202 protein-coding genes, 1 tRNA gene and 9 pseudogenes (2 of these 212 only partly in view) are annotated in these 230686 nt (G+C 65.4%); 118 read left to right on the forward strand and 94 right to left on the reverse strand.

Annotation, left to right across the window (positions count from 1 at the left end; genetic code table 11):
- From GKE62_RS15815 to GKE62_RS15830, 4 genes are all read left to right on the forward strand, one after another.
- A protein-coding gene (locus GKE62_RS15815) for a LemA family protein (RefSeq protein WP_154693067.1) crosses the window boundary here: on the forward strand, positions 1-241 show its 3' portion. It extends 398 nt beyond the left edge of the window; only the last 241 of its 639 coding nucleotides appear in the window; its start codon lies off the left edge, out of view; the stop codon is at positions 239-241.
- A gap of 16 nt (positions 242-257) precedes the next feature.
- The gene (locus GKE62_RS15820) at positions 258-1664 is read left to right on the forward strand and encodes a M48 family metalloprotease (protein ID WP_154693068.1); all 1407 of its coding nucleotides are present in this window, start codon (positions 258-260) and stop codon (positions 1662-1664) included.
- A 163-nt stretch (positions 1665-1827) separates the two neighbouring features.
- On the forward strand, positions 1828-2412 hold the full coding sequence (locus tag GKE62_RS15825) for a hypothetical protein (protein WP_154693069.1): 585 nt from the start codon (positions 1828-1830) through the stop codon (positions 2410-2412).
- A gap of 377 nt (positions 2413-2789) precedes the next feature.
- Positions 2790-3488, forward strand: a complete 699-nt coding sequence (locus GKE62_RS15830) for a hypothetical protein (RefSeq protein ID WP_230206751.1) — start codon at positions 2790-2792, stop codon at positions 3486-3488.
- A 182-nt stretch (positions 3489-3670) separates the two neighbouring features.
- Here the strand turns inward: GKE62_RS15830 and GKE62_RS15835 are convergent, their stop codons facing one another.
- Complete coding sequence (locus tag GKE62_RS15835) at positions 3671-5083, reverse strand: aldehyde dehydrogenase family protein (RefSeq protein ID WP_230206752.1); 1413 nt, start codon at positions 5081-5083, stop codon at positions 3671-3673.
- Positions 5084-5408: 325 nt separating this feature from the next.
- Between GKE62_RS15835 and GKE62_RS19860 the strand changes: the two are divergent.
- From GKE62_RS19860 to GKE62_RS15855, 7 genes and pseudogenes are all read left to right on the forward strand, one after another.
- Positions 5409-5828: pseudogene (locus GKE62_RS19860) on the forward strand (TonB-dependent receptor plug domain-containing protein); the annotation flags it as partial.
- A gap of 30 nt (positions 5829-5858) precedes the next feature.
- On the forward strand, positions 5859-7559 hold the full coding sequence (locus GKE62_RS15840) for a TonB-dependent receptor (protein ID WP_230206753.1): 1701 nt from the start codon (positions 5859-5861) through the stop codon (positions 7557-7559).
- Between the two features lie 44 nt (positions 7560-7603).
- Entirely contained in the window at positions 7604-8293 is a 690-nt protein-coding gene (locus GKE62_RS15845) for a TetR/AcrR family transcriptional regulator (RefSeq protein ID WP_154693072.1), read from the forward strand.
- A 51-nt stretch (positions 8294-8344) separates the two neighbouring features.
- Entirely contained in the window at positions 8345-8503 is a 159-nt protein-coding gene (locus GKE62_RS19185) for a hypothetical protein (protein ID WP_230206754.1), read from the forward strand.
- Positions 8500-9528, forward strand: a complete 1029-nt coding sequence (locus GKE62_RS19190) for an amidohydrolase family protein (protein ID WP_230206755.1) — start codon at positions 8500-8502, stop codon at positions 9526-9528. The genes GKE62_RS19185 and GKE62_RS19190 overlap by 4 nt, the downstream gene beginning before the upstream one ends.
- The gene (locus GKE62_RS19195) at positions 9506-10099 is read left to right on the forward strand and encodes an amidohydrolase family protein (RefSeq protein WP_230206756.1); all 594 of its coding nucleotides are present in this window, start codon (positions 9506-9508) and stop codon (positions 10097-10099) included. The genes GKE62_RS19190 and GKE62_RS19195 overlap by 23 nt, the downstream gene beginning before the upstream one ends.
- Positions 10099-11295, forward strand: coding sequence for an MFS transporter (locus GKE62_RS15855; protein WP_154693073.1), 1197 nt, complete (start codon positions 10099-10101; stop codon positions 11293-11295). Before GKE62_RS19195 ends, GKE62_RS15855 begins: the two co-directional genes overlap by 1 nt.
- Before the next feature lie 480 nt (positions 11296-11775).
- Here GKE62_RS15855 and GKE62_RS15860 read toward each other — a convergent pair whose 3' ends face one another.
- Both GKE62_RS15860 and GKE62_RS15865 read right to left on the reverse strand, forming a co-directional pair.
- Entirely contained in the window at positions 11776-12642 is an 867-nt protein-coding gene (locus tag GKE62_RS15860; protein WP_154693074.1) for a substrate-binding domain-containing protein, read from the reverse strand.
- 101 nt (positions 12643-12743) lie between these two features.
- A complete protein-coding gene (locus GKE62_RS15865; protein ID WP_154693075.1) occupies positions 12744-13757 on the reverse strand; it encodes an ester cyclase in 1014 nt (337 codons plus the stop codon).
- Between the two features lie 172 nt (positions 13758-13929).
- Between GKE62_RS15865 and GKE62_RS15870 the strand changes: the two genes are divergently transcribed.
- From GKE62_RS15870 to GKE62_RS15895, 6 genes are all read left to right on the forward strand, one after another.
- Positions 13930-15177 (forward strand): ester cyclase, encoded by a 1248-nt coding sequence (locus GKE62_RS15870; RefSeq protein WP_154693076.1) that lies wholly within the window; start codon positions 13930-13932, stop codon positions 15175-15177.
- Positions 15178-15205: 28 nt separating this feature from the next.
- Complete coding sequence (locus tag GKE62_RS15875) at positions 15206-16876, forward strand: TonB-dependent receptor (RefSeq protein ID WP_195908467.1); 1671 nt, start codon at positions 15206-15208, stop codon at positions 16874-16876.
- Positions 16779-17480 (forward strand): TonB-dependent receptor domain-containing protein, encoded by a 702-nt coding sequence (locus tag GKE62_RS19490; RefSeq protein ID WP_195908468.1) that lies wholly within the window; start codon positions 16779-16781, stop codon positions 17478-17480. The genes GKE62_RS15875 and GKE62_RS19490 overlap by 98 nt, the downstream gene beginning before the upstream one ends.
- 19 nt (positions 17481-17499) lie before the next feature.
- Positions 17500-18777: a nitrate/nitrite transporter gene (locus tag GKE62_RS15885; RefSeq protein ID WP_195908469.1), complete on the forward strand. Its 1278-nt coding sequence runs from the start codon at positions 17500-17502 to the stop codon at positions 18775-18777.
- An 89-nt stretch (positions 18778-18866) separates the two neighbouring features.
- Positions 18867-21215: a transketolase gene (locus GKE62_RS15890; protein ID WP_154693080.1), complete on the forward strand. Its 2349-nt coding sequence runs from the start codon at positions 18867-18869 to the stop codon at positions 21213-21215.
- A gap of 2 nt (positions 21216-21217) precedes the next feature.
- Positions 21218-22489, forward strand: a complete 1272-nt coding sequence (locus GKE62_RS15895; protein ID WP_154693774.1) for a threonine ammonia-lyase — start codon at positions 21218-21220, stop codon at positions 22487-22489.
- 162 nt (positions 22490-22651) lie between these two features.
- Here GKE62_RS15895 and GKE62_RS15900 read toward each other — a convergent pair whose 3' ends face one another.
- Complete coding sequence (locus GKE62_RS15900) at positions 22652-23584, reverse strand: cupin domain-containing protein (protein ID WP_154693081.1); 933 nt, start codon at positions 23582-23584, stop codon at positions 22652-22654.
- A gap of 387 nt (positions 23585-23971) precedes the next feature.
- On the opposite strand from GKE62_RS15900, the gene GKE62_RS18590 reads away from it, so the two are divergent.
- A complete protein-coding gene (locus tag GKE62_RS18590; protein ID WP_195908470.1) occupies positions 23972-24118 on the forward strand; it encodes a hypothetical protein in 147 nt (48 codons plus the stop codon).
- A 207-nt stretch (positions 24119-24325) separates the two neighbouring features.
- On the opposite strand, the gene GKE62_RS15905 is transcribed toward GKE62_RS18590, so the two are convergent.
- Entirely contained in the window at positions 24326-25090 is a 765-nt protein-coding gene (locus GKE62_RS15905) for a hypothetical protein (RefSeq protein WP_230206757.1), read from the reverse strand.
- 336 nt (positions 25091-25426) lie between these two features.
- On the opposite strand from GKE62_RS15905, the gene GKE62_RS15910 reads away from it, so the two are divergent.
- The 14 genes from GKE62_RS15910 to GKE62_RS15975 all read left to right on the forward strand — a co-directional run bounded on the left by GKE62_RS15910 (position 25427) and on the right by GKE62_RS15975 (position 39122).
- Complete coding sequence (locus GKE62_RS15910; RefSeq protein ID WP_154693083.1) at positions 25427-26245, forward strand: hypothetical protein; 819 nt, start codon at positions 25427-25429, stop codon at positions 26243-26245.
- Positions 26242-27501: a hypothetical protein gene (locus tag GKE62_RS15915; RefSeq protein WP_154693084.1), complete on the forward strand. Its 1260-nt coding sequence runs from the start codon at positions 26242-26244 to the stop codon at positions 27499-27501. Before GKE62_RS15910 ends, GKE62_RS15915 begins: the two co-directional genes overlap by 4 nt.
- A 4-nt stretch (positions 27502-27505) precedes the next feature.
- On the forward strand, positions 27506-28297 hold the full coding sequence (locus tag GKE62_RS15920) for a polysaccharide deacetylase family protein (RefSeq protein WP_154693085.1): 792 nt from the start codon (positions 27506-27508) through the stop codon (positions 28295-28297).
- A complete protein-coding gene (locus GKE62_RS15925; RefSeq protein ID WP_154693086.1) occupies positions 28294-29199 on the forward strand; it encodes a hypothetical protein in 906 nt (301 codons plus the stop codon). The genes GKE62_RS15920 and GKE62_RS15925 overlap by 4 nt, the downstream gene beginning before the upstream one ends.
- 14 nt (positions 29200-29213) lie before the next feature.
- On the forward strand, positions 29214-29741 hold the full coding sequence (locus tag GKE62_RS15930; protein WP_154693775.1) for a DUF2141 domain-containing protein: 528 nt from the start codon (positions 29214-29216) through the stop codon (positions 29739-29741).
- Positions 29728-30918, forward strand: coding sequence for a glycosyltransferase (locus GKE62_RS15935; RefSeq protein WP_154693087.1), 1191 nt, complete (start codon positions 29728-29730; stop codon positions 30916-30918). Before GKE62_RS15930 ends, GKE62_RS15935 begins: the two co-directional genes overlap by 14 nt.
- A gap of 61 nt (positions 30919-30979) precedes the next feature.
- Positions 30980-31993 (forward strand): endonuclease/exonuclease/phosphatase family protein, encoded by a 1014-nt coding sequence (locus GKE62_RS15940; RefSeq protein WP_154693088.1) that lies wholly within the window; start codon positions 30980-30982, stop codon positions 31991-31993.
- A 40-nt stretch (positions 31994-32033) separates the two neighbouring features.
- Positions 32034-32693: an RNA polymerase sigma factor gene (locus tag GKE62_RS15945; RefSeq protein WP_230206758.1), complete on the forward strand. Its 660-nt coding sequence runs from the start codon at positions 32034-32036 to the stop codon at positions 32691-32693.
- On the forward strand, positions 32683-33642 hold the full coding sequence (locus GKE62_RS15950) for a FecR domain-containing protein (protein WP_230206759.1): 960 nt from the start codon (positions 32683-32685) through the stop codon (positions 33640-33642). Before GKE62_RS15945 ends, GKE62_RS15950 begins: the two co-directional genes overlap by 11 nt.
- Positions 33548-35923 carry a TonB-dependent receptor gene (locus GKE62_RS19495; protein WP_154693089.1) on the forward strand — a complete coding sequence of 792 codons (2376 nt, stop codon included), beginning with the start codon at positions 33548-33550 and terminating at the stop codon, positions 35921-35923. Before GKE62_RS15950 ends, GKE62_RS19495 begins: the two co-directional genes overlap by 95 nt.
- A gap of 214 nt (positions 35924-36137) precedes the next feature.
- The gene (locus GKE62_RS15960) at positions 36138-36929 is read left to right on the forward strand and encodes a universal stress protein (RefSeq protein WP_154693090.1); all 792 of its coding nucleotides are present in this window, start codon (positions 36138-36140) and stop codon (positions 36927-36929) included.
- Between the two features lie 54 nt (positions 36930-36983).
- The gene (locus GKE62_RS15965) at positions 36984-37382 is read left to right on the forward strand and encodes an MgtC/SapB family protein (RefSeq protein WP_154693091.1); all 399 of its coding nucleotides are present in this window, start codon (positions 36984-36986) and stop codon (positions 37380-37382) included.
- Between the two features lie 42 nt (positions 37383-37424).
- Positions 37425-37847, forward strand: coding sequence for an STAS/SEC14 domain-containing protein (locus GKE62_RS15970; protein WP_230206760.1), 423 nt, complete (start codon positions 37425-37427; stop codon positions 37845-37847).
- 300 nt (positions 37848-38147) lie between these two features.
- Entirely contained in the window at positions 38148-39122 is a 975-nt protein-coding gene (locus GKE62_RS15975) for an NAD(P)H-binding protein (RefSeq protein ID WP_154693778.1), read from the forward strand.
- On the opposite strand, the gene GKE62_RS15980 is transcribed toward GKE62_RS15975, so the two are convergent.
- From GKE62_RS15980 to GKE62_RS15995, 4 genes are all read right to left on the reverse strand, one after another.
- A complete protein-coding gene (locus tag GKE62_RS15980; protein WP_154693093.1) occupies positions 39119-39889 on the reverse strand; it encodes an IclR family transcriptional regulator in 771 nt (256 codons plus the stop codon). The two genes, GKE62_RS15975 and GKE62_RS15980, sit on opposite strands and share 4 nt — an antisense overlap.
- A 74-nt stretch (positions 39890-39963) precedes the next feature.
- A complete protein-coding gene (locus GKE62_RS15985) occupies positions 39964-40590 on the reverse strand; it encodes a DUF1330 domain-containing protein (RefSeq protein ID WP_154693094.1) in 627 nt (208 codons plus the stop codon).
- Positions 40590-41408 (reverse strand): alpha/beta fold hydrolase, encoded by an 819-nt coding sequence (locus GKE62_RS15990; RefSeq protein WP_154693095.1) that lies wholly within the window; start codon positions 41406-41408, stop codon positions 40590-40592. Before GKE62_RS15990 ends, GKE62_RS15985 begins: the two co-directional genes overlap by 1 nt.
- The gene (locus tag GKE62_RS15995; RefSeq protein ID WP_195908471.1) at positions 41408-43645 is read right to left on the reverse strand and encodes a TonB-dependent receptor; all 2238 of its coding nucleotides are present in this window, start codon (positions 43643-43645) and stop codon (positions 41408-41410) included. The genes GKE62_RS15990 and GKE62_RS15995 overlap by 1 nt, the downstream gene beginning before the upstream one ends.
- Positions 43646-43789: 144 nt before the next feature.
- On the opposite strand from GKE62_RS15995, the gene GKE62_RS16000 reads away from it, so the two are divergent.
- From GKE62_RS16000 to GKE62_RS16015, 4 genes are all read left to right on the forward strand, one after another.
- Positions 43790-44671: an amidohydrolase family protein gene (locus GKE62_RS16000; RefSeq protein WP_195908472.1), complete on the forward strand. Its 882-nt coding sequence runs from the start codon at positions 43790-43792 to the stop codon at positions 44669-44671.
- 13 nt (positions 44672-44684) lie between these two features.
- A complete protein-coding gene (locus GKE62_RS16005) occupies positions 44685-46175 on the forward strand; it encodes a class I adenylate-forming enzyme family protein (RefSeq protein ID WP_195908473.1) in 1491 nt (496 codons plus the stop codon).
- A 136-nt stretch (positions 46176-46311) separates the two neighbouring features.
- Positions 46312-47325, forward strand: coding sequence for an NADP-dependent oxidoreductase (locus GKE62_RS16010; protein WP_195908474.1), 1014 nt, complete (start codon positions 46312-46314; stop codon positions 47323-47325).
- A 257-nt stretch (positions 47326-47582) separates the two neighbouring features.
- A complete protein-coding gene (locus GKE62_RS16015) occupies positions 47583-49910 on the forward strand; it encodes a TonB-dependent receptor (protein ID WP_154693100.1) in 2328 nt (775 codons plus the stop codon).
- Between the two features lie 39 nt (positions 49911-49949).
- On the opposite strand, the gene GKE62_RS16020 is transcribed toward GKE62_RS16015, so the two are convergent.
- Positions 49950-50414 carry an Lrp/AsnC family transcriptional regulator gene (locus GKE62_RS16020; RefSeq protein ID WP_370516012.1) on the reverse strand — a complete coding sequence of 155 codons (465 nt, stop codon included), beginning with the start codon at positions 50412-50414 and terminating at the stop codon, positions 49950-49952.
- A 119-nt stretch (positions 50415-50533) separates the two neighbouring features.
- On the opposite strand from GKE62_RS16020, the gene GKE62_RS16025 reads away from it, so the two are divergent.
- Positions 50534-50776, forward strand: a complete 243-nt coding sequence (locus GKE62_RS16025) for a DUF6356 family protein (RefSeq protein ID WP_154693102.1) — start codon at positions 50534-50536, stop codon at positions 50774-50776.
- A gap of 263 nt (positions 50777-51039) precedes the next feature.
- On the opposite strand, the gene GKE62_RS16030 is transcribed toward GKE62_RS16025, so the two are convergent.
- The 11 genes from GKE62_RS16030 to GKE62_RS16080 form a co-directional block, all read right to left on the reverse strand.
- Positions 51040-51585, reverse strand: coding sequence for a VOC family protein (locus tag GKE62_RS16030; protein WP_154693103.1), 546 nt, complete (start codon positions 51583-51585; stop codon positions 51040-51042).
- Positions 51585-54161, reverse strand: a complete 2577-nt coding sequence (locus GKE62_RS16035) for a TonB-dependent receptor (RefSeq protein WP_154693104.1) — start codon at positions 54159-54161, stop codon at positions 51585-51587. The genes GKE62_RS16030 and GKE62_RS16035 overlap by 1 nt, the downstream gene beginning before the upstream one ends.
- A gap of 115 nt (positions 54162-54276) precedes the next feature.
- Complete coding sequence (locus GKE62_RS16040; RefSeq protein WP_154693105.1) at positions 54277-55737, reverse strand: aldehyde dehydrogenase family protein; 1461 nt, start codon at positions 55735-55737, stop codon at positions 54277-54279.
- The gene (locus GKE62_RS16045; RefSeq protein ID WP_154693106.1) at positions 55734-56390 is read right to left on the reverse strand and encodes a hypothetical protein; all 657 of its coding nucleotides are present in this window, start codon (positions 56388-56390) and stop codon (positions 55734-55736) included. The genes GKE62_RS16040 and GKE62_RS16045 overlap by 4 nt, the downstream gene beginning before the upstream one ends.
- Positions 56387-57577 carry an NAD(P)/FAD-dependent oxidoreductase gene (locus tag GKE62_RS16050; RefSeq protein ID WP_154693107.1) on the reverse strand — a complete coding sequence of 397 codons (1191 nt, stop codon included), beginning with the start codon at positions 57575-57577 and terminating at the stop codon, positions 56387-56389. The genes GKE62_RS16045 and GKE62_RS16050 overlap by 4 nt, the downstream gene beginning before the upstream one ends.
- Positions 57570-59267 (reverse strand): thiamine pyrophosphate-binding protein, encoded by a 1698-nt coding sequence (locus GKE62_RS16055; RefSeq protein WP_154693108.1) that lies wholly within the window; start codon positions 59265-59267, stop codon positions 57570-57572. The genes GKE62_RS16050 and GKE62_RS16055 overlap by 8 nt, the downstream gene beginning before the upstream one ends.
- Positions 59264-60466 carry an MFS transporter gene (locus GKE62_RS16060; RefSeq protein WP_154693109.1) on the reverse strand — a complete coding sequence of 401 codons (1203 nt, stop codon included), beginning with the start codon at positions 60464-60466 and terminating at the stop codon, positions 59264-59266. Before GKE62_RS16060 ends, GKE62_RS16055 begins: the two co-directional genes overlap by 4 nt.
- Before the next feature lie 13 nt (positions 60467-60479).
- Entirely contained in the window at positions 60480-61178 is a 699-nt protein-coding gene (locus GKE62_RS16065) for a cupin domain-containing protein (protein WP_195908475.1), read from the reverse strand.
- The gene (locus GKE62_RS18595; protein WP_195908476.1) at positions 61178-61870 is read right to left on the reverse strand and encodes a VOC family protein; all 693 of its coding nucleotides are present in this window, start codon (positions 61868-61870) and stop codon (positions 61178-61180) included. The genes GKE62_RS16065 and GKE62_RS18595 overlap by 1 nt, the downstream gene beginning before the upstream one ends.
- Before the next feature lie 113 nt (positions 61871-61983).
- Positions 61984-62832 carry a cupin domain-containing protein gene (locus GKE62_RS16075; RefSeq protein ID WP_195908477.1) on the reverse strand — a complete coding sequence of 283 codons (849 nt, stop codon included), beginning with the start codon at positions 62830-62832 and terminating at the stop codon, positions 61984-61986.
- A 102-nt stretch (positions 62833-62934) separates the two neighbouring features.
- Positions 62935-63573, reverse strand: coding sequence for a GntR family transcriptional regulator (locus tag GKE62_RS16080; protein WP_154693112.1), 639 nt, complete (start codon positions 63571-63573; stop codon positions 62935-62937).
- Positions 63574-63773: 200 nt separating this feature from the next.
- On the opposite strand from GKE62_RS16080, the pseudogene GKE62_RS16085 reads away from it, so the two are divergent.
- A pseudogene (locus GKE62_RS16085) lies at positions 63774-64755 on the forward strand (IS481 family transposase).
- Here the strand turns inward: GKE62_RS16085 and GKE62_RS16090 are convergent.
- The 5 genes from GKE62_RS16090 to GKE62_RS16110 form a co-directional block, all read right to left on the reverse strand.
- Positions 64752-66260, reverse strand: coding sequence for an FAD-binding oxidoreductase (locus GKE62_RS16090; RefSeq protein WP_370516109.1), 1509 nt, complete (start codon positions 66258-66260; stop codon positions 64752-64754). The pseudogene GKE62_RS16085 and the gene GKE62_RS16090 sit on opposite strands and share 4 nt — an antisense overlap.
- 203 nt (positions 66261-66463) lie before the next feature.
- On the reverse strand, positions 66464-67255 hold the full coding sequence (locus tag GKE62_RS16095; RefSeq protein ID WP_230206762.1) for a hypothetical protein: 792 nt from the start codon (positions 67253-67255) through the stop codon (positions 66464-66466).
- Between the two features lie 22 nt (positions 67256-67277).
- Positions 67278-67676 (reverse strand): cytochrome c family protein, encoded by a 399-nt coding sequence (locus GKE62_RS16100; protein ID WP_154693115.1) that lies wholly within the window; start codon positions 67674-67676, stop codon positions 67278-67280.
- 25 nt (positions 67677-67701) lie between these two features.
- Positions 67702-68682: an SUMF1/EgtB/PvdO family nonheme iron enzyme gene (locus GKE62_RS16105; RefSeq protein ID WP_195908478.1), complete on the reverse strand. Its 981-nt coding sequence runs from the start codon at positions 68680-68682 to the stop codon at positions 67702-67704.
- 14 nt (positions 68683-68696) lie between these two features.
- Positions 68697-69641 (reverse strand): formylglycine-generating enzyme family protein, encoded by a 945-nt coding sequence (locus GKE62_RS16110; protein ID WP_154693117.1) that lies wholly within the window; start codon positions 69639-69641, stop codon positions 68697-68699.
- 161 nt (positions 69642-69802) lie between these two features.
- Between GKE62_RS16110 and GKE62_RS16115 the strand changes: the two genes are divergently transcribed.
- From GKE62_RS16115 to GKE62_RS16125, 3 genes are all read left to right on the forward strand, one after another.
- Positions 69803-70726: a formylglycine-generating enzyme family protein gene (locus GKE62_RS16115; RefSeq protein WP_154693118.1), complete on the forward strand. Its 924-nt coding sequence runs from the start codon at positions 69803-69805 to the stop codon at positions 70724-70726.
- A gap of 97 nt (positions 70727-70823) precedes the next feature.
- The gene (locus GKE62_RS16120) at positions 70824-71405 is read left to right on the forward strand and encodes a hypothetical protein (protein ID WP_154693119.1); all 582 of its coding nucleotides are present in this window, start codon (positions 70824-70826) and stop codon (positions 71403-71405) included.
- 13 nt (positions 71406-71418) lie between these two features.
- Positions 71419-72930, forward strand: coding sequence for a tannase/feruloyl esterase family alpha/beta hydrolase (locus GKE62_RS16125; protein ID WP_154693120.1), 1512 nt, complete (start codon positions 71419-71421; stop codon positions 72928-72930).
- Positions 72931-73020: 90 nt separating this feature from the next.
- On the opposite strand, the gene GKE62_RS16130 is transcribed toward GKE62_RS16125, so the two are convergent.
- Entirely contained in the window at positions 73021-75603 is a 2583-nt protein-coding gene (locus tag GKE62_RS16130; protein WP_154693121.1) for a TonB-dependent receptor, read from the reverse strand.
- Positions 75604-75912: 309 nt separating this feature from the next.
- On the opposite strand from GKE62_RS16130, the gene GKE62_RS16135 reads away from it, so the two are divergent.
- Both GKE62_RS16135 and GKE62_RS16140 read left to right on the forward strand, forming a co-directional pair.
- The gene (locus tag GKE62_RS16135; RefSeq protein ID WP_154693122.1) at positions 75913-76890 is read left to right on the forward strand and encodes an aldo/keto reductase; all 978 of its coding nucleotides are present in this window, start codon (positions 75913-75915) and stop codon (positions 76888-76890) included.
- Positions 76891-77026: 136 nt separating this feature from the next.
- Entirely contained in the window at positions 77027-78124 is a 1098-nt protein-coding gene (locus GKE62_RS16140) for an MFS transporter (RefSeq protein WP_255453617.1), read from the forward strand.
- On the opposite strand, the gene GKE62_RS16145 is transcribed toward GKE62_RS16140, so the two are convergent.
- Complete coding sequence (locus GKE62_RS16145) at positions 78098-79399, reverse strand: NtaA/DmoA family FMN-dependent monooxygenase (RefSeq protein ID WP_154693124.1); 1302 nt, start codon at positions 79397-79399, stop codon at positions 78098-78100. The two genes, GKE62_RS16140 and GKE62_RS16145, sit on opposite strands and share 27 nt — an antisense overlap.
- Before the next feature lie 230 nt (positions 79400-79629).
- Here GKE62_RS16145 and GKE62_RS16150 point away from each other — a divergent pair, with 230 nt between their 5' ends.
- Together GKE62_RS16150 and GKE62_RS16155 are read left to right on the forward strand one after the other, a co-directional pair.
- Entirely contained in the window at positions 79630-80283 is a 654-nt protein-coding gene (locus tag GKE62_RS16150) for a hypothetical protein (RefSeq protein ID WP_154693125.1), read from the forward strand.
- Complete coding sequence (locus GKE62_RS16155) at positions 80280-81026, forward strand: aspartate/glutamate racemase family protein (protein WP_154693126.1); 747 nt, start codon at positions 80280-80282, stop codon at positions 81024-81026. The genes GKE62_RS16150 and GKE62_RS16155 overlap by 4 nt, the downstream gene beginning before the upstream one ends.
- Here GKE62_RS16155 and GKE62_RS16160 read toward each other — a convergent pair.
- Positions 81014-81865, reverse strand: a complete 852-nt coding sequence (locus GKE62_RS16160) for a helix-turn-helix domain-containing protein (RefSeq protein ID WP_195908480.1) — start codon at positions 81863-81865, stop codon at positions 81014-81016. The genes GKE62_RS16155 and GKE62_RS16160 overlap by 13 nt on opposite strands.
- A gap of 128 nt (positions 81866-81993) precedes the next feature.
- On the opposite strand from GKE62_RS16160, the gene GKE62_RS16165 reads away from it, so the two are divergent.
- Both GKE62_RS16165 and GKE62_RS16170 read left to right on the forward strand, forming a co-directional pair.
- Positions 81994-83259, forward strand: a complete 1266-nt coding sequence (locus tag GKE62_RS16165; protein WP_154693128.1) for an MFS transporter — start codon at positions 81994-81996, stop codon at positions 83257-83259.
- Between the two features lies 1 nt (position 83260).
- The gene (locus GKE62_RS16170) at positions 83261-84208 is read left to right on the forward strand and encodes an SUMF1/EgtB/PvdO family nonheme iron enzyme (protein ID WP_154693129.1); all 948 of its coding nucleotides are present in this window, start codon (positions 83261-83263) and stop codon (positions 84206-84208) included.
- Here GKE62_RS16170 and GKE62_RS16175 read toward each other — a convergent pair.
- From GKE62_RS16175 to GKE62_RS16230, 12 genes are all read right to left on the reverse strand, one after another.
- Positions 84183-84815: an isochorismatase family protein gene (locus GKE62_RS16175; RefSeq protein WP_154693130.1), complete on the reverse strand. Its 633-nt coding sequence runs from the start codon at positions 84813-84815 to the stop codon at positions 84183-84185. The genes GKE62_RS16170 and GKE62_RS16175 overlap by 26 nt on opposite strands.
- Entirely contained in the window at positions 84812-86716 is a 1905-nt protein-coding gene (locus GKE62_RS16180) for a hydantoinase B/oxoprolinase family protein (protein ID WP_154693131.1), read from the reverse strand. The genes GKE62_RS16175 and GKE62_RS16180 overlap by 4 nt, the downstream gene beginning before the upstream one ends.
- A 10-nt stretch (positions 86717-86726) precedes the next feature.
- Positions 86727-88775, reverse strand: coding sequence for a hydantoinase/oxoprolinase family protein (locus GKE62_RS16185; RefSeq protein WP_154693132.1), 2049 nt, complete (start codon positions 88773-88775; stop codon positions 86727-86729).
- 2 nt (positions 88776-88777) lie between these two features.
- A complete protein-coding gene (locus GKE62_RS16190; protein ID WP_154693133.1) occupies positions 88778-89887 on the reverse strand; it encodes a class I SAM-dependent methyltransferase in 1110 nt (369 codons plus the stop codon).
- A 25-nt stretch (positions 89888-89912) separates the two neighbouring features.
- Positions 89913-90332, reverse strand: a complete 420-nt coding sequence (locus tag GKE62_RS16195; RefSeq protein WP_154693134.1) for a heme-binding protein — start codon at positions 90330-90332, stop codon at positions 89913-89915.
- A complete protein-coding gene (locus tag GKE62_RS16200; RefSeq protein ID WP_154693135.1) occupies positions 90329-90658 on the reverse strand; it encodes a hypothetical protein in 330 nt (109 codons plus the stop codon). Before GKE62_RS16200 ends, GKE62_RS16195 begins: the two co-directional genes overlap by 4 nt.
- A 99-nt stretch (positions 90659-90757) precedes the next feature.
- Positions 90758-91396 (reverse strand): alpha/beta hydrolase, encoded by a 639-nt coding sequence (locus GKE62_RS16205; RefSeq protein ID WP_230206764.1) that lies wholly within the window; start codon positions 91394-91396, stop codon positions 90758-90760.
- Positions 91360-92511, reverse strand: coding sequence for a S9 family peptidase (locus GKE62_RS16210; RefSeq protein ID WP_154693137.1), 1152 nt, complete (start codon positions 92509-92511; stop codon positions 91360-91362). The genes GKE62_RS16205 and GKE62_RS16210 overlap by 37 nt, the downstream gene beginning before the upstream one ends.
- A complete protein-coding gene (locus tag GKE62_RS16215; protein WP_195908481.1) occupies positions 92508-93884 on the reverse strand; it encodes an MFS transporter in 1377 nt (458 codons plus the stop codon). Before GKE62_RS16215 ends, GKE62_RS16210 begins: the two co-directional genes overlap by 4 nt.
- Positions 93884-95575: an alpha/beta fold hydrolase gene (locus tag GKE62_RS16220; RefSeq protein WP_154693139.1), complete on the reverse strand. Its 1692-nt coding sequence runs from the start codon at positions 95573-95575 to the stop codon at positions 93884-93886. The genes GKE62_RS16215 and GKE62_RS16220 overlap by 1 nt, the downstream gene beginning before the upstream one ends.
- The gene (locus GKE62_RS16225; protein WP_154693140.1) at positions 95575-98136 is read right to left on the reverse strand and encodes a TonB-dependent receptor; all 2562 of its coding nucleotides are present in this window, start codon (positions 98134-98136) and stop codon (positions 95575-95577) included. Before GKE62_RS16225 ends, GKE62_RS16220 begins: the two co-directional genes overlap by 1 nt.
- A gap of 50 nt (positions 98137-98186) precedes the next feature.
- Complete coding sequence (locus GKE62_RS16230) at positions 98187-98552, reverse strand: hypothetical protein (protein WP_154693141.1); 366 nt, start codon at positions 98550-98552, stop codon at positions 98187-98189.
- 337 nt (positions 98553-98889) lie between these two features.
- On the opposite strand from GKE62_RS16230, the gene GKE62_RS16235 reads away from it, so the two are divergent.
- Genes GKE62_RS16235 through GKE62_RS16245 form a run of 3 tightly spaced genes read left to right on the forward strand, consistent with a single transcriptional unit; the run spans position 98890 to position 101983 of the window.
- Positions 98890-99816, forward strand: a complete 927-nt coding sequence (locus GKE62_RS16235; RefSeq protein ID WP_230206765.1) for a hypothetical protein — start codon at positions 98890-98892, stop codon at positions 99814-99816.
- Positions 99813-101174: an MmgE/PrpD family protein gene (locus tag GKE62_RS16240; protein ID WP_154693143.1), complete on the forward strand. Its 1362-nt coding sequence runs from the start codon at positions 99813-99815 to the stop codon at positions 101172-101174. Before GKE62_RS16235 ends, GKE62_RS16240 begins: the two co-directional genes overlap by 4 nt.
- Positions 101171-101983 (forward strand): alpha/beta fold hydrolase, encoded by an 813-nt coding sequence (locus tag GKE62_RS16245; RefSeq protein ID WP_154693144.1) that lies wholly within the window; start codon positions 101171-101173, stop codon positions 101981-101983. Before GKE62_RS16240 ends, GKE62_RS16245 begins: the two co-directional genes overlap by 4 nt.
- Here GKE62_RS16245 and GKE62_RS16250 read toward each other — a convergent pair.
- Both GKE62_RS16250 and GKE62_RS19220 read right to left on the reverse strand, forming a co-directional pair.
- Positions 101973-103097, reverse strand: coding sequence for an amidase (locus GKE62_RS16250; protein WP_230207093.1), 1125 nt, complete (start codon positions 103095-103097; stop codon positions 101973-101975). The two genes, GKE62_RS16245 and GKE62_RS16250, sit on opposite strands and share 11 nt — an antisense overlap.
- Entirely contained in the window at positions 102994-103461 is a 468-nt protein-coding gene (locus GKE62_RS19220) for a hypothetical protein (protein WP_230206766.1), read from the reverse strand. The genes GKE62_RS16250 and GKE62_RS19220 overlap by 104 nt, the downstream gene beginning before the upstream one ends.
- Positions 103462-103554: 93 nt before the next feature.
- On the opposite strand from GKE62_RS19220, the gene GKE62_RS16255 reads away from it, so the two are divergent.
- The 4 genes from GKE62_RS16255 to GKE62_RS16270 all read left to right on the forward strand — a co-directional run bounded on the left by GKE62_RS16255 (position 103555) and on the right by GKE62_RS16270 (position 107608).
- Positions 103555-104712 carry an acyl-CoA dehydrogenase family protein gene (locus GKE62_RS16255; protein ID WP_154693146.1) on the forward strand — a complete coding sequence of 386 codons (1158 nt, stop codon included), beginning with the start codon at positions 103555-103557 and terminating at the stop codon, positions 104710-104712.
- Positions 104712-105854, forward strand: coding sequence for a CaiB/BaiF CoA-transferase family protein (locus tag GKE62_RS16260; protein WP_154693147.1), 1143 nt, complete (start codon positions 104712-104714; stop codon positions 105852-105854). Before GKE62_RS16255 ends, GKE62_RS16260 begins: the two co-directional genes overlap by 1 nt.
- A gap of 75 nt (positions 105855-105929) precedes the next feature.
- Positions 105930-106844 carry a LysR family transcriptional regulator gene (locus tag GKE62_RS16265; RefSeq protein ID WP_154693148.1) on the forward strand — a complete coding sequence of 305 codons (915 nt, stop codon included), beginning with the start codon at positions 105930-105932 and terminating at the stop codon, positions 106842-106844.
- Positions 106841-107608 carry a hypothetical protein gene (locus tag GKE62_RS16270; protein ID WP_154693149.1) on the forward strand — a complete coding sequence of 256 codons (768 nt, stop codon included), beginning with the start codon at positions 106841-106843 and terminating at the stop codon, positions 107606-107608. The genes GKE62_RS16265 and GKE62_RS16270 overlap by 4 nt, the downstream gene beginning before the upstream one ends.
- Here the strand turns inward: GKE62_RS16270 and GKE62_RS16275 are convergent.
- The 3 genes from GKE62_RS16275 to GKE62_RS16285 are packed head-to-tail and all read right to left on the reverse strand — an operon-like array spanning position 107577 to position 110372.
- Complete coding sequence (locus GKE62_RS16275; protein ID WP_154693150.1) at positions 107577-108386, reverse strand: alpha/beta fold hydrolase; 810 nt, start codon at positions 108384-108386, stop codon at positions 107577-107579. The two genes, GKE62_RS16270 and GKE62_RS16275, sit on opposite strands and share 32 nt — an antisense overlap.
- Entirely contained in the window at positions 108386-109234 is an 849-nt protein-coding gene (locus GKE62_RS16280; protein WP_154693151.1) for an alpha/beta hydrolase, read from the reverse strand. The genes GKE62_RS16275 and GKE62_RS16280 overlap by 1 nt, the downstream gene beginning before the upstream one ends.
- Before the next feature lies 1 nt (position 109235).
- Positions 109236-110372 carry a zinc-binding dehydrogenase gene (locus GKE62_RS16285; protein ID WP_154693152.1) on the reverse strand — a complete coding sequence of 379 codons (1137 nt, stop codon included), beginning with the start codon at positions 110370-110372 and terminating at the stop codon, positions 109236-109238.
- Positions 110373-110493: 121 nt separating this feature from the next.
- Between GKE62_RS16285 and GKE62_RS16290 the strand changes: the two genes are divergently transcribed.
- From GKE62_RS16290 to GKE62_RS16305, 4 genes are all read left to right on the forward strand, one after another.
- The gene (locus tag GKE62_RS16290) at positions 110494-111276 is read left to right on the forward strand and encodes a helix-turn-helix domain-containing protein (RefSeq protein ID WP_195908483.1); all 783 of its coding nucleotides are present in this window, start codon (positions 110494-110496) and stop codon (positions 111274-111276) included.
- Between the two features lie 84 nt (positions 111277-111360).
- Positions 111361-112872 carry an aldehyde dehydrogenase gene (locus GKE62_RS16295; RefSeq protein WP_195908484.1) on the forward strand — a complete coding sequence of 504 codons (1512 nt, stop codon included), beginning with the start codon at positions 111361-111363 and terminating at the stop codon, positions 112870-112872.
- On the forward strand, positions 112869-114023 hold the full coding sequence (locus tag GKE62_RS16300; protein ID WP_195908485.1) for an FAD-dependent monooxygenase: 1155 nt from the start codon (positions 112869-112871) through the stop codon (positions 114021-114023). Before GKE62_RS16295 ends, GKE62_RS16300 begins: the two co-directional genes overlap by 4 nt.
- A 10-nt stretch (positions 114024-114033) precedes the next feature.
- The gene (locus GKE62_RS16305) at positions 114034-114381 is read left to right on the forward strand and encodes a GFA family protein (protein ID WP_230206767.1); all 348 of its coding nucleotides are present in this window, start codon (positions 114034-114036) and stop codon (positions 114379-114381) included.
- On the opposite strand, the gene GKE62_RS16310 is transcribed toward GKE62_RS16305, so the two are convergent.
- Genes GKE62_RS16310 through leuC form a run of 3 tightly spaced genes read right to left on the reverse strand, consistent with a single transcriptional unit; the run spans position 114382 to position 117195 of the window.
- Complete coding sequence (locus GKE62_RS16310) at positions 114382-115236, reverse strand: oxaloacetate decarboxylase (RefSeq protein ID WP_154693156.1); 855 nt, start codon at positions 115234-115236, stop codon at positions 114382-114384.
- Complete coding sequence (leuD, locus tag GKE62_RS16315; RefSeq protein ID WP_154693157.1) at positions 115229-115837, reverse strand: 3-isopropylmalate dehydratase small subunit; 609 nt, start codon at positions 115835-115837, stop codon at positions 115229-115231. Before leuD ends, GKE62_RS16310 begins: the two co-directional genes overlap by 8 nt.
- A complete protein-coding gene (gene leuC, locus GKE62_RS16320; protein WP_230206768.1) occupies positions 115837-117195 on the reverse strand; it encodes a 3-isopropylmalate dehydratase large subunit in 1359 nt (452 codons plus the stop codon). The genes leuD and leuC overlap by 1 nt, the downstream gene beginning before the upstream one ends.
- Here leuC and GKE62_RS18600 point away from each other — a divergent pair.
- The 8 genes from GKE62_RS18600 to GKE62_RS16355 are packed head-to-tail and all read left to right on the forward strand — an operon-like array spanning position 117188 to position 125516.
- A complete protein-coding gene (locus GKE62_RS18600; protein ID WP_195908723.1) occupies positions 117188-117364 on the forward strand; it encodes a hypothetical protein in 177 nt (58 codons plus the stop codon). The genes leuC and GKE62_RS18600 overlap by 8 nt on opposite strands.
- Positions 117361-118149 (forward strand): enoyl-CoA hydratase/isomerase family protein, encoded by a 789-nt coding sequence (locus tag GKE62_RS16325; protein ID WP_195908486.1) that lies wholly within the window; start codon positions 117361-117363, stop codon positions 118147-118149. Before GKE62_RS18600 ends, GKE62_RS16325 begins: the two co-directional genes overlap by 4 nt.
- Complete coding sequence (locus tag GKE62_RS16330) at positions 118146-119861, forward strand: tannase/feruloyl esterase family alpha/beta hydrolase (RefSeq protein WP_195908487.1); 1716 nt, start codon at positions 118146-118148, stop codon at positions 119859-119861. The genes GKE62_RS16325 and GKE62_RS16330 overlap by 4 nt, the downstream gene beginning before the upstream one ends.
- Positions 119862-119873: 12 nt before the next feature.
- A complete protein-coding gene (locus GKE62_RS16335) occupies positions 119874-120734 on the forward strand; it encodes an amidohydrolase family protein (RefSeq protein WP_154693161.1) in 861 nt (286 codons plus the stop codon).
- Positions 120700-122238 (forward strand): class I adenylate-forming enzyme family protein, encoded by a 1539-nt coding sequence (locus GKE62_RS16340; RefSeq protein WP_154693162.1) that lies wholly within the window; start codon positions 120700-120702, stop codon positions 122236-122238. The genes GKE62_RS16335 and GKE62_RS16340 overlap by 35 nt, the downstream gene beginning before the upstream one ends.
- On the forward strand, positions 122235-123377 hold the full coding sequence (locus GKE62_RS16345) for a nitronate monooxygenase family protein (RefSeq protein ID WP_154693163.1): 1143 nt from the start codon (positions 122235-122237) through the stop codon (positions 123375-123377). Before GKE62_RS16340 ends, GKE62_RS16345 begins: the two co-directional genes overlap by 4 nt.
- Positions 123378-123402: 25 nt before the next feature.
- Positions 123403-124191 carry an enoyl-CoA hydratase/isomerase family protein gene (locus GKE62_RS16350; protein ID WP_195908488.1) on the forward strand — a complete coding sequence of 263 codons (789 nt, stop codon included), beginning with the start codon at positions 123403-123405 and terminating at the stop codon, positions 124189-124191.
- Positions 124188-125516 (forward strand): MFS transporter, encoded by a 1329-nt coding sequence (locus GKE62_RS16355; protein ID WP_154693165.1) that lies wholly within the window; start codon positions 124188-124190, stop codon positions 125514-125516. Before GKE62_RS16350 ends, GKE62_RS16355 begins: the two co-directional genes overlap by 4 nt.
- Here the strand turns inward: GKE62_RS16355 and GKE62_RS16360 are convergent.
- From GKE62_RS16360 to GKE62_RS16380, 5 genes are all read right to left on the reverse strand, one after another.
- Complete coding sequence (locus tag GKE62_RS16360) at positions 125513-126493, reverse strand: IS481 family transposase (protein WP_154691098.1); 981 nt, start codon at positions 126491-126493, stop codon at positions 125513-125515. The genes GKE62_RS16355 and GKE62_RS16360 overlap by 4 nt on opposite strands.
- A gap of 106 nt (positions 126494-126599) precedes the next feature.
- A complete protein-coding gene (locus GKE62_RS16365; protein WP_154693166.1) occupies positions 126600-129107 on the reverse strand; it encodes a TonB-dependent receptor in 2508 nt (835 codons plus the stop codon).
- Between the two features lie 72 nt (positions 129108-129179).
- Entirely contained in the window at positions 129180-129578 is a 399-nt protein-coding gene (locus tag GKE62_RS16370) for a nuclear transport factor 2 family protein (RefSeq protein ID WP_154691271.1), read from the reverse strand.
- Complete coding sequence (locus GKE62_RS16375) at positions 129578-130012, reverse strand: nuclear transport factor 2 family protein (RefSeq protein WP_154693167.1); 435 nt, start codon at positions 130010-130012, stop codon at positions 129578-129580. Before GKE62_RS16375 ends, GKE62_RS16370 begins: the two co-directional genes overlap by 1 nt.
- A complete protein-coding gene (locus tag GKE62_RS16380) occupies positions 130009-130719 on the reverse strand; it encodes an aspartate/glutamate racemase family protein (protein ID WP_154693562.1) in 711 nt (236 codons plus the stop codon). The genes GKE62_RS16375 and GKE62_RS16380 overlap by 4 nt, the downstream gene beginning before the upstream one ends.
- Before the next feature lie 202 nt (positions 130720-130921).
- On the opposite strand from GKE62_RS16380, the pseudogene GKE62_RS19865 reads away from it, so the two are divergent.
- The 8 genes and pseudogenes from GKE62_RS19865 to GKE62_RS16410 all read left to right on the forward strand — a co-directional run.
- Positions 130922-131017: pseudogene (locus GKE62_RS19865) on the forward strand (GntR family transcriptional regulator); the annotation flags it as partial.
- A gap of 205 nt (positions 131018-131222) precedes the next feature.
- A pseudogene (locus GKE62_RS19870) lies at positions 131223-131291 on the forward strand (hypothetical protein); the annotation flags it as partial.
- Between the two features lie 100 nt (positions 131292-131391).
- Positions 131392-131556, forward strand: coding sequence for an FCD domain-containing protein (locus GKE62_RS19875; RefSeq protein ID WP_370516013.1), 165 nt, complete (start codon positions 131392-131394; stop codon positions 131554-131556).
- Complete coding sequence (locus GKE62_RS16390; RefSeq protein ID WP_154693168.1) at positions 131549-132490, forward strand: hydroxymethylglutaryl-CoA lyase; 942 nt, start codon at positions 131549-131551, stop codon at positions 132488-132490. The genes GKE62_RS19875 and GKE62_RS16390 overlap by 8 nt, the downstream gene beginning before the upstream one ends.
- Before the next feature lie 14 nt (positions 132491-132504).
- Positions 132505-133707 carry a CaiB/BaiF CoA-transferase family protein gene (locus GKE62_RS16395; protein ID WP_154693781.1) on the forward strand — a complete coding sequence of 401 codons (1203 nt, stop codon included), beginning with the start codon at positions 132505-132507 and terminating at the stop codon, positions 133705-133707.
- Positions 133708-133783: 76 nt separating this feature from the next.
- On the forward strand, positions 133784-134227 hold the full coding sequence (locus GKE62_RS16400) for a MarR family winged helix-turn-helix transcriptional regulator (protein ID WP_154693169.1): 444 nt from the start codon (positions 133784-133786) through the stop codon (positions 134225-134227).
- The gene (locus tag GKE62_RS16405) at positions 134220-135344 is read left to right on the forward strand and encodes an HlyD family secretion protein (protein WP_154693170.1); all 1125 of its coding nucleotides are present in this window, start codon (positions 134220-134222) and stop codon (positions 135342-135344) included. The genes GKE62_RS16400 and GKE62_RS16405 overlap by 8 nt, the downstream gene beginning before the upstream one ends.
- A 39-nt stretch (positions 135345-135383) precedes the next feature.
- Positions 135384-136949: a DHA2 family efflux MFS transporter permease subunit gene (locus GKE62_RS16410; RefSeq protein ID WP_230206770.1), complete on the forward strand. Its 1566-nt coding sequence runs from the start codon at positions 135384-135386 to the stop codon at positions 136947-136949.
- On the opposite strand, the gene GKE62_RS16415 is transcribed toward GKE62_RS16410, so the two are convergent.
- The 7 genes and pseudogenes from GKE62_RS16415 to hsdR form a co-directional block, all read right to left on the reverse strand.
- Positions 136950-138383, reverse strand: a complete 1434-nt coding sequence (locus GKE62_RS16415; protein ID WP_154693172.1) for an efflux transporter outer membrane subunit — start codon at positions 138381-138383, stop codon at positions 136950-136952.
- Positions 138380-141567: pseudogene (locus tag GKE62_RS16420) on the reverse strand (multidrug efflux RND transporter permease subunit). Before GKE62_RS16420 ends, GKE62_RS16415 begins: the two are co-directional and overlap by 4 nt.
- Before the next feature lie 9 nt (positions 141568-141576).
- Complete coding sequence (locus GKE62_RS16425; protein ID WP_154693173.1) at positions 141577-142782, reverse strand: efflux RND transporter periplasmic adaptor subunit; 1206 nt, start codon at positions 142780-142782, stop codon at positions 141577-141579.
- A gap of 262 nt (positions 142783-143044) precedes the next feature.
- Positions 143045-143761, reverse strand: a complete 717-nt coding sequence (locus tag GKE62_RS16430) for a hypothetical protein (RefSeq protein ID WP_195908489.1) — start codon at positions 143759-143761, stop codon at positions 143045-143047.
- A gap of 72 nt (positions 143762-143833) precedes the next feature.
- Complete coding sequence (locus tag GKE62_RS16435) at positions 143834-144982, reverse strand: restriction endonuclease subunit S (RefSeq protein ID WP_154693174.1); 1149 nt, start codon at positions 144980-144982, stop codon at positions 143834-143836.
- A complete protein-coding gene (locus tag GKE62_RS16440; protein WP_154693175.1) occupies positions 144979-146538 on the reverse strand; it encodes a class I SAM-dependent DNA methyltransferase in 1560 nt (519 codons plus the stop codon). Before GKE62_RS16440 ends, GKE62_RS16435 begins: the two co-directional genes overlap by 4 nt.
- A 19-nt stretch (positions 146539-146557) precedes the next feature.
- Positions 146558-148924 carry an EcoAI/FtnUII family type I restriction enzme subunit R gene (gene hsdR / locus GKE62_RS16445; RefSeq protein WP_154693176.1) on the reverse strand — a complete coding sequence of 789 codons (2367 nt, stop codon included), beginning with the start codon at positions 148922-148924 and terminating at the stop codon, positions 146558-146560.
- Between the two features lie 305 nt (positions 148925-149229).
- On the opposite strand from hsdR, the gene GKE62_RS16450 reads away from it, so the two are divergent.
- The 3 genes from GKE62_RS16450 to GKE62_RS16460 are packed head-to-tail and all read left to right on the forward strand — an operon-like array spanning position 149230 to position 150993.
- Entirely contained in the window at positions 149230-149868 is a 639-nt protein-coding gene (locus GKE62_RS16450) for a hypothetical protein (RefSeq protein ID WP_154693177.1), read from the forward strand.
- A 44-nt stretch (positions 149869-149912) separates the two neighbouring features.
- Positions 149913-150098 (forward strand): hypothetical protein, encoded by a 186-nt coding sequence (locus GKE62_RS16455; protein WP_154693178.1) that lies wholly within the window; start codon positions 149913-149915, stop codon positions 150096-150098.
- Entirely contained in the window at positions 150091-150993 is a 903-nt protein-coding gene (locus GKE62_RS16460; protein WP_154693179.1) for a hypothetical protein, read from the forward strand. The genes GKE62_RS16455 and GKE62_RS16460 overlap by 8 nt, the downstream gene beginning before the upstream one ends.
- Before the next feature lie 149 nt (positions 150994-151142).
- Here GKE62_RS16460 and GKE62_RS19225 read toward each other — a convergent pair whose 3' ends face one another.
- Positions 151143-151397 (reverse strand): zincin-like metallopeptidase domain-containing protein, encoded by a 255-nt coding sequence (locus tag GKE62_RS19225; protein WP_370516110.1) that lies wholly within the window; start codon positions 151395-151397, stop codon positions 151143-151145.
- 321 nt (positions 151398-151718) lie between these two features.
- Here GKE62_RS19225 and GKE62_RS16470 point away from each other — a divergent pair, with 321 nt between their 5' ends.
- Both GKE62_RS16470 and GKE62_RS16475 read left to right on the forward strand, forming a co-directional pair.
- A complete protein-coding gene (locus GKE62_RS16470; RefSeq protein ID WP_154693181.1) occupies positions 151719-152720 on the forward strand; it encodes a DUF1837 domain-containing protein in 1002 nt (333 codons plus the stop codon).
- Entirely contained in the window at positions 152713-155280 is a 2568-nt protein-coding gene (locus GKE62_RS16475; RefSeq protein WP_154693182.1) for a DEAD/DEAH box helicase, read from the forward strand. Before GKE62_RS16470 ends, GKE62_RS16475 begins: the two co-directional genes overlap by 8 nt.
- 6 nt (positions 155281-155286) lie before the next feature.
- Here GKE62_RS16475 and GKE62_RS16480 read toward each other — a convergent pair whose 3' ends face one another.
- Complete coding sequence (locus tag GKE62_RS16480) at positions 155287-156273, reverse strand: nucleotide kinase domain-containing protein (RefSeq protein ID WP_154693183.1); 987 nt, start codon at positions 156271-156273, stop codon at positions 155287-155289.
- 177 nt (positions 156274-156450) lie between these two features.
- Here GKE62_RS16480 and GKE62_RS16485 point away from each other — a divergent pair, with 177 nt between their 5' ends.
- The 4 genes from GKE62_RS16485 to GKE62_RS16500 are packed head-to-tail and all read left to right on the forward strand — an operon-like array spanning position 156451 to position 159576.
- Positions 156451-157245, forward strand: coding sequence for a hypothetical protein (locus GKE62_RS16485; protein ID WP_195908490.1), 795 nt, complete (start codon positions 156451-156453; stop codon positions 157243-157245).
- On the forward strand, positions 157242-157763 hold the full coding sequence (locus GKE62_RS16490) for a hypothetical protein (RefSeq protein ID WP_154693185.1): 522 nt from the start codon (positions 157242-157244) through the stop codon (positions 157761-157763). Before GKE62_RS16485 ends, GKE62_RS16490 begins: the two co-directional genes overlap by 4 nt.
- Entirely contained in the window at positions 157760-158962 is a 1203-nt protein-coding gene (locus GKE62_RS16495) for a nucleoside triphosphate pyrophosphohydrolase family protein (RefSeq protein WP_154693186.1), read from the forward strand. The genes GKE62_RS16490 and GKE62_RS16495 overlap by 4 nt, the downstream gene beginning before the upstream one ends.
- On the forward strand, positions 158959-159576 hold the full coding sequence (locus GKE62_RS16500) for a uracil-DNA glycosylase (RefSeq protein ID WP_154693187.1): 618 nt from the start codon (positions 158959-158961) through the stop codon (positions 159574-159576). Before GKE62_RS16495 ends, GKE62_RS16500 begins: the two co-directional genes overlap by 4 nt.
- 252 nt (positions 159577-159828) lie before the next feature.
- Here GKE62_RS16500 and GKE62_RS16505 read toward each other — a convergent pair whose 3' ends face one another.
- From GKE62_RS16505 to GKE62_RS16530, 6 genes are all read right to left on the reverse strand, one after another.
- Positions 159829-160554: a PP2C family serine/threonine-protein phosphatase gene (locus GKE62_RS16505; RefSeq protein WP_195908491.1), complete on the reverse strand. Its 726-nt coding sequence runs from the start codon at positions 160552-160554 to the stop codon at positions 159829-159831.
- 90 nt (positions 160555-160644) lie between these two features.
- A complete protein-coding gene (locus tag GKE62_RS16510) occupies positions 160645-161007 on the reverse strand; it encodes a DUF2958 domain-containing protein (protein WP_230206771.1) in 363 nt (120 codons plus the stop codon).
- Position 161008: 1 nt separating this feature from the next.
- Complete coding sequence (locus GKE62_RS16515; protein WP_154693189.1) at positions 161009-162085, reverse strand: hypothetical protein; 1077 nt, start codon at positions 162083-162085, stop codon at positions 161009-161011.
- Between the two features lie 101 nt (positions 162086-162186).
- The gene (locus tag GKE62_RS16520) at positions 162187-162438 is read right to left on the reverse strand and encodes a hypothetical protein (protein ID WP_154693190.1); all 252 of its coding nucleotides are present in this window, start codon (positions 162436-162438) and stop codon (positions 162187-162189) included.
- A 247-nt stretch (positions 162439-162685) separates the two neighbouring features.
- On the reverse strand, positions 162686-164410 hold the full coding sequence (locus tag GKE62_RS16525; RefSeq protein ID WP_154693191.1) for a site-specific integrase: 1725 nt from the start codon (positions 164408-164410) through the stop codon (positions 162686-162688).
- Positions 164411-164511: 101 nt separating this feature from the next.
- Positions 164512-164586, reverse strand: a tRNA-Gln gene (locus GKE62_RS16530).
- Between the two features lie 79 nt (positions 164587-164665).
- On the opposite strand from GKE62_RS16530, the gene GKE62_RS16535 reads away from it, so the two are divergent.
- Both GKE62_RS16535 and GKE62_RS16540 read left to right on the forward strand, forming a co-directional pair.
- Positions 164666-165697, forward strand: a complete 1032-nt coding sequence (locus GKE62_RS16535) for a DNA topoisomerase IB (RefSeq protein WP_154693192.1) — start codon at positions 164666-164668, stop codon at positions 165695-165697.
- A gap of 373 nt (positions 165698-166070) precedes the next feature.
- A complete protein-coding gene (locus GKE62_RS16540) occupies positions 166071-167444 on the forward strand; it encodes a transposase (protein ID WP_154693193.1) in 1374 nt (457 codons plus the stop codon).
- A 117-nt stretch (positions 167445-167561) separates the two neighbouring features.
- Here GKE62_RS16540 and GKE62_RS16545 read toward each other — a convergent pair whose 3' ends face one another.
- Entirely contained in the window at positions 167562-168677 is a 1116-nt protein-coding gene (locus GKE62_RS16545) for a branched-chain amino acid aminotransferase (RefSeq protein ID WP_154693194.1), read from the reverse strand.
- Positions 168678-169116: 439 nt separating this feature from the next.
- Entirely contained in the window at positions 169117-169653 is a 537-nt protein-coding gene (locus tag GKE62_RS16550) for a hypothetical protein (RefSeq protein WP_154693195.1), read from the reverse strand.
- A 58-nt stretch (positions 169654-169711) separates the two neighbouring features.
- On the opposite strand from GKE62_RS16550, the gene GKE62_RS16555 reads away from it, so the two are divergent.
- The 8 genes from GKE62_RS16555 to GKE62_RS16590 all read left to right on the forward strand — a co-directional run bounded on the left by GKE62_RS16555 (position 169712) and on the right by GKE62_RS16590 (position 176904).
- Positions 169712-170464 carry a TlyA family RNA methyltransferase gene (locus GKE62_RS16555; RefSeq protein WP_230206773.1) on the forward strand — a complete coding sequence of 251 codons (753 nt, stop codon included), beginning with the start codon at positions 169712-169714 and terminating at the stop codon, positions 170462-170464.
- 62 nt (positions 170465-170526) lie between these two features.
- Positions 170527-171081 (forward strand): TspO/MBR family protein, encoded by a 555-nt coding sequence (locus tag GKE62_RS16560; protein ID WP_154693196.1) that lies wholly within the window; start codon positions 170527-170529, stop codon positions 171079-171081.
- A 62-nt stretch (positions 171082-171143) separates the two neighbouring features.
- The gene (locus GKE62_RS16565) at positions 171144-171410 is read left to right on the forward strand and encodes an accessory factor UbiK family protein (protein WP_154693197.1); all 267 of its coding nucleotides are present in this window, start codon (positions 171144-171146) and stop codon (positions 171408-171410) included.
- Between the two features lie 57 nt (positions 171411-171467).
- Positions 171468-171764: a hypothetical protein gene (locus GKE62_RS19230; protein ID WP_230206774.1), complete on the forward strand. Its 297-nt coding sequence runs from the start codon at positions 171468-171470 to the stop codon at positions 171762-171764.
- 44 nt (positions 171765-171808) lie between these two features.
- The gene (locus tag GKE62_RS16575) at positions 171809-172447 is read left to right on the forward strand and encodes a DNA repair protein RecO (protein WP_154693198.1); all 639 of its coding nucleotides are present in this window, start codon (positions 171809-171811) and stop codon (positions 172445-172447) included.
- Positions 172444-173502 (forward strand): 3-isopropylmalate dehydrogenase, encoded by a 1059-nt coding sequence (gene leuB / locus GKE62_RS16580; RefSeq protein WP_154693199.1) that lies wholly within the window; start codon positions 172444-172446, stop codon positions 173500-173502. The genes GKE62_RS16575 and leuB overlap by 4 nt, the downstream gene beginning before the upstream one ends.
- 50 nt (positions 173503-173552) lie before the next feature.
- Positions 173553-174725 carry a glycosyltransferase family 2 protein gene (locus GKE62_RS16585; RefSeq protein WP_230206775.1) on the forward strand — a complete coding sequence of 391 codons (1173 nt, stop codon included), beginning with the start codon at positions 173553-173555 and terminating at the stop codon, positions 174723-174725.
- A 79-nt stretch (positions 174726-174804) separates the two neighbouring features.
- Positions 174805-176904, forward strand: coding sequence for a prolyl oligopeptidase family protein (locus tag GKE62_RS16590; RefSeq protein ID WP_154693201.1), 2100 nt, complete (start codon positions 174805-174807; stop codon positions 176902-176904).
- On the opposite strand, the gene GKE62_RS16595 is transcribed toward GKE62_RS16590, so the two are convergent.
- Complete coding sequence (locus GKE62_RS16595; protein ID WP_154693202.1) at positions 176882-178108, reverse strand: MFS transporter; 1227 nt, start codon at positions 178106-178108, stop codon at positions 176882-176884. The genes GKE62_RS16590 and GKE62_RS16595 overlap by 23 nt on opposite strands.
- Positions 178105-179415: a phospholipid carrier-dependent glycosyltransferase gene (locus GKE62_RS16600; protein ID WP_154693784.1), complete on the reverse strand. Its 1311-nt coding sequence runs from the start codon at positions 179413-179415 to the stop codon at positions 178105-178107. Before GKE62_RS16600 ends, GKE62_RS16595 begins: the two co-directional genes overlap by 4 nt.
- A gap of 93 nt (positions 179416-179508) precedes the next feature.
- Between GKE62_RS16600 and GKE62_RS16605 the strand changes: the two are divergent.
- Positions 179509-180718 (forward strand): annotated as a pseudogene (locus tag GKE62_RS16605) (PLP-dependent aspartate aminotransferase family protein).
- A gap of 241 nt (positions 180719-180959) precedes the next feature.
- A complete protein-coding gene (locus tag GKE62_RS16610; protein WP_154693203.1) occupies positions 180960-182354 on the forward strand; it encodes a hypothetical protein in 1395 nt (464 codons plus the stop codon).
- Positions 182355-182403: 49 nt separating this feature from the next.
- On the opposite strand, the gene GKE62_RS16615 is transcribed toward GKE62_RS16610, so the two are convergent.
- Complete coding sequence (locus GKE62_RS16615; RefSeq protein ID WP_154693204.1) at positions 182404-185112, reverse strand: adenylate/guanylate cyclase domain-containing protein; 2709 nt, start codon at positions 185110-185112, stop codon at positions 182404-182406.
- Between the two features lie 144 nt (positions 185113-185256).
- On the opposite strand from GKE62_RS16615, the gene apaG reads away from it, so the two are divergent.
- The gene (gene apaG, locus GKE62_RS16620) at positions 185257-185655 is read left to right on the forward strand and encodes a Co2+/Mg2+ efflux protein ApaG (protein ID WP_154693205.1); all 399 of its coding nucleotides are present in this window, start codon (positions 185257-185259) and stop codon (positions 185653-185655) included.
- Positions 185656-185842: 187 nt separating this feature from the next.
- Positions 185843-186640 carry a LysR family transcriptional regulator gene (locus tag GKE62_RS16625; protein WP_154693206.1) on the forward strand — a complete coding sequence of 266 codons (798 nt, stop codon included), beginning with the start codon at positions 185843-185845 and terminating at the stop codon, positions 186638-186640.
- Between the two features lie 22 nt (positions 186641-186662).
- On the opposite strand, the gene GKE62_RS19880 is transcribed toward GKE62_RS16625, so the two are convergent.
- Positions 186663-187226: an aldehyde dehydrogenase family protein gene (locus GKE62_RS19880; protein WP_370516014.1), complete on the reverse strand. Its 564-nt coding sequence runs from the start codon at positions 187224-187226 to the stop codon at positions 186663-186665.
- Entirely contained in the window at positions 187141-189789 is a 2649-nt protein-coding gene (gene putA / locus GKE62_RS16630; protein WP_370516015.1) for a bifunctional proline dehydrogenase/L-glutamate gamma-semialdehyde dehydrogenase PutA, read from the reverse strand. Before putA ends, GKE62_RS19880 begins: the two co-directional genes overlap by 86 nt.
- Before the next feature lie 248 nt (positions 189790-190037).
- On the opposite strand from putA, the gene GKE62_RS16635 reads away from it, so the two are divergent.
- Genes GKE62_RS16635 through GKE62_RS16645 form a run of 3 tightly spaced genes read left to right on the forward strand, consistent with a single transcriptional unit; the run spans position 190038 to position 193463 of the window.
- Positions 190038-190658 carry a 6-phosphogluconolactonase gene (locus tag GKE62_RS16635; RefSeq protein ID WP_154693207.1) on the forward strand — a complete coding sequence of 207 codons (621 nt, stop codon included), beginning with the start codon at positions 190038-190040 and terminating at the stop codon, positions 190656-190658.
- On the forward strand, positions 190658-192490 hold the full coding sequence (gene edd, locus GKE62_RS16640; protein WP_154693208.1) for a phosphogluconate dehydratase: 1833 nt from the start codon (positions 190658-190660) through the stop codon (positions 192488-192490). The genes GKE62_RS16635 and edd overlap by 1 nt, the downstream gene beginning before the upstream one ends.
- Before the next feature lie 4 nt (positions 192491-192494).
- Entirely contained in the window at positions 192495-193463 is a 969-nt protein-coding gene (locus GKE62_RS16645) for an ROK family protein (RefSeq protein WP_154693209.1), read from the forward strand.
- A 36-nt stretch (positions 193464-193499) separates the two neighbouring features.
- Here the strand turns inward: GKE62_RS16645 and ligD are convergent, their stop codons facing one another.
- Both ligD and GKE62_RS16655 read right to left on the reverse strand, forming a co-directional pair.
- Positions 193500-196058, reverse strand: coding sequence for a DNA ligase D (gene ligD / locus GKE62_RS16650; protein ID WP_154693210.1), 2559 nt, complete (start codon positions 196056-196058; stop codon positions 193500-193502).
- A 52-nt stretch (positions 196059-196110) separates the two neighbouring features.
- A complete protein-coding gene (locus GKE62_RS16655) occupies positions 196111-196977 on the reverse strand; it encodes a Ku protein (protein ID WP_154693211.1) in 867 nt (288 codons plus the stop codon).
- A gap of 134 nt (positions 196978-197111) precedes the next feature.
- Here GKE62_RS16655 and GKE62_RS16660 point away from each other — a divergent pair, with 134 nt between their 5' ends.
- The 8 genes from GKE62_RS16660 to nadA all read left to right on the forward strand — a co-directional run bounded on the left by GKE62_RS16660 (position 197112) and on the right by nadA (position 205686).
- Positions 197112-197690, forward strand: coding sequence for a hypothetical protein (locus GKE62_RS16660; protein WP_154693212.1), 579 nt, complete (start codon positions 197112-197114; stop codon positions 197688-197690).
- 85 nt (positions 197691-197775) lie between these two features.
- Complete coding sequence (locus GKE62_RS16665) at positions 197776-199935, forward strand: RNA degradosome polyphosphate kinase (RefSeq protein WP_154693213.1); 2160 nt, start codon at positions 197776-197778, stop codon at positions 199933-199935.
- Positions 199932-201398 (forward strand): Ppx/GppA family phosphatase, encoded by a 1467-nt coding sequence (locus tag GKE62_RS16670; protein ID WP_154693214.1) that lies wholly within the window; start codon positions 199932-199934, stop codon positions 201396-201398. Before GKE62_RS16665 ends, GKE62_RS16670 begins: the two co-directional genes overlap by 4 nt.
- Before the next feature lie 87 nt (positions 201399-201485).
- Positions 201486-202157 carry a glutathione S-transferase family protein gene (locus GKE62_RS16675; RefSeq protein ID WP_154693215.1) on the forward strand — a complete coding sequence of 224 codons (672 nt, stop codon included), beginning with the start codon at positions 201486-201488 and terminating at the stop codon, positions 202155-202157.
- Positions 202158-202267: 110 nt separating this feature from the next.
- Positions 202268-203107 carry an MBL fold metallo-hydrolase gene (locus GKE62_RS16680; RefSeq protein WP_230206776.1) on the forward strand — a complete coding sequence of 280 codons (840 nt, stop codon included), beginning with the start codon at positions 202268-202270 and terminating at the stop codon, positions 203105-203107.
- Positions 203089-203754 carry a DUF4230 domain-containing protein gene (locus GKE62_RS16685; RefSeq protein WP_154693217.1) on the forward strand — a complete coding sequence of 222 codons (666 nt, stop codon included), beginning with the start codon at positions 203089-203091 and terminating at the stop codon, positions 203752-203754. The genes GKE62_RS16680 and GKE62_RS16685 overlap by 19 nt, the downstream gene beginning before the upstream one ends.
- A gap of 125 nt (positions 203755-203879) precedes the next feature.
- Positions 203880-204629: a hypothetical protein gene (locus GKE62_RS16690; RefSeq protein WP_230206777.1), complete on the forward strand. Its 750-nt coding sequence runs from the start codon at positions 203880-203882 to the stop codon at positions 204627-204629.
- A gap of 49 nt (positions 204630-204678) precedes the next feature.
- On the forward strand, positions 204679-205686 hold the full coding sequence (gene nadA, locus GKE62_RS16695) for a quinolinate synthase NadA (protein WP_154693218.1): 1008 nt from the start codon (positions 204679-204681) through the stop codon (positions 205684-205686).
- Positions 205687-205742: 56 nt separating this feature from the next.
- On the opposite strand, the gene GKE62_RS16700 is transcribed toward nadA, so the two are convergent.
- The 3 genes from GKE62_RS16700 to GKE62_RS16710 form a co-directional block, all read right to left on the reverse strand.
- Positions 205743-207287: a M10 family metallopeptidase C-terminal domain-containing protein gene (locus GKE62_RS16700; RefSeq protein ID WP_195908492.1), complete on the reverse strand. Its 1545-nt coding sequence runs from the start codon at positions 207285-207287 to the stop codon at positions 205743-205745.
- Between the two features lie 121 nt (positions 207288-207408).
- On the reverse strand, positions 207409-209211 hold the full coding sequence (locus tag GKE62_RS16705; RefSeq protein WP_154693220.1) for a DUF885 domain-containing protein: 1803 nt from the start codon (positions 209209-209211) through the stop codon (positions 207409-207411).
- Between the two features lie 43 nt (positions 209212-209254).
- Positions 209255-210169, reverse strand: coding sequence for a DMT family transporter (locus GKE62_RS16710; RefSeq protein ID WP_154693221.1), 915 nt, complete (start codon positions 210167-210169; stop codon positions 209255-209257).
- A 135-nt stretch (positions 210170-210304) separates the two neighbouring features.
- Between GKE62_RS16710 and GKE62_RS16715 the strand changes: the two genes are divergently transcribed.
- Positions 210305-211414, forward strand: a complete 1110-nt coding sequence (locus tag GKE62_RS16715; protein ID WP_154693222.1) for an alkene reductase — start codon at positions 210305-210307, stop codon at positions 211412-211414.
- A gap of 74 nt (positions 211415-211488) precedes the next feature.
- Here the strand turns inward: GKE62_RS16715 and GKE62_RS16720 are convergent, their stop codons facing one another.
- Together GKE62_RS16720 and lipB are read right to left on the reverse strand one after the other, a co-directional pair.
- Positions 211489-211809 carry a hypothetical protein gene (locus GKE62_RS16720; RefSeq protein WP_154693223.1) on the reverse strand — a complete coding sequence of 107 codons (321 nt, stop codon included), beginning with the start codon at positions 211807-211809 and terminating at the stop codon, positions 211489-211491.
- Entirely contained in the window at positions 211806-212477 is a 672-nt protein-coding gene (lipB, locus tag GKE62_RS16725) for a lipoyl(octanoyl) transferase LipB (protein WP_154693224.1), read from the reverse strand. Before lipB ends, GKE62_RS16720 begins: the two co-directional genes overlap by 4 nt.
- 65 nt (positions 212478-212542) lie before the next feature.
- Here lipB and GKE62_RS16730 point away from each other — a divergent pair, with 65 nt between their 5' ends.
- A complete protein-coding gene (locus tag GKE62_RS16730) occupies positions 212543-213358 on the forward strand; it encodes a glycerophosphoryl diester phosphodiesterase membrane domain-containing protein (protein WP_154693225.1) in 816 nt (271 codons plus the stop codon).
- A gap of 36 nt (positions 213359-213394) precedes the next feature.
- On the opposite strand, the gene GKE62_RS16735 is transcribed toward GKE62_RS16730, so the two are convergent.
- Positions 213395-214021 (reverse strand): class I SAM-dependent methyltransferase, encoded by a 627-nt coding sequence (locus GKE62_RS16735; RefSeq protein WP_154693226.1) that lies wholly within the window; start codon positions 214019-214021, stop codon positions 213395-213397.
- Positions 214022-214116: 95 nt separating this feature from the next.
- On the opposite strand from GKE62_RS16735, the gene GKE62_RS19235 reads away from it, so the two are divergent.
- On the forward strand, positions 214117-214605 hold the full coding sequence (locus GKE62_RS19235) for a hypothetical protein (RefSeq protein WP_230206778.1): 489 nt from the start codon (positions 214117-214119) through the stop codon (positions 214603-214605).
- The gene (locus GKE62_RS16740) at positions 214488-215525 is read left to right on the forward strand and encodes an MFS transporter (protein WP_230207094.1); all 1038 of its coding nucleotides are present in this window, start codon (positions 214488-214490) and stop codon (positions 215523-215525) included. The genes GKE62_RS19235 and GKE62_RS16740 overlap by 118 nt, the downstream gene beginning before the upstream one ends.
- Here GKE62_RS16740 and GKE62_RS16745 read toward each other — a convergent pair.
- On the reverse strand, positions 215482-215883 hold the full coding sequence (locus tag GKE62_RS16745) for a DUF1761 domain-containing protein (RefSeq protein ID WP_154693227.1): 402 nt from the start codon (positions 215881-215883) through the stop codon (positions 215482-215484). The two genes, GKE62_RS16740 and GKE62_RS16745, sit on opposite strands and share 44 nt — an antisense overlap.
- 128 nt (positions 215884-216011) lie before the next feature.
- On the opposite strand from GKE62_RS16745, the pseudogene rimO reads away from it, so the two are divergent.
- Positions 216012-217378: pseudogene (gene rimO, locus GKE62_RS16750) on the forward strand (30S ribosomal protein S12 methylthiotransferase RimO).
- Here the strand turns inward: rimO and GKE62_RS16755 are convergent.
- Positions 217375-217659, reverse strand: a complete 285-nt coding sequence (locus tag GKE62_RS16755; RefSeq protein ID WP_154693228.1) for a DUF427 domain-containing protein — start codon at positions 217657-217659, stop codon at positions 217375-217377. The pseudogene rimO and the gene GKE62_RS16755 sit on opposite strands and share 4 nt — an antisense overlap.
- A 191-nt stretch (positions 217660-217850) precedes the next feature.
- On the opposite strand from GKE62_RS16755, the gene GKE62_RS16760 reads away from it, so the two are divergent.
- Together GKE62_RS16760 and GKE62_RS16765 are read left to right on the forward strand one after the other, a co-directional pair.
- Positions 217851-218831: a hypothetical protein gene (locus tag GKE62_RS16760; RefSeq protein ID WP_154693229.1), complete on the forward strand. Its 981-nt coding sequence runs from the start codon at positions 217851-217853 to the stop codon at positions 218829-218831.
- A gap of 413 nt (positions 218832-219244) precedes the next feature.
- Positions 219245-220150 carry a LysR family transcriptional regulator gene (locus GKE62_RS16765; protein ID WP_154693230.1) on the forward strand — a complete coding sequence of 302 codons (906 nt, stop codon included), beginning with the start codon at positions 219245-219247 and terminating at the stop codon, positions 220148-220150.
- Between the two features lie 12 nt (positions 220151-220162).
- Here the strand turns inward: GKE62_RS16765 and GKE62_RS16770 are convergent, their stop codons facing one another.
- Together GKE62_RS16770 and GKE62_RS16775 are read right to left on the reverse strand one after the other, a co-directional pair.
- A complete protein-coding gene (locus GKE62_RS16770; protein WP_154693231.1) occupies positions 220163-221581 on the reverse strand; it encodes a S41 family peptidase in 1419 nt (472 codons plus the stop codon).
- Between the two features lie 140 nt (positions 221582-221721).
- Complete coding sequence (locus GKE62_RS16775; protein WP_230206779.1) at positions 221722-222135, reverse strand: DoxX family protein; 414 nt, start codon at positions 222133-222135, stop codon at positions 221722-221724.
- Positions 222136-222343: 208 nt separating this feature from the next.
- Between GKE62_RS16775 and GKE62_RS16780 the strand changes: the two genes are divergently transcribed.
- Positions 222344-223309, forward strand: coding sequence for an adenylate/guanylate cyclase domain-containing protein (locus GKE62_RS16780; protein WP_154693233.1), 966 nt, complete (start codon positions 222344-222346; stop codon positions 223307-223309).
- Positions 223310-223332: 23 nt separating this feature from the next.
- On the opposite strand, the gene GKE62_RS16785 is transcribed toward GKE62_RS16780, so the two are convergent.
- Positions 223333-224631, reverse strand: a complete 1299-nt coding sequence (locus tag GKE62_RS16785) for a cyclopropane-fatty-acyl-phospholipid synthase family protein (protein ID WP_154693234.1) — start codon at positions 224629-224631, stop codon at positions 223333-223335.
- A gap of 80 nt (positions 224632-224711) precedes the next feature.
- Here GKE62_RS16785 and hemF point away from each other — a divergent pair.
- Positions 224712-225568, forward strand: a pseudogene (gene hemF / locus GKE62_RS16790) (oxygen-dependent coproporphyrinogen oxidase).
- On the opposite strand, the gene GKE62_RS16795 reads toward hemF, so the two are convergent.
- On the reverse strand, positions 225478-226473 hold the full coding sequence (locus GKE62_RS16795; RefSeq protein WP_154693235.1) for a phosphatase PAP2 family protein: 996 nt from the start codon (positions 226471-226473) through the stop codon (positions 225478-225480). The pseudogene hemF and the gene GKE62_RS16795 overlap by 91 nt on opposite strands.
- Positions 226474-226652: 179 nt before the next feature.
- On the opposite strand from GKE62_RS16795, the pseudogene GKE62_RS16800 reads away from it, so the two are divergent.
- Positions 226653-228747: pseudogene (locus tag GKE62_RS16800) on the forward strand (bifunctional (p)ppGpp synthetase/guanosine-3',5'-bis(diphosphate) 3'-pyrophosphohydrolase).
- Between the two features lie 23 nt (positions 228748-228770).
- Here GKE62_RS16800 and GKE62_RS16805 read toward each other — a convergent pair.
- From GKE62_RS16805 to GKE62_RS16820, 4 genes are all read right to left on the reverse strand, one after another.
- On the reverse strand, positions 228771-229751 hold the full coding sequence (locus tag GKE62_RS16805) for a peptidylprolyl isomerase (protein ID WP_154693236.1): 981 nt from the start codon (positions 229749-229751) through the stop codon (positions 228771-228773).
- 125 nt (positions 229752-229876) lie between these two features.
- Positions 229877-230278 (reverse strand): metallopeptidase family protein, encoded by a 402-nt coding sequence (locus tag GKE62_RS16810; protein ID WP_154693237.1) that lies wholly within the window; start codon positions 230276-230278, stop codon positions 229877-229879.
- Positions 230279-230314: 36 nt separating this feature from the next.
- Entirely contained in the window at positions 230315-230587 is a 273-nt protein-coding gene (locus GKE62_RS16815) for a glycine zipper domain-containing protein (protein WP_154693238.1), read from the reverse strand.
- 71 nt (positions 230588-230658) lie between these two features.
- A protein-coding gene (locus GKE62_RS16820) for an acetyl-CoA C-acetyltransferase (RefSeq protein ID WP_154693239.1) crosses the window boundary here: on the reverse strand, positions 230659-230686 show its 3' end. 1208 nt of this gene lie beyond the right edge of the window; the window shows 28 of its 1236 coding nt (coding positions 1209-1236); its start codon lies off the right edge, out of view; the stop codon is at positions 230659-230661.

The following is a 230686-nucleotide window of genomic DNA, read 5'->3' on the forward strand; positions in this document are numbered from 1 at the left end:
CTATCCGCAGCTCGCCAGTTCGGGCCATTTCGCTGACCTGCGCCGTGAACTGACCAGGATCGAGGAAAAGGTCACCGCGAGCCGCAAGTTCTACAACCTGACGGTCGAGGAAATGAACTCGGTTCGCCGTGCCTTCCCGGGCAATGTGATCGCGATGTTCACGAAGCTTGGCGAGCATGAGAAGTTCTCGCTCGGTGATAAGCGGGCCACTTACGCTGAACCTGTCAAAGTCACATTCTAAGGTCTGAGACTGCGAGATGTCCGACCCCGGGTTCGTCATGCATGTGCGCGCCGCCAGACGCAACGTCGCCTGGATGGTCGCTGCCTATATTCTAGCCTTCCAGATGGTCGGAGGCCTCGCCGGCCTTCTGTTCATTGGCATATGGGACCCCGAAAACACTATCCTCGCCAACCCTCTTGGATATTTCGCGCGCTACGGGTTTCCCATGGCCTTGATTGCTGCCGCCGTCTTTGCCTCGCTCTACTTTCGTCATGCGGAGACGATCGCCAAGGCGCTGGCCGTCGATTCAGCGTCGGCGTTGAAGGACCGGCGCTTTCTGTCGATCGCCGAGCAACAGTGCGTCGCACAGGGAATTCGCGCACCGCGCTTTGGTGTCCTCGAAGTTCCCCAGCTCAACGCGCTGGCTGTTGGCGAGGGCCCCGAGCGCGGATTGATCGCGGTAACCCGAGGGTTGCTTGACCACTGCGACGACGAAGAGCTGGCCGCAGTCCTCGCACACGAGGCTGCTCATATCCGCAATGGCGACACCCGCATTCTGGCGGCCAACCATGCGCTCATGCGCACCGCGGTCGGCTTGCAAGTCAACAATCCGCTTCGGTTCGAGGACTGGAGAATACTGGCCCTGCCTCTCCTCTTGCCTCCGTTCATGGTCATCATGCTGGCCAGCGGCTTCATCACGATGATTTCCATGCGGATTGCACGTCAGGCGAGGCGCGGGATAAACCTGTCACGGGATTTCGCGGCAGACGCGGCAGCAGTGCGAGCCACGCACTTTCCGGACGCCCTCATCTCCGCACTTCACAAGGTCGGGGGACGTAGCGCGTTCTCGGACGCGGGCAAGTGGGAAGACATCCTGTTCGACGGCAAGAGTGCCGGCGACGGTGGCTGTCATCCCGAGGTCAACGAGCGCATCGCTGCGCTTCACCAGCTGGCCGGCTCGATGCTCGACCCTGCCAGGGTTCGGCGGGACTCGCGCCCAAGTGAACCACCTTCGCGCGCAGCGGCGACATTCGGACGTCGCGGCCTCACCGCCGAGAACGCCTTGGCTATGCGCGCGCGTCACCTGGTTGTCGCCGAGATTGCGCCGCCACCGCCGAAACCCAAGCCTGCCCGCCTCAGCCAGAAACAGCTGAACCGGCTACTCTTCAGTGATTTCAAGGCCTACAAAGCTTACCTCGCCGCGTGGAGCGACTATTCGGAATGGCGCGAGACCGACGATCGCGACTTGTTCGGCCTTCGCCCAGAAATGCGGCTGCCGGTCGCCGCATGCTTTGCGTTTCTGCTGGTGTTCCATTGGCCGAGCGACGGTAATTTCTACAAGTTCGCATACAAGTTCAGCCCTCGAGCGTGGGCGGATGTAGGCGTGGCCATGCAGGGAACACACTGCAGCGGCCCGAGCTATCCGGACGGAAAATGTACGTGAGAACTGCCGGACAATCTGCAGTTTGAGATCAGCGACTGTGGTCAGGCCCGACGTAATCGGGATCGCCATTTGAAAGGGGAATGACGAATGAGGTGGATCGCGACGTTCGCCCTGGGCTTGGCTCTGTCGGCTTGCGGGGGGAGGGCAGGAGGTTTCGCAGCGCGTGGAAAACACGCCCGCGCAAGTCATGGCGCCGCTCCTCGACGCCTCGCCAAGCGATGCCGGCCAATTTGTTTCCGGCCTTAAAGTCGTGATGTCGCGCCCCAGCGATAACGATGTCCTCTATACGATGCCCGGCGACGGAACCGCTGATGCTGCGACGATCCGCTTTCGCCTTAGCCCCCTCGACAACGGGAGCGCGACGCAGGTGCAGGCGTTCGTCGATGTTCCGCCGATCACGGCTGTCGTTGGCGGCAAAAAGCTGATGCTCAGCGAAGCGAAGGTTGCCGCCGAAGTGCGTGACATCCTCGAGGCGCTCGCCAAGAACTCGTCGTCGGCTTCGACCCACACCAGGCTGTCCCAAGTCCTCGCCGCGCTCGCCATCTGCACGGACTCAAAAATCCGCGAGGAGGCTACCAAGCTCGCAAGCGGTTCCTCGTCGCCGATGTCCCGGATGCTCGATGGCGACAGCTACGGCGAGGGCGACGAGGTCAAGGCACCGGACGATCTTGCCCCAGTCGAGGATAACGATCCGACGGAGTTCGACACGCCGATCGATGAGAGCAACCGCTATGCCGAAGACGTGTAGCCGTTGGAACCCATGCGCTCGTGGCAGTCTGGCGACACTCGGCGTCGCGCGCATTTGCCAAACTACGGGTGCGTCGGTGTCCGTGATGAGAAAAGGTGCCGAATCTGGCGGGGTAGATTAGCGGGGCGGTGGCCTCTTTGGAGGAAGCGCGCTTCAGTCGAGACCGGCCCCTTGCAGCTTTGGGCCGATCTTGCCAGACGTCTCCCGTGGGCGCGCGAGCCAGCATAGCGAGGAGTTTTGTGGGTCGTCTCGAAAGGTTGGGTCTGGCAGCTCTCGCAAGTGTGGGCCTCGTGGCGATCCCAGCGATTGCAGCGGGGTATGCCACCCCGGGTTCCAGTTTCGCGATTGTCGGCCAAGTTGTCGCGGGTGACGCTGAGTTGACCGCGAAGAACAATGGTACGCTGACCGAACTGAAGGCGCGGCCCGTCTCCGCGGTGACGCTCGGGGCGGCTATCCCGTCCGCAACCTCCGAGCTGTTCGGCGCCAAGGCCGACGCGCCTTTCGACACGACGCGCACCCTCTACGGGTGGCCCGAGCGCCCAGGGCTCTACTGCGACCTGCTGCGCACTCGTGGGCTCGGCCTTTCGACGGCTTGCCTGCGCGACGTCGACAACGATGGTCGCTTCGATGAAGGACGCCGCTTCGATTTCAACAGCGGTTTCGGTGATCTGTTGGGCATCACCCCGTCGGGCAAGATCATTGGCGTGCGTACCACAGCCAGGCCTTTGCCGGTGCCTCTCCCGCAGCCGGTCCCCTACACCGTCGGCAACGTCCCCAGTGAGGTTACCGGCCGACTGGCGCTCAAGTGGCGCAAGATCAATTTGGCAGACACTGCTGCCGCGCAGCTATGGCTCACAACCCCGGATAATTACACGGGCACAGAGGGACTTTCCGAACAAGTCGTGCAGTTTCCCTTCACGCGCGCCCCCCTCGATGTCGAACTCTACGGCATCAAGCTGCGCGTCCTTGGCTTCGACGAAAAAGGCGCGATGCGCTATCGATTGGTGGAGATCCGAGACGGCACCATGGTGCCGCTAAAATTCCGGGGATACACTTTCCGGATCATGATTATCTAGGACGGGCTGAAATCGCCAATTTCCAAAGTCGGACCGTAAGCTGCCCAGCGGCAATCGCCGGGCTCAGTCCGGAACCGGCCACGCGGCAATCGGCGCAAGTCTGACCATTCAAAGGAGAGTCGTTGAACTGTACTCGACTGCCGCATACGACCTTGATTGCACTAATTGCCGTCAACCCTGTGTTAGCCGCGGGCCAGATAAACGGCCTGCGGAGCCATATATTCCAGGAGGCCGTCCAGACCATTTTCGACGCCCAGGCCGCTGTTCTTGCGGCCTCCGAATGCCGTATCGGGCCGTAGCATTAGGTTCTGATTGATCCAGACGGTTCCGGTCTCGATACTCCGGGCGATCTCAAGTGCCTTGTCGGTATCCTTTGACCATACCGCGCCAGCCAAGCCATACTCACTGTCGTTTACGCGCTCGATCACCTCATCGATCTCAGTAAAACGGAGCATTGGCAGGATCGGGCCGAACGCCTCTTCCTGTACGACGCGCGCATTTTCGGGCGGATTATCTACGATCGTCAGAGGTATGAAGTAGCCTCCGTTGTTTGGAACCTCGCCGCCATGGAGCAGCGTAAGATTGGCGTTCCGCGCATCCTCGAGCAGTTCGCTCACCCGACGGTACTGGCGTTCGTTCTGGATCGGCCCCAGCACGGTCCCCTGTTCTGATCCATCCCCAACCTTGGTTCGCTGCGCGATCGCGACGAGCCGATCGCGCAGGTCATCGTAAATGCTGTCGTGGACATACAGCCGCTTGGTCGCAACGCAGATCTGCGATGTGTTGAAGAAGGCGCCGAAGAAAATCTTTTCCGCCACCTCGTCCAAATCGACGTCGGGCATGACAATCGCCGCGTCATTTCCGCCCAGCTCCAAGGTGACTCGTTTGAGATCCTTGGCAGCCGATTCCATGACACGTTTGCCGGTGGCGCTCGATCCGGTGAACGAAATTTTGTCGAAGCCCGGGTGGGCCGTCATGAGCGGGCCCAGCGCGTCCCCTCCCGAAATGACATTCAATACGCCGGCGGGAAGAATTTCCGCGAAGATCTGGCCGATGCGCAACGTGCAAAGCGGCGTGAACGGCGAGGGTTTGAGGACGATGGTATTGCCAGCCACCAATGCCGGCGCCACTTTCCACATCGCCAAGCTGACCGGGAAGTTCCACGGCGAGATCGCGCAGATCACGCCGAGGGGGACATAGCGAGTTTCCACGAGCTGGGCGGCGGAATCCTCGGACACATGAATCGGTGGAGCCATCTGCGCTACAGCGTGCATCCAAAGGCCTGCCCCCGCGATCTCCTGCTCCGCGGCGCCAACCGGACGCCCCTGTTCCTGAGTAAATAGGCGACTGAGCTCGGGCGCATTCTCGATAAGCCGCGTGCCGGCCTTTCGAACGAGGGCTTGGCGTTCCTCGAGCGGGACTTTGCGCCAGGTCGTGAATGCCTGGCGCGCGGCCGCTACCGCCTGGTCCAGTTGGGCGGCGGAGCAATCGGGCGCCTGCGCGAAAACGCGCCCGGTCGCCGGATTGACGACGCTGATCCAGCTGTCTGCCCGAGCCGGCGCACCGTTTATGGTCATGACGTAATCGTCGGTCACGCAAATCTCCTGTCCATTGGAAGCTCGATCTCCAGCATCGCCGGCAACGCTAACGAGCGAATACCGATTTGCTGCGCGGATCGACCACTGGCTAATTCGCCCAACAGGCCGCAGCTCGGCAGAGATCGCGCACTTATGACCGCTATCGGCCCTCACACCCATTTGCAATCCATCCGCTGCACATTTCATACAGTTGTAGCAAAAATGAGAGTTTTGGAGTAGACGGCCGCGGCCTAATCCGGCGATCAGCAAGTGAATAATCGAACCGTCGTCCACTCGAGGGAGAACGGGTCAAAAACCACGAAACGTAGCTGGGGGATGGAACATGGCCTACGCACAGACTGGTCGCAAAATACGTAAGGCAGGACTGCTGTATGGAGGCGCTGCGCTAGCCGCTTTTGCAACCTCGGTTCAGGAAACCCGAGCCCAGAGCACGGATATCATAGTTACAGCGAGGAAAACCGAAGAACGGCTTCAGGACGTTCCAGTGGCGGTGACTGCGTTCACAGGCGAAACGTTCGAGAACGCCGGTCTCACCCAGTTTGCCGACATCGCCCGGCTTACGCCCAATTTTAACATCCGGCCGAGTGGCGCGACGGGCGATCTGTTCGCAGGGCTAACCATTCGCGGCCAAACCGCCGGATTCATTACGCTGAACGCCGATCAGGCGGTCGGGATCAATATCAACGGCGCGCCAATCACTCGCGGCACCAGCCTGTTCACGCATCTGTTCGATGTCGAGCGGATCGAGGTTCTCAAGGGTCCGCAGGGCACCTTGTTCGGGAAGAATACCACCGGCGGCGTCGTCAATGTGGTAACAAAGGGGCCCGACCTCGACCGTTTTGGCGGCTATGCGAAATTCACCTATGGATCGTTCGAGCGCACCGAAGCGGAACTGGTCGCGAATTTGCCGCTGGTGGAGGACAAGATCGGGGTTCGTGTGGGAACGGCTCTCACGCACCGCGATGGCTTCGGCCGAGGCGGGGCGGGCCTCGCGCTCACTGGCCGGGAACTGGCCGACGACGATGAGATTTTCGTGCGCGGGTCGCTACTGTTCAGGCCAGGCGAAGCACTCTCGGTCCGCGTCAACGCCGACTATCACACGGTCGACGAGTCGACCTCGATCTTTCGCTCACTGCGCTCGGCGCTGGGTGGCTTCATTGCCCTAAAATCGATCAACCCCGACATCTACGTCGGCAACGATTTCCGCGCCGACCGGCCCTTTGTCCGCTCCAACGAATTCAACCTGAACGGAACGATAGAAGTCGATCTGGGAGCTGCCACGCTCTCCTCGATCACCAGCTATCGCACGCAGGATTCGCTCACCTTGGTTCAGAGCGCCCCGAGCACGGCCGTGCTGCTTGGACAGCAATCTGACCTTTATGCGCAGGAACTACGGCTCGCCGGCATCGCTGTGGACGGCCGGCTCAAATGGCAGGTAGGCGCTTTCTATTCAGACGAGTCCGGCGTCGATATCGACGTGCTTAAAGGCTTTTCTCTCGACACCACCACCGCTGCATCGAACAAGGGCTGGTCGGTTTTCACGCAGGACAGCTTCGCGCTGACCGACACGCTCACGCTCACCGGTGGCGTCCGCTACACGCATGAAAAACGTCGTGTGCGGTCGCTCGTTTTCACGCAGGCGAACAAGGCGAGCTTCGACGGGGTATCGTGGCTTGTCGGTCTTGATTTCAAGCCCAACAGCGACACGCTGCTCTATGCCAATGTCTCGCGAGGTTTCAGAAGCGGCGCGATCGATCAGGACAACATTGCGACCATCGTCCAACCCGAGTTCGTCCTGAACTACGAAGTCGGCCTCAAGGCCGAGCTGTTCGACAGGCGTGTGCGGTTCAATTCGGCAGCCTTCTATAGCGATTACACCGATATTCAGCGGACCTCCTTCGATCCCAACAGCCCGGTACCCGTAACCGTCCTGCGCAACGCCGCTCAGGCCACTATCTGGGGGTTCGAAGGCGAGTTGAATGCTGTCCCCGTCGCAGGCCTGACGCTGGGAGCGACGGTCGGATACACCAACGCCAAATTCGACAAGTTCCTCGACGACAACGGCCAGGGCGTCGTAATCGACCGGTCGGACGATCCGATCGGGGGGCCCAGATGGCAGCTTAGCGCAAGTGGTCGATATGAGTTTGACATATCGTCAGTCGCCAAGGCCGGCCTGCAGGCGAACTACTTCTGGATCGGCAAGGCCATCCTCGCGGGACCTTCGGTCGCGGCGGTGCTTGCACCGGGCGAAGCGATCCTCAATTCGTACGGTCTGCTCAATGCCCAGATCGATTTGGACATCGCGGATCTCGGCGGCAATCTGGGCGGACTCAACATCGCCCTGTTCGGGACAAACATCCTCGACAAAGAATATTATGCGGGTGGAATTGCGCTGGCTTTGTTCGGAGGGGTTTCGAATCGGATCGTCGGCGAACCTCGCCAATGGGGTATTCGGATCACAAAGGAGTTTTGACGCGAGCATCTATGAGTCTTGCGCGGTGACCAATCGGAGATGACATGAAGACGGGCCTGGAACTGGACACGCGGTCGAAGCTGCTGAAGGCAGCAGTATCGATCTTCGGAAAATATGGCTTCGCTGGCGCCTCGGTTCGGCAGATTGCCGACGTGGCCGGGGTCAACCATGGTTCGATCAAATACCACTATTCGTCCAAGCGCGACCTGTGGTGCGCCACCGTTTCGTACCTCTACGACCTGATGGAAAACGCCGTGATGGCGAATTCGCACCGGTGGGGTGAGATGACGCCTCGCGAACGAATCATCGATTCAACCAGAAATTATGTTCGCTTCAGCGCGGCGTATCCGGAGCTACAGCGGATAATACTGTTTGAAACGATACTCGAAAGTGAACGGGGAGAATGGCTCAGCGATAATTTCATTCGACCCTTTACCGACCGGGCTATCAACTTTACCGCCCTTGCTCAAGAGCAGGGCGTCTATTCCGATAAAGTCCCGGCCATGAATCTTTACTACATCAGCCAGGCCGCGAGCCGTTCATTGTTCGTCATGGCAGCGGATATTCAACGCAACTTCGGTGTCGATGTTTTCGAGGAATCGGAGATCGAACGCCATATCGATGCCATTGTCGAGTTGCTCGTCCTGCCCGAGCGCGAAGCAGCAGACGCGCCCCGCGCCGGAGGCGGTCGAAACAGGCCCGCAAATCCGCCGCGCAAGCCGCACAAAATTTGAAACGAGGCCCATGGCGCAGGCCGGTCTCGCCGACTTTCCAAGGAACCAACGATGCTGGATGTGGTGATCAAAGGCGGCAACCTCGTCGATGGCCTGGGCGGCAAACCGCAATTGGGTGACGTTGGCATAAAGGATGGAATCATCGTCGAGGTGGGGGGCGGATTACCAGCACGTCCCGTGAAACGCTTGACGCGACCGGCGCCTGCGTGACGCCGGGCTACATCGATGTGCATACCCATTACGATGGTCAGGTGTGCTGGGACGATCAGCTCGACCCCTCCGCGAGCCACGGCGTCACGACGGTTGTGATGGGCAATTGCGGGGTCGGTTTCGCCCCAGTACCCCGCGGCGGAGAGCACGATCTGATAGGGGTGATGGAAGGGGTGGAAGATATCCCCGGGACCGCGCTCTATGAGGGGGTCGATTGGGGTTGTTGGGAAACGTTTCCGGAGTATCTCGACTATCTGGCGAGCCGCCATTACGCACTCGATATTGCGGCACAAATCCCCCACGCGGCATTGCGCAACTACGTGATGGGCGAACGCGGTCGGGCCAATGAGCCGGCCACCCAGTCCGACATGTTGACGATGGCGCGGCTGGTCGAGGAAGCGCTCGCCGCGGGAGCGGCAGGCGTTTCCACATCGCGAACCATCGGGCACCGCGGCACCGACGGGTTCCCCATTCCCGGAACCTTTGCGCAGGAGGAGGAAGTCCTCCTCATAGCCGCCGCAATGAACAAGAGCGGCAAGGGCACATTCGAGTTGATACCCGCCGGCACCGTTGGCGATCTCAAGGTTCTGGGCGGTGAGCAGACTACGCTGCAGGATGAGGTTTCGCTCATGCAGCGCGTCTCGCAAGTGAGCGGGCGTCCGGTCACGTTCACTCTGCTGCAGCTGCACGAATCGCCCAGTTCGTGGCGTGAGGTGCTGGACCGGGTGACCGCGATCAATGGCGCCGGTGGTCGACTGTTTCCCCAGGTGGCGTCGCGCCCGATCGGGCTCGTCACCAGCCTGGCCACTTATCACATGTTCGAGAGGCGCGAGACCTACCTCAAGTTGGCCGACTTGCCCTTCGAACAAAAGCTCGCGGAGATGCGGAGGCCCGATGTGCGGGCGGCCATTCTCGGCGACCGCGACATTCCCAGTGGCGCGTCGGGGATGATGGCCAACGCGCACATGATCTTTCGAGGATCGAGCAAGCGGCTTGTTCGAGTTGAACCAGCCCATCAATTATGAACCGACCCCCGATCAGAGCTTCTTCGAAAAGGCTCGGCGCGCGGGCCTCGACGAGCAGGAATTCATGTACGACTTCCTCACCTCGCAAGGGGGAAGAAGGTTCGCCATCATGCTCGGCAGCAACTTTGTCGAGCACAACTTCGACGTGATCCGCGAAATGCTTGTTCATTCCGAAACGGTAATCGGCCTCAGCGACGCGGGAGCGCATGTCAATTTGATCTTCGACGGCGTGGCGCCTACCTATCAGATGACCCATTGGGCCCGTGATCGATCACGCGGTGAGCGACTTCCTCTTGAATTTCTGGTCGCCAAGCAAACCAAGCGGAATGCCGACCTTTACGCGATGCATGACCGTGGATCGCTGGAAATTGGCAAGCGGGCCGACATCAACGTGATCGATTTTGAAAACCTGCGCCTCGGCAATCTGGAGGTGCGCAACGATTTGCCCGCCGGTGGGCAGCGCATCCTGCAACCGGCGAGCGGGTATTGCGCGACCTTCGTCAACGGCGTGCAGACTAGGCGCAACGACGAGGACACGGGGGCGAGGCCGGGCCGGTTGTGGCGCGCCTGATGCCGGGTCACACCAGACTGGAACTGGGCGGTCTGCTGGGGGTAATGTTGGCCAGCTTCACCGTTCCGTTGACGGTCGCCTACAACGTCGGGGCTATCGTCAGGGAGTTCGGCGCAAGCGTGGCTCAGGCGGGGGTCGTGGCGACCGCGCAGGGGCTGGGCACCGCGGTAGGGGCGCTTGCCGCCTCGCGCCTCGTTTCACGCGTGCGCTCTCGCCGGTTGTTCGTCTTGGGGTTGCTGGCCCTTGTCATCAGCAACGCACTCAGCAGCGTCGCGCCTGGTGTCCAATGGCTGACCGTTTTGCAGGCTACAGGAGGCATCGGAACGGGTGCCGTAGTGGCCGTCGTGATGGCGACGGCCGCGCGCACCGCGCGACCTGAGATGACCTATGGCCTTATCAACGGGAGCCTCGGCGCGCTCATCGTCGTTCTGGGCTTTGTCATGCCGCAAGTGATCGAGCTTGGCGGAGCCAAAGGCGCCTACCTGCTTTATGCCGGGATCGCCGCAGCGGGTCTGCTCGCGGCGATGGTCGCACCCGATATTACTTCAGGCCACGGATACGACTCTGACCATCGCCACCAGGCAGGGTTAGACTTTGAGCAAAAAAATCGCGTTGTGAGAGCAAGTTTTGTCGCGCTGACTGGCTTTGGGATTTTCTTCTTTGCTCAAGCTGGGGTGGGGGCGTTCGTCGAGCGTGTCGGAGCGGCGTCCGGGGTCGCGCTGACCTCGATCGGGCATGTCTTCGCCGTGGGTGGAGTTCTGACGATCGTCGGTCCGTTAATTGCAGGCTGGATAGGCGCTCGCTTTGGGGCAACGCTTCCGCTCATTTTGGTGACAGCATCCCTTTGCGGGGTTCTCTTCGGCCTGATGATCGTCAACTCGCCCCTGAGTTTCTTCATTTCGTCGCCGCTCTTCACGGTTCTGCCCGCAATTCTCATGCCCTCGTTCCTCGGAGCGCTGGCGGTGATCGACAGGACTGGGCAATCATCCGCCATGCAACCGGCGTTTGCCACGTTGGGCGGAGCCTTCGGGCCGCTTGCCGCGGGGATGATCGTGCAATGGGGCGGCTTCGACGCACTCGGTTGGTATTCGATCGCTATCTTTCTCGTTGGCTCGGTCCTGATGGCCACCGCGACCATGGGGGCGGATAAACAACGACCGCGTGACACATCCGACCTAATGGAGAGCCGAATTTAGCATCGCTCGCCCCATTTCGCTCCCGGTCAAATCAGAGGTCCGCTTCGTGCCGAGTTCGTCCAGAAGCTGCCCGTCCGAAGTTGGCCCCCAGCCTCCCGGACCTGGGCCAGGCGGAAAACTCTAGACCAGAGTGGTCCAAGGTTGGGTAGCAGTGCAAAAGCTGCCGGACTCTAATGCGTGCTGGTGGAAACTAGGGGGTCACGTCAGCGGTAGTAATTTTCAGCGCAAAGATGCGAACCGCCCTTGATGACCTTGCGGCCGATCTTGATCTCCGGGTGAAGTGGGTCGACGCTTCGTTTGCTCGTTCCCACTCGCGGATCTCTTCAGCGTGCAGCAGGTGCCGGGCCGGCCACGGCAAATTTCCGCGGTTGCGAGATGGAATGAACGGTGCATGCGCGAAGCCAGAAGCGCCAGCGCCCCGGCCTTCTCGCCCCGCTTCCGGTCGGTGCAAGCGCAGCGACAGGGCTGCGTCTTCCGCCTTTAGGTGGCAGCGTTCGCCTTGCTCTTGCGCACAGGCCGCTCAAGGCGCGCTGTCGTGCCGCGGATAAGCTCGGCAGCGTAAAGCCGCACCTCGGCAGGCCGGTCCACGTCGGCGATCCGCTTCTGCAGGCGCTCGACCGCCATCGCGGCCAAGCGACGAAGCGGCTGGCGCATCGTTGTCAGATCGTAGGACGGCAAGCGGGCCGTTTGCGTACCGTCGATGCCGACGATCGAGAGGTCGCGCGGAATGCGGACCTGAAGCGCGCGCGCACGGTCGAGCGCGCCGATCGCCATTGCGTCGTTGATCGCGATTATCGCTGACGGCCTCGGTTTCATGCGCGCGAACAGCGCGTCGAGAGCAGCGGCGCCGCTTTCGTAGCTGTAGTCGCCGGGCACCACCTCGATCGTCAGTGCTCGGCCCTCGTTGAGCGTCTTCACCGCGCCTGCAGCGCGTTCGACCCCGACCAGGGAGTCGGATGGCGAGGCGATGATCCCGAAACGGCGATGGCCGGCGTCGAGCAGCAGCGAGGCGAGTGCCTGCCCGCTTGCCGCATGGTCGCAGCTGACCGAATCGACGGTTGGGCCGTCGGCATGGCAGTTGTAGAGCAGCAGCGGGACGCCGCGCGCCTGGGCCAGCCGCATGCTGTCCTCACTGGGCCGAGCGGCCGCGATGATCCCGGCAACATCGAGATTGGCGAACGTGAGCATCGCCTGGTCGGCATCGCGCTCGTGCTCAATCACCTCGAGGACGAACCGGAAGTCGGCGCGCTGCAACGCACGGGCAAGCTCGGGCAGCAGCTCGGGGTAGGCGAGCATGGTTGCGCGCGCGATGATCAGCGCGATCAGGTTTTGCGACGACGCAAGCATGACACCGAACGCACGAGCCTCACGAGGAGAAGAGCAACTTTCACCAGTTGGCGGAAGGGACCGGACCCGGTCAAGTTCCACGTGGTCGGCGCTTGTGGCGTTTAGGCGAACACCGCGGGCTGCAGCGCGCGCGCCTCGGCGAAGAGATCGCGCCCAAGCTGATCAAAGAGCTCGGGAAGGTCGATGAAGATCCAGTTTTCCGCCAGGCGGTCATCATTGCGACGCCACCAGTCCATGACGCGCATCGTGATTGCCTGGTTCGATGGCGCCAGGCCAAGGAAGTTGCCACCGGAGTGGGTCGCCTTGATCGAGGGCCATCCGGTCGAGCAGGTATAAGGCCCGTCTCCGAACCGCGCGACATGGTTGCCCCCCTTGAAGTCGGGCCAGGCCTCGTTGAACGGACCTTCGTGGTACCGATAGAAGTTTTCTACACCGCGCGTGGTGCCGATCCCGCCAGGGCCGTACCACATCATGTCCTCGACCCAGAAATCGTGAAAGCGCATGGTCTCGTGATTAACCCCATCGAATGCCCACATGCCTTCGAAGATCATCGCTTCGACGAGCTTTAGGCTGGCCTCGCCTTCGTTGGGGTCGCAATCGTATAGCTGGAGTCCGTCCTGAGCCATCGGCGGTGGACAAAGGCCTTCCACACCCAGCGCTCGCCGCAGCGGATTGATGCCGAGCTGGCGGAAGAAATCGACCCAGTCGAGGATGGCGTAGGCATCGACGATCCGGCCATCGATCAGCTTATAGAACTCGCCGTAGCGCAGGTAGACCCAGGCATTGTTCGGACGGAATCCGAACAGCTCGTGCTGGAGCGTGCCATAGTAGTAGCCAGTTGCCGAAACCCAATCGCCGTCCTGCCAATGACCGCTCATCACGATGTCGTCGCGGCGCTCGAGGTCGGGCATCGCGTGCTTGAGGGGCACAAGGTAGCGATGCGCGATTTCGGCAAGCCCATGCATCTGGTTGACCGGGTGCGCAGAGATATAAGCCGCGTCCTCAGCGAATAGCTCGCCGGCAACGATCGTGATCGCATCGGGCGTAGCCCGAGCAATTCGCCGTAAACCCTCGATGACCCGCCGCTTGGTTGCGCCCGCTGGATGCAGCTTCATCTCCGATCTCCCATGATTCGCCGAAAAGCGTATCCGATTTCGGGAGAAATGCAACGATACCTCCGATGCACGGAAAGCTGTACGTCGACAAAAGTAGCGAAAAAAAGACAGAAAACCTGCTATTCGGAAAAAGCCCTTGCGTTTCACCTCGGTCTATGATGTTTTTCCGTAAATGGGAAAACTAAGCGCGATCGAGAGGAGCGACATGGCCCTGGCCGAACAGGATAGCGAAGGCCGACCCGCCAAGCTGGTAAGCGCGCCGCGCATTGCCTCGGGCGATGAGGAGGCGCGCGAACCCCTCAGCGATGTCCTGCGGGTGCCGCTCTCGGCGATGCCGGGCGACTTCTCGATCTCGCTCAAAGACGCGGTGCGCGGAGGAACCGACCGGCTCCTGCTCAACCCCGGGACCGAGCGGCGCCAGCCGATGAAGGGGTTCGAAGACCAGTACGTCGACATCATCGACTACATCGTTCGGATCACCCACCGCATCTGGGAAGAGAAGGACATCGGCTACATCTACGATACCTACCGGCACAATTGCCGAGTAACGGACGATGCCGGGCTCCAGTACGGCCGCGACAAGATCGTCGCCGACACTGTCCATACGATCAACGCATTCCCCGACATTCGTCTCTATGCCGATGAGGTGATCTGGGCCGGCAACGAGGACACCGGGTTCTTCACCTCTCATCGCACGGTGATCACCGGGACCAACACCGGCTACAGCCGTTTTGGCCCCCCGACCGGCAAACGCATCAGCTTGTGGTGCATCGCCAACTGCCTCGCCGAAGCCAACGAGATCCACGAAGAGTGGGTTATCTACAACCAGTCGGCGATGCTCCAACAGATGGGGCTCGACCTGTTCGAGAAGGCGCGCGAATTCGGCAATGCGCGAGTTCGCGCCGACGGACCGCGTATTCAGCCATCCGAGGGCACCCGTCTTCAGGGACAAGGCAAGCCGCTGTCCTTGCCGTTGCCATCAAATGCCAGCGGCTTTGATATCGAGGGGGAGCTTCGCCGGGCGCATCACTATGCGTGGAACTGGCGCAATCTCGCAGCGCTCGACCGGATCTACGACCCGCGGCTCGTCTTCCATGGGCCAACCGACCGGGAGCTGCGCGGCCTGTCGGCGTACAAGAGCTATGTCCTGAGCCTGATCGCGATGTTTCCCGACATCGCCGCCCAGGTCGACGAGATCTACTGGATGGGCAACGAGTCAGACGGGTTCCTGGTCTCGTTGCGTTGGTCGGCGGTTGGAACCCATCGCGGATTCGGGGTCTACGGCCAGCCGACCGGCCGCCAGTGCCGGATCTGGGGCATCGATCAGTACCGGATCAAGGATGGCCGCGTGCGCGAGCAGTGGCAGATGTTCAATGAGTTCGACCTGCTTCAGCAGATCCTGGCCGACGAGCCGATCTGAGCGACCATCATCCAGGGAGGATATGTCCATGACTAGATCCGTTCACGCACTGCTTTTAACCGTGTCGCTCGCTGCCGTCGCACTCCCGACGTCCGCAAACGCCCAGGCGGCCCCGGCAGGTGAGCAGGCTTCATCCGACACCAACGACAGCGGTATCGGCGACATCGTCGTCACCGCCCAGAAGCGCGAAGAACGGCTGCAGACCGTCCCGATCGCGATCACCGCCATCGACAGCCGCGGGCTCGAACAGGCCGGCATCAAGGACATCACCCGCCTCGAGGTTGTCACCCCCGGGCTGAGCGTGGGCCAGAGCGGTTCGGACACGCGGCCTGCGCTGCGCGGGGTGAACACCGACAACAGCCGCCAGGCTCAGGCCGACGCGACCGTCGCGTTCTTTGTCGATGGCATCTACCAGTCCTCCAACCAACAGGCCCTGGCCGGGTTTCTCGATCTCGCCCGGGTCGAGGTACAGCGCGGCCCGCAAGGCACGCTCTATGGTCGCAACAGCTTCGGCGGCAATATTTCGCTGGTGAGCAATCTTCCTGGTCGCGACTTCGAAGTTATCGGCAAGGGTGAATACAGCCGGTTCAATCACTACAAGCTGACCGGGATCGTCAGCAGTCCGCTCGGAGACACCGCGGGTCTGCGCGTTGCTGCCCAGTACGAGAAATCCGACGGCTATGTCCGCAATCTCACCCCCGGCGGCACACGCGCGGGGGACATCGACGACTTCACGGGCCGTGCCACCCTCCGCTTGGAACCCAGCGATCGGCTTGAACTGATCGCGCGCGGCAATGTCTGGATCGGCAAGGGCGCGGGTGCCGGTGCCTACGAATACAAGGTTGAAGGCATCCAGGTGAACGCGGCGGGCGACCAGGACATCGCCGGCACGACCATCCTTTACGTCAATCCGCGCGCCCGGCAGAGCGATATCGCGACGTTGCCTGCTGCCGGCGTGCCGGTAAACCGCTATCCATGGACGATCGAGCAGGATACACCCTCAACCCGCGATATTCGCGACTACGCCGGCTCGCTCGAGCTGAACTACGATTTCGACTTCGCCCGTCTCAAGTTGCTAGGTAGCTACAACGACTTCGATGCCAACCGCACCAGCGACGGCGACTTCACCGCGTTCCTCGTCCGCACCAACATCCAGCATTCGACCAACCGCACCTGGACCGGTGAGGCGCAGCTGGCGTCGGCTTCGACGAGGCCGTTCCAATGGATTCTCGGGGGCTACTATCTCGACACCAAGGCCTCCGAGTTCTTTCAGCAGCGGCGGGTGACTCTTGGCATCATCACCGACGAGACGCTGTCGCGCTACTCGACCAAGTCCTACGCCTTCTTCGGGCAGGCGAGCTACAATCTGACCGAGCAACTGCGCCTGACCGGCGGGGCGCGCTATACTAACGACGAGAAGATCGCGAGCGGCGTTGACACTGCCAACCTGACCGCCGGACAGCCTACGGTTTATCCGCGGCGGTCACGTCATTTCGACAAGGTCACCTGGCGCGGTGCGCTGGATTACCAGGTCACTCCCGACAAGTTGATCTACGCCAGCGTCAGCAACGGCTTCCCGCTCGGGCGGGTTCAACCCGCTGGTGGTCGATCCGCTGCCGAACGACGGCGTCGACATTACATTCTTCCGTCCGGAAACGGTCACCGCTTACGAGGTCGGCGCCAAGACCCGGTGGCTTGACGACACGCTGCAAGTCAACGTGGCCGCGTTCGTCAACAACTACAGCGCGATCCAGATCAACGGCTTCGATCTGCAGACGTTTCTCACTTACACGCAGAACGTCGGCAAGCGCCGGGCCAAGGGGGTCGAAGCCGAAGTGCTGATCCGCCCGGTGCGCGGGTTCGAGGTCGGGATCGTAGCTTCCTATCTCGACGCATACTACCGCAAGGGCGCCGCAGCCTTCGACCCGATCAGCGGAGCCCTGATCAGCATTGCGGGCAATCAGTCCGGGTTCTCGCCAAAGTACCGGATCGGCACATCTGCGAGCTACGCCATACCGTTGGGTAACGGCGCGACGCTCACCCCGCGTGTCCAGACGAGTTTTGCCTCGCGCTACTACCTGACCGACTTCAACGCCTTCATCGAACGGCAGAAGGCCTATACCAAGACTGACTTCCGTCTGACGTATGCGGCGCCGGACGACCGCTGGACGTTGGAGGGCTACGTGACCAATATCGAGAACACGGCGGTCAAGGCGGGCGGCGAGTTCGGTGGTCGCGGCGCCTATTTCATGGCTTATGCCCCACCGCGCCAGTGGGGCGTGGCGGCTGGCTTCAAGTTCTAGGGCCATGGCGGGAGCGGACATGGCGCGGCCGGTTCCGCTCCCGCAGGCCAGGCGGGCCGACGCGCTTGGCCGACGCGAGCAGACGCTGATTTACGGCATCCTCGCGCTGGCGAGCCTTGCCTATAACTACAACTTCGTCGTCGTCGATTTCATCCGGCCGTTTCTCATCAAGCGCGCCGGGATGACGCTCGCCGAAACCGCCTGGCTCTATACCGCGCAAGGCTCGGGCGTAATCCTCGGGTCGTTCCTCGTTCCTGTCATCGTTGCCCGATTTCACGCCAAGCCGGTACTTGTCACCGGCGCGCTTGCGCTCGCCGCGCTTACCGCGACGAACCTCGCCGCAGAAAGCTTTGCGGCCTGGGCAGCGTCGCGCTTTCTCGTCGGCATCGGGCTGACCGCCACTTATATTGCCTCGATCACGATGCTCGCCAACCTCTTCCCACCCCGGGTGAGAGCGCGGCTGCTGGGCGTGAACATGGCGATGTTTTCCATCGCGCTGATGGGGATCGGCGCGCTCGGCTCGGCCGTCGGCGAAGGCGGCTGGCGCACCTTGCTGTGGGTGGGCGTCGCCGGCCCGTTGGTGGTGGCCGTGCTGGTCGCCGCTTTTCTTCCTAGCGATCGCGGTCTGGTCGTCTATGCCGATGAGGAGGTCGCCAGCGAGGTGTCGGAGCAGCGTGGCAGCTGGCGTGAAATGTTGTCGGGACGCCGGCTTTGGCTGACCCTGGCCTGTCTGGTGCTGGCCGGCCTCAACTTCTCAGCCTATCAGTTCTACTCGGGTTTCATCACTACGTACCTGACTCAGGTCCGGCACTTCAGCGCGGAGCTTACCGGGCTGTTCGTTACGATCGACGGCATCGGCACGCTGCTCGGCACGCTGTTGTGGGGCTGGATCGCCGATCGCTACGGCCGCCGCGTCAACGCGGCCGGGTTCGCGCTGGCGGCGGTCTTCGCCATCGTCTTTCTCGTCGCCCCGGTCTCGATCCCGGTGCTGATGCTGGTCGAGCTTGGCTATGCGATCTGCCTGTCGTGCACCAACGTCTGGGCGGCCTATTTCGCCGAACTGTTCCCGGTGCGGCTTCGCCCGATGGGCACCTCGCTCTTTCACGGGGGTCACGTTATCTCGATCGCCGCGCCTCTGATCGTCGCCGGCGTCGCTGCCCACTTTTCGCTCACAATCGGCATGGCTCTCGCGCCTCTCACCTTTCTGGCCGGCGCGATCCTGTGGGCTGCCTTGCCCGAGACGCTCAAGACGAGCGGGCTCTATCGTGGGTTCTCGGCCGAGCGAGCCGGGAGATGACACCCTACGCACGTTCCCAGGAATGCGCTAACTAGCGAAGCAACTCGCGGCCCGTCCGCCACGTCTGTTGTCTTTCGAGTGAGGTTGTTGTGATCGACGTTTCCGTTCCGGCCGTATCGAGCGCAGTCGACCTGCTCGAGACACTTGACACGCGCCTGCGGTGGTTGGCGTCGTGGACGATCCACAACGCCAATCACCTGCGCGACAGCCGCGACGGGTTGAAGGTGGGCGGGCACCAGGCGAGCTGTGCGTCGATCTCGACGATCATGGCGGCGCTTTATTTCCACGCGCTGGGACCGAACGACAAGGTCGCGGTCAAGCCGCACGCCGGACCGGTGCTGCACGCGATCCACTACCTGCTCGGCAACCAGAGCCTGGATCAACTCAAGCGCTTCCGCGGGCTGGGCGGCGCTCAGAGCTATCCCAGCCGCACCAAGGACCGGATCCCGGTCGACTTCTCGACCGGCTCGGTCGGACTCGGCGTGGCGATCACGTTGTTCGCCAGCCTGGTCCAGGACTATCTGGTCGCGCATGGCCAGTTGGCCGAGAGCCAGGCCGGGCGGACGATCGCGCTGATGGGCGATGCCGAACTCGACGAGGGCAACATCTACGAAGCGCTGATCGAGGGCTACAAGCACGATGTCCGCAACTGCTGGTGGATCGTCGACTACAACCGGCAGAGCCTCGACCACACCACCGCCGACCGCATGTTCCGGCGCTTCGACGATATCTTCGAGACCTGCGGCTGGCGGGTGCTGACGCTCAAGTACGGCAAGCGCCAGCTCGAAGCGTTCAGGAAGCCGGGCGGCAAGACCTTGCAGGACTGGATCGACACTTGCCCGAACGCCGATTTCGCGGCGCTGACCTATCAGGGCGGCGCGGCGTGGCGCGAACGGCTGTTGCGCGACATTCGCGACAAGCCGCAGGTGGCCAAGCTCATCGCGAGCTACGATGACGCCAACCTCGCCGCGCTAATGACCAATCTTGGCGGGCACTGCATCGAGACCTTGGTCGAAGCGTTCGACCAGGCGCAGGACGACCGGCCGACGATGTTCATCGCCTACACGGTCAAGGGCTTCGGCCTGCCGTTCGCGGGCCACAAGGACAACCACGCCGGGCTGATGAACCCGACCCAGATCGAGGGCTTGCGCGACGAGCTGGGGATCGCGCCAGGCGAGGAATGGGAACCGTTCGGCGGCCTTGGCGGGAACGCCGCGACCGTGCTCAAGGATTTCATCGCGGCCTCGCCGCTCGCCGCGAAGGAGGGCGAACCGCAGGCGGCGGCGGTGCCGGTGCCCGATCGCTTGCCCGTCCCCGAAGGCAACGAGCAATCGACCCAGGCGGCGTTCGGCAAGATCCTGTTCGAGCTGGCGAAGTCGGGTCATCCGTTGGCCGACCGGATCGTCACCACCTCGCCCGACGTGACCGTCTCGACCAACCTCGGCGCGTTCGTCAACCAGCGCGGGCTGTTCCGTCGCTCCGAGCTGAAGGACGTGTTTCACGCGGCTCGTATCCCCTCGGCGCAGAAGTGGTCGGGGCACCAGGCGGGGCAGCATATCGAGCTCGGCATCGCCGAGAACAACCTGTTCCTGATGCTCGCCGCGCTGGGCCTCGCCGCGCCGCTGTTCGGAACCCGGCTGCTGCCGGTCGGCACGGTCTACGATCCGTTCATCGCCCGCGGGCTCGATGCGCTCAACTACGGCTGTTATCAGGACGCGCGGTTCCTGCTGGTGGCGACGCCGGCAGGAGTGACGCTGGGCCCGGAGGGCGGCGCGCACCAGTCGATCAACTCGCCGCTGATCGGGATCGGCCAGCCAGGCCTCACCTATTTCGAACCGGCCTTCGCCGACGAGCTGGCGCTGCTGATGCGCTGGTCGTTCGCGCACTTGCAAGCCGAAGACGGCGGCTCGGTCTACTTGCGGCTGACGACACGATCGATCGAACAGGTCGAACGGGCGGACGAGGCGTGGGAGGCCGATGCGCTGAAGGGCGGCTACTGGCTCAGGCGCCCCGCGACCGACGCCGAGGCCGCGCTGGTCTACACGGGGGCCATTGTCCCCGAGGTGCTCGAAGCGTTCGAGCAACTGCAGGACGACGTTCCCGGTCTCGGAGTGCTGGCAGTGACCTCACCCGACCTGCTCCATCGCGGCTGGTCGGCGGCCCGGGCAGCCCGCGGCACCGGCAAGAGCGCCGCGCCGAGCCATGTCGAGACGCTGCTCGGCGCACTCTCCCCCACAGCGGGACTGGTCACGATCATCGACGGCTCGCCTTCGACGCTGTCGTGGCTCGGCGGGGTCCGGGGCATGCGCACCAGCCCGCTCGGCATCGACCGCTTCGGCCAGACCGGCGACCTGCCCGATCTATACCGAACCTATCGCCTCGATGCCGAAGCGATCGTCGATGCCGCCGCCGAACTCTTCCTGGGTTTGCCGGCATGACCATGGGCGCGACAAGCCTCAGTGAACCGGCTGCCGTTCACGCGAGCCTCGTCGGAACTGGCTGGCTCTCATCGGTCGACGTCAGGGCGGCCGCTGCCCGCTTCGCGGGGCGCATTCCACAGACCCCGTTTCTCCCTTCGCAGACCCTTTCGGAGCTTACCCAGGCCGAAGTCTGGCTGAAGTTCGAGAACCTGCAGTTCACAGGCAGCTTCAAGCAGCGCGGCGCGCTCAACACACTGCTACTGCTGTCCGAGGAGGACCGGGCGCGCGGCGTGATTGCGATATCTGCTGGCAATCATGCCCAGGGCGTAGCCTACCACGCGGCGCAACTCGGCGTTCCCGCGACGATCGTCATGCCTCGCGGAACACCCGCGGTTAAGGCCAATCGCACGCGCGCACTTGGCGCCGAAGTGCTCCTCCACGGCGAGGACTTCGCCGAGGCCTCCGCCGCGCTCCCCGGGCTCCTGGAGACACGAGGCCTCACTCTCATTCATCCCTTCGACGATGATCGGGTGATCGCTGGTCAAGGCACCGTCGCCCTCGAAATGCTCGATGATCGGCCCGACCTCGATGTCATAGTGGTACCGGTGGGCGGAGGCGGCCTCATTTCGGGCGTCGCCCTCGCCGCGCACGAACGGGCAGACCGGCCGCGGATCGTTGGCGTGCAAAGCGATATGTTTCCGTCGATGGCGCTGGCCACGGGCCGCTGGCCGGATGCGGTTCGGGGTGGCTCGTCCATTGCCGAGGGTATAGCGGTCGCTGCGGCCGGTTTCCGCACGCGGCAGTATGTCGAAGCACTCGTCGACGACGTGTTGGTGGTCGGCGAAGGCGCGATAGAGACGGCCATCGCGCTGCTCCTCCAGATCGAGAAGACGCTGTGCGAAGGCGCAGGTGCGGCCGGTCTGGCCGCCGTCCTTTCCAATCCGCGCGCGTTTGCCGGCAAGCGCGTGGGTCTTATCCTTTCGGGCGGCAATATCGACAACCGTTTGCTCACCGCGATCCTGCGACGGCAGCAGGTCCGCGAAGGAACCATCGTGCGTTTGGTGGTTCAATTGCCCGACCGCGCAGGATCGCTCGGGCGGCTCTGCGCGGAGATTGGTCGACAAGGCGGCAACATCGGTACCGTCAGTCACGACCGGACATTCCTCGCCGCCGATGCGAAATCGGCGCGAGTCGAAGTCGAGGTCGAATTGGCCGATTCCGAACTGCTCGACCCGCTCCTGCGGTCCCTCGACGCAGAGGGCTTCGTGGTGGAGGCCGCGACTGCGTCGTGAGCGTCACGACCAGTGGTGCGCGGCTGTTCTGCATGGGTCCAGCCGCCCCTTCACGCGTGCAAGGGCCAGGGCCGCGAGGACCGCCCCAGGCTTCTGATCCTTCGGCGGCGTGGAGAGCGGAATGTACAACCGCGGATCCGGCCACTCACTACGTTTGGACCTTCAGACTCCGCGCACGACAAAGACGGTCGTACCCTCGGTTCCACGGCAACGCCATCTGGCGCCAACCGGAATCGTGATCGTGTCCCCCGGACCCAGCGTCGTCACGTCCTCGGCAACCTCAACCGTCGCTTTGCCATGATGAACAAACATGACGGTCGGCGTCTCGCTGAGGTCGCCGGCGTGATGAGCGGAGTCGAGAGCGATCTGGGACAAGGTGAAATGGGAGTTCGGGGCTAACGGCGCGTCCGGCCCGATCAACAGTGTTTCTCCAGGCCCGTGCGTTGAGGGATCCCGGGCAACGAAGGTGCTGGCCTCGTCGGGCGAAATCCTGCGCATCGCGGCAACGGTCTCCGGCGTCGTGCGCGGCATCGGCCGGACACCGTCCGGCACCGCCTCTCCACGGACCGTATCGACCAGCGAGCCATTCTCGAGAAGGACGAGGCCGTGCGCTTTGGCCAAGTCGAAGACCTGTGGAGCCCAGGTCACCCGTCCGGGATCGTCCGCACCGAGGACTGCCCAAAGGAAGCCGGCTTGATCGATATTTTTCCCGATATTGGTAAAACCACGAAATGCGAGCGGCGGGAAGCTTACGACATCCCCTGGTCCGGCTTCGAATGAGGCGTCGCTACCGGTCACGCCGAAATCGAACCTCCACTGGCCGCTGTGAATGACGAACACTTCAGCAGTCTCGTGACTGTGCTGTGAGTTGACGCAGGCCGGCGGCTGACGCGCGCCGCCAATGTTGAAGCCATGCTTTTCGGCGATGTGGACGAATTGCTCCGGGTTCTCGGAAACGCCCGGGCCGATGATCGTGAAGTTCTCCTTGCGATCCGAACCGGGCGTGCGGCTGTCGACAAATGCATTGTAGCAGGGCTTGAGATCAGCATAGCGAACCACCCTGCTGGCGAGCGCCGTCCCGGTAATCTCGGTCATCGACGACATATCCGTTGCCTTTTCTCCAAAACACGGAGAAATAATGATCGACTGGAATCGGCGCTTGGTCAAGCGCGATCTCGCGAGGAGAGTACTATGGCCGACTATCTGACGCGTAGAGCGACGGCGGAAGCGACAGGGGCCAGTTTCAATTAGAGACCGGCGATTCAGCGGTCGCCGGTCCTGCCGCCGGAGTGTCCCGCCGTACGGCGAGCGCAGTGAGCGGAGACCGATAGACCGCGTCGCTGCGCCAATGCCGCCACAGCCGGTTCCATTCAGCCCAGACCGTCATGCGGCGAGAGAGCTAATCGCGGTTGGATAGATCGAGACGATAAAGATCGGCGCATCAACCTTGATCCCCATGAGCAGCTTGGAAAATCTGGACTGTTGCTTGGGCCGCTGTCGGTGGCGCTGTTGACCGACGACATCTTTGCCGATCCCACCAGGATCGGATGGTCGTTTGCTGCCGTGGCGGCGACGGTGCAGCCCATTTCCATCGCCGCTCTGCTACTTGCCGTGAGGCGAAGTGCTTAGATTCCAGTGAGAGAACCCGCGGGGACAGTGAAAATCGAGCCTTCGATGTGCTCTCTTGCAAAATCATTCACGGCCAAGATCGTGGGTCGTGCGTGTTGCGCCCGCGCGTAGCCTTCGTTGTCGTTTCGGCGGATGCGGCAAGCACTTGGTCATCGACCGGGAAGCTCGGCGCGCGAAGAGGGCCGATTGCAGATCTAAGCCATGCGCTCAGAAGGCCAATCGAGTGATCAGGAAAACGCCCTTGTCCCAGCCGTTCCCGGCTGGGAAAAGGGTTCGGTCGGAGCCTGTCAACCGGCCCATGGAAGCCCGGATTCCAAACGTCGCAGCGGCGCGCGAACCGAACGCCACTGGCGCAAGGGTGAGTTGGCTGGAGACCTGGCGTTCGGCTCGCGCCGAGCCATCGGCGAGAGCTGCAAGACGCGCCATCGGCGATTTGGCCTGGGTAGTGGTGCTCTGCATGGCAATATCGAGACGCCATTGTCCCGCGTGGCTCCACCCGATCCCAGCGCCAAGGGTTCGGCTCGATTCGAAGTTGCGATTGCTCGCAACAATCGCATTGGGCCGCTTTTCCAGAGTCGCGTTGGCCAGTGCGCTCAGCCGATCGCGCGCGAGGTCGATACCGAGTTCCGCGTTCGCGGCGATGCCTCGATGCTGGGTCAGCCTGTCCGCAGAGAGCCAGTGGAAAGTCTGCGGGTAAAACCGCTCGGTGTCGAAAGACCAGCGCAGATCCCCCGACTGGCCTACATAACTGTGCCGACTCGTACTCGTGCGTTCACTGGCGATCGGAGCCAAACGAGGCACGATCGCGATCCTCGTGTCGACCTGGCGCGCGCGCGACACGGGAGCTTCTTCTGCTTGCGATTTGAGTGGCTCGGCAGTGGCGGTGAATACGCCGCTATCGGCGGCGTGGTTCGCCTGGGCGGTGGCGGACATCGGCGCGGGTTGCAGGATCAGGGCCGGAATCGAGAGCATGGCGAGCGGCACAGCTGGTTCTCCCGTTGGGCGGCGATCGGCCGCGGCGACTGGAACAGAGACGCCGGGCCGCGGCCCCGTCCGCAGTACAAGACTTTTTCGCGTTGGAACTGCGGATCGATGAGCCCGGCGGCGTCCTAACCCGAACTGCTGCCTCGTTTCGGGATCGCCCTTCTGTCTCTCTCACCTGACAGTCCAGTTTCAGAGCTGCTCGCCCCTTTCAGCGGTGCAAACGTCACTACCGCCTCGACCGATAGCGTCGGCCGGTGGCCGATCGACTGGCAGGCGCGACTCGGACGCTGGCGCAAGCCACTCGGCTGCGCCGTTGCGATCGGAATGATCGTGTGGCTGTCGTGGCGGCTCGAAGCTCTCGGCTGGGCGACGGTGTGGAAAGCCCTTCCGGTGTCAGGCGCGTTCTATGCTGCGGTTCTGGCGGCGTACCTGGTGCTTCCGATTGCCGACGCGCTGATCTACCGGCGGCTGTGGGGTGTCGGGCTGCGCCGCTCGCTAGGCCTATTCTTCCGCAAGCGCGTCTACAACAGCGCACTGGTGGGTTATTCGGGCGAGGTGTCGCTGGCGGTCTGGGCTCGCGGGAGGGTACACCGTTCCGACCCCGAGATCTTTCACGCGATCAAAGACGTCAACCTGCTCTCGGCGGTCGTTTCCGGTTGTGGCGGTGCGCTGCTGGTGGTCTGGCTAGCGACCCGGGTCGCGCTTGAGCGGCTACCTTCGAACGCGATCATCTGGTGGGGCGCGGCTACCGTCGCGCTTGCCGTGGCGCTTCCGGCGGTCTTGCTGGCGCGCCGTGGAACGCTTGCGATGGACCGGGGAGACATCCTGGCGGTGCTGGAAATCCACGGGCTGCGTTTCGCGCTGGGATTGGGGTTTCTGCTCGTCCAATGGTGGCTTGCGCTTCCTGCTGCTTCAGTCAGCGCGCTGCTGGTTTTGCTGGCGATCTATGTTCTCGTGGGCCGGATTCCGTTCATTCCCAATCGCGACATGCTGTTCGTGGGGATCGCGCTTGCAGTGTCGGACCACCTCGCGCTCGCCTCCGCGCCGCTTGCCGGGGTGCTCCTGGCGTCGAGCGCGCTCCAGCAGCTACTCCACCTTGCGGTATTTGCCCTGTCCGCGGTCGCCGGCGGCGTCGAGCAATGATTCGCGTAGTCGTCTGGGCGACGCACCTCCAGACCGACATCCTCGCGCTCGCCGCGCACCTCGACGGCTGCCCCGACGTCGCTTTGCTGATCGTCGCAGGCGACGCCGCCGCATACCAACGCGAACCGATCGCGACCGCGCTCGGACTCGGCGCCCCGGTGCTTGGCCGGGATGACCCGGCGACAATGGCGCGGGTGCGGGCGTTTGCCGCGGATGTCGCCGTCGCTGACAACCACGTGCCTCCCAAGGGTGTGGCGCCGCGGCTGTTCTACATGTGGCATGGCTTGGGATGGAAGGCGCGGAGCAAGCTCGATCTCGCGGTCTTCTATCGCCAGGTCGAGCGATTGACTGGTGCCGACCCGCGCCGCCCCAATCCGAATTTCCTAGCGCAATGTTATGGACCAACCGACCGGGCTTGGCGGGTCCGCGACTGGAAGCTGCCTGCCGAGGCCTGCCCCGAGGTTGGCATGGCTTTCGCCTCGTTGCTGCGTGCGCCGCCGTATGACAAGCGGGCGGCGGCCGGGCGCTATGCGATCGACGTAATGAATCGCAAGACGGTGCTTCTGTCGATCACCTGGCACAGCGGTGGGGTCTTCGACGGCGATACGGCCGATACCGATCTCGTCCGGCGACTGATCGCCGCTACCGCTGCGCGCGAGGCCAACCTGTTGGTTTGCCTGCACGATCGGCATCGCTACTCCGCCTCGTTTCTGGCGGGCCTCGAAACCGCGGTTGCCGATGCGCCGCACGCCGAGTTGCGCTTCAAGAGCGATCATCCGGACAACCTCTCCGATTTGCTGGTCGCCGACGTGATGGTTTCGAACCTCTCGTCGTTTCTTGCCTACCACTATGTCTCGGGGCGACCGGCGATACATTTGGTCCGGCCTCGAGATGGTCCGGTCGAACGCGTTGCCATGGTGCTGTCGAGGTTTCGAGTGCGCCGGAAGATCGCGGCCGACTCTGCCTGGATGATCGATCCGGCGGACACCGGCGGGGTACAGGTGTCCGACATTGAGGGCGCTCTCCAGGCGGTTGGAGCCGCGCTCGATGATTCGCAGTCGGGCGGTCAGGCAGCGGTCGACTGGCTCGCGCGCCATGTCCCGAGGCTCGATGGCAACGCTCCCGAGCGGATCAGACAATGCCTACTCGCGATGAGCACGGCACCCGTCTCGCTGCCGCCTATCGATACCACGCGGTGCGAACAGCATTTTGCCGGCCTGTCAGACTGCGGACCCGCGAAAGCGGCAACGTCTTAGTATCATGCCCGGCCCGCAACCTGCCAAGCGCCTGCTGCTGTCGATCCACGATGTGTCGCCATGCACCGAGCACGCAGTGGTGCGGCTGCGCGACCTGCTTCAAGTGCGGCATGGCGCGCGGAGCGTCGCCTTGCTGGTCGTTCCCAACCTTTGGGGCGAAGCGCCAATCCGGGCCGGAACGCAGTTCGCCGCGCGGTTGCGCGCCGCAGCCGATGCCGGCGACGAGATTTTCCTGCACGGATGGTACCACCGTGCCGACGTGCCCCCGCGAGGGCGACTTGACCGCTTGCGTGCAAGTTGGATGACCGCGGGCGAAGGAGAATTTCTCGGACTGACGCGCAGCCAAGCGGCGCAACGGATCGGTGACGGGCGAAAGTTGCTCGAAGACGTCACCGGTCGCCTATTGGCCGGCTTCATCGCACCCGCCTGGCTCTATGGCATGGGCGCCAAGGAGGCATTGGCCGAACTCGAACTTCCTTTGGTCGAGAGCCATATGCGGGTCTGGCGACCGGCGGACGGCGAGGTGTTGGCGCGCGGTCCCGTTATCACCTGGGCAAGCCGCAGTCCTGGCAGGATCGCATCGTCGCTGGCGTTCGCCAGGATCGCGCCGCGCTTGCTCGCCGCGACGAACACGGTGCGCATCGGGGTTCATCCCGGCGATGTCGGGGTACCTGAACTGCGCCGGAGCATTGCCGAGACGGTGGCCCACTTTGCGAGCCGCCGCCCGATCGGATGCTACGGCGATCTGCTTGCGAAACCGGCGATCGCATACGAATCCGAGGGTGCCGTGGCATGAACGCGCTGGCGTTGCCGACCACATCGGCTGTCGTTTTCTATCCTGCCAACGCCGGGCGCAAGTGGACGAACTGGCTCGGGCCGCTGATCTCGCTTGCGCTGCTCGCGGGCGTGCTGCGCGAATACAGCCGCTTCGAACTGCGCGCCGACAGCCACGTGCTGGAGGCCGGTGCCGGATTCGGAGTCCTGTTCGTGCTCCACTATCTGGTGACGCCGGTGTGCGAGTGGCTGATCTACCGGCGCCTATGGCGACTTCCCAGCGCCGGAATCGCCGCGTTGCTCCGTAAGGAGATCACCAACGATCTGCTCCTCGGCTATCTAGGCGAGATCTATTTCTACGCATGGGCCCGCCAGCGCGCGAAGCTCAGTGCTTCTCCGTTTGGCGCGATCAAGGATGTGGCGATTCTTTCCGCGGTCGTGGGCAACGTTTTGACGCTGGCGCTTCTGCCGCTCGCCGTCGCGTTGGTCGGAAATCTCCCGCCGGGGATCGACCCGCTGGCGCTGAAGCTTTCGGTGGCAGCGTTTCTCCTTTCCTCGTTCGCCCCGTTGGTATTCCGCCGCCGCTTGTTGAGCCTGCCGTCGGGCGAGCTATGGTTCATCGCCCGGATTCAGGTGGTGCGCGTCGCCGTTGGCATCGCGCTCTACGCCGCCTTGTGGCACTTGCTGCTGCCAGGAGTCGTGATCGGCTGGTGGATCGCGCTCGCCGGACTGCGGCAACTCGTGGCGCGCCTCCCTTTCGCGCCAAGCCGCGATGTACTGTTCGCGGCAATCGCCGGGTTCTTCGTCGGGCGCCACAGCGAGATCGCCGCTCTGCTAGCGCTATTCGGAGCGATGACGATGCTGCTCCACCTCGTGCTCGGCGCGGTGCTGAGCACGACCGGAATGCTCGAGAGTCCAGAATGAGAATCGGTGTTGGGATGGCGTGCGCCTTCTTGCTGGCGCTTCCGGCTGCGGCCTTCGCGGGTCCACACCAGGAACTCGGAAAGGCCGAGGGGCGCTGTCGCACGAGCGAGACGGGTCCCGCGCTGATGGTGTCCGTGCTCGGGCTCAAGGATCGTACTGGAAACCTCAAGCTCGAGGTCTATCCGGCCAACGACAACGATTTTCTTCAGGATGACCGCATCCTCGTCGCGCAAGGCAAGACCTTTCGTCGCGTCGAATTGCCCGTGGCTTCAGCGGGAACGCCCGTCCTGTGCGTGCGCCTTCCCGCACCGGGACGCTACGCGGTTAGTCTGCTCCATGACCGTGACGCCAACCACAAGTTCAACCTGTCGGGCGACGGGATCGGTTTCGCCGGCAATCCGAGGCTGGCTTGGTCCAAACCCAAGGCGGCAGCTAGTTCGGTCGTAGCAGGGACCGGGCTTACCCAAGTCCCGATCGTCATCAACTATCGCCGGGGACTGTTGTCCTTTGCCCCGCTGGAGCGCCGCAATGCACGTCGTTGATGTCTGCGCGTTCTACACGCCGCACGGCGGTGGGGTTAAGACCTACGTCGATCGCAAGGTCAAGGCGGCCGCGCGGCATGGGGTAAAGGTCACCGTGCTTGCGCCAGGCAAGCCAGGGCACGACGAGGCGTTCGGTTTGGCGGGTATCCGCTCTGTGCCCGGCCGCCGCTTTCCGCTGGACGGGCGCTATTGCTATTTCCATGACGAGAAAGCGCTGCACGCCGCACTCGACGATCTGTCGCCCGACTTCGTTGAAGCCTCCTCGCCGTGGTCGAGCGCGGCAATGGTCGCGCGCTGGCCGGGCGCGGCACCACGCGCGCTGGTGATGCACGCCGATCCGCTTTCCACATATGCGTATCGCTGGTTCGATGGGGTGTTCAGGCGCGAAACGATCGACCGCCGCCTGTCGCGCTTCTGGGGCCATCTGCGGTGTCTTGATGATTCGTTCGACCTTGTGGTCTGCGCTGGGCGGGAACTAACCCGGCGGTTGCAGCTCGGCGGGCTGCGCCAGGCACGGACGATCCCAATGGGAGTCGAACCGGGCGTATTCTCGCCCGATCTGCGTGACGAGGATTTGCGGCAAGACTTGTTGCGCCAGTGCAGTCTGCCGCCGTCGGCCACGCTGTTGCTCGGGGTCGGTCGCCTCGCCGCCGAGAAGCGTTGGCCGATGGTGGTGGATGCGGTGATGGCGGCCGGAATCGACCATCCGCTCGGATTGGTGTTGATCGGAGACGGGCGCGACCGCGCCGCGGTGCTCGCGCGGATCGGCAACAATCCGCATGTCCGCCTGCTCGGCCCTGTCGTCGACCGTGTGGCGCTGGCTCGGATCATGGCCAGCAGCGATGCGCTGGTCCACGGCTGCGAATCCGAGACCTTCTGTATGGTTGCCAGCGAAGCACGGGCGAGCGGGCTGCCACTGATCGTTCCCGACCGTGGCGGTGGTGCGGAACAGGCGGAAGGCGGCGCCGGTTTCATTTACGCCTCGGGCCGTCCCGACAGCCTTGCCCAAACCATCCGCGCCTGCATGGCCAACGATGCCGGAACACTACGTTTGAAGACGACGACGCTGGCTCCCTCGGTCCGTTCGATGGACGATCATTTCGCGGAACTCTTTCGAACCTACAGCGGGCTTATTGCGCGCAACGCCGGACCTCGCATCGTTCGGCGAAAGGCGTAGCAGTGGACCTGCGGATCGGGAGCCGCGGCGGCGTCTGACGACGACAGATAGAGGGTCGTCGATGGCGCGTCTGAGCAACGGTTTGGTTTGGGCGTTTGCGCTCGGCGTGGCGCTGATCGCGGGCGGAGCCATGCCTGCTACGCCGATTGTCGGATCGCTCCCCGCCTTGCCGTCGGCCTCGGGCGACCTCAGTGTCCTGACTTACAATGTCCACGGGCTTCCCTGGTTCGTGGCCGGCGACCGCTCGGCGGCACTGGCGGCGATCGGCAAACGGCTGCGCGATCTCCACGAAGTCGGTACGGCGCCGCGGGTCGCGGTCGTCCAGGAGGCTTTCACTCCAGATGCCAAGGCCATCGCCGCGACATCGGGCTATCGTTACGCGGCATTCGGGTCCGGCGAGCATGAACGGGAGGCGGCGGCACTTCCCCGCGGCACCGCGGCGCGGTCTCTCGAGGCGGGCGAATCTTGGATGAAAGGCGAAGGTGTCGGGAAATGGGAGGACAGCGGACTGATGATCCTGTCCGACTACCCGATCGTCCGGGTTCGCCGCATGGCTTACTCCGCCGACGCCTGTGCCGGCTTCGATTGCCTGGCGGCCAAGGGCGCGATGATCGCCGAATTGGAAATACCCGGAGGCAACGTCGAGGTGGCAACCACCCACATGAACAGTCGCCACGCTTCTGGGGTGTCCGACGACCGAGCAAATCGCGCTTGGCTCGTTCAGGCCGACGAGCTGCGCGACTTCATCGCGACGCGGCGTAATTCTGCGCTGCCGCTGGTGCTGAGTGGCGATCTGAACGTCGGTCGCGACATTGTTCGTCAGCTTGGCTTGGCTGACCTGGCTGCGGCGCTGGATGGCCACGCCAGTGACGGCCTGCGCGCGCTGCGCGCGGACGGGGCCGTGCTCGATCACGACGCGACTCGCGCGCTCGATCACGCCAAGGATTGGGAGTTGGCCATCGGCGGCAACGGCACGCGACTCGCTCCCAGCGGTGCGTGGGTCCCGTTCGGCTCGGACGGGGGCACGCCTCTATCGGACCATTTCGGCTACGCAATCAGGTATCGGCATGGCTGAGCCGATGCGAAGCGGTTTACAGCCGCAGCCATGCCGGTCCATGCCGCAACGGTGGCCGCTGCCGTGCTCGATCGAGCGCCGCCGCCACACGACGGAGGCGTGGGCGAAACGGGCAATGCGGCTGGCGGAGGGAGATCGGGCTGCGGCAGGCGGACTGGCGGCGGTTTATGCCGCGAGCCGGGCCGAGCTGCTGCGCTTCCTCGCCGCGCGGTGCGGCGACGCGACTGAAGCCGAAGACGTGCTCCAAGAATTGTGGCTCAAGCTCGAGGTTGGCGCACCCGGCCCGGTCGCCAACGCCCGCGCCTATCTGTTTCGCATGGCGAACAACCTCGTGCTCGACCGCCGCCGCAGCCAGCACCGCGCGATGGCGCGCGACCGCGCCTGGGCCGGCGAGGGTGCGGCGATCGACGAGCGGCCCGACCCGGCCCCGCTTGCCGACGAAACGCTCGTTAAGCGCGAAGAGGCCGAAGTGCTGGCCCGGGCCATCGCCGCGCTCCCGCCAGGCGCCCAGCGTGCCTTGCGGCTCTATCGGTTCGACGGCCTGGATCAGGGCGAAGTCGCGCGCACGATGGGGATCAGCCGCAGCGGGGTTGAAAAGCACCTCGCGCTTGCCATGCGGCAGTTGCGCGCCGCGCTTGCTGACTGCGGATTGTTCGGCACGCAGGCGTCTGATGAGGGAGGAGGGCCCGATGGCCCATGACGCGATGATCCCCGCCGACGACGCGATCCACTTGGTGGCCGCCGACTGGCACGCCGCAAGCGAAGGCGATGCCTTCGACTGGGACGCCTTCACCAGCTGGCTGGAGGCGGATCCGCGACATGCCAGTGCTTACAATGAAATCGCGTTGACCGACGCGCTGTTGCGGGATCACGCCCCTGACCTTGCCGCTCGGTTGGGGCCCGAGGCCCCCGATACCGTGGTTGCGTTCGCGCCGCGCCGTCGCTGGCCGCTGTGGGCGGGTGCGGCAGTTGCTGCTGCGACGGTGGCGATAGTGGCTGTCCCGCGCTTTGCTCAGCCTGAGGCCCAAATCTATACGACCGAGGCGGGCGCGCGCACGCTTGCACTGAACGACGGCTCGACCATCGTCCTGGCACCTAGGAGCCGGTTGGAGATCGCTGGGCGAACCCAGGCGGACATGAAGCTCTCCGGAGGCGCGTGGTTCGACATCCGCCACGATCCCGCACGCAATCTGGCGATTGTGGTCGGCGACGAGACAATTCGCGACATCGGCACTGCATTCGACGTGCGGAACACGGCCGATGGTTTGCGCGTAGCGGTGACCGAGGGCGCGCTGAGCGTCGCTTCCGAAACGCTCGACAAGCCGATCCGGCTCCGTGCCGGACGCGCGCTGGCGCTCGATCGCCGGACACACACCGCGCAAGTCAGTGCGCTCGCGCCAGGCTCGGCGGGCGATTGGCGCAAGGGCCGACTGACTTACGAACAGGCCCCCCTGCGGCTGGTTGTGGACGATCTGGCGCGCTATGCCGGGATCACGATAGGGATCGACAAGGCAGTCGCCGACAGGCGCTTTTCAGGGACGTTGATGATCGGCGATGGCAAGCAGGCAGCGCGCGATCTTTCCCAACTCATGGGCCTTGCGCTCGTCGCTCGCCCTGACGGCTATCGTCTGCGCCAGCCCGAACGTTGAGGCCAGGGAGGCCGCAAGGCTCGACATTGCCGCAAGCGATCTGCCGCAGGCCATCGCTGAACTGGCGAGACAGGCGGGCGTCTCGATCGGATCGAATACCTCGCTTCCGGCAATTCGCACCCAGCGAATTCGCGGGACGATCGGCGTAGCCGAAGCGCTGCGTCGCCTGCTCGGCCCCGCGGGCCTAGTCGCTCGCCAGGTCGGGTCGACCGCTTGGCGGATCGAACGAAGCGCGCAAGCCGTCCGACCCAGCCCGACGCCCCCTCCGACGCCAAGCGCGCTTGCGCCCGAAGTGCAGGCGCCGCCGATCGTGGTGACCGCGGCAAAACAGGAACAGTCGCTCGCGAGCGCGCCGTTCGCGGTGGCGGTCGTTGTCCCAGACGAACGATCCGGAGGCCTGGCGCAGGCGGTGCTGGGCAGCACATGGCTTGCCTCGAACGTCGAGGGTTTGGCGCTGACCGGGTTGGGTCCTGGGCGAAACCGCATGTTCGTTCGGGGGGTGGCGGACAGTCCGTTCAATGGGGCCAGCCAATCGACAGTTGCGATCCTGCTCGACGAGGCGCGGTTGACTTACGCTGCGCCCGATCCCGACGTGCGGCTGGTTGATGTCGAGCGGGTCGAATTGCTCAAAGGCCCGCAGGGATCGCTTTATGGCACCGGAGCGCTCGGCGGGATCTACCAGATCCGCACCCGTCGTCCCGACCTCGATTCGGCTTCCTTTGCCGCCGAGACCGGTGCCGAGAACGTCTGGCACGGCGGGCTGGGCGGCTCCGCGAGCGCGGTCGTCAACCTTCCCCTGCGCCGCGACAGGATGGCGCTCCGGGTATTGGGCTACGGAGCGGTCGAGCCTGGCTGGATCGACACCGGCGACCGCCGCGACGCCAACGAGACGCGTTTGTGGGGCGCACGAGCGACGCTGCGCACCGCGCTGGGCGATGCCTGGCTGGCCGACGCGACGGGCTTCGTCCAATTCCTCAATTCGCGCGATACCCAGTATGTCTACGCGCCGACCGAGCGGGCGCGCCCGGCGCAACTGCCCGAACCCCACGATAACGACCTGCGCCATGCCGCGCTCCGCGTTGAACGCCGCGGTGGCCAGATCGGCATCCATCTGACCAGCGCGATGACCTGGCATGACGTAGCCGACAAGCTCGACGCAACCGTCGGCGCGCAAGGCTTCGGACTGCCCGACCCGGGAAGGTTGAACGATGCTCGGTCGTACCGCGTGTGGGACAACGAAGCGCGGCTTGACGGCCAATGGGGAGGCATGCGTTGGCTTGCGGGGGCCGCCTATCTCGATGCGACCCAAAGCCGCGATCTGCTGCTGAACGCGCGCGCAAGCACGGCGACGATTTCGCTTGGCACCGAGAAGCGCAATTCGTCAGACGCGGCGCTGTTCGGACAAATGTCGATGCCCTTGGGGCAGGGTCTCGAAGCAACCGTGGGCGGGCGCCTGTTTCGCAGCAGCACTGAACTCACGCGGGCCGGGCGGGCAAGCGCGGGACTAGACGATCGCCGCCGGACGAACGTAACTCCTAGCGCATCGCTGTCATGGCAACCGCGCGATGGACGCCTCTTCTTCGTGCGCTACGGTTCGGCGTTCCGGCAAGGCGGGCTGGGTGCGGGCAGCGCCCAGCCCATGGTGCTCGAAGGCGACGAACTGCGCACGATCGAGGCCGGCTGGCGCGAGATGTTGGGATCGCGCGGACAATTCGATCTTGGTGGGTATTTTTCCGACTGGGATCACCTGCAATCCGATGCTCTCGGCACGGATGGCCTGGTCGGAACGGTCGACGCGGGGCGCGCGCGCATCGTCGGCGCCGAGGCGTCGGTGGATTTTCGCCCGGTCGTTGGCTGGCGACTTCAAGCCGGAGCGATCTTCCAGAGCGCGCTGCTGATCCGCAACGATCTCGGGATCGAACTCGATGACCGCCGCCTGCCGGTCGTCCCGCGCTATACCGTGCGTGGTTCGCTGAGCCACGATTGGATGCTTGGCCCTATCCCTTTCAGCGCGCAGGCGGACGCGCGCTACCTCGGACCAGCCCGACTGAGCTTCGATCCCGTTCTCGATCGTCGCGCTGGCAACTTGCTGGAAACACGGTTATTCCTCGGTGCACGGCTTGGCCGCTTGGCGTTGGGCGTCGTCACATCCAATCCGCTCGGACTCGAGGCGAATACGTTCGCGTTGGGCAATCCATTGAGAGTGATTGCCTCTCGCCAATACATTCCGCAGAAACCTCGCTCGATTGCGCTTAGCGTGAGGCTGCTGGAGTTTCCCTGACAATCGAGGAAACTCGCAACCCTGGTCACGGTGGCCGGCTTGGACCCTCATCTCGTGCGCTTGGCCAGGGTTTCGACGATCCAGCTAGCTGGCTGTCAAAGGACAAGGAGCGCCGTTCTCAACGGACAGGTCTTGGGGACACCGTAACATTGCGGATGCAGCGCCGGTTCGGCGCCGTTCAAGCTCCCGCACACATGCTCACGGGAGACGAACGATGAAGAACATCATGGTGCTCATGCATTCGGATGACGGGCAGGAATCTAGGCTGCAATGCGCGTTGGACGTCGCGCGGGCGGTCGAGGGTCATCTCAACTGCCTCGATGTGGCTGCAACCCCGATCGTCTACGACGACTACGTGACGAACTACACCCAGGCGATCCTGCTGGAGGATGCCGTGGCCGCCGAGCGGGAAAACCGCCTCAAGCTTGAGCCGCGACTCAAGGTCGAGGGCGTTCCCTACACGTGGCTCGAAACGTCGGGTCCGATCGCCGATTGCATCGTCGATCGCGCCGGACTCAACGACCTTGTGGTTGTCGGTACGCACGCGCCAAAGGGCGAACCCAAGTATGGCGATGTGGCGGCGAATATCGTCCGCAGAGTGCGTCGCCCGATCCTGGCAGTGCCCCGGACAGCGGAACGCATCGACCTGTTTGGCACCGCACTGATTGCCTGGGACGGGTCGAATGCTGCCGACGCCGCGCTGCGAGCAGCGATGCCTTTGTTGCGGCTTGCGGGTAAAGCGGTGATCGTAACCGTCGGCCAGGTCGAGCGAGATCCCGCGGATGCGGCGAGCTATTGCTCTCGCCACGGGGTTCGCGCCGAGGTTCGCTCCGCACCCGGCGGAGAGCCGGTGAGCGATGTCCTGCTCGACCAGGCGAGGAAATTCGGCGCGGGCTTGATCGTCATGGGGGCGTTCGGCCACTCGCCGCTGCGCGAAGCGATCTTCGGCGGCGTCACGCGACGGATGCTGGAACGCTCGGGCGTGCCCTTGCTGATAGCGTCCTAATCCTTCAAACCCCAGCGCGACCGTGTCGAACCGGCGCGGCGAGGCCCCGGCTCGATGACCCTTGACCAACTCCTCGGGCTGGCGCTGGCGCTCGCCATCGGCCTGCTCGTCGGCGCTGAGCGAGGCTGGCAGTCGCGCGACGAGGAACCCGGCGGCCGCGTGGCCGGTATCCGCACCCTTTCGCTCCTTGGCCTGCTCGGCGGGCTGAGCGGCCTCCAGTTCGACCGGGCAGGGTACGCGCTGTTCGTGTTGCTCGCCAGCGGGGCGCTGCTCGCCCTCCTGCTCGGCTATCGGGCGGACATGCGTCGCGACGACAACGTCAGCGCAACCTCGCGTGGCGACGCCGCGCTGGAACGCGTCGACAAGGCCGTTCGCGGAATTCTCACCGGCCATCCACCCGGTACGCCAAAGATCGATGCCGCGTGGGACACCTTACCTCACCCAGCTGGTTAGCTCGGCGCCTCAAACGCTTTATTGCCAAGGTAAACTGCCATGATGAAGTTCGTTCCGGGACCAGACAACGCCATCGCGGTATCGCTGAGCGGGACTGTTACGGGCGATGATCTGAGCCAGATAATGGACCGGCTCGAACTCGCGCTAAACATCTTCAACACTGTCGACGTCTTCATCGAAACGCACGAAATCAAAGGTCTGGAGGTGTCTGCGTTGGCAGCCTACGCGGCAAGGGCGCTCCCGCTCTTTGGCGCTCTCCGCGCGTTCGACCGAGTTGCCGTGGTTGCCGACCAGGCGTGGATCAGGCTGGCCACGCGACTGGAAAGCGCGATCCTACCCCTCATCAGCTACAGGATCTTCAAGCCTGAGCATCGCGCCGAAGCGATGGCATGGGCATTCCACCGCGATGAAACGTCCGCTCGCGATGCGCAGCAGGCAGTCGGCGAAATCGACCGCGCGGCCTAGCGCCCGGACCTGACAAGGCGAGAAGGTCTGTTTGCAGAACGGCGAGCTTAGGTGCGGCGACGGATGTTGCCCTTCCGCTTTGCCTTCTGGTCCGGTCCCCTGAGACCCTAATCCGCGTCGGGCGCATTTTTCACAACGTGCTGCCGCGATCGTCGTCGATGGTTGGCATAGCGAGTCCGCCCGTTCTCGGGCTAAGCCTGGGCTGTGAGCATCTCTGGCCCTTCTCCGCAAAGCGAACAGATCAAGGAGCAGCCGGCTTGCGGCGAAGTCGATGCAGAGACGACCAGTCGCAGGCGTGTATTGGTTCTGGGAGCGACCGGTACGATCGGGAGGGCGACCGTGCGCGCGCTCGTCCAGCGCAATCTGGATGTTGTTTGCCTGATCCGCGCGCGCGCGGGTGGCAACGGAACGATCGGTCCGTCCGGGGGCACCACCTTGCCCGCGGGAGCGATTGTCAGAGTCGGCGATCCGACCAGTTCGGCGTCGCTAGGCCGCGATGGAATTTGCGGCGAACGCTTCGACGCGATTATTTCCTGCCTTGCGTCCCGCACGGGCAGGCCCCGCGACGCTTGGGCAATCGACTATGAAGCGCACATCGGGGCATTGGCGGCCGCCCAGCAAGCTCGCATTCCCCACATGGTCCTGCTCTCGGCCATCTGCGTCCAAAAGCCCCGCCTGGAATTCCAAAGGGCGAAGCTCGCCTTCGAACAGGCGCTCATCGGGTCCGGACTGACCTTCTCGATCGTCAGGCCGACGGCCTTCTTCAAATCGCTGTCCGGGCAGGTCGATCGTGTGCGGCAGGGAAAGCCATTCCTGTTGTTTGGCGATGGAAGGCTGACTGCGTGCAAACCCATCAGCGACAACGATCTTGGCTGCTACCTCGCCGATTGCTTGGACGATGCGACCCGCCACGACCGGATTCTGCCGATCGGCGGACCCGGCAAGGCGATCACGCCGCGCGAACAGGGCGAAGCCTTGTTCTCGCTGCTGGGACTGGAACCCCGCTTTCGCCAGGTGCCGGTCAGAATGCTCGACGTCATTCTGGCAATTCTCGGCCTGCTCGGGCGCGTGGCGTCCAAGTATGCGGACAAGGCGGAACTGGCGCGCATCGGACGCTACTACGCGACCGAGTCGATGCTGGTCCTGGACAGCGTGACCGGAAAGTACGACGCCGATGCCACGCCGTCGACGGGTGCCGAAACCCTGTTCGACTTCTATCGCAGGTTGATAAACGGAGAAGCCGAAGTCGAGCGCGGCGATCACTCGGTGTTTTAGAGGTCCCGCGGGGTCGCGGCTTGGCGGCTGCTTCGCTTGTCGCTGTCGTTGATCGCCTGCATCAGCGCCACGATCTGCTCTTCGCGGTCCCTGATGCGCCGGTTCAGTCCGGCAACCGCCAGAATCATCGGCTCGCCGAACCCGCGGGTCCACAGCGGCATGGCGATGGCGCCCGTATCGGGAATGACGATATCGAACGCGGTCGCGTGGCCCACGGTTCGCGCCTTGTCGACCGCCAGGGCGATCTCGCTCAGAACCTCGCGCTGATCGGCATGGTCTCTGCCCCAGCGCTCGAAAATCGCTTCGACGCGGGCCGGCTCCTGGGTCGCCAGGTACATCGTCCCGATGGCGGTGCCGATCATCGGAAAGCTCACGCCTTCCTCGACCTGGAGCGCGATCGGGTGGGTGCCGATCAGCGCATGGAGGCAACGCATGTGGAGGTCGGCGGCGATCGTCAGCGTTACCGTCTCGCCGGTGGCATCGCGGAGCTGGGACAGCAGCGGAAGCAGCGTTTCCGACCCGAGCAGCGCCCCCGGAACCCACTCGCCGAGCCGGGACAGCTTGAGCGTGGGAAAGTAGGCCTGGTCGACGCCATTGGCGGAAAGGTACCCTTGGCTTACCAAGCTCTTGACTAAGCCGCTCATACTAGACTTCGGATAACCGAGCGCGGTGCCGAGCTGGGTCGCGGTCATCGGTTGGCGACGGGCGGCAAACAGCTCGAGGATTTCGATCGCCCGCGCGGCTGACTTGACGAGATCCTGAGCCATCGCCGCTGGCGTTACTGCGCCGCGCGCATCCTGTCAGGTCTCAATCTCGCCGATGGGCGTGCCATCGAGCCCGCTCATCCGGCTACGCCGTCGACGATCTGGACGTCGAAACGGCCGACCCCGGTGCGGATCGGGATCGCCTCGCCTTGATACCGCTCGCTGAACCAGAAGTCCTCGGCATGTGCGCGCGAGGGCCAGCGCGAGATCGCGAAGATCCCCTCGGCCCACGCGCCCGCCCACACCTCGATCGCGCCACCGAGCTCGAAGACGACGTAGTAGGCGCCGCGCTCGCGCATCATCGGCAGGATGATGTCGCGATAGCGGTCCATTCGCGCCTGGTCGGTCCCGGTGCCCTCGATCACCATGAAGCAGCGTGCGGTGTCCGCGGCCGGCACCTCGACAGTGGCGATGGTCGGGACGAAATTACCTGGCCAGCCCTCCCACGCGATCCCGTTGCTGGCGAGGGCGACCAGCGCCGGATCGGCCGCGATCAGATCGGCGCAGGCGCTCCACAACGCCGACCGGTCCTCAGGGAAGGCAAAGCGCAGGATCGTGAGGCCGGTGTGCCGGCTGCCGGGTTCGAGAACGGTGACTTCGGCGGCGTCCGCCGCCGCGAGCACGGTTCCCCGATGGGCGGCCGCCCGATCGGCCCAGGCGGTCGCATCGCAGCCGCTCTTGAGCGTGAGAAAGCAGGGGTCCATCAGTGCCGCGACGCGAAATCGGCCACCGCGCGGTTGAACCCCGTGGGGTCTTCCCAGAACACGCTGTGCCCGCCACCGTCGAGCTCGACCAGCTCGGCCGCGGGGATCCGCCCGGCCATCCACGCGCCGACACGGCCGGGCATCACCGGGTTGTTGCGCCGGCCATAGACGAGCAGCGTGGGCAGCGCGATCTCGGGCAGGAAGGCGCGGAAGTCGGGCTCGACCATGTCGTCGATGATCGTGGCGACGGTCTCGGTCGGGGTCAGGTACATCTGCGCCTTCATCTCGGCCTTGATCGCAGGATCGAGCGGGTCGGCGAAGGCGGCATCGAGGAACCCGTCGAGCAGCGCGCGATCGGCGCGTACCCCGGCGCCATAGCCGCGCGCGGCCTCCGGGGGAAAGTCACCGAAGGTGGGATGCTCCCAGCCTTCGTCCGACATGACCCGCGGGCTCATCTCGCACAGGCCAAGCGCACGGAGGCGATGCGCGGGGTGGCTACGCAGATATTCGAGCGCGACGATCCCGCCGAATGCGACGCCGAGCAGCATCGCGCCGGTGATGTCCCGGCCATCAAGAAATTCGGCTAGGTCGGCGGCGTTGCGCGCCACCGAGTGATCGCCCGAGGGCTTGCCCGAAAGACCTTGGCCGCGCAGGTCCAGCACGATCACGCGGTTGCCGGCCTCGACCAGCGCGGCGAGGTTCTTCTGCCAAAAGTATCCCGCGGGGAATTGCAGCCCCTGGAGCAGCACCAGCGGACGGCCCGCGCCGTGGTCCTCGTACCACAGCGGAACGCCGTCGCTCAGCCAGTGCCACGCCATCAGAAGCTGACGCCCGCGGTCACCCCATAAGTCCGCGGCGGAGCGACATAAGCCTGCCCCACGAGCTGCGGGTTGAACGCGCCGGATTCGAGCACTTCCGTGAAGTAGTCCTTGTCGAACAGGTTGTTGACGAACGCACCGAATGTGAAACGCTCGTCATCGCTGGTCCAGGTGGCGCGGGCGTTGACCGTGGTATAACCCTTCTGGCTGATCAGTGGACGGTTGAACTGGGTGAAGAACGTGCGCGATTGATAGCGCGCGTCGGCGCGCAGCGCGAGGCTGCCTGCGTTGCCGAGCTCGAAGGTATAGCCGAGGTTGCCCGCCAGCGTCCATTTGGGCGCGCGGGGAAAGCGGTTTCCGGCAAGATCGATCGGGTTGGCCGCGGTGCAGCCCGCGCTGATCGGCGCGGCTGGCTGGGTCGGGTCGCCGGTGCAGAAATTGTCGTAGGTGGCGTCGAGATAGGCGAGCGAGCCGCCCACCTCGAACCCGCCGAGCGGACGATAGGCCAGCTCGATCTCGCCACCCTTGATCGTCGCTGCCGCGGCGTTGGTCAGCACCGATTGCAGGTTGACGATCTGCTGGACCTGAACGTCTTTGTAGTCGGTGTAGAACACGTCGGCGTTGAGCGAACCGCGGCCGCCGGCGAAGGTAGTTTTGATCCCCGCTTCGTACGACCACAGCTTTTCCGGGTCGAAGCCGGGTTGGATCGCCAACAGGTTGAAGCCGCCCGACTTGAACCCGCGCGTTGCCGAGGCGTAGAGGTTGACGTCGTCGCTGGCCTCGTAGTTGACCACAAGGCGCGGGGTGAACGCGTTGAAGGTGTCCTTGAGATCGGGGTTGGCGACGAAGGGTGCGCCGAAGTTGATCTCGTAGCGATAGCGCGCCTTGCGGCGCTCGGAGCTGTAGCGCCCGCCGAGCGTGATCTTGAGCCGGTCGGTTGCGGCGAAGCGCAGCTCCCCGTACCCGGCCAGCGCGCGGGTCTTCGCGCTACCGTCGATGGTGATGTAGAACGGCAGGTTGGCGCCGAACGGGAACGGAAGCGCGATGAAGCTGTCGCCGGTCTCGCGGAAATAGAACGCGCCCAGCAGCCACTCGAACCGCCCGCCGCCCCCGGCGAGCTGCAACTCCTGGCTGTATTGCTTCGACGCATCCTGCTGGAGGTAGTTGACGTAGAAGATGTCCGCTCCGTCGCCGTCGTCGAGGTAGTTGAACTTGGTGTCGCGATACCCGGAAATCGACGACAGCGTGACCGGACCGAAATCGTACGACAGATGAAGCGCGAGGCCGGTCTGAAAGGTCTTGAAGACATCTGCGTTGCTGCCGACGCTGCGGTTGGTCCCAGGGATCGCAAGCTCGATCCCCTGGTTGACGACACGCAGATTGTCCTTGGTGAACGCCGCCGCACCGCCGCCGAAGTCTGACGTGGGCAGCGCGGTGGGACGATTGAGGTACTTGTACGCGGGCAGGTTGCTGTCGTCGTGGTTGTACTCGGCGGTGAGGCGCGCCTCGAACGGGCCGCTGCCGGTGGTGGCGATCTGGCCGCGAACCGCCCACACGTCCTTGCTGTCGAGCCGCCCGAAGCTGCGCGCCTGCGCCGCGGCGTTGGTGTTGCGGGTAAAGCCGTCGCGCCGATTGCGCAGTCCGGCGACGCGCACCGCAAAGGCATCGCCCAACGGCGCATTGACCATTCCGTCGATCCGCAACGCGTCGTAGTTGCCGTAGCTGGCGTTCATTCGCGCGGCGAATTCGGGGCCGGGCCGGTTGGGGATCACGTTGACCACACCCCCGGTCGCGTTGCGGCCATACAGCGTGCCTTGCGGACCGCGCAGCACCTCGACCCGTTCCACGTCGTAGAGGTCGAACAGCCCCGCCGCGGCGCGGGCGACGTAGACCCCGTCCGAATGGACCGCGACGCCCGGGTCGCCCGCGATCGTATAGTTTTCGTTGCCGATGCCGCGGATGCGAATCTGGCCGACGACCGAACGCTGGACGAGCAGACCGGGGGTAAGCGTCGACAGGCTCTCGGTATCGGTGATCCCGGCGCGGGTAAGCGTCTCGCCGGTCAGCGCGGTGATCGAGATCGGCACGTCCTGGACGCTTTCCGCGCGACGTTGCGCGGTGACCACGATTTCCGTGCCGGAGGTGGGCTCGTCGGCCGTTTCCTGAGCGAGCGCCGGGACGCAAGAGGCCAAAGCGGCGATCGAAACCGTACCCCGCCACGCGATCGTCCTCATCATCGCCGCCTCTCCCCTGGTCTTCCGCCTTCTGTCAGACGGCCATAGCAAAGCGATCTGCAGTTCACAAGTGCGAATTACAGGTTCATACTTGTGAACAAGGTGATTTGGGCCTAAGAGCCACTCGCGGCGGGAGAAGGGAACTCTGTGGTCAAGGCCATCGACATCGTCGTCAATCTGTTCGGACCCGAGGAAGTCGCGGCGGGGCTGACCGGGTTCGATGCGGCGTTCATGGATCAGGTGCGCATGCCCGCCGCGATGCGCGGCGGGATCGATTGCGACGCCTATGTGCGCCTGATGGACGAGGCGGGCGTCGAGCATTCGCTGCTGATCGCGGTCCGGGCGGGCGATCGCCGGTGGCGCGGCAGTTTCGAGATTCCCTATGACACCGTCGCTCGCTGGTGCGACCGGCATCCCACACGCTTTTCCGGGCTTGCCGGGGCCGACCCCACTCGCGGCATGGCGCAACTGCGGGATCTGGAGCACGCCGCCGCCTTGGGCTTCGTAGGCGTCCACGCCTATCCGCACTGGTTCTCGCTGCCGCCCGATGCGGCGCAATGGTATCCGATCTACGCCAAGTGCTGCGAACTCGAGCTACCGTTCATGCTCCAGGTCGGCCAAAATCTGATCTATCGCGAAGATGTGCGCCTGCCTTCGGTGGCGCGCCCGATCCTGCTCGATCGGGTCGCGATCGACTTTCCCGAGCTCACCCTGATCGGCATCCATGTCGGCACGCCTTGGGCCGAGGAAATGATCGCGATGGCCTGGAAGCACGCGCGGATGTTCATCGGGATCGACGCCTACGCGCCCAAGCACCTGCCTGCAGCCTTGATCCACTACATGGACACATACGGCAGCGAGAAAGTCCTGTTCGGCACCGACTGGCCGGTGATCGATCCCCGCCGCGCCGTCGCCGAGATGGCCGCGCACCGCTTGCGCCCGGCGTCGCATGCCGCGGTCATGCGCGGCAACGCCTTGCGCGTGTTTCCCAAGATGGCGGCCCGGCTGGCCTCGACCGATGCGCCCTGACGATCAGCAGCCCTTGACCATCGCCCGCGGCATCCGCTGCGCCGCGGCGTGCGCCCCCGACCGGCCGGCGATCGTGATCGGCGCTCACGCGTTGACCTATCGGCAATTGGTGCGACGGATTGCCCAGGTCGCAAATCTGGGGCGCGACCGCTTTGGCTTGCGCCAGGGCGACCGGGTGGTGGTGCTGGCGCCTAACTGTCTCGAATACGTCGAACTCATCGCCGGTCTCGCGGACATCGGGGTGATCGTCGCGACGCTGAGCCCGCGGGTGGCCGCGCCGGAACTCGCCGCGATCCTGGCCGATTGCACCCCCAGCTTGATCGTGGCGCATCCCGAATGCGACGATCTGCTCGAAGCCGTGCAACCCCTGAGCGTTCCCGCGCTGCGCCTGGGACCGGACTATGAAGCGCTTCTGGGCTTCGCTTCGGACCTGACGGCCGGTTCGCCGCCGCCCGAGCACGCGCCGTTCGCGCTTGCCTATACCTCGGGGACGACCGGCCTGCCCAAGGGCGTGCTCCTGTCGCACCGCTCGCGCGTGCTGACCTTCGCCGCCATGGCCGCGCATTACCGCTGCTTTGGGCCAGGCGACAACTTCCTCGCGCTGGCCCCGATGTGCCACGGCGCGGGCTTCGTGTTCGCGTGTGCCGCGCTCCATTTCGGCGGCACGACCACGCTGTTTCCCTCGTCGGACCCTCAGGCGATCCTCGCGCGCATCTGCCGCGGCGACGTCACTGGCGTCTTCATGGTCCCTACGCATTTCGCGCGCTTGCGCGATCTGCCGCCGGACGCGCTGGCGCGCCACCGCGGTCATGGCCTGCGCACGATCATCTCCAATGCGGCGCCGTTGGCGCAATCGCTCAAGGCGTTCGCGGTCGAGCAGTTCGGCGAGGGTCTGCTGCACGAAACGTACGGCTCGACCGAGGCCGGCATCGTTACCGACATCCGCCCCGGCGACATCCTCCGCAAGCCGGGCAGCGTCGGCGTGCCGTTCCCGCACATGGAAATCGAGCTGCGCCGGGACGATGGCACGGTAGCCGGCCCGGGTGAAATCGGAGAATTGTTCTGCCGTGGCCCGACGTCGTTCAACGGCTACTGGAACCGGCCCGAAGCGACCGCCGAGACGATGGTGGAAGGATGGGTCACCGTTGGAGACATGGCCGTTCGCGACGAGGACGGCTTCATCTCGATCATCGACCGCAAGCGGGACATGATCATTACCGGCGGAATGAACGTCTATCCCAGCGAAATCGAGCGGGTCATCGCCCGGCTGCCCGGCGTCTCCGAAGTCGCCGTCGTCGGCGCCCCTGACCCCGAATGGGGCGAGAGCGTTCACGCCTTCGTCGTGGCGCGGAGCGGGGAAAGCGGGGATCGCGTGCTCGGAGCGTGTCGCGAAAGCCTGGCCGGGTACAAGATCCCCCGCTCGGTGACGTTTGTCGACGAGCTTCCCCGCAACGCGGGCGGCAAGATCCTGAAGGGTGAGCTTCGCGCAAGACTGGTCGCCTGAGCAGGGCGGCGCTGGGAAGACTCTCGACGCTGGCCCAGATCGAGGACTGTCAGTTTCGACCGTTGATGGCAAAAACCCCCGCCAATATGGCCCCCGTCAATTCACGCCTGATTGGCCGAAAACAGATGGGAACGCAGTGATCGAGCAGCAAAACCGCCGCGTGTTTATCCAACGGCACGGCGACGGCACGCCCGCCCTTGCGGACTTCGGAATCGGTGAAGAGACGATCGAAGGCGTCGCCGCGGGCGAGGTTCTCGTCAGAGTCGACACACTTTCGGTCGATGCCTGGATTCTGACCACCTTGAGCGCTCCGGGGATGCACGAAACCGGGCGCCTCGGCAGCACCGTGCAGGCCTTCGGGGTCGGGCAAGTGCTGGTCAGCAACAGTCCGCAGTTCGTCGCGGGCGATTGGGTCTACGGCATGCTGGCTGCGCAAACGCATGCGGTGTTGCCCGCATCCCAGCTCACCAAGGTCGTCCCCGAGCCGCAGGTCGATCCCCGCGCGTACATCGGTCCGCTGGGCATCACCACGGGACTGACCGCCTGGGTGGGGCTGGTCGCGGTCGGCGAAGCCCAGGCGGGGGAGGTGGTGCTCGTGTCGGGGGCTGCGGGGGCCGTGGGTTCCTGCGTGGTCCAGCTTGCCAAGGCGCGCGGGGCGCGCGTCATCGGTATCGCGGGCGGGCCCGAGAAATGCGCCTATCTTTCCGAGGTCATCGGAGCCGACGCGACCATCGATTACAAGCAAGATGACGTGGCGAGCCGCATCGCCGAACTGGCGCCCGACGGAATCGATGTCTTCTTCGACAATGTCGGCGGCGAAATTCTCGACAGCGCGCTGGATAACTTGCGCCCGACAGGCGGCGCACGGGTTTTGATTTGCGGCGCGATCTCGCAATATCGCCATCTCGACGACGTGCGCGGTCCCAAACTCTACTTGCGTCTGGCCGAGCGGAACGCCTCGATGCGGGGGTTCGTGGTCAGCCACCATGCCGCCCGGTTTCCCGAGGCTGTCGCCGAAATCTCCGAACTCATCCGTTCGGGCAAGCTGAAATTGCCCGAGCATGTGGTGACACCGATCGACAACTTTCCCGAAGCGTTGCTGATGCTGCTCGACGGCAAGCATACCGGCAATCTGGTCGTGCGCCCCTAAAACGAAGGGCGGGAAAACTACGCGAAACGAAATTCCTTTCGGGGGAAGCCAAACGGCTGCCCGAATGAAAGTCATGGCGCGTGCCATTGCAAAAAACTGGACCGGGCGCACGCCACAGGCCGCCAAAAAAAGATGGGATAACCCGTTAGATTGCCCCCCTATTCAAATGTAGAGGTGCGTCGTCCTCGCAGGTTTAGTTGATTGCCGATCAATGAAATGGCGAAGTCTCGTAGAGGACTCGTTCGGGGAGAGTGACTGTGTCCAAATCAACCAAGATGTTGACGCGCGTGTTGCAGTGCATTTCCGTGGGCAGCGCGGCGTTGCCGGTAGTCGCTGCGGCCCAGACACCGCCGCCCGACGCTTCGGTGGCGGCGCCGCAATCCGAAGAAACGGGAACCAACCCCGACATCATCGTGACCGCGCGCTTCCGCAACGAGCTGCTCCAGGACACGCCGCTGTCGATCAGCGCGTTCAACGCCAAGATGGTGGAAAACTCGGTCCTCACCGACGTCCGCGACGTTCAGAAGTTCCTGCCCAACGTCCAGCTTTCGCGTATCTCGTTCGCGGGCAACGCGCTCGGCGCGTCGATCCGCGGGGTCAGCTTCGCGGACCTGGAGAAGACCTTCGACCCGGCGATCGGGGTGGCGATCGACGGGGTGTTCCTGGGCACCAACACCGGCGCCAACATCGACTTTTCCGACATCGAATCGATCGAGGTGCTGCGCGGTCCCCAGGGCACGCTCTATGGGCGCAACACCATCGGCGGAACGATCAGCGTGCGCCGCACCCGGCCCACCGGCGAATTCGGAGTTAAGGCCCACGCCCGCTACGCCAGCTTCAACGCGACCGATTTCGACGCGGTCGTCAACCTGCCCAAGCTGGGCGACGCGGTCTCGATCAAGCTGTTCGGGCTGGTCCGCAACAGCGATTCGTTCACCCGCAACCGGACCACCGGCAAGCGCGAGAAAGGGCGCGACTACTACAACCTCGGCATCGCCGCGCAGTTCGATCTCGGCGGCGAGACCACCGCGCTCGCCTCGGTCGACTACCAGAAGGACCGCAGCACTTTTCCGAGCAACATCAACCTCACCAAGGCCGCCGGGCGGCCGTTTGGCGCGGGCGGGACGATTTGCGATTTCACCCGTTCGATCGGCTTCGGCGATCTGGGCTGCGATACCCTGGGCGTGGTCCGCCAGCGCGCCGAGAAGTTCAAGATCGCCAACACCAGCATTCCTTTCCTGAGCAGCATCGACGGCTGGAACGCATCGTTCGAGCTCAACTCCAAGCTCGGTGATTTCGCGCTGACCGCGATCACCGGTTATCGCGACACCGACGATTCGATCCTCGAGGAGAATACCGGCGCGCCCGCTTTGCCGTTCGCACCCGGGGTCAACGTGCCGTTGTTCGTGGCCGCGCGCGACCAGAGCTACAAGCAGCTCAGCCAGGAGGTGCGGATCAGCGGCAATCTGAGCGATTCGGTCGATTTGATCGCCGGAGTTTATTATCTGCACACCAGCTACCAGATCCGGCCGCTGCCCTATAACGGCATGACGAGCGGCCAGATCTATGTCCTCAATGGCCCGGCGCAGGGCTTCACGGCGCGCCAGAAGCTCGATTCCTACGCGATCTTCGCAGAATCGATCATCAAGCTGGGCAGCAACGTCCGCCTGACGCTTGGGGGTCGCTACACCACCGAGACCAAGAAGTTCGGGATCGACTTCACGATTCCCGCACCGTTCTCGGCCAGCGCGAAGAAGACCTTCAGCGATCCCACCGGACGCGTGATCCTCGATTGGAAGCCCAATGACGACACGATGCTCTACGCCAGTTGGTCGCGGGGGTTCCGTTCGGGCGGGTTCAATGGGCGCGCAACCACGCCCACCTCGATCGGACCTTATAATCCGGAACGGGTCGACAGCTTCGAGGCCGGCCTCAAAGCCGATCTCCTCGACGGACGGCTGCGCTTCAACCCCACGGTGTTCTGGGTCGAATACAACAACAAGCAGGAAGACATCATTCGCGCCGCCGGGGTCGGCACCGAGACGATCGTCGAGAACGCGGCATCCGCACGGATCCGCGGGGCCGAACTGGAAATCCAGGCCCGGCCGACTCCCGAACTGACCCTGCGCGCGTCGGGCGGCTATCTCGACCCGCAGTACAAGTCGTTCCTGATCCCCGACCTGACCCGACCGGGACAGTTCATCGACGTCTCCAAGCAACGCAACTTCCGCCGCGCGCCGGAGTGGACCTTCAACGCCGGGCTCGACTATCAAATGCGCGTGAGCGACGCCAACAGCGTGGGCTTGACGATCGACTATGCCTATATCGACGACATCACGTCCTCGCCGTTTCCCGACACGACCGGTGCCGGGCGCGACGTGATCAAGGCCTACGGCACGCTCGATGCGTCACTCTCCTTCGTCCATCGCGGCGACGCGCTTAAGGAATTGCGGGTCAGTGCCTTTGCCCGTGATTTCCTGCATAGCGGTGGCCGTCTCGCTAACACGCTCGATGCTGGAGTGTTCTATTTCGGCGTGGTCACGCCGCGCCGCCAGCTTGGCGTGGAGGCCACGGTCAAGTTTTAGGCCGGGAGGATGGCGCGCGGCGCGGCGGCCGTTAGGAAGTCAGCTCGGTCGCGGCAGCGCCGTGGTGAACTTCAGCGCCTCCATCGAAAAGCTCGAACTGACATCGCTCAGGCCGGGCACCGCTGCGATCAGACGCTGATAGATGCGGTCGTAGTGCGCGATGTCGCGGACCGTCAGCTTCAGCAAGTAGTCGACTTCGCCGGCCATGCGGTGACATTCGGTGATTTCGGGGATCGCCGCGATTCCGGCGGCAAAGGTGGCGAGCCATTCGCTGTCGTGGCGCGCGGTGCGGATCGCCACGAACACTGTGGTCGCCAGGCCGACTTTGACCGGGTCGAGCAGGGCCACGCGCCGGGCGACGATGCCCGCCTCCTCCATGCGCCGTATCCGCCTCCAGCATGGATTGGCCGACAGCCCCACCCGTTCGCCGATCGCGTGAAGCGGGGCAGAGGCATCGACTTGAAGGATGTCGAGTATTGCCCAGTCTGTGGAGTCAAGTTGCACTAGAAACTCCATTGATAGAACAAAATTGCAGATAGCGTAGCATGTGATGCAAAATTTGGGAACACTTTGCGCGTGGCTTCGGGTATACTCGCGCTCAGGGCCACGGGGAGTTTGGGCACATGCGCATCGCCAGCTTGTTGCGGGATCACCCCGCCTCGGTCGGAGAGACCTATGGCGAGCATTTTCGCCATGCGACAGGGTTCGGCCTGCGCATGGTCCTGGGCGGCCTGGCGTGTATCGCGCACGGCGTCCTGCCTTTCCTGTTCGTGCGTACCGGCAGCCGCCAGATCACCACCTTGCACGAGCGCATGGTGGTAAGCCGGGTAAAGCCGCTACCCGGCATCCTCGATTTCGTGATCTAGCCGGACCAACCTCCAAGTTCCGCACATGCCGAGCGAAGTCGAGACATCGTGCGCAACGGGCGAGCCCTGCGCGCGATCCCTCGGCACGCTCGACAAGCGATAGCGGTCGCCCCGGCGCAGGCCGGGGCCCAACCAAGCCCTCGCCAAACACCCGGAAGTACGAAGACGCGAAGCCGGTTAGGCCCCGGACTGCGCCGGGACGACGGGTTTGATTTGGAAGCCTTGGTTTCGACAAACTGCTTCTGAAATTCCGACGCCAAGCTCTAACCAGGCCGCTGCTCGACCACGTGGATCCGCGTGCCGTCGGGGTCGCTGGTGACGATTTCGGTTTCGCGCCCACCGTGGCCGATCACCGGGCCCACGAGGATCGGCGCGCCGAACGCCTTGAGCCGTGCGATCACCGCCGCAATGTCGCTGGTCTCGATCGCCAGCATCGCCTGCCCGCTGGCGAAGGCGTTGCCGCGGGGCTGGGCGAGGCGGGGCTTGGTCTGGCCGGGAAACGACAGCAGCCCGATCCCGACCGCCTCGTGCCGCTTGCCCGAGAAGGTCTTCTCGCCGTCGAGCACCACGAATCGCGCGGTCTGGTTGGGCTTCAGCGCGAGCAGCACCCGGCTTTCGGGATTGGCGATGGGCCCGTCGAACTTGACAGCATAGCCGAAAACCTCGCGATAGAAGCGGATCGACCGATCCATGTCGCGGACCACGAATGTTGCGCGGACCACGGCGCTGGCGAGCCCCGGCTCGGGCGCCTGGGCGGCGGCGGGGACGCCCGCCGCCATCAGCGCGAACGCGGCCAGCGCCGCGCGCATCAGAACTTTGCGCCCAGCCGCAGCCCGACCTCGCGCTTGGCCTGCGGCGAGACGTTGATACCCTGATGCGCGGTGAACGTCGCGAAGTTGACCGGGCGGCTGAAGTTCGACCACCGCGCCGCGGCGGCATAGCGGTCCTCGTCGAACAGGTTGTTGACGAACAGCTCGAACCGCAAGTCGCCGGTGTCCATCCCCGCACGCACATTGACCAGCGTATAGGGTTTGGCGAAGGCGAGGTTGCTTTCGTCGGCAAAAGCCTTGCCGAAATAGATCGCGTCGGCGCGGAAGAAGCCGTCGAGCGAGCTAGTCAACCGCCCCTTCCAGCTCGCCGCGAGGTTACCGCTCCATTCTGGAAACCGCGGGATGGCGTTGCCTTTCATCTGGGTGAACCCGGCGATCGCCGCGACGAAGTTGAACTGGTAGTCCTTGTAGCGCGCATGCGCCCAGGCGACGTTGGCGTCGATCGTCCAGGCGTCGGTCAAGGCGAAGCTGCTTTCCAGCTCGCCGCCATAAATCCGCGCGTCGCCGGTCACCAGCACGTTGTTGCCACGCAGCAGCGGCACCAGCGCCCCACCCGCGTCGCGGACCGTCTCCGGCTGGCCGACCGCGGCGGTGGGATTTACCGCCGGATCGCAGCCGAGCACGCCCGCGCCGGCAGTGCGGCAGGTCTGGTTGATGCTGGCGGTGACCCGGCCTTTGATGTTCGACCAGTCATAGTGGTAAGCGGCCAGGGCGAAGCGCAGCCGGTTGTCGAGCGCGCGCTGCTTCCAGCCGATCTCGTAGGCCTTGAGTATTTCCTGCCCGGTTGAGACGTTCAGGTCGGGAAACTGCGTCTGATACTGCGCCCGTTCGCGCGCGTCGCCGCGGATGAAGGCCGCGTTGATGTCGCCCGGGATCGCGCCGACCGCATAGCTTGCATAGAGTGTGGTCGCATCGCTCGGCTCGAACCTTGCGATGATCCGCGGCAGGAACTTCTTGTAGGTCTGCTTTACCGCCGAGGCGCCTACCCCGGTGGCGGTGACCGTGCCGCCCTTGGTCAGGCGGTCGCGCTGCTGGCGGCCTTCGGCGGACAGGGTGATCGTGTCGGTAACGTCCCACTCGACGCTGCCGAACAGGCCCAGTACGCGGGTTTTGTCGCTGTTGCCGAAGTTGGATGCGCTGCGGAACGGGAACTGGCACTTGCTGAAGCTGGTCTGGTCGCTGGTGACCACGCAATACAGCACCACCGCGCCGCCATCGCCCGCGGCGATGAAGTCCTGCGTATAGTAATTGGCCCCGATCATCGCGCGGATCGGCCAGCTTTGCGGGGTGCTGATCCGGCCTTCGATCGACTTGTCGTTGATCCGCTGCGGATCGTTGGAGAATGAGCCGAGCGTATCGGTGACGTCGGCGTCGCGGATCCAGTTGGCGCGCTGACGGTTCATGCCCGCCACCACGTCCACATTCCATCCGCCGGTGTTGTAGTTCACGATCGCCGAGAGCCGCGAAATGTTGCGCCGCAAGCCGACGCGGTTGATGAACGGAATTCCGCCGGGCTGCGGCTGGCTCGCGTAGAAATCGAGCGCGTAGGATGCAGGCACGTTGACCCCGCCCTGGACTACCGGCTGGGCGATGAGCGTGTTCGACGAAAACAGATCCTGACCGGTCAGGGTGACGACGTCGCCGCGGTCGGGCAGCGCGCCGCAGATGTAGCGCTTGGGCGAGGCGGTCTGGCCGGTCGGAGTGGTGATCGTCTTGCCGGTGCAACTGTCGTTGATGTCGCCGTCGATGAATCCGCCGGCCGGCGCGCCATCCGCGTCGCGTGAATAGAACCCTCGGACTCTGGCCGAGAAGTGCGAGGAGGGCGCGAAGTTGAGCACGCCGCTGACCGCGGTGGTCTGCTCGTCGCCCAGGCGGCCGCCGTCGGTCGCGTGATACTCGCCGCGCTTGGAATAGAACCGCCCGCCGATGCTGGCCGACAGCACGTCGCGGACCAGCGGGCCCTCGAACAGCGCCTGTACGTCGTAGCGCCCGCGCGCCGAGACCGTGGTCTCGAACTGGCCGGAGGCCTTGGTCAGCCTGGGGGAGCGGGTCACGAAATTGACCGCGCCGCCGAAGGTGTTCCGCCCGAACTGGGCGGATTGCGGACCCTTGATCACCTCGATCCGCTCGACGTCCATCAGCGAGACCGAGGTTCCGCCGTTGAGCACGTAGACCCCGTCGATGAACAGGGCGCCGGTGGCGAAACTGGGGCTGAACTGGCTGGTGCTCATCCCGCGGAAGCGGAGCTGGGTGTTGTAACGCCCCGGCTCCTGCCCACCCTGGTTGTTGAACTGGAAGCCTGGGGTGTGGAGGCTGACGTCGCGCAGATTGGTCAGCGCCGCCTCGTCGATCGCTTCGGCGGTGAACGCGGTGATCGCCAGCGGCGCGTCCTGGAGCGATTCCTCCTTCTTGCGCGCGGTGACGATGATTTCCGACAGCGCCCCCGGACTCTCCGCAGCCGCCGCGGCTTCCTGTGGCTGGGCCTGGGCGTAAGCATGGGCCGGCAAGCCGGTCAGCGGCAGCGCCGCGGCGAAAAGAACCTTCCCATGCTGCATCGACCCGCTCCCCAATCCCGCGGACGGAGAAATGCGCCAGTTTGGTATACCAAGTCAAGAAAAGATACGCATCAAATGCGCTAAGATGGCAAAAATAGCCGAATCTGGCACACAATCATCCGATACCCAACTTCGCAATCGGGAAGCCGCCCATCGGCAGCGTCAGAACCTTCTCTTCTGTGAACAGCGCCCGGCTGGAGTGTCCCCCGGTGCGGCCCACGCCCGAGTTCTTGAACCCGCCGAACGGCGCCCGCAGGTCTCGAGCGACCGGGGTGTTGACCCACAGGGTACCCGCATCGAGCATGTCCGCCGCCTTCATCACCGTCGGCAGATCGTCGCTCCACAAATAGGCAACGAGGCCGAATTGGCTGTCGTTGGCGATGCTCAGCGCCTCGTCGATGTCGCGGAAGGTCAGGAAGGTGGCGAACGGTCCGAAGATCTCCTCCTGGCACAGCGGCGTCGCATTGTCGCTCGCGCGCGCCACCGTCGGGGCTACGTAGAAGCCTTTATCGAACCCCGCGGCCCGCATCCCGCCGCAGACGATCTCGGCATCGGCAGCGAAGCGCAGCACGCGATCGTACTGGGCGCGGCTGATCACCGGGCCGACTTCGTTCGCCGGGTCCGCCGGGTCACCGACCCGGATCGCCTGGGCGCGCCTGGCGAAATCGGCGATGAATTGCTCGGCGATCGATTCCTCGACCAGAATCCGTGAACCCGCCAGGCATTGCTGGCCGTTGTTGGAAAAGATGCCCAGCAGCGCGGCGTCGAGCGCGCGCTCGCGGTCGCAGTTCGCGGTGACGATGTTGGCCGATTTGCCACCCAGTTCGGCGACGTACTTCTTTAGGTTGCCTCCCGCAGCCCGGGCAATGTGGCGGCCGGTCTCGGTCCCCCCGATGAACGCCACCACGTCGACCCCGGGGTGCGCGACGAGCGCCTGACCCGTCACCGGACCGCGGCCGTTGACCAGCCCGACCACGCCATCCGGTATCCCCGCGTCGCGGCAGATTTCCATGATCGTGACGAATTCGAGCGGGGTCAGCTCGCTCGGCTTGAGGATCGCGCAGTTGCCGAAGGCCAGCGCCCCGGCCAGTTCCATCGTCGCCAGCGCCAATGGTGCATTCCAAGGTGCGACGAGCGCAGCAACGCCCACTGGATCGCGCCGGACGACCGTCAGGAACGGGGTTTCCTGCTCATAGCTCTCGTTCGAGACCTGGCCGATATAGTCGGCAAAGAACGCGAAGTTCATGCTCGCGCGGCGGATGTGGCGTTCCCGGATCTGACGGATCGGAATCCCGGTGTTGAGCAGCTCGCGACGGACCAATTCTTCCTGGCGCTCGTCGATCAGCGCGGCGATGCAGCGCAGCACGCGCTGCCGTTCGCTGACGGGAGCGCGCCGCCAATCTCCCTTGGCGAAGGCGGCGCGCGCGGCGGCAACGGCGCGATCGACTTCGGCGGCGTCGGCTTCGGCCAGTTCGGCCACGATGCTCTCATCGTGGGGATATATCACGGGAAGGCGTTCGGCCCCCGCGCCGTCGGTGAAGCGGCCGGCGACGAAGCTGGTGACGAGTTCGGTCATGAGCGGTCTCCCGAGCGCACGGCGCGGACCAGCGCGTCGGCGAGGCACAAGTTGGAGGACAGGATCGGCGGATTGCCGCCCGGCGCGAGCAGGTCGAGCGTCGGCATTCCTGTGCCGGACAGCAGCACTGCATCGGGTTTCGCCGCCACCGCGTTGCGCACCGCCGCGATCGCCTGGGATGGCACGAGTGCATAGATTGCGCGTGTATCGAGCGAACCGATCTCGACCCGTTCCTCGTGGACGATAGCCAAATCCATTCCGCGCCAATAATTTAGGCCGGCAATGTGCAGCGCTGCCGGATACGGGGAGACGATGGCGATGCGCCGCGCGCCGATTTGGGCCAAGCGATCACGGATGGCGTCGGCGGCCCATATGACAGGGACCGGCAACGCCGCGGCGATGGCATCGAGCCGTGCTGGTTCGATGAGGTAGCTCGAGCCGGTACAGGCGAAGCCGACGACCGAGAGCGGCAGCGTGTCGAACTGGGCGAGTGACTGCGCGACACCTTCGGCATAGGCGACGAGGCGGCGCATCGGATCGGGCTCGGCGCTGACCAGGCGGCCGGCAACCCACGCAAATTCAACGGGTAACAGGCGGCGCAACTCGGCCTCGACCGTGGGATTGGCCATCGGCGTGAGCACGGCGGCGGTCATGCCATCGCCTCGGCCTGGCGCAGTCCGGCGATCATCGAGGTCTTGAGCAGGTGTTCGCGGCAGCGGATCGGATCTTCGGCGATGGCCTGGAGGGCGGCGAGTTCGGCGCGGCGGCGGGTGGGGTCGCGCTCTTGCATGCGGGTGCGGTTGCGGTGCGCCTGGGCCAGGATCTGCTCTTCGGCTATGGCCTTGCGGGTGCGGGAATAGCGCGCGAAAACAACAGCTTCGTCACCCCCATCGAACACCCCGCGGATCGCTTCGGCCGCTGCCCAGGCGTCGTGGATGCCGCCGTTCATGCCCATGCCGCCCGAGGGGGAGTTGAGGTGGGCGGCGTCGCCGGCGAGGAGGACGCGGCCGTGATCGTAGCGTTCGACGATTCGCTGGTGGATGCGATAGGCGCGGATCTCGGCGACCGCGTGGCCACTCTCGCTGGGCACGATGCGCTGGAGTTTTTCAGCGATCGCAGCCGGTTGCAGCGCGTCCTCGATGCTTTCTCCGATATCGGCGTAGAGCGAACAGCGCCACAGCGTGGGCAGCCGCAGCAGGCTGAAGGTGCCTTCGGCGGCCCAGCAGTAGTTCACGTTCGAGAGTCCGGCGAGGTGCTCGTGAAACGGAAACCCGCTGGTCGCCAGGATCGTCGTCTCGGGATAGGTGAAACCTTCGAAACCCGCGCCAACTTCTTGGCGAACCACGCTTCTTGCCCCGTCGGCCGCGATCACGTAGCGCGCCTGGATCCGCTCGCCGTTTCGCAAGAGCAACGTCGGGCGCGCGTCGTCGTCGCGCACCAGCCCGCAGACTTCGTCTCCCAGTCGCACGATTACTGCTGCTTCAGTGCGCGCGACTTCCAGCCCCAATGCGACGAGTGTCGCCTGCTCGCACTGCAGCCGGAACGGATAGGGCGTTTCATCCGCCAGCAACGCCAGGTCGAACAGCGCCCGCTCGCCGGTCTCGTGCATTCGGACCTGCCAGTCGCGGGTGATCAGGCCGCGCTCGATCAGCGGTGTGGCAAGCCCGATCGTGTCGAGCATCTCCAGCGTCGGCGGGTGGAAGGTCGAGGCGCGCAGATCGTGCGCGGGCTCGGGGTTCGCCTCGAGTAGAACGCTGTCGATGCCCCGCGCGGCGAGGAACAGCGCGGCGCAGACCCCGACCGGCCCGGCGCCGACGATGGCGATGGTCGCGTCAGTCATCGCCGGGCCCTTCGAAGGCACTCTGCGCCTGGGCTATGTCGCTGAACAGGATGTTCGAGGCGAGGGGGTTGGTCTTGAGTTCGGCCCCCGCTGCAGGATCGATCCGCACGTCGAGCAGCGCGGGGCCGGATGTCGCCAGCAACGCATTCAGCTGCCCGCCTAGGTCGTCGAACATCTCGCAGGTCAGCCCGGCGCAGCCGAACGCCTCGGCCAATCGCGCGTAGGGCAGCATGCCCAGCTCGGTGTTGAGCGTGCGCCCCAGCGCCACCAGTTGCCCGTGCGCCTCGGTCCCCCAGGCGCCGTCGTTGCCAACCACGACCTTCAGGTTCAGCCCGGCCCGCGCCGCGGCGTGGAGCTCGCCCGGGTGGAAGCCGAGCGAACCGTCGCCGGTCACCAGCACCACCGGCGCGGGATCGCCGATTTCGCGCAGGGCCGCCGCCGCGCCCACCGCCAGCGCGGTGCCACTGCCCATCGCGCCCAGCGGGTAGTGATCCATGAACCCGCCCGCGCGCCGCACCCGCAGCGCCCCGTACATCCAGTTGGCGATGTCCGCGCCGTCGCCGACCAGCACCGCGTCCGCCGGCAGGCGCGACCGGAGCGCGGCCGCCAGCGTCAGCGGATGGATCGCGCCGCCGCCGGGCTTGGCCAGCCGCGCTACCGTCGCCGCGCGCTGCGTCAGCGTCTGTGGCAACCAGGATGGTTTCGCTGCCACCCGCCGCGCGCGCAGCCGCTCGACCACCAGCGCAAGGGTGGCGTCGGGATCGCCGAGCAAGGCGCAGTCGATCGGGCGATTGCGCCCGAACGCCTCGGCCACCGCGTCGATCTGGATGAACCGGGCGGTCCTCGCGAAGCGCGGCACCAGCCCGAACCCGAGCCGCTGGGTCAGCACTTCGCCGACCACCAGCACGCAGTCCGCCTGGTGCGCGGCAATCTGGGCATAAGGCCACGAAAAGCCGAGCGCGTCGTCTTCGGCGACCAGCCCGCGCCCGCTGCCGTTGCCGAGCACCGGCACCGCGAACTCGCTCGCCAAGGCGCGCAAGGCATCCGCCGCGCCGCTGCGGAAGGCGCCGAACCCGGCGATGGCCAAGGGGCGCTGAGAATCCGCCAGCATCCGCGCGGCCTGATCGATCGCATCGCCGTCGGCGGGAGAGGATGGCGCGGCGAGGATGGTCGGTTCGGCTGCCCCGCTCTCGGCCTGGAACAGGTCCTGCGGGATCACCAGCACCGCCGGACCGGGCCGCCCGCTTACCGCCATGCGGATCGCGGTGGCGAGATAGTCGCCCAGCCGGTCCGCGCTGGGCACGGTGCGCGCCCACTTCGCCACCGGGGCGACCAGGGCCAGTGGATCGGAGGTCTCGGCCTCGGCGTGGCCGCGTGGCGGGCTGGCGGCGAGCACCACCACCGGCGAGCCGAGTGCGTGCGCCACCGCCAGTCCGCCGATCGCATTGGCCATGCCCTGCTCGGCGACGATCAGCGCCACCCCCAGCCGCGGCGGGCGGCGATCGGCAAGGGTGCGGGCATAGCCGTCCGCAGCGCCCACCGCGCCGCTTTCGTGACGGCTGGAAACGATCGCGAACTCCGCGCGGTCGAGCGCGTCGAGCAGCCAGGTGTGCGACGCGCCCGCCACCGCGAACACCGTCGCGACGCCCTGCGCGGCCAGTTGCGCCGCGATCCGTTCCGCGCCGGTCATCGCCCCTGCCTCGGCAGCAGCGCGATCAGCGCCGTCGCCAGCGCGAGCAATGCCATCGAGGCGAGGATCGCCGTGCGATAGCCGCCGGTCGCATCGTAGCTCCACCCCGCCAGTGGCGAGGCGGTCGCGGTGAGCGGAACCATGATGAGGTTGGTCAGCCCGAGCGCGCGGCCGAACGAGGCCTGGCCGAACACCTGGGCGACGATCAGCCCCCACAGCGGCAGCATGCCCCCCGTGGCGAGCCCGAGCAGCAGGCAGGCGGCGAGCAGCGAGGGATAGCCGCGCGCCGCGATCAGCCCGGCGAAGGCGAGGATGGTCAGGCCCAGCGCGCCGGCGAACAGCCATTTGAGCGGGCTGCGCTCGGCCAGCCAGCCGAACCCCAGCTTGCCCGCCATCGAGGTGACCGAAAGCACGGAAACCAGGCCCGCGGCGGCGACCTCGCCGACCCCCAGATCGCGACCATAGGCGGCAAGGTTGTTGACCAGGCCGAGATAGGTGGCGAGCTTGATTCCGACGCCGAAGGTAATGATCCAGAACGCCGGCATCGCCAGGATTGCGGAGGCCGACAAGGCTTCGTCCGCGATTTCGAGACCGGTGGGCGCATAGCTGTCCTCGCCCGGCAGCCCGACATCGGCGGGCCGATCGACTATCGCGAGCGCGACGATTGCCGCCACCGCCAGCGCCGCGCCGCAACCGACCAGCGCGGCGGCTGTCCGCCAGCCGAACGCCGCCGTCCCGGCGGCCAGCGCCACCGGAAACACGAACCCGCCGAGCGAGGTGCCCAGCGTGGATATTCCCATCGCCCGCCCGCGCCTGGGGCCGAACCAGCGAGTGATCAGCGCGGCGCTGGAAAGCTGCCCGAGGAGGACGTTGGCGGGGGCAAGCAGCACCGAGTAGATCGTCCATACCTGCCACAGCGCTCCCGCCTTCGAGAGCGCGAGGAATCCGGCGGCGAGCATCGCGCAGGCCAGCAGCATCAGCCGCCGCACCGATCCCCGGTCGATCGCCCGCCCGGCGAGCGGGGCGAGCGCGCTCGAGGCGAGCGAGAGGCAGGTGGTCGTCACCATCACCGCGCCCCGGCTGGTGCCGAACTCACGCTCCAGCGGCAGCGCCAGCGCCGAAAAGCCGTAGATCAGCAGCCCGGCCTGCGCCATCTGGGTGGCGATCGTGCCGCCGGTCACGGCCCAGCCGCGGTACATCAGCGCCAGTCCGTCACGGCTTTGGGCGAACGCCGGTCTGGGTCACGCACAGCAGCCGGGCCACGGTCTTGCCGGTGTTGACCCAACTGTGGTTGTTGCCTGCCTGGATCAGCACGTCGCCCGGCTTCATCGCAACCCGCTTGCCGCCCCCCGGTCCAGTGGCGAGGACCAGATCGATCTGCCCCGTCAGCAGCACGATGTAGTCCATGCTCTCCTGCTTGTGCAGCGGGATGTCCTTGAGGTTCGATCCGGGCGGAATGTCCGCCACGTAGAGGCTGCTGCCGGTGAAGCCGGGGCGATAGGCATTGCCCGCGGTCGCCCCCAGATCGGCGGCAACCGGAACCGCCACGGGCGAGCCTTGCGTCTCCCACAGCCGGGTGATCGTCGAGCCGTTGAGCGTGACTGAGTTGGCGCTGTGCCCGTCGGCCAGCACCACCGCGCGGCCGGCCGCATCCTCGGTCGTGACGATGCGGCGGATCGGCGCCGGGCCGGATTGGGCATGGGAGGCGTGAGCCTGGGCGGGAAGGGCGCTTGCGACAAGCGCCGCGCCGATGAGCAGCCCACCCAACTCGACCCAGGCTCGTTCGCTCCGAGCTGGTTGCAAGCGAAGCTGATCGGAAGGGTCGACGGCCGCACTCGCCTTGCCGCGCAGCGCCTGGCGGGAGGGAAGGGACCGGCATTCGCCAACCTTGGTGTGAACGGAACGGGTCATCATGGCAGGCCTCTCGCGTGAAATCCGGTGCGGCGATCGGCGAACGCCGTGCAGCCGCCGATGGAGAACCCGGCGATGCCGGGAGACAGGCCTTGGCCGAGCAGCGCCGCAGCCTGCTCATCGCCTGCCGCCAGCGCGGGCAGCGCAGGTGCCGCGCCGAACAGCACATCGGCCAGCCGCGTTGCGCCGTTGGGGTGCTCGCGCAGCTCGGCGGCGAAGACGATATCGGGATCGCGATGCTCGACGACCGCGGTAATCGCGCCGGGCACGACCTCGGTCAGCGGGAACCAGACGAACCGCGCTTCGCGTTCGCCTTCGCGAAGTTGGACGCGGCGGGACGAAGCGCGCGGCCGCCCGGCGGCGAGCGCACCCAGGCGCGCGTGATCGGCGGCGGCATCGCTGGTCGCCAGCGCGAGAATGCACACGCCTTCGCCCTGCGCGAGCAGCGGCTCGAGGTGGTTGCCGCTGCCGGGCACGGGCGTGCTGATCTCGACATAGCCGTTGGCGAACACGCAATGCGCGCTGATCTGGCCGAGCGGTCCGTCCGCACCCATCAGGGGCACCCCGTCGTTGACCCGGAACCCGCGCCCGCGCAGCCAGGCGAGCGTGGGGGCGAGGTCGCGGACGACGATTCCGATATGATCGATTGCCAGCCCGTCGAGCGCGGCGGCGTTTGCCCAGGGATCATGCATCGGATGGCGCCGCGCGGCGCGCGGCCCACACTGGCGGCATGGGGGGAACCAGGACGCGAACCCCGAACCACGCCGGGAGGGCCAGGGCGATTCCCACGCCAGCGCGCCGTGCTTCAGGCAAGCGGAGGCTCCTCGTAGGCGCGGGCATAGCGCGCCAGCTCGGGCGGGAGCCGCGGGGTATAGGGCGGATCCCAGCGGAACGGCTTCTTCTCGGTCGCGAAAGTGTTGTCGAGCGGCCCGCCGATCGTACGGACGAACAGCAAGTAGCCGGTGTCTGTGCCTGAAGGTCCGTGCCATTCGCGCTCGCGCCACCAGGCATAGCCGCCCGGACCCATCCGTCCGCAATCGCCCCACACGTAGGTTCCGGCCAGGCAGAACAGCTCCTCGACCATAGCGTGGGTCCACTGCGGCTTGGCCATCCCGGGGGGCACGCGGTGCGGCGGGGACATATAGAGGAACGAGGTTTCCTGCGTGTAGGGATCGGTCCGCAGCGGCTTGATCGCGACCCCCTTCGACAGTTGCGGATCGACCAGCCCCGGGTCCCATTCCATGCCCAGCGGATCGACGTGTTCGACCAGCAGCGCCGGATCGTGCGGGGTCGCCGGTGACCCGGCGACGACTTGTGGGGCGTCGTAGAACATCGTCAGCACCGTCGCCCCCGCCGGGCTTGCGGCGGCCTCGTGAACGTATCCGGCGGGCAGGAAGCCGTATTGCTGGCGGGTGTAGCTGCGCCCGTTGATGATCAGCTCGCCCTCGAGAATCAGGAACTCCTCATGGCAGGTGAGGTGCTCGGGACGGTCGCGCCGCCAGCCCGCGGGATAGCGCACGATGGTGGTCGCGTCGGTTCCCGCTTCGTCGATCGACAGCAGCTTGGATCGCACTTCGGGCCGCGCCCCTGAATACAGCCCGTCGCGCCACGGCAGGGCCGGGGCCTGGATAAACAGGATATGCGGTCGCGCCACGGCGTTGCTCCCCTCGTCGTCGGCCCCAATATCCAAATTTGGTATACCAAGTCAACCATGGCCTGCCCCGCCGACGGGCCCCCGGGCAAGCTCGCGAAGCGATCAGCCGGCGTGGCGGCGGTGTGCGGCCTGGCCGGTGCGGATGTGGCTGCCCATCGCCGACTGCGCCCAGTCCGCATCCCTGCTGGCGATAGCCCCGACGATGGTGCGATGTTGCGCCAGCGATGTCGCGAAATCGCCCGGCTCGTAAGCGCCGAAGATGTTGGCCAGCACCCGGAAGCTCATGGTCTGCTTGAGGATTTGGGCGATCCGCGGGTTGCGCGCCATCGCCGCGATTGTATCGTGGAAGGCCTGGTCGAGCTTGACGTATGCCACTTCCTCTTGCGCGCCGCCCGCTTCGACCAGGCTGGCCATCTCGGCGACGATCGCTTCCAGTCGGCCGATGTCGGCGTCGGTCGCCTTTTCGGCGGCGAGCCTGGCGACGAAGCTTTCGAGGACGATGCCAAGCTCGAAGATCTCGGTCAGTTCGCCAGCATCGAACGAGCTGACGATGATCGAGCGTCCGGGACGGACCTCGGCGAGACCGTCCGCCGACAGGCGCCGCAGCGCCTCGCGAATCGGGGTCCGGCTGACGCTGAGCTCGTCGCACAGATCGCGCTCCTTGAGCGCGGTGCCGGGCTTGAGCCGCCCTTCGAGGATTTGCTCGCGGAGGGCAAGATAGGCCTGGTCGGAAGCATTCATCGCTTGCCTGTGGCACCGGCTTCGACGGCTGGCAATCTGTCGCGGTGGTGGTATACCATACTGCCGATCACCGCTCAGGCGATTTGCGCGCGGGCGTATGGCGGCTTCGCCGGCTAGATGTGAGCTTTCAGGAGGTTGTTCATCCGGTGTGATCCGGTCAGACTGATGTTGCAACACGTCAGCACTGAAGGAATGACCGGATGAACATCCACAAGAATGCCCGAACCACGCCTTTCAGTCGAGCCGAGATCGTGCGGCGCATAATGGTGCTGCGCGAGACCCCCAGGGCGGTTGCAACCGCCCTGGGGGTCTCGGAGCGAACCGTCGCCAAGTGGCTGGCGCGCTACAGGGCTGAAGGCGAGGCCGGTCTAGCCGATCGCAGCTCGCGTCCGCGCCGGTTTCCCGGCGCCACGCCGGCCAATATCATCGACGAGATCATCGCGCAGCGCCGGCTGCGCATCACCGGCAAGCAGATTGCCAGAATGCTTGCGGTCTCGCCTGCTACCGTCAGCCGGGTGTTACGCAAAGTCCGTCTCAGCCGCATGCGCGACCTCGATCCGCCAGTACCGGTACACCGCTATGAGCGGGCCCATCCCGGTGAGCTGATCCACATCGATATCAAGAAGCTCGGCCGCTTCGAGAGCATCGGACACCGTATCACCGGCGACCGGACCCGACAGAGCAACACCCGTGGCTATCGCGCTGGCGAGAGATATGGTGCCGGTTGGGAGTTCGTCCACGTCTGTATCGACGATGCCTCACGCATCGCCTTCAGCCAGATCCACCGCGACGAGAAGAAGCAAAGCGCCGTCGCCTTCCTCTACGCGGCAATCGAATACTATCGCAGCCTCAGGAGTCACCGTCACCCGCGTCATGACCGACAACGGTGGGTGCTACCGAAGTTACGCATTCCGCGATGCCTGCAAGGCACTTGGCCTCAAGCACATCCGAACCAGACCCTACACCCCCAAGACCAATGGCAAGGCCGAACGCTTCATCCAAACCAGCTTGCGCGAATGGGCCTACGCCAGAGCCTATCCTACCTCGGAACACCGAAAACAGGCGCTTGAACCCTGGCTCCACAACTACAACTGGCATCGACCTCACGGTAGTCTACAATCCAACCCGCCCATCAGCCGACTGGGTCAGCCGGTGAACAACCTGTTGAGGCTCCACAGCTAGAGCCCCAGCGATCCAGGGTTGACCAGTCGTGCGGGATCGACCGCCTGCTTGATCTGCCGCAGCAATTCCGTGACGCGCGGCTCGCGGGTGCCGAGCAGGTCATAGGCGCGGCCGATCTGGACGTGGACCGCACCCTGCTGCTGCATGATCGCCTTCAATTCGCCGCGCAGGGCGTGGACATAGGCGGTGGTCTCGGATGGCTCGGGTGTCGCTTCCAGCCGCGCCAGATCGCTGGTCTGGGCGATCCGGTCGTGGGCGAGGTGGTCCTCGTCGTTCCAATAGATCAACGGCTCGATGCACAGCGCCGACTTGCCGACCGCGAAGAATACGGTCCCGACCCTGACCCCGCGCCGCTCCATCTCTTCGGCATGGCGCGCGAACAGCGCCGCGATCGCGGCGTGCGCGGTGGGCGCGCGGCTGTGGGGATAGAGGCTGTTGGTGGGCAGGTTGCGCTCGGCGGTGCGGCGCTCGGGCACGTTGAAGTTGGTGAACGGCATCGCCCGCAACGCCCGCGGCACCGACGGCGCCACTTCCTGCGCGCCGTTGGCCAGCGCGATCGCGCGGACCTGCTTGAGCCGCGCGGCCGCGCCTTCGGCGCTGTGGTCGTCCATCGTCACTTGAAGCAGATGCGTGCTGGGGCGGAACACCGCCTTGCCCGCCAGCGCGATCCGCAGCCCGGCGCGCAGGCCGTCGATCACGCCCGCGCCGTTGCGGATCACCGCGAGGAGGAAGCTCAGGTCCTGGCGCGTGCCGGTGGAGGCTTCGCTCATCACCCGGACGAAATATGGGTCCCAGGCATAGGCTTCTGCGGCCAGCCCGCGCCGGCCGATCTCCGACAGCGCGGCGACCGCCTGCGACCCATCGGCAAACGCGAAGCTGCCATAGGCCTGGTGCGGCGGAAACTTGATCAGCTTGAGCGTCGCCACCGCCTTGAACCCGAGCGCGCCGGTATCGGCCAGGAACAGCCCGGTGAGATCGGGGCCGTAGTTGCGATAGAACGGCGCGGTGTTGGCCGCACTGTCCGATCCGGTGTGGATGATCGAGCCGTCCGCGAGGACCATCTCGATGCTCAGCACCGATTCCATCACCGTGCCGTACTCGGTCGAGCCGAGAAAGAACGAGCCTTGCGACAACGCCCCGCCGACCGTCGCGCTATAGCCCGACATCGGCCCGAAATAGGGGGTGCGCAGACCCTTGGCTTTCAACGCCGTGTAGAGATCGTGCCAGGTGCAGCCCGCGCCCACGCGCACGTACATGTCGGTCTCGTTGATCTCGAAGACCCGGTCGATGCCGCGCAAATCCAGCGTGACGCTTTCCTCGACCGAAGCGGTATAGCCGCCGGTATAGGAGAAGCCGCCGCCGCGCGGGACGATCGCCACCCCGGCATCGCCGCATGCAGCGACCACGCCCGCCAGCTCTTGGGTGAGACTCGACCCGCACCACCGCCAGCGGACGCGCGCCCGACGCGGCGAGGTCGGTCGAGAAGAAGGTCCGGCGCGCAGGATCGTTAGTTACTCGATCGCCGCCCACGATCGCGGCTAGGCGCGCGAGCAGGTCTTCTCGAGCCGCAGCAGCTGGGCGGGCCTTCAAGGCTTTTTCGGGTGCTGTCATCATGCACCTGCCTTGTCCCGCCAACGATGGCGCGAAAGGTGGCGCGGGTCCTTCAACCGAAGTTCGGAGACGCCGGCGGTGCGAAAAGCTTTCTCGGCTAGTGTTTCGCCGTCACCGGCGGCGCCAGCACCTCGACCCACATCGCGTCTTCGGTGGCCTCGATCCCGGCCCGAACGCCATGCGGCACGCTCGCCGCGTCTTCGCTGGCCAAAGTGTCCGAGGCCTTGCCGATGGTCACCGCGACTTTGCCCGAGAGCACGAAGATCAGGCGGTCGCGGGTTGCGTCCTGCAAGGTAACGGCGGTCCCTCTCGCCAGCCTGACCTCGCGCGCGGCGTAGTCGGGCAGCACTGCTGCGCGAACCAGGTAGCCTGCTGCGGAGGTTTCGACGGGATGGTCCCGGGCAAGCGACCAGAACCCCCCCGGATCGTTGTGGACGCCCGCGAACGGCAGCGCGAACTCCAGGTCGATCCCGCCGCCGCGGCGGATTTCCTCGCCCGAATGGAGCACGCCTTTCTGGTGCAGCGCGAAGTCGCCCGGTTCGGCGAGCACTGCCTTGTCATCTACGAACTGCACCCTGTGCGCCTGCCAGCTGTAGAGGATGGTGTCGGTCTGGTTGATGTGGCGGTGGGTGCGGACCCCGTTGGGGAACCGGATCGCGCGGATCTCGCCGCTGGGAAACGGATAGACCTTCACCTCCAACCGGGCCGCATCATAGGGGATTTCGGTGCTGCTGCCCGCCGGGGCGTTGATGAAATTGCCCCACCGCTCCCACGCGAAGACCTTGTAGAGCGGAACCTCGCCGGCGTGGATGAACAGGCGCGGGGCGGCGGCGTCGGGTGGTGCCGCCAGTGTCGCCGCGGACGCGCCCAGCGCGAGCGCCAGCGCCATCCCCCACGACCATCCGCGCATCTTATTTCAGCGTCTTGAGATAGGCGATCACGTTGTCGCGCATCGGTTTGCGGGGAAAGCCGATGAACGCCATCTTGGTCCCGGGGACGGTCTTGGCCGGATCGGTCAGCCAGCGATCGAGCGTCGCCTCGTTCCACACCAGCCCGGACTTCTTGAGCGTGGGCGAATAGGCGTATTTGGCGCGGCGGGTGCCGGCCTTGCTGCCGAAGACGCCGAACAGGTTGGGGCCGACCCCGTCCTTGCCGGCGGCTTCGGCGGTGTGGCAGATCCGGCACTGGCCAAACGTCTTGGCCCCCGCGACGGGATCGCCGGCAACGGGCGGAGCGGCAGCGGCCGGAGCGAGCGCGGCGGTCAGCAGGGCCGATCCGGCCAAGGCGGCGGCAATCAGGGCAGACTTCATCGTACGACCTCTTCGGTTTGCGGGTTCAGTCCAACTCGCGGACCACGCGGATGCCCGATGCGACCGGGCGGTTGACAGGTTCCTGGCCATCGCCGCGAGTCGCCGGGCGGGCCAGCCACACGCGGCTGTGAAAGGCACCGCCCTTGGTCAGGCGGTGTTCGCACTCGCCGCCGTTGGCCGCGGTCTGCGGGCTGCCGTCGGTGGGCAGTTTCGAGTGATCGGGCGCGGCGCAATCGGCGACCCATTCCCACAGGTTGCCCAGCGTATCGTAGATCCCCCACGGGTTCGCCTCATAGCTGGCGACGGGCTTGGTGTAGCTTTCGGGATCGGCGCAGAGCAATTCGCCGGTCCAGCTTTCGCCCTTGCTGATCGCCTCGAAGGTGCCGCTGGTCATGATCCGCGCCTTGTTGCAGATCGGGGTGACGCTGTCGCCCCAGGGCCGCGCCGTCGTCGTCCCGCCGCGCGCCGCGTATTCCCACTCGGCCTCGCTGGCGAGACGATACTTGTGCCCGGTGATCTTGGCCAGCCAGGCGGCATAGTCGGTCGCGTCCTGCCAGCTGATGCACGCGGCAGGATGGTCGTCGGTCTGTTCGAAGCCGGTGTTCTGCCAGTTGACCACTTTGCCCTCGGTGCCGCCCCAGGTGTCCTCGGCGGGGTTGTAGTCGAAGCACTTGACCGGGATCGGACGGTTGGTCGCCTTGACGAACCGCGCCCACTGGCCCCGAGTGGTTTCCGTGGTGGCGAAGGCGAAAGGTCTGGAGATGGTGATCTTGACCTGCGGACCCTCGTGACTGCCGAAGGTATCGGGCACACCTTCGCGCGCGCGCTCTTCGGGGCTGGAGCCCATGGTGAAGCTGCCCGCAGGCACGACCACCATCGTCTGGCATTCGGCGCAGTCCTGAAAGGTCTCGCCTGGTTTCTTGCCCGTCGCGGCATCGGCGGCGAAGGCGGGAGAGGACAGTGCAAGCGCGGCAGCGGCGAGCAGGATCGGGAAGCGAGAAGACATGGCGCAGGAACCTTTCATCCAAGCTTGCCGTCGAGCGACCGCGCGACGCGCAAGCCTACGGCGAACATGTGCAAGTCGGCGGCGATCGGCGCGCCGCGTACCGCCGACCGCGTCAGCCAGAACGGGGTGTGGAAGGCGCCACCCTTGAGATAGTGGCGCGCGCAGTCCCCGGTGGTTCGCGCCGAGCCGTCGGCATGCGCATCGCGGTTGTCCGGACTGTTGCAGTCGGCGGCAAACTCGAAGACGTTGCCCGCCATATCGTACAGCCCCCAAGGGTTCGGTGCGAAGGACGCGACCGGCATCGTGAAGCTGCGCTGGTTGGCACAGACGAAACGGTCGCCGATACTTTTGGGCCAGCCGATGGCGATGGCGGTGCCGGCCGAAAGCAGATTGGCCCGGGCGCAGCCGGGCTCGGGAGCCTCGCCCCAATACCAGGGCGTTTGGGTTCCGGCCCGGGCGGCGTATTCCCATTCAGCGTCGCTGGGCAGGCGGTAGGGCTTGCCGGTCTTCGCGCTCAGCCATTTGGTATAGTCGACAGCGTCGTCGTAGCTGATGCACACCGCGGGATGGTCGTCGGTCTGGGCGAACATCGGCTTGCGCCAGTTGAATCCCGGGCGCGGGTACCAGTTGTCGGTCTTGGCCTCGTGGGTTCCGCACGTCGCCGGATCGGGACGCTTGGTGGCCTCGACGAATTGCCGCCACTGGCCGCGGGTAATCTCGGTCCGGCCCAGCGCAAAGGGCTTGGCGAAGGTCACGCGATAGGTCGGCCCCTCGCGGTCGCCGAACAGCGGGACGATCCCGGCGCTCGCCCGTTCCGCCGCGTCCGATCCCAGGGTCGCCGATCCCGCGGGGATCACCACCATCGGCGGGCAATCGCGGCAATCGGCGAACACGTCCGCGGGGGAGGGCGCCGGGCTGGTCGCGGCGGCAACGGCAAGAAGGATCGAGACGATGGGCAAGCTGGTTGCATCCGTGGACGGGGCGGAACGGATATGTGGCCCGCACCGGTTGCCGCGCCAATTGGCAGCGCGCAATCTCCCGCTATTCGGTGAATTGGATCGGCGTGTGCGATGGGCGCGGCGTGCCGGGCTAGATCGCGAGCGTGAGCTCTGGACCAGTCATGCGCAAAGCCTTGAACGCCTTGGCCATTCTGCTCGCATTGGGCACGCCGGTGGCCGTGGCAATCGGCTCGCCCGGACCCGTTCACACCTTCCGCGACGGCGCGGGATTGCCGGCGATGGTGGTTGTTCCGCCCGGCTCCGTGCTGCTGGGATCAAGCGAGATCGAAACCACCCGCGAGGGCAGGGCGCCGGCGCTGGCGGCGTCCGAACACCCGCAGCGCACGGTCACATTCGAGCGTGGCTTCGCGATGTCGCAAGCCCACGTGACTCAGGCCGAATTCGCCCGCTTCGTCCGCGCCACGCGGCGCGACATGGCGGGGTGCGTTGTCGCGATCGCGGGCAAGTGGAGCGAGGGACGGCTAGCGGACTACGATTTCCGCAATCCCGGCTGGAGGCAGCGCGGCAACGAGCCAGCTGTCTGCGTCGATTGGGACGATGCGACTGCCTATGTCGCATGGCTCTCGGTGCGCACCGGTAAGCACTATCGTCTGCCGCACGAGGACGAGTGGGAATACGCGGCGCGCGGCGGACGGGAAACCGCGCGCTGGTGGAGCGATGGGATCTCCGCCATCTGTGCCCACGCGAACGGCGGCGACCGCGCCTATGCCGCGACCATGCCCGACGACAAGTCGGCCAACCTCGCATGCCGCGATGGGTACGCCCGCACCAATCCGGTAGACCGCTTCCCCGCCAACCCGTTCGGCCTGCATGACATGCTCGGCAACGCTTGGCAGTGGACCGCCGATTGTTTTACCCCAGTCGCCGGAAGGGCCGCGCCCGGCCGGTCGTGCCAGGCGCGCTCGATCCGGGGGGGATCGTGGCACAACGGCGTGGCCATCCTGCGCGCCGCGACCCGGTTCAGCCTGCCGCCGACGATGCGAAGTTCCAGCCTTGGCTTCCGCGTCGTCCGGGACATGCCCTAACCGCATATTGGGGAACCTGGACGCGAGCCGGGCGGCTCAATTGACCGCAATCTGGGTCCGCGTACTTTGGCGTAAACACCGTGAAAGGCCTCCCGCGATGCGTCTGCAATCGATTATTTTCCTCTTGGCGGGCAGCGCGCTGGCCGTTGCCGCCAAGCCTGGCGCTCCGGCCGCCAAGCCAGGCTGTACCGTCCAGACCCGCGCCTGCCTTGAAGCCGTCGCGCGCTCGTACATCGATGGCCTGGTGAGCCATGATGGTTCCAACATTCCACTGGCCGCGAATGTCCGTCGCACCGAGAATGCGCTGACCAATGCTCGCGGCGCGGCCGAAGTGCGCGAAAGCTTCGCCCGCACCATGATGGTCGAGGGTGCCAAGGAGGTGCGCCTCTTCACCGATGTCGCCAAGGGTCAGGTGATCGCGTTCTTCCTGCTCGACGTAGATCTCAAGGCGGACACCGGCGGTGGATCGAGTTCGACCAAGGCGGGCGACAGCGAATACAAGGTGGCGGTGACCAAGCCCGCAGGAACCTACACCGTCCACGAAGCCGAAAGATTCAGGATCGCCGCCGGCAAGATCGTCGAAATCGAGATCATCGCCCACGTCGAGGACGGCAAGGGGCAGGGCGGCGGCTGGCCGGTCGAGCGGGTCGAAGTCGTCGGCAAGGACGCCAAGCAGTGATTGCGCGGTCGCGTTGGGCTGCGGGCGCCGCCGGGCTCGCGCTGATCGTGCAACCGGTTCTGGCCGCCGCGCCCGTACCGCCCGCTCCGACCGCTCCTGGCAACGGAACGCCCCCCGGCGATCCTGCCGTGGCCTGCGCTGCGCTCAAGGACACCGATTTCTCGCTGATCAAGGACGCGCCATCGCTGATCGTCAGTGCCGTTGCCAAGCCCGCCACTGCCGAACTTCCCCCCATTGCCTGGTCAACGGTCGGATCGCGCCGACGATCGGCTATCGAATGTGGCTGCCGCTGGGCACCTGGAACGGCAAATTCGCCCAGACCGGTTGCGGCGGGCGCTGCGGAGACATTCTCGACGACGGATGTCAGATCGTGCTCGCGCGAGGTTATGCCTGCCTCGCCGCCGATCTTGGCCATAAAGGCACGTTTTACGACGACCTTTGGGCGATCGATAATGTCCCGGGCGAAATCGACTTCGGATTCCGCGCGACGCATGTATCGAACATCACCGGGCGAGCGGTGACCGAGGCGTTTTACGGGGCCAAGCCGCGCTATGCCTATTACTTCGGCGCCTCGACCGGAGGCCGCCAGGGGCTGATCGAAGCACAGCGTTTCCCCGCCGACTTCGACGGCATCGTTGCAGGCGAGCCGGCGATGGGCACGCCGGGAACACCCAGCCCCGAGACCGGCCCGGCGCTGCGCGACAGCGTCGCCGCGCTCAATCCCGGCGGCAAGCCGATCGTCACGCCCGACGAGGTCATGGCGATCCACGCCGCCGCGCTCGCGCGCTGCGATCTGGACGACAACGCGCGTGACGGGTTCATTTCCAATCCGCGGGCCTGTGCGTTCAAACCGGTGGACATGGCTTGCAAGGCAGCCAAGCAGCCGACCTGCCTTACCCCGGAACAGGTCGCGGCGGTGACCCGGGTCTACGCCAACGGCGCGATGTCGGGTTCGGAAAAGGGCTGGCTCGGTGCTTATGTCGGAGCAACCGAGGGAGAGCCGGGGCGCTATCTGTGGCGGCTCAAGAACCCCTACAAGTATCCCTATGCCTGGATTTTCAACGACGCCACCAACCCCGATCTGCGCGCGTTCAAGGCGCGGGGTGGAAAGCTGATCCTCTATCAGGGCTGGGCTGACGAGGCGACCTATCCTGGCAACCCACCCGCCTACTACGAGACGGTCGAACGCCTGATGGGCGGCCGCGCGGCGACGCAGGATTTCTTCCGCCTGTTCATGATCCCGGGGCAGAACCACATCCCCCAAGTCGGGGGCGGCGCCGAGACGGTCGACTACCTCAGCTACCTCGAGGCCTGGGTCGAGCGCGGCGAGGTGCCTGAGGTGCTGCTCGCTGGGAAATACCGCGAGCTCGCCCGGTTCGCCGGCCCTGTCACTTATGCGTCCTACCTTCGCCCGGACAATGTCGAATTCAGCCGCCCGGTGTATCCCTATCCGGTGCAAGCGCGGTATTCGGGCAAGGGCGACGTGAGGCAAGCAGGCAACTGGAAGCCTTTCGCACCGCGCTGAGCGGGTGCCGCCGTCCTCGATACGGCAGAACGAAAATGGGCCGCTCCCCACCCGGGAGCGGCCCATTCCGCGTGACTTGGGCAGGTTCGCTCAGAAGTGGACGCTGGCCCGGGCTCCGAACGTCCGGGGCTCTGCGTACGCGCCGAAGAAGCCGCTGTTCGAGGAGCGCACCCCACCAACCTTGTTGATGCCGAAATCGGGCGCAATGTTGCCAGCCGGATAGGTCCGGTTGTCGAAGAGGTTGGTGACGAACGCCTCGATCCGGAAAGTACCAGTCTTGGCGCCGGCGCGCAAATCGACGACGACGCGGCCCGGAATGTACGAGTAGTTGGCGATGTCGGCGTACTGCTTGCCGCGATAGACGGCCGCGATGTTACCGAACGGCGTCCACTCGTCAGAAGTCCGCTGCTCGTATGAGATCACCGCCGATCCGCTGTAAATCGGCGCGAGGTGCAGTTTCTTGCCGCTGAAGTCCGAGATGCCGAACTGGGCGATCGTCGCCGGCGACGGATCGAGGAAGACTTTCCGCTTGGTGTAGTTGTAGGCGCCGGTCACATCGAGCGAAAGGTCGGGCGTGAACCGGTAGTTGCCGGTGAATTCGACGCCGTAGATCTCGGTCTTGCCGGTGTTGGTGATGATGCTCAACGTTGTCGGCGGGGTCAGGGCGGTAATCACCTGGGCCTGGGTAACCTGCTGATTCTTGACGTTGCCGTAGTAGAGATTGAGATCGAAGTAGCCCTTGTTGTTGTCGAGATAGCCCTTGAAGCCGAGTTCGCCGATGGTCAGGCTTTCCTGCTTGAACGACGAATCGGTCACCCCGAACAACGACTGGATCTGAGACACCGTCGCGGCGAAGCAGCCGCACGTCGCGTAGCGCGAGTTGGCGGGATCGAGGAAGCTCAGCAGCGCCGAGTTGAAGCCACCCGGGCGCCCGCCCTTGGCGTACGAGGCATAGACCTTGCGGCCCCCGCCGACGTCGTAGTCGGCCGAAACGCGCGGGTAGAACGCCTTGAAGGTCTTGGCGAAAAGACCGGAGGTCGCGATCGTGGTGAGATCGGCCGGCCTCAGCGTCCGGGCGGTCCGCTTGTCGCTTTGGTACCGGCCCTCGGCGCTCAGCGTCAGCTTGTCGTCGAGCAGCTTGAGATAGCCGCCCGCGAAATAGCCGAACGTCTCGCCACGGTTGAAGCCGACGTTGAATGCGCCCGCAGCGCCGTTGAAGGTTTGCACAGGATTGGGGTTGGCCGCGGTCGGTTGGATGTTGCTGGTCGTGAGGTTGAACGCCTGGCTCAGCACCCGCGCATCGATATAGTTGGCTCCCACCGTCCAACTAAACGCGCGCTCGGGATCCGAGCTGAGCCGGATTTCCTGGCTCAAGTCCTTGAAGCGGCTGGTCAGCCCGAAGAACAAGATGCTGAACTGCGATTGCGGCGTGATGGGCTGTTGCGCGCCGTCGACGGCAACCAGCGTGGTGTTGTTGTGATAGCCGGTGATCGACTGGAACTTCAGGTAGTCGCTGATCTGAAAGTTGGCGACGAGATGGCTGTTGAACCCGTTGCGATGCGATCCGGCCGTCCGCTCGAAGCCCTCCGCCTTGATGAATGGATTCAGGTCGAACAGGACCGCCTGATATTCGGCCGGGATGTCGGTTCGAGAGTAGGCGAGGGCGCGCGAGCGGCCTGGTACCTTGCCGCAAATCGTCGCGCGAGCCAGCGTGGTGACGCCGTTGAGCGTCGCGTCGCGTCCCTTCAGGCAGTTGGTCACGGTGCCGAGGCTGACGAGCGCGCCCTGCAGGTTAGCGTTGCCACCGGCCGCCGCATATTGCGCATCGGGGAAGATGTTGACCGTCGCCGACGGGTTATCGTCGTCTTCGAAGTAGTTGACGTATGCCTTGAATTCCATCGTGTCGACGGGCTTGAAGTCCACGGTGCCCGAGATCGAACGGCGTTCGCGCGCACCCAGCTTCTTGCCGCTCGGCTTGTAGGCGTTGGTGATGTAACCGTCGTTGGTCTCATAGAGCCCGGTGACCCGTGCGCCCAAGGCGTCGCCGACGATGGGGCCCGCGACACTTGCTTCGAATTTGTAGGTTTCGCGCTCGGCCACGGTGGCGTTGGCGTCGACGGTGAACCGGTCCGGAATCGCCTTGGTGCGATACGATATCGCCCCGGTCATCGTGGCGCGGCCGAAATAGACGTTTTGCGGACCGCGCAGCACCTCGACCGCGCCGATGTCGAGGCTGCCCGGGATTTCGTTGCTGATCACCGCCGCACCGTCGAGGAAAAGCGATGCCGCCTGGGTGGTGCTGCCGCCGTTGTTCGCCAGGTTCAGGCCGCGGAAGATGATCGTCCGGTTGGCGCCGCGGTCGTTGCGCGAGTTGCCTTGGGTAAAGTCGCTGAACTCGAGGCTGGGTGTAAAGTTGGCGATGTCGCGCGTACTCTTGAGGTTGAGCCGGTCCATCTTCTCACTGCTGACCACGGTGATCGCCAGCGGCACATCGACGATCGATTCATCGCGGCGGCGTGCGGTGACGGTGATTACGTTCGACGGTTCCTCGGCAGCGGTGCTTTCGTCGGCGGCGGCTTGGGGCGAGGTATCCTGCGCAACCGCAGATTGCGGCAACGCAAATTTGGTGAGCGCGGTGGCGCAAAGAAGCGTCCGTGCTAGCGTCTTGGCCATTGATCGATACCCCTCGTGGTTGCTTCGCGTTTAAACTTCCGTCCCTCGCGACCGGCTCTCTCGGTACCGTTGCCGCGACACAACAGTGCGCCAGCCCGGCATCTGGCGACACAGGCGGAGGAAATTTCGACCAACAATCGGGTAAAAATTGCCCGGATTGTGCAATCCGTCCGCAGCCATGCGCCGTCCGCATGAGGACGCCAAAGTACCTTTCCCGGTCGCAGCCCGCTTGCCGGTTAAGCCGCTTTTTGCTCACCGCTCGACCCCACTTTGGCCTAGCTCCCACAATGGCGCGGCGTGGGAGCGAACATGCAATACAGGCGGCTGGGTAACTCCGAACTGCAGGTCTCGGCGGTCGGGCTGGGGTGCAACAACTTCGGTGGCAATCCCGTCAACGCGGCCAGCGGCACGGTTTACGGTGCGCTCGATTTCGACCGGGCACGCGCGGTGATCGATGCCGCGTTTGACGCCGGGATCACGCTGTTCGACACCGCCGACGTCTATGGCGAGGGTGGGTCGGAGGAGCAACTTGGGCGCGTACTTAAAGGCCGACGACAGCAAGTCGTGCTGGCGACGAAATGGGGCTCGGGGATCGATCCGGCCAGCGGCATCGCCTGGGGATCGCGCGATTATATCCGGCGGGCCTGCGAGGCGAGCCTGAGGCGGCTGGGGACGGATTTCATCGATCTCTATCAAATGCACTGGCCGTGCCCGCGCACCCCGATCGAGGAGACCTTGGCGGCACTCGACGAACTGGCCGACGAAGGCAAGGTCCGCTGCATCGGCCATTCGCACATGGCCGCTTGGCAGCTTGCCGATGCCGACTGGACCGCGCGCGCCAACGGCGTTCGCCGGTTCGTAGCCGCGCAGGATCATTACAGCCTGCTCGCGCGCGAGGCCGAGCGCGAGCTGCTTCCGGCCTGCGCTCGCTTCGGGGTTGGGCTGCTGCCCTATTTTCCGCTCGCCAACGGCTGGCTCACGGGCAAGTACCGCCGCGGCCAGCCGGCGCCCGAGGGCGCGCGGATGGCCGGGCGGGCGATCGATGAGCGGACCTACGACATCATCGAGTCGCTCATCGCCTTTGCCGATGCGCGCGGACTGTCGCTTGCCGATGTCGCGATTGGGGCCCTGCTCTCCCGCCGCGAAGTGGCCTGCGTGATCGCCGGGGCGACCCGCCCCGAACAGGCGCGCGCCAACGCCGCTGCCGCCGACTGGATCGCCAGCACAGCCGACATGACCGAACTCGAGACACTGCTCGCTCCTGGCGCGGTGGGCACCGCGCAGTGAGCGGCGATCGCCGCGCCGAGTTCCGACGCGCCTGGCCGGTGGTGGTCGCCGCTGCTTTCGGCGCGGGTTCCGGCGCGGTGCCGATCGCATTCTACAGCTTCGGTGCGCTGATCGATCCGCTGAGCCGCGCGTTCGGCTGGACCCGCGCCGAAATCACCGCCGCGCCGCTGTTCCTGACCGCGGGGGGCTTGTCGCCGGAGTGGCCGCGGGAGCGCTGGCCGACCGCTATCGCGCCCGCCGGGTGGTCCTCGTCTCGCAGGCGCTGCTGGTCCTGGCCTTCGCCGCGTTCGCGCTGCTGCCGCCGTCGCTGCCGTTGTTTTACATGGCGTATTTCATGCTGGCGGTGCTCGGCGCGGGGACGATGACGATGACCTGGAGCCGGGCGATCACCGGCTGGTTCGTCGCCGGACGGGGCTTGGCCCTTGGGCTTTCGCTGGTCGGCACCGGGCTGATCGGGGCGCTGCTGCCGAGCTACGTCGGCTGGCTGGTTTCGCACTACGGCTGGCAGGGCGCCTACCTTGGCCTGGCGGCGCTGCCGCTGGTGCTGGGTATGCCGCTGACCTTCCTATTCTTTCGCGAGCCGGAAGAGGCGGGGGTGGTCGGCAGTCAGGCGCCCGCGGTCGACGCGATCGGCCACTCGATCGCTCAGGCGCTGCGCACTCGGTGCTTCTGGCAGATGACCATCGCCTTTTCGGTGGTCGCGGTGGCGATCTCGGGGGTCAATGTTCACGCCGTGCCGTTGCTCACCGACCGCGGCGTCACCCCCGCCACCGCCGCCGCGCTGGCGGGATTGATCGGGCTGGCGGTGACCGCGGGGCGGCTGGTCAGCGGCTATCTGCTCGATCGCATCAGGGGTCCGCTGGTGGCGTTCGGCATGTTCGGACTGCCCGCGTTAGCCTGCGTCCTGCTCTCGGTGGCTGGCGCCAACGTCTGGCTGTGCGGGCTGGCGATCGCGGTGGTCGGACTGGCCGCGGGGGCCGAGCACGACATCGCAGCGTTCTTCTGTGCGCGCTATTTCGGACGTCATCACTACGGCAAGATCTATGGCCTGCTGTATACGCTATACGGGGTCGGAGCAGGTCTCGGCCCGCTTTTGGCAGGGTGGGCGGTGGAGCGCGCGGGCGACTATGCGCTCGCCCTCCATGCCGCCTCGGCAATGTTCGCGGTGGCTGCAGCGCTGATCTTGACGCTTCGGCCCCCGCCCCAACTAGAACGCCGCGAGGTGGCCGCGTAGCGTGGTGGTTTCATAAGTCGAACGCACCAGACCGCGTTTCTGCAGCAGCGGCACCAGCCCATCGAGGATTTCGGCGAGATACCGCCTGGTCAGAGGGCGGGCGTGCATCAGGAAGCCGTCGCCGCCGATCTCGGCGATCGCGGCCTCCATCTGGTCGGCGACCATCTCGGGCGTCCCAATCAGCTTGAGCGATGTCGTCTCCTGTTCGCTCAGCGCCTCGCGCAGGGTCTGGCCGCCCTTTGCCTTGGCCTTGATCGAGGCGACAAAGCCCTGAAAGCCCTCGACGCTTGCCGGGTCGATGTCCGGGAACGGCGCGTCGAGGTCGAACTTGGTCCAGTCGAGCCCGGTGTGGAGAGTTAGCCTGCCCAGCCGCTGGGCGAGGATCGTCGGGGTCATCCCGACGATCTCGTCATAGCGGTGCTGCGCCGCCGCGAGCGTATCGCCCAACACCGGCGAGATCAGGAACATCACTTTGGCCTCGTCGGGATCGCGGCCGTGCCTGACCATCCGTTCGCGAATATCGTCGCGAAACTCCTTGAGCGCGGGAACGCTGTTGCGGCCGAAAGTCGAGCACAGGATCACGTCCGAATGCTTGGCCGCGAAGTCGCGCCCGGCTGGAGACGATCCCGCCTGGCAGATTGCGGGACGTCCCTGCGGCGAGCGAGTGACGTTGAGCGGCCCGAGCGAGCGGTGATACTTGCCCTCGAACTCGAACTCGCGGAACTTTGTCGGATCGACATAGCGCCCGGTTTCGGCGCTCATCTCGAACGGGTCTTCCTCCCACGCGTCCCATAACTGCTTGATCAGGTCGAGCATCTCGTCGGCGATGGCATAGCGTTCATCGTGCGGTGGCTGCTTGTCGCGGCCGAACGCGCGCGCGGCCCAGTCCTCGCTCGATGTCACAACATTCCACCCGGCGCGCCCGCGCGAAACGTGGTCTACCGAGGCGATCTGCCGAGCGAGCAGGAACGGGGGATAGAACGAGCTGGAGAAAGTGCCGATCAAGCCGAGCCGTCGGGTCACTTGGCTCAGTACCGACATCACGATCATCGGATCGATCCGCGGTTCAAGGTTCTGCTTGTCGTTGGTCAGGACGACGTGGTCCTCGATCATGATGAAGTCGAAGCAGGCGCTTTCCAGCTGGCGCGCCATGTCCTTGAGGAAATCGAGCGTTTGCCAGCGTTCCGGCAGGATGTCGTTGCCCGCCCAGCGATCCGCACCGTTGGCAGTCCAGCCATGGGCGCGGGGGTTGGTGAACCAGGCGAGGTGGAACATCGTTTGACTCCGAGCGATTAGGCGTCCCGCTGATTTGCCAAACGCCCTTGATCCGGCGCCGTCTAAACATGTCGGTTAGAGCGTTCCAAGCGGAGCGCTGGGCATCCCGCTATGCGGTGAAGTCATGGCAATGACCGTTGCATAAACCGGATAGCGGTCGGAGGCTTGCCGCCGATTGGCAAACCGTTCGGCAATTGCAAAGCTGATGTGCATAGTCCGAGTACCGACCGATGACAGCCAACAGCCAAACCGCCGGACTCACCAGGGGCCTCCGCGCGCTCGAAAAGTTTGGCGCACTCGCCCCCATCCATCCCCTCGCGTTCGCGCAGTCAATCGGGGTTGGGCCGGTCGAGGCGACGGAGTTGCTCGAAACTTTCGAGGCGCACGGCTACGCTCGGCGGGTCCCCGGTGGCGGTTTCTTCGTCCTCACCCGGCCGGCGCTTCGCATCTTGAAGTCTCCGAATCCCGCCGGGTGGCTGGTTAGCCACGCGATCGAGCCGATTGTCGCCGCTGGCAACCGCCTTGGCCAAGTGGTTGCACTCAGCATCCCGCGGGGCCGGGGTCTGATGTGCTGCGCGGTCTCGCGGTGCTGCACCGTCACCGGGATGTCGCCCGGACTCCGGCGCCCCTGGCCGGACCCCGCCAAGCCCGCCGAAGCGCGCGAGATTGCTGTGTCGCTGTTCGTCGACGGGAAGCGGGCCGGGTGCCTTTCCATCCATTTCGCCACGCCGTTCGTGCGCGGCGAGGAAGAGGGATTTCGCCGCGAGCTCGATCGGCTGGCCGAGCAGATCGCTCGCGACATCGCGGAATGCCCGGCCCGCACGATCGAATTCGCCTGGCCTGAAAAGGCGCAAGCGGCAGTTCCCTCGGCGATGCTGCATTGAGCGCGGCGGCCGCGGAAGAACGCCGGTCACCCGGCTGGCGCGGCCGCATCGGGATCGTCCAGCCATCGCCGGGGGTGATGCTCGAATACGAATGGCCGCGCTGGCTGCCTGACGACGTCCTGTTTCCAGTCGCGCGGGTCGCCATGCGCGATGCCACCGCCGTAGGCTACCGTGGCGTGGTGGAGCAAGCTCCCGCGGCGGCGCACGAGCTGGCCAAGGCGGGTGCGGGAGTTGTCGCCTTCGCCTGCACCATCGGGAGCGTGTTCGAAGGCGCCGGGCCAGAGGCCGAGCTGGTCGAGCGCATGACAGCGGCATCGGGCCTGCCCGCGCTAAGCCTGGGTTCGACATCGCTGGCGGCGCTGCACGCGGTCGGTGCCTCGCGAATAGCGGTGCTCACGCCATATTCGGACGCGGTCAACGGCTGGGTCGGAGGGTATCTGACCGAATGCGGGTTCGCGGTCGAAGGCTTTATCTCGACGCCGGTGGATATAGTCACGGTCGGCAATCTGCCCTCGGCGGAGATCGCCGAAATCGCAGTTCAGGGCTTGGCGCGGCTGACCGGCGCCGATGCGCTTTGGATCCCGTGCACCGCCATCCGCACTCTCGATGCGATCGAGGCGATCGAAGGCCGCAGCGGCCTGCCAGCGATCAGCGCGAGTCAGGCGTTGCTGTGGCGCTCACTCGCCTTCCTCGACTTGGCGGGTGCGGGCAGGCCCTGCGGGCGCCTGTTTCAGACCACATGAGGCCCCCGCGAAAATGCCGGAGCGGCGACGAATGGCGGGAAGCCCATTTCGACATCGCAGTCCAGTTCCTCGCGCGCTTCGCTCGCCTTGCCGATGCGGTCAGCCAGAAGGCGAAGATGCGGCACGTATTTCTCGATCACCGTAAAGCTGGTCATCGCCTGGGTCATGTAGATCATCAGCAGGCTGGCAACATAACGGCCACCGCTGAAGATGGGGAACGCGACGCTCTGTTCGGGATGATTGCGCGGCGGCGGCTGGAACGCAAAGCCGTTCTCGATCACAGGTTGGAGCAGCATATCGAGCGCATCGTCGTCGCCGATGCGGTCGCGGTTTTCGGCCTCGGCGGATTGCGCGAGCAGCACGCGCATCGCTGCCTGTTCGGCGGGCAGCGAAAAGGCATAGGCAATCAGGCCGCTCGACGAGCCGAGCAGCGGCGTCTGCGCACCGACCCTACGGCGGCTGAGCCACAGCGAAGTCGCCGGATCGCTGGTGGTGCGCAAGGTCATCATGTCGCCCGAAGGCGTGGCGATCGCGAGTGGCCAGCCGATCTGTTCGGTCAGCCGGAACAACAGCGGCGTGGCGGTCTGGACCACCCGGCAATCTTCCGAAAAACCGCCCGAAAGCGTGCACACCCGCGAACTGAGGCGATACCGCTTGTCGTCGGGAACGCGGTGGACATAGCCTTCGGCCAGCAGCGTGAGAAGGATCCGTTCCGCGGTCGTGCGCGGCAACTTAAGATAGCGCGCAAGCTCGGTGATCGACACGTTCTCCACCTGGTTGAGCAGCGCGAGCACTTTCAGTCCCCGCTTGAGCGACCGCAGTTCCTGATTGGAGTTCATGGTTGTCGTCCTTCGCGATTCGGCGATTGGGTTCCTCCCGCAAGCTATCACCGCATTGCGGTGAGACAACTGATCCGCAATAGAATGCGGGCTAGTATGCGTTTGGCGCATAGCTCGCGAAGCCGGCCATGAGCCGCCGCTGGCTGCTCGTTGGGGCACTGCTGCTCGCCTACGCGGTGTCGTTTCTGGACCGCCAGATCGTCAATCTGCTGGTCGCCGACATAAAGGCCGACCTGGCTCTGAGCGACGCCCAGATCGGCCTGCTTCAGGGACCTGCCTTCGGAGTCTTCTACGCCCTGCTTGGGCTCCCGCTTGGATGGCTGGCGGACAAGGTGCATCGCCTGCGCCTGATCGCGGCCGGGATGGTGTTGTGGACGACCATGACCGTGCTCGGCGGTTTCGCCGAAAGCTTTGCGCTGCTGTTCGTTTCGCGGGTCGGGGTCGGGATCGGCGAAGCCGCGCTGGTGCCCGCGGCGGTCTCGCTGCTCGCCGACAGCTTCGCGCCGCGCGACCGGGCGCTGCCCCTGGCGCTGTTCACCTCGGGCGTCTCGCTTGGCGCGGGGCTGGCGCTGGCAGCGGGGGGCGCGCTGATCGGGTGGGTCGAAACAGGGGGCGCAACCGTTCTGGCGGAGCGTCAGCCGTGGCAGGCGGTGCTGATCCTGGCCGGGATGGCCGGCCTGCCGCTGGCCGGCTTCCTGCCGTTCCTTGGCGAGCCAGAACGGCGCGAGCCTGCCGCCGCCGCGGCCGGCGGGCTAGGCAGGCACCTTCGCGCGCATTCCGGCCTGTTTGCTGCGCTGCTGGCCGGGTCGGCGCCGCTCTATGTGTTCAGCAACGCCTTGGCGGCGTGGCTGCCCTCGCTGTTTCAGCGCGGTTTCGGGTGGACCGCAGGGTTCAGCGGGACGCGCTTGGGGCTGTTGATCCTGGTGAGCGCGCTGGCCGGTAACCTGCTGAGCGGATTGGCCGGGCGCTGGCGCGAGCGGGCGGGCCGCCGCGACGGGGCGTTGCAAGTAATGGCGGTGGGCGCGGTGACTCTGGTTCCACTGGCGGCGCTGACCCCGCTCGCAGCCTCGGCGACGCTGGCGCAGGCCGGAACCGCGCTCAGCTATTTCGCGATCGCGCTGTGTTTCGGCGTGGCAACGACGGCCTTCGCCGCGGTTACCCCGGCGGAGCTGCGAGGACGGATGACCGCGCTGTATCTGATGATCGGCAACCTCGTCGGCCTCGGTCTTGGTCCGCCGGCGGTCGGCCTCATCCTCGATCGCGGGGTGGGCGACCCGACCCCCGTCGGCGTCGCGCTGGCGCTGGTCGGGGCGGCGACGGTGCTGCCGGGCGCGATGCTCTTGTTGTGCGCGCTGCGCTGGCATCGCCAGGTGGCCGAGCTAATCGAGGAATGACATGGGACTGAAAAAGTTCGCAGCCGCTCTGACCGTGGTGGGATCGGCGTTGAGCCTGAGCGCCTGTGCGACACCCCGGGCGAGCGTGTCGAGCGCGGCAGTACCCGCGATGATCCGCGTTCCCGCCGGGCACTTCGTCGCGGGAAGCGAGCCGGCCGAAACCGACGCCGTGCACTATCCGGCCGAAAACGCTCGCCGCGAACAGCCCGCCCGCGCGGTTGCGATCGAGCGAGGCTTCGCGATCGGGCGTACTGAAGTCACGCGCGGCCAATTTGCGCGGTTCGCTGCTGAAACCGGGTGGAAGCCCGACGGCCCGTGCAGCTTCCTGCCCGACGGCATCGGCGGCAGATGGACCGCCGATGCCGCGCACGACTGGCGGCACCCCGGCTTCGCCCAGACGGACGACCACCCGGTGGTCTGCGTCAATCTGGCCGATGCGACCGCCTATGCCGCATGGCTGAGTCGCCGCACAGGGCGGAGTTTCCGGCTCCCTTCCAACACCGAGTGGGAATACGCGGCCCGCGCCGGAATCCGGGCCGCGGCTCCGTGGGAAGCGAGCGCCGCAAATCCGTGCGCCTTCGGGAACTTGTCCGACCGCAGCCGGGCCTTCGCCCACAACCGCGGCGCGATCGACCCGGCGCTGTACTTCGCCTGCGACGCCGGCTTCGTTGGAACCGCGCCGGTGGCCTCGTTTCAGCCCAACGCCTGGGGTCTGCACGACGTGCTCGGCAACGTCTGGGAATGGACGCTCGACTGCCTGAATGCCGATCAGTCCGGCGCGCCGCAAACATCCGCGCCGCGCACTACCGGCGATTGCCGGTCGCACATCGATCGCGGCTCGTCGTGGGTAAATTCGCCGAAGTATGTGCGGTTTGCCGCGCAGCATCCCGATCTGGTCGAGGCGCGGACTTCGGTGCTCGGGTTCAGGCTGGTCGAGGACCTGCCATAAGCTCGCAGGCGCGCTCCTCGCTGATCACTTCGGCATACTTGGCCTGAAGATCGAACAGGTTGGCCTCGTGCGGACCTTCGGCACGGTCGCCGCAGGCGTCGCGAACGACGAACGGTGCGAAACCGTGCTGAAGCGCATCGAGCGCACTGGCGCGGACGCAGCCGCTGGTTGAGAATCCGGTGATCAGCAGGCAGTCGATCCCCATCGCGGTGAGCATCGCGGCAAGCGCGGTGCCGAAGAATGCGGAAGGATACTGCTTGGTGATGACGACTTCGCCGCGTTCTGGCCCGAACCCGGCGGGAAAATCGCCGAGAGGATTGCCGTCGAGATAGGCGGCGAGCGCGGGAACCTTGCGGTAGAAAAGCCCGCCGTCGAGTCCGCCTGCGCTGTAGGCGACGCGGGTGAAGACGGCGGGCACGTTGGCCGCGCGCGCCGCCGCCAGCAGCCGAAGGTTGCTGGCGAGCGCGCTTTCAACCCCGGCGTAGAGCGGCGAGGCGGGATCGAGGTAAGCGTTGCAGACATCGACCATCAGCAGCGCAGGCCGCTTGCCGAAGTCGAGCCGCCCGTCGAACCCCGCGGCGGCGTAGTCCGCTTCGAGTTCGCTCATTCGGCGGCTTCGGCCAGTTCCGGGGCGGGTTGCGGCGCAGCGCGGCCCTTCCACACCGGCGGCTTGGGCGCGGGCAGGCCGGTTTCGGCGAGCGAATTCCTGCGCAAGTCATCGATCGATGGGCCGTAGCTGAACGTGGGCAGATCGCCCTGGCGTCCGGCGCGCAAGTCATCTCTCAGTTGCGCGGTTGCTGCTGCATCGACCGCGCCGTCCTGCAGTACCACGCCATAGGCGCGCGCGCCTTTCACGCTCACCAGTCCCTGGACCACCTCCTTGGCGACCAGCGCCGGATCGCGTTCCAACGGATCGCCCCAGCCGGCGCCGCCCCAGGTGATGAAGTCGAGTTCGTCGCCGGCCGAGACGACGATGTCTTCCTGCTTGTTGCCGACGATCTCTTGGCTGCCATCGGCTTTGCGCAGGATCTTGGTCGCCCGTGCGCCAGGTTCGCCGCCGTTGACCCCCCACGGCGGCACGAACCAGCGGTCGTCGTGGATCGCGATTTCCCCGTCCTCGAGGAACCGGTAGGTCATCAATATGCCGTTGCCACCGCGGTGCAGCCCGGCGCCGCCGCTGTCGGGCACGGTTTCGTAACGCTCGATCCGCAGCGGGAAGTAGCGTTCGAGGAACTCGTTGGGGACGTTGGTGAAGTTGGGCCACAGGCTATGCCCGTCGGGCCCGTCGCCCATCGGGCGGCCCGGGATACCGCCGAAGCCGATCTGGAACAGCTGAAACCATTCGCCGTCCGGCTTGGCGCCCGAATAGAACAAGTGCGGGCTGGAACTGAACCCGGCGGCGCAGAGGAATTCGGGTGTCTTCTGGCCGAGCAGCCCGGCGAGGATGTCGAACAGGCGGCCCAGCGCATGCGTCCGGCCCGAGAGCGCGGCGGGGAACTTCGGCTTGAGCAGCGATCCTTCAGGGATGCGGACGTCGATCAGGTCGTAATAGCCGTCGTTGAACAGGATCTGCGGATCGAACACCATGATCATGTAGATGCCGAAGAACATCCGCATCATGTTCTCGTTGAGCAGGAAGTTGATGCTGCCGCGGCTCTGCGGGTCGGTGCCGGCGAAGTCGAGAACGACACGGCCGTTCTCGCGCCACATCGTGCACTTGATCTTGTAGGGACCGAAGCCGAGCCCGTCGTCGCAGATGTAGTCCTCGAAGCTGACCGGCTCCTCGCCGATCGCCTGTTCGATCAGGCTCTTCATCGCGCGGTGGTTGCGTGCCAGCAGGTTTTCGCAGGCCGAGACAAACACGTCGTCGCCGAACCGCTCGGCCATCTCGATCACCCGGCGCGAGGCGACGCGGCAGGCGGCGATCAGCGCGTTGAGATCGGCGCGGCACCATTCGGGGGTGCGGGTCTGGTGCATGACCAGCGCGATCAGGTCCTCGTTGTAGACGCCCTGCTTCCAGATCTTGACCGGAGGTATGCGGACGCCTTCCTGGAAGATGCTGGTCGCATCGATCGGCATCGAGCCGGCGACCTTGCCGCCGATATCCGACTGGTGCCCGAACATGGACGTGTAGGCGATCAGGCGCCCGTCCTTGAACACTGGCAGCAGCACCAGCCAGTCGTTGGAGTGGCTGATCGCGCCCTGGACCGAGTAGGGATCGGACAGGAAGATCATGTCGCCGTCCTCGACCGTCCCCGCATAGCCGTCGAGGAACGGGCCGATGTAGCTGCCGAACTGGCCGACGATCATCCGTCCCTTGTGGTCGGCGATCAGCGGGAAAGCGTCACCCTGCTCGCGGATGCCGGGCGACATCGCGGTGCGCACCAACGTGGTGTCCATCTCGACGCGCGCGTTGCGCAGCGCGTTCTCGATGATGTCGAGCGTGACCGGGTCGATCGCGACCTGGGCGAAGGGGGTGGTGTTGGCTTGGATGATCGTGGCTGGCATTGCTCTCGCCTCAAACCGGAGTGATCATGATGTTGCCGAACGCATCGACGGTGCCGATGTGGCGGGTCTCGATCAGCGTGGTCGAATCCATCTCGGTAACCACCGCCGGGCCGGGGATCACGTCGCCCTGGCGCAGCAGCGCGCGGTCGTAGACCGCGGCCGCCTGGACCGCCCCGTCCATCCACACCTCGTGGTCGCGCAATTTGGCGGCGGCGGCGCTGCCGTCGCCCTTCGGCAGCTCGTGGCTGGGTAGATCGAGCGCCCGGCCCAGCGCGACCGCGCGCAAGTTCACCAGCTCGTGCTCGGCGTCCATGTTGAAGGTGAACAGGCGGCGGTGCTCCTCGTCGAAGCGGTCGGCGAGGTGCTGCAGGCCGCCGGACTCCAGATCGGCGAGGTCGATCGTCATCGGCACTTCGAACGCCTGCCCGGAATAACGCAAGTCGACCTCGAAGCTGGTCTCGATCTCGCTTGGCGGAATGCCGTCGCCGATCAGCTCGGCGCGGACTTGCGCGTCCATCTCTCGCAGCAGCCCGGCGACCTCGGCGGTGCTGGTGGCCGAGCGGCGCTTCGACAGGGACCGCGCGGTCTCGGTGCGCATCCGGGTGGTCGCATCTCCCAGCGCGCACAGCACCCCGGGCGAAACCGGCGAGACCGCGGGATAACTGCCCATCAGCCGCGCCACCGCGTTGACGTGGAGCGGACCCGCGCCGCCGAAGCCCATCAGCGCGAAATCGCGTGGGTCGTAGCCCTGTTGAACGCTGATCATCCGCAGCGCGCCGAACATGTTCTCGTTGACGATGTCGATGATCCCGCGCGCGGCGGCCATCAGCTCGATCCCTAGCTTGTCGGCGATCGTCTGGACCGCCTTCTTGGCGCCCTCGCGATCGAGCTTGAAGGTTCCGCCCAGCAGGTTCTCGGGCAAGTAACCCAGCACCACGTTGGCGTCGGTCACGGTCGGTTCGGTCCCGCCCTTGCCGTAGGCGACCGGCCCGGGCACCGCGCCCGCTGATTGCGGCCCTACCCGCAAGGCGCCAGTCAGCTCGGGCACGTAGGCGATTGACCCGCCGCCCGCGCCAACGGTCTTGACGTCCAATGACGAGGCGCGGACCGAGAGGTGCCCGACTTCGGTGGTCCGCACCCGCCGCGGCTCGCCATGCTCGATCAGCGCGACGTCGGTCGAAGTGCCTCCGACATCGAGCGTCAGGATGTTCTTGAGCCCGGCGTTCTTGGCCACCCACAGCGCGCCAGTCACGCCCCCTGCGGGACCCGACATCAGCAGCGCGACCGGATGCTCCTCGCTCTTCTGCGAGCTCATCAGCCCGCCATCGGAGCGCAACAGCGACAGCCTCCCATTCATCTCGACCTTCTCGAGCTTGTCGCGGAGCGAGCGGACATAACGCCCGACCACCGGACGCACCGCGGCGTTGGCGACGGTGGTCAAAGTGCGCTCGTATTCCTGCATCTCGGGCAGGACGACGTGGCTGAGCGAGACTGGAATGTTGGGCAGGATCTCGGCGGCCAACTCGGCGACACGCAACTCGTGCGCGCCGTTGAGGTAGGCGTTCATCAGGCTGACCGTCAGCGCCTCGATCCCCTGGCCCTTGAGCCGCACCAGCGCGGCGCGGATGTCGTCGTCGTCGATCGGGCGGACTTCGAGGCCGAACGCGTCCATCCGGCCCTTGATCTCGACCGTGTCCTCCAGCTTGGCCAACGGCTCGGGCTTGGGCCAGACGATCCATCCCGCCAGCCCGCCGGGCACGAAGCTGCGCGCGATCTGCATGATCTGGCGATAGCCTTGCGTGGTCACCAACCCGACCCGCGCGCCCTTGCCCTCGAGCACCGCATTGGTCGCCACGGTGGTGCCGTGAAGGAACACCTCGATCTCGCCCGGAGTGACCCCGGCGATCTTGCAGACTTCTTCTACCCCGTTGAGGATCCCTTCCGAACTGTCATGCGGGGTCGACGGCGTCTTGGTCCGCCAGGAACTGCCGCTGTCGTCGTCGAACAGCAACAAGTCGGTGAACGTTCCGCCGACATCTACCCCCAGCCGATAACCCATGCTCAGTCCTTTACAGCGCCGACCAACGTAATCGGCGGCAGTTGTCCCTTGAGATACACCGGCTCGCGCTCGCCGCGGAAATAGCTTTCCTCGGCGAACCCGGCCTCGACCAGCGCCGCCTTGTAATCGAGCATCCGAAACTGGGCCGAGAACGGCTCATTGGCATTGTTGCCGAACCAACTGGTCATATGGCTTTCGAAGGGGTCGTGCGCAGGGGTGCCACCATCGTGCAACGTTATGCCCCCGCGCGCAAGTAGGCGGTGGGCCTCCTTGAACAGACCCTTGATCACTGGGACCGGGCACTCATGGGTCACCAGCATCGACGTCACCAGATCGAAATGGCCGTCGGGGAAGTCCGTCGCGGTCCCATCCTGCTGACTGAAATGAACCCCGACGCCCAGGCTCTCGGCGCGACCGTGGGCGTAGCGTACTTGCGGGCCGCCCACGTCGATGCCGTGGACTTCGGCATCGGGAAACGCCTGCTTCCACGGCACCGTGGTAAAGCCCGGGCCACAGCCGACGTCGAGAATGCGGTGGGGTTTGAAATCGGGGTAGTTCTCGCGCACCCAGGCCGCCATCGCGACGCCAAGCGCTTCGTTCTGGTCGCCGAGTCCGCCGAACGCGAACACGTGCACCCCGCGGTCGTAGAGTGCCCCCGCGAAGACGTCGTCCTCGCCAAGTTCGGTATGGAAATTGCCCGGCATCACGTGAATGTCGACCGCGTCGATATAGCGCGGGATCGGCAAGTCCGGATTGGACCGCACCGTGCCCAGCGCGCCGGGCTTGGGCTTGGCGCGCTCGACCAGCTCGGGCAACTGACGCTCGACGCTCTCGCCGACGGTATCCCAAACCAGTTCCTGCGCCGCTCGGCCGACGGCGTTCATGCCGCGATAGTAGAAGCTGGATTGCAGCAGTTGCGCAGCTTCCTTGGCGTTCTTGGGCTTGCGGCCGTGCTTGGCTTCGAACGCGGGCAGTAGCGCCTTGCTGTAAAGCGTGCGGGTGCCGGGAAATAGGTCCGTGGTGAACTTCTTACGCAGGCTCGCGCAGAAATCGGCGCGGGCGGCCTCGTCGTGGTTCATCGACGGGAGCATGGCGTGAGGGGTCTGGAACATGGGTTTTGCTCGCTTCGTTCGAAAGTCAGGGCAGGGCAGTAAGGCCGGCAGCTTCGACCGCTTGGCGGATAAGCGTGTCGTCGACTTCGGGCATTCCGCCGGATATCGCCGCGGCACCGACGGTCACGCCATCGTGTTGGATAACCACGCCGCCGCCCAACGGCAAGAACGCGCCGCCGGTCGCGCCGTTCAGCGAGGCGACCCCGCAGGGATCTACGAATGTCTTGCTCAACAGCCACGAACTGCGGTTGAAGCCCAGCGCGGTGCGCGCCTTGCCCAGCGCGGTGTCGACCCCGAAGATGCCCTGCGCATCGCTGCGCATCGCGAGGCGGACATGACCGCCGGGGTCGGTGACGACCACGCTCATCACCATCAACCCCTGCTTCTCACCCTCGGCAAACGCCACGCGGGCGATTTCCTGCGCGGTGCCAAGCTTCACGCTCATGCTTCGTCTCCCGCCGTGGCATCGCGCTCTTCGGTGATTGGGCGGAGCACGCGGGCGAGCATCGCCTGGCGGTTGGATTCGCGAGCCAGATGGCGTTCGGGCGTCAATTCATAGGCTTCGATCGCCGCGCTGGTCGGCTGGCCCCCAAGTTCGACGACGGCTTCGGCGGTGTCGAGCCGGTCGCGCAAGGCCGAAACTTCCGACAGCAGGTTGACCAGCATCAGCATCACCTTGTCGATGTCGTCCGGCTGGAGATAGCGCGGGCGCGCCTGGCCCTTGGCGGTTCGCCGTCGCGGCTGAAAGCGGGTGGTGGTTTCGGCTTGCATGACGCCACTTCTAGAAGGTTGCAGGGTCGCGGAAACGCCGCAATCGGCAAAACCCCGCTATCCGGTTTTGCTCTCGAAGCTCACGGCGCAAAAGTGCTTTCAGGGAAAGGTCTGCGCAAGCCAATGCGCGGTATCGCTAGCCACGCGGTCCTTGTTCTCGCGCAGGCCGTGGGTGCCATCGGCATAGCGCACTTGCGCCAGCGGGCCACGGTAGGCCTTTGCGAAAGCGGCGACGAACGCCTCGTCCATCAGCGGGTCCTTCGCGCCGGTGATCATGAAGCCAGGCAGGACGAACTCGCGCACCCGCTGCGTGTGCATCGTACGCGCACCAGGAGCGTTGTTGTCGATGAAGGCGTGGGTGGTGAGCAGCCCGATCGTGTCCTCCATCCCGCGCCCGGCCTTGACCGACTTTTTGGCGAAGGCGACATCCGCGGCATAGGAGGCCGGCGACTGCTGCCGCGCGGCATACGTCGGGCTGTCGCGGGTGGGAGCGTAGTAGATCGTGCCCACCACGCGCGGGTCGTGGGTCAGCGAGAGGTAGTTCGACAGCCAGACACCGCCATTGGAATGGCCGCCGAGCACCACCCGCTTGAGCCCCATCTTCTCGGCCCAATCCATCCAGTGGCCAAGATCTTCGGCCACTTCGGCGATTGACGAACTCTCGAACCCCGCCGCGCCGCCGATCCGCAGGCTCGGCGCGATCACCGTGTAGCCCTGCTGGGCCAGCCGCCAGCCCATCCAATGGGTCGAGGATTGCAGCGCGTCGGTCGAGCGCCCGAACAGCAGCATGATCGCCGGGCGCCCAGGGATTGCGCCAGCCGCTGGCGTGTAGAGCACCCCCGGCAAGACGCGGCCACCGCCGGTCGGCGTATCGATCGCGCGGGTGATGACCGCGGGCCGGGGGGCGAGATCGTGCCCGGCCAGGAATTGTGCGATCCGCGCTGCGGTCGCGTCGGCACCGTCGCTGCTTCCGTTGGCAGCGGTGAATTCCAGCGGACCCTTGGTCGCGAAGTCGCGCGAGGTCGACGCAACGCTGGGATCGACAAGTGCAAGTGTCGGCAGCGCGATGTTCGCCAGCAGCGCCGCGTTGCGTTCCGCCGCCTTGGGGCCCCAATAATCGAGGAAGGCCTGGGCAGGGGCGACGTAGGGTCCCGCGGCGACCCACGGGTCGGTCGCCGCGCTTCCCCCTGGCCGGGTTCGAGGTTTTCGGGGATCAGCCCGCGGCCGCTGGCGACCGAGGCTTCGGCGCGGGCGACCTTGGCGTCATACCCGCCGCCATCGAGCATCGCGCGGGGATACTTCCGCAAGTTGGTCAGCGGGTTGTAGAGGATCAGCGCGCGGACCCGCTTTTGCCCGCCGTTGTCGAGCAAGGTGTCGGGGTGCGTGGCCAGGTACTGCGCCGCCGCCAGCGCGCCATAGCCCTGTCCGGCGAGCGCGAAGTCCTCGTATCCGGCGTTCTCCAGCCAGGTCAGCGCGGTATCGATCGGCCAGATCGTGTCGGCGAACGGGATCAGCGGGAAGCTGCGCTCCTGATAGCCGTAGAGGCTGAGCACGGTGTAGCCCTGCGCCGCGAGCCGTTCGGCGGCGAAGCGGGTGATCTGATCGTGGCCGAGCGTGTGCTCGCCCGGGCCGCCGTCGAGCATGACGATCGCCGGGCCGTGCGGGTTGCCCCCGCCGGCGGGTGTATAGAGTACGCCCGGCGCCAGAATGCGTCCGCCGCCGGGGGCCTCGCGGACGTGTCCCGGCGGATCACCGGTGAGCTGGATCACCTCCATTCGAATGTCCTGGGCCGAAACCGGCGCCGCGATCAGCACCGCGGCCAGCGCCAGGCAGCGCAGCAGCAAGTTCTTCATGATGTCGCTCCCAGGCCGATGGCCGAGCTGGTCGCCTTGAGCCGCGCTTCGGTCAAATTGTAGAACAGCAGGCCGACGATCCCGAGCGTGCTGATCGTGGCGGGCAGGATGCCCATGATCAGATAGATCGCCTGGATTGCGCTTTCGGGCTGCGCCGTGTCTCCGCCTCGCCCGGCGACATAGCCCGAGGCCGAGAGCATCGCCCCGACGAACGCTACCCCGATCGCCCCGGCGAGCTTCTCGACAGTGGTGTAGATGCCCGAGAAAATGCCCTCGCGGCGCAGCCCGGTGCGGCGATAGTCGTATTCCATCGTATCGGGCAGCAGCGACTGACCCATGAGGATCGCTCCCCCGCCGGAAATGCCGATGATCACCGCCCGCAGGTACATCAGCACTGCCGGATCGCCCGGGGCGGCGGCGAACCAGCTCAGGAAAGCCGGGATGCCGACCGCCAGCGCGATCATGTAAACTTGCTTCTTGTCGCCCGTCCGCCGCAGCAGCCACAGCCACAGCGGCTGCGATGCGATCAGCGCCAGCGAGGAGAACAGGAAATACGTCCCCAGCGCGCTGTCCGAAAGCTTCAGGACATGGGCGAAGAAGAACGCGAACACGGCCTGCACCCCCAGCGACATAAGGGTCAGGAATTTGACCATAATCAGGACCAGGAATGGCCGGTTGGCGGCGACCGAGCGCACCAGGACGGCGAACGGATAGTGGACGTGCGCGGCCGGCTCGGTGAACGGCGCGTCGCGGGTGGCGGCGAAGGCGATCCAGGCCGAGCCCAGAATGATCGGCACGAACACCATCGCCATCCAGAAGTATGCGCCTTCGCCTCCGCCCAGCGTGCCCAGCAGCATCGGCCCGAGTACCGAGGCGACGATCTGCGAAAGCCCGACCGCATAGACTCGCCAGCTCATCAGCCGCGAGCGTTCATGATAGCTGTCGGTCATCTCGGCGGGCATCGACAGGTAGGGGATCGTGAACAGGCTGTAGGCGACCGCATAGAACAGCAGGATCGCGCCGACGTAGATCACCCGCAACTGCACGTCGGCGAAATCGGGCACCGAGAAGATCGCGATCACCGCGACCGAGAGCAGGGCGCTGCCCAGGATAAGATAGGGGCGGCGGCGGCCCCAGCGGCTCTTCGTCCGGTCGCTGAGCGCGCCCAACGCGGGGTCGATGAATGCGTCGAAGACCTTGGAAAAGGCGATCAGCGAGGCGCCGACCGCGGCGGCGATCCCGACGTAGTCGGTGAGGTAGCGCAGCAGGACGACATTGGTCGCGGTCAGCACCGTCACCGGGCCGAGCGTGCCCAGGCCCCAGCCGATGCAGACTTTCGTCGGCAGAGGGGCCGCTTGCCCGGTGATGGCCATCAAACTTCCCCCAGCACGCGCCATTCGGCTTGCGGGAACAGGTCCCGTGCGCGCTGTCCGTAGGCGGTCGCGAGGGGATTGGCAGAGCCATCGACGAAGGTCACCGCTATCCGGAGCGTGGCGAGCCGCGCGGCGCTATCGGCGTCGAGGGCGGCAGCGACCGCCGCGGCCCAGCCATTGGGCTGGCGCAGCGTCTCGCAGGTCCGCCGGTGCAGCGCGTCCGCACCGAACTCGGCGGGCGCCCGACGCAGCGCGGCGCGGGTCGGGGTGAACCACGGCCACCACACGCCCATGTCGCGGATCATCTGCCAGGTGCGGAACCAGTGAGACCCGTCGGGCTCGACAGCGACCGATGGGGCGTAGGACCCGGCCAACGCCTGGCGCTCGTCGGGATCGGGCAGCAGCAGCCCGTCGAGCAGGAGCGAGACCGCCCGCTCCGGCGCGCGCGCCGCCATTTCCACCGCGAGCGAACTGCCGAAGCCGATGCCCGCCAGCGTCACCCGTGACAGGCCGAGCTCGGTCAGGCCGTCCCACAGGCGATCGGCGACATCGCCCAGCGCGGTCCGATCGAGCGGCGTGCTTTCGCCGCAGCCGGGCAGATCGAAGGCCACGACGAACTGGTCGCGGGCAAGCTCGCGCATCCGCCGCTCGGACTGCCCGCCCGCGCCGGGAAGGTCGTGGATCAGCAGCAGCGGCGGCAGCTCACGGTCGCCCAGACTGCGCACCAGCAGTTGCCCGCCACCGACATCGACGAACTGGCGCACGACACGGTCGGAACTCGCCATCGCCGCCCTAAGCACGGGCGCCGCTCCGCTGCCGCGAAATGCGTCCAACGTCTTCGCGGTCAGCGCGCGGCGGGCCGGGACGGAATCGCCGACCAGGACGATCCGCTGGTTCTCGCCCGACGGTTTCACCCGGTCGAGGTGCGGGTAGAGCATGTCGGATTCGATCGCGGTGAGCACGATGGGAACGGTCAGATGGCGCAACGCCTCGGGACCGTCGCGATAGCCGATCGCCGCGCGATAGGCCGGGACGTAGGTGTCCCGGGCGTCGAAGAACATCGTGACCCAGCGGTTGGTCGCAGCGGGCGACGTCAGGTCGCTTTCGTTGACATGCGCGGGGTCGCGGGCGAACCACGGAAACCAGATCGACTGGTCGCGGAACCGCGTCCAGATCGCCGAGAAGTGCCCGCCCAGCGGGTCGAGCGGAAGCTTGGTGAAATACCCCGCCTCGAGCGCGGCGGCCTCCTCCGCGGTGAAGCAACTCAGCGCATCGAGCATCAGCCCGGTGACGCGATCGGGGTGGCGCACACCCAGCTCTAGCGCGATGGCGGCGCCGGTGTGGCAGCCGAACACCGGGCATGGCGGCATGGCGATCGCCGCCAGAGTATCCGCCAGTGCATCCGCAAGATCGGCAACGGTCAGCGTTTCCCCGGGAAGCGGATCGGAGAGCCCGAACCCGGGGGTATCGAAGGCGAAGCAGGTAAAGCGGTCGGCCACCGCGGCCATTTCGGGCAGGACAAACGACGAGTTGGCCGGCGAGGAGTGGAGAAACAACGCGGGCGGACCTGCCCCCATGATCCGCCCGTGGAGGCGCCGCCCGCCGACATCGACGAAGCGGCGCGTTACCGGATAGGCATCCAGCACTGCAGTGGGGTTGCTGGCTTTCACTGCAACGCTGGAACCCGTCATCAGAACTTCGCGGTGGCGGTCACACCATACTGGCGTCCCACGGGCAAGTAGCCGTCGATGTCTCCACCAAAGTCGCTGAGCCGCGCGTTGACCGAGATGATCTCGGGCGTGTGGTCGTCCGTGAGGTTGTTGACATAGGCGGCGATCGAGAAGGTGTCGTTTTCGATCCCGGCCTTCAGGTTGAGGATCGTGCGCGGACCGTACCAACTGATGTTGTTGTTGAAGCCAAAGTACTTGTCTTCCAGACGGATGTTGCCGTTGGCGCTCCAGCGCCAGCCGCTGCTACCCAGATCGCCGTCGAGATCGATGCCACCGGTGATCTGCATCTTCGATTGACGCGGAAGGCTGTTGCCGTCGAGCGAGAGAGCAGCCTTGTCGAAGTTGGTGGTGTTGTATTTCGAGTTTTTCGGCAGAATCACCACGTCCTTCGCACACTGCGGGATGATCGGCGTGATGAGGCCCGTGGTCAGGTTGACGGAAGCGCAAGCGCCGGCAGCGCCGAAATCGAAGGCGTCCTTGCCGAACTTCGGATTGGCATATCCGATTCCCATGTTGACCTTCACACCGCGCGCGACCTTGGCAGCGATCTCGATCTCGAAACCGTCGGTGTGGACGCTGCCGAAATTCTTGGTCACCAGTCCGGGATTGCTCGCCACCGACGATGGACCCGAAATCTGGATGTCCTTGGTATCGATGTGGAACGCGGCGACGTTCACGAACACGCGGTTGCCCAAGAAGCTGTTCTTTATTCCGGCTTCGTAGGTGATGTTGGTTTCGGGATTGAACTGCTTGTCCGGGAACGAGCCGTCGGGCGCCGCGACCGACCGCTGGTTGAAACCGCCCGCCTTGGTGCCGTTGGCGATGCTGGCATAGACATTGGTCGATGGCGTGACCTGGTATTTCAGCGTCCCGCGATAGTTGTCGTAGTCGAACGTTCCCGAAACCGGGTTGGGTCCGTTGGGGAACAGGAAGGGCGTCGCCGCAGCGCCGTTGCAGGTGGCGGTTGGCGCGGCCAGGTTGCCGGGGCAACCCGTATTGCGGATGACCAGGATGTCCTTCTTCTGATGCGTCGTGCGGTATTCCCCCGAGGCGGTCAGCCCTTCGAGCAGGTCGTACTCCAGCCCGACGAAGCCCGAATACTGCTTGTCGTGCTGAAGCGTCTCGCCCTTCAGGATGTCGCTGATCACGCCGTTGACGGTCACCGAGTTGCGCGGGAAACCGGCCAGAAGCTGCTGGCCCGCGGGGATCGGGCTACCGTCGAGCGACAGGATCGTGCGGCTGGAGTTGCGGCCCTTGTAATAGAACCCGCCAAGTTGCCAGCGGAAGCGCTTGTCGCCGGGCGATTGCAGCCGCAACTCCTCGCTGAAGTCACGGGTGTTGGTGTTCGACCCGAAATATTCGAGCAGGTTCACCGTCCCGGGTCCCGGCGTAAGGATATAGGGCGCGCCGTTGCGGCGGCCGATGAAGTCGGTGAAGCGCTGCTGAGTAACCTTGGTGTAGCCGGTCAGCGACGAAAGCGTGGCAAAGCCCAGGTCGTAGCTCGTGTTGAGGCGGCCGAGCTGGACCTTGCGGTCGTTGCCCGCCGCGCCGGTCAGCTTTGAGATCACCGGAACCTCAACCGGGTGGGCGTCGGGCTTGAACTTGCCGCAGAACTGGGTGAACCCGGTGCCGCTGGGGTCCTGGACCGACGCGGGCACGTTGCGGAAGCCGCAGTTGTTATTGTTGTACGCGATCGCCGACGGGCCGAAGGTGTCTTCGCCGTAGTAGTACGACGCGGCGACGCGGAAACGGTCGTCCGGGGTGAACAGCAGCGAAACCTGACCGTCCTTCTTCTCGAACCCGCCCGCGCGCTCTCCGTTGACCTTGTCCTTGTAGCTGCCGCCGAAATGCTCGTAGCCGGCCGCGACCGAGGCGGCGAGCACGCCGGGAACCAACGGATAGCTGAGCATGCCCGACACGCTGTACGACTTGTCGTTGCCGCCGAAGGCGGTGATCCGGCCGTGCGCGTCGTTGAGGTCGGGCTGCTTGGAGACGTAGTTGATCGCGCCGGCAAACGCGTTGCGACCGTAGAGCGCGCTGACCGGGCCCTTGACCACCTCGATCCGCTCGATGTCGATCAGGCCCACGTTGATCGCGGTGTTGTTGACGATGTAGACCCCGTCGATGAACACCGCGACGTTGGGATCGCCCTGGCCGCCGTTGAGGTTGGTCTGGCCGCGGATGATCGGGTTGACCCCGAACTCCGAACCACCGCTGGTGATTACCAGGCCGGGGGTGAGATAGGCGACATCGCGCAAGTTGCGGACGTTGGCGTTGTCCAGCGCCTCGGTGGACAGCGCGGTGATCGAAAGCGGCACGTCCTGCAGCTTCTCCTGGCGGTTGCGCGCGGTGACGACGATCACGTTGGGATCGACTGCGGTATCGTCGGCGGTCTGCGGAGCGGCTTCGGGCGCTGGCGCGACCGCGTCCTGGGCCCAGGCGGGGCCCGCGAGACCGAGCGCCAGCGGCGCGGCAGTGAAGAGGTAGGCCAGCTTTGGCGATGACTTTGGATTCGTTGGCATGATGGGACTCCCTGTCCAAATGTCTGTTTTTTATAATATTATTTTGATTGTCAGGGCTTTTCCGCCTTGTAGGCGAGCGACAGCGCGACGTAGCCGCACGGCCCGGAGCTGCCCGAACGGCCGGGCGTTCCGAGGTCCTCGGACATCAGCATCGATCCCGGGCCGAGCTTGACGACCTGGCCGTTCGCGGCGTGGACCACCGAACTTCCGCTGAGGATGATGAAGGTCTCTTTGTAGGGCACCGGATGGAGGGGGATTTCCATGTTCGGTGCTCCGTAGACGAACGACGCGCCGCTCGGATCGCCGAGGTCGAACACGGTGACGGTGACCTTGCCGCCGTAATAGATCCCTTTTTGCCGGGGATGGCGGTCTTCTCGATGTGGCTGAGCCCGTCCGCGCCCTTGAACGCGCGCCACGCCTCGACGACCTCGACCCCGCGCGCGATATCCACGCTACCCCCGGTGCAGCGCGGCGCCGGCTTGGCGAGCGCAGGCGCGATCGGGGCCTGAAGCACGGCGATGGCGATGGATGCGGCGGTGAGTAAGGCACGGGCCTGAGGCATGCTGAACGTCCTCTCGATGTGACGCGATTTCGACAATCCAACCGGCCAATTCACAAACGAACGGGAACGCGACAACCGACATCCGGGTGTTGCGCAGAATTTTGAGCCGAATCCGCCAGCAACTCGCCCTTTTGCGCATAGTGCGAGCGGCGGCGTTGCATTGCCTGGGCCGCGATTTCATCCTTGGCGCGATGACAAATTCGCAAGAAATGATCGAAAGCGAAAACCGCGCCTGGCTGGGCCGCGTGACCTGCGGCTGGAAGAAGCGCGAGCTCGATCTCGAAGACGTGCTGTGCTATTGGCGGGACGTTCACAGCCCCTCGATCGCGCGTCGCCCGGGGATCTGGGAGTACCGCCACTTCCAGTTCGAGGCGGTGCGCCCCGGCCTGCTCTCGCCCGACGCCGGCATCGAATTCGCCTGCCCGGCCGGCGAGCAACTGATGTGGACTTCGGACGTGCGCTACGCCAGCCAGGCGGCACTCGACGCATTCGGCGCGGCGCCCGATCCGGAAACGCGCGGGCATCTGCTGGGCGACATCGAACTGATCGTCGACCAGAGCACCACGTATCGGGTGCTCGAGGATCTTGGCCGCACGTACGTTGATCGCAGCGGCCAGGCCGCTCCGCAAGGCGCGCCGGCGCGGCCGACGTTTTCGCTGTTCCTGCGCCGCCGTGGCGACGAGGCGGCGTTTCGCGCGCTGCTGGGCGAGGTGGCGGCGCGCTGGGCGGCCGATCCCGACGTGATCCGCCTGCGCCTGAGCCTGTTCGAAGCCCCCGACATGGAGGTCGAGCGGGCCTCGGGCTATCCGATCAAGACCCATCCGCCCGAGCGCCAGTACCAGGGGTGGATCGACCTCATCGTGACGAGCGAGGCAGCGCTCGCGCGGCTCGTGCGCGAGGCCGGGCTGAGCCGCGAGGTGTCCGTTCTCCACGCCTATCCGGTTCGCGCGATCTACACGTCGAATCGCCACGGGCGCCCGACGTTCGTCGGCTTGCGCGGCTTCCCCGCCTATGCGGCGCTGACCGCGCTGGGCGGCTACAACCAGGCGCACCCATCGATCCTGCGCTGGATGTACGGTGAGGTCGCCGAAGGGGTCGAGCTGGAAGCCGCGGCGTGAGCGCAACCGTGGCAGAACGGCTTGCCGCGTTCCTGGCCGATCGCGACCAGGTCACCGACGCCATCCGCCACGAGGGCAAGCGCTTGCTGTTAAACCAGCTCAAGGCGTCGGTCGGCGCGACCGCGCATCCCGCGATCCGCATCCTTCACGACTGGGCGGTTGCCGAGAACGGCGGCAGCGGCGCACACGTCCACTGGCTGGGGACCGAGACCAGCCCGCAGGCCGCGGCGATGGTCAACGGCGCGCTCTACGAAGTGCTCGATTTCCACGACACCTACATCCCGTGCTTCATGCACGCGGTTTCCGCAGTGCTGCCCGCGCTGGTCGCGCTGGCCGAAGTGCGCGGGAGCAGTGGGCGCGATTTCCTCGACGCGCTTGCGCTGGGTGTCGAGGCCGAGCTGGCGGTGGCGACGATCCTGATGCCCACGGCCTATTATCGCGGCGCGGTGCCGGCCGGCCTGACGGGCGGGATCGGCGCCGCGGCGGGGTGCAGCGTGCTCGCCGGGCTCGACCGCTCCACCACCGTCAACTCGCTAGGGGTCGCGATGTGCAGCGCCTTCGGGCTCTACGCCTCGGTCGGCAGCATGACGCTGTCGTACATCACGGGAGCGACCGCGCGGTCGGGGCTGTCGGCGTTCCAGTTGGCAGAGCGCGGCTTCACCGCTCCCGCCACTGCGTTTGAAGGCGACCGCGGCATGTTCCAGGCGCACTGCGACGAGAACCGCGCGAAGATCGACACGGTGCTGGACGGAATAGGCAGCGGCGAATGGCGCCTGTTCGGCCAAACCTACAAAGTCGTGCCGACCGAGACGATCACCCACGGCCCGGTCGAATGCGTGCTGGCGCTGCTGCCGCGCGCGAATGGCCGAACGGTCGAGCGCATGACCTTCCGGGTCAACCCGCTGGTCCGCGACATCGCCGACGAACGCCGCGCACGCTTCGGCGCGCCGAGCAGCGAGAGCGAGGCGACCTTCGACTTGCGCCACTGCGCCGCCGCCGCCTGGCTGCGCGGCCGCTTCACCACCGCCGAGACCACGCCGGACTGCTACACCGACCCCGCGGTGCTCGCCCTGCGCGACCGCATCGACCTGATCGCCGACGAGGCGCGGCCGACCTTCGAAGGCTGCTCGCTGGAGATCGCGTTCAACGACGGCAGCTGCGAGGCGCACAACGTCGACAACTTCCTCGGCACGCCCGGTGCTCGGGTGCCCGACGCGAAGCTTGCTGATTTGCTAAGCCAGTACGCTCAAGGGGTGCTCCCTAATGGCCGCGCCGCGCAGATCGCAGACGCGGTGTGGGCTCTGGATGCTGCGCCGGATCTGTCCGGGCTGATCAGCTTGTTGAGGACCGACGCATGACCACCGTCAAACTGCCCGGCGGCGAAACCATCTGGTACAAGACCACGGGGACCGGTGCGCCGTTCCTTCAGATCCACGGCTCCGCCTTCGGCCACAAGAACTTCGCGGCGATGACTCCGCTGATGGCCGAACACTTCGAAGTGATCGATTTCGATCTGCCGGGTTATGGACAAAGCGTCGGCGCGGATGTCCGCCCTGGTGGAATGGCCGGGCTGGCCGAGCTGGTGTTCGAGTTTCTTGCCGCGGTAGGCTACGAACGGGTCAATCTCCACGGCACCTCGTTTGGCGCGATGATCGGGCTGTCGCTCGCCGCCGCACATCCCGAGGTCATCGACAAGCTGGTGCTCAGTTGCTTCCTCGCGCGCTACGATCTCGCCGCGCGGATGATGCGCAAGACCTGGAAGCGCGCCGCGCTGGACAGCGGGATGGATGCGGTGACCGACCTCACTTCGGTGGCCGGCTTCGCCCGCGGCTATTACGAACGGGCGGAGGCCCAGGCACAATTCGATGAGATGTATCTCGCCTTCGCCGCGACCAAGCCCGAGGCGTTCGTGGCGGGGACGCAGATCATCGAGGGCACCGACCTCGAACCGTTGCTGCCGAACGTGAAGGCGCCGACGCTGCTGCTGGCGGGCAAGGAAGACAACATGACCCCGTTCAACCCCGCGCCCAGCGGCTGCGGTTTCGCCACCATCGCCCAGGTTATCCCCGGCGCGGAGTTGCACGTTCTCGACGATTGCGGGCACTATCTGGTGCTCGAACAACCCGAGGAAGCAACCCGGCTGATCGTCGATTTCGTCAATCGATAGGCGGGCGCAGCGGACCGCCCATCGCCCGCTCCCAGCGCTCCGCCACTTGCAGCAGCGCAGCTTCCTCCCCGCACCGCGCCACCAGTTGCAACGACAGTGGCAGGCCCTCGCTCGATAGCCCGGCCATCATCGCCAAGGCCGGGTGGCCGGTGACGTTGAAGGGCGTGCGCGCCTGGCTGAGGTAAGTCGATCCGATCGCTGCGTCGTCATCGATCCGGCAGGGCGGGGTCATGCTGCTCGCGGTGAGCAGTACGTCGAACTCGGCGAAACGCGCCTCGACCGAGGCGGTCAATGTCGCCTGCAAGCGGCGAGCTGTGAGATAGTCTGTGGACGATACGAACTCGCCGGGCAGTAGTGCATCGCGGGTGCGTCGAGCGAACCTCTCGGGGCGGTTTCGCAGGTCGTGGGCGTGATAGGCGTAGCCTTCGGCCTGGAGGATGACCCGGTTGACCAGCGAGAACTCGCCAAGTGGCGGTAGCTCGGCTTCTCTCGCACTCAGTGCCTGAGCGGCCCGGTCGAGCGCGACGGCGACCTCCGGCTCGGCGGGCAGATCGACGGTGTGGAAATGGCGGACATAGCCGATCCGAAGCTGGGTAGTCGCGCCGAGTGAACCGGGTGCAAGAGCCTCCAGCGCGATCCGCACATCGTCTGCGCTGCGGCCCAGGATGCCGACGTGATCGAGCGACCACGACAGAGGGACCACCCCAACGGTCGACAGCAACCCCCGTGTCGGCTTGAGCCCGACGATCCCGCAGGCGCTCGCCGGGTTGCGCACCGAGCCGGCGGTGTCGGTGCCGATGGCAAGCGGGATCAGCCCGGCGGCGACCGCCGCTCCCGCGCCCGACGATGAGCCGCCGGGATGGTGTGCGGGGTTCCAAGGATTGCGCGCCGGGGGAAAGGGCAGGTCGAACGAGGGGCCACCGATCGCGAACTCGTGCGTCGCGAGCTTGCCGACGATGATCGCCCCGGCTTCGCGTAATGCGGCGACGACGGGCGCGTCTTGCACCGCGTTATGGCCGATCCGCAGCCGCGAATGGCAGGTCGTCGGCATGCCGGCGACGTCGACGACGTCCTTGATCCCGACCGGGACGCCGAACAGAGACCCGCGCGGCAGCCCCGGATCGCGTGCCGCCGCGCGCGCCTTCGGCATCGAGATGGACGAAGGCGTTGAGCTGGGGGTCGAGCCGCGCGATGCGTTCGAGTAGCGCCTCGATCAGCGAAGCGGGGGTCGCCACGCCGCTGCGATAGGCCGCGGCGATCCCGGCCACGCTCCACCACCCAGGCTCGCCGGTGGGCGGCGCAACGATAGTGGGAGATGGTGGCGGTGTCGCACACGCGGCCCGGGTTGAAGCCGACAACGCGGCCGGCGCTTGGCCGCGCGGAACGGCCAGTTCGCGCAGCGCCGCGCTTTGCGTTTGCGCCAGGGTGGCCGCCGCCGCTCGTTCCGCCGTCAGGTCCATCGCCGGGATGTCGAGCATCGCCCGCCGCGCGGCAAGGACTATGCGTCGATTGCAAGCCGCGTTGCCCTAGCGGTACTTTCGCGCAAGGCACTTGCAGGGTAGGCGGGCGACATGAACGATGGCGAGACATATTCCGAAATCCGCGAATCGGTGCGGCGGCTGTGCGCCGACTTCCCAGGGACCTATTGGCAGGCCAAGGACCGCGACCGCGCCTATCCGACCGAATTCGTGCGCACCCTGACTGAGGCCGGGTTTCTCTCGGTGCTGATTCCCGAGGAGTATGGCGGTTCGGGCTTGGGTCTGGGCGCGGCGACCGCGATCCTCGAGGAAATCCATCGCAGCGGATGCAACGGCGGCGCGTGTCACGCCCAGATGTACGTGATGGGCACCGTGCTCAAGCACGGCAGCGACGCACAGAAGGCGCAGTATCTGCCCGCGGTCGCCACGGGCGAGCTGCGACTCCAGGCGTTCGGGGTGACCGAGCCGACCAGCGGCACCGACACCACCCGCATTCGCACTTTCGCGCGCAAGGATGGCGACGACTATGTTGTCTCCGGCCAGAAGATCTGGATCAGCCGCGCCGAGCATTCCGATCTGATGGTCCTGCTGGTGCGCACCACCCCGCGCGAGGACTGCGCGAAATCCTCCGATGGGATGAGCGTGCTGCTGGTGGACATGCGCCAGGCGGTCGGCAACGGGCTAACGATCCGGCCGATTCGCACGATGCTCAACCACGCCACCACTGAGCTGTTCTTTGACGATCTGCGCGTCCCCGCCGCCAACCTGATCGGCGAGGAGGGCAAGGGCTTCCGCTACATCCTGTCAGGCATGAACGCTGAGCGCATCCTTATCGCCAGTGAGTGCATCGGGGACGGGCGGTTCTTCATCGACAAGGCCAGCGCCTATGCCAGCGAGCGCCATGTGTTCGGCCGCCCGATCGGCGAGAACCAGGGCATCCAGTTCCCGATCGCACGCGCTCACGTGCAACTAACCGCAGCCTCGCTCATGGTCGACAAGGCGGCCGCCATGTTCGATGCCGGGGAACCATGCGGGACCGAGGCCAACATGGCCAAGATGCTCGCGTCGGAGGCGAGCTGGTACGCGGCCGACCAATGCATCCAGACCCACGGCGGATTCGGCTTCGCAGAGGAATACGACATCGAGCGCAAGTTCCGCGAGACCCGGCTTTACCAGGTGGCGCCGATCAGCACGAACCTGATCCTCAGCCATGTCGCCACCCACGCGCTGAAGATGCCCAAGTCCTTCTGATGCCAAATACGTCCAACGCGCTGGACGGAGTGCTGGTGATCGCGCTGGAGCAGGCGGTCGCCGCGCCGCTATGCACCGCACGCTTGGCCGAGGGTGGGGCCCGGGTGATCAAGATCGAGCGCGCAGAGGGCGATTTCGCGCGCGGCTACGATCACGTGGTCAATGGCGACAGCGCCTATTTCGTGTGGCTCAACCGCGGCAAGGAGTCGCTGGTCCTCGACATCAAGCAGGCCGCGGACGCGGCGCTGCTGGCCAGGCTGCTCGCGCGCGCCGACGTGTTTGTCCAGAACCTCGCGCCTGGCGCGGCGGCGCGATCGGGCTTCGGCGCCGCCGAGCTGCGCGCGCGGCACCCGCGGCTGATCACTTGCGATATTTCGGGCTACGGCTCGGCCGGTCCGGCGCGCGAGATGAAAGCCTACGACCTGCTGATTCAGTGTGAAAGCGGGCTCGCCTCGGTCACCGGCAGCGCGGATTCGCCGGGGCGGGTCGGAGTCTCCGCCGCCGATATCGCCTGCGGGATGAACGCTCATGCGGCGATTCTCGAAGCGTTGATCGCACGCGAACGCAGCGGCGAGGGCGCGGCGATCGAGGTCTCGCTGTTCGATTCGATCGCCGACTGGATGACGGTTCCGCTGCTCCATCACGACTATGCGGGCACGGCGCCCCGCCGGGTCGGACTCAAGCACCCCTCGATCGCGCCCTATGGCGCATTTGCGTGTAGGGACGGGCGCGAGATCGTGATCGCCGTGCAGAACGAGCGCGAATGGCGGCGGCTATGCGAAACGGTCCTCGGCGACGAATCGATCGCTGGTGATCCGCGGTTCGCCGGGAACGCCGCGCGCGTCGCCAATCGTCCCCAGGTGGATGCGATCGTCGCCGCGGCGTTGGCCGGATTCGGCCACGACGAGGCGGTCGCGCGGCTGCAAGTTGCGGACATCGCTTACGGCTCGGTCAACGGAGTCGGCGATCTGTCCCGCCACAGCCAGTTGCGGCGGATCGAAGTCAAGTCTCCCGGAGGCAGTGTCGCAATGCCCGCTCCTCCGGCGATTTTCGATGCGATCCGGCGTGGGGTAGGCGCCGTCCCGGGGCTCGGCGAGCATAGCGCAGCCCTCCGCAGCGAGTTTGGAGGCGCCATCGAATAGCGCATAGAGTTGACAAAATGTAATAACAATGGCGCTCTGATTGCGGATAACTCTGCACTCGGGAGGCGTCGAACTATGGAAATTCAACAATTGAGGCACCTGATGGCTGCGGTTGAGCATCGCAACCTGCTCAAGGCGGCGGATAAGACCTTCATTTCGCAGTCGGGGCTGAGCCGCAGCATAAAGAGCCTCGAGCATAGGCTCGGGGTGCCCTTGCTGATCCGAGGGCCCAAAGGGGTCGAGCCGACGGTCTATGGCCAAAGCGTGCTGCGCCGCGCGAAGGTGATACTCAACGAAGTCGCCAAGTCGATCCAGGAGGTCCGCGCGATCGAACAGGCGCGGGTTGGCGAAGTGACTTTCGGGATCACGCCGAACTATGCGACTTACTTGGTCCCGCAATTGCTCGCCGCGCTTCACCGCGACCGGCCCGGGCTGCGCGTCACGGTGATCACCGACGGCTTCGTCGAGCTGATCGAGCGGGTGAAGTCCGAATCGATCGATTTCGCGTTTGGCCTGATCGGCCAGGTCCGGCGCAGCGACGGGATCGTCATCGAGACGATCCGCGCCCATCGCGCCCGGGTCATGGCTGCAGCCGACCATCCCCTCGCTCGCGCCGGGGTGTGCACCAGCGAGGACCTAGCGCGCGCCGAATGGGCGATGCTTAACGGCGAGGGCGTCCAGCGTAGCTTCGGGCTGTTCTTTGAGAACCGCGGCCTGCCGGTTCCGGCGCAAGTCATGCGCTCCAACTCGATTTCGCTGGTTCGCCAGATGGTCAAGGATTCCAATGTGCTGTCGATCTTGCCGGAGGAAGTGGTCCATGCCGACATCGAAGCGGGCGAGATCGTCGCGCTGGAGTGCGAGACCCCGGTGGAGCAGACGCGGGTTGGACTGTTTTTCCGCGAGGGCGGGTTGCTAACGCCGCAGGCCGAGCTGGTGATAGACCGCTTCCGCCGCGCGGCTAGCCCGATTGAGGAGGCGGTCGCGGCATGACTTTCGACAGTTTCGACGTCTATCGCCGAACGCTGGCTTCGCGTGACGAAACGACTAGCGCCTGGTGGTATCTCGGGACCACCACCGTCGCGGTCGATGGCCATCCCGAGATCGTCGTCAGCCATGTCGAAACCGTCATGATCTACGGTTCTCAGTCTTTGAGCGACGACAGCTTTCGCGTGCCGTGGTGGGAAATAGGCGTATTCCGCGATGCGATCACCGGCGAGGTGCCGACAGGCTGGGTCAACCCGATCACCGGTGTCGTCATCGAGCCGGCGCAAAAGTTCGAGGAAGGCCCCTCAGGCTTCAGCATCCGCCGCAGCACTGGTGGGGCCATCGAGATGTTCGACGCGGTGCAGGCGTTCGCCTCGCTCGAATCGGGCGAGATCACCGTCGCGGAGATCGGCGAGCGGGTCTGCGTGACTCAGGTCGAGCGCAAGACCCGCTCGTTTCCCGGCAAGGATGGGATTCCCGACCTGTCGGCGGGCGAGGGCTCGCGCAGCAAGACCGTGCTGCAATGGTTTGCCGATGCGGCAGAACTTGCGGGTGACGCACCGTCAGTTCATGCGACTGGGATGTACAGCCTCGAAATCGCGACCCCCGCCTGGCTTGGCTTCGGCGACCTGCCGAGCCGGTTCATGGTCAAGGGTCTGATGGTCAAGGCGCCGCTGGAACCGCCGCTCAATCCGCGGGGATGGGCCGATCTGCAACGGCTCTATCCGCAGTATTTCGCTAACGGACGGATCCAGCCGCGCTGGGGATGAGCGCGGCGAGCGCCACGGCCTCGCATTCGAGCGCCGCGCCGGCGAGTTCGGGCAATTCGATCAGGCGGACGCGGGGGATCAGCCCGGCGGCGATCCGCGATGCTTCGGCAAGATGGCCCGCAGGATTGAGAACTGTCACGCTCTGGGTCAGCCGGGCGAGGCTTTCCTCGAGGTCGTAGGCAAACAGTGCTCTGTGAGCGCGCGCGCCGTCCGGCCAGGCCTTGAGTTCATCGACGAAGTTCTCGAACCCGCGCCGCAGCGAGAGTCCTTGGGGGCGATCGGAAACCAGGTATGCCCAGCGCTCAGCGAACTGATCGAGTGAAGGTTCGAGCAGATGGGCGGTGCACAGTCTTGCCTTCCACTGCTCGAAATTGAGTGCACGAAAATGGGGGATGCCCATGAACGTCAGTTGCCCGACACGGCGTGGCAGGAGCAGCGCCAGTTCGGCGGCGATCGCCACCCCGGTGTGATAACCGAACAGGTCGACCCGCGGGGTCTCGATCGCCTCTCCGATCATCCGCGCATAGCAGGAAATATTGGGCGTGACGGCGGGCGGATCGGAATCGCCATAGCCGGGCAGGTCGATCGCCAGCACGTGGCGATTGTCCCCGAACGCCCGCATCAGCGGATCGAATTGGCGCGACGAGTAGGCGGTGGCGTGGAGGCAGACGAGCGGTGTGCCGCCCGCGTTCCAGCCCGATTCGCGCGCGTGGATCTGGCGCTGTCCGGCAGCGAGATAGCGTTTGCGGATCATGGCCTCGGCCTTGCGCAATGCCATCAGCCGTCGAGGAAGTCGGCGATGATCTTCCACATTCGGTGGCGCGCGTTCTGGAGGTGGCCATAATCACCGCCGTCGGGAACGACGACAAGCGCCTTGTCGCGTGTCGGTAGCTTCTCGAAGAAATCGGCGCGGCCCGATCCGCCCTGCATGTAGTTCTGCATCCCCGCGGCAAAGCCGTAGAGCATCAGCGTGGCATTGGGCACCTTGGCGGGGTCGACCGCGATGCTGCCGTTCTCGTTCTCGACGCGGATCCCGTTGGGACTATGCGGTTCGTCGCGCTCGGCTTGGGTCGCCAGTTCTTCGTGCGCTTCGGGCTCCATGAACTCGAGCTCGAGCCGGTCGCGGAAATAGGCGGCGGCGTTGTGCCACCAATCGTCCTTCTCCGGGAACGGGACCTTGTTGCCGCCGCCGATCGCCGGATCGACCATGATCAGGCGGTCGATCCGCTCGCCGCGCGTCTCGGCATACCGGCCCGCGATCCTGCCGCCCCACGACCAGCCAAGCAAATGCGGCTTGGGGAACCCTTGCGCGACTACCCAGTCGATCACCGCGGCGGTGTCCTCGATCGCCTGTTCGGTCTGGACGCTGTGGGGATGCCCCGCCAGTTCCGAATCGCGATAGCCGCGGATCGAAAAGGTCACCGCGCCGAAGCCACGCGCGACCAACGCCTCCATCATCGAATAATCGTCGCGGCCGGCGAAGGCGAAGTCGTAGCCGAGCTGGCCCGATAGGTTGGCGCCCTGGACCAGGATCACAACCTTGGCCGGCCGCGCCTCCAGCCCCTTGGTGCGGACCGAGAGCTTGCCCGCCGGGCCGGGAATGAACAGATCGGTAGCTTGGACCATCTCAGGTTTCCTCGAGGTGCGGAATGACGACCTGACGCACCGCGTCGCCGCGCGCCAGGATGTCGAACAGGGTGTTGATCTTGGCCAGCGGGCTGACCGACGACAGCAGCCGCTCGACCGGCATCCGCCCCGAACGCCACAAAGCGATATAGCGCGGAATGTCGCGCGCCGGGATCGAGGCGCCGAGGTAGCTGCCGATGATCGTCTTGTTGTCGCCGACCAACCCAGTTGGTGAAATCGCGAACCGTTCCATCGGGTTGGGCAGGCCGACGGTGACCACGCGGCCGCCGCGGCGGGTCAGGGCGTAGGCCTGCTCGAGCACGCTGGCCTTGCCGACGGTCTCGATCACGATGTCGGGCTTGCCGCCGAGCAGCGTTTCGATCTGACTCTCCGCGCCATCGGGAGCGAACGTCCCCGCAGCGCCGAGTTCGAGCCCCAGGGCACGCTTTTGCGGCGAGGGGTCGATTGCCACCACCGGCGTCGCACCGCCCGCCAGCGAGCCGATCAGCGCGGCGAGGCCCACCCCGCCAAGCCCGTAGATCGCGACGCCCTCGCCCGGGCGCAGCGCAGCGCTGTTGAACACCGCGCCCGCGCCGGTGAGTACCGCGCAGCCGAACAGCGCGGCGATCTCGACCGGGATGTCGGCGTCGATCTTCACCGCCGAGCGGCGATCGATCACCGCGTGATCGGCGAAGGCGGAGACTCCCAAGTGGTGGTGCACCGCATCGCCATCGCGATGCAGGCGGCGCCCGCCGCGCAGCAGTTCGCCCGCACCGTTCGCGGCGGCGGCGCGCGCGCAGAGATAAGCTTCGCCCGAGGCGCACGGCACGCATTCGCCGCACGCCGGGAGGAAGGTCAGCACCACCCGATCGCCTACGGCGAACAGCGTGTCCTGCCTATCACCCGTGGAGACCACCGTCGCCACCGCCTCATGCCCCAGCGCCATCGGCATCGGGCGGACGCGGTTTCCGTTGATCACCGAGAGGTCAGAATGGCACAATCCCGCGGCCTCGATCCGCACTAGCAACTCGCCCGGCCCGGGTGGGTCGAGCTCTAGGGTCGTCAGGGTCAGCGGCAAAGTCGTTGCGAAGGGACCGTCGTTGCCCGACCGTTCGAGAACCGCGGCGCGTATCTGCATCGAACTCATTCCTGTCATCTGAACCTTCCGGGCTATGAGAGCCATTCCCGGTTTCGCAACGAAACATGCGTTCGACTCAACGGCTGTCCGATCGGCGACCAGCCGTGATAAGGGGGCGCCGATGGACAGCGATCAGGAACTCAAGTCGCTCAAGCGCGGCCTCAAGGCGGTCACGCTGATCAATCTCAAGGGTTCGCTGACGATTTCCGAGCTGAGCAAGGCGCTCGACGTGCCGCGCACGACCGCCGAACGCGTGCTTGGCACTTTGCTGGCCGAAGGCTTCGTCGATCGCGACCCGCAGACCAAGCGCTTCTTTTTGACTGCGCGGGTGCGCGCGCTGAGCCATGGCTTCGGCGACGAAAGTTGGATCGCGCATGTCGCGGCGCCGATACTGTTCGAGACCACGCGGGCGATCGGCTGGCCGCTGTGCATTGCCACTCCGGTGGGCGAGTGCATGAGTCTGCGGATCACATCCGACCCCGCGACTTCATTGCGCCTCCATCGCCGCCACATCGGATCGGAAATTGCAATGTCGGTGGTCAGCAGCGGGATCGTCCACCTCGCTTTTCTCGAACCCGAGCAGCGACGCATCCTACTGGAGGTTCTCGCCGAATCGACCGATCCCTTGCAAATCTATGCGCGGGAACCCGATCGTGTGTTGTTCGCGATAGAGCAGGCACGGCTCAACGGCTACAGCTTCGGACTCGATCACGGGCGCGAACGCAGCGTATCGGTGCCAATTTTCGCGCGCGGCCACATCACCGCGGTATTGCTTATGGTGTTCATGGCCGCCGGACTCAGCAACGAGCGCGTCGCCGCCGAGTTCGTGCCGCGGCTCAAGGACATGGCGCGCGAGATCGAGCGGCTGGCGTTTGCCGCGGAGCGCGGCACGGCCGCAACATGACAATGGGCGGGGCGAGCACCCGCACTTCGGTCGGCTTCGGAGGCGCGGCTGGCGACTTATTACGGCTTCGGCATGGGATGCGCGATGCCCGGCGATAATCTTCCTATCGAACCTTCGCGTGAAACGCTGGCTTTTCTCGATAGCGAGCATCGCTTGCTGATCGATGGCGAGTGGGTGTGGGGCGAAGGGCGGACGATCGCCGTCGAAAACCCAGCGCGCGAGACTCCCTTGGCCGAAGTGCGCGCGGCCTCGCTCGGCCAGCTCGACGAAGCCGTGGCCGCGGCCCGCCGCGCCTTGCGTGGGCGCTGGAGCCGCACCGGCGGTCGCGAGCGCGGCGAAGTGCTCAACCGCTTCGCGGATGCGATCGAGCGCAAGCTGGAAACGATCGCAGAAGTGATGACGCTGGACAACGGCTCACCGCTGGCGTCGTCGCGGATGGTCACGCGATTCCTCGCAGTTGATACGATCCGCTATTACGCGGGATGGGCGACCAAGATCGCAGGGGAAAGCTTCACGCCCAATCTAGGCCCGCGGCCCGATACCGATTTTCTGGTGGCGACGATGCGTGAGCCGATCGGCGTGGTCGGCTCGATCGTCCCGTGGAACGCTCCACCCGGCATGATCGCGATGAAGCTTGCGCCAGCGCTTGCGGCAGGTTGCACGATGGTGCTCAAGACTGCGGAACTGGCCCCGCTCACCGGGCAATTGTTCGCCGAAGCCTGGGTCGAGGCGGGCGGTCCGCCGGGGGTCTTCGCGATGCTCCACGGTCACGGCGAAGACATTGGCGCGGCGATGGCGGCGCATCCGGGGATCGATAAGATCGCGTTCACCGGATCGACCGAAGTTGGTCGCAAGATCGTGATCGCCGCGACAGGCAACCTCAAGAAGGTCAGCCTGGAACTGGGCGGCAAATCGCCGGTGGTGATCTTTCCCGATGCTGATGTCACCGCCGCCATCCCCGCCGCGTCGATGGCCTGTTATCTCTCGACCGGGCAGCAGTGCATGGCTGGATCGCGGCTGTTCGTCCACGAGGCGGTGCATGACGAAGTCGTCGAAGGCATCGCCGCGCACGCCGCCGCGCTAACCGTCGGCGACGGGATGGCGCCCAGCACAGTGCTTGGCCCGATGATCTCGGCGCGGCAGAAGGCGCGGGTCGAAAGCTACATCGCCATCGCCAAGGGTGATGGCGCCGAGGTTGCTTTGGAGAGCGCCGCGATCGACGGCCCAGGCCACTTCCTCGGCCCGGTGCTGTTCAGCGGGGTCCGCGCGGGAATGCGGATCGAGCAGGAAGAGGTGTTCGGTCCCGTGCTCAGCGTCATCCGCTTCTCCGGAGAGGCCGAACTAACCGCGGCGATCAATGGGACCCGCTACGGTCTGTCTGGATCGGTGTGGACGAGCAACGTCCAGACGGCACTGCGCGTCGCCCGGCAGATAGATTCGGGCCAGGTCGGGATCAACGTCCACGGCGCGATGAGTCCGGAAACGCCCTTTGGCGGCAACCGCCAGTCGGGCTGGGGCCGCGAACTTGGGCGCGAGGGGCTCGACGCCTTTCTCAAGACCAAAGCGGTAAGCATCAATATCGGGCCGCTTCCGTGAAGCTGCTCATCGTCGGCGCAGGATTGGGAGGACTGACCGCGGCTCTTGCGTTGCGTCGCGCGGGCTTCGATGTCGAGGTCCACGAGGCGGCGAACGAACTGGGCGAAGTCGGCGCCGGGTTGACGTTGAGCCGCGGCGCCCAGGCGGTTTTTCGCGATCTCGGCCTCCAGGATCGGATTGCCGCCCACGCCTGCCGCAGTATGGCGCTGCCCTTCGTGCACTACCGGACGGGGCGGATACTTGCCGGCGAGACCGACGGCGCCACCGGCCAACCCGACGATGGGACCGCCGACGTCGCTCGCCAGATTCACCGCGCGGACCTTCACCGCATCTTGGTTGAGGGCTTCGGCGAGATTGGACCGCCGGTTCAAACCGGCCACCGCTTGGTCGGGCTGGAGCAAGGAGTGAGCGCTGTCGAAGTACGCTTCGCCAATGGCGCGCGCGCGCGTGGCGATGCCTTGGTTGCCGCGGACGGCGTGCGGTCGGCGGTTCGCGAACTGCTGCTGGGCGACGACGCCCCGCGCTTCACCGGCCAGGTCGCCTACCGGTTCCTGGTGCCGAGCGAGCGAGCGCGGCCGTTCCTGAACCTGGGTCGAGCCGCGGTGTTCGTCGGGCCGCGCCGGACGTTCAACCGCTATACCCTGCGCGGCGGGGCGGTCCTCAACTGCGTCGGCATCGCGGCGACTGACGAGTGGGTGGGTGAGGGCTGGTCGACCCCGGCGACCACCGCTGAAATGCTCGACGCCTTCGCCGGCTGGCATGGCGACGTGACCGGATTGGTCGAGCGCGCCGAGTCCGCGATCAAGTGGGGCCTGTTCGATCGTGCGCCGCTGGGCCGTTGGGCGCATGGCCGGGTGACGCTGCTGGGCGACGCCGCGCACGCAATGCTGCCGTTCCTGGGGATGGGGGCGGCGATGGCGATCGAGGATGGAATGATTCTCGCCCGCGCATTTGCGACCGAGCGCGAGGTGGGGCCGGCCTTTGCCCGCTACGAAGCCGCCCGCCGTCCGCGCACCGCGCTGCTCCACGCCAAGTCGGTCGAGCAGGGCGTGCTGACCCAGGCACGCGATCCCGACGCCTACGACCACCACGCCGCCCCCGCCGCCGACCCGGAGATCCTAGGCTACGATCCAGTTGCTGCGGCGATATGAGATGGGTGCGATGACCGTCCGGGGCTCGTGCCACTGCGGCGCTGTCCATTTCGAGGTGGCGCGCCTGCCCGATCGTATCGTCGAATGCGGGTGCTCGATCTGCGCCAAACTCGGCGTGCAGTGGGCCTATTATGCGCCTTCGGACGTCCATTTGGGGGGCGCTACCGACACATATGTTTGCAACAATCGGGTGATCGCGTTCCATCGCTGCAGGACGTGCGGTTGCCTCAGCCACTGGGCGACGCTGGGGACCGACTACGGGCGGATGGGGGTCAATGCGCGGCTGTTCGACGGGGTCGATCTTTCGCGGATCGAGGTGCGGGTGATCGCCGGGCCCGGGTCGGAAGCGTTCGAGTGACTAACGCGCCCAGGCCTTCTCGAACTCCCAGACTTCCTGGAAGCCGATCATCCCGCAGAATTCCTTGAAGTTGAACAATGGAATATCGTCGGGTTCGCCATCGCCGTCGTCCTTCAAGCGATGCAGCGCCGTTTCCATGGCAGCTGCCGCGACCAGCCCGGTCAGCGCCGGGTAGATCGCGAAAGCATACCCGATGTCGGCAAGCTGGTCGGCTTTGAGGATCGGAGTCAGCCCACCGTTGGCCATGTTGGCCATCATCGGACGATCGATCGCGTCGCAAGCCTGGCGCATCTCGTCGGTTTCGAGCAAAGCTTCGCAAAAGACTATGTCCGCGCCGGCTTCAGCATAGGCCTTTCCGCGTGCGATCGAGCCTTCCAGTCCCTCGGACTGACGTGCATCGGTGCGAGCAATGATCAGCATGTCCTTGCGCGCAGCGGCGGCAACGCGGATCTTTTCAATCATGTCATCGACCGGGATCAGACGCTTGAACGGTGTATGCCCGCACTTCTTTGGGAATTCCTGATCCTCGATCTGGATCGCGCTGATCCCGGCCTCTTCGTAACCGCGGACGGTGTGGTGAACGTTGAGCAGTCCCCCGAATCCGGTGTCGGCATCGGCGATCACTGCCGCCTTGGTGGTTCGGACCAGCGTCGCCATGCGGTCGAGCATCTGAGTGTAGCTGACGATCCCGGCGTCGGGCAGGCCATAAGCCGAGGCGGTGGTCCAATAGCCGCTGCCGTAGACCACGTCGAACCCGACTTTGTCGGCGATCACCGCGGCGATCATGTCGTGAATGCCGGGGACGACAAAGAATTCGCCCTTGGCGATTTTGGTGCGGAGGCGCGGATCATTCATGCGGAAGGTCCTTTTCCCAAAGCCAGGGTGCCGCGGCGCGCTGGCGGGCTTCGAATTCCGCCGTGGCCGTCCCATAGCGTACCCGGATTCCATCGATCTCGTCCCAGCCGTTGAGCAGCGCGACGCGCTCCTGATCGGACAGCGCAAAGGCGATCGAGGTCTCGTCGTGCAAACCGATTTGCTGTGAAGCAAGGTCGATGGCGACGCAGTCTCCAGCCTTGGCGGCCGCAAGCACCCGGCGCCATTCGCTGTCACCGAGCGTGATCGGCAGCAACCCGTTGCGCAGCGCGTTGGCACGGAAGATCTCGCCGAAGCTGGGCGCGACAATGGCGCGGATGCCAAGATCGGCTAGCGCCCAGGCGGCATGCTCGCGGCTCGATCCACAGCCGAAGTTCGCCCCCGCGACTAGGATTTGCGCGCCCTCGTACTGCGGTTCGTCGAGGACGAAGTTTCCCTCCAAGCGCCATTCGGCGAAAGCGTGGCGGCCCAGTCCTTGCTTCGAAGTGATCGTCAGAAATCGTGCCGGGACGATTATGTCGGTGTCGATGTTGGCTCCCGGCAGGGGCGCGGCGAGGGCCCTGAGGCTGGTGAAAGGCTCCATCAACCGACCCACTCGCGCACGTCGACGATGCGGCCCGCCAGCGCCGCGGCGGTGGCCATCATCGGACTCATCAGGTGCGTGCGCGCGCCGATCCCCTGGCGGCCTTCGAAGTTACGATTGGAGGTCGAGGCGCAGCGCTGGCCGGGAGCCAGCCGATCGTCGTTCATCGCCACGCATAGCGAGCAGCCGGGCTCGCGCCACTCAAACCCCGCGGCGAGAAAGCGGCGGTCAAGTCCTTCGGCTTCGGCCTGACGTTTGACGAGGCCCGACCCCGGAACCACGATCGCTTCAACCCCTGCCGCAACACGATGATTGCCAATCACGCCCGCAGCCGCTCGCAAGTCCTCGATTCGGCCGTTGGTGCAACTGCCCACGAAGACCCGGTCCACCGCCAGTCCCTCCAGCCGCTGGCCGCGTTCGAGCCCCATGTAGGCAAGGGGACGCGCATCGGCGTCGCTCGGGACAGCGCCGGTAACCGGCGCGACTTGGTCCGGGCTGGTGCCCCACGTGACCATCGGCGCGATTAGCGTGGCGTCGAGTGTCACCTCGCGGTCGAACCGCGCATCGTCATCGCTGGCGAGCGCGCGCCACGCGGTGCGCGGCAACGGAACCGGGCTGCGCGGACGGCCATCGAGATAAGTGAACGTCGTCTCGTCGGGAGCGACGAGACCGATCCTGGCCCCCGCCTCGATGGTCATGTTGCACAGGGTCATCCGCGCTTCCATGCTCATCGCCCGGACCGCCGAACCGGCATATTCGATCGCACAGCCGACCGCACCCGACGCGCCGATCTCACCGATCAGCGCCAGTATCGTGTCCTTGGCCGACACCGCAGGCGAGAGCACCCCGTCGATCGTCACCCGCAGAGTCCGCGCCCGTTTCTGGCGCAGGACTTGCGTCGCCAAAACGCACTCGATCTCGCTGGTACCGATGCCGAATGCCAGCGCGCCGAACGCTCCGTGAGTGGCCGAATGGCTGTCGCCGCAGACCAGCGTGGTGCCGGGCAGAGTGAAGCCCTGCTCTGGGCCAATGACGTGGACGATGCCTTGGCGCGGATCGTCGATACCGAGAAATTCGATGCCTGTCGCTGCGCAGTTCGCGGCCAGCAACGCGATTTGCTCGCGCGCCCGTGGATCGGCGATGTTCGCCCGGTTGCGCGTCGGTACAGCGTGGTCCGCGACCGCGAGATGGGTGGCTGGACGATGCGGCCTCAAACCTCGTTCCGCGAGGCCCGCGAACGCCTGCGGGCTGCTAACCTCGTGTATCAGCATCCGATCGATATACAGCAGCGCGACGCCATCTCCCTCGTCGGCGACGACATGCGCCTGCCAAAGTTTGTCGTAGAGCGTCATGGCCATCCGTGAGGCCATCGAAGAGGCCTTGCGGCATGACAACGAGCCCTATGCCTCCTATCCGAAATGCGGTTATCGCAGCGCATTCGAAGAGCACAGGCATACCCGAAATGCGGGTGGCGGCGCATTGTTCGCTGTCGCCTCCGCGGCAATTTCGCGCATGGTGCAGCCATGACCTACACCACCTTGCGCTATGAGAAGACCGACAGGATCGCGCTAGTCACGTTTTCAACCCCCACCAACCTTAACGGGATCACCGAAGCCCGGCTCGACGAACTCGAAGCGGTGCTCGACGATTGCGCCGCGGACGAAGACATCGGCGCATTGATTCTGACCGGCGAGGGCAAGGCGTTCTGCGTCGGGCTCGATCTCGACCTGCTGGACAAGGCGTTTGGCGATCTCGATTATTTCGACGTCGTGGTGGCGCGCGTTAATGGGATCATCACCCGCCTGGAAAACCTCGACATCCCCACGATCGCCGCCAACAACGGCTTCACCCGCGCCGGCGGGTTCGAGATTTCACTGGGGTGCGATTTTATGATCGTGGCGGACGAGGCCAAGATCGGCGACGTCCACACCGATGCCGGAGTGGTCCCCGCTGCGGTAACGCTGCGCCTGCGCCGCCGCGTTGGCGATCAGCGCGCAAAGGAAATCCTGTGGACCGCCAAGTGGTACAAGGGGCAGGAAGCGGTCGATGCCGGGTTGGCGCTCAAGTCCGTGCCGCTGGCGAACCTGGTGGACGAGGCCAAGGCGCTTGCCCGCTCGATGGCCGACAAGCCGCGCCCGACGATCGCTGCGCTCAAGCGCATAATGCGCGACGGATTGAACCTGAGCGTCGCCGACGGCGCGGCGCTCGAACTCAAGACGTTCGCCCACTACAACCGCACCCAGCCCTATGGGCGCGAGGGCTACACCGCGTTCCGCGAGAAGCGCGTCCCATCGTGGAAGGCCAAGGCTTGATCCGCGCGCTGTTCCTTGCAGTGGCGCTGCTCCTCGCGCCCGGCCATGCCTGGGCGCAAGCGGCCCCACCGAGTGCCAAGGAACGGTGCGAGGCGCTGGCCGGCGGTCGCTTCGAGAAGCTGGAAGGCGCGCCGACCTATATTGTCAGTGCCAAATTGCGCCCTGCCGGCGGCGTCCAACCCGAGGCTTGCCTGGTCGAGGGCTACGTCAATCCCACGGTCAATTTTGCGATCCTGCTGCCGTCCACGACCTGGAACGGGCGCTACATGGTGCGCGGCTGCGGGGGAAGTTGCGGCGCGGTGGTGATCGACCTCGCCTGCGCGCGCCATGTTCGCGATGGTTACGCCTGCCTGCACACCGACATGGGTCATCGCTCGACGCTGATCGACAACACCTGGGTGCCGAACAACCTGCAAGGGCTGGTCGATTTCGGCTATCGCGCGACGCATGTGACAACCGTCGCAGGCCGCGCAATCATCAAGGCGTTCTACGCCGCCGACCCGGCCAAATCGTATTTCTTCGCCTGTTCGACAGGCGGGCGGCAGGGGCTGATCGAGGCGCAGCGGTTCCCCGACGATTTCGACGGCATCGTCGCAATGGCCCCGGCGAGCATGGCCCCGTTCGGAAACCGCAAGCCGGCGACCATCTCCGACGTCAACGGTTTCAACACTGGGCAGGACGGGCGCCCGATCTTCCCCAACCGAAAGACGCTGTTGCTTCACGCCGCGGTGATCAAGGCCTGCGACAAGCGCGACGGGCTGGTCGACGGGCTGATTTCCGCGCCGCTTGCCTGTCCGTTCAAGCCCGCTCAGTTGCTGTGCAAGGGCAGCGATACCCGCGATTGCCTGACCGCGCCGCAAGTCGCGGTGGCGGAAAAGATGTACGCCTGGCGCGGCACCGCACCGGGCAGCGAACTGCGCTGGATCGGTACGCTGATCCCCAACGCACCACTGCCGGGCGAGGCCTGGGCGCCGATTCCCGATCTCGGTGCCGACCGCGGCGATCCCACGACAATCGAGACGATGGTCGCGCCCAACAACCCCGATCTGCGCCCGTTTCGCGATCGCGGCGGCAAGCTGATCCTGGTCCAGGGCTGGTCCGACGCGATCGTCGCTCCAGCGCCGACGCTGGACTATTATCAAACAGTGCAGCGGACGATGGGCGGCGCGGCGGAAACCGCCAAATTTGCTCGGCTATTCATGGTCCCGGGCATGGAGCATTGCTCGGGCGGTGATGGCGCGTGGGCCATCGATCACGTCGCGGCGCTGACCGCCTGGGTCGAGCGTGGCGAGGCGCCCGAAGCCTTGCGCGGCGTCCACCCCGATCCCGCCGCCAAGCTCGATTACTTCGCCACCGGTCTGCCCGAGATGGACCCCAAGTATGTGGCGTTCGCGCGCGATCATCGCGCTTGGCCAGGGTCAAGCGTGGCCGTGAAGGGGCTGCCAGTGGTTCCAAGCCGCAACCCGCTGAGGCCGCTTGCCCAAGCGCTGGGCGATGCCGCCGAGGCCGCCGTACGCAGCGGCACCGCCTCGGGCTATGCCCGGCGCAGCACGCTCAATCTCACGCTGACAGAGATGTGGCAGGTGCTCGCCGCGTGCGACGGCCCTGTGGAAGAGCAACGCGCTGCGCTGACGAGCCTCGCCGCCTCAGCACGCGATCCGCTAGTCGCCGAGGCCGCGCGGCGTCTCCAAGCCGAACTTCTTCTCGATTAGGGACATTCCAGCTTGAGCAGCTTCATCGACATCGTCTGCAACATCTACACGCCCGAGGCCGTCGAAAACGGCTGGACCGGGCTCGACGACGATTTCAAACGCCAGGTCCGGATGCCACCGGAAATGTTCGGCGGGGTCTCGACCGATGAATACTTGCGCAAGATGGACCGCGCGGGGATCGAACGCTCGCTGTTGATCGCGGTGCGCGCGGGCGATTTGAACGTCAAGGGCTCGTGGGAAATCCCCTACAAAGTCATCGCCCGCATGTGCCGCGAGCATCCCGATCGCTTCTCGGGCCTGGCCGGGATCGACCAGACTCGCGGCATGCAGGGGCTCCGCGACCTGACCCAGGCGGTCGAGGAATACGGCTTCGTCGGCGCGCACTGGTATCCGCACTGGTTCGGGAGCCCTCCGGACTGCGCCCAGATCTACCCCTACTACGCCAAGTGCTGCGAACTCGATATTCCGATCATGCTGCAGGTCGGCCAGAACCTGGTCTATTCCAAGGAACGGCGGTTGCCCTCGGTCGCCCGACCTATCCTGCTCGACCAGGTGGCGATCGATTTTCCTGAGCTTGCGATCATCGGCATCCACATCGGGGTGCCGTGGACAGACGAGATGATCGCGATGTGCTGGAAGCACGCGAACGTCTACACCGCGGGCGACGCCTACGCTCCCAAGCACTGGCCGCCGCAATACGTCCGCTATGCCGACAGCTATGGCAGCCACAAGGTGCTGTTCGGAACAGACTGGCCCGTGATCGATCCCGAGCGCGCGGTGGCTGAAATCGCCGCGCTGGGGCTGCGGCCCGCCAGCCACGCGAAGATGATGCGCGAGAATGCGCTCAAGGTCTTCACCAAGCTGCCGCGATGACTGGCAGTGCGGCCTGGCAGTCGCTCACGTTCCGCGCGCGCTGCGCGCGGCGGCGGGGCGCGAGCCGGGCAAAGTCGCGATGGTGCAGGGCAAGAAAACCCGCGCCTTCGGCGCGCTGGCGGAGCGGGTCGAGGCGCTGCGCAACGCGGCGATCACCGCGCTCGGGGTGCGCAAGGGCGACAATGTCGGGATCATCGCGCGAAACTGTTTCGAGTTCATCGAGGTCGTCGCCGCGTTGCCCGACGCGGGCGCGGCGGTGGCCATGGTCAACCCGCGCGGTGCTCCGCCTGAAATGGCCGCGACGCTCGAAGACTGCGGCGCGACGCTGGTGTTCGCCGATGCCCAATCGGCCGCATTCGCGCGCACGACCGGGCGGCAAGTGATTGTCTTCGGCGAGGAATACGAGGTGCTGCTCGCCAACGCCGCGGCGCCACCCAACCTCCCGCAAATCGATGAGTGGGACGCGTGGACCATCCCCTATACGTCGGGCACCACGGGCAAGCCCAAGGGCGTGGTTCTGTCGCATCGCTCGCGGATGCTGGTTGCGATGATCTGCGCGTCGGAGTTCGGCGGCTTCGGTCCCGACGACCGCTTTTTGGCGATGAGCCCGATGAACCACGGCGGTGGGCTGGGGTTCCCGGTCTCGATCCTTTCGCTGGGCGGATCGATCGAGATCCTCGACAAGTTTGATCCCGAAGCTACGCTCGAGCGGCTCAAGTTCGGCGGGATCACCGGGCTGTTCATGGTGCCCACGCACTTCCAGATGATCTTCGCCTTGCCGCCTGCAACGCTGGCCAGATACGCGCGGCCGGAAACGCTCAAGTCGATCCTCGCCAACGCCGCGCCGCTGCCGCAGGCGCTCAAGCCGCGCATCCTCGAATACTTCGGCGAGACCGTTCTGAACGAGCTCTACGCCGCGACCGAGACCGGGCTGGTCTGCAACCTGCGGCCCAGGGACCAGTTGCGCAAAGCGAGCTGCGTTGGGACGCCGTTCGCTCACGTTGAAGTCGAAGTCCGCCGCGAGGACGGCTCGATCTGCCATGCGGACGAAGTCGGCGAACTGTGGTCGCGCGGCCCGGTGATGTTCAACGGCTATTGGAACCGGCCTGAAGAAACCGCCCGGGCGATTAACGATGGCTGGGTCTCGGTCGGCGACATGGCCCGGCGCGATGCCGAGGGATTTCTCTACATCGTCGACCGGCTCAAGGATCTGGTCATCTCGGGCGGGGTCAACATCTATCCGCGCGAGATCGAGGAAGTGCTGTTCACTCACCCGGCGATCGCCGACGTGGCGGTGGTCGGCGTGCCCGATGAGACTTGGGGCGAGCGCTTGAAGATCTTCGCGGTGCTGCGCGAGCCACTGACGGCCGAGGACGTCGGCGTGTTCTGCACCGGCAAGATCGCGCCCTACAAAATCCCGAAAGAGTTGGAGGAGATGTCCGAATTGCCCCGCAACGCCAATGGGAAGGTCCTCAAGACCGCACTCAGGGCGAGAGCGGCATGACCGGGCCGCTCGACCGGATCGGCATGACCACACCGATCTTCGGTTTCTCGCACTGCCGCGATGTAGTCGCCGCGGTGAGCAGGGCAGGCGGGGTCGGGGTTTACGGTGCCGGCCTCCATTCTGACGAGCAGATCGCGATCGATCTCAAGTGGATCGAGGAGCAGGTCGGCGATCTTCCCTATGGCATCGATCTGCTGATGCCGAGCAAGTACGTCGGGAGCGACATCGGAGGGCTTTCCGGCGCCCAGGCCAAGGCGGCGATCCCCGCCGAGGTTACGGCCTTCCTCGACGACATGATGGTCCGCTACGACGTTCCCGAAACTACGGACGAGCCCGACGACGAGTTCACCGCGCTCGGTGGACAGCGTTACAGCGCGGCGCAGGCGCAGGGCATCCTCGAGCTTGCGTTCGCTTCGAAGGCGAGGCTGTTGGTCAGCGCTCTCGGCACCCCACCATCCGAGGTCATCGAGCAGGCGCACGCGCGCGGTATGGTCGTCGCCGCGCTGGCAGGCGCGGTCAAGCATGCACTGCGCCATGTCGCGGCGGGCGTGGATATCGTGATCGCCCAATCCTATGAGGCGGGCGGTCACACGGGTGAAATCGGGGGCATGGTTCTGACCCCGCTGATCGTTGACGCGGTTGCGCCCGTGCCGGTGCTCGCCGCGGGCGGGATCGCTGACGGACGCCAGATGGCCGCCGCCCTGGCGCTGGGAGCCAAGGGCGTGTGGTGCGGCTCGGTGTGGCTGACCACCGCGGAATCCGACCTGCTGCCAGTCGTCAAGCGTCGCCTGGTCGGCGCGGCGGCGGAGGATACCAAGCGCACCAGGGCGATGACCGGCAAGCCCTCGCGCCTGCTGCGCACCGCCTGGGTCGAAGAATGGGAGCGCCCCGATACCCCCGACCCGCTGCCCAACCCGCTCCACGCAGTCGCGATCGGGCCTTACGTCGCGCGGATCGAGAAGGCGGCGGCTGCGCCCAACGCGACATCGGAGCACGGCCCTGGCGCGCTGGCGCCGACGGCGGCCGGGCAAGTCGTCGGTTTGATCCGCGAAGAGACCAGCTGCCGCCTGGTGATGATGGAAATGATGACCGACTGCGTCGATGCCGTCGGCGCGGTGCAGGAGATGCTCGAAGCATAGGTTGCAGGATCGAGGGAGCGAAGCGATGGCCGGGACACGACTGGAAGCGAGCCGCAAGGGTCCGCTGCTCTATGGGACATTCGCGCAGGAGCGTGGCGTCCATTCGTTCAGCCTGGACTTGCTCGATGACATCGACCGGTTTCTCGACCTGATCGACGACGAACGGGACATTCGTGCCGCGATCGTCACCGCGCGCGGCAAGGTGTTCAATCTCGGTACCGACAAGACCCAGATCGAGAGCGGTTTGCGCGACTTCGTCCAGTTCCGCCGCTACCTCGACCGTTTCAACGACACGATGGACCGGCTCGAACGCGCGCCGGTGCCGACGATCGCGGCGGTCAACGGTCTCACTCGCGCCGGCGGGATTGAAATCGTCCTCGCCTGCGATGTGACGGTGATCGCCAAGAGCGCGCGGATCGGGGACGTTCATTCGGCGCAGTTCGCGATCCCCGCAGGCGGATCGACCCAGCGCCTACCGCGCCGCATCGGCCTGCCGCGGGCCAAGGACCTGATCTGGAGCGGGCGCTTCCTGGACGCGGCAGAGGCGGTCGAGTGGGGCCTATGCCACGCGCTCGCCGACGACGATGCGCTGCTCCAAACCGCCGAAGCCTTGGCCGCGACCTATATCGACAAGCCCCGCCAGTGCCTGTTCGAATCGAAATCGCTGATCAACCGCAGCGTGACGATGGCTCCGGCCGACGGCATCGAGCTGGAGAAGCAGCAGTTCCTCCACTACGTCCAGAACTACCCCTACGTGCGCGATGCGTTCGAGGCTTTCCAGGCTTCCCGAAAGCCAGCGGAGGCAAGGGCGTGATCGCCGCGGCGACGGCGGTTCCCCTCGAAGGCGAGGTTTCCCCAGGCCAGGTCAATTCGCGCTACGGCGTCTACGTCGTCTCCGTCCTGATCCTCGCCTACACTTTTTCGTACGTCGACCGCACGATCCTGACACTGATGGTCGATCCGATCCGCGCCACTCTCCAGATCAGCGACGTCCAGCTCAGCCTGCTCCACGGCCTCGCCTTTGCGGTATTCTACACGCTGATGGGGGTGCCGATCGGGCAGTTGGTGGATCGCCGCAAGCGGACGGCGATCATCGCCGGCGGGGTCGCGGTGTGGAGCGTGATGACCGCGCTGTGCGGCCTGTCCCGCAGCTTCACCCAGATGTTCCTGGCCCGGATCGGGGTGGGGGTGGGCGAGGCGGCGCTGTCGCCAGGCGCCTATTCGCTGCTTGCCGACTGGTTCGAGGGCAAGTCGCTGGTCCGCGCGCTGAGCTGCTATCAGTGCGCGATCTATGTCGGCGGCGGTCTGGCGACGATGATCGGCGGGACGATGATCGCGCTGGTCCCCCCGGTGACCACCACGCTGACCGGCGCGCTCGAGCCGTGGCAGGTGGTGTTCGTGATCGTCGGGTTGCCGGGGCTGCTCGTTGCGCTGCTGGTGCTCAGCCTGCGCGAACCCGCGCGGCGTGGGGTGATCGCCGGGCAAGCGCATCCCGGCTTCGGCGAAGTGCTGGCCTACATGCGTCAAAATTGGCGGGCCTATGCCGGGCTGATCCTGGGGCTGTGCTTCGCCAGCCTGATGTGGAACGGGGTGGCGGCGTGGATTCCAACGCATTTCATCCGCATCTATGGATGGACCCCGGCCGAGGTCGGTTTGCGCTATGGCTTCGTCCTGCTGGTGTTCGGCACCGCGGGCATCCTTTCCGGAGGGTGGATCGCCGGACGGCTGCGCGAGCGCGGGATGCGCGATGCGAACGTCGTCATCTGCCTGATTTCCGCGGTGACGGCATTGCCGTTGGGCGTGGCGGCTCCTTTGATGCCGGGCGCATGGCCCTCACTGGCGATGTTCGCGCTCTACCTTTTCGCTGGCGCCATGCCCTATGGCGGAGCAGCGGCGGCCTTTCAGGAGATAACCCCCAACCGCATGCGCGGGCAGGTTTCGGCGATCTACCTTTTCTGGCTCAACCTCGCCGGGATCGGGCTTGGCCCCACGTTCGTCGCCTGGATGGCACAGACGTGGTTTGGCGGCGACTTGGGCATCAGCCGTGGGATCGCCGCCAACGTCGCCATCGCCGCGCCGCTCAGCGCGGTGCTGTTCGTATTGACCCGCAGACCGTACCGCCTGGCGATGGTGGCCTAGCTGTGGAGCCTCAACAGGTTGTTCACCGGCTGACCCAGTCGGCTGATGGGCGGGTTGGATTGTAGACTACCGTGAGGTCGATGCCAGTTGTAGTTGTGGAGCCAGGGTTCAAGCGCCTGTTTTCGGTGTTCCGAGGTAGGATAGGCTCTGGCGTAGGCCCATTCGCGCAAGCTGGTTTGGATGAAGCGTTCGGCCTTGCCATTGGTCTTGGGGGTGTAGGGTCTGGTTCGGATGTGCTTGAGGCCAAGTGCCTTGCAGGCATCGCGGAATGCGTAACTTCGGTAGCACCCACCGTTGTCGGTCATGACGCGGGTGACGGTGACTCCGAGGCTGCGATAGTATTCGATTGCCGCGTAGAGGAAGGCGACGGCGCTTTGCTTCTTCTCGTCGCGGTGGATCTGGCTGAAGGCGATGCGTGAGGCATCGTCGATACAGACGTGGACGAACTCCCAACCGGCACCATATCTCTCGCCAGCGCGATAGCCACGGGTGTTGCTCTGTCGGGTCCGGTCGCCGGTGATACGGTGTCCGATGCTCTCGAAGCGGCCGAGCTTCTTGATATCGATGTGGATCAGCTCACCGGGATGGGCCCGCTCATAGCGGTGTACCGGTACTGGCGGATCGAGGTCGCGCATGCGGCTGAGACGGACTTTGCGTAACACCCGGCTGACGGTAGCAGGCGAGACCGCAAGCATTCTGGCAATCTGCTTGCCGGTGATGCGCAGCCGGCGCTGCGCGATGATCTCGTCGATGATATTGGCCGGCGTGGCGCCGGGAAACCGGCGCGGACGCGAGCTGCGATCGGCTAGACCGGCCTCGCCTTCAGCCCTGTAGCGCGCCAGCCACTTGGCGACGGTTCGCTCCGAGACCCCCAGGGCGGTTGCAACCGCCCTGGGGGTCTCGCGCAGCACCATTATGCGCCGCACGATCTCGGCTCGACTGAAAGGCGTGGTTCGGGCATTCTTGTGGATGTTCATCCGGTCATTCCTTCAGTGCTGACGTGTTGCAACATCAGTCTGACCGGATCACACCGGATGAACAACCTCCTGAAAGCTCACACCTAGAGCCTGATGCCGTCAGGCTCTAGAACTTCGCCCCCACCTCGACCCCGACCAGGCGCCGCGCGCCGGGCGAGATGAACGATCCGCCGAACTCGATCGCCGGAATCGCCTCGGCGACGTACCTGCGGTCGAGCATGTTGTTGGCAAACGCGGTGATCGTGAACTGGCCGAAATCCAGTCCCGCGCGAAGATCCAGCACTCCGAACGCGCCGCGCCGGGCGACGTCGAAGCGGCCGTTGCCCACGAACCCCGGCAGCGCCAGCGCCGAGATCGGCAGCAACCCGCTGAACAGGGTCGGCCGTTCCTGGTCCTGGACCGTGTGGAACCATGTCGGGCCGGTGATCCGGTAATCGGCGCGCACGATCAGGTCGATGCTGTCGGTCAGCGGGGCGTTCATCTCGCTGCCCAGGTTGATCGTGTAATCGGCGGTGTAGGGCGACTTGTTGCCCACGGTATAGGGCCGCGAGCGGTTCTTCTTGATCTCGCTGTCGGTCACGTTGACCGCGCCGAACACCTTCCAGCCATCGACGATCTTCGCGCTCATGTTGAGCTCGGCGCCTTTGACCTCCACCTTGTCGATGTTCGAGACCACGCGCAGCAAGCCAAAGCTGCCGACGAAGAATTCGAAGAACTGCATGTCGTGGATGCGGGTGTAATAGCCGGCCAGATCGAAGGTCACCCGGTTATCGAGCAGCGATCCCTTGACCCCCACTTCGAAGGCGCTGGAGCGTTCCTTGCGGTACTGGTCGTTGATCGTGACACCGGCGCCGATGAACTGGTTGAAGTTCTGGTCGATGATCGTCGAGGCGCCCTGGTTGTTGAACCCGCCCGATTTGAAGCCGATCCCCCAGTTGCCATAGATGTTGAGGTCGGGGGTCGGTTCCCAGCTCAGCGTCACTTTGGGCTGGAGCTGCTTGAAGGTCGCGCTCTTGGGCGTGATCGGCCCAAACGCCTGGCCGGGATTGATCGGCCCGCCGGTGAAAGGGTCGGTCGCGGTCGGCACCAGGCTGCGGGTCTTGCGATCCTCGACATCGTAGCGCAGCGCCAGGCCCGCGGTGAACTGCTCGCTGGGTTTGTACTCGGTCGAGGCGAACGCGGCGTAGACCTGGGTCTTGAACTTGTCGGCGAGCAGCAGCGAGGTGGGATTGGCGCTGCTGGGCGGATTGTAGAGCTGCTTGATCGTACCCGCCCCGGTGTCCGCGCCCAGGCTGACCCCGACCTTGCGATCGATGTTGAGATAGTATGCGCCAAGCTGCCACGAGACCGGGCCGTCCCCATCCGAGACCAGCCGCACTTCCGCGCTGAAATCGCGCTGCTTGCGTTCCTGATACTGGGTGCCGTCGCAGGTCGTCGGGCTGTAGGGGCCGAAGGTCGATCCGGTGGCAGGCGCGAAGATGAACGGCACCGGGATCGCGCCGATGAAGCCCGGCTGGTTGACCGGGAACCCGGTCAACGCCGCGGTCGAGGCGAAGCACTTGCTTACGGAACTGGCCACCGCCGGGTTCGCCGCGCTGACATAGCGTGCGAAATCGGCCGAGGTGCCGTCGGCCACGAGGTTCTGGTCGACATCTGAATACAGCGCCCAGGCGATCAGCTTCATCGCATCGAAGCTGTGCTCGAGCTTGATCGAGGCGTCGTAGCTGTCCTGATCGTTGGTGGGGCGGATGTTTGAATAATAGCGGAACCGATGGTCATCGACGTCCTCGTAGAACTTGGGATTGACCGCGGCGAAGTTGGGCAGGTGGAACGCGGCGTTGAAGTTGATCGAGGCGCCGCGGAAGCGGGCATAGCGTGCCTTGGCGTCGATCTGGGTGTCCGGTCCCGCCTGGAACACCAGTCGTCCGTCGAAAGCGAGATCTTCGGCATCGTCGACGGTCTTCTTGCCGGTCAGCAGGTTGCGATAATGGCCGTCAGTGGTGCGATAATAGCCGGACAGGACGAAACCGGCGCCGCTGCCGAGCGGCCCGGCGATGTGGGCGGAGGCCTCGACCGTGTTCTCCTCGGCGTAGGAAACCTTGGCCGCGCCTTCGAACGCGTCGCCGGGCTTGAGCGTGGTCAGGACCAGCGCGCCCGCGGCGGCGTTGCGACCATACAGCGCGCCTTGCGGGCCCTTGAGGATTTCAACCTGGCGCAGCGTGCCCTGAACCTGGTTCAGTTGCGCGGTGTTGGTCTTGAGGATGCCGTCGACCACGAGCGCGACTGAGCTTTCCGCGTCGCGCGCCCCGTTGATCCCGCGGATGTTGACCTGGGTATCACCCGCCTCGGCGGTGCCAGTCACGATCGTGACCCCGGGGGTGAGCTGGGCGAAATCGGCGGCGTTGGTCGCGCCAGTGCGTTCGAGCGTGGTCGCGGTCAGCACAGCGACCGAGGCCGGCACGTCCTGGAGGCGTTCCTCCTGACGCCGCGCGGTGACAATGATCGCGTTATCGTCCTCGGCCGCGGTGGTTTCCGCGCTCTGGGCAAACGCGGGCTGGGCCGCTGCAAGCATGGCGAACAGTGAGACAGCAGATGCCAAACGGATGGTGTTCATCGTCGAAACCCCTCTTTCGTGATGGACGGATCAGCAGGTTTTCCCGCTTGATCCGCTAAAAATCCTCCAAATTCAAACCAGCGGATTCTGCCCGCTCATATAGACGTAGACTTCCTGGAACTTGCCGTCTCGCACGCGCCAGAAGTTGGTGTTGTTGAGCCGGGTGACGGAGCCGTCGTGGCCGGTCAGCACGGCTTCGAAGCTGGCCGCGATGCGCCCGTTCTTGTCATCGACGGTGCAGGTGAAGTCCTTGTGGACGATGGTCTGGTAGCCGGCGAAGAAGTCTTCGAACATGCGGCGGATCTCGGCCTTGCCGCTGTGGCGGGTAAACGCGGTCTGGACGCAGAACAGCGCCTCGTCGTGGAAGCAGGCGAGGGCGGCCTCCATGTCCTTGGCGTCGACGCTGGCGAAGTACTTGCGCGTCGCCAGGTCGATCAGCTCGGCGCGCGAGAGGCCCGGTTCGTACTGCATCAGGCGTCTCCCGGCTGGAGCAGGTTGTCGCCGCTCATGTAGACGTAGACGCGGTGGAACAGGCGGTCCTTCAGGTAGAACCGGTTGCAGTTCTCATAGCGCAGCTCGTCGCCGCCATGCGGGGTGATCAGCACGGTGAACTGCGAGCACACGGTGTTGCTGTCGGGGTCCGCGGTGTGGACGAAGTTGCCGTGCCAGATGTCGGAAAAGTCGGCGAACAGCTTCTCGAACATCCTGGCGATGCCTTCGTCGCGCCCGGTGTGGACGGTGCCCGAGGTGACCTCGGTCAGCACCGCGTCCTCGCTGAAGCAGTTCAGCACCTGGGCCAGGTTCTTGTTGTCGACCCCGTCGAAGTACCGCTTGGTGACGATGTCGATATAGAACGGATAGGCCAGCGCCTTCTGCCCGGCCCCACCTTCGCTCCACTGGCTCATGCCCAGCCCTTCCGGATGTCCGCGTCCTTGCCCACCTCGGGCGAGGGAAACGCCTTCTTCGAATGCGAAAGGCCAAGCCCGATCAGCAGCTCGAGCTGCTTGTAGGCGACCTGTCCGGGGTTCAGCACCGGGACCGGCAGGTTCGCGGCGAGGTATTGCGCCGACTGGTGCATCGTCGTCGAGCCCAGCACGATCACGTCGGCGCCGTCCTGGGCGATCGCCTTCTCGGCCTCGGCCTTGAGCTTGGCGAAGATCACCTCCTCCTTGCCCGCGAGCAGTTCGGTGACGTCGGGCCGGGTGTCGATCGAGCGCAGCGAGGCGCAGCGGCTCCACCAGCCGTACTCGGTCAGGGTCTTCTCGTAGAGCGGGAACCACTGCGGCCACATCGTCAGCACGGTGAACTTCTTGCCCAGCATCATCGCGGTGGCGAACGCGGCCTCGCCAGGCCCCACCACCGGGATGCTCAGGCGCGAGCGCAGCGCGCGCAACCCCGAATCGCTCACCGTGTCGATCAGGACCCCGGCATAGCCCTCGTCCTCGGCATCAATCCCGGCCTGGAACACGGTCCAGTCCATCAGCAGCATATCGTGATAGCTGTCGCCCAGCGCGGCGCCCCACCGAACCGCGGCAAACTCAGGCCGAAACCCGCCAGCGACGAAATCGTCCGGAAGCTGCAGCGCCCGATTGGCAACACCCGCCGAATCCATCGGAATCGGAACAACCACCTTGATGCGTTTGACGCCCGTACGGTGAGTGCCGACAGGTTCGCCCAAAACACATCTCCGCGTGTCGGACAAATTGTCCGGTTGTGTTGCGCCCTGTGTATTGTATACAAAGGAGCGCCGTCAACCCTCGATAGGCCTTATCATGTCGAAAGCTTCCGAACGCGCCTATTGCCAGATCCGGGCGATGATCCTGTCGGGCGCGCTGCCCGCCGGGGCGCAACTTGGCGAAGAGGCTTTGGCAGAACGCTGCGGGGTCTCGCGCACCCCGATCCGCGACGCGCTGCGCCGGCTCGAGAGCGAGCTGCTGGTCAAGCGGAGCGGCACCCAGCGGACTTTCGTCGCGGACTGGTCGCTCGACGACGTAGCGGATGCTTTCGAACTGCGCGCCATGCTGGAAGGTCACGCCGCGCGCCGCGCTGCTGAGCGCATGAGCGAAGCGCTTGCTCACGCGTCTGCGCGAAGCAAACCGCAAGCTCGGCGCGGCAGTGCGGGCCACGACACCCGACGTCGAGCAATTTCTCGAGGGCAACCGCGAGTTCCACGCGATCGTCCTCCAGGCGGCCGCGTCGCCGCGGCTGGCGGCGCTGCTCGGCACATTGATCGAGCAGCCGGTGATTCCAGCGTACCGCGCACCACTATGGCCGAGAGGCGCTGTTGCGCTCATTTGGCGAGCACGACGAATTGCTCGCCGCGTTCGCCCGCCGCGATGGCGCCTGGGCCGAGGCGGTGATGGCCGCGCACATCCGCCGCGCCTATCATGCCTATGCCGACGCCCACACCGGGCTGACCGCGATCGACCGGCAGGTGTCCCATGGCTGAACCAAACAGCTCGTATGATTTGTGTACAAATTCCGTCGAGATGGTCGAAGTCGGCCCGCGTGACGGTCTCCAGAACGAGGCGCTGGCCGTTTCGACCGCGGACAAGCTAGAGCTGATCCGCCGCTCGCTGGCGGCGGGCGTTCGGCGGATTGAGGCGGCCAGCTTCGTCAATCCACGCGCGGTCCCGCAGATGGCGGACGCGGAGGCGGTTTGCGCCGGGCTGCCCGAGCGCGGCGACGTGACCTACATTGGCCTCGTCCTCAACCGCCGCGGTGCCGAGCGCGCCATCGCCACGGGCCGGATCGACCAGCTCGGTGCGGTCGCAGTCGCCACCGATGGCTTCGCGATGGCCAACCAGGGTCAGACCAGCGACGGTTCGGTCGAAGTATCGCAGGAAATCGTCGCGCTCGCCCGCGCGGCGGGTCTGACCGGGCAGGCAACGATCTCCGCCGCGTTCGGTTGCCCGTTCGAGGGCGAGGTCGGCGAAGATCGCGTGCTGGCGATGGCGCTTGCCCTAGCCAAGGCGGACCCGCTCGAGATCGCACTTGCCGACACCATCGGCGTCGGCGATCCGGGCCGGGTCCAGCGCCTGGTCACCAGTGTGCGCGAGGCGATCGCGCCGATCCCGGTGCGGGTCCACTTCCATAACACGCGTGGCACCGGCCTGGCCAACGTCTGGGCGGCGGTGCAGGCCGGAGCGAGGGTCGTCGATGCATCGTTGGGCGGGCTGGGCGGCTGCCCCTTCGCCCCTGGCGCCGCGGGCAACGTCGCGACCGAGGACGTCGTCTACATGCTCGAGCGCGCGGGGATCGCCACAGGTCTCGATCTGGCCGCGCTGGTCGAGACCAACCGCTGGTTCGCCGGGGTTATGGGCAAAGAACTTCCCGCGATGGTTGCCAAGGCGCGCGCGTTTCCGCCCGCCTCCGCGAAGTAAGACGAGGTCGAATGATGATGAACACCGCGACGAATACCGGTGCCCTGTCCGACATCCGCGTGATCGAGATGGGCCAATTGCTGGCCGGACCCTTCTGCGGCCAGTTGCTGGGCGACATGGGCGCGGACGTGGTCAAGCTCGAGCCGCCGGGCGCGGGCGATCCGATGCGGCTTTGGGGGCTCGGCGAGGAAAAGGTCCAGTGGGAGGTCATCGCCCGCAACAAGAAGTCGGTTTCGCTAAACTTGCGCGTGCCCGAAGGCCAGGCGCTGGCGCGGCGGCTGATCGCCACTGCCGATGTGCTGGTCGAGAACTTCAAGCCTGGCACGCTGGAGAAGTGGGGCCTCGCCCCGGCGACGCTGCAAGCGGAAAACCCCGGGCTGATCGTCGCGCGGATGAGCGGCTACGGCCAGACCGGACCCTATTCCGACCGTGCGGGGTTCGGCGGGATCGGCGAGGCGATGGGCGGGTGGCGCTACATTGTTGGCGAGCCTGATCGCCCGCCGAGCCGGATGGGGGTCTCGATCGGCGATACCCTGACCGCGACCTACGGCTGTATGGGCGTGCTGGCCGCGCTCCATGTCCGCGCCCGGACGGGCAAGGGGCAGGTGGTCGATGCCGCGCTTTATGAAAGCGTCCTTCAGGTCATGGAGGGGCTGGTTCCCGAGTTCGACCACGGCGGGGTGATTCGCGAACGCTCCGGCTCGATCCTGCCCGGCATCGCCCCGTCAAACGTCTACACGTGCAGCGACGGCGAATATATGATCGGGGCCAACAAGGACGAGATTTGGCGCCGCCTGGCAGAAGCAATGGGGCGCCCCGAACTGGCCGACGACCCCCGCTATGCCACCCATATCGCGCGCGGGAAGAACCAGGCCGAACTCGATTCGCTAATCGACGCGTGGACACGGACGCTGACGGTCGACGAACTCGACCGGCTGATGATCACCTGCTCGATCCCCGCGGGGCGGGTCTATCGCGCGCCCGAGATGCTCGCCGATCCGCATTTCGCGGCGCGCGGAGCGATCGTCGAGGTGGAGACCGAGCGGTTCGGCCCATTGCGGATGCAAGGCGCGTTTCCGCATTTGTCGCAAACCCCGTCGGGCGTGCGCAGCCCCGCGCCGTCGCGGGTCGGCCAGCACAATCGGGAGGTGTATGGCGATCTCTTGGGGATCGGGGGCGATGAGTTGGCCACGCTGACCGCTGCCGGAGTGATCTGAGGCCCGGAATCAGACGTGCAATCGATCACGATGTGAACCCTTGACAATCATAAGCATCGTTATTAATTGCAGGCCTATGGAAAATCTCGGAGCAATGCTGGCCGACACCTCGCGCCTGCTGCGGCGTTCGTTCGACGTGCGCGCGCGCGGCATCGGAGTGACCCGCTCCCAGTGGCAGGTGCTGACCACGTTGCTGCGTCACGAAGGCGTGAATCAGGGCGGCCTTGCCGAATTGCTCGATGTCGAGCCCATCACAGTCTGCCGGATGGTCGATCGGCTCCAGGACGCAGGACTTGTCGAGCGTCGCGCCGATCCCGCGGATCGGCGGTCGTGGCGTCTGTTCCTGACATCGCGGGCGCATGACCTGCTAGCGGAACTGCGTCCACTTGCGGACGCGCTGATCGAAGAGGCATTGACGGGAATCGACGAGCGCGAGCGCGAGCGGTTGCGCGATATGCTTGACCGGATTCGCGACAACTTGTCGCGCCGGCCACTCGAGGCACTGGTGTCCCATGGCTGACCGCGACCCGCAGATCGACGTCGAGACAGCAACCCCGGTGGAAAGCCCGCTCGCTGCCCAAGCCGCCGAGAGCACCTCACCCGGCGTGGCCGAAGCGGAGCCGGCGAAGGCACCCAACCGCCTGAGCCGGATCGCCCTGATGGGCATTGTGCCGCTGCTGGTTATCGGCGGCGGGCTGTTTTACTGGGAAAGCCTGCAAGGCAAAGTCTCGACCGACAACGCCTATGTCCAGCAGGATAAAGTCGCGGTGAGCGCTGAGGTCGGAGGTCAGATCGTCTCGGTTGCCGTGCGCGAAGGCGGGCAGGTCAAGGCTGGCGACCTTCTGTTCACCGTCGATCCCGAGCCCTACCGGATCCAGATCGCGCAGGCCGATGCGGCGATTGCCAGCGCACAGGCCAATGCCACCGCGCTGGCGAATTCGTCCGAACTGTCGGGAGCGGACGTTGCCGCGGCGCGCGAGGATATCGGCTTCACGCAGGCCTCGTTCGAGCGTCAGCGCGCGCTTTGGCAACGCGGGTTTACCACCAAGGCCGCCTACGATGCGGCTCAGCACCAGGTCGCCCAGGCGCGCGAGGAGTTGCGGCTGGCCGAAGCGAAGAGCGCCGAGGCCCGCGCCAAGCTGTCGACCGGCGCGCAGGTGCCGGGCGTCCTCCCCGCGATCGCCGCAGCGCAGGCGCAGCGTCGCGCCGCCCAACTCAACCTCGCGCGCACCGAAGTGCGCGCGCCGATGAGCGGCCGGATCACCCAGGCCGATCGCCTGCTCAAGGGCCAGCAAATCGTCTCGGGACTTCCCGTGGTCACGATCGTCGCGAACGGACAGAGTTACGTCGAGGCTAATTTCAAGGAGACCGAACTGGCCGATATGCAGATCGGTGAACCCGCGCAGATCACCTTCGACGCCTATCCCGGCGTCAAGCTCAAGGGGCACGTCGCCTCGATCGGCGCCGGTACCGGTAGCGAGTTCTCGGTGCTGCCGGCGCAGAACGCGACCGGCAACTGGGTCAAGGTGACGCAGCGGGTGCCGGTGCGGATCGCCATCGACCAGGCCAGCCCGCGCCAGCTCATCGCCGGCATCTCCAGCCACGTGACCGTGTACACCGACGGCCGCCAGCACTAGCCGACCATGGCCAGCGTGGCTTCATCAGGCTCAGCCCCGGTGCCGGTCGCTGTAAGCCCGCCGCAGCTCGCCGATGTCGCGGCGCTACCGGTACGCAACACGATGTTCGTGGTCGTCGGGATCATGACCGCTTCGCTGCTGCAGATCCTCGACACCACGATTGCAAACGTCGCAATTCCGCACATGCAGGCCGCGCTCGGCGCCACTCCCGACGAGATCAGCTGGGTTCTGACCAGCTATATCGTCGCAAGCGCGGTGGCGATGCCGATGACCGGCTGGCTGGCCGACCGGGTTGGCTCGCGGCGCTTGTTCATTCTTTCTACCGCAGGATTCGTCATCGCCTCGATGTTGTGCGGGATGGCCCAGAACATCACCGAGATGGTCTTGTTCCGGGCGCTGCAGGGCGCTTCGGGGGCGTTCATCTCCCCGCTGAGCCAGGCGGCGATGCTCGACATCAACAAGCCGTCGCGCCAGCCGCAGATGATGGCGGTGTGGGGAATGGGGGTGATGATCGGGCCGATCCTGGGGCCGATCATCGGGGGGACTCTCACCGAGAACTGGAACTGGCGCTGGTGCTTCTATGTCAACGTTCCGCTGGGCGCGCTGGCGTTGTTCATCCTCATCGCGCGGCTGCCATCACGCCCGATCGAGAAAAAGCGGTTCGACATGTTCGGCTTCGCGATGATCGCGATCGCCATCGGCGCGCTGCAGTTGCTGCTCGATCGCGGCAACCAGATCGACTGGTTCGATTCGCTTGAGGCCTGGATATACGTGGCGGCAATCGTCAGTGCGGTGTGGATCGGCGCGATCCACTTCACCACGACCAAGCAGCCGACGCTGTTTAATCCGGCGCTGTTCGCCAACTCCAATTTCCTGGTCGCACTGATGTTCATGATCGCGCTGGGCGTGGTGATGTTCGCGACGATGGCGCTGTTGCCGCCGATGTTGCAGCGCCTGTTCGGCTATTCGGTGATCGATACCGGCTGGGTGCTGATGCCGCGCGGCGTGGGAACGTTGATCAGCATGCAGATTTCCGGGCTCCTCGTCCGCCGCGGGGTGGATGCGCGTGTGCTGGTCGTGACGGGCTTCGTGCTGGCGACGCTGTCGTTCTGGCAAATGTCCGCGTTCTCGCTGGGTACAGACCAGTATCACATCGTCCTTTCAGGGCTGATCCAGGGTTTGGGAATGGGGCTGGTGTTCATCCCGCTCAACACCGTGGCGTTCGCTACGCTCGAGCCGTACCTGCGCACCGAGGGATCGAGCTTGCTCAACCTGTTCCGCTCGCTGGGGGCCTCTGTCGGCATCTCCATCACCACCGCGCTGCTGGCGCGCAATCTCCAGCAAAGCCACTCCGACCTGGCGTCGCACGTGACCGCTTCGGTTACCGACCTGATCGATTTTTCAACGGTCGACCGGTTCCAGCAGTTGGGCACGACCGCCATGAGCATGGTCGATGCCGAGGTGAACCGCCAGGCGGCGATGATCGCCTACATCGACAATTTTCACTTGATGATGTGGCTTAGCGTTATGGCGATGCCGCTTGCGCTGCTCCTGCGCGCCTCACGCGGCGCCCCGAGCGCGAGCCAGGCCGATATTCCGCACTAGCTAGCGCGTAGGCCGGGTGGCGAGCGCGGCATCGGCGCCCACTGCGCGGTAGATGTCGGCGCGGTTGGTGGCGCGCACGAATTGCCCGGCGACCAACGCCCGGCGTGTCGAATAGAGCGCTTGCTGCGCGGTCAGCGATGTCAGGTAGCTGTCAATCCCGCCCCGAAAGCGCAATTCGGCGAGGTGCGCGTTGTCCGCCGCCGCCGTCTGGTTGGCGGCGAGCGCCGCGATTTGCGCGTCGATTGTGCCGCGCCGGGCGAGCGCATCGGCGACATCGCGAAATGCAGTCTGGATCGCCTTGCGGTAGGTCGCAAGCAGCGCATCGCGCTGGGCTTCGCTGAGCGCGACGTTGGCTTTGCCCGCGCCCGCGCGAAAAATCGGATAGGCGAGGTCGGCGGCGCCCGACCAGTTGAAAGCGCCCCCGGTGAACAGCGCACCCAGCGCGTCCGAGGCGAAGCCGAACAGGCCCGTCAACGAAATCCTAGGGAACAGATCGGCCCGCGCCGCGCCGATGTCGCCGTTGGCGGCGCGCAAGTTGTACTCGGCTTCGACCACGTCGGGACGGCGCAACAGGACGGTCGAATCTAGTCCGGCGGGAATGTCTGCGAGGCGGGCGGAGGCGTCGGAAATCGAAGCGGCGAGTAGCGCCGGGTCGATCGGCGCGCCGACCAGCAGTTGCAACGCGTTGACGTCCTGCGCGATCGCGGTGGTCTGGACGGCGACATCGGCCTCGGCGGTGTGGAGCGTGAGTTCGGCCTGGCGCAGATCGGTGCGCGGGGCGATCCCGCCGTCAAGCCGCTTGCGGGTGAGCTCGACCACTTTGCCCTGGGTGGCGACGGTATCCTTCGCTACGCCGAGCAGGCTCTGGTCGGCGGCGTGGTTGAGCCAGGCGTCGGCAACGTCGGCGACCAGCGCGAGGCGCACCGCTTGCGCGGCGGAATCGCTGGCGAGATAGCGATCGCGCGCCGCATCGGTGAGCGAACGGGCGCGACCGAACAGGTCGATCTCGTAGCCGGTGACCGCCAGATCGGCGGTGAAGGAACTCCGCGCGCTTCCTCCACTCGGGTTTCCGGTGCCCGCGTTGCCGGGCGAAGATCCTCCGTCCGACCGCCGCGCGCCCAGGCTGGCGTCGAGCTGGGGCAACCGATCAGCGCGCTGGATCCGGTACCGGGCACGGGCGGCGGCAATGTTGGCGACTGCGTGAGCGACATCTTGGTTGTTGGCCAGCGCTTCCTCGATGAGCGTCAGCAGCCGCGGATCGGCGAAGACCTGGCGGTAGTCGTAGCGCGGCAGCGGGGCGAGGCTTTGCGCGAGGTAGGCGTCGCCCGACGGCCAGCCCAGCGGAACCGGCAGCGCGGTCTGCCGATAGGGCGGGGCGAGCGAGCAGCCCGCAAGCGCTGCGGCCGAGAGCGCCATTCCCAACCCGCGGATCATTCGGCCGGCTCCGGCTGCGGCTCGCTCGCGCCACCCCGGCGGCGCATCAGCTTGCGGAATGTGTCGCGGGTGGTCGTGCGCACCAGCACGAAGAAGAACGGGATGTAGAAGATCGCGAGCAGCGTTGCGGTCAGCATCCCGCCGATCACCGCGGTGCCGATCGCGATTCTGCTGTTGGCGCCGGCGCCGCTCGCCAACGCCAGCGGCATCACCCCGAAGATGAACGCGCAGCTCGTCATCAGGATCGGACGCAGACGGATGCGCGCGGCATCGAGCGCGGCTTCGTAGGGGGATCTTCCCGCCTTCTCGGCCTGCTCCGCGAACTCGATCATCAGGATCGCATTCTTGGCCGCCAGCCCCATCGTCGTCAGCAGCCCGATCTGGAGGAACACGTCGTTCTCCAGCCCGCGCAACGTCACCGCCAGGATCGCGCCGACCAGGCCCAGCGGGATCACCAGCAGCACCGCCAGGGGGATCGACCAACTTTCGTAGAGCGCGGCAAGGCACAGGAAAACCACCAGCAGCGAAATCGCGTAGAGATAGGGCGCCTGACCCGACGACAGCCGTTCCTGATGCGAAGCGCCCGACCACGCCACCGACACCCCGGGGTGCGATTCGATGATCCGCTGGATCGTGTCCATCGCGGTGCCCGAACTGGTGCCAGGAGCTGCTTGACCGCTGAGACTTTCATTGCGGACGCCGCCGAAGCGACTCAGGCTCGGCGGTGCGGCACTCCACCCGTTCTGCGCGATCGCCGAGAATGGCACCATCGCGCCGGTACTGCCGCGGACATACCACTGGGCGATATCCTCGGGGGCCGAGCGGTAGGGCGCGTCGCCCTGGACGTAGACCCGCTTGACCCGGCCGTTGTCGACGAAATCGTTGACGTAGCGTCCCCCCACGCGGTCGAGAGTGTGGTGTTGACGTCGGCCTGGCTGAGGCCGAGCACGGCGAGCCGCTGCGGATCGGTATCGACCTTGAGCGTCGGCTGGTCGGGCAGCGAGCTCAGGCGGACGTTGGCCAGGCTGCCGTCGGCGCGCGCTTCGGCGAGGATCGCGTCGCGGGTCGCCGCGAAATCCTGCTGGCTGAGGCGTCCGCTGTTGAGCAGTTCGGCGCTGAACCCGCTCGACTGGCCGAGGCCGCGCACCGCCGGGGGCACCGTCGCATAGAATTCCACATCGCGCAGCGGACCCATCGCCTGGGTCAACTGGCGGGTGACCGCCTCGGCCGAATGCTCGGAGCCCTTGCGCTCGGACCAGTCCTTGAGCGCGAGGAACCCGCGGCCCGAGTTTTGGCCGCCGCCACCGCCACCGCCACCGCCGCCGCCACCGCCGGCGATGACCATCGCTTGAGCGACGTCGGGCTGCCTGAGTACATACTTCTCGATCTTGAGCGCGGCATCGCGGGTCTGCTCCAACGTCGCACCGGCGGGCAGATTGAACTGCATCGCCGCATACCCCTGGTCCTCGCTGGGGATGAACCCGGTCGGCAGGCGCAGGAACAGGAACGCCAGCAGCGCGGCTACGACCAGATAAATCACAGCAAACCGCTTGCGTCGCGCCAGTACGGTCCGGGCACGGTCGCGGTACCACCCCGAAAGGCGCCCGAAACGATCCTCGAACCAGTGGTGCATCCTGGCGCTCCATCGCGCGACGCGACCAGTCCCGGCTTCCTCGACCTCGCGGCGGCGAAGCAGAGTCGAGGTCAGCGCCGGGCTCAGGATCAGCGCGACGAACACCGACAGGACCATCGCAGAGACGATCGTCAGCGAAAACTGGCGGTAGATCACCCCGGTCGATCCGCCGAAGAACGCCATCGGCAGGAACACCGCCGAGAGCACCATCGCGATCGCGACCAGCGCCACCTGGATTTCCTTCATCGAGGCGATGGTCGCCTCGCGCGGGGACATGCCGGGGTTCTCTTGCATCAGCCGCTCGACGTTCTCGACCACCACGATCGCGTCGTCGACCAGCAGCCCGATCGCGAGGACCATCCCGAACAGCGTCAGAGTGTTGATAGTGAACCCGGCGACCGCAAATACTCCCAGAGTGCCGAGCAACACCACCGGCACCGCGATCGCCGGGATGAGCGTGGCCCGCCAGCTCTGGAGGAAGAAGAAGATCACCAGCACAACGAGGACCACCGCTTCCGCCAGCGTGGTGACGACGTCCTCGACCGACTTCTTGATGAAGATCGTCGAATCGTTGGGGTAGGAATACCTCCAGCCCTCCGGGAAATCCCTGGCCCGTGCGGCGATCTCGGCCTTGACCAGCTCGGCGGTCTTGAGCGCGTCGGCGCCCGGCGCGAGGCTGACCGAAATGCCGACGCCGGGATGGCCGTTGACGCGGATCGCGGTGCCGTAATTCTCCGCCCCCAGTTCGATCCGCGCGACGTCGGCGAGCCTCACGGTCGATGCGTCGGGCCGGGTCTTGACCACGATCTGGGCGAACTGTTCGGGTGTGGTCAGCCGCGATTGCGCGGTGAGCGTGGCGTCGAGCCGCTGGCCCGGCGCGTTGGGGGTGCCGCCGACCTCGCCGCCCGCAACCTCGGCGTTCTGCGCGGTGATCGCGGCGATCACGTCGCCGGGCATCAGCTGATAGCCCGCAAGCCGCGCGGGATCGAGCCACACCCGCATCGCGTGCTGCGATCCGAACACGTTGGTTTCGCCAACGCCGGGAACGCGCCCGATCGGCTCCTGCAGATTGGACACCAGGTAGTCGGCGATGTCGACGCTCTGGGAGCGGTCGGTGGTGTCGCTGATCGCCGCGATCAGTAGGAAGTCGGGGCTCGACTTGGTCACCGTCAGGCCCTGTTGCTGGACCTGCTGGGGTAAGCGGCTGAGCGACTGCTGGACCTTGTTCTGGACCTGGACCTGGGCAATGTCCGGGTCGGTCCCCTTCTCGAACGTGGCGCTTATCGAGACCGCGCCGCGCGACGAGGAGTTCGAGCTGAAATAGAGCAGCCCGTCGATTCCGGTGAGCTGCTGCTCGATCACCTGGGTGACGCTGTTCTCCAGCGTCGCGGCCGAGGCGCCGGGGTAGTTCGCGCGAATGTTGACCTGCGGCGGGGCGATGTCGGGAAACTGCTCGACCGGCAGCGTACGCAATGCGGCGAGCCCTGCGAGCATGACGATGATCGCGATCACCCAGGCGAAGATCGGCCGGTTGATGAAGATCCGCGACATCGCGGCCCGTCAGTTCTTGGTCTGCTTGGCCGGGCGTCTGCCCGGGGTCTGCGGCGCGCTTTCGGGCACCGGCTTGACCGGCTGGCCCTGCTTGACCTTGCCCAGCCCCTGGGTCAGCACCCGCTCGCCCGGCTTGAGCCCCGCGGTGACCACCCAGTTCGCGCCGACGGTCCGCGTCGCGGTGACCGCGCGCTGCATCGCCCTGTTGCCCGCGCCTAGCACATAGACCCGCGCGTTCCCCGACGGATCGCGGCTGAGCGCGGTCTGCGGGACAAGGTAGGCGTCGCTCAGCACCGTCTGGGCGAACTTCGCGCGCACGAACATACCCGGCAGCAGCAAGCCCTGCGGGTTGGGGAACTCGGCGCGCAAGGTGACCGATCCGGTCGCGGGATCGACCGTGATCTCGGAAAAGCGCAGCTTGCCCGCAAATCCGTACTCGCTGCCGTCGTCGAGCAGCAAGCGGACCTCGGCAGTCATCGGCGCGGCGCCGTTGCCGCCCATCCGGCGACGCAGCGCGACGAGATCGGCAGCGCTTTCCTGGATGTCGACATAGACCGGATCGAGCACCGCGATCGTGGCCAGAGGATCGCTTTGCGCCGACGTCACCAGCGCGCCCTCGGTGAACGCCGAGCGCCCGATCCGGCCCGAAATCGGCGCGGGGACGGTGGTGAAGCGCAAGTTGATTCGCGCGGTGTTGAGCGCCGCCCGGTTCTGCGCGACCACCGCGCGGCCGACGCGCGCCGAGGCTGCGACATCGGTGTATTCCTGCTGCGAGACGGCTTGCTCGGACGCTAGTGGAGCGTAGCGCGCGGCCTTGGTCTGCGCCGCGCTCGCGCTGGCCTGGGCACTGGCAAGGTTGGCCTCGGCCTGCGCGGTCGCGGCGCGGTAGAGACTCGGATCGATCTGGAACAGCGGCTGGCCCTGGCGGACGTAGGAGCCCTCCGCGAACAATCGCCGCTGGATCACCCCGGTCACCTGCGGCCGCACCTCGGCGCTGCGCGAGGCGGCGACCCGTCCGGCCAGCTCGGTCTCGAGCGGCACCGCGGCGGGCTGGACCACGCGATAGCCCACCTGCAGCGGGCCTTTGTCGCCACGTTTCCCATCCTGCGCGGGGGCGCTGCACGCGGCGAGCACCGCGAGGGGGAAGATCAACGTCAAGACCCGCTTGGGCGAAGGCCGTCCGTGGCGGGGTAGGGAGGACGTGAGAGCCAGCATTGCTTTTGCCCCTGCCGGGCCGCCCGGATTTTTCAAGTAACCAATTGTCGCGATGCGGCAAACCGGATCGGCGGGATCGGATGGGAGAGGCTGGCTGGGGCGGCAGGAGCCTTAGCCAGAAATCCGCGCCCCAGCAATTCGGCCATTCCTAGCCTTTCAAGCGGCGCCGCTCGAGGTTTCTCTGTAGCAGTCGGCTGGTGCAACCCGTCAATGGTCATTCGTGAGCCGCGTCGCCCTTTCGATGCGGGGTCCACCGTCGCGATCAGAAGAGTGGATTGAGCAGTCTCGGCTCACTGGCTTTCAACCGGTCGAGCATCGTGTTGACGTAGAACATGTCAGGGTTGGCGACCGCGGGTAGAACGACGACGGCGTAGTCGGGCAGTTCGCGGTCGAGAGTGAAGACAACCAGGCCGACCCCGTGGATGCTGCACAGCGACGTCAGCCGATTCATGTCGCCGCTGGTCGTCGTGCGGGGCACGACGATGTAGCTTTTGTGGCTGAACAGGCAATAGGCGACCGCCTGGCCGAAGGCGACCACGGGCTGCGCAGGCGTCGCCTTGATCTCTGCGGTGACGATCTGGGGCTCAAACTTGAAGATGTCCTGCGCGCGCGGGCGTAGTACGCCGATCACGTCGGGTGTGCCCCACTTGCCGCCCAGGCTGCTGCCGCCGAGCGCGCTGGCGACGGTCACTTCGTCATTCTCCTCCAGCCATTCGGCAAAGCTGGCATAGAAATCCTGCTCGGTCAGCATGCCTGCGCTTGGTCTCTCTGCATCGGCAGCCTCACTGGTCACGTCTTCCGCAGCGGTACGAGCCTCGGTGTCTTCGGTGGAGACATCGGCTTCGGCAAAGCGGGCAAGCTGATAGGTACCGCGGGCGATCTTCACGATGCCGTCGCCACGCTGGAATAGGTGGTGCGTTGCACCGCGGATTGGGTTGAGCGGCGTCTCGGGATGCTCGGCGGCTACCGCCTTCAGCACCTCGGCCTAACGCCTCGGGTCGCATCCTCGATCTGCTTGCCGTTCAGTTTCGCCATGGTTGTGCCCCCTTGTTCATCCACCCGCGCCCGTGCCGAAGGAATTGTTCAGCATCGCGGGAAGCAGCGCCTTCACCGCTGCTAGGCTATCACGCCGAGCTTCTAGGACGGTGTTGCGACGATGGAGCAAGGCGCGGATAAATGCTTGATCTTTGGGTGAGGGGATCGGCATTTTTAACTCAAGAAATCGGCTGGGCTGGATGCGACGGCGACGCATGTTCGTGCCCGAACTCGCAGAGCGGAGCATCGGCAACACCCGCGGGTCGCGGAAAAATGTGTCAACTACAGCTGGCTGTACGACATCGGCATCGATCTCGAAGACCGGAAACTCTGGTGACACCACCAATCCGTTGCATTCCGGCGAAACAATGCCGAGCGCACCTTCCCACGCCATCAGCTTCGGATAGATGAAGTCGTCAGTTTTGATGCGCGTTAGGGTGGGATAGCTGAAGGTCGAGCCAGCCTTCACTTCAGAACGGAAGATGCCGCGGCCAAAACTGAAGACGCCAGCGAATGCGTAATCAGTAGCAGGGTCAACGCGCACATCGAGCGGCCGCTGCTGAAGAAAGGACCCGCACGACACCCAGGCGTTTGCATCTTCACCGGCCCGCCAAATGATATTACGCGCAGCCTGAAGCAAATCTTGATGTACTTCGTCGATCAGCTTTTCGGCCCGTGTCACGGCAGTCGCGGCCGTATCTAGCTGCGCCACGATCCGGCGCTGCTCGCAGAGCGGCGGGAGCGGCATAGTATATTGCAACACGCTGCCGGGCCGGATGGCTGCATAATTGGTGGAGCCAACTGCGCGCACCTGATTGAAAAACCGACCGGTACGCGAAAACCAACCCAGATATTCTCGGTCCAGCTCCGCCTCATCGACCTCGAACAGGAAATAGTGGCTACTGACCACAGCGCCTTCAAGCGACGAAGGGACCAACCCATATCCGCCCGCCTTCGCGTCGATCTCGGCCACGAGAAAGTCGCCAGCGCGACAAACCTGCTGCTTCTTGGTCTTGATTTCTCCTCCGGGGACAGCGTCTCGCAAAACGACACCACGGGCGCTGGTCTGCACGCGGCAGCGCTTGTATGTGACGTCATCATCGATGGTGATGAACGATTTGCGCTGGCGGATGACTTCGCCAAGCGGAACCTCTTTCCACGTCATGTCGCGTTCCGCTCCGCAACTAGCGCGTTCAACTCTTCGAGGATTGCGAGCACCTCGCGTTCCTTCTTCAGCGCGACGGCAACGATTTCGGACGGGGAGCGATGATCTTCGGCTGCCTTGGCGTTGGGGTTCTTCTGGTCGAGATTAACAGCGCGAACGATGCCATCGTCGTCACGCTCGATCAGCGCGGGCCCGTTCACCACCCAAGCACGGATGTCCTCGCCACGCGCGTTCCACCATTCAGTGAGGTCGGCAAGGTCGGCAGGCTGGAGAGGCGCGGTCTTGCTGTACTTCTTGCGCCCCTCGGGCACCGGCTGTTCCCAATAGTGAATTTCGCCAGTCGGCCCAGTGGTGTCGAAGAACAGCAAGTTCGAGGCGATGTCGGTGTATGGCGCGAACACGCCTTCGGGCAGGCGAACGATGGTGTGGAGGTTGAACTTTTCCAGCAGGTCCGCCTTGATCCGCGCCGCGACGCCATCGCCGAACAGCACGCCGTGCGGCACAACCACCCCGGCTCGGCCTTTGCCGCCACGCTTAAGCCGACGCATGATGAGTTGCAGAAACAGGAGCGCCGTCTCTGCGGTCCGGCGGTCATTTGGAAAATTGGCCAGGATGCCGGCTTCTTCTTCGCCGCCAAAGGGTGGGTTGGAAAGGATTACCTCGACCCTCTCGCGTTCACCGATGTCTGCCAGCCGGAAGCGCAATGCGTTGCCGGGATCAATGTCGGGTGCTTCCAGGCCGTGAAGCAACAGGTTCATCTGTACCAGCAGGTATGGAAGAGGCTTGGCTTCTACCCCGTGCAGCGAGCCCGACTGTAGTTGCTCGCGTTTTTCGATGGTGTCCGCCTGCCCGGCCATATGTGCGTAGGATTCGGTGAGGAAGCCACCGGTACCGCAAGCGGGATCGAGCACTCTTTCGCCGATCTGGGGATCGACCCGATCGACCATGAAGCGGACGACAGTGCGCGGCGTATAGAATTCGCCGCTATCGCCCGCCACGTCGCGCATCTCGCGCAGCAGGGTCTCGTACAGGCGGCCAAGCGTGTGCATCTCCTCCGAGCTGTCGAAGTGGATGCCGTGGATCAGATTGATTACGTCGCGCAGCAGGTAGCCGCTTTCCATCCGGTTTTGCACGCCGCGGAACACCGTGGCGATCACGTCGCGCCGATCACGTCCGCCATTCGTGCCGCGCAGTGAGCGAAGATAGGCGAACAGACCTGGTCCTCGCGTGCCGTCCGGCCTGGTCGCTTCCTCGGCGTTGATAAACGTGAGGAGATCGGGACCCGTAATTCCGTCCTTGTTGGCTGCCCAATCGCGCCAGCGGTAAGGGGCTTCGATGGCGGCATGAAAGGGTTCACCCGCCAGTTCTGCTTCATCTGAATGGACGCGTTCGAGGTCGTCGAGGAACTTGAGGAACATGACCCACGTGAGGACGGGTAACCGGTCAAGGTCGCCATTGAGGCCCTTGTCCTTGCGCATGATTTTGCGCGCGGATTTGACGATTGAGTCGAGACGTTGAGCGGTTGTCTGTGCAGCAGCAGTCTTGGCGCGGGCCATGGTCTTCCTTCAGATGTTGTCAGGCGGCGTAAAGCGCCTGGTTCAGTTCCGCCACAGCCTCGCGCATGGCCTGTGGTCCACCAAATCGACGGGCGATCTCGCTTGGATTCCCGAAGTCCGACACGGGCTGCACCTTGAGGGCATGCGGGAGTGAAAGTTGGTCAGGGCCACCGCCGGCATAGCGATCGAGCAGTGCGTCGAGGATAGCGCGCGCATCATCTCCATAGCGGTCGAACAGGCCGTTTTCGCGAACGCGCCGTGCGCGCTCCGCGCGGGTGGTCAAAGGCGCGTTCCAGGCAAGGTGACAAATCAGATCGAAGGGATCGTCGTCGGGCTGCCCTGCCTCGGTCATAAGCGCATGGAGGTCGATGCCGCGTTCCGCTAATGCGTCGATCACCGCGCCACGCTTGTCAGCCATCGCCCATTCGGCCCGGAACGCTGCGGGGGTGGGGAAGAGGGTCCGCACCTTTTCACCCGTCCAATCGGTGAGCTTCCGGCAGGTAAGGCGCTTGCCGTCGGCGTCGAGGTCATAGACCAGGTGGGCAACCACCTCGACTTCGCCGCCGTCGACGTAGAATTTACGCGGCAACCCGTCACTATAGTCATCGGGAGGCAGCACGGTCGGCCCAGCGTCTGAGTCCGTTGCCGTTTCTTCCGGCGGCTCGTGCTCCTCGACCTCTGTGGCGATGACTGCGCCCTCCGCGTCGATCTCGGTGGTGACCTCAGCCGCCGGCTCGCCATCAAAGCCTGGATCGGCGAATTTCTCCGTTGCGGTCCCGGTGTAGTCCAGAATTGAAAACCAGAGTTTGCCGTAATCCTCGCGCAATCGCGTGCCGCGGCCGATGATCTGCTTGAATTCCGCCATCGAGCCGACAACGCGCGCCAGCACGACGTTCTTGCAGGTCGGAGCATCGACCCCGGTGGTGAGCAACTGCGAGGTCGTGAGAATGACGGGGGTGTCAGCCTCGACATCCTGGAAGTGGCTGAGCATGCCTTTGCCAATGTCGCCTTCGTCAGATGTGACCCGGGCGACATAATCGGGATGCCGCGCGACCATATCGGTGTTCAATCGAACCAGGGCCGCGCGCATCTCGCTGGCGTGGTCCTGGTCAACGCAGAAGACGATGGTCTTGGCGTAGCGATCGGTGTTCGTGAGGAAATCGGTCAGATGGCGCGCTATCGCTTCGGTGCGCGCGCGCAGGGCCACCGTCCGTTCGAAATCCTTTGTCTGGTATTCGCCGTCTGGCACTTCCCGACCGAAGCGATCGAGCTCGCCAACACTCGGTCGCCAGCCGGCCGCATCAAGATCGGTGACGATTCGGTGGACGCGGTAAGGTGCGAGGAAACCGTCGGCGATCCCTTGGGCAAGGGAGTAGGTGTAAAGCGCCTCGCCGAAATAGCTGTAAGTGTCGCGGCTCTCCTCTCGCAGAGGGGTTGCCGTCATACCGAGCTGATAGGCGGGCTCGAACCAGTCGAGGATTTCCCGCCAGGCGCTGTCGTCACGAGCACTGCCGCGATGGCACTCGTCAACAACGATTAAATCGAAGAAGTCGCGGTCGAACTCGCGGTAAAGGCCGGGTCGCCGTTCATCACGCGCTATCGCTTGATAGGTAGAGAAGTAGATGTCTCGCCCGTGGCTGATGGCGTCTGAACCCAGCTTCCAGCGCGCGTCGCCGAACGGCGTGAACGTTTTGTCCTTCGGGTCGTCTACCAGGATGTTTCGGTCGGCGAGAAACAGGATCTTGGGCCGACGGTGGTCGCCCCGCTTGTTCCAGCCGGCAGTCCACAGGCGCCAGCAAATTTGGAATGCGACTGCCGTCTTGCCTGCGCCGGTACACAAGTTGAGTAGGGCCCGGCGGCCGCCGCCGTGGATGGCCTCCAGTGCTCGATTGACCGCGATTTCCTGATAATAGCGGAGCGGTCGTTCCGGATCGGGGAAGCCGGCGGCCAGAACCTTGTCCCCGGCCTGTTCGCCGAGTGCCAAGTCTTGCCGTTGGCGGCGCCAGAGTTCTTCCGGGGTGGGAAAATCGGAGCGAACAGTCTCAGTGCCGGCGGTCATGTCGATCTCGATGATCTCGTTGCCGTTGCCCGCATACGCGAAGCGAAGCCCTAGCACTTCAGCGTATTCACGAGCCTGTTGCACGCCGTCCTGGGCAGAACGGTAGCCTGCTTTGGCCTCGATAACGGCGATGGGGTAATCCGGGCGATACCGAAGAATGTAATCAGCTCGCTTTCGCTTCCCGCGCCTTGTGTTGCCCGCGACAAACATGACACGGCCATCGGTGAAGGTCCGTTGTTCCTGGATTGCACATGGTGCGTCGTCCCAACCTGCAGCCTGCAGCTTAGGGACGATGAACTTCCGGCAAGTATCTGCTTCTGTGGCCATACTTGCCGGACGTTGTGCCGCGGGTTGCCAATCATGGCAAACGGTTAGAGAGGGGCGGCAACGCCGGCCTGCGTGCTCGGATCTTCGGGCCCTAACGAGGCGCCGCCACGTTCCCAACGCGCGATAGGCCGCGCAAACATTCGGGCTCGCCTTGTCCCGCTGACGGAACGCTTGGCCGCAAATACCCCATCACCTCGTGCTTCAAAATCGGCCGATTTTCTATATTGATCGGCAGAGCGCAGGGGATTTTCTCTTGCGCGCTGCAATCCACCAACGCCCCCGCGGGGGAAACCGGAGATTGCGGCATGGCCGAAGTACCCAAACAAGATGCGGCAGACCAGAAAAGTCAGCCTTTCGCTCCTAACGGTCCGCTGAATTGCCCATCTGGTGTTCTCAGCTCACCGCTTCGCAACGGCACAGCGCTCGATGGGCTTGTCCCCGACCGCCCGCTGATCAACTCGTTGCTGGAGCGTTCCGAGCTGCGCATGGTTGAACCGCCGATCGATCCGTCGATCGACTTTACCCGGTGCCGCGGTTTCGCGCGTCAGCTCAATCGGGCGGCGGTAGCCCTAGGACAATGCGACACATTCGAGATTGAAAGTATCGCGCGCGGTGTGATTGCGCAGCTCCACCAGCCGGGGGTCAAGGAAATTGGCGACCGGAAGCTCGCCTATTACATCTCGAACGATCCGATCGACCCTGTGGTGATCTTCGTAGAAGCTATTCGGCTGGCGCACCGCGCTCTGCACCAAGATGCGTACGGCAACGACGGGCTTGACCTCGACGGTGTCGCCTACATCGTCGAACGTCTGCAGGAAGCGGAAGGCCTGCGGGCGGGCAAGCAGGACATTCGCTTCGACGTGCTGCGGGAGCTGTCGGCCCTGCTGGTGGCTATCCTCGAAAAGGCAGAAGAGGAGTGCTGGGCATGCGTCGAAGCAGGGTGAAAAAGCCAGCCGCCCGGAAGGAAGATCGCCATGGCCTTAGGGACATGTACATCAATCGGCCCGGTGGTGACGCCGGACTGATCATGGCGGGTGTCTGGGGTGATTCCGAAGCCGAATTTGGCGAGATCGCCGCCCTCGAAGCCAAAGATCGTCAGCGCCGTCGCCCGGATCGGTTCACGAACAAGATCAAGCCCAGGACGGGAGCGGGGGCAGCCGCTCATCGTGACTGACCTTTCCAAGGCTGAAGTCTTGAAAGCATTGGCCGCCGCAGAATTTGCGGCGGCCTTTGCGTTGCCACTCGACACGATGGTTACGCTGGACTTCGGACGAATGAATCTGAGCGAACCGAGCGAGGCGCGGGACGAGCTTCAGCGGTTCGTCAAAACTGCCAACGCTTGGCTTTATGACCGGGGGCTTCCGACCGCGTCGATTGCAGTTGTTGAGCGGTCAATGGGCGGAAACATGCATGCACACCTCGCCATGCATGTTCCAGGAATGCGGCGGGACGAAGGTCGGCTTCTGGGTATCCGGCACCGCTCGCACTTCAGGGCATGGGCCAGCGAATACACTGACCGTCGACTTGGCAAGCATGTGCCTAGGGCGGTCAATATTCGCGGCTCGCTTTGTCCGTCCATTCTGCGACATTGGATTAGTGTCAGCTACCTGTTGAAGAGCCATGATCGCGATGCCGTGCTGGTTGGCGCGCGAAATCGCCCTGACCGCGAGACTCTCTGGCTGAGCGACATTCTCGCGTTCGACTACGTCAATCCGGGCGCCGTCGGGCCAGAGCGCCGGCTGTTCATTTCGAGCAATCTCGGGCCTGCGCGGCGCGCGATCGGCACGCCACCCGCAGCGGAGTTTTTGCTCGATCGCCAGCCCCACCTGGCGAATTTGGCGCTCTCGCTTACTGACGCATGCACGGCCCCCGATGCTCCGAGTGGCTTGCCGCGCCCTCGTCCATTTCGCGCTGCCGTGGAAGATGGTGTGTTTGATGTGCGGCGACTATACGGCAGCCAATTCGCGTCCTTTGTAACCGGTCTGGGTCGCCCGGCAAAAGCACCTGACATCCGTGAGTCCTTCCCGAAGCTGTCATTGCTGGAACGGTTAGATTTGTTGGGGGTGTAACCTGCTACTTTCTAAGAGCAGCAGGAAAGCTGTCCGCAAGCTATTGATTACTAACCCTAAAGTAATCGATCGGGTTGCAGGAAGCAGCCTATTCAGCTGGGGATCCTTCCAGTTGAATTGCACTGCCGAAGTCATCAGAGTCGAGAGGATTAAGCCCCTGCTTTCGCAAGGTAATCTGCTGCCACTCGGTCTTGGCAGCGGTGGTGAATATCGGATTCGCCGCGCAGCACCTTCAACCAAGAACCCACGTAGGGACCGTGATCCAGTCGGGGCTCTGTTACTAACCCCAGAATGACGCAGGTGAAGGCGGCTCCCAGCTCGGCGATCAGCTCTTCCATGGCGTAATCCGCAGAGCCAAACCGGGCTGAGTTTGCGATCCACCCGGGTCTTGGCTCCAGTCCAATGGGTCAGTGCGTGTGCGAGGGTATGGGATTCTGCCCCTTGATCCTTGGCTTTCTCGCATCAAACCACCCCCGGCGCCTCGGCCGCAAACTACCGCCCGTTCTCGCCACCGCAGTGCACTCCTACGGGGTGGACGGTGAGTCCCGCACACTAATTAGCTTGCGAGTAGTCCACGATTGGCGAGTGACGTGTCGCTCCTAGCTGTTGATTTGTCTACGATCGCTATTGTCTCTAGTACGCAAAAGGGACTTGATTTCCCACTCTTGCTGGACGGCGATTGAGGAAAGTCAGCGAGGCAGTCAGGAAAAAGACGGGATGCGGCGTTGAGTAGCTCAGATGATGCCGGCCATGAGCCAGCCGTCGATCCGTCGGTCCTGCAGACCGCGATCGAAGCGATATGCGGGGATCACGAGCATTACCCTGCCCACATCAACCGCCTCGAGTTCGACTGGCAACCGAAGTCCCACCTCCTAGACGGCGAGTTCCTGTATCCGCTATTTGGCGCCGGCGGGCCCGATATCGATGCGCTGATCGAGTACATTTACCAATCGCTTGTCCCCTACTGCTTACCTCGCGCGGAGGTGAAACGGGTTACCGATAAGGCGTTCGCTGAAAAAGACATGCACGCTTTAATCGCTCTCGGTGACAAGGCGCGCGAGCTCTTTGTGAGAACGCGCAGCGCGGCGATAACGGGTGGTGAAGCGGGCGAGCTCCTCTTGTTTCTCACGTTGGAAGCCATGGTAAAGGCACCATTGCTCGTTTCCAAGATGAGCCTCAAAACGAATAGCAATATGAACATTCATGGCCGTGATGGCGTGCATGTCCGCTATTGTCCCAAGCTCAAAAGCCTGTTGCTTCATCTGGGCGAGTCCAAGCTCCACAAGGGCGTTGCCGGCGCCATCGACGATGCCATCAAATCCATCACCGAGTATCTTAACGACCTAGCCCTGCGTAAGCGAGAAATCGCAATTATCCATGGCCATATGGATCTGCACGGCATCGATCCAGCCGCGGACCGACATCTGCGTAACCTGTTGAATCCGTATCGCGTGCCGCGTCCACTGAAGCACGAGATCCACACGTGCTTTATCGGTTTCGAATATCCTGCTTACGGCAAGGTAGCTGCCCTCCCGCCGGAGGAGGTGGAGGAGGCGTTCCGGCAGCAATACACCAAACGCGCACTGGAGATCACCGCGCAAATCCAGGATAAAATAGCGGTGGACCTCCCACCCCCAAATAACCTGCAATTCTTCGTCATGCCGTTCCCGGACATCAAGCACTTCCGGAAGACGTTTGCTCAAAAGCTGGGGATGGAAATTGATTGAGGAGCTCGTTGCCGAGATACGGCAGGAAAAGCAGTACGCCGACGACTACAATGGCTTGGTAGTGCGGCGCATGGATCAATCGCTCAGGCACCGCACCGCGCTAGGTCTAACTGAAGACGCGGCCATCGATCGACTTGTGCAGAGTGCGGGAATCTTTAGCCTCAGCGAAAACTCTCGCGCCCGCCGAGAGGCGTTCACCATCGCCACTGCCGCGTACGAGCTTTACGGCGAAGCACTCGGCGGACTAGCTGACGTCCTGCAATTGGTAATGAGCCGCCTGGGCCACTTTCCCTCGCTCGATTTCAGAACCGAGCTGACCGCTCGGCGCAGCAACCTGCCGACACCTGCCCTCCTCGAGACCACAGGGCACCGCGTCGCGAATACGCTCACAACGGAAGCCGGCGAGCTGGCGCTGACCGATTACCAGCGGACCATATGGGACGATCTGCTACTACGGCGATCAATCATCGCGTCCGCGCCGACATCCGCCGGCAAGTCGTTCATGTTTCAGACTTACCTCGCGCAGCAACTAAAGGACGGCGCGATTAAAGCGGCGGCGTTCCTTGTCCCCACACGCGCACTCATCAGCCAGGTAGCGACTTCGCTTACCAAGCAACTCGAAGCGTTTGGCGACGACGCTACCCGAGTCGCAACTGTACCGGTCGTTCAGGATCAGTCGCGACCGACCATCTATGTGATGACCCAGGAGCGGCTTCAGGTACTACTGGCCGACCCTGAGTTCAGCGTCGAAACTATCGTCATCGACGAGGCCCACCAGATCGGTGAGGGTGATCGTGGCGTAATCCTGCAGTCAGTAATCGATGAGTTTCTGGCGCGCGCGCCCTCCACGCAGCTTCTCTTCACTCTTCCCCGCGTATCGAATCCCGAAGCGCTCGCCAGGGTTTTCAGCGTTTCCGAGCCGTCCGTAAGGAAAACCGATGACAGCCCCGTGGGGCAGAACATCATCCTTACGGACGTAAGCGACGCGGTACCCGATGAGGTGCGGACGAAAATCTGGGACGAGCGGGCCATGGCCGAGTTCGTCAAGTTTGACGTCTCTATGCCGTTGGTTCAGGCGGATCAGAAGTTGGTCTACCTGGCCTGGTACTTCGGACGTGGGTCCCAGAGCATCATATACGGCGATACTCGCTCGCGGTGCGAAGGACTTTCATCCCTGCTCTGCGATGTCATCGCCGAAGCTGATCCCGATCGTGTCGTGGACGCTTCAATCCAGGAGAAACGCGCTGAGCTCGCCAAGTTCGCTCAGGAGCATGTCCATCCGGAGTTTCTGCTCGCCAAACACGTCTTGTCAGGTGTGGGTTTTCACTACGGACACATTCCGACCTTGGTCCGGCACGCGATTGAGGCCGCCTTTGAGGATGGCACACTTGACTTCATCGTTTGCACCAGCACGCTGCTTCAAGGAGTCAATCTACCTGCGCGCAACATATTCATGCGCAACCCTGAAAAGGGCGAGAAGCCCATGGATGCGGTCGATTTCTGGAACCTTGCGGGGCGGGCGGGCCGCCTCGGTAAGGAGTTCGAAGGCAATGTCTTTCTCATCGATTACAACGAATGGGAAAGCCAGCCGCTCGCACATGGGCCGGAGGGCGAGGTCAGATCTTCCCTTCAGAAGCAACTTGTAGAGCACACCGATGAGTTCCTCGCTTACATCGGGGATCCTACCATCGCTTCCGGGAAGAACACGCTCCTCGAGAACGTATTCTCGCGGCTATTCCACGACCTGCGGAAGGGAACGCTCGACCAGACGCTGCAGCGCATGCAGGTACCAGCCGAAAAACGAGTAGCGCTCATTGAAGGCCTCGAAGAAGCGGACAACCGGGTAGCAGTGCCGACAGAGACGCTGGCGGCCACCCCCTATATCTCCCCTCATCGGCAACAGAAGCTTTACGCGAAGCTCAAGCGCGACATTCCGAAGAAGGGCGTGGGCCACTACATGCCGCCACATCCTGCGGGTGATTGGAAGACGGTGCAGTCCAAGCTGATCAACGTCTATCGCCGCCTTCAAGTTGAGCTGGACGGGGTGACTAAGGGCGAATCGTACATACGATGGGCTACTCTTTCCTTAAGCTGGATGCGCGGAGACGGTCTGCCAGATCTCATCCAGTTCGAGATCGATCGGGACATCAAGCGAGTTGAGGACGGCCGCGCAAAGGGCGGACAGCAGCGCCGAAGCGGTACCGCCGTCCTCATTCGCAAGATCCTTGAGGACGTCGAGAAGACGCTGCGGTTCAAATTTGTGAAGCAGATGGCCTGCTACAATTCAGTCCTCCGGCAAGTGCTCATTGAACTTGGACACGAGCGCGAAGCCAGCCATATCCCGGCGATCCCGCTGTTCCTGGAAATGGGCGCATCATCCGAAACTATGCTCAGCTTCATCGACCTAGGCCTGTCCCGGATTTCAGCGCGGCTGCTTCAAATGCGCGCGGCGAATTTCGCTATGGACCGGGAAGCCGCCTTGGCTTGGCTCCATCGACAGAACTTTGGTATGGAACTTCCAGATGTCGTGAGACGTGAACTGGCGCCGCTCCTGCGATAGGCCCTTTTAGAGCATTACCGGCGCCTCGACCCGGCCCCCGAGGCCACCTGGCGTCACGACGTGCCACCGCGGCGGGAACTGGGGAGCTGGCAGAGGGCGCCTGTCTTCAGCGAACAGCTGCTTGATACGCGTGCGGCCTGATCTGCCGACAACGTCCGGATGAGCGACGCGCGCGTACTTGGATATCTCGCAGAAGAGGTTCTGGCAGTCGATTGGCTGTAGCCGTCGACCGAAGAGCCCCGGGAAATCGAGGCCACGCTGCGCGAATTCGCGCTCCTGACGTTCGCAAACCCAATGGATCACGTCTTCTGGCGCCGCGCGGCCGACATCTGCGAAGCACTTAGAGATGCCGTCGAGGGCGCCCGGGCCTGCGACCACGAACTCGGATTCCTCGTGCGTCATTAGGGTCGAGTAATTTAGGTCTATCGCGAACTGAAATGCGAGAAACGGCCCTAGGCCAGGCTGATCGAGCAACAGCTTGTAGGCTTCCTGTAGCGAATCCGTCGCTGCCATCTGACCCGGCAGCCCGAGATCCATCATCCTCCACAAGAGCGCTATGTGGTTTCGATGTTTGCGACTGTGGCCGAAATTGGGAGAGGGCATGATGTAGGCCGCCGAATACACTCTGGTGCCTCGGTCGATAGCGCGATCCAACTCCTGACAAATCAGTTCGGGATCGGCGGACTGCCAAGAAATATGGCCCAGCGATCGCTCGAGCATATGCCACGTCGAAACCCGGTTGAAGAGCTTGAACAGCATTGTGCGGAAAAAGACTTCCGCTGGAGCCGGTGACCGGTGCGGCCCGTATTGGACCTCGCTGATAAGGAACTGGCTGACTCGGTCGGCGGCGCGGTAGCAGTTGGTGAAGCGGTGTCGCCGCAGCACCGGATCATCGGTCCATGGCCCCGGCTGTCCGTCGAGGCGGCGCAGGTAGACGGCTTGTCGCTCAGCGGCGAAGCGCCAGTATGTGTCATACACCGCTGTCGTGCGCACGCATTAGCTCCCGGATCGACGGCGCTGCTATGCGATCGCGGCGACCAACGCCAGCGATCGGCTGAAGAATCTGAAATCGCGGCCATAATGCCTGCGATCTGTCCGTTTTCCTTCTCGCGCTGCCTGATATCCGCTAGTTGCGGCGCGTGCGCCGATCAGGGCGGGAGGGATGAGTCAATGGCGACCGCGAAGGCCTTCGGCTTTTGGACATTTGAACGGCTGCTCGAGCGGAGCACAGAGTTCGAGAAGGAACACGGCCGGCCGATCATCGCTCCGTTCTTTCCAGACGAGCAGGGGCGGCGCGAGCGCGCGTCCTATAACATGTCCGTTGGGGAAGAAATCTACATCACCCCCGCCACCCCGGACGACTACAAGTCGAAGGAGTTGCTGGAAGCGAGGGAAAGCCGAGCGATCCCTCCAGGGCAGTTCGCCCTCATGCACAGCGAGGAAGAGGTCTGGATACCGAAGGACGCAATCGCCTTCATCACGCTGAGGTCGAAATCCACGAAGTTCCGCGGACTGGTCAACGTTTCGGGCTTCTATGTGGAGCCGGGTTATCGCGGCAATCTGGTCTTTGCGGTGTTTAATGCAGGGCCCGCGACCATCCATGTAAGTCGCGGCGACAAGTGGTTCGAGATCTTCTTCGCTGATCTGACCGGTCCAGCCGACATCACTGGCAAGAAGAGCACCTTCAAAGGTGTCCCGACCGAACTCATAACTCCACTCTCCGACAGGTTCCACTCGCTTCCAGGTCTCGATCAGAAGATCGACGAGACCCGCGATGAGCTGGACGAGCGGGTGCAGAAGATTGAGCGGGACCATTCCATACTCAGATGGTCCCAAGGCCTGATACTAGGCGCGCTGATTGCGCTGGGTGTAAGGGCGTGCAGCGAGTCAGGGCCGGAGAACGTCGCCGCGCCGCGCGCCGACAGCGAAGCAGCCGCACCCTCGCCGCAGGCCATCGCGACATGACGGCCGATGAAGCTCGGTCAGGGTTGCGCCGTTTTCTGACCGCACTCGGCGCGCTTTTGAAGAAGCTCTGGGCATGGCTGACTCAGGTCTCCGCCTCACATTACGAGATCGCTGGCCGTGTCGCCGTGAAGCTCCTGGCCATTCTGGGCAGCCTTTATGTACTTGATTGGCTGACGGCTCGCCTCGGAGATCGCGCGGACGTTGAGGACTACGCCGTGATCATCGTGGCTGCCAGCATCAGCACCGTGGTGACCGCCACGCTCCTGCTCGCGGAACGACCATCGCCCGACTCTCGCAGGACGGGAGGTCGCGGTCTACGTGACCCGGGTCGTTTTTGGCTGTTTTGCTTCACTCTCGTCGCAGGGACGGTGTTCCTCGCCAGCCTGCTGAGCAGGTTGCCTGACCGTCTCACTCCGCACTGGCTGGCTGACGCGCCGGTTCAAATTCATTGCGAGCTGCGCGATGTGGGGCCGAAGGGTGCGGCTGGCGCCAGAGCTGTTGCGGGCGAGTGTAGATGACGCCGCCTCCCTACGACGCTCCCGCTTTGCGTGAGGGAAACCTGACGCTTGATGTCTACCAGCAATTTGCGGTGGCGACCGATCGCAGCGCGCGCTCGGGTGAGCGTCGCCTGCGCTTCCATCTTCTCGGATTGTTCGGCGAGGTCGGAAGCCTCCTGAGCGAACTGAAGAAGAAGCAACGAGATCACAACTCGTATGCCGCTTACGAACGCTCATCCGTTGAGGAAACCGGGGACGTCCTCTGGTACCTCGCCAACGTCGCCGACGCACTTAACTTGCGACTAAGCGATCTGGCCGCCCGACCAGACAGCGATCCTTCGCTGTTTGGCTGCAGCAGCGCGCCCACGTCGTTTCACGACCTCGAGGGCCAACAGTCGCTCGGCCTTATGTCGCCGGCTTCTGGCGAGTACGTCGAGCGAAGCCTGCTGGACGTCGCCGCTCGCGTCGGGCGCCTGATCCGCCGCGCCAACGAGACAACTGAAGGCGCCGACGCGTTGCGAGAAGACCTCTCGCGCCTGTTCCACAGTCTCGTCACAGCCGCCGCCGATGCGCAGATCAGTCTCGAGAGCTCAGCTCGCTCCAATATCGAAAAGGTCGAGGGTCGCTGGCCAATCGAACGCGTGCACACGCCCTTGTTCGATGAAGATTATGACGACGACGAGCGTCTCCCGCGCCAGTTGGAAGTCGTGTTTCGTGAGAAGGAAGTTCTAGGCGTTAAGTATGTCTTCCAGTCGGTCCACGGCGTGAATCTGGGCGACCGACTTACGGACAATAGCGCCGACCAGGACGACTATCGGTTTCATGACGTCTTCCATCTGGCGTACGCCGCCGTCCTTGGATGGTCGCCTGTGCTGCGAGCGCTGCTTAAGCTCAAGCGCAAGAGCAATCGGGCGGTCGACGAGCAGCAGGACGGCGCGCGAGCCATCATTACAGAGGAAGGCATTTCGAACTGGATCTTCAGTCACGGTCTTCGCCATCAGGCCTTCGCTGATGTGACATCCCTCGACTTCGAGCTTCTGCGCACCATCCATCAGATGGTGCGAGGTTACGAAGTCCAACGATGCCCAATGTGGATGTGGGAGGATGCCATTCTTCAGGGCTTCACAGCGTTTCGGTATCTCCGGGAGCATCGTGCGGGTACGTTCATCGCCGACCTTGAAGCACGGCGGCTAATCATCAAAGAGGGCGTGACGCGATGAACTGGGCCTCCGGAAAGGATCTTATAGACGAGCTGGCAGGCATCTCGCTGGCTAACGTCTTCAACCCGTACCGAGATCGATGTCAGCTGCACGACCTGCCGAACGCCCCGGCGATCCGACGATCCAACATGGAGACCATCATGGACGCCGGTCTCGCTGCTGGCGCGGATGAGTTGTGGGTGGGACTTGAACTTGGGGCTAAAGGCGGCCGGCGAACAGGCTTGCCGCTCACCGATGAGGTTAATCTGCAAACTTGCGGTGAATACTGGAGCTCACCCGCTCTCGCCAGGGCCACCAGTGGAGCGCCAGTAAAGGAAGAAACCGCCAGGTTTGTCTGGAAGGCGATGAACGGGCGCGCCGGTCGAGTATTCTTCTGGAACGCCTTTCCGTTTCATACGCATGGGCCTGACGGCATTAAAAATCGCGGACACACTCCCGCCGAGTTCGCCTGCATGCCCCCCATTTTGCCATGGCTCGTGGACGCGCTCGGTGTAGAGCGCATCGTTGCTCTGGGTCGCCCGGCTGAGCGAGCGCTGAGCCGCATGCGAATGCCGTCGCGCTACGTCAGGCATCCGGGGAGAGGCGGGGGCGAGCTGTTCTTAAAATCGATCTAGCTAAGATAGCGATGCGACGCGGTCTGAGCAGCTGATCTCCGGAGGGACTCTGTTCAGTCAGCTAACGCCCAACTCATGGCGAACGCTAAGCGCGAGCCGCAGCTTGATCGATGTGGGGAGTGACGCGACCGATCACTCACATTGCCGCGCGTAAGCGCCGCTTGACCCTAGCAGGCGTTGACCGCGGGCGGCTCATTTGCATGAGCCGAACGACGGCTTCATCGGTGTTTGATCGGCGAAACAGACAGTCCACTAACGGCCCAAACGGACTTTAAACCCCGGGCGGTTGGGAAACGGCAAGTTGCCAATATGGATCACAACCGCCGATACGTTATCGATACCGCCCGCATTGAGGGCGGCCTGGACGACTCGTTCGGCGGAATGAGAGTCAGATGAATACAGCAAGGCCGCGATTTCCGCGTCCGTGAGCATGTCGGTGAGCCCGTCGGAACAGAGCAGAAGCGCCGCGCCAGGTGCCAGGCCGATCTCTTGGACGTGCGGCCCGAGCTCTGCCGGGGCGTCTAGGCCGCCGGGGCATTGCGTGAGCATGTTGCCGCCGATCACGTCGTCCTGACTGAGCTGGGTCAGTGTGTGTTGATGGTGAAGGTAGACCCTGCTGTCGCCCAAGTTGAAAACCAAAGCTCGATCGCCAAGCAAGATGACACCGGCGATCGTTGTGCCCATGCCCGCGAGCGCCGGATGGCGCTCCATGATGTCGAAGAGAGCCTCGTTCACCGCTTGCAATGCTGCAGTGACCTGCTCCGAGTTGGTGAGCTGGCTCATGACCGGTCTCAGCAACTCGATGGCGAGCTGGCTTGCGGCCTCGCCGGCAACATGCCCGCCCATCCCATCGCCCACCAGCGCCCAGCCATGCCGGAGCGCGAGTTCCCCTTCCCAACAGAAGAGGGGGAACGCGTCCGTGCCGGCCACTGCGATAGAGTCTTCGTTGTTCGCGCGCACGTGACCAACGTCGGTCATGGCCGAACACTGTGCGAAGGTGTTAAGCATCACAATCTTCATTGGTCGCTTTTGACGAAGGCGCCCGCGCGGACGGACATGCGATTTCGGCTAGCAGATAATCCTACCGGACAACCGGGCCTGTTCTGCATAGACAGAGAGTGGCCGATCGGCGCTGAAGTGTTCGTCGCGTTCGACAGCGAGCCCGAATGGTCCGCGCAGGTTTTCGAGGTCGCTGAGGCGGACGTAGCCGAGCTCTGGCGAGGAAAACCCGAGATCGCAAAGGCCGAAGGCACGATCCTCGTCGTCAGGATCGAGCTCCGTCAGGAGCCAGGTGGCATTCGCGTCTGGTGTGAAAAGCTTGATCACCGGGTGCGGGTCGAAGGTCTCCCCGCCAGCGGTGCAGTGACCGTTGGCGAGGAGCTGTGCGAAGGGCGCTTCGTCTATGAAGGCGGGGCGCGCCGTCCGCGACACGTCAGGCGGCCTTGGGTTTCGGGCTGCGAACGACGGCCGGCCTGGCCGGTGGGGCTTGCTCGGTCTGCCACGTCTTGCCCTTGGCCTTCACAGCTGCACGCACGACCTCATCGATTCTGCCCCAGTCCAGGTATCTTTCGGTAAGAGCGAGCGAATGATCGTGGGCTCCTGACCAGCCGAATGCGCCGACCAGCTGCTCCAGCTCCACGTTGACGAAGGGTACCTGTCCATTGGTCGGCTTCGCGAGGAAGCTGGCATAGAGCGACGCGCTGTTCTGCACGAGGTGGTTGAGGCGCGGCGCGACCAGCACGAAGTAAGCCTCGGCGTAGGCGCCGCGCATCACCACAGCCTGGGCCAGCAGATGCTCGCGGAACAGTTGCTGCAGCGGATTGACGCGCAGCGCCGCGTGATCCGGTTCCTTGAACAGTCCCGATGAACGGGCGAGGTCGGTGTAACGCGGATTGAGCTCCGGCGGTGCCGGCTCGGTGCCCGTCTCGCTGTACTTGACCTCGAGCCCCAAGAGGCCGCGCTTTCCGTCGCTCCGCTCGTAGACGAAGGCGACGTCGAAGGCACTGCGGTCGCCTGTCAGGGTCGGATCCTGTCGACCTGGGCTGTGTTCGAAGAGCACGTCGACCACCGCCTTGAGGTCGATACCGGGAATGATCGCACGAAGGACCCGCGCGGCGAGGTCGCGGTCGAGATGCAGCGGCACGCAGGCATTGAAAGCCAAGGGCATGGACGAAAGAAGGTTGGTGAACAGCCGGTTCTGGTCGATCAGCGCATCACGTTCCTGGTAGGCAGCTTCGAGCCGGGCAATCTCGGCGATCGCGGGGGTGAGGAAGTTGCGGCCTTCGGTGCCGGCAGCGGTCGAGATCAGCGAACCGATGGTACGCTTGCTTCCAGAGGTCCTGGTGTAGGTACCAATTGGCAGGTTCTGGCGCTGGCGCCACAACGACTGAAGAAGCCGCGCGCAGGAACGGAAGCGGTTGTCGAACTGCTCATAGACGCGGTGCTTCACGAGCACAGCAGTCGGGACTATCGGCAACTGGGTAATGGGGTTGTCAGCGACAGGGATCATTGAGTTCCTCCTGTGCCGCCTGCGAGATTGCAGGGGCACAGGAAGGATTCACGATGGGGGCAGCGATGTTTGCAGACCGTTCGTGCGATAGGGCGTGAAGCCTAATCTTCAAAGCGAGGTTGGTCGAGCCACGCCCGCAAAGCGGCGATGCCGCGCTGCGCACCAGCCCTCTTGTTGTCCTCGTTGAGCGTCCCACTGTCCGGGTAATAGCTGGTGCGCTTGTCGAGCTTGAGCTGACAGTCGATCGGGCGCTTTGCGACCCGCCTGTATTCTTCGATCAGGTGGATCGCCTGGCGCATATCGGGCGTGTCCCCTGGCTTCACCTTTGCGTCGGGCATCTGGTCGAACTTCACGGGCTTTCTCCTTTTTCTCAATGGTTCTCCCGGGAACGCAGGGAAGAATTTTTAGGAGGTGAAGGTGAAGATGGAGATGGAGATGGAGATGGAGATGGAGATGGAGGTAGAAGAGAAGGTGGAAGTATTAGGGGCAGGGGCAGGGGGGCAGGGGCAGGGGATATAGGATCTGCAGCTGTCGGTCCGACTGGCCGACCAACGGTCAGTCCCCCCATCGTTTCTGGCAGGGCGCTAGGGACCGCCCCAATCAGTCTGTCGAATGGAGTCGCGAAAGGTCGACTCCTATTTCGATCGTATTGATCGCCGCCTTCAGATTGGAAACCGTGAGTCCCTTGTCATATCGCGCTGTCTCACCTGCGGTTGCATGGCCGGTCACGGCGTCGATGACCGTGTGTTGCACGCCCGCGCGTGACATGAAGGTAGTCGCACTATGGCGGAACGAGTGGAAGTCGCGGCCCGGGACGAAAAGGTCGGTCTCGCGTCGATAGCGGCTGAACCACTTCGAGTAGTTGTGGCCCAGGCGATCGTCCGCTCCGCCCGGCTGAAGATTGGGAAAGAGCAAGGTCTTGCCCATGTTCCGCTGCTCTTCGGCATAAATGAGGAGTCCAAGGCGGAGGAGCTCGTCATGGACCGGCACCTGTCGGATAGCATTCGCGTTCTTGAGTTGCTGGCCCGACCGGATGTTGAGATCGAAGATCCAGATGCCATCAACCTGACGAAGGTCCGCGAGGCGAAGCTGGCAGATTTCCTCCTGCCGCATGCCGGTGAATACGGCGATCAGTGGCAGCCAGAACTTCTCATCCCGCAAGATTAGGGTGCCGGGCTTCGATCGGCGATGCGGAGACTGGCAACCTGCCCAAACGGGCGAGGAAAACAGCGCCTGGAGCTCGTCCGTTTCCCACATCTGTCGCTGGTCGCGGGCCCGCTTGCTGGCGGCGAACTTCCATTCGGCAAAGATGTTTGCGTCGGCTCGACCATGCTCGATCACAGATGCCCATAGCGACGCAAGTGCCGCAAAGTGTCGCTGAACGGTGCGGGGAGAAAGCCGCCGTATGTCGAGCGAGCGGGAGCGCTCGATTATCTGATCCCCCCTCAGACCGCGATATTCGGGGGCCTTACCGTAGTTGGCTGGAAGGTCCTCCAGGAGTTCCTTGAACCGTGCTGCATCACGGCGCGTGAAGTGCGCAAGTGGACGGTCGCCAAAATGTTCGGCGAACAGCTCGAACGTCTTCCGCGCCTGCAAGGCGGTTTGCTGCTCCCAGACCTTGCGCCGCAACTGAGCCTGCCGAAACGCTTCCGCCTCCTCGCTGAACGGTGGGCCAGCCGGGACCAGCACTGGTGAGGAAACCGGTTCCGGTTTGGAAGCCGCTCGGGGGATCGCAGCAGGTTCTTCCAGCGTGGCCAGGAGCAGCCTGTCCTTGGGTTCGTAGTTGAAGTCGCCTTCGGCCCGTGCCCTCAAGGTCTCCGCCACCTCCACCCCGGCTCGCAGCATGGCGTGAGACGCGCGTCGCGCGTCGACCTTGTCCAGTGACACCTCCCGACCAAAGCGCCGGGCGAGCATTGTGCTGGTGATTGTCCTCACCGACCCGAAGGCGCTGTTGGCCAGGTCGATGCGGGAACGCTCCGCGAGTTGCCGGTAATGTTCGACATAGTGTGCGCGCCGATCCTCGGGGATAGGGTCGTCACGCATCAGCCGGACCGCTTCGTCCTGCGCGAGGATAGAGCTGTAAAAGTCTTTCACCAGGGCCGTGATGTCGTCGTCGGTCAGCATCGGCCCGGCTTTGACAGCATCGAACAATTCCTCAGTGCAGACGTAAAGAGTCCGCGACAAGCGGCGAGCGAGTGCGACGTCCGCCGTACGCAGACTGCACGTTAACTCGTTCCGAGTGAAGAGTTCTTGAAGCACTGCGGGGACCGCACGGCGGAAGTGAAAGATCCCTCCGCGTCGCACCGTATTTGGGACCGAACCCATGCCCAGATAGCCTTTCTCTGTAGCAGGGTTCTGTAGCAAAACCCCACCGTGCTACAGGCGCCGTCAGAAAAGCTATTCGTGGCAATGAGTTGCGGCGAAACTGGCTGGGGCGGCAGGATTCGAACCTGCGAATGGCGGCATCAAAAGCCGCTGCCTTACCACTTGGCGACGCCCCAGCAGGCGGCGCGCTTATAGCGGGCGAAGGCGCGAAGGGAAGGGGCGGAACTTCGATGCGGCGAGCCCGTTCGCTTTCCCATGACTCAGACCACCTTCCGCGCGGGCAAATCGCGCCTGATCTATTGCGACGACAGCCTCCCGGGGCTGACCCGCCGCAAGGCCGGCAAGGGCTGGGCGTACTTCGACGCGAAGGGCCGGCGCGTGACCGACCGCGACGAGATCGACCGGCTCAACCGCATCGCGCTGCCCCCCGCTTATGTCGACGCGTGGTTCTGCCCGGCGGACAACGGCCACCTGCTCGCCACCGGCATCGACGCCAAGGGGCGCAAGCAATACCGCTATCACCCCGATTTCCGCGCGCTCCAGGAAGGCGAGAAGTTCGATTCGGCCGCGCGGTTCGGGCGCCTGCTGCCGCTGGTGCGCAAGCGGGTCGAGGACGATCTGCGCTCACCCAGGCTGACCCGCGAACGCGCGGTGGCGAGCATCGTCCGCCTGCTCGACACCGGCGGGATCCGCGTCGGCAACGAGACATACGCCAAGGACAACAAGAGCTTCGGCGCGACCACGCTGCGGATGCGCCACGCCGACGTCTCCGGGAGCGTGCTCAAGCTGCGGTTCAAGGCCAAGTCGGGCAAGCTGTGCGAAATGAAGATCAGCGACAAGAGCCTCGCCCGCTTCGTCAAGCGGATGCAGGACCTGCCCGGCCAGCACCTGTTCCAGTATCTCGACGACGACGGCGTGGCGCAGCCGGTCGGCTCGGCCGAGGTCAACGACTACTTGCGCGAGACCATGAGCGAGGATTTCACCGCCAAGAACTTTCGCACGTGGCACGCCAGCGCGATCGGGTTGCAGACGCTGGCCGAGGCGCAAGGCGCACTGTCGGTCAAGGCGCTGGCCGAGGCGGTGTCCGCACGTCTTGGCAACACCCCGGCGATCGCGCGCAAAAGCTATATTCACCCGGCGGTGATCGCGCTGGTCGACCGCCAGGTCAAATGGCGCGCGACCCTTAAGCTGCCGCGCGCGACGCGATGGCTGTCGCCGCACGAACGCGCTTTGATCGATCTGCTCGAGAAGGGCCCCAGCGCGGCAAAACTGATCGCGGCGGCATAAGCGCCGAGCACCTAGCCTGCTCATTTCGCTCGGCCGCGATTCCGTCGAGGATTGGGGGCTTGGACCACTTGGCCACTGTCCAAGGGTAATGAATCGATGGACCTTCGACATGGCGCACCGGTCCCGCGATTCCGCCAAAAACCGTCGCCTCGCGACGCTGCGAAGCGTGAGCTTGCGGTCTTTGCACACGGGTCGGTGGACGGAACGGGCGTCGCAGTGCGCGGTCGATCTCATCACGCAGGATGAGCCAGATTTGGGCGATGTAGGAAAGTATAAACAGGTGTCCGGATGGGGGTGTATTGTGTTGAAAAACTCGCCCATGCAGTGGGGTTAAAGTCCTGATTCACTGGCCCTGTTATCAGGAGACCTGCTGATGATGGGCGAGCGAACGATGATGCAGGAAGCGCTGTTTTACAGCTTCAGCATCGAGGATCACGTTCCAGCAGATCACCTGCTTCGAGCGATCGACCGGTTCGTCGATCTTGGTGTGCTCCGAGAGCACCTGAGGCCCTTTTACAGCGAGACGGGGCGGCCCTCGATCGATCCCGAGTTGATGATCCGGATGCTTATCATCGGCTACTGCATGGGCATTCGCTCGGAGCGGCGGCTGTGCGAGGAGGTGCACCTCAGCCTCGCCTATCGCTGGTTCTGCCGGCTCGGACTCGAAGGCGCGGTGCCCGATCACTCGACCTTCTCAAAGAACCGGCACGGTCGCTTCCGCGACAGCGATCTGCTGCGGCGACTGTTCGAGATGACTGTCGAACGCTGCATGGCCGAGGGGCTGGTGGGCGGCGAAGGCTTCGCGGTCGACGCGAGCCTCATCCGCGCCGATGTCCATCGCCAGCGCTCGGTGCCCGGCGAAGAAGGCCTGCCGACCGAAGTGGTCGGACGCGCTGTGCGCGAGTATCTGGAAGTGCTCGACGATGCCGCGTTCGGCGGCGCGACGCCGGTGACACCCAAGCGGATCAACCTCACCGACCCTGCCTCGCGCTGGGCCGCGGCAACCCGCGAGGCGGCGTTCTACTCCTACAGCACCAACTACCTGATCGACCTCGATCACGCGGTGATCGTCGACGTCGAGGCGACGACCTCGGTCCGCCAGGCGGAAGTAACCGCCCAACGCACGATGATCGAGCGAACGCAGGAGCGCTTCGGTATCTGGCCCGAGCGGCTTGTGGCCGACGCGGCCTACGGATCGGCAGCCAACCTGGCCTGGCTGGTCGAGGACAAGAGCATCGAGCCGCATATCCCGGTGTTCGACAAGTCCGCCCGCAACGATGGCAGCTTCGAGCGCGCCGACTTCGTCTATGACCATGAAGACGACAGCTACCTCTGCCCCGGCGGTAACCGCCTGCGGCGGTCCAATCGCAACTTCAGCAATCCGCGTGCCGGCGTCGATAAGGACGGGTCGATCCGCTACCGCGCGCGTCAGCAGGACTGCCAGGACTGCGCCTTCCGGCAGCAATGCACGCCGAACATGCCCGCTCGCAAGGTCACCCGCTCGATCCACGAAGGCGCGCGCGACCTCGCACGGGATATCGCCACCACTGATGCGTATCTCGTGTCACGCCGCCAACGGAAGAAAGTCGAGATGCTGTTCGCCCACCTCAAGCGCATCCTAAAGCTGGATCGCTTGCGCCTGCGCGGTCCCAAGGGAGCAAGAGACGAGTTCCACCTCGCCGCCGCAGCCCAAAACCTCCGGAAAATGGCGAAGATTACTCCGATGCGGCGGCTCGCACCCGCCTGAACGGGAGCGGGAGCCAGCTCGCTTGCTGTCTGCGTTGCCGCCTGGCCGTCGCAGAGGCCGACTTCTTCAACAGAATAGGGTCGCAAACGGACATCCCGATCTTGCGCCGATCCCGCCTCAAGCCAGCCGCATCACCCAGCCGTGCGGATCCGGCGCCTTGCCGCGCTGGATTGCGACCAAACGCTCGCGCAGGTGCTGGGTCATCTGGCCGGGGCTGCCCGAGCCGATCGTGAATTCCCCGTCGCGCCCGGCGACGCGGCCCACCGCGGTGACCACCGCCGCGGTGCCGCAGGCGAACGTTTCGGTCAGGCGGCCGCTGGCCGAATCCTCGCGCCATTGGTCGAGGCTGTAGCGTTCCTCGCGCACCGCCAGGCCCTCGTCGGCGGCGAGCGACAGCAGACTGTCGCGGGTGATTCCGGGCAGGATCGTGCCGCCCAAGGGCGGCGTGATCAGGCTGCCGTCGGCGAACACGAAGAACAGGTTCATGCCGCCGAGTTCCTCGATCCACTTGCGTTCGGCGGCGTCGAGAAACACCACCTGGTCGTGGCCCAGAGCGATCGCCTCGGCCTGGGGGACAAGGCTGGCGGCGTAGTTGCCGCCGCACTTGGCCGCCCCGGTGCCGCCGGGCGCGGCGCGGGTGTAGTCCTCGCTGACCCAGATCGACACCGCCGGCGCGCCTGACTTGAAATAGTTGCCGGCGGGGCTGGCGATCACCAGGAACTTGTATTCCTTGGCCGGGCGCACGCCGAGGAACGCTTCCGACGCGAACATGAACGGGCGCAGGTAGAGCGATCCGCCCTCGACATCCGGAAACCAATCGCGGTCGGCGAGGACGATCTGGCGGATCGCCTCGATGAAAAGCTCCTCGGGCATCTCGGGCATCGCCAGCCGCTGGGCCGAAGCGTTGAACCGCGCGGCGTTGGCCTGGGGACGGAACAGGGTGATCGAGCCGTCATCGCGGCGATAAGCCTTCAATCCCTCGAAGATCTCCTGGGCATAGTGGAGTACGGCAGCAGCGGGATCGAGCGTGAGCGGGCCGCGCGGACCTAGTGTCGCCGCGTGCCAGCCTTGCCCGGCAGTCCACTCGATCGTGACCATGTGGTCGGAGAAAACCTTGCCGAAGCCGGGGTCGGTGAGCGCCTGGGCCCGGGCGGCTGCTGGAACCGGCGCGGGATGAGGGATGCGGGTGAAGGGGGGCGAGGTCATCACGCGGGCTTCGGCGAGGGTCGCCATGAAATCAATCCTGCTCGGTTGCGGTTGGCGGCGCACTGCCCATAAATTGCGTCAAAGGCAAGGCAGAAGACATATAATTATTAGCGCCCCCACAAATGAGAAGGGCCGCACCGGACAATCCGGGCGGCCCTTCGCATGGTCAGCGGCCGGAAGTGCCGCTCCACGAAACCTCTATCGTCGATGCATCAACGATAGTGCTCCATGGGACACGAAACCGACCTCCCTGCTGAACCATGAGACATCGGATCACCTCCTTTCGCGCTGTTAGAGCCAAAGTCACCACCCTTGTCGGAGTGGCTGGACCGGGCTGCGATGACCGGACCTGAGGCAAATGTGAATCATCGCGGCGCAAACGACAAGTCTTGCGGAAAATTATTTTGTTGTCAGAATTATGCCTTCGCGCCGCCCGCGCCTCGCCTCTCTCGATGACGGTTTTCGCTCAACGGCAGTCCTCGATCACTCGGGCGATTTCCGGCCAGGCCGGCAGATACAGCGTAGGCAGCCCCGCCACCTCGATCACGAACCGCCCGCGGCTGAACGCCATCGCATCGAGCACCGGATCGCGCGGGGCGAACTGCAACGATAGTTGCGGCGTGGCGCCGCTTTCGGGAGACGCGGTGAACGCGCGGGTCAGCGTGCTGGTGACGATCGTCAGCGGCAGCGGGCCGGGCGCGGCCCCGGCGCGGCTGAGCGCGACGCGGCCGCCCGGACGATCGCAGCGCAGACCGGCTAGCGGGGCGGCGGGATCGTTTGCGAAGAGCGCCGCCGATCCGGCGGTGCCGGGCACGTAGCTCCACGCGCCCGCGGTCGCCGGGGCGTCGCGCCAGTCCGCCGGGGGTTGCGCCGGGATTGCCGTCGCGACCGGGCGCGGCGGGGGAGGCGCTGGCAACGGCGCGGGTTCGGGCTTGCGCGGGGCCGCGCAGGCAGACAGGAACGCGATGCCCGCAAGGGTCGTCAACAGCCGGATGGAGATCATCGCGGCCTTATGGATTCATAGGCTTGCCCCCACAACCCGCCATCGGACGACCCGCGCCGTGAAACCGGCCAAGTCCCGCATCGACCAGTTGCTCGTCGCGCGCGGGCTCGCCGAAAGCCGCGCTCGGGCGCAGGCGCTGATCCTGGCGGGGCACGTCTTCAGCGGCGAGACCAAGCTGGCCAAGCCGGGGCAAGTGCTGGGCGATGACGCGCCGCTCGAAGTGCGCGGGCGCGACCATCCGTGGGTCTCTAGAGGCGGGATCAAGCTGGCGCATGCGCTCGAGGCGTTCGGACTTTCGCCCGCCGGTGAGACCGCGATGGACATCGGCAGCTCGACCGGCGGATTTACCGACGTGCTTTTGGCGAACGGCGCCGAACACGTCTTCGCGGTCGATTCGGGCACCAACCAGCTCGCCTGGAAGCTGCGCGATGACCCGCGGGTGACGGTGCTGGAAAAGACCAGCGCGCGCACCCTTACCGCCGCGATGATCGATCGGCCGTGCCGCTGGGTGGTGTGCGACGCCAGCTTCATCGCGCTGGCCAAGGTGCTCGAAGTTCCGCTCGCGCTCGCCGCGCGCCCGACCACGCTGATCGCGCTGATCAAGCCGCAGTTCGAGGTCGGCAAGGGCGAGGTCGGCAAGGGCGGGGTGGTCCGCGATCCGGCGCTGCACCAGCGGGTGTGCGACGAGGTCCGCGGTTGGCTTGAGGGCGCAGGCTGGTCCGAACCTTGGACCGTGCTGGGGATCGAGCGCAGCCCGATCACCGGCCCCGAAGGCAATGTCGAGTTCCTCATTGCGGCACGGCGTGGTTAGCGCGGTTGCCTCACCGGCCCAGCGCCGCCACTATCCGCGACGAATCGAAGGGATTGCGCCGAATGACCGTTATCGCCTCGCGCGGGCAATTGCGTGCGAGCTTCCTGCGCTGGGCATTGCTGATCGTGCCCACGATATCGCTGCTTGGCTTCCTCGCCGGCCGTCTGTCGCAAAGCGGGCCGGGCAACCCGTGGTTCGATGCGCTGGTCAAGCCCAGCCTGTTCCCGCCGCCCGCCACGTTCGGGATCGTGTGGTCGATCCTTTACGTGATGATGGGCCTGGCGCTGACCATGCTGGTGACCGCGCGCGGCGCGTTCGGGCGTGGCGCCGCGCTGGCGGCGTTCGCGGTGCAGTTCGCGCTCAATCTGTGCTGGTCGCCGCTGTTCTTCGGCGCGCATCAAATCACCGGCGCGCTCTACCTGATGGCCGCGCTCGATATCGCGGTGCTGGTCACCGTCGCGCTTGCGTGGCGGGTGCGGCGTCCGGCGGCGCTGTTGTTGCTGCCCTACCTGGCGTGGGTGCTGTTCGCGACCGTGCTCAACTGGCAGTTCCTCGTCGCCAACCCGGACGCCGACGGTCGGGCGGCAGGGCCGGCCACCACGCGGATTCAACTCTGACGCGAATTGCATTTCCGCGCAGCGCGCACCATTTGGGACGCTCCAGCCAGGCGAGACCGTTCATGCAGACCGACAACCCGATCGTTTCCGATTTCGTGAAGCTGCTCAACAGCGCCGCGGGCACGCTCGCCGGGGTGGGGCGCGAAGGGCGCGATGCGGCGCGTGAGCGGGCGCGTGAAATCTTCGGCGGCCTCGATTTCGTCAGCCGCGAGGAGTTCGAAGCGGTCAAGGCGCTCGCCGCCGCGGCGCGCGAACATGCCGACAAGCTCGAGGCGCGATTGGCGGCGCTGGAGGCGGGCGCGCCCGGTCGCGGGCCTGCTGCGGGCTAGGAACCGGATTGAGTTCAGCCGGTTAGGGAATTCGTCCACCCCTGCCGAGTACTGACGATGTTTACCCAGCTCAACCCGCCGCTGCCGCTCCACGTCCTGGGCAAGGGCGATGGACTGGCGATCGGGATGATCGACTACGGACCCGAGCACAATCTGATTTGGGTCACCGCGCTCGACGCCAATGGCGAGCTGTGGTGCGCACCCAATCCGGCGGTCCGCTTCCAGAAGAACTGGACGATGGGCCGCAATGAAAACCCGCTGGTCGCGCGCTCCCGGCGCGCGCTGCGCGAGGGATCTGGCGTGCCCTGCGCCGATTGCGCCGACTCGGTCTCCGAAATCCCCGCGCACGCCTGACCCGCCGGTTTCCCCCGCGCCCGATCCCGTTGTAGGGCGGCGCGATGCACTTGCGCGCACCCGCCATACTCTGCGCATCGCGCGCGCACGGCGAGACTGCGGCGGTGATCCGGATGCTGACCGCCGACCACGGCCTGATCGCCGCCTATTGCGCAGGCGCGCGAGGGCGGCGGCTGCGTCCGGTGGTGATCCCCGGCAACCTGCTCGACGTCGAGATTTCCGGGCGCTCCGCCAGCCAGTTGCCGTTCGCCAAAGTCGAGCTGGTCGAGAGCCGCGGACCATGGCTGGGCGAGCCGCTGGCCAGCGCCGCGATCGCCTGGTCGTGCGCGCTGACCGCCACGGTGCTGCCCGAGGGCCACCCCTATCCCGCGCTGTACCAGGCGTTGGGCGGCCTGCTCGCCGCGATCTGCCACGCCCCTTCGGCGCGGGGCTGGAGCCGGGCGCTGGCCGCCTACGAGGCGCTGCTGCTGCGCGAACTGGGTTATGGCGGCCGGGCGCTGGCGGGCGGCGGCGGCGATCCGGGCGACGACTGGGAGGCAATTCTCGATCGTCTCCAACTCCTCGGCAATTTGCTCGAAACCCGCCTGTTTGAGGAGCGCGGGCTTGCGGGGCGAGGGGGCGATGTTATGGCGGCGCGCTCGATTCTGATCGATCGGCTGAAACGGATTGCGGGGCCTGAGTGAGAATTGCCGTTATGCCGGGCGACGGGATCGGACCCGAAGTCATCGCCGAGACCTTGCGCGTGCTCGATGCGCTGTCCCTGCCGGGACTGGTGCTGATCGAGGCCGAGGCCGGCGGCGTCGCCTACAAGCGCCACGGCCATCCGCTGCCGGACGAGACGCTGGAGGCTGCCCGTTCCGCGGATGCGATCCTGTTTGGCGCGGTCGGTGATCCGACCTGCGACGGGCTGGAGCGCAGCCTGCGCCCCGAACAGGCGATCTTGGGCCTGCGCAGCGCGCTCGGACTGTTCGCGAATCTGCGCCCGGCGAAGCTTTTCAACGGAATGGAGGACGCTTCCACGCTTCGTCCCGAGATCGCCCAGGCGATCGACCTGCTGATCGTGCGCGAACTCAACGGCGACGTCTATTTCGGCGAAAAGGGCACGCGCAGGCTCGCCGATGGCCGTCGCCAGGGCTGGGATTTGATGAGCTATGCCGAGGACGAGGTCCGCCGCATCGCCCACGTCGCGTTCCGCGCCGCCCAGGGCCGCAACGGGCGGCTGACTTCGGTCGACAAGGCCAACGTCCTCGAAACCTCCCAGCTGTGGCGCGAGGTGGTGATCGAAGTTTCGGCCGACTACCCCGACGTGACGCTCGACCACCTCTATGTAGACAACGCCGCGATGCAACTCGTGCGCAATCCCGGCCAGTTCGACACGATCGTCACCGGCAATCTGTTCGGCGACATACTTTCCGACCAGGCGAGCATGTGCGTCGGTTCGATCGGATTGCTGGCCAGCGCCTCGCTAGGCGAACGCACCACCGATCACGGCACGTTCGGGCTCTACGAACCGATCCACGGCAGCGCCCCGGACATCGCCGGGCAAGGCAAAGCCAATCCGCTGGCGGCGATCCTCAGCCTGGCGATGCTGCTGCGCCATTCGTTGGGGCTGGAGCGCGAGGCGTTGCGGGTCGAGGCGGCGGTGGCGGCGGCTTTGGCCGACGGGGTGCGCGGCGGGGACCTGGGCGGTAGCGACGGCACTCGTGCAATCGGTGATGCGGTGGTGGCAAGGCTATGACTGAAACCCGCTCATCCCCGGCGAAGTCGAGGGGTCGTACCGTACCTTCGGTGACAGCGCAGGGTGTCTCGACTTCGCTCGACACGAGCGCGCCTTTGAAGGCGCGCGCGCTCCAACTCGCGATCGTCCTGCCGACGTTCAACGAGCGCACCAATCTGCGCTCGCTGGTCGAGAGGCTCGATGCCGCGCTCGGCGAGATCGGTTGGGAAGCGATCGTGGTCGACGACAACAGCCCCGACGGCACCGCCGACGAAGCCCGCGCGATCAGCCTGAGCGATCCCCGCGTCCGGGTGATCCAACGGATCGGGCGGCGCGGGCTGGCCTCCGCCGCGATCGAGGGGATGTGCGCGACGGCTGCGCCGGTGGTGGCGGTGATGGACGCCGATCACCAGCACGATCCGGCGCTGCTGCCCCAGATGCTGAGCGCGGTGCAATCGGGCGACTACGATCTTTCGTATGCCTCGCGCTTCGCAGAGGGCGCCAGCACCGAGGCGTGGGGACGACCCGACCGGGTCCGGGCCTCGGGCTTCGCCAACAGTCTTGCCCGCCGGGTCACCGGCGTCGAGCTAAGCGATCCGATGAGCGGCTATTTCATGCTCCGCGCCGACATCTTGCGCGCCGACGCCCACCGGCTGTCCGGTGTGGGCTTCAAGATCCTGCTCGACATCCTCGCCACGGTCGACCGGCCGTTGCGGGTCAAGGAGTTCCCGCTCCATTTCGCCGCGCGGGCGGAGGGCGAGAGCAAGCTCGACCGTACCGTGGTGTTCGAATTCCTCGTCGGGCTCTACGACAAGTGGCTCGGCCGGATCATTCCCACCCGCTTCGCACTGTTCGGGACGATCGGCGCTGCGGGCGTGGTCGTGCACATGGCGGTGCTCGCCAGCTTCCTCGGCCTGTTCGGGCGGCCGCTGATGTTCGGCGGTTGGATCACCGCTTTCGACATCGGCCAAACAGTGGCGGCGCTGGTCGCGATGACCTTCAACTTCGCGCTCAACAACACGCTGACGTATGCCGACAAGCGGCTGGTCGGATTTTCGCAACTGGCGCGCGGGTGGGCGCGGTTCGCGCTGACCTGCTCGGTCGGTCTGCTCGCCAATGTCGGAGTGGCGGCGTTGCTCCTGCGCTTCGGTTTCCACCCCTACCCCGCGGCGATCATCGGCATCGCGGTCGGTTCGGTGTGGAATTTCGCGCTATCGTCGCGGTTTGTGTGGGGCCGGTATTGATTCCGTTCATGTCGGCGCTTGCATCGGTCTGCATGGTCGATAGACCTGAATATTCTACGATGCCGAAAGATTGTTGCCCATGCGCCTGCTGGCCTTCGCCGCTCCTCTCCTCGCCGCCTGCTCCATCGGCGCGATTGCCCAGACCGTGAGCGGCGATCCCTACGTCTGGCTCGAGGAAAAGGACTCGGCCCGCTCGCTCGCCTGGGTCGAGGCGCACAATGCGGTGACGGTGAAGCGGCTCGAGGCCGATCCGCGCTATGCCACACTCTATGACGAGGCGCTGGCGCTGGCTTCGGCCAAGGACCGGATCCCGATGCCGCGCTTCGTGGGCGGCGAGATCTACAACTTCTGGCAGGACGCCGATCATCTGCGCGGGATCTGGCGCAAGGCCTCGCTGGCCGACTACCGCACCGCCGCGCCCAAGTGGCAAACGGTGCTCGACATCGACGCGCTGGGCAAGGCCGAAAGCAAGAGCTGGGTGTTCAAGGGCGCGCAGTGCCTGCTCCCCGACGAGACTCGGTGCCTGATCAGCCTGTCCGACGGCGGCGAGGACGCGGTCGAGGTCCGCGAATTCGACCTGACTACGGCCAAGTTCGTCGAAGGCGGGTTCCGCCTGCCCCGAGCCAAGAGCGACGTCACCTGGGAGGATCGCGACCACCTGCTGGTCAGCACCGAATGGACCCCCGGCGATCTGACCGAGTCAGGCTATCCTTATATTGTGAAGCGCCTGACCCGCGGCCAGCAATTGGCGGACGCGGTCGAAATCTATCGCGGCGATAAGAAGGACGTGGCCGCCGCCCCGGCGGTACTCCGCGACGGGGCGGGCAACACGCTGGCGGTAATCCAGCGCGCGCTTGATTTCTTCCATAACGAGACGTTCGTAGTCACTCCTGCCGGCGTGCGCCGGGTGGCGATGTCAGGCAAGGTATCGATCGACGAAATGGTCGCGGGCCGGGTGATCCTCAAGCTCGAGGAGGACTGGCCCGAGGCGGGCGCGCAGTTCAAGGCCGGCAGCGTCGCCGAGGTCGATCGGGCCGCGCTGCTGGCGAACCCCGACAAGCTGAAGCCGCGGCTGGTGTGGTCGCCGGGGCCGCGGATGGCGCTCGAAGGAATGCAATCGACCAAGAACCGCCTGCTCCTCGCTGCGCTGGACAACGTGCGCGGACGCGTGCTGGCTCTGACTCCTGTCAGGGGCGGGAAATGGACGACCTCCACGCTAAAGCTGCCCGACAACCTCGCGCTCGGCATCGGCAGCACCGACACCCGCTCTGATGCGATCTTCCTGACCGCCAGCGGATTTACCACCCCGACCACGCTCTTTCTGGGCGATGCTGCCACCGGCAAGCTGGCGGTGGCCAAGACGCTTCCGGCCAAGTTCGACGCTGGGCCGCTCAAGGTCGAACAGCTCGAGGCGACCAGCAGCGACGGGACGAAGATCCCGTACTTCGTCGTCCACCGCAAGGACATCGCCTACGACGGCAGTACCCCCACCCTGATGAGCGCGTATGGCGGGTTCCAGGTCAGTTCGACGCCGTATTACTCTGCGCTGACCGGTAAGCTGTGGCTTGAGCGCGGCGGCGCGTTCGTGCTCGCCAACATCCGCGGTGGAGGGGAGTTCGGCCCGGCGTGGCACGAGGCCGGGCTGGGCGTGAAACGGCAGGTCATCTACGACGATTTCGCCGCGGTTGGCCGCGACCTTGCGGCGCGCAAGATCACTTCGGCGCGGCGGCTGGGGATCGAAGGCGGCTCCAACGGGGGTCTGCTGATGGGCGTGGCGATGATCCAGCATCCCGAATTGTGGAATGCGATTGCGATCCAGGTGCCGCTGCTCGACATGATCCGCATCGCCAAGATCGCCGCGGGCGCATCGTGGCAGGGCGAATACGGCGACGTCAACGCCGACCCGGCGGTCATGGCGTTCTGGCGCAAGACCTCGCCCTATCAGAACTTGCGCAAGGACGGAAAATACCCCGAGCCGTTCATCTTCACCACCACCAAGGATGATCGCACCGGCCCCCAGCACGCCCGCAAGTTCGCCGCGCGGATGGAGGAATACGGGCTGCCGTTCTATTATTACGAAAACACCGAAGGCGGCCACGGATCGGGCGCGGACATCAAGCAATCGGCGCGCAGCAACGCGCTGCAGATGACCTACTTCATGAAGAAACTGATGGATTGAGCTGCGCGTGAGGCCGCAAGGGCGGCAACGTGTAGAGCAGCGTCGCAGCGAGGAGCATGCAAACCGTCGCCACGCCCAGAGGTGCGGCGTAGGCCCCGGTCCAGTCGTGCAGCAGGTTGAACCCGGCCAGCCCGATCCCGCCGCTCAACAGTGAGAACAGGTAGAGCCGTCCGAACACCTCGCTATAGTTCTCGATCGGGAACAGGCGGCTGACCAGGAATGGCACCAGATCGTATTCGGCGCCGTTGAGCAGCCCCGCAACGAACACCGCGGCCAGCATGAACGGCAGAGCGTCGACGCCCCACTGCATGCCCATGAACCCGGCGGTGGAGGCGAGGCCGAAGGCGGCGGCGATCCGGTTCGCGGCAAACCGGTCGATCAGCGCTCCCATCACGATCCTCCCGGCGATCTGCGATGCGCCGTACGCGGACAGCAGCAGGCCTGCGGCGGGTAGCCCGAATCCCCGCTCGACCCCGATCAGCGCCAGCGAGGTGACCATGCCGACGGTACCGATGTTGATCAGCATCGTGGCCCCGGCGATCCGCCAGAACAGCAGGTTCGTCCACGATGGCGGTTTGCCGCTCCGTTGGCGCCGCGCCGGCCGTACGATCGCCCCGGCTTGGCGGCTCGCATAGAGCCCCGCGGGGATGCCGATCGCAACCGCGAGCACGGCGAGCAGTTCATACCCGGCGCGAAACCCCCAGGTCGCGATGATCCAGCCGAACAGGCCGGGTAGCAGCACCGTGGTCAACGACAGCCCGCTGGTGGCGAACGCCAGCGCCAGCCCGCGATGGCGGTCGAAACGCGTGGCGACGAGGCGGCCGTAGACCAGCGCGCTCATCCCCGGGGCAGACACCGCGAGCAGCGCGACGGCAATCTGAAACTGCCACAGCCCGCCGCTGAGTAGTGACAGCCACAGATGCGTGACGGCGAGGCTGAGCGCGGAGGCGACGATCACAGGGACCGCGCCGATGCGGTCGGCCAGGCGCCCGATAAACGGCGCGGCGAGCGCGCCGAGCAGGCCCAATGCAGCGGATGCGCCGATCGCCCCGCGGCTCGCCCCCGTGACTTCTTGCAGGCCCGGCATGAACAGGCTTGAAAGGTTTTGGTAGAGTCCCGCGCCCACGCCGGCCATCCCCGCCGACCCCAGTACGACCGACCAGCCGCGACGCCATTCGCTCGGTCCGGCGGCGGGATCGCTCATCGCCAACTGTACAGCCAGGTGTAGGTTAGAAACGATGCCGTACCCGGCAGCTTGGCCGAGGACAGGATCGGATAGAACCAGCCGAACAGGCCGAGCGATGCGACGACGGCGATTGCCGCGAGACATCGCCAATACCGCCCACGGTGCCATAGCGCGCCGAGCACGAGCGCGAGGGCAATTGTCAGGAAAGTCCCCGCCAGCAGGTAGTGGTAATAGAACTGGACCGGCTTGGGCGCGACGATCCACAGCGCCAGGCTGGCGGCGTAGAGCGTCGCGGTGGCGAGCATCGCGGCCCCCATGGACGAGACGCGCCGCAGCCAGCCCCAGATCGCGCAGGCGAGGACGGCGGGGAGCCCCAGCCACATCGTCAGCGGGTTGCCGACCATCAGCACGCCGCGCTGCGCGCCATCGACCGGTTCGTAGAGGAACCAGATGGGACGCCAGTTGGCGACCCACTGCCACCAGTGGCTCTGATATGGGTGCGGCTTGACAACACTCTCCTGCAGATCCTTCATCCGCCACTGGAATTCGAGCACGTCGGAGAAGGGCACCGCCCCGGTCGCGAACCAGCCCAGCGGCAGGAAGCTGAGCAGGTAGACCGCCACCGGGATCGCTCCCAGCAAAATCCCAGCTTCGACCAGCGACACGCCGGGGACCGGCCCGGCATCACGCGCGGTGAAGAACTTCGCGCGCCGTCCCTTGAGGTCGACGAGGCGTGCGATGGCGAACGCTAGGCCCGGCAGGATGGCGAGCGGCGCGACGCTCCACTTGGCGGCGAGCGAAAGCCCCAGCGCCAGCCCCGCCAGTCCCAGCGCAATGTGGCCGTGGCGCGGCCGCCGCACGGCGCGGGCGCACAACCACACCGCAGCCATCGCGAAAGCCAGCATCGCCGGATCGAGCATGGCGATCCGCGCGATCACGAACAAAAGGAAATTGCTCGCCAGCAGCGCCCCCGCAATCAGCGTCGCGGGGCGCGAGAGGCTGGCCCACCACGTCGCGCGCAGGCCTGCGAAAAGCGCCAGCGCGCCCGCCAGCGCCGAGGGAAGCCGCCACGCGAACGGGTTGTCGCCCAGCGCCCACATCGACGCCGCGATCAGTTCCTTGCCCAGCCAGGGATGCTCGGGGTTCTTGAGCTCGGTCAGCGCGAGCAGGTTGCGCGCGGCCGGCAGATAGTGGATCTCGTCAAAATACGGCTTCGACGGGATCGCCAGGCGATGCAGCGCCAGTGCCAGGAACGATGCGGTGATCAGCCAGCACCAGCCCAGCGGATCGCGCGACGCGGGAACGGGTTGAGGGCGCGCGATCATCGGTGCGACGCGGATACGGCGCAAGAGCCGCGCCGTGCAATCGCTTTTGTGATCCTTGCGCGCCGCTCCGCTGCTTCGTAAGGGCGCGCAACGATGAAGCGAGATACCGGCCTCAACCGCGCCATCACCCGCAACTGGCGTCCCGCGACCCGCGCGGTGCGGGGTGGCACCTGGCGTTCCGAGCAGGGCGAGACTTCCGAGGCGATTTTCCTCAGCTCGGGCTTCTCCTACGACGACGCGGCGACCCCCGCCGCCCGGTTTGCGGGCGAGGCCGAGGGGGATGACCTATTCGCGTCTCCAGAATCCCACCGTGGCGATGCTCGAAGAGCGCATCGCGCTGATGGAAGGAGCCGAGGCCTGCCGCGCCCAGGCCAGCGGGATGGCGGCGATGACCACCGCGCTGCTCTGCCAGCTATCCGCGGGCGATCACATCGTCGCCGCGCGAGCCGCGTTCGGATCGTGCCGCTGGCTGGTCGACAGCCTGTGCCCGCGCTTCGGAATCGAGGCATCGGTCATCGATTCCCGCAACAACGCCGCCTGGGAAGCCGCGATCCGGCCCAACACCAAAGTGTTCTTCTTCGAGACTCCGGCCAACCCGACGATGGACATCGTCGACCTCGGTTTCGTCTGCGAGCTGGCGCGCGAGCACGGGATCACCACGGTGGTCGACAACGCCTTCGCCACCCCGGTACTCCAGCGTCCGCTCGAATGGGGCGCGGATGTGGTCGCCTATTCGGCGACCAAGATGATGGACGGGCAGGGCAGGGTCCTCGCCGGGGCGGTGTGCGGCAGCCACGAATTCATCAACGAAAAGCTACTCCCCTTCCAGCGCAATACCGGACCCAACCTCTCCCCGTTCAACGCCTGGGTCGTGCTCAAAGGGCTCGAGACGCTCGACTTGCGCATCCGCCGCCAGAGCGAGAGTGCGATCAGGCTGGGCCAGATGATGCAGGGCCGCGTCGCAAGGATGCTCCATCCCGGGCTGCCCAGCCATCCCCAGCACAATCTTGCGCTGCGCCAGATGGAGGCGACCGGGCCGATCTTCAGCTTCGAGGTCGCGGGCGGCCGGCCGCAGGCGCATGCGCTGCTCGACGCGCTCGAATTGATCGACATCTCCAACAACATCGGCGACGCTCGCTCGCTAATGTGCCACCCTGCCTCGACCACGCACCATTCGGTCGGTCCCGAGGCGCGCGAGGCGATGGGCGTTGGAGAGGGCATGCTACGGCTCAACGTCGGCCTGGAAGACGTCGCCGATCTGGCCGAGGACATCGACCGGGCGCTGGTGGCGGTCGGGCTTTAGGGCAGCGAACTGAGAATCTCACCCAACTCAGCTCGTGCTGAACGTGCAGAAGCATCCTAGTATATCTCGTTCCGCCCTGCCGCCCGAAGAAGAAAGCGGCTGTTCGACAAGCTCCGGGCAAAGGGTTTGGAGTGCGGTTGTCGCGGGTTTTCAGCGCCGCGTCAGTCTCGCTTCCCCCGGTAACTTCGGGTCAACCATTCCGCGCTAGGCTGCGTTGACCACGACTGTCGGAGGGCATGCGGTGAAAGTCGTCACCATCGACGGTATGGACGAGCAGGAATTTCGCCACTCGATCGAAGACATGCTGCGGCATGACCAGGTCGACGAAGCCGCCACCCGGCTGCGCGCGTTGCTCGAACCCTGCACCGGCGTGCATGAAACCTTGCCGCCGCGCTTCCTCGAGGTGACTTCACGGGACATCGAAGTCGGCGGCTGGCACCGGCTCGCCGATCGCCTTCTCGATCACGACCGGCCCAATCACAAGATATCCGCGATCGGCGTCACCCTGGCCGATGCCAGGGTGCTGGGCGGGCCAGGGCCGTCGCGCGGCAGGCTGGCTCCGTTCATCAAGACCTTCTATTTCAACGACGATGCCTACCCGTTTTCGGATGCGACCCGCGATGATCTGCTCGATGGCTATTCGCGCGACGGGTTCGAGTGGCAGGGCGACTACCAGGCGACCGACGCGACGCTGTCGATCCGGGGGATCGACGACCTCTATGGCGCGATCGTCGAACTTGAAGACCGCCTCCTTGACAGCGCCGACCCCGATGAAGGGGAGATTCGCGCAGGGAGCATCGGAGCCTGCTATCTGGCCACGCTGATCCACCAGTCCCTGCGCGATACGATCCGCGCGAAGGGACTGCCCCGGCCATTGTGCGTCCTGGCCGCTTGTGACGGGGTCTATCCGTTCTTCGATGCGCCGGTGGCGGGGACCGACGCGTGTGCGGCAACCGAACCTGCCGACGAGACAATTGCAGGTTCGGACGAGGCGACTTCGGCACCCGACGAAGATGAGGGCGCCGAAGTTTCGGCCGGCATGGCCAGTTTGCTAAGCCTGGTTTCACAGACCAGGACCAAAGCGCCTGTCATGGTGCTGTGTGACGAGGATGTGGAGGAAGCGTTCCGCTACACCGAACGCGCGGAAGCCGAGCGGGTAGGCATCGAGGACGGACATGCCCTGAACTTGGCGCTGGCGGAGTCCCAGGCGGCCCTGCTCGCGCAGGCCCGGGCCGAAGCGGCACTCGTGGCGGGCGAACTGGATTGGGACGAGACAGGCCGGTTCGACCAGGACATCTCCTTTCTCGACCGGACCGATGTGGACAACCGGGCACAGTTCCTACCAGTGATCGAGGTTCCCTCGCCGCCGGCAAGAGACGAGGAATATCACTTCGAGACAGTCGATACCGGTCAGCCAGACGACGAATACCTGAACGGTGACGACGACGATGGCTTGATGGGTCCGGACACTTTCTCCGCGCTCGACGAAGAGAGGGCTTTCGAGGAGTTCGTGACGCCGGCCAGCCATAGTCTGCGCGCCCGGATCAACTTGCGGAGCCCCGAAGACGACCACGCGCGACCGGGTCTTTTCGCTGCCCCGCTGGCATGGCTCAAACGGCTGATCTTCAAACGCTAGGAACGACCGATCGAGCAAGGCGGCGAAGGCCGATTCCCGGCAATCGGAGCTATTTGTCGGTCATCGTCCAGACCCCGTCCCAATCTTCCGGCGGGGGCGACTTGGAATACTGGCGCACCCGGTCGCGATAGATCTTGGCCGGACCGTCGGCGGGATCGATCGCCAGTAGTCTGCCGAACGCCGCTTCGGCCTTGCACCAATCGCGCGCGGTGTAGGCGTGGAGACCTTCGTCGTGCAGCTCGAGGATCGCGGCGAGTTGCGCGTAGTTCTCGCCCGCCCGCCAGCCGACCGCCTCGAACACCGCGACCGGGCGGTCCTTGCCCTTGACCCGCAGCAAGTCGATCTCGCGCAGCAGCGCGGGGGCCTTGAGGCTGGCGACGGTGAAATCGGACAGCAGGATGCGCGTGCCGTAAAACTTGTTGGCGCTCTCCAGGCGGCTGGCCAGGTTCACCGCGTCGCCGATCACGGTGTATTCCATGCGCTTGACCGAGCCGATGTTGCCGACGATCACGTTGCCCGTCGACAGTCCGATGCCGATGTCGAGCTCGGTCAGGCCCGCGGCGCTCTGGCGGGCGTTGAACGATTTCAGCGTGCGCAGCATGTCGTTGGCCGCGGCCAGCGCGTTGTCGGGGTCCTCGGGCTTGGGGAAGGGCGCGCCGAACAGCGCCATGATCGCGTCGCCGATATACTTGTCGAGGATGCCGCCGTGCTCGAAGATCACATCGACCATGTCGGTGAAGTAGCTGTTGAGCACCGACACGGTCTCGCGCGCGCCCATCGTCTCGGCCATCTTGGTGAAGCCGCGCACGTCGGAGAACATGATCGAGACGGTCTGGTCCTTGCCGCTCAGGCCCGCGTCGCCCGCGGCGAGCAGTTCGTCGGCGACTTCGGCCGACATGTAGCGCGCCATCGTCGAGCGGACGCGTTTTTCCTCGGTGATGTCTTCGACAACGATCAGCGAACCGATCCTTTGGCCGGCGCCGTCGATCAGCGGCGCGGCGGTGAGGTTCACGGTGGAGGTGGTGCCGTCGCGGCGGGTCAGCTCGGCATCGACGGCGATGCTGTTCTGTCCGGTGGCGATCGTCTCACGCAGGTTCTGCATGATCCAGCGGTTGGGCCGGGTGACGATGTCGTCGAACTTGCGCCCGATGATCTGCTCGACTGGCAGGCCGATGGTCGCGACGGCCGGATCGTTGGCGGTGACCACCACGTTGTCGCTGTCGAGCGAGACGATGCCGTTGGAAATCGATTGGAGGATGGATTCGTTGTAGTTCTTGATGTTCAGGACGTCTTCGAACAGCCGCGCGTTCTCGAGACTGACCGCAACTTGCGCCGCGAACGCGCGCAGCCGTGCCTCGTCCTTCTGCGTGAACCCGCCATCGCGCTTGTTGAGGACCTGGGCCACGCCGATCCGCCCGCCCGACTTGTTGATGATCGGGGCGGCGAGGATCGAGCGAGTCACGAAGCCGGTGCTCTTGTCGACCTGCTGGCTGAAGCGCGTGTCCGCATAGGGATCGGCGATATTCTCGACCACGCCGCTGGTGAACACCGCCCCGGCGATTCCCTGGTTGGACGGAATGCGGATTTCGCGAGTTTCGATCCCCGCGGCATAGACCGAGACCAGCTCGTCGCGCTTGGGATCGTGGACGAACAGCGTGGAACGCTCGGCATTGAGCAGTTCGGCCGTAACTTCCATGATCCGTTCGATCAGCACTTCGAGCTTGAGTTCGCCCGACAGGTCGGAGCTGATCGATAGAATGCGCTGCTCGTCGCGCAGCGAATCGACCATCAAGCTGAAGCCACGGAAGAGCTCGGCGTATTCGTCGGTGCTGATGACGTCGAGGTGGGCTTCGTCGAGCTTCCCGCTCTCCACTTTCTCCATCGCCTCGAGCATGCGCTTGGCCGATCGCGAGACATCCTGCGCCGTCAAGAGCCCCATCGCGAAGGCTCCGGCGATGCACACCGTGATCACCGCGCCGATCCATACGTAAAGCGGCGTCATATTCTCGCCGCCGAAGCTGAAATCACCTGGCGAGATGATCCGCTGAACCTTGAACACCACCGAGAACGCAAAGAAGATCAGCGGCAGCGAGGCGACCCCGATCGCCAGGTAAAGCAGCTTTTCGCGCAAGCGAATCGAGATCAGCTTGGCTTCCTTCTCGGGCGGAAGCTGTTCGCCCAACCGCTGGCTCAGGCGGCGGATCACCGGCTCGATCTCGCGCCCGACCGAGAAGTATTCGAAGATCGCGTGGGTGGGCGAGGCGAAGAAGATCACCGTCGCGCAGAAGGCACCCATCTGCCAATATTGGAACCCCGCGTCGAAGACCAGGTTCGACAACATGAACGCGACCACCAGCAAGGTCATCGCCATCGGGCCATGGAACAGCGTAACTCTCAGGAAGGCCAGCAGCGGCAGGTTGAGCGCCTGCACTATCCCGTCGCCCAGAATGTCGCGGTTGGGCAGGCCGAAATCGTCCAGCAGGTCTAGCGCGCGGCTGATCGGGCGTAGCTGGTAGTGGATGAAGAGAATGTCGAGCGTGGTATAGAGCGACATCCCGACCGGGATCATCGGCCCCCAGATAAGCCACTGCCGCAGGGTGAACTCGCCGCCGACGATGACCAGCATGAGCGTGACCGCCGCAGCGATGGTCGAGGCGAGCAGGTAGAGCCACGAGACGCGCAGGAAAAGCGCGCGGGACGAGCGCCGGGGGACCGGCGACTTCGCACGTCCTGCAGGCCGTATGGTGGGAAAGTGCAACACTGAGCCCCCGCTGCTGCACGCCAAGCTACCACAAACCGCGCGCTACGGAACTGGAAAGCACACCCCTGCGCGACTTTGCCCCCGGATTGAGCGATTTGAGGAGATTGTCGCCCCGCGCGTTTGGGGTTACGCTCACCTGCAATGAAGGAACTGTTCCAGCATGCCGCCGTCACCGACGGGGTCACCGTGCGCGTCGCGGTCAACTTCCTGCCCGAGCAATCGCGGGTCGAGGCGGGCAAGTGGTTCTGGGTCTATCACATCCGCATCGAGAATGGGTCGGACCAGCCGGTCCAGCTCGTTACCCGCCACTGGCGGATCACCGACGGGCGCGGCATGGTCAACTTCGTCGACGGCGAAGGCGTGGTCGGCGAACAGCCGCTGCTCAAGCCGGGACAAAGCCACGACTACGTCAGCGGCTGCCCGCTGGCGACGCATCACGGTTCGATGGAAGGCCACTATACGATGCGCCGGGCCGACGGAAAGCTGATCGAAGTGGCAATCCCGTTCTTCCCGCTCGCGGCGCCTGCAACGGCGGGGTGAGGGGACGAATAGCGAGCCTCTTGCGGCCTTTGCCGATTTTGGTTGCCCATGTTTGGCCAGACGCTTTCGGAATGAAAGTGTCCCGTCCGCTCCATACCCCCCACCCTATGGGCCCGCGCCGGCCTCTCCCCGCGAAGCTCTCCCGCCAAGCCTTGCCCAATCCGCCTCCGCGCACTAGCCAGCGCGCATGAAGCGCACCCATCTTCCGCTCAACGGTCTGCGCGTGCTCGATGCGGCGGCGCGGCATTTGTCGTTTACGCGCGCGGCCGACGAGTTGGCGGTGACCCCTGCAGCGGTCGGCCAGCAGATCCGCGCGCTGGAAGACTTGTTGGGCGTCGTGCTGTTCCGCCGCACGCCCAAGGGTCTCGAGCTGACCGGCGAGGCGGTGGCCGGGCTCGATCCGTTGCGCGAGGGGTTTTTGCGCTTCGAAGAGGCGGTCCAGGCGATCCAGGCGGGCCAATCGAGCCACGTCTACACGATCGCGGTGCCGCGCGATCTGCTCGGGCTATGGCTCGCTCCCCGGCTCGCCGGGTTCCGCCACGAGAATCCGCAGGTACGCTATGCGCTGGTCGCGGGGGACGCGGAGATGGACTTCACCGAAGCCAACCTCGATCTCGCGATCCGCTTTGGCGAGGGGCCGGGCGAACTCGAAGGCGTGGCGCTGGGCAATACCGACCGGGTCGTCGTCACGCCGTCGGACGGCGATGGGATCCCTGCTTGGATCGGCTGGCCCGGCGACGCCGTACCCGATGGCGAGGAGCCCGCGCTTAGCGTTGCCGACGCCGGGCTGGCGATCTCCGCGGCCGCAGCCGGTCTCGGCCGCGCGCGCGTTCCCGCGCTTCTCGCCGATGCCGCGCTCGCCGCCGGGCAGCGCATCGCCCTGGGAACGCGCGAGGCCTGCCGCCACGGTTACTGGCTGGTCGCTCCGACCCCGCAGTGGCGCCAGAAGAAGGTCAAGGCGCTGGTGGGGTATTTGACGGCCTGATCCTGCCCTTGCCGGGGGAGCCTCAGCCGCCCGCCATGAGGCTGGCATTCCCCCCCGCCGCCGTCGTGTCTATGCACACCACGCGTTCGGTGGCGAAACGCGCGACATAGTTGGGACCGCCGGCTTTCGGACCTGTTCCCGAGAGCCCCTCACCGCCGAAAGGCTGGCTTTCGACCACGGCGCCGATCTGGTTGCGGTTGACGTAGAGGTTGCCGACCTTTGCGTGCGCCTCGACGAAGGCGCGGGTTGCGTCGATCCGGCTGTGGAGGCCGAGGGTGAGGCCGAACCCGGTGGTGTTGATCGCGTCGAGCGCTGCGCCGAGGTCCTCGCCCTTGAACCGCGCGACGTGTAGGACCGGGCCGAAATTCTCCTTCTCGAGATCGGTGATGCTGTCGATCTCGATGATCGTGGGCGGCACGAAATGGCCGTTGGTGGCGCTTTCGGGGAGGCCGCGCTGCCAGACCTTGCGCCCGGCCTGCTTCATCGCGTCGATGTGGGCTTCAAGGCCCCGCTTCGCCTCGGCGTCGATCACCGGGCCGACATCGGTCGTCAAATCCTCCGGGTCGCCGATTACGAGCGCTTCCATCGCGCCGCGGATCATCGCCAGCATCGCGTCGGCAACGTCGTCCTGAAGATACAGCACGCGCAGCGCCGAGGCAGCGCTGCCCGGCCGACTGGAACGCGCTGGCGATCACGTCGCGGGTGACCTGCTCGGGCAGGGCCGAGCTGTCGACCAGCATCGCATTCTGCCCGCCGGTTTCGGCGACGAGCGTCGCCAGCGGGCCATCGCGGCCGGCGAGCGCGCGGTTGATGATGCGTGCGGTGTCGGTCGATCCGGTGAACGCGACCCCGGCGACCAGCGGATGTGCGGTGATCGCCGCCCCGACCATGCCATCGCCAGGCAGCACCTGGATCACCCCATCGGGAATCCCGGCGTGATGGCACAACCGGACCGCCAGCCCGCCGAGCAGCGGGGTCTGCTCGGCGGGCTTGGCCAGCACCGTGTTGCCCGCAGCGAGCGCGGCGGCGGCGGGGCCGATGAAGATCGCCAGCGGGAAGTTCCACGGCGCGATTGTGGCGAAGACACCGCGACCGTGATGGCTCAGTCGGTTGGTCTCGCCGGTTGGGCCGGGAAGCTGCGTGTCGTGGGTAAATAGCCGCCGGGCTTCGCTGGCGTAGTAACGCAGGAAATCGACCGCCTCGCGCAGTTCGAGCACCGCGTCGGGCAGGGTCTTGCCGGCTTCGCGGCAGCACAGCGAGAGGATCTCGTCGGCGTGGGCTTCGAACGTTGCGGCCGCGGCATCGAGCAGCGCGGCGCGGTGCTCCCCGCCCAGCGCGTCCCACCCTGGCTGGGCTGCGGCGGCGCGGTGCGCGGCGAGATCGACATCGTCGCCGGTCGCGTCGGTGCAGTGACCCACAAGGCTCGTCCGGTCATGAGGCGAGTGGATCGGGCGGGTGCTGCCGCTCTCGCTGATCGGCGAGGTGGCGCCGGCCTCCCACACTTTCGCCTTCAACCCCTCCAATCGCTCCACCAACGGCCTCCGCACCAGCGGGTCCGCCAAATCGATCCCCAAGCTGTTCGCCCGGCCCGGGAAAATGTCGCCCGGAAGGGGGATCGCCGGGTTGCGCCTGGGCGTCAGCGCCTCCAGTTCCGCCACCGGATCGCCGGTGAGCGCGGCAACCGGCACTTCCGCGTCGGCCATGCGGTTGACGAAGCTGGAATTGGCGCCGTTCTCGAGCAGGCGGCGCACGAGGTAGGCGAGCAGATCCTTGTGCCCGCCGACGGGCGCGTAAATCCGTACCGGGGTGCGAGCATTCCCCTCTATTTTCGCCAGTTCTTCATAGACTTCCTCGCCCATCCCGTGAAGTCGCTGGAATTCGAAGCGCGCGTCCGATCCGGCCAGCGCTTTGATCGCGCCGATGGTATAGGCGTTGTGCGTGGCGAAGGCGGGGTAGATCGCGTCTGGCGCGGCGAGCAGCTTGGCGGCGCATGCTAGATAGGAAACATCGGTCGCAACCTTGCGTGTAAAAACCGGAAAATCCGCGAACCCGCCGACCTGCGAGTGCTTGATCTCGCTGTCCCAGTATGCGCCCTTGACCAGCCGGACCATGATGGTGCGGCTATGGCGACGGGCCAGCGCGATCGTCCACTCGACGAGCGGGACGGCGCGCTTCGAATAGGCTTGCAGCGCGAGCCCGAAGCCCTGCCAGCCGCCGGCAAACAGCTCGTCGTCCGCGACCAGCGCGGCGACCAGGTCCATGCTGAGTTCGAGCCGTTCGGCCTCCTCGGCGTCGATGGTGAAGTGGATGTCGGCGTCGCGCGCCTGGACAGCGAGGTCGCGTAGCACCGGCAGCAGCGCAGCCTTGGCGGCATCTGCGTGGAGGAATTCGTAGCGTGGGTGAAGCGCCGAAAGCTTTACCGAAATCCCCGGCGAGCGGACCACGCCCGGATTGCCAGTGGCCTTCGCCTCACGCGCGATCGTCGCCAGCGCCGCCTGGTAGCTCAGCCGGTAGCGCTCGGCGTCGGCGAACGTCATCGCCGCTTCGCCCAGCATGTCGAAGCTGTGACTGAGGCCTCGTGCGCGTTCGGGTGTGGCCCTCGCCAGCGCCTCGTCGATCGTTCGTCCGAACACGAATTGCCCGCCGAGAATCTTCATCGCCTGAAGCGTTGCGGTGCGGATGACCGGCTCGCCCAGCCGCCCGACCGCACGTTTGAGACTGGCTCCCAGGCCCGCCGCTTGCGCACGCCGCTGGTCGAGAACCCGCCCAGTCAGCATCAGCGAGAAGGTGGCGGCGTTGACGAACGTGCTGGAACTGTCGCCGAGATGCTCGGACCAGTCGATCCCGCCCAGCTTGTCGTGGATCAGCGCGTCGGCGGTGGCCGTGTCGGGCACGCGCAGCAGCGCTTCGGCGAGGCACATCAGCGCGATACCTTCATCGGTGCCGAGACCGTAAGCTTGAAGAAACGCGTCGAGCCCCGAAGCCTTGCGCGCCCGCGCGCCCTCGACCAATTGCGCGGCCAGTGCGGCAGCCTGCGGATGCACCGCGCGTGCCGGCGTGGCCTCGCGCAGGCGCTCCGCTAGGCAAGCCTCTTCCTCCTGGCGATAGGCGGCGCGCACGGCGGCGCGGGTCGGTTCGGCTGGCGGCACGTTGGTTGCTTTCGAAACGGGTTTGGGAGCCCATGCACCAGCCCGAGGGTAGCTTCAATCCACCACTCGTCTCCGCTCGTGTCGAGCGAAGTCGGGACATTGCGCGCGAGTTGCGGCACGCGCGCGATCTCTCGACTTCGTTTGGGATGGATAGGCATTGTTGTTCGCTCGGAATGAGCGGCGTATTGCTGCCTTTAGCGAGCAACTGAGAGTTGTCATCGTGCCTTCATGACCGCAAAGGTTCGCCGATGACCGCCGCCGCCTCCGTCACCTGGGCCGACCCCGGCGATCTCGCCGCCGTCGCCGCGCGGATCGCCGCCGAAGTGGCGCGCCCGGGCAAGAAGCGGATCGCCATTGCGGGCGGGTCTACCCCCGGCAAAGTGCTGCAACTCCTGGCCGCGCAAAACCTCGACTGGTCGGGGGTCAGGATCGTTCCCACCGACGATCGCCAGGTTCCGCCCGATCATCCCGCCAGCAACCTCGGCGCGCTGCGCCGCGCGTTCGCGGGTACCGCCGCCGAAATTCTGCCGCTGGCCGACGGCGATCGGCCCGCGCGGTTCGATCTGGTGTGGCTGGGGATGGGGGAGGACGGTCATATCGCTTCGCTGTTCCCGCGGATGTGCGCCGAGCCGTGCAAGCGCCGCCGAGTGATCGCGGTCACCCCGATCCCCTTGCCGCTCGAAGCGCCGTTTGCGCGGCTGACGCTGAACCGGAAGGCGCTTACCGCGGCCGAGGCGGTCATCCTCGTCGTAACCGGACGCGCCAAGCGCACGGTGATCGAGCACGCCCTGGGCGGGGCCGATTCTTATCCGGTCTCGGATATCCTGCGTGGCCCCGGCCCACCGGTCACGATCTATTGGAGCGAATGATGCCGCAAAGCGTGCAACTGCACCCCACGCTCGCCAAAGTTACCGCGCGGATCGTCGAGCGCAGCCGCGCGGGCCGCGCCGCCTATCTCGACCTGATCGACCGTGCTCGCGACAAGGGGGTCAACCGACCGACGTTGTCGTGCGGCAACCTTGCGCATGGCTTTGCCGCCGCGGGTGACGACAAGCCCTCGCTGCGGGCCGGGACCGCGCTCAATATCGGGATCGTCACCGCCTATAACGACATGCTGTCGGCACATGCGCCTTACGGGGCTTATCCTTCGCAGATCAAGATCTTCGCGCGCGAAGTTGGCGCAACCGCACAAGTCGCCGGCGGGGTTCCGGCGATGTGCGACGGGGTGACCCAGGGCCAGCCCTCGATGGAACTGTCGCTGTTCAGCCGCGACACCATCGCGCTCGGCACTGCTGTCGCACTCAGCCACGGGATGTTCGAGGCGGCTCTGCTGCTGGGAATCTGCGACAAGATCGTGCCGGGGTTGTTGATCGGCGCGCTGCGCTTCGGCCACCTGCCGACAATTCTGGTTCCGGGCGGGCCGATGCCCAGCGGCCTCGCCAACAAGGAAAAGGCGCGCGTCCGCCAGCTCTATGCCGAGGGCAAGGCGACCCGCGAGGAGCTGCTCGAGGCGGAAAGCCTCAGCTATCACAGCGGCGGCACCTGCACCTTCTATGGCACCGCCAATTCCAACCAGATGATGATGGAGATGATGGGGCTGCACATGCCCGGCTCCAGCTTCGTTCATCCCGTCACCAAATTGCGCCAGGAACTCACCCGCGCCGCGGTCCACCGCGCCGCCGCGATCGGCTGGAACGGCGACGACTACCGCCCGCTGGGGCGCTGCGTCGACGAGAAGGCGATCGTCAATGCGGTGGTCGGGCTGCTCGCGACCGGCGGCTCGACCAACCATTTCATCCATCTGCCCGCGATCGGCCGCTCGGCAGGCGTGCTGATCGACTGGGACGACATGGACGAACTCAGCCGCGTTGTGCCGCTGATCGCCAGCATCTATCCCAACGGGCCGGGCGACGTGAACACCTTCGCCGCCGCCGGAGGCACGCCGTTCGTGATTCGCGAACTGCTCGATGCGGGCCTGGCGCACGAAGACATCATGACCGTGTACGGCGACTCGCTTCGAGACGGCGCGCGCGAACCGGGTCTCGGCGACGAAGGACTGCGCTGGCACGATGCGCCCGAGGAGTCGTCGGATGCAACGATCCTGCGTCCGGCAAGCGCTCCGTTTCAGCCGGAGGGCGGCCTGCGCCTGCTCAGCGGCAACCTCGGACGCGCCAACATCAAGCTCAGCGCGGTCGATCGCGCGCGCTGGACGATCGAGGCTCCGTGCCGGGTGTTCGCCGATCAGGACGCGGTGATCGCCGCGTTCAAGGCGGGGGAGTTGGAGCGCGACGTGGTTGTCATCGTGCGCTTTCAGGGTCCGGCGGCCAACGGCATGCCCGAACTCCACAAGCTGACCCCGCCGCTCGGGGTGCTGCAAGATCGGGGCTTCAGGGTAGCCCTGGTCACCGACGGACGGATGAGCGGGGCCAGCGGCAAGGTGCCCGCGGCGATCCACGTCAGTCCCGAGGCGCATCTGGGCGGGGCGCTGGCCAGGTTGCGCGATGGCGATCTGGTGCGGGTGTGCGGCGAGAAGGGCGAACTGGTCGCGCTGGTCGACGCGGCCGAATGGGATGCGCGCGCGCTTGCGGTGCAGCCGCCAGTCACACCCGGCACCGGCCGCGAGCTGTTCGCGCTAATGCGGCTGCACTGCGACACCGCCGAGCAGGGTGCCAGCGCGATGCTGGCGGCGGCGGGCTTATGAGCGAATGACCGAACTTGTCGCGGTCGACATCGGGGGCACCCACGCCCGGTTTGCGCTGGCGCAAGTGGCGGATGGCAAGGTCCACCGTCTCGGCCCCGAAACCACGCTGAAGACCGCCGAGCACGCCAGCTTTCAGACCGCGTGGGAGGCGTTCGGCGCGGGGCTGGGCCGCCCGCTGCCCGAAGCCGCCGCGATCGCCGTCGCCGGGCCCATTCAGGGCGAGATCGTGCAGTTCACCAACAACCCGTGGATCATCCGCCCGGCGCTGGTGAACGAAAAGCTGCGGGTCGAGCGCCACGTTCTGATCAACGACTTCGCCGCCGTCGGCCATGCGGCGGCGCAGGCCGAGTCCGAGCACTTTGTCCACCTGGCCGGACCCGATGTACCGCTGCCGGTCGAAGGCACGATCAGCGTGGTCGGTCCCGGCACCGGGCTGGGCGTGGCGCACGTCTGGCGCGATGCGAGGGGCTACCGCGTTTCGGCGACCGAGGGCGGGCACATCGACTTCGCCCCGCTCGACGCCATCGAGGACGCCATCCTGGCGCGGCTGCGCGCGCGGTATCGCCGGGTGTCGGTCGAGCGCGTGGTCGCCGGGCCGGGCCTTGCCGAAATCCACGCCACGCTCGCCCGGCTCGAGGGCAAGGCGGTGCTCGAGATGCCTGACAGCGAACTGTGGGCGCTGGCGATGACGGGCGAGGACAGCCTCGCCGCCGCCGCGCTCGACCGGTTCTGCCTGGCGCTGGGCAGCGTCGCGGGCGATCTGGCGCTGGCGCAGGGAGCATCCGCCACGGTGATCGCGGGCGGACTCGGCTACCGTATCCGCGACCACCTGGTCCGCTCGGGCTTTGCCGAACGCTATACCGCAAAGGGGCGGTTTGCAGAGATGATGGCGGGGCTGCCGGTCAAGCTGATCGTCCATCCCCAGCCGGGGTTGCTGGGAGCCGCAGCCGCGTTCGCGCAGGCGTTCGATTGATGGTGACCAACGACCCATGAGTGGGGTGGTGCGTTGTCAGAAATCGGGTAGCTTCTGCGCAGCAAAACCCCATCCCGCCAACGCCTTGCCTTTCGCTCTTCGGAGCAATGCGTTGACATCCCCGATCGACCACGGGTGCGCGTTGTCGAATCCGGCCAACTCGCCCCAGGCGATCGGCGCCGCCACCGGCGCGCCTTCGCGGGCGCGGGCCGAATAGGGCAGCACGGCGGTGCTGCCGCGCTGGTTGCGCAGCCAGTCGATGAAGATCTTGCCCTTGCGTTTGGCCTTGCTCATCGTCGCGACGAACCGCTCGGGCTCGGCCAGACTGAGCGCCTCGGCGAAACGCTTGGCGAAGTCCTTGTGCACCTCCCACGAATGCCCGGCGTCGAGCGGAACCACCACGTGGACGCCCTTGCCCCCCGAAAGCATCGCGAAGCTGACCAGGCCCAGGTCCTCGAGCTTGTCGTGGATGTCCTTGGCCGCGCTTTTGACGTCGCCGAAATCGAGGCCCTCGTCGGGATCGAGATCGATGATGAGGCGGTCGGGGTGCTCGACATCGCTGGCGCGGCTGCCCCAGCCGTGGAATTCGATCGTCCCCATCTGGACGCACGACAGCAGCCCCTCGGCGCTGTCGAGCCACAGGTAATCCTCTGCCCCGCCGTCCTTCTCGACGATCGGCACATGGTGGACGTGCGCGCCGAATGTCCCGGCGTCATGCTTCTGGAAGAAGCACTTCTTGCCGCGACCCTGCGGGCAGCGGACGAGGCTGACCGGGCGGCCGGCGGCGAACGGCAGCATCAGCGGGGCGATCGTCGCGTAGTAGTCGGCGAGATCGCCCTTGGTCTGGCCGCTGTCGAACACGGGACGGTCGCGGTTTGAGATCTTGACGGTTTCCGCTGTCGGCACGGTGACCGGCGTTTCGGGCGACACGTCCCTGGCGGGTTTGTCGCCGCGCAACCCCAGGAAGCTGCCGTGGCGGACCGAGCCGTCGGCTGTAAATTCGGCAAAGGCGATCTCGGCGACGAGCTCCGGCTTGAGCCAGGTGACCCCGCGCCGCGCGGCGCGCGGGACGTTCAGAGGGGCGTCGGCGGCTTCCAGCTTGTCCATCCGTGCGGCCAGATCGCCCAGCGTATCGCCGGTGAAGCCGGTGCCGACATTGCCCTTGTAGACCAGCGTCTTGCCTTCATGTTGCGCGAGCACCAGTGACGAGAACGGGCGGCCCTTGGCGCTCGATTTCTTCCAGCCGACAATCACGAATTCCTGGCGCCGGGTGCATTTGACCTTGAGCCAGTCGCGGCTGCGCTTGCCCGCATATTTGCCGTCGATCCGCTTGGAGATGATCCCTTCCTGTCCGGCGTCGCACATCGTCCGCAGCAGTTTCTCCCCCGCGCCGATCACGTGGTCGGCGACGTGGATCGGCGGCGCGGCGGCGGCGAGCAGGGCTTCAAGGCGCTCCTTGCGCTCGATGTTGGTCAGCGTGGTCAGGTCCGCGCCGTCGAGCTCGAGCAGGTCGAAGGCGTGGAAGGCGAGGGGGGTGGCGTCGGTCTGCGCACCGTGGCCGCGCTTGAGGACGGCCTGGAGCGAGGAGAAGTCGGGGTTGCCGTCCGTGTCGTACGACACGATCTCGCCATCGATCAGCGCGGGCGGCAGGTCGAGCGCGGCGATGGCTTTGGCGAGCGGAGCGAACTTGTCGGTCCAGTCGAGCCCGTTGCGGGTGTGGACGCGCACCTCTCCGCCCTTGACCGCGACCAGCGCGCGGTAGCCGTCGAACTTGATCTCGTGGAACCACGAATTGCCCGCAGGTACGGCATCGACGAGGGTCGCGAGCTGGGGCGGGCGGAAGGCGGGGAGCTTTGCCGCTGTGGCCTTGCGTGGCTTGGCCTTGCGCGGCTTGGCCGCGGGCTTGGCGACCGTCGCGTTGTGTTGCGCCGCATCGGCCATGATTGCGGTGAACGCCTTGCCTTTCTGACCCTTGAGCGAATGCTCGCCCGCCTGATCGGCGGCGATTTCTGCCATCGTGCGCTTCGTCAGCACGCTGGTCAGCGATCGTTCGACCAGCACGTCACCCACTTCCGCGAACTCGTCGGCGATCTTGCGCAGCAGCCAGTTCTCGCGCTTCTCGCCCGGGCGCGGCCGCAGGCGGATCATGATCCACTCGCCGTTCATCCGCTCGCCCGCCAGGGTGAAGTGGAGGTGCCCCTTGTCGATGTCCTTGGCGCTTTTCCCCGCGATCGGCGCCCATGTGCCGCGGTCCCACAGCATCACCGTGCCGCCGCCATATTCGCCCTTGGGAATCGTGCCCTCGAATTCGGCATAGGCCATCGGGTGGTCTTCGGTCCGCACCGCGAGCCGCTTGTCCTCCGGATCGAGGCTGGGGCCGCGCGTCACCGCCCACGATTTGAGCACGCCATCGACCTCGATGCGGAAATCCCAATGGAGCCGGGTCGCGTCGTGCTTTTGGACGATGAAAAGGCCTGGGCCGGACGTGGATCCGGCCTTGCCGGTGGCGCTGGCCTCTCGCTTGCCCGCGGGTTCCGCCGTCAGTTTGAAATCGCGCTTGGCATTGTAGGCAGCGAGGGGATCGGAGCGAGCCACGATTACCGAGCCTGCCCAATTCTCAAAGCGGGTGTGGTGGCAAACGCTGGTTTCATGCTCGCTTGCGTGCAGGCGCCTTTGCCGCCGCCTTCTTCGCAGGCGCCTTCTTCGCCGCGGGCTTGGCCGTATCGCCGCCCGAACCAACCGACTTCTTCAGCGCCGCCATCAAGTCGATAACGTTGCCGCCGCGCGGGGCTGGTGCGGACACGTCCTCGAGGATCGTCTTGCCCTTGGCTTTGCTCTTCTTCTCGATCAGCCGGTGGAGCGCCTCGATGTAGCGGTCGTGGAACTCCTCGGGCTTGAACGGCGCGGTCTTCTTGTCGATCAGGGTGGTGGCCAGATCGAGCAGGTCGGCGTCGGGCTTGGCGTCGGGGATGTCACGAAAAAAGCCCTGCGCCTTCTGGACCTCGTCGGCATAGCGCAGCGTTTCCATCACGATCCCGCGCCCGCACGGCTTTAGGCTGACCAATTGCTCGCGCCCGCGCACCGAAAGCTGGCCCAGCGCGATCTTGCCCGCAGCCCGCAGCGCCTCGCGCAAGACGACGTAGGCCTCTTCCGCGAGATCGTCCGCAGGGACGACATAGTAAGGCTTTTCGAAATAGAGAACGTCGATGTCCTCGCGGCCCACGAACTGGACGAGGTCGAGCGTCTTCCGGCTCTCGATCTTGACCGCTTCGATCTCTTTGTCCTCGAGCAGCACGAAGTTGCCCTTGGAGACCTCGAAGCCCTTGACGATCTCGTCGCGGTCGACCGGGCCGACGCCCTGGACGACTTTTTCGTAGTTGATCGGCTTGCCGGTCGGTTCATGGATCTGGCGAAAGCTGATCGCCGCGCCGGACTTGGTCGCAGGATAGATCTCCACCGGGATCGACACCAGCGCGAGCCGAATCTGTCCCTGCCAGTATGCTCTTGCGGCCATTTTCATCTTCCCGTCGCGGTAATCGCTCGTCTCCACGAATCCTCAGGGGCGCGGCGGTTCCCGAAACCGTTCATGATCCGCTCAGCGGGTGCTACTATGGTGGCTGGCCGCCGGAAATTTTGGAGTCGCCTACCATGTCCACCCGTGCCCCGTTCGCCGCGTCCGCGCTGGCGCTCGCGCTGGCTGCGTCGCCCACCGCGGCGAAGCCCGAGAGCAAGGCCGCCAAGGCGGCCGAGATGATGCGCGACCCGGTCATGCAACAGGCGATGGCCCGCACCGTGGCGGCGATGAGCGAGGCGATGCTCGACATGCCCCTCGAACCGCTCGCGCGGATGGCCGATGCGATGGGCGACCGCCGCACCGCCCGCAACATGCGCGGCGCCACCGTGGGCGACTATGCCGGCCCCGAAGCCCGCGACATGCCGCGCGAGATGAGCCGCGAGCTGCCCGCGCTGATGGGCCAGGCAGGGGGAATGGTCGCCGCAGCCGAGGAAATGACCCCCGCGCTCAAGGCGATGGCGCGTGAAATGGGCGCGCGGATGAAGGACGCGATGCGCGATGGCGCGCGCGGAACCGGCGATGACGATCGCGACTATCGCAGCGATGAGAGCACTTCGCCCGAGCGCGACGACGGCGTTCCGCCCTCCGCAAGCGAGGAGCCGAGCGATGGCCCTTATGCGACGCCCGCTCCCGACCAGGGCCCGGATCGCTAGATCGATACCCTGGATCGGGACTGGCGCCGGTCACAAAACTGCAACCTTGCCGCACCATCCCCGTCAGGAGTAATCGAACGGGGGCATGTTGACTGAACGCGCGACCGCCGCCGTAGCGGACGAGGCACCGGCATTGGCTGGCGAGGAACCGCGCTTTCTCAACCGCGAACTGAGCTGGCTGCACTTCAACCGCCGCGTTCTCGCCGAGGCTGCCAATACCTCGTATCCGCTGCTCGAACGGTTGCGTTTCCTGTCGATCAGCGGGACCAACCTCGACGAATTCTTCATGGTCCGCGTCGCGGGCTTGCGCGGCCAGCAATTGCGCAAGATCGAGGATCGCTCGATCGACGGGCTGACCCCGTCGCAGCAGCTTCCGCTGATCACCGCCAAAGCCGACGCGCTGATGGCCGACCAGCAGGCCCTGTGGCGCGAACTGCACGCCGCGCTGGGGGAGCATGCGATCCGGGTGCTTGAACTCTACGAGATCACCCGCGACGAGGGCAGCGAGCTCGAACGGTTCTTCGCCGAGCAGTTGTTGCCGATCATCACCCCTCAGGCGCTCGATCCCGCGCACCCGTTTCCGTTCATTCCCAACCTGGGGATGTCGATTCTGTTCGAGCTGAAGCGCAAGGCCGATGGCGAGGCGGTGCGCGAGCTGATCATGCTGCCGGCGGCGCTGCCCAGGTTCTATCAGTTCGACGAAGCCCGCCCGCGCTTCGTCGCGCTGGAGACGGTGCTGCGCTATTTCAGCGAGGCGCTGTTTCCGGGGTTCGAGGTGGTCGGTTCGGCCGCCTTCAGGGTGGTCCGCGACAGCGACATCGAGATCGAGGAGGAGGCCGAGGACCTCGTCCGCTATTTCCGCAGCGCGATCAAGCGCCGCCGCCGCGGCCGTGTGATCCGGCTCGAGGCCGAGAGCGCGATTCCTCCCGAACTCGCCAGCCTGATCGCGCGCGAGCTGGGCGGTGACGATGCCATGATCAGCGAGACCGACGGCCTGCTGGGGATCGCCGACCTTGCCCAGATCGTCGACATCGACCTGCCCGAGCTCAAGTTCGAGCCCTACACCCCGCGCTTTCCCGAACGGGTGCGCGAGCACGACGGCGATTGCTTCGCGGCGATCCGCGAGAAGGACATCGTCGTCCACCACCCCTACGAATCGTTCGACGTGGTGCTCGCCTTCCTGCGCCAGGCGGCGGGCGATCCCGATGTGCTGGCGATCAAGCAGACGCTCTACCGCGCGGGCAAGCAGGGCGCCGTGATCCGCGCGCTGTGCGACGCGGCGGAGGCGGGCAAGTCGGTAACCGCGGTGGTCGAGCTGAAGGCCAGGTTCGAGGAGGAGCAGAACCTCCACTGGGCAGCCCAGCTCGAGCGCTCCGGCGTGCAGGTGGTCTATGGCTTCATCGAGCTCAAGACCCACGCCAAGATCAGCCTGGTGGTGCGCCGCGAGGGCAAGGCCATTCGCAGCTACTGCCACTTCGGGACCGGCAACTATCATCCGGTGACCGCGCGGATCTACACCGACCTCAGCTTCTTCACGGCCGACCCCCAGCTTGCGGCCGAGGCCGCCGAGGTGTTCAACTACATCACCGGCTACATCGAACCGCAGCGCCTCGAACAATTGGCGATCGGCCCGCTCAACCTGCGCGAGAAGCTCTACGCGCTGATCGATCGCGAAATCGCGAACGCAAGCGCGGGCAAGCCATCGGGCATTTGGGCGAAGATGAACGCGCTTTCCAACCGGGGGGTGATCGACAAGCTCTACGAAGCGAGCGCGGCTGGCGTGCCGATACGGCTGATCGTGCGTGGGGTCTGCTGCCTGCGTCCCGGCGTGCCGGGGTTGTCCGACACGATCGAGGTCAAGTCGATCATCGGCCGCTTCCTCGAGCACAGCCGCGTCTGGGCCTTCGCCAATTGCGCGGCGATGCCCGGCGCGAGGACCGAGGTCTATATCTCGTCGGCCGACTGGATGAGCCGCAATCTCGACCGCCGGGTCGAATACGCGCTGCCGCTGCGCAATCCGACGGTCCACGACCAGGTGCTCGAACAGGTGATGCTGGCGAACCTGCTCGATGACGAGCAGAGCTGGGAAATGCTGCCCGACGGCACCTACCGCAAGGTCGTGCCCGGCAAGCGCCCGTTCAATCTCCACACCTACTTCATGACCAATCCGTCGCTTTCCGGTCGTGGAGAGTCGTTGGGCGAGGGTGGCGCGGTGCCGAAGTTGACACTACACCGCCGCGGGTGAGCGCTCCCCGCCAGCAGGCCATCGTCGACATCGGTTCCAACTCCATCCGTCTGGTGGTGTTCGGCGGCGCTCCGCGCGCGCCCGTGGTGCTTTACAATGAAAAGCTGATGGCCGGGCTGGGACGCGGGGTGGTTGCGTCCGGCCGGCTCGATCAGGGTGCGGTCCGGGTGGCGCTGGCGGGGCTCGCGCGGTTCGCCGAACTGATCCGGGCGATGGACCTCGATTCCCTCGACGTGGTCGCGACCGCCGCGGTGCGCGAGGCGGAAAACGGCGAGGAGTTCCTGGCCGCGGTGCGCGATCTGGGCCTGCCCGCGCGGATACTCGACGGCGCTGGCGAGGCAAGGGCGGCGGGTTTCGGAGTGATCGCCGGGCTTCCGAGTGCCAACGGGACGGTCGCCGATCTGGGCGGCGGATCGCTCGAACTTGTCCGCGTCGCCGATGGCGAAGTTGGCGAGAGCGCGTCGTTTCCGCTCGGCGCGATGCGGGTCGCCTCGCTGCGCGCGAAAGGTCCGGCAAAGCTCAAGCGCGCGGTTGCCGAGGCGGTGCGCGGCCTGGCATGGCGCGAGCAGGCTATCGGCAAGCCGCTCTATCTGGTCGGCGGATCATGGCGCACGCTGGCGCGGCTGCACATGCACCTCGCCGGGTTTCCGCTGCCGGTGATCGCCAACTACGGCTTTTCGGCGAGCGAGGTGAAGCCGATGCGGCGCTCGCTCGCCGCTACCAGCGCTGCCGCTCTTAACGCGGTGCCCGGCGTCAAGTCCTCGCGCCTGCCTCAGATCGGCGATGCCGGAGCGCTGCTCGCCGAACTGAGCGAGGCGCTGAAACCGGACCGTTGCGTGGTCTCGGCGTTCGGACTGCGCGAGGGGCTGCTGTTCGCCCGGCTCGATGCAGAGGAGCGCGCGCGCGATCCCCTGATTGAAGGCGCGCGGTTCATGGCCGCCGCGCAGCAGCAGGTGCCCGGTTACTCTGACGCACTATGCGCCTGGCTCGACCAGTTGTTCGGCGAGGAGGCGCACGACCTCACGCGCTTGCGCAACGCGGTGTGCCTGCTGCGCGGCACCGGGTGGTCGTCCAATCCAGAATTCCGCGCGCTGGGCGGAGAAGAGATGGCGCTCCACGGCAACTGGACCGGGATCACCGCTGCCGAGCGCGCAACGATGGCCATGGCGCTGTTCGTCGGGATGGGCGGCAGCGGCGATGCGCCCCCGCCGATCCTTGCCGAGCTCGCCGATCAGGAACGTCTGAGCCGCGCCAAGGCCTGGGGACTGGCGATGCGGTTGGCGCAACGGATCGCAGGCGGCGCGCCCGCACTGCTCGGAGCCACTCGAATGGCGCGCGAGGAGGGCCGTCTGGTCGTCACCCTTCCTCCTGGCCACGCCGCGCTGCTCGACGCGACGGTCGAGCGCCGCGCCGCACGCTTGGCGACGGCATTGGGTCTTTCGGGCGCGACGGTGCTGGCCTGACCACAAGTTCCGGGCATTCCACGAACGGCAATTTGATTGGGCAAGTCACTTGTGCCTCGGCCCGCCTCTCGTCCATAGCCACCTGGCATGTGGCAACTCCACCATTTCCCGCTGTGCCCATTCAGCCGCAAGGTTCGCCTGCTCCTGTCGGAAAAGGGCGTAGCTTATGAACTGTGGCGCGAAAATCCGTGGGAAGCGCGCGACGAGTTTCGCAACCTCAACCCCGCGATCCGCACCCCGGTGTTGCGCGAGACCGAGCGAGGGATCGTCCTCATCGACAGCCGTGCGATTTGCGAATACTTCGAGGAGACCATCGACAAGGCGCCGATGATCAACGGCACCGCCGCCAACCGCGCCGAAATTCGCCGCCTGGTCGCGCTGTTCGACGAGAACTTCTACGCCGACGTCACCGAGAAGCTGCTCAACGAGCGGATGAAGAAGCGCATCGTCTATCGCCAGTCGCCCGATTCGCGGTCGCTGCGCGAGGCGATGAAGCTAGCGCACGAGCATCTCGACTACATCGACTACCTGATCGATCACCGCCCGTGGCTGGCGGGGGCGACGATGAGCCTGGCCGACCTTGCGGCGGCGGCGCAGATATCGGTTGCCGACTATCTCGGCGGAATCGACTGGTCGAACCACGAGCAGGCGCGCGGGTGGTATTCGGTGTTCAAGAGCCGCCCCAGTTTCCGCCCGCTGCTGGCCGAGCGGATGGACGTCATTCAGCCGCCAAGTCATTATGCCGACGTGAATGCATGATCTGCATCATCACTCTCCTCAAGATCGGGTGAGGTTGTCATAATGGCGGACATCCCCCCAAACCCTGGCCGACGGGCCTGGCCGAGCAGGTCGAACCATTGGTCCGCCGCGTGCTCGCGCCCAACCCGTCCCCGTACACCTTCACCGGCACCGAGACTTACATCGTCGGCGCGGGCAGCGAAGTCGCAGTGATCGACCCAGGGCCGGCAGGGACCGGCGAGGTGGGGCATGCCGACACCAACGGCGAGGGCCACGTTGGCGCGATCCTGGAAGCGATCGGCGAAGCCAGACTGGTCGCGATCCTGTGCACGCACACTCACCGCGATCACTCCCCCGCCGCCACGCCGCTCAAGGCCGTTACCGGGGCGCCAATCGTTGGCTGCGCGCCGTTGGTGCTGACCGACGACGGGCCGCGGGCCGATGCTGCTTTCGATCCCACCTATCGCCCCGACCGGATCCTGGCCGATGGCGAGCGAGTCAGCGGCGACGGCTGGACGCTCGAGGCGGTCGCCACCCCAGGGCACACTTCGAACCATCTGTGCTACGCGCTGCTTGAAAGCGAAGCGCTGTTCACTGGGGACCATGTGATGGGCTGGTCGACCACCGTAGTTTCGCCCCCCGATGGCGACATGGCAGCCTACATGCAGTCGCTGCAAAAGCTCCACGACCGCGCCGACCGGGTACTCTACCCTGCGCACGGCCCGGCGGTGGACAACCCACGCCAGCTCGTGCGCGGCATGCTCGGCCATCGCCGCCAGCGCGAGAGCCAGATTGTGCGTTTGCTGGGCGAGGGGCCGCAACGGATCGCCGCGATGGTGCCCAAGATGTACAAGGGCCTCGATCCGCGGTTGGGAGGTGCCGCAGGGCGTTCGGTACTTGCGCACCTTGTCGATCTGGAACGACAAGGTCGCGTCGTCCGTTCGGGAGAGATATGGACGATCCCAAACTAGCCACTGCGACGCTGGTCCCCGATGCGCGCCGCGAACAAAACGTCGCGCGCGTTTCGGCGCTGCCATGGTTGCTGTTCCTCACTGCGCTGGCGGTGCTCGCCTGGCACGTATTCAAGCCTGAAAAGCTCGGCGATCCGCTCGCCACCAGCCTCGTCGCGTTTGAGAAGCAGAACCGCCTGACCGTGTTCAGCGCGCAGCTCGTACCGGTGGTGGCGAGCGACGACGTTCGTTACTTCGGGCTGGTCAAATCCAAGCAGGTCGCGGTGATCCCGGCGCGGGTCGATTACACGCTCGACCTTTCCGCGATGAACCGCGACCGGCTGGCGTGGAACGAGGCGGCCAAGACGCTCGACGTCCAGTTGCCCGCGCTCACGCTGAGTCGCCCCAACCTCGACGAGGCCCGCGCGCAATACTTGCGCGAAGGCGTATTCATCACCCGAGAGGCGCAGGACAAACTCAACCGCAACACCACGCTGCTGGCCGAACAACAGGCGACCAACGCGGCCGCCAACCCGGTGCTGATGGGCATCGCACGCGGCGCGGCCAAGGATGCGATCCGCCAGAACCTTGCGATTCCGTTGCAAGTCGCGGGTTTTGGCGACGTGCAGGTGCGCGTGCGGTTCGATGGGGAGGCGGCGCCAAAGTAATCAGTCGGGCGTGATTTGCGGTTCGCGGAGCGAATCGGCCGACCCGATTTTATTTGTGACTTTCCTCATCGCGGCATAGCCTCAGTCGGCTTAGGGGCGCCCCATCGTTTGGATGGAAAGTTACGATGGCAACCAATGCTGATGATCTGGCGGGCGGCTTCGCGCCGCGCCGCTTCCGCGCTCTCGATGCCGAGAGCGCATTCTTCGCCCGCTACGCGACCGGACTGGCGATCTTCATTTTTATCGCGTTCGCCCAGTTCGACCTGCGCGGGATGGCGCCGCTTAGTAAGTTTGGGTGGGAAATTCACGCCCACGCCGCTGTCATGGTCGCATGGCTCGGGTTGACTGTCGCCCAACCGTGGCTTGCGGCCAGCGGCAACCGCGCGCTTCATCGCCGGCTGGGATGGATCTCGCTGGTGGTGCTTGCTACCCTGCCGGTGGTTGGCAGCCTGGCCGGGACTGCCGCCTTGCGCGACGGGATCGTGCCGCCGTTCTTCACCCCCGCCTATTTCCTCGCGCTGGTGAACGTCGGCGTCGTGCTGGTAGCGGCAATGGTGTTGTGGGCGGTCGCATTGCGCCGTCGCAGCGACTGGCACCGCCGCCTGATGATCGGCTCGACCGCGCTGCTGCTCGAACCCGCGCTCGGTCGCACGCTGCCGATGCCGCTGATGGGCGGGTGGGGCGAATGGGTTGCGCTGGCGATCCAACTCGGTGCGCTCGCATTCCTGGTTGGCCATGACCGGCGCACGCTCGCCCGCGTCCATCCGGCCACCCTGGCAGCTATGCTGGTGATCGTTATCGACCACCTCCTAGTCGAAACCCTGTCGCAATTCCCCCCGATGATCGTGCTCGCAGCGGGCATTGCCGGAGCCTGACCCCCGCCCTATCTACCCCGAAGGAGCCGCCGCTCCTTCGGGGACTATGATGACCGCCCAACCTCGCGAAAACCTCACCGGCCTCGACATTCGCACCGAGATCGACCGGCTGCGCAACGAGCGCAACGCGGTGATCCTCGCGCATTACTACCAGCGCCCCGAAATCCAGGACCTCGCCGATTTCGTCGGCGACAGCCTCGAACTCAGCCGCAAGGCGGCGGCGACCGATGCCGAGGTGATCGCGTTCTGCGGGGTCAAGTTCATGGCCGATACCGCCAAGATCCTTTCGCCCCAGAAGATTGTCGTGCTGCCCGATCTCGACGCCGGGTGCAGCCTCGAGGATTCGTGCCCGCCCGACAAGTTCAAGGCCTTCCGCGAGGCGCATCCCGATCACATCGCGCTGACCTACATCAACTGCTCGACCGAGGTGAAGGCGCTGAGCGACGTGATCGTCACCTCGTCGAGCGCCGAGACGATCCTGTCGCAGATTCCCGAAAGCCAGCCGATCATCTTCGGCCCCGACCGCCATCTGGGCGGCTATCTCAACCGCAAGTTCGGCCGCGAGATGCTGCTATGGCCCGGCGTGTGCATCGTCCATGAGGCGTTCTCGGAAACCGAGCTGCTCAAGCTGATGGCGAAGCACCCCGGCGCGCCGGTGGCCGGGCATCCCGAATGCCCGCCGCACATCATCGATCACTGCACCTACGTCGGATCGACCAGCGGCATCCTCCAGTTCGCCAAGACCTTCGAGGGCGACACCCTGATCGTGGCTACGGAACCCCACATCATCCACCAGATGGAACTGGCGATCCCGGAGAAGACCTTCATCGGCGCGCCGGGCGCGGACGGTAACTGCAACTGCAACATCTGCCCGTACATGGCGCTGAACACACTGGAGAAGCTTTACGTCGCGCTGCGTGACCTGCAGCCACGAATCGAAATCGCCGAACCGCTGCGCCTGGCGGCGAAGAAGAGCCTCGACCGGATGCTGGAGATGGCCAGCGGGACGGTGGGTATGGGCGATCTGGGGGCGATGCCGTTCAGGGCGGCGATCTGACGCAAAAAAAGGCGCGCCCAAGGTGCCCCGGACGCGCCCGATTTGGTCTGATCGAATCAGCCGAAAATAATGTCCGCAACGACCATGTCGGTGCCATGGAAGACGATCGTGGTCTCGAAGCTGCCGTTCAGATCGGTATCGACGTGCACCATATCATGGGCGTTATCGATCTGAACATTCGCAGCCTTTACCCCAGTGAAGCCTCTGAAATCGAACTTGTCCTGACCCGAAGTGAAGTCGGTTACGGTATCGATCGAGGTGTCGTTGGGACCATACTTGGCGAACACGAACGTGTCGTTCCCCGCGCCCCCGGTCAGTGTATCGGAACCCTCGGCGCCGTTGAGGTTATCGTTGCCCGCCCCGCCATCGAGTTTGTTGTCGACCGCATTGCCGCGCAGGATGTCGTTACCCGATCCGGTCTTGCCGTCTTCGATAATCGTCCCATAGGCGATGCCGATGTTCTCGGAGAGGTAGCCGGGGTTGCCGGTTCGGCCTTCGAAGATCGCGGTCCACGTCGCCTGCGAGAAATTGACGCCGTAGAGCGGATTGAGTTGCGCAGCGTTGGCTTCCGAGCCGAAGCCCGAGCTGAATGCGCCATCGCGCAAATCGAGGATCGACGGGTGCGACCAGCCGCTCAGGTCCAGGGTATCGTGCCCGCCCGCATCGTAGATCGTCAGGAACGGATCGATGTTCTTGGTGAAATCGAACACCTCGCGGCCCGCGCTCGAATGGAAGCCGTACGTGGTGTCGCCGGTGCGGGTGCTCAGATCGGCGCCGTAGATCAACTGAACCGCGGCGACGTCGTGGACCATCGGGGTTTGCGGCGTTTGCGCGTATCCGGTGTTCCAGTTCGCCCATCCCTTCGCGCCGGTGTTGCCGGCGTGGAAGTAGGACATGATCGAATACTGGTACGAATCCTGGAAGATGAACGCGTCGCCCCCGTAGGTGATCGGGTCGGGGATTCCGTCGCCGTTGGTGTCGTCGCTGAAGTTGTAATCACCGACGTGAGAAAGCCCGATCGCGTGGCCGATCTCATGAGTCAACGTGGTCTGGCCATAGCCGCCATAGCTAAGGTCGAAGTTGTCGCCCTGATCCTGGTTGATGAAAACGTCACCTTGGATCTTCTGCTCCTTACCGTGGGTGCCCTGATAGAACGGGGTGAACGCCGCAGCCTGTGCAGGACCGGTGTTGGTGTTCATAAAGCTGATGTCGGCCGCGCCCTTGCCGTTCTTCTCGGTGAAATGCGGGGCGATCAGGTCGTCCCAAAGCTGGAGCGAATCCCGCGCAGCGGCGCGTTGCTCGGTCGAGAAGGCCGTGAACCCGGCCACATAGTCGCCCACGATGTTGGCATACTTGGGGGAATTGTAGAGCCCGGTCGGATCCTTATCGAGGAAGGTGTAGGTGATTTCCCCTTTGGAATTCACCGCCCAAAAATCGCCCGTCCGATTCAGGTTGTGCGCGGCCTGGTCGAGCGTCGCGTAAGGCTTCCCGTTGAAGGCCACTCCGGTTTGCGTCGGTGAAATATAGCGGAGCGACTGCGGACCCGAGTCGCCGGCAAGCAGCTGCATGTTCTGATCGACGTTGAATTCCCGTTTGGCCATCGGTGGTCCTCCCTGGCGACCCGCCGACCGACGGAGTCGTTTCATTGGAAACTGGGATTGGTAACGAGCAGACCGGCGTTGGCAAGCATCCGATCGCAAATTATGCAAATATTTCGTCCGGTTATATAACCGGCATATCGAACAGCAGCGCCCTAACATATTTCACTGGCGGCGAGCCGTGGGCCAGAACCATGTCGTTGTACTTGCGCAAGTCGAAGTCCTTGCCCCAGCGCCGCTCGGCTTCCGCGCGCAGTTCGCGGTGTTCCTCGTAGCCGGTAAAATAGCTGAGCAGTTGCACCGAACTCAAACTGGCGCGCACCCATTTGCCGGCCGCCTCGCGCTCCTGCTGGAACGCGGTGTTCATCATCAGGTCCATCGCCTGGTCGCGGGTCATGCCCTCGGTTTGGATGCCGATGTCGAGCAGGGTGTTGGTCACGCTGCGCAGCCGCATCTTGAGCACGGTCAGCTGATACAGCGGGTCGTTGTCGAGATAGCCGTGCTCCATCATCAGCCCCTCGCCATAGACCGCCCAGCCTTCGACGAACGGCCCCGAGCCGAGCACGGCGCGCAATGTGCCGGGGAACCTGTTGGCATGGGCGAGCTGGAGGTAGTGGCCGGGCATCGCCTCGTGGATGCTCAGGTCGTGGATCATGTAGTCGTTGTATTCGGATAGGAAGGAGGTCGCCTGCTCGTCGCTCCATTCGGGCGGGATCGGCGCGATCGCGTAGAAGTTGGGCTGGTTCTTCTCGAGCGGGCCGGGGGCGTCGTCATAGGCGACCGCATAGCCCCACGACGAACGCGGCATCTCGATGATCTGCACCGGGGTGTCGGGTACTTCGACGAAGCCCTTGGCGCGGACGAAGTCGGTCGCCTGTTTGAGCGTCTCCTTGGCCTTGTCCATCAGCCCGTCGCGCGGCGGGCGCTGGGCGTAGGACAGCGCCAGCGCCGCCTCGATCGCCGCCTGCTGCTGGGTGGTGGAGGGCTGGTCGGGCAGCGGCGGGGCGCCCGTGCGGCCGATCAGGACCTTGCGCGAGAGCGCGTACATCTGGCCACGGATGGCGGCGACCGAGGCGGTGGCGCGCGCCTTGAGATCTGCGCGGGTCAGGCTGGATTCGAGCGCGAACTTCATCTTCTCGTCGTAAAGCTGCGGGCCGAGGCGGAACTCGCCCTTCGCCTGCGGGACGAGCACGGTGTCGAGCCACTTCTGATGCTCGTCGACCGCGGTCTTGAGCCGGGCCTGCGCCGCCTCGAAGCGCGCGCGGTCGGTCGCGCCGAACTCACCGAGGTGCGGGACCAGCATGTCGGTGACCGTGTCGACGATGCCGGGATTGCGCCTGGCGACCGTTTCGGCGTGAACCTTGGGTACCCGGGCCGGATCGAGCTGGCGGCGGGCTTCGGCCAGGAACGCGGGCAGAGCCTCCATCCGCGCGGTGGCGTTCTTGAGCCGCTGCGGCCACGGCGCAAAATCGCGCGCGGCCAGGCCGTAGAGCGCACCAGAGGCGATACTGTTGTAGATTTGAGGATCCCAGCGCCACGCCTGAAGGCGGTTGTCGGTCCACAGATCGTAGCGCAACTGGTTGTCGAGCATCGCGTAGTCGACCTGGTTCTCGCGGCTCAGCGCGCCCCGGTCGATCCTGTTCATCGCTGCTAGCAGCGCGCGCCATTCAGCCTCCTGCGCGGCGCGGCCTCGGGCGGAAATATCGGGCAGCAGCGCGTCGTAGCGGTGCTCGCCCAGCGTGGTCGCCTCGGTCGGGTTGAACCGGGTGCGGGCGGCGATGTAGCGCTTGGAAACGACCGCGAACGCAGCGTTCGCGGCCTTCGCCGCAACCTTGTGCGCGACTGGACGCGGTTTCGCCGGAGCGGCTGCCGGCGCGATCAAGGTCAACGCCGCGATGGCGAGCGGCAGGGCGTGGCGAAGTTTCATTGCGATCTCCCGTAACGGTCTTACCGAGACGGCTAACATCCCTTCATTCGGGCGTCGATAGCGCCGCGCGCGTACCCCGTGCGGCGGGGGCATCGCCGATCCGCGCGAGCACCAGCGCCGTACCGACCAGCGCCATGCCGAGGACGTCGAGCGGGAGCAGCGTCTCGCCGAACGCGAGCCAGCCGACGATCACCGAGACCACCGGCTGGGTCAGCAGAGTGAGGCCGACGACCAGCGGGGTGAAGTGCTTGAGCGCGTAGACCAGCAGGCCCTGGCCTATCACCTGGCTAGACAGCGCGAGGCCGATCACCACCCACCACGCGTGGGGCCAGAACGGTTCATGCCTCAGCATGGCGACACCCAACAACAGCGGCAGCCCGGCGAGGCTGGCATAGGCCAGCAGCGTCCAGTTGCCCAGGCTGTCGCGCGCGCGCTGTAGAGCAAGGATGTAGAACGTGTAGAGCAGCCCCGCGAGCAGACAGAACAGGTCGCCGGCGAGCGTGCGCGCGCCGATTTCGAGGCTGCGCCCGAGCAGGATTGCCGCTCCGGCCAGCGCGGCGGCCGTCCCCGCCCATTCGCCCGCGCGCGGACGTCGCCGCATCCCGATCAGTCCGAACCCCATCAGCAGCACCGAACCGGCGTTGCCGAACAGCGTGGCGTTGCCCAGCCGGGTCCGTTCGATCCCGATGTGCCAACTCGCCAGGTCGGCGGCGAAGAACAGCCCGCCGCCCATGACGAAGGCGATCGCGCGCCACGGCAGGCCGGTCAGCCGCTGGCGATTGGCGAGCGCGAGCAGGCCAATCGCGGGCAACGCCAACGTCAGCCGCCAGAACGCCGCCGAGACCGGCCCGGTGTCGGCCACGCGCACGAACCACGGCCCCAGCGCGAGCGCGGCGTTGCCGCCCAGCAGCGCGGCGAAATGCAGCGGGGTGGCGCGGGGCGGGGGCGGCGACGTCATCGCAACTTGCCCTAGCCGGAGCCGCCGCGCGGCCAAGCGAAAACTATTCGCCGGACAAGCATCGTTCGGGTTGCACGGGGCGCCGCGCCGGGCCATCCGTGGCGAAACGCAACTTACCCCTTCGAGAGGCCACCGATGACCGACGCTCTGCTCCAGCCCATCGATCTCGGCGCGATTCACGCGCCAAACCGCATCCTCATGGCCCCGTTGACCCGTGGCCGGTCCGACCCCGGCTCGATCCCCAATGCGATGATGGTCGAATACTACCGCCAGCGCGCGGGCGCCGGGCTCATCCTGACCGAAGCGACCGGGATCAGCGTCGAGGGCCTGGGCTGGCCCGCCGCGCCGGGGATCTGGAACGCCGCGCAGACCGAGGCGTGGAAGCCGGTGACCGATGCGGTCCACGACGCGGGCGGGCGGATCATGCTCCAGTTGTGGCACATGGGACGCCTGGTCCATCCCGATTTCCTCGGCGGCGCGGCGCCGGTCTCGGCTTCGGCGACGACCGCGCCCGGTCACGCCTGGACCCCGACCGGACGCAAGGACTACGAACCCGCGCGCGCGTTGCCGATCGACGAAATCCAGCGGGTGATCGACGACTACGGCCACGCGGGGGAGAATGCCAAGGCCGCCGGGTTCGACGGGGTGCAGTTGCACGGCGCGAATGGCTATCTGATCGACCAGTTCCTGCGCAATGGCACCAACTTGCGCGACGACGACTACGGCGGCTCACCGCAAAATCGGACGCGGCTGATGCGCGAAGTGCTCGAGCGGCTGATTTCGATCTGGGGCGCGGATCGCGTTGCGATCCGCCTCTCGCCCAACGGCGAATCGCAGGGCGCCGACGACAGCGATCCGCCGGCGATCTTCGGCGAGGCGGCGCGGGTGCTCGACGAACTCGGCGTGGCCTTCGTCGAGCTGCGCGAGCAGGGTCCCGACGGCACTTTCGGGCAGACCGACGTGCCCAAGCAGGGCCCGTTGATCCGCAGCTTGTTCAAGGGACCCCTGGTGCTGAACCAGGAATACGACGCGGCGAGCGCTGAGCAGGCGGTGGCCCAGGGTCTGTGCGACGCCATCGCCTTCGGCCGCCCTTATATCTCCAACCCCGATCTCGCGGAGCGGATCGCGGCGCGGGCGGAATGGGCCGAGAACATCGATGCGCCCAGAAGCTGGTATAGCCCCGGACCAAAGGGTTACATCGACTACCCGCCGATGGAGCAGGCACTGGCGGCTGCGGCGGACTAGACTCCCAACACACCTCTATTCCAATCCCGCGGGACATGAACGGATCGGAGTAGCGGCACGGGGCGCTGGGCGTATTATCCAGCGGGTTCGCTGGCCGCAGGCTTGGGAATCGGGGATGTCTCGGGTGTGGGCACGGCATCGGGCTCGGGCGCGTCCTTGACCGTATCGTCCGGCTTGGCTTTCTCCTTGTCGCCCTTCGCTCCCGGCGATTTCGCCGTGTGCGGAGCGAGCGGGGGTTCGGCGCGGATCCTGTCGGGGGCGATCATTGCGTCACTGATCGTGCCTTCGAGCACTTCGCCGGTGGCTTTGTTGCCCTCGGGCGCCTTCTTGTCGCACCCGCCCGCCATCAGGCAGGCCAGCGCCGCCGCCATCAGCGTTCGCCGGGAATGGATCATGGCAAGTCCTCCACGGGGCAGGGCCGGTCGAGCGCCGCGAGAAATTCGGGCGCCCGTGCGCGCATTGCCTCATCCCATGCCGCGCTGGCAACCGGCTTGCCCAGCCGGGCCATGCTGGTGACCCCGTATTCGGCGATCCCGCACGGCACGATCCCCCCGAAATGGGCGAGATCGGGATCGAGGTTGACCGCCACTCCATGCATCGTCACCCACCGCCGCACGCGCACTCCGATCGCGCCGATCTTGGCCTCGCCGCCGGTTATGTCGCGGGTCCAGATGCCGACCCGGCCCTCGGCCCGCCAGGCGGTGACGTCGAAATCTTCCAGCGTGGCGATCACCCAGCCTTCAAGCGCGTGGACGAAGCCGCGAACGTCGCGCGCGCGCTTGTTCAGGTCGAGCAAGACATAGGCGACCCGCTGGCCGGGACCGTGATAGGTATAGCGTCCACCGCGCCCCGCCTCGACCACCTCGAACCGGGGGTCGAGCAGTTCGGACACCGCGGCGCTAGTCCCGGCGGTGTAGACCGGCGGGTGTTCGAGCAGCCACATCAGCTCGCGCGCTGATCCCGCGTGGATCGCGGCGTTGCGCGCGGTCATTTCGGCGAGCGCCGCGCGATAGGGCACGGGCCTAGTCTCGCCGCGCCATTCGATGGTATCTATCTGCGCCATGATCGCGGCTTGCGTGAGGGCAAACTCGCCGCTTATCAAGGCCCCGCAAACGGGAGCGCACGAACGTGGTCAAACTCGATACCAACGCGGCGTGGAAGGAAGCGAGCGCGATCGTCTCCGCCAACCGCGAGGTGCTCCTCGCGCTAGGGGGCGTGTTCTTCATGCTCCCCAGCCTGGCGGTCGCAGTGATTGCGGGCGAGCCCGAAGTCATCCCCGGGATGAAAGGCGACCAGATGATGGCGGCGATGAGCGCATTCTATGCGCACTCGTGGTGGATCATCCTGGTCAGCGCGGCCTGCCAGATCGTGGGTCTGATGGCCATTCTAACGCTGATGCGCGACCGCTCGCGACCGACGGTGGGCGAAGCGATCCGCGGTGGGCTGCCCGGAATGCTCAGCTATCTGGCCGTCCAGGTGCTCATCGTGGTCGGGCTCAGCCTGATCGGCGGGCTGCTGATCGGAGTCGCGGCGGTGATCTCGCCGGTACTGGCGGCGGTCGTCGTGCTGGTGCTCACCGCGGCGATGCTGTTTCTGGTGTTCCGCCTGATCCTCGTCGCGCCGGTGATCGCGGTCGAAGGCGTGCGCAATCCGCTGACCGCGATGATCCGCTCGTGGCGACTGACCCAAGGCAACTTTTGGCGGATCTTCAGCTTCCTGCTGCTGATCCTGATCCTGTTCGCGGTGATCGTCGGGATCGTAATGGTGATTGTCGGGCTAATCCTGGCGCTGGCCAGCTCGGGTGAGCCGCAACGGATCATCGCCGCGGTGTTTTCCAGTGCGCTCGGCGCGGTGGGCGTGGTCTATTTTGCCGGCGTGATCGCTGCTATCCATCGCCAGCTCGGCGGACCCGCCGCGGCGGATCTGAAGGCGACGTTCGAGTGACCTGAACTCTCGGCCCTTCCTGGGAGAGGGTTTTCCTCAGTCCTTCCAGCCCCAGAACAACTGCACCGGCAGCACGTTGATCGCCTCGAACCCGCGGTCGATCCGGGTGAAGTGGCGGGCCATGAAATCGCGCGCCTTGGCGCTGAACTGGTAGACCAGGAACGCGCCGCCGGGGCGGATCACGCGGTGGGTCGCCGCCGCGATTGCGGGGCCGATGCCATCGGGCAGGGTCGAGAACGGCAAACCCGATAGCACATAGTCGGCGTGGTCGTGGCCATGCGCCGCGACAATGCTTTCGACATCCGCCGCCGAGCCGAGGACCGCGGTGAAGCGGCTGTCGCGGATGGTCTTGCGCAGATAGTCGATGAAGTCGGGGTTGGTGTCGATGACGATCAGGCTGGCGTCGCCGCGCAGCCGCTCGAGGACCGGGCGGCAGAAGGTGCCGACGCCGGGACCATATTCGACGAACAGGTCGCACTCGTCCCATTTGACAGGGGCGAGCATCTTGACGATCGTGAAGCGGCTCGACGGGATGATCGATCCGACCATCACCGGATGCTTGATGAATCCCTTAAAGAACACGCCCCATGGGCCCATCGCTTGCTCCATCCGGCGCTTGATCCGCGTCGCCAGCGGCGATGGGGCGGTTTGGGTTGTGGTCATGGAAGGTTGCGAACCCCGATTTTTGGCGAAGCGCCGCCCGTGGCAAATTTGCCCGGCCATTGCAAGCCGCGCGGGGTCGGACTAACCGCCCGGGCATGGACATGCACCGCAGCGGGACGCCGATGGCCGGCGACGACGAAGCGACCGTCCGCCTGCCCAAAGACCGCCTGACCCTTCTGTTTCTGGTCATGCTGGTGACCGCCGCCGGCAACACCGCGATGCAAAGCGTAATGCCGTCCATCGGCACCCGGCTACGAGTTCCCGATTTCTGGATCAGCCTCGCCTATTCGTGGTCGGCGGTGTTGTGGATGACGATGGCGCCGTTCTGGGCGCGGCGCAGCGACCGGCGCGGGCGCAAGGCGATGATGGCGATCGGCCTGAGCGGGTTCACGCTCAGCTTCGCGCTGTGCGGTCTGATCCTGATGGGGGGTTGCATGGGCTGTTCGGGACCACTGCGACGCTGCTGCTGTTCGCCGCGGCACGCTCGCTTTACGGCGGCTTTGGCTCGGCCGCTCCGCCTGCAGTCCAGGCCTATGTCGCCAGTCGCACCGGGCGGGCCGAGCGGACGCAGGCACTTAGCCTGATCTCCTCGAGCTTCGGGCTGGGGACCGTGCTCGGCCCGGCGCTGGCGCCATTCCTGATACTGCCGTTCGTCGGCTTGGTCAGTCCGTTCTTCTCGTTCGCCATCTTCGCGGTGGTCGTGTTGATCGCGCTGCGTCTGCGCCTGCCAGATGACACTCCCAGCTTCGCCGGCCGGGGGGAGGTGATGGCCGCACCGTTCGGCGCCTCGTCCAACCCGCGCAGAGTGGTCGACGATCCCGATGGCGACACCGACGAACTGGCCGAGGCGCGCCCGCTCGACGAGGAACCGAGGCGCCTTCGCTGGCGCGACCCGCGCCTGCGCGCCTGGCTCGGTCTCGGCCTGCTCGGTGGCCATGCCCAGGCGATGCTGCTGGGGATGATGGGTTTCCTGCTGCTCGACCGGCTGGGCTTGCGGGCCACGCCTGAGGCGGGCGCGGGGCCGATCGGGCTGGTGCTGATGACCGGCGCCGGGGCCACGCTGCTGGCCCAGTGGGGCCTGATCCCGGTGCTTCACCTTGGTCCACGAGCCGCGGCGATGTGGGGAATGGTGCTGTCGCTTGGCGGCCTGACGGTGGTGGCGGTGGGTGCCGATCTCCACACCCTGGCAATCGGTTTCGCGCTTGCCTCGCTTGGCTTCGGGCTGTTCCGCCCCGGGTTCACTGCGGGCGCGAGCCTGGCGGTGAGCCGGGCCGAACAGGGCCAGTCGGCAGGGGTGGTCGCTGCTGTCAACGGCGCGGCCTATATCGTCGCCCCGGCGATCGCGGTGTGGATCTACAACCATTGGGAATTCGTCGCGTTCGGGATCATCGCGGCGCTGATGCTGGCAACTTTGGCGGTGGCGTGGAAGGGCACCCAGCGCGATGCGGACTTGGTAGGGATCACCCCACCAGCCAGAATGCCACCCCCATCGCCAGATAGCTGACCACCCAGTATCCCGCGTCGATCAGCGCCAGCCGCGTCGACAACCGCTGGTGGGTGTAGCTGATCAACAGGGCAGGGACCACGAAGGCCAGCGCCAGGCCGCCGCTCATCATGAAATAGAGCCACGGTTTGGCCGCGAGAGTTCCCTCGCCGAAGCGCGCGAACATATGCGCCATCATCGTTGCCGAGACCACCAGCAGCGCCGCGGTGATGCTCAGGGTGCGCGCCGGAGCGCGCCGCGCAGCCAGCCCGCCGGGGCCGACCTCCTCCAGCTTGGCGCGGCCGAACAATGGTCCGTACCATAGCCCGCCGACGCCGAATGCGAACACCGCGGCCAGGATCGCCGCTAGCCAGTTCATCGGACCCATCGCGTTGGCACTCTTATGTTTTATATCTCGCCCCGCGCCCTTGCTAGGCCTGTCGTGGATCGATGGCAAATTGCGGTTGGTGACTGTTCAGGCAAACCGCGCTATGGGCCGCGCTTTCCATGGCTACCGTGATCAAACAGGCTCCCCGCGTCGGGATGGTCAGCCTCGGCTGCCCCAAGGCGCTGGTCGACTCCGAACGCATCCTCACCCGGCTGCGCGCCGACGGTTATGCGATGAGCCCCGACTATGCGGGGGCCGACGTCGTGCTCGTCAACACCTGCGGATTCCTCGATTCGGCCAAGGAGGAAAGCCTGGCCGCGATTGGCGAGGCGATCGCGGAAAACGGACGGGTGATCGTCACCGGCTGCATGGGCAACGAGGCCGACGTGATCCGGGCAAAGTTCCCTGCGGTTCTCGCCGTGACCGGGGCGCACCAGTACGAGGCGGTGGTCGAGGCGGTCCACGAAGCCTCGCCGCCAGGGCAGGGGCCGTTCGTCGATCTGATCCCGCAGCCCGACGTCAAGCTGACCCCACGCCACTACAGCTATCTGAAGATCAGCGAGGGGTGCAACCACGCCTGCTCGTTCTGCATCATCCCTTCGCTGCGCGGTAAGCTCGCCAGTCGCCGGATCGACGCGGTGCTGCGCGAGGCGGAGAAGCTGGTCGCGGCGGGTACGCGCGAACTGCTGGTGATCAGCCAGGATACGTCGGCTTATGGCGTCGACTTGCGCCATGAGGAGCGCAACTGGGGGGGCATCCGGTTCGCACCCACATGACCGACCTCGCGCGCGAACTGGGCGGGCTGCGCACGCCGGAAGGCCAGACGCCGTGGGTGCGGCTGCATTACGTCTATCCCTATCCCCACGTCGATGCGGTGATCCCGCTGATGGCCGAGGGGCTGCTCACGCCCTATCTCGACATCCCGTTCCAGCACGCCAGCCCCAAGGTGCTCAAGGCGATGCGGCGCCCGGCGAACGAGGCCAAGGTGCTCGAAAGGCTGAAGAACTGGCGCGCGATCTGCCCCGATATCGCGATCCGCAGTAGCTTTGTGGTCGGCTTCCCAGGCGAGACAGAGGACGATTTCCGCTACTTGCTGGATTGGCTGGAGGAAGCCCAACTCGACCGCGTCGGCGCCTTCCGGTTTGAGCCGGTAGCGGGCGCGCACGCCAATGGCCTGCCCGATCCGGTGTCCGAGGCGATCAAGGAAGAGCGCTACGCCCGTTTGATGGAACTGACCGAGCGGATCGGCAGGGCCAAACTCGCTGCCAAGGTTGGGCGGACGATCCCCGCGATCGTGGACGAAGTGGGTGAACCCGACGAAGACGGCGACATCGGCGCGACCGCCCGCAGCCAGGCGGATGCGCCGGAGATCGATGGGAACGTGTTCCTACGAAATGTCGGTTCGGAAGTGCGACCCGGCGATTTCGTCGTCGCCACGATTGAGGACTCAGACGCGCACGACCTGTTCGGGGTGATCGCCGCCTAGCCGCGCACTTCCACCCCCTTCCAGAACGCCACCCGCCCGCGGATCGGCTCGGCGGCGGATTTGGGGTCGGGGTAGTACCACGCTGCATCGTTGTTTTCGGCACCATTGATGGCCAGCGTGTAGTAATGCGCGGTGCCCTTCCACGGGCAGACCGAGGTGGTGGCGCTGTCCCTGAGCAAATCGCGATCGAGCGACTCGATCGGAAAATAGTGGTTGCCCTCGACCACCACGGTGGCGTCGCTTTCGGCAATCTTGCGGCCGTTCCACCAGGCTTGCGGCATGATTGGACTCCTGGGACGTTGGCGTTGAAATTGGGGTTTACCACACCGCAATTCCGTGCGGCGTCGAACATCATGAACGAACTGAAAGAATTAGCACGACGCGTCGCCTCATCGCCGGAAGCCCACCGTTCGTCTCGGAAGTACCGCACCTGGGAAACCGAATCGGGGCTACCGCCATTGGCCCCCCTGACATGACCAAACGCACCACTACCCATCGCCTGGCCGGAACCGCGATTGCCGCTGTTTTGGCGCTGTCAACCACCCCCATCTGGGCGCAGGATGCTGCGCCGGCAGCCGAAGCGCCGGCCAGCGTGGCCGCGCCCGTGGCTCCGCCCGCGCCGACGATCGTGCTGCCGCCGGTCGCCGCTTCGCCCGCGCCGGTCGCAGACTCGGCATCGGTCGAATCCCCGTCCGCGCCGCGTGCTGCGCCCTCGAAGGCGGCCGGTACGCGTACGACGTCGAAGACTGCAGTCACTTCGGTGAGGCGTGTCGCACCTGCTGCTGCGGCCCCCACGGCTGCGGCTCCGGTCAGCGAACCGGCCTCGGTCCCCCCGATCGCCGAGACCCAGCCGCTGCCGAGCGATATCGCCGCGTCGCCTGTCACGGCCGCCGAGCCCGCGACCTCGAAAGACTCGAGAGATCTGCTGCTCGCCGGTCTCGCCGGTGCACTGGGTCTAGGCGCGATCGGTCTATTCGCCGCGGCGCGTCGCCGCCGCCGGGCCGAGCCCGACTATGCCGTCGCCGATTACGAGCCGGTGAGTGAGTCGATCGTGCCCGTCGCCGAGGTGCCGCAGCCGGTCGAGCCGACACACATCGAGGAGCCGGCTCGGGTGACCCCGCGGAACATCGATTTGCCCCAGCCGCGTTATGCCACGCTTGCCGCGCCCGCGTTCACGCCGTTGAAGTCGTGGAGCGAGCCTAAGGTTCAGCGAGCGCAGCCGCTCGACGACCGTGCGTTCAATCTCAACCGTGAGGCGCTGCTCGACCGGATGGTCGCCGCCGAGCCCGATGCGAACAACCCGTTCACTTCGGCCAAGGCCCGCCGCAAGCGCGCCAGGATCATGCTCCAGTCGATGGACAACGATCGCTGGGAGGACGCCGAACTGGCGCCGGGGTTCGACTGGCGCAAGATGGCTCAGGAGGTAGAAAAGAAGGAAACTGTCGACGCCTGAGGCTCAGGATCTACTCGAACCGAAAGGGGCGCCCATCGAGCGTCCCTTTTTCGTGGCACTCCAACGAAGAAGCCCGACAGCGAGGATGCTGCCGGGCTTCGGGGGGCGGGAGAGGGGAACCGCCTCCTGGGGGTGGGGCACTCAGACCAGCCCGCTCGCGCTCAGCGCGCTCACAGGCATCGCGGCGATGACGAAGGCGAAGCTGAAGGCGGTGGCGAGCGTGGCGGCGAAGGCGGCGTTGAGGCGGTTGGTCATGATCGTTACTCCGGTTGGGGAAGTCGGCTTGGCGTCGCTTCCGATGACCAGGAGATAGGCGCGCTTGGGGCGCCAGTGTTAACACTGTTATTGCGCACCGGTTATGCATGGATGCATAACCGCGCCGAGAGCCTCACCGGGTCGCGGGAGGATGGCTTTTGTTTGACTGGAACGATCTGCGCCATTTTTTGGCGGTGGCGCGCAGCGGCAGCACGCTGGCGGCTTCGCGCACGCTGCGGGTGAGCCAGGCAACAGTCTCGCGACGGGTCTCTACGCTGGAGGAGACGCTGGGCACCCCGCTGTTCGCGCGCAGCGCCAGCGGTTACGAACTCACGTCGCGCGGCCGCGCGGTCTTGCCGCTGGCCGAGGCGGTCGAGGCCGCCGTGATCGGCTTTGACGAAGCGGTGAAGGCGGAGACCCGCCGATTGTCGGGCAAGGTGATGCTGACCACGGTCGAGTCCGCCGCGAATTCCTGGATTATCCCGGCGCTTGCGCAGCTGCGTGAGGTCCATCCCGAAATCTCGGTGGAGATCGTCACCAGCGACCTCCCGCTCGATCTGGCGCGCGGCGACGCCGACGTGGCTATCCGCTTCGGACGCAAACCGACGCAGGAATCGCTGGTCGTGCGCCACCTCACCGATCTCGAGGAATGTTTCTACGCGAGTCGCGAAATGGTCACCCGGTTGGGGCGGCCTTGCACTCACGCCGAGCTCGCATCCTACCCGATGGTCGGTTATTCGGACGAGCGGCTGGGCGACATCGGCGAGTGGATTGCGGCCAATGTCCCCAATGCCCGGTATGTCCAGCGCGCCAACGCGCTGTCGAGCATCGTGGCCGCGGTTCGCGCGGGCGTCGGGGCGGCGGTGCTGCCCACGATCATGGGCGACGACATCCGCAATCTCGTCCGCCTGATGCCGCCTATCCCGCCCAAATCGACCTGCTGGCTGGTCACCACCGACGCCGCCCGCCGGCAGCCGCACGTGCGCGCGGTGATCGACTGCGTCGTGGCACAAGTCGAGGCTACGATGCGGCGCGGGCCTGCGGATGAGGCGCGCTATGCTTGAAGCAGACTTTGCTTAGAACGCCCCTGGCACCTCGCGCTGGAGCGTGCTCGGCGCGTTGGGCTGAACCAGATTGCGATTGCCGCCCGCCGCCAGCGTGGTCTGCCCGCCGCCCGAAATGGGGTTACAGGTACGCCCGGCCAGGAAATCGAGCGCCACCTTGACCGAGGCCTCGGCTGGATCGCCGAGCTGTTTGGTGTAATCGTCGCCAGCGCTGCACGTCGCCTCCACCCGGCTTGCCAGCCCGGTGTAGTAGTCACCCTGATGCGCGGAGTTTTCGGTGCGGAAAGCGATCGGGCGCAGGCGGTCGTCGCACGAGGCCTTGTCGAGCGCGATCTGGCCGACGGGCTTGCCGAAGGTGTTGGTCCCGATCAGCGCCGAGTTGGCGTGTAGATACGGCGTGAACGCGTTGATCAGCAACTCGCTTGCCGAGGCGGTGCCGGTGGTACCGATAAACGCGATCTTGGTCGCGGCGATCGCCTGGCTCAGCGCGCTGAAGTTATCGCTGTCGTTGTTGCTCGACTTGCTCGCGCGGAAGGTTGTGAAACTGAACGTCTGCCCGACCTTGTCCGCGCCCATCAAGTCACCGAACAGCTCCGCGATCGAGACCAGCCCTCCGCCGTTATAGCGCAGATCGACGATCACTTGGGTTACGCCCTGGCTTTTGAACGTGGCGAAGGCGTTGCGCAGCGCCGGATCGGCGGTGTCGATGAACGTGCGCAAGTTGACGTAGCCGACTTTGGTGCCGCCGTTGTCGATGACCTTGACACCATATCGCGATGAGACCGGGAGCAGGGCATAGTCCGCCTTGGTGACCGTCAGATCCAGCTGGGCACCGTTAGTGATAACGCGCAGCACGCGCGTGGTCCCCGCAGTCGTCGGGCCGAGCGCGTCGACCACCGCCTGCGCGCCGCCCGACTGCATCAGCGCGGTGACGGTCTGGAGATTGCCCGCGCTCGTGCCGATGGCGACTATCTCGGTCCCGCGATCGATTCCGGCGGACAGCGCCGGCGCGCCCTCGAAAGCCTCGACCACGAACACCCGCTTGGCGGTGGTGTCATAGGTCAGGCGGATTCCAAATCCCGCGCTCGAACCCGAATTGAAGAACGCGTTCTCCTCTGCGATCGAGGCGAGGTGGGTGAAGAAACGGTCCTTCGACTGCGCGCGTGCCGGAGCAACCAGCGCGTCGATGTAGTCCTGTACAGTGGCATAGCTCGCCGGGTTGACCGTGGTGTCCAGCGATTCTGGAAATAGGTACCATTCCTGAAGCTGGCTCAACGCCCAGGCCTTGCGTTCACTGAGCGAGCATCCGCTGGGGGTCGGCGTCGGCGTGGGTGTCGCACCCGAGGTAGGTGCCGGGGTTACCGCGACGGGCGGCGCGCCGCTGCTGCCGCCACCGCCGCATGACGCGAGCGCCGCTACGAGACTGACCATCAGAGGGAATCGACGGAGGCGCACGGTTTGAAAGTCTCCCTGAAAAGCAACGGCTTGCTCAGTCGTACGGCCCTGGCGCTGTTAGCCGGAATGAATGCTGAACGAAACGCGGGTTGGGGCGTCGGAATCTGGCTTGTAGGTCATGCCTTTTGCGCCCTTCGCCGCCCAAAAGGCCAGTCGATCGCTTCGCCGGCCCACAACGCGGCCCACACCACATCCGGCTGCGCGAGCAAGCGGGGGACATGATAGGCCAGCCCCAGGCCGTGATCCGGTTTGGCCAGATCGATCAGCATGTGATTGACGTTGGCGGGATAGACGCAGACCGCGTAGACCGCCAGGCCGATCCCGGCGGCCCGGCGCAGCGGTCTCGACCACGGCTGGAGCAGCGCTGGCACCGCCGCTAGTTCGGCTAAGCCGGTCAGCAGAATCACCGTGACGGGCCACGGCACCCAGTGCGGAGTGATGCCGAGAAACGGCTGGGGACGCGCAACGTGGAAGATACCCGCCGTCAGATACAGCGCGGCAAGAAGCCAGCGGACGGTCGTGCGGGCCAAAGCGTGATCCGCTCTGCTTGGTTGGGTGGCCGCGGAATCCATGGCGGTATTTCCTCCCTCGTTCCGGCAAGCATTGGCGATTGCGGCCCTGGCGGCAAGGGGGTGACGCAAAGCACTGCGTGTGCCCGCGAGAATCGCCAAGGCGGGTTGCGCGGTCCCGACAATTCGTTAGGGTCCGGCGCGCGCACCTTGTGAGTTCGGGGGTCCTTTGGGCAAGGAATTAGGCGACACTTTCGTTCGGTTCGAGAGCGACGGTCAATGCTTCGAGGTGCCGGTCGAGCGCCTGGGAGTGTGCGGCTTCGGGCGCTCGCTGTCGAACACCGTCGTCCTTACCGATACGATGGCCAGCCGCGAGCACGCGATCATTCGCCGCAACGCGACGGGTTCGTGCGTTCTCAACGATCTCGGGAGCACCAACGGCACCCGGCTCAACGGCCGCCCGGTTTCGGTGCCTACCGCGCTCAATTCGGGAGACGTGATCCAGATCGGTCGCCAGTCAATCGTCTTCGTCCAGACCAATGCGCCCGAAAAAATGGTCGATCCCAACGCCGGGCGGACCCAGTTCCTCGTCGAACAGCAGCTTGTCAGCGTGCTGGTGATCGACTTGCGCGGCTACACTCCGCTCTCAGCCAAGCTGGGTACGGTGATGGCCGAGCTGATGGGTGAAATTTTCCGCCAGTCGGGTGCGCTACTCAAGGAACACAACGCCTGGTCGACCAAGTTCATCGGCGACGCGGTGATGGCGGTGTGGGTGCACCCAAGCAACTCGCTCGCCCGCGCCGACATCGTCAACGCGTTCGACGTGATCAGTGGCTACCAGGAGATTTTCCTGATGGCCCAACGCCAGTTCAAGCTGGCCGAGCCGCTGAAGTTCGGCGCCGGATTCAACGCCGGGATGGCCAGCATCGGCAACATCGGCAGCGAAGGCGCAGCCGATTTTACGGCGATGGGAGAGGCGGTGAACATCGCCTTCCGGTTAGAGACCGCGACCAAGGAGCAGGGCTGCGACGTGTTGATCGCCAAGGAAGTGTTCGAGGCGCTCTCGGATGCCTATTACGTGCCCGGCGGATTGGTCCCGGTGGACCTTAAGGGCTATGAAGAAGGTCACCTCGCGCTTCCGTTGACCTTCGACCAGATAGGGACCGTGGTGGACGAGTTGCTAGCGGCGGCTTAGCCGCCCGTTTGCTGCGGGAAGATCTACTCTGCCGCCTCGCGCAACCCCGGGTCCAGGTGCCACTCCGGCGCCACATCGCTTGCCCGTAACCGCGCGCTTTCCTCCACGATCCAATCCCGCGTGATCGGGATGGCACTGCGGTCCTTCACATAGATCAACTGCCAGTTGACCATCTTGCCGTTACGGAAGGCTTGCTCCGCGCCAGCAAGATAATACTGCCACATCCGGTAGAACCGCTCGTCGTAGAGATCGACGATCTCATCTTTGTGCATCACCGTGCGGCGATACCATTCCTCTAGCGTGTGCGAATAATGAAAGCGCATCGCTTCCACATCCATCACCTGCCAGCCGGCTTTCTCGCTCTGCGCGACAAGTTCGCTGAGCGCGGGGATATAGCCGCCGGGAAAAATGTATTTCCGCGTCCAGGCATCCGTAAAGCCGGGTGCTCCTGCGCGACCGCAGCAGTGGCTGAGCATAACCCCGTCGGGCTTCAGCAGGCGATTTGTGTGCTGGTAGAAGATCGGATAATGCGGCGTACCGACGTGTTCGAGTAGTCCAACAGAGCTGATCCTGTCGAATTGCCCCTCGACCGAGCGGTAGTCCATGAGTTCGAACTTTACCTTGTCGGCCACGCCCAGTGCGGCGGCGCGTTCCTTGCAGAACGCGATTTGGTCTTCGGCGAGCGCCACGCCTAGCACCTCGCATCCGTAATGCTTGTTGAGATACAGCGCGAACCCGCCCCAGCCGCACCCGATGTCCAGGACTTTCATCCCGGGCCGGATGTACATCTTAGCGGCGAGGTGCGCCTTCTTGTCGAGTTGCGCCTGTTCGAGGCTGACGTTGGCCGCTGGATCGCGGTAGTAGGCCATCGTGTACTGGCGGTCTTCGTCGAGGAACAGCTCGTACAGGCGGCGAGTCAGGTTGTAGGTATGCTTGGCATTGCGCGCGGCCTTTTCGGGCGGGTTGATACTGTCGATCCGGGCGACCAGCGCTTGCCCGGCCTTGCGCAGCAGGCCCTTGGCCTTGAATGCCTCGCCGCCGTCTTTCTTGCCATTCTCGGTCACGAACAGCACCAGATCGCGGATGTCGTGAGGTGGTTCGATGACCATCCGCCCATCCATGTACGCCTCACCCGCGCCGACCTGAGGGTAGCGCGCGATGTGGGCGGAGGCGCCCTTGTCGGTCAGCCGCACCTTGATCGGACCCTGGCCGTCGAGCCCCAGCGCATCGGGGCCGTATTCATAGGCCTTGCCGTTATGATCGGTGATGACGAGGCGACCCTTGCGGATCACCCGGGTGAGCATTTGGTCGAGCAGCCACATGGCGCAACAACTTATGGGAGGGCCGATTGCTGGCAAGCGGAATCTTGCGCGCGGATGAACGATGCGCGATGGCACTGTGCATGACCGACTGGATCGACAACACCGCCGCCGCCCGCACCTGGTTCGAGAGCCTGCGCGATCGTATCTGCGCCGCTTTCGAAGACATCGAGCGCGAGGCGGGCAGCGATGCCGCTTTCGCCTACACCGCGTGGGAGCGCGAGGAGGACGGCAACCCCGATCCCGGCGGGGGGTGCGCGGCGTGATGAAGGGCAAGGTCTTCGAAAAGGTCGGAGTCAACGTCTCGACCGTGCGCGGCCAGTTCGCCCCCGAATTCGCGGGCACCATCCATGGAGCGGCGGCGGACAACCCCGGGTTCACCGCCACCGGCATCAGCCTGGTCGCGCACTTGGCCAACCCGCACGCCCCCGCCGTGCACATGAACTGCCGCTTCCTGGTCACCAGCAAAGCCTGGTTCGGCGGAGGCGCCGACCTCAATCCGCCGCTGCCCTATGAAGAGGACACCGCGGACTTCCACGCCACGTTCCGCGCCGCCTGCGCACGGCACAACCCGACATACTACGAACGCTATCGCAAGTGGGCCGACGAGTATTTCTTCATCCCCCATCGCGGCGTCCATCGCGGGGTGGGGGGAATCTTCTACGATCATCTGGAATGCGAGGACGCCGCGGCGTTCGAGCGTAATTTCGCGTTCACCCGCGATGTCGGCGAAGCGTTCCTCAGCATCTATCCCGAACTTGTCCGGCGCCGCATGCACAGCGAATGGACCCAGCAGGACAAGCTGCGGCAACTTGAATGGCGCGGTCGCTACGCCGAATTCAACCTGGTCTACGACCGCGGCACGCTGTTCGGCCTGAAGACAGGAGGCAATATCGACGCAATCCTGATGAGCCTGCCTCCGGAGGCTGTCTGGACCTGAAGCGCAGGGGCCAACGGTTCGTCTGGCACCAGTCGGGCGACTCGCCAAGCGACCATGGCGAACAGAGCCAGCCCACCCAGCACGTCGACCAGGTGGTGGCCGCCATGGACTAGGATGGCGGGAATCATCGCAAGGTTTAGAATCGCGAGTGGCCAGAATATCGCGGTTCGCCGTGCGTACCAGACCGCCATCGCGGCCATGACCGTGTGCATGGATGGAAACGCGATCAACCCGATGAGGCTGTTCGCGTCGATGGTCCGCACGCCATCGTGCAAAAGTGCCCGCAGTTGGGCGGTATAGACGGGGTCAACCACCCGGCCGAGCCGCGACTCCACCGCCGGACTAAGCGTTGCATAGAGGCTCGGTCCGAAGCTGGGGGCCAATGACCAGATCATTATGCTGAAACAACTGCACAGAACGCCCGTAAGGACGAACCGGTGGAGCGCCACCTGCCGTCCGCTGAACCCGAGAATGAGGATCATCGCCGCAAGCTGAATCAGTGACGACTTGTAGACCCAGCCCAAAGCATTGGCCGCCCAGCCGAGACGCGAAACCGCTGCCGCGAACGCTCCCCAGTCGAAGCCTATCTTTGCATCGGCGCGTATCAGCAGCGGATCAATTGTCGCGCTTCCGGGATGGATCATCAGATAGTTGAGGACCGCACCGCCGTTTGTGAAGAGGACGAAGATCGCACAGCTCATCAGGGTCATCGAGATTTGCGGGGCGCGGCCTAGGCGGCGATAGGTCGTGGCGAGACCGATCAGTGCGGCGGCGACGAGATAATGCGGCGCAAAGCTGACGTAATCGAGATAGACGCCGCGGGCTTGCGCCAACACGATCGCCGCCCCGGAGACGGCCAAGATCAGCCCGCCTGAGATTGCTTCCGCTTCATATACCCGCGCCATCTTGCCTGCCGGAGCTCCTTGCCCAAGGCTTACCGCCGTCTAGCGCCGTACAGTTTCCGCCCGCTCGTCTTATCAGAACACTTCTGCCACGGCGGGTATTACGATTCGGTAACCATGTTGGCTTCGCGACGAGGGAATTTCCTTGCCGCAACCGCCGCTTGCCCCCCACATTAGCGGTGATGCTGCGCCAGTACGAACTCGTGGAACGGGTGAAAGCCTACGATCCGGACGCCGACGAGGCGATGCTCAACCGCGCCTACGTCTATACCGTCCAGAAACACGGCACCCAAAAAGCGTGCCAGTGGCGATCCCTATTTTAGCCACCCAGTAGAAGTCGCGGGGCTGATGACCGAGCTCAAGCTCGATCAGGAGACCATAATCACCGCGCTGCTTCACGATACGGTGGAGGATACGCTCGCCACGATCGAGGAGGTCGAGAAGCTATTCGGCCCCGAGGTCGCGCGGCTCGTGGATGGCGTCACCAAGCTTTCGAAGATCGAGACCTTGAGCGACAACGAACGGGCTGCGGAAAACCTGCGCAAGTTCCTGCTGGCGATGAGCGAAGACTTGCGCGTCCTACTGGTCAAGCTTGCCGACCGGCTGCACAACATGCGCACGCTGCACTTCATTAAGAGCGCCGAAAAGCGTCTGCGGATCGCGCGCGAGACGATGGACATCTACGCCCCGCTCGCCGAGCGGGTGGGGATGTACGAGTGGATGCGCGAAATGCAACTGCTCGCGTTCGAGCAGGTCGAGCCCGAGGGCTATGCCACGATAACCGGCCGCCTCGCTCAGATTCGCAGCCAGGAGGGGGGGCAGGTCGGCGCGATCGCGCTGGAGCTCAAGCAAGCTCTGGCCGAGGCGGGCCTCAAGGTCGAAGTCTCAGGCCGCGAGAAGCACCCGTTCTCGATCTGGAAGAAGATGGCCGAGCGCCACGTCAGCTTCGAGCAAATCACCGACATCATGGCGTTCCGCGTCATCACCGCCGATCCAGGCGATTGCTACCAGGCGCTCGGGGTGATCCATCAGACCTGGCAGATGATCCCAGGGCGGTTCAAGGACTATATCTCGACCCCCAAGATCAACGGCTACCGAGGCCTGCATACCAGCCTGATCTACAAGGCGGCGATGCGCGTGGAGGTTCAGATCAAGACCGCCGACATGCACCGCACCAATGAGTTCGGCCTCGCCGCGCACTGGGCCTACAAGCAGAACGGGACACGCCCGGATGGCGAAGTCGGCTGGCTGCGCGACCTGATCGAAATCCTCGACACTGCGCACGATGCCGACGAACTGCTCGAGCACACAAAACTGGCGATCTACCAGGACCGCATCTTCGCGTTCACCCCCAAGGGCGCGTTGCACCAGTTGCCGAAGGGAGCGACCCCGATCGACTTCGCCTATGCGGTTCACACCGATCTGGGCAGCGCTGCGGTCGGGGCGAAGATCAACGGCCGCCACGTGCCGTTGCGCACCCAGCTTCACAACGGCGATGTGGTCGACATCATCAAGAGCCGCAATTCGGAGCCGCAATTGTCGTGGCTGGGCTTCGTGGTCACCGGCAAGGCCCGTGCCGCGATCCGCCGTGCGGTGCGTCAGAAAGAACGCCAGGAAGTCGCCGCAATCGGCGCCAAGCTCTATGAGGAGATCGTCGAGCGGTTGCCGACCAAGATCGGCAAGAAGGGGCTGAAGGAGGCGCTCAAGCGACTCGACCTCAAAAACGAAGAGGAGCTGATGCACGCCATCGGCGCGGCCAAGCTCAACGACCGCCAGGTGATGGAGGCGCTGCTGCCGGGCAGCGCGTCCGATTTGCCCGAAGCGGACTTGTGGCCGCAGCAGCAGCGCGCGATCGCGATCCGCGGGCTGACCCCCGGCATGGCGTTCAGCCTGGCCGATTGCTGCCATCCCGTGCCCGGCGACCGCATCGTCGGGCTGAGGCGGCCGGGCGAAGGGGTGGAAGTTCACGCCATCGACTGCCTGAGCCTCGCCAACGGGATCGATGCCGACTGGATCGACCTGCAGTGGGACGCACGCACCGACGGGGCGACCGGGCGGATCAGGGCTGTGCTGTACAACCGCCCGGGGACGCTGGCCGAGATGGCCGGGGTGTTCGCCAGCAGCAAGGCCAACGTGGTGAACCTGGAGATGACCCAGCGCGACGATCCGTTCCACACCTACGAGGTGGATTTGGAGGTCCGCGATCTGGCGCACCTGACGCGGATCGTCTCGGCCTTGCGCGCCAACGATGCGGTGGCGCAGGCCGAGCGGATTTAGCGAACAAGTGAACCGGCTTTCCTTCATTTCGCTCGCCGGACCGGCACCGGAATGTTGCAGATGTCGGCCCCGCCCGCAGGCTTGATGAAGAACGGGTCGCGGCGGTTGGCGCGGGCGTCGGCGTAGCGGGCGAAGGTCTCGCTTTCGGTCGCGAGGTATTCGTAGGCGGGCAGGGCGGCGACTTCGGTGCCGAGGCGGATCGAGAGGATTTTGGTCCGCTCCCCGGGCGTCTCGTAGAACCCCAGCGCGCCGGTCCCGCGCGGCAAGCTGGAGAGGTGCTCGATCCCCTCGATCACTCTCCCGACCAGCGCGATGTTGCGGTCGAGATGGCGCGGGGCGTGGCCGATCACGGTGTAGAGCTCGGCGCCCGAGCCGGTGTCGGGCGAGAGGTTCCGCCCGACGCCGACCATACCGTAGCAGTGGACGGGCCATACCTCGCCCGCGCTGTTTCGGCCGGTGGGCCACCCGCTTTCAAAATGCACGAATCCATATCCGGCGTAGGGGTCGGGAAGCACTCGCACATCGAAAGGTTGCGCAAGGCGTGGCAGAGCCATGTCGGACATGTCGTTGGCAAAGTGTATGTATTCGCTCGCCGGGACGACTGCCAAACCCACCGGCAACGCCTTCGCCTTCGCTTTGTCCTCGCCATCGGCATCTCCCCACTGGGCGACGTAGTTGTCCTGCACCCGGTTGATGCTCAGCCCGTCCCACCAGTGCGCGGCGGCGAGTTTGCGGATGTTGCCGATCCAGCCTTGGGAGAACGGCGGCGACATCAGTTGGATTACCACGCGGCGGGGCTTGCCCTTCACGTCCGGGGCGAGGTCCATCACCAGCAGGTCCGACGCCGGGATTGCCATCCAATCCGCCTTGGGCGCAGCGGCGACGATTTCGCTTGGGGCGGGGGCGGGATCGGCGGCGAGTGCGGGGGCGGCGAGGGCGAGGAGGGCGGCGAGGGCGAGGACGGCGAGGAGGGCGAGGAGGGCGAGGGGGAGTGTTCGGATCATTCGGACAACCTGCCACCCTCGCTTTCGAACGCAAATTGAATAACCAAACCCCGCTCGTGTCGACCTTGGCCCTGCGTGTCTCAACCTCGCTGGAAATGAGCGGGCGCGGGGCGCGGACCGAGATCCTAAGTTTGCTCTTCCAGCGCCTCCATGTCCGCATCGCTCAGCCCGAAGTGGTGGCCCACCTCGTGGATCAGCACGTGCGCCACCAGCTGCTCTAGCGTCTCATCCCCACGCGAAATCCATTCGTCGAGGATCGGCTCGCGGAACAGGCGGATGCGGTCGGGTAGCGTGCCCGAAACGCCGCCTTCCTTTTGGCCCAACGGCAGTCCCTCGTACACGCCCGTCAGCTCGAACGCGTCCTCGATGCCCAGTTCGGCCAGCGTCTTGTCATCGGCGAAGTCTTCGACCCGCAGGAGGATTTCCCGCAACTGCGACGAAAAAGGCTCTGGGAGCCGCGCCATAACGGCGCGGGCCAGAGCCTCTATCTCGTCGAGCGTGGGAGCGGTTCCGAAGCTGCGGCTCATCGCCGCTTCATCGGGCCGCGTCGCCGACGCGTCAAATCAACGGCGGCGATAAGTGCGGCGATAGCGGCACTTGCGCAGGTTCTTCTTCGAGATCTCATGCCCGGCAAGCCCGCCCGCGGCGGCGCCGACGATGGGGCCGGTGCTCCCGTGGGTCAGGATGCCGCCCAGCAGCGCGCCGCCGCCGGCGCCGAGCAGCGTCCCGGTGGTCTTGCTCACGTAGCGGCCGCAGCGCGCTTCGGCGGGGGTTGCGATGGCGAAGCTCGCACCGGCGAGCGCCAGTGCAGCCAAGGCTGTCGATTTGCGAAACATGGTCTATCCTTTGATGTATTGGCGATGTCGGCTCGGTAACGGTCGGTATTGCGTTCGGGTTCCCGATCTCCTCAGGCTGCGCGCTCGAACACCGCGGCG

This window comes from Novosphingobium sp. Gsoil 351 (genome assembly GCF_009707465.1).
GTDB lineage: Bacteria > Pseudomonadota > Alphaproteobacteria > Sphingomonadales > Sphingomonadaceae > Novosphingobium.

Bases quoted from the DNA above. Each gene is read 5' to 3' on its own strand.
- GKE62_RS15820 (WP_154693068.1), top strand. From the start codon at position 258: ATGTCCGACCCCGGGTTCGTCATGCATGTGCGCGCCGCCAGACGCAAC.
- GKE62_RS15845 (WP_154693072.1), top strand. From the start codon at position 7,604: ATGAAGACGGGCCTGGAACTGGACACGCGGTCGAAGCTGCTGAAGGCA.
- GKE62_RS19185 (WP_230206754.1), top strand. From the start codon at position 8,345: ATGCTGGATGTGGTGATCAAAGGCGGCAACCTCGTCGATGGCCTGGGC.
- GKE62_RS15855 (WP_154693073.1), top strand. From the start codon at position 10,099: ATGCCGGGTCACACCAGACTGGAACTGGGCGGTCTGCTGGGGGTAATG.
- GKE62_RS15860 (WP_154693074.1), bottom strand. From the start codon at position 12,642: ATGCTTGCGTCGTCGCAAAACCTGATCGCGCTGATCATCGCGCGCGCA.
- GKE62_RS15865 (WP_154693075.1), bottom strand. From the start codon at position 13,757: ATGAAGCTGCATCCAGCGGGCGCAACCAAGCGGCGGGTCATCGAGGGT.
- GKE62_RS15870 (WP_154693076.1), top strand. From the start codon at position 13,930: ATGGGAAAACTAAGCGCGATCGAGAGGAGCGACATGGCCCTGGCCGAA.
- GKE62_RS15875 (WP_195908467.1), top strand. From the start codon at position 15,206: ATGACTAGATCCGTTCACGCACTGCTTTTAACCGTGTCGCTCGCTGCC.
- GKE62_RS15885 (WP_195908469.1), top strand. From the start codon at position 17,500: ATGGCGCGGCCGGTTCCGCTCCCGCAGGCCAGGCGGGCCGACGCGCTT.
- GKE62_RS15895 (WP_154693774.1), top strand. From the start codon at position 21,218: ATGGGCGCGACAAGCCTCAGTGAACCGGCTGCCGTTCACGCGAGCCTC.
- GKE62_RS15900 (WP_154693081.1), bottom strand. From the start codon at position 23,584: ATGACCGAGATTACCGGGACGGCGCTCGCCAGCAGGGTGGTTCGCTAT.
- GKE62_RS15905 (WP_230206757.1), bottom strand. From the start codon at position 25,090: ATGCTCTCGATTCCGGCCCTGATCCTGCAACCCGCGCCGATGTCCGCC.
- GKE62_RS15910 (WP_154693083.1), top strand. From the start codon at position 25,427: ATGATCGTGTGGCTGTCGTGGCGGCTCGAAGCTCTCGGCTGGGCGACG.
- GKE62_RS15915 (WP_154693084.1), top strand. From the start codon at position 26,242: ATGATTCGCGTAGTCGTCTGGGCGACGCACCTCCAGACCGACATCCTC.
- GKE62_RS15920 (WP_154693085.1), top strand. From the start codon at position 27,506: ATGCCCGGCCCGCAACCTGCCAAGCGCCTGCTGCTGTCGATCCACGAT.
- GKE62_RS15925 (WP_154693086.1), top strand. From the start codon at position 28,294: ATGAACGCGCTGGCGTTGCCGACCACATCGGCTGTCGTTTTCTATCCT.
- GKE62_RS15930 (WP_154693775.1), top strand. From the start codon at position 29,214: ATGGCGTGCGCCTTCTTGCTGGCGCTTCCGGCTGCGGCCTTCGCGGGT.
- GKE62_RS15935 (WP_154693087.1), top strand. From the start codon at position 29,728: ATGCACGTCGTTGATGTCTGCGCGTTCTACACGCCGCACGGCGGTGGG.
- GKE62_RS15940 (WP_154693088.1), top strand. From the start codon at position 30,980: ATGGCGCGTCTGAGCAACGGTTTGGTTTGGGCGTTTGCGCTCGGCGTG.
- GKE62_RS15945 (WP_230206758.1), top strand. From the start codon at position 32,034: ATGCCGCAACGGTGGCCGCTGCCGTGCTCGATCGAGCGCCGCCGCCAC.
- GKE62_RS15950 (WP_230206759.1), top strand. From the start codon at position 32,683: ATGGCCCATGACGCGATGATCCCCGCCGACGACGCGATCCACTTGGTG.
- GKE62_RS19495 (WP_154693089.1), top strand. From the start codon at position 33,548: ATGGCAAGCAGGCAGCGCGCGATCTTTCCCAACTCATGGGCCTTGCGC.
- GKE62_RS15960 (WP_154693090.1), top strand. From the start codon at position 36,138: ATGAAGAACATCATGGTGCTCATGCATTCGGATGACGGGCAGGAATCT.
- GKE62_RS15965 (WP_154693091.1), top strand. From the start codon at position 36,984: ATGACCCTTGACCAACTCCTCGGGCTGGCGCTGGCGCTCGCCATCGGC.
- GKE62_RS15970 (WP_230206760.1), top strand. From the start codon at position 37,425: ATGAAGTTCGTTCCGGGACCAGACAACGCCATCGCGGTATCGCTGAGC.
- GKE62_RS15980 (WP_154693093.1), bottom strand. From the start codon at position 39,889: ATGGCTCAGGATCTCGTCAAGTCAGCCGCGCGGGCGATCGAAATCCTC.
- GKE62_RS15985 (WP_154693094.1), bottom strand. From the start codon at position 40,590: ATGGACCCCTGCTTTCTCACGCTCAAGAGCGGCTGCGATGCGACCGCC.
- GKE62_RS15990 (WP_154693095.1), bottom strand. From the start codon at position 41,408: ATGGCGTGGCACTGGCTGAGCGACGGCGTTCCGCTGTGGTACGAGGAC.
- GKE62_RS15995 (WP_195908471.1), bottom strand. From the start codon at position 43,645: ATGATGAGGACGATCGCGTGGCGGGGTACGGTTTCGATCGCCGCTTTG.
- GKE62_RS16025 (WP_154693102.1), top strand. From the start codon at position 50,534: ATGCGCATCGCCAGCTTGTTGCGGGATCACCCCGCCTCGGTCGGAGAG.
- GKE62_RS16030 (WP_154693103.1), bottom strand. From the start codon at position 51,585: ATGCGCGCGGCGCTGGCCGCGTTCGCGCTGATGGCGGCGGGCGTCCCC.
- GKE62_RS16035 (WP_154693104.1), bottom strand. From the start codon at position 54,161: ATGCAGCATGGGAAGGTTCTTTTCGCCGCGGCGCTGCCGCTGACCGGC.
- GKE62_RS16040 (WP_154693105.1), bottom strand. From the start codon at position 55,737: ATGACCGAACTCGTCACCAGCTTCGTCGCCGGCCGCTTCACCGACGGC.
- GKE62_RS16045 (WP_154693106.1), bottom strand. From the start codon at position 56,390: ATGACCGCCGCCGTGCTCACGCCGATGGCCAATCCCACGGTCGAGGCC.
- GKE62_RS16050 (WP_154693107.1), bottom strand. From the start codon at position 57,577: ATGACTGACGCGACCATCGCCATCGTCGGCGCCGGGCCGGTCGGGGTC.
- GKE62_RS16055 (WP_154693108.1), bottom strand. From the start codon at position 59,267: ATGACCGGCGCGGAACGGATCGCGGCGCAACTGGCCGCGCAGGGCGTC.
- GKE62_RS16060 (WP_154693109.1), bottom strand. From the start codon at position 60,466: ATGTACCGCGGCTGGGCCGTGACCGGCGGCACGATCGCCACCCAGATG.
- GKE62_RS16065 (WP_195908475.1), bottom strand. From the start codon at position 61,178: ATGACCCGTTCCGTTCACACCAAGGTTGGCGAATGCCGGTCCCTTCCC.
- GKE62_RS18595 (WP_195908476.1), bottom strand. From the start codon at position 61,870: ATGCATGATCCCTGGGCAAACGCCGCCGCGCTCGACGGGCTGGCAATC.
- GKE62_RS16080 (WP_154693112.1), bottom strand. From the start codon at position 63,573: ATGAATGCTTCCGACCAGGCCTATCTTGCCCTCCGCGAGCAAATCCTC.
- GKE62_RS16095 (WP_230206762.1), bottom strand. From the start codon at position 67,255: ATGGCGCTGGCGCTCGCGCTGGGCGCGTCCGCGGCGACACTGGCGGCA.
- GKE62_RS16100 (WP_154693115.1), bottom strand. From the start codon at position 67,676: ATGAAGTCTGCCCTGATTGCCGCCGCCTTGGCCGGATCGGCCCTGCTG.
- GKE62_RS16105 (WP_195908478.1), bottom strand. From the start codon at position 68,682: ATGTCTTCTCGCTTCCCGATCCTGCTCGCCGCTGCCGCGCTTGCACTG.
- GKE62_RS16115 (WP_154693118.1), top strand. From the start codon at position 69,803: ATGCGCAAAGCCTTGAACGCCTTGGCCATTCTGCTCGCATTGGGCACG.
- GKE62_RS16120 (WP_154693119.1), top strand. From the start codon at position 70,824: ATGCGTCTGCAATCGATTATTTTCCTCTTGGCGGGCAGCGCGCTGGCC.
- GKE62_RS16130 (WP_154693121.1), bottom strand. From the start codon at position 75,603: ATGGCCAAGACGCTAGCACGGACGCTTCTTTGCGCCACCGCGCTCACC.
- GKE62_RS16135 (WP_154693122.1), top strand. From the start codon at position 75,913: ATGCAATACAGGCGGCTGGGTAACTCCGAACTGCAGGTCTCGGCGGTC.
- GKE62_RS16145 (WP_154693124.1), bottom strand. From the start codon at position 79,399: ATGTTCCACCTCGCCTGGTTCACCAACCCCCGCGCCCATGGCTGGACT.
- GKE62_RS16150 (WP_154693125.1), top strand. From the start codon at position 79,630: ATGACAGCCAACAGCCAAACCGCCGGACTCACCAGGGGCCTCCGCGCG.
- GKE62_RS16160 (WP_195908480.1), bottom strand. From the start codon at position 81,865: ATGAACTCCAATCAGGAACTGCGGTCGCTCAAGCGGGGACTGAAAGTG.
- GKE62_RS16165 (WP_154693128.1), top strand. From the start codon at position 81,994: ATGAGCCGCCGCTGGCTGCTCGTTGGGGCACTGCTGCTCGCCTACGCG.
- GKE62_RS16170 (WP_154693129.1), top strand. From the start codon at position 83,261: ATGGGACTGAAAAAGTTCGCAGCCGCTCTGACCGTGGTGGGATCGGCG.
- GKE62_RS16175 (WP_154693130.1), bottom strand. From the start codon at position 84,815: ATGAGCGAACTCGAAGCGGACTACGCCGCCGCGGGGTTCGACGGGCGG.
- GKE62_RS16180 (WP_154693131.1), bottom strand. From the start codon at position 86,716: ATGCCAGCCACGATCATCCAAGCCAACACCACCCCCTTCGCCCAGGTC.
- GKE62_RS16185 (WP_154693132.1), bottom strand. From the start codon at position 88,775: ATGGGTTATCGGCTGGGGGTAGATGTCGGCGGAACGTTCACCGACTTG.
- GKE62_RS16190 (WP_154693133.1), bottom strand. From the start codon at position 89,887: ATGTTCCAGACCCCTCACGCCATGCTCCCGTCGATGAACCACGACGAG.
- GKE62_RS16195 (WP_154693134.1), bottom strand. From the start codon at position 90,332: ATGAGCGTGAAGCTTGGCACCGCGCAGGAAATCGCCCGCGTGGCGTTT.
- GKE62_RS16200 (WP_154693135.1), bottom strand. From the start codon at position 90,658: ATGCAAGCCGAAACCACCACCCGCTTTCAGCCGCGACGGCGAACCGCC.
- GKE62_RS16205 (WP_230206764.1), bottom strand. From the start codon at position 91,396: ATGGGCTGGCGGCTGGCCCAGCAGGGCTACACGGTGATCGCGCCGAGC.
- GKE62_RS16210 (WP_154693137.1), bottom strand. From the start codon at position 92,511: ATGAAGAACTTGCTGCTGCGCTGCCTGGCGCTGGCCGCGGTGCTGATC.
- GKE62_RS16215 (WP_195908481.1), bottom strand. From the start codon at position 93,884: ATGGCCATCACCGGGCAAGCGGCCCCTCTGCCGACGAAAGTCTGCATC.
- GKE62_RS16220 (WP_154693139.1), bottom strand. From the start codon at position 95,575: ATGACGGGTTCCAGCGTTGCAGTGAAAGCCAGCAACCCCACTGCAGTG.
- GKE62_RS16225 (WP_154693140.1), bottom strand. From the start codon at position 98,136: ATGCCAACGAATCCAAAGTCATCGCCAAAGCTGGCCTACCTCTTCACT.
- GKE62_RS16235 (WP_230206765.1), top strand. From the start codon at position 98,890: ATGACAAATTCGCAAGAAATGATCGAAAGCGAAAACCGCGCCTGGCTG.
- GKE62_RS16245 (WP_154693144.1), top strand. From the start codon at position 101,171: ATGACCACCGTCAAACTGCCCGGCGGCGAAACCATCTGGTACAAGACC.
- GKE62_RS19220 (WP_230206766.1), bottom strand. From the start codon at position 103,461: ATGCTCGACATCCCGGCGATGGACCTGACGGCGGAACGAGCGGCGGCG.
- GKE62_RS16255 (WP_154693146.1), top strand. From the start codon at position 103,555: ATGAACGATGGCGAGACATATTCCGAAATCCGCGAATCGGTGCGGCGG.
- GKE62_RS16260 (WP_154693147.1), top strand. From the start codon at position 104,712: ATGCCAAATACGTCCAACGCGCTGGACGGAGTGCTGGTGATCGCGCTG.
- GKE62_RS16265 (WP_154693148.1), top strand. From the start codon at position 105,930: ATGGAAATTCAACAATTGAGGCACCTGATGGCTGCGGTTGAGCATCGC.
- GKE62_RS16270 (WP_154693149.1), top strand. From the start codon at position 106,841: ATGACTTTCGACAGTTTCGACGTCTATCGCCGAACGCTGGCTTCGCGT.
- GKE62_RS16275 (WP_154693150.1), bottom strand. From the start codon at position 108,386: ATGGCATTGCGCAAGGCCGAGGCCATGATCCGCAAACGCTATCTCGCT.
- GKE62_RS16280 (WP_154693151.1), bottom strand. From the start codon at position 109,234: ATGGTCCAAGCTACCGATCTGTTCATTCCCGGCCCGGCGGGCAAGCTC.
- GKE62_RS16285 (WP_154693152.1), bottom strand. From the start codon at position 110,372: ATGCAGATACGCGCCGCGGTTCTCGAACGGTCGGGCAACGACGGTCCC.
- GKE62_RS16290 (WP_195908483.1), top strand. From the start codon at position 110,494: ATGGACAGCGATCAGGAACTCAAGTCGCTCAAGCGCGGCCTCAAGGCG.
- GKE62_RS16295 (WP_195908484.1), top strand. From the start codon at position 111,361: ATGCCCGGCGATAATCTTCCTATCGAACCTTCGCGTGAAACGCTGGCT.
- GKE62_RS16305 (WP_230206767.1), top strand. From the start codon at position 114,034: ATGACCGTCCGGGGCTCGTGCCACTGCGGCGCTGTCCATTTCGAGGTG.
- GKE62_RS16310 (WP_154693156.1), bottom strand. From the start codon at position 115,236: ATGAATGATCCGCGCCTCCGCACCAAAATCGCCAAGGGCGAATTCTTT.
- leuD (WP_154693157.1), bottom strand. From the start codon at position 115,837: ATGGAGCCTTTCACCAGCCTCAGGGCCCTCGCCGCGCCCCTGCCGGGA.
- GKE62_RS18600 (WP_195908723.1), top strand. From the start codon at position 117,188: ATGGCCATCCGTGAGGCCATCGAAGAGGCCTTGCGGCATGACAACGAG.
- leuC (WP_230206768.1), bottom strand. From the start codon at position 117,195: ATGGCCATGACGCTCTACGACAAACTTTGGCAGGCGCATGTCGTCGCC.
- GKE62_RS16325 (WP_195908486.1), top strand. From the start codon at position 117,361: ATGACCTACACCACCTTGCGCTATGAGAAGACCGACAGGATCGCGCTA.
- GKE62_RS16340 (WP_154693162.1), top strand. From the start codon at position 120,700: ATGCGCTCAAGGTCTTCACCAAGCTGCCGCGATGACTGGCAGTGCGGC.
- GKE62_RS16345 (WP_154693163.1), top strand. From the start codon at position 122,235: ATGACCGGGCCGCTCGACCGGATCGGCATGACCACACCGATCTTCGGT.
- GKE62_RS16350 (WP_195908488.1), top strand. From the start codon at position 123,403: ATGGCCGGGACACGACTGGAAGCGAGCCGCAAGGGTCCGCTGCTCTAT.
- GKE62_RS16360 (WP_154691098.1), bottom strand. From the start codon at position 126,493: ATGAACATCCACAAGAATGCCCGAACCACGCCTTTCAGTCGAGCCGAG.
- GKE62_RS16365 (WP_154693166.1), bottom strand. From the start codon at position 129,107: ATGAACACCATCCGTTTGGCATCTGCTGTCTCACTGTTCGCCATGCTT.
- GKE62_RS16370 (WP_154691271.1), bottom strand. From the start codon at position 129,578: ATGCAGTACGAACCGGGCCTCTCGCGCGCCGAGCTGATCGACCTGGCG.
- GKE62_RS16375 (WP_154693167.1), bottom strand. From the start codon at position 130,012: ATGAGCCAGTGGAGCGAAGGTGGGGCCGGGCAGAAGGCGCTGGCCTAT.
- GKE62_RS16380 (WP_154693562.1), bottom strand. From the start codon at position 130,719: ATGGATTCGGCGGGTGTTGCCAATCGGGCGCTGCAGCTTCCGGACGAT.
- GKE62_RS16390 (WP_154693168.1), top strand. From the start codon at position 131,549: ATGGCTGAACCAAACAGCTCGTATGATTTGTGTACAAATTCCGTCGAG.
- GKE62_RS16395 (WP_154693781.1), top strand. From the start codon at position 132,505: ATGATGAACACCGCGACGAATACCGGTGCCCTGTCCGACATCCGCGTG.
- GKE62_RS16400 (WP_154693169.1), top strand. From the start codon at position 133,784: ATGGAAAATCTCGGAGCAATGCTGGCCGACACCTCGCGCCTGCTGCGG.
- GKE62_RS16405 (WP_154693170.1), top strand. From the start codon at position 134,220: ATGGCTGACCGCGACCCGCAGATCGACGTCGAGACAGCAACCCCGGTG.
- GKE62_RS16415 (WP_154693172.1), bottom strand. From the start codon at position 138,383: ATGATCCGCGGGTTGGGAATGGCGCTCTCGGCCGCAGCGCTTGCGGGC.
- GKE62_RS16425 (WP_154693173.1), bottom strand. From the start codon at position 142,782: ATGCTGGCTCTCACGTCCTCCCTACCCCGCCACGGACGGCCTTCGCCC.
- GKE62_RS16435 (WP_154693174.1), bottom strand. From the start codon at position 144,982: ATGACGTGGAAAGAGGTTCCGCTTGGCGAAGTCATCCGCCAGCGCAAA.
- GKE62_RS16440 (WP_154693175.1), bottom strand. From the start codon at position 146,538: ATGGCCCGCGCCAAGACTGCTGCTGCACAGACAACCGCTCAACGTCTC.
- hsdR (WP_154693176.1), bottom strand. From the start codon at position 148,924: ATGGCCACAGAAGCAGATACTTGCCGGAAGTTCATCGTCCCTAAGCTG.
- GKE62_RS16450 (WP_154693177.1), top strand. From the start codon at position 149,230: ATGGCCGAAGTACCCAAACAAGATGCGGCAGACCAGAAAAGTCAGCCT.
- GKE62_RS16455 (WP_154693178.1), top strand. From the start codon at position 149,913: ATGTACATCAATCGGCCCGGTGGTGACGCCGGACTGATCATGGCGGGT.
- GKE62_RS16485 (WP_195908490.1), top strand. From the start codon at position 156,451: ATGGCGACCGCGAAGGCCTTCGGCTTTTGGACATTTGAACGGCTGCTC.
- GKE62_RS16490 (WP_154693185.1), top strand. From the start codon at position 157,242: ATGACGGCCGATGAAGCTCGGTCAGGGTTGCGCCGTTTTCTGACCGCA.
- GKE62_RS16495 (WP_154693186.1), top strand. From the start codon at position 157,760: ATGACGCCGCCTCCCTACGACGCTCCCGCTTTGCGTGAGGGAAACCTG.
- GKE62_RS16500 (WP_154693187.1), top strand. From the start codon at position 158,959: ATGAACTGGGCCTCCGGAAAGGATCTTATAGACGAGCTGGCAGGCATC.
- GKE62_RS16505 (WP_195908491.1), bottom strand. From the start codon at position 160,554: ATGACCGACGTTGGTCACGTGCGCGCGAACAACGAAGACTCTATCGCA.
- GKE62_RS16515 (WP_154693189.1), bottom strand. From the start codon at position 162,085: ATGATCCCTGTCGCTGACAACCCCATTACCCAGTTGCCGATAGTCCCG.
- GKE62_RS16525 (WP_154693191.1), bottom strand. From the start codon at position 164,410: ATGGGTTCGGTCCCAAATACGGTGCGACGCGGAGGGATCTTTCACTTC.
- GKE62_RS16535 (WP_154693192.1), top strand. From the start codon at position 164,666: ATGACTCAGACCACCTTCCGCGCGGGCAAATCGCGCCTGATCTATTGC.
- GKE62_RS16540 (WP_154693193.1), top strand. From the start codon at position 166,071: ATGATGGGCGAGCGAACGATGATGCAGGAAGCGCTGTTTTACAGCTTC.
- GKE62_RS16545 (WP_154693194.1), bottom strand. From the start codon at position 168,677: ATGGCGACCCTCGCCGAAGCCCGCGTGATGACCTCGCCCCCCTTCACC.
- GKE62_RS16550 (WP_154693195.1), bottom strand. From the start codon at position 169,653: ATGATCTCCATCCGGCTGTTGACGACCCTTGCGGGCATCGCGTTCCTG.
- GKE62_RS16560 (WP_154693196.1), top strand. From the start codon at position 170,527: ATGACCGTTATCGCCTCGCGCGGGCAATTGCGTGCGAGCTTCCTGCGC.
- GKE62_RS16565 (WP_154693197.1), top strand. From the start codon at position 171,144: ATGCAGACCGACAACCCGATCGTTTCCGATTTCGTGAAGCTGCTCAAC.
- GKE62_RS19230 (WP_230206774.1), top strand. From the start codon at position 171,468: ATGTTTACCCAGCTCAACCCGCCGCTGCCGCTCCACGTCCTGGGCAAG.
- GKE62_RS16575 (WP_154693198.1), top strand. From the start codon at position 171,809: ATGCACTTGCGCGCACCCGCCATACTCTGCGCATCGCGCGCGCACGGC.
- GKE62_RS16590 (WP_154693201.1), top strand. From the start codon at position 174,805: ATGCGCCTGCTGGCCTTCGCCGCTCCTCTCCTCGCCGCCTGCTCCATC.
- GKE62_RS16595 (WP_154693202.1), bottom strand. From the start codon at position 178,108: ATGAGCGATCCCGCCGCCGGACCGAGCGAATGGCGTCGCGGCTGGTCG.
- GKE62_RS16600 (WP_154693784.1), bottom strand. From the start codon at position 179,415: ATGATCGCGCGCCCTCAACCCGTTCCCGCGTCGCGCGATCCGCTGGGC.
- apaG (WP_154693205.1), top strand. From the start codon at position 185,257: ATGAAGGAACTGTTCCAGCATGCCGCCGTCACCGACGGGGTCACCGTG.
- GKE62_RS16625 (WP_154693206.1), top strand. From the start codon at position 185,843: ATGAAGCGCACCCATCTTCCGCTCAACGGTCTGCGCGTGCTCGATGCG.
- GKE62_RS19880 (WP_370516014.1), bottom strand. From the start codon at position 187,226: ATGGAAGCGCTCGTAATCGGCGACCCGGAGGATTTGACGACCGATGTC.
- GKE62_RS16635 (WP_154693207.1), top strand. From the start codon at position 190,038: ATGACCGCCGCCGCCTCCGTCACCTGGGCCGACCCCGGCGATCTCGCC.
- edd (WP_154693208.1), top strand. From the start codon at position 190,658: ATGCCGCAAAGCGTGCAACTGCACCCCACGCTCGCCAAAGTTACCGCG.
- GKE62_RS16645 (WP_154693209.1), top strand. From the start codon at position 192,495: ATGACCGAACTTGTCGCGGTCGACATCGGGGGCACCCACGCCCGGTTT.
- GKE62_RS16655 (WP_154693211.1), bottom strand. From the start codon at position 196,977: ATGGCCGCAAGAGCATACTGGCAGGGACAGATTCGGCTCGCGCTGGTG.
- GKE62_RS16660 (WP_154693212.1), top strand. From the start codon at position 197,112: ATGTCCACCCGTGCCCCGTTCGCCGCGTCCGCGCTGGCGCTCGCGCTG.
- GKE62_RS16665 (WP_154693213.1), top strand. From the start codon at position 197,776: ATGTTGACTGAACGCGCGACCGCCGCCGTAGCGGACGAGGCACCGGCA.
- GKE62_RS16675 (WP_154693215.1), top strand. From the start codon at position 201,486: ATGTGGCAACTCCACCATTTCCCGCTGTGCCCATTCAGCCGCAAGGTT.
- GKE62_RS16685 (WP_154693217.1), top strand. From the start codon at position 203,089: ATGGACGATCCCAAACTAGCCACTGCGACGCTGGTCCCCGATGCGCGC.
- GKE62_RS16690 (WP_230206777.1), top strand. From the start codon at position 203,880: ATGGCAACCAATGCTGATGATCTGGCGGGCGGCTTCGCGCCGCGCCGC.
- nadA (WP_154693218.1), top strand. From the start codon at position 204,679: ATGACCGCCCAACCTCGCGAAAACCTCACCGGCCTCGACATTCGCACC.
- GKE62_RS16700 (WP_195908492.1), bottom strand. From the start codon at position 207,287: ATGGCCAAACGGGAATTCAACGTCGATCAGAACATGCAGCTGCTTGCC.
- GKE62_RS16705 (WP_154693220.1), bottom strand. From the start codon at position 209,211: ATGAAACTTCGCCACGCCCTGCCGCTCGCCATCGCGGCGTTGACCTTG.
- GKE62_RS16710 (WP_154693221.1), bottom strand. From the start codon at position 210,169: ATGACGTCGCCGCCCCCGCCCCGCGCCACCCCGCTGCATTTCGCCGCG.
- GKE62_RS16715 (WP_154693222.1), top strand. From the start codon at position 210,305: ATGACCGACGCTCTGCTCCAGCCCATCGATCTCGGCGCGATTCACGCG.
- GKE62_RS16720 (WP_154693223.1), bottom strand. From the start codon at position 211,809: ATGATCCATTCCCGGCGAACGCTGATGGCGGCGGCGCTGGCCTGCCTG.
- lipB (WP_154693224.1), bottom strand. From the start codon at position 212,477: ATGGCGCAGATAGATACCATCGAATGGCGCGGCGAGACTAGGCCCGTG.
- GKE62_RS16735 (WP_154693226.1), bottom strand. From the start codon at position 214,021: ATGACCACAACCCAAACCGCCCCATCGCCGCTGGCGACGCGGATCAAG.
- GKE62_RS19235 (WP_230206778.1), top strand. From the start codon at position 214,117: ATGGACATGCACCGCAGCGGGACGCCGATGGCCGGCGACGACGAAGCG.
- GKE62_RS16745 (WP_154693227.1), bottom strand. From the start codon at position 215,883: ATGAACTGGCTAGCGGCGATCCTGGCCGCGGTGTTCGCATTCGGCGTC.
- GKE62_RS16755 (WP_154693228.1), bottom strand. From the start codon at position 217,659: ATGCCGCAAGCCTGGTGGAACGGCCGCAAGATTGCCGAAAGCGACGCC.
- GKE62_RS16760 (WP_154693229.1), top strand. From the start codon at position 217,851: ATGACCAAACGCACCACTACCCATCGCCTGGCCGGAACCGCGATTGCC.
- GKE62_RS16770 (WP_154693231.1), bottom strand. From the start codon at position 221,581: ATGGTCAGTCTCGTAGCGGCGCTCGCGTCATGCGGCGGTGGCGGCAGC.
- GKE62_RS16785 (WP_154693234.1), bottom strand. From the start codon at position 224,631: ATGTGGCTGCTCGACCAAATGCTCACCCGGGTGATCCGCAAGGGTCGC.
- GKE62_RS16795 (WP_154693235.1), bottom strand. From the start codon at position 226,473: ATGGCGCGGGTATATGAAGCGGAAGCAATCTCAGGCGGGCTGATCTTG.
- GKE62_RS16805 (WP_154693236.1), bottom strand. From the start codon at position 229,751: ATGATCCGAACACTCCCCCTCGCCCTCCTCGCCCTCCTCGCCGTCCTC.
- GKE62_RS16810 (WP_154693237.1), bottom strand. From the start codon at position 230,278: ATGAGCCGCAGCTTCGGAACCGCTCCCACGCTCGACGAGATAGAGGCT.
- GKE62_RS16815 (WP_154693238.1), bottom strand. From the start codon at position 230,587: ATGTTTCGCAAATCGACAGCCTTGGCTGCACTGGCGCTCGCCGGTGCG.